The organism is Lachnoclostridium sp. Marseille-P6806, from assembly GCF_900625025.1.
In the GTDB taxonomy this organism is placed as follows: Bacteria; Bacillota; Clostridia; order Lachnospirales; family Lachnospiraceae; genus CAG-791.
In genome coordinates, this window is sequence record NZ_LR130576.1 from 115,343 (window position 1) to 307,318 (window position 191,976).

Annotated in this window: 159 protein-coding genes, 2 tRNA genes, 3 pseudogenes and 1 riboswitch (1 of these 165 running past the window's edge); of the genes and pseudogenes, 14 read left to right on the forward strand and 150 right to left on the reverse strand. The window is 58.0% G+C overall.

The window, feature by feature from the left end; translation table 11 throughout:
• The 10 genes and pseudogenes from E0E20_RS04685 to E0E20_RS04725 form a co-directional block, all read right to left on the reverse strand.
• Window positions 1-1,262, reverse strand: the 5' portion of a protein-coding gene (locus E0E20_RS04685; protein ID WP_130837204.1) for a DEAD/DEAH box helicase. The gene continues 1,000 nt to the left of window position 1, outside the view; the window shows 1,262 of its 2,262 coding nt (coding positions 1-1,262); its start codon is at window positions 1,260-1,262; its stop codon lies beyond the left edge, outside the window.
• A 46-nt stretch (window positions 1,263-1,308) separates the two neighbouring features.
• The gene (locus E0E20_RS04690; protein WP_130837053.1) at window positions 1,309-2,637 is read right to left on the reverse strand and encodes an ATP-binding protein; all 1,329 of its coding nucleotides are present in this window, start codon (window positions 2,635-2,637) and stop codon (window positions 1,309-1,311) included.
• Window positions 2,630-4,510, reverse strand: coding sequence for a TerB N-terminal domain-containing protein (locus tag E0E20_RS04695; protein WP_130837054.1), 1,881 nt, complete (start codon window positions 4,508-4,510; stop codon window positions 2,630-2,632). The genes E0E20_RS04690 and E0E20_RS04695 overlap by 8 nt, the downstream gene beginning before the upstream one ends.
• Window positions 4,511-4,621: 111 nt before the next feature.
• The gene (locus E0E20_RS04700; RefSeq protein WP_330508799.1) at window positions 4,622-4,789 is read right to left on the reverse strand and encodes a hypothetical protein; all 168 of its coding nucleotides are present in this window, start codon (window positions 4,787-4,789) and stop codon (window positions 4,622-4,624) included.
• Window positions 4,790-5,168: 379 nt separating this feature from the next.
• Window positions 5,169-5,323: pseudogene (locus E0E20_RS14560) on the reverse strand (pyruvate formate lyase family protein); the annotation flags it as partial.
• Between the two features lie 29 nt (window positions 5,324-5,352).
• A complete protein-coding gene (locus E0E20_RS04705) occupies window positions 5,353-8,484 on the reverse strand; it encodes a hypothetical protein (protein WP_130837055.1) in 3,132 nt (1,043 codons plus the stop codon).
• A gap of 243 nt (window positions 8,485-8,727) precedes the next feature.
• On the reverse strand, window positions 8,728-10,608 hold the full coding sequence (locus tag E0E20_RS04710; RefSeq protein WP_130837056.1) for a family 43 glycosylhydrolase: 1,881 nt from the start codon (window positions 10,606-10,608) through the stop codon (window positions 8,728-8,730).
• A 390-nt stretch (window positions 10,609-10,998) separates the two neighbouring features.
• Window positions 10,999-11,904: a carbohydrate ABC transporter permease gene (locus E0E20_RS04715; RefSeq protein ID WP_130837057.1), complete on the reverse strand. Its 906-nt coding sequence runs from the start codon at window positions 11,902-11,904 to the stop codon at window positions 10,999-11,001.
• Between the two features lie 58 nt (window positions 11,905-11,962).
• Window positions 11,963-12,910: an ABC transporter permease gene (locus E0E20_RS04720; RefSeq protein WP_242622661.1), complete on the reverse strand. Its 948-nt coding sequence runs from the start codon at window positions 12,908-12,910 to the stop codon at window positions 11,963-11,965.
• Window positions 12,911-13,084: 174 nt separating this feature from the next.
• Window positions 13,085-14,758, reverse strand: a complete 1,674-nt coding sequence (locus E0E20_RS04725; RefSeq protein WP_130837058.1) for an ABC transporter substrate-binding protein — start codon at window positions 14,756-14,758, stop codon at window positions 13,085-13,087.
• Between the two features lie 261 nt (window positions 14,759-15,019).
• On the opposite strand from E0E20_RS04725, the gene E0E20_RS04730 reads away from it, so the two are divergent.
• Window positions 15,020-16,897, forward strand: coding sequence for a sensor histidine kinase (locus tag E0E20_RS04730; RefSeq protein WP_130837059.1), 1,878 nt, complete (start codon window positions 15,020-15,022; stop codon window positions 16,895-16,897).
• Window positions 16,898-16,934: 37 nt separating this feature from the next.
• Entirely contained in the window at window positions 16,935-18,488 is a 1,554-nt protein-coding gene (locus E0E20_RS04735; RefSeq protein WP_130837060.1) for a helix-turn-helix domain-containing protein, read from the forward strand.
• Between the two features lie 32 nt (window positions 18,489-18,520).
• Here E0E20_RS04735 and E0E20_RS04740 read toward each other — a convergent pair whose 3' ends face one another.
• The 5 genes from E0E20_RS04740 to E0E20_RS04755 form a co-directional block, all read right to left on the reverse strand.
• Entirely contained in the window at window positions 18,521-18,862 is a 342-nt protein-coding gene (locus E0E20_RS04740) for a heavy-metal-associated domain-containing protein (RefSeq protein WP_165443980.1), read from the reverse strand.
• Window positions 18,825-19,094: a hypothetical protein gene (locus E0E20_RS13865; protein ID WP_165443981.1), complete on the reverse strand. Its 270-nt coding sequence runs from the start codon at window positions 19,092-19,094 to the stop codon at window positions 18,825-18,827. The genes E0E20_RS04740 and E0E20_RS13865 overlap by 38 nt, the downstream gene beginning before the upstream one ends.
• A 209-nt stretch (window positions 19,095-19,303) precedes the next feature.
• The gene (locus E0E20_RS04745) at window positions 19,304-20,695 is read right to left on the reverse strand and encodes a uracil-xanthine permease family protein (RefSeq protein WP_130837062.1); all 1,392 of its coding nucleotides are present in this window, start codon (window positions 20,693-20,695) and stop codon (window positions 19,304-19,306) included.
• A 297-nt stretch (window positions 20,696-20,992) separates the two neighbouring features.
• Window positions 20,993-21,880, reverse strand: coding sequence for a class B sortase (locus E0E20_RS04750; protein WP_130837063.1), 888 nt, complete (start codon window positions 21,878-21,880; stop codon window positions 20,993-20,995).
• Window positions 21,855-22,604, reverse strand: coding sequence for a hypothetical protein (locus E0E20_RS04755; RefSeq protein ID WP_130837064.1), 750 nt, complete (start codon window positions 22,602-22,604; stop codon window positions 21,855-21,857). Before E0E20_RS04755 ends, E0E20_RS04750 begins: the two co-directional genes overlap by 26 nt.
• 275 nt (window positions 22,605-22,879) lie before the next feature.
• Here E0E20_RS04755 and E0E20_RS04760 point away from each other — a divergent pair, with 275 nt between their 5' ends.
• Entirely contained in the window at window positions 22,880-23,491 is a 612-nt protein-coding gene (locus tag E0E20_RS04760; protein WP_130837065.1) for a TetR/AcrR family transcriptional regulator, read from the forward strand.
• A 19-nt stretch (window positions 23,492-23,510) separates the two neighbouring features.
• On the opposite strand, the gene E0E20_RS04765 is transcribed toward E0E20_RS04760, so the two are convergent.
• From E0E20_RS04765 to E0E20_RS04885, 25 genes and pseudogenes are all read right to left on the reverse strand, one after another.
• Window positions 23,511-24,320: a DUF6062 family protein gene (locus E0E20_RS04765; protein ID WP_130837066.1), complete on the reverse strand. Its 810-nt coding sequence runs from the start codon at window positions 24,318-24,320 to the stop codon at window positions 23,511-23,513.
• Window positions 24,321-24,362: 42 nt separating this feature from the next.
• Entirely contained in the window at window positions 24,363-25,925 is a 1,563-nt protein-coding gene (gene pdxR / locus E0E20_RS04770; RefSeq protein ID WP_130837067.1) for a MocR-like pyridoxine biosynthesis transcription factor PdxR, read from the reverse strand.
• The gene (locus tag E0E20_RS04775; protein WP_130837068.1) at window positions 25,913-27,142 is read right to left on the reverse strand and encodes a glycosyltransferase family 4 protein; all 1,230 of its coding nucleotides are present in this window, start codon (window positions 27,140-27,142) and stop codon (window positions 25,913-25,915) included. Before E0E20_RS04775 ends, pdxR begins: the two co-directional genes overlap by 13 nt.
• Before the next feature lie 55 nt (window positions 27,143-27,197).
• On the reverse strand, window positions 27,198-29,042 hold the full coding sequence (gene asnB / locus E0E20_RS04780; RefSeq protein ID WP_130837069.1) for an asparagine synthase (glutamine-hydrolyzing): 1,845 nt from the start codon (window positions 29,040-29,042) through the stop codon (window positions 27,198-27,200).
• Window positions 29,043-29,045: 3 nt separating this feature from the next.
• Entirely contained in the window at window positions 29,046-30,203 is a 1,158-nt protein-coding gene (locus tag E0E20_RS04785) for a glycosyltransferase (protein WP_165443982.1), read from the reverse strand.
• Between the two features lie 7 nt (window positions 30,204-30,210).
• A complete protein-coding gene (locus tag E0E20_RS04790; protein WP_165443983.1) occupies window positions 30,211-31,122 on the reverse strand; it encodes a glycosyltransferase family 2 protein in 912 nt (303 codons plus the stop codon).
• Between the two features lie 13 nt (window positions 31,123-31,135).
• A complete protein-coding gene (locus E0E20_RS04795) occupies window positions 31,136-32,698 on the reverse strand; it encodes a cellulase family glycosylhydrolase (protein WP_165443984.1) in 1,563 nt (520 codons plus the stop codon).
• Window positions 32,658-34,031 carry a UDP-glucose dehydrogenase family protein gene (locus E0E20_RS04800; RefSeq protein WP_130837073.1) on the reverse strand — a complete coding sequence of 458 codons (1,374 nt, stop codon included), beginning with the start codon at window positions 34,029-34,031 and terminating at the stop codon, window positions 32,658-32,660. The genes E0E20_RS04795 and E0E20_RS04800 overlap by 41 nt, the downstream gene beginning before the upstream one ends.
• A gap of 1 nt (window position 34,032) precedes the next feature.
• Complete coding sequence (locus E0E20_RS04805; RefSeq protein WP_130837074.1) at window positions 34,033-34,848, reverse strand: ChbG/HpnK family deacetylase; 816 nt, start codon at window positions 34,846-34,848, stop codon at window positions 34,033-34,035.
• Window positions 34,845-35,627: a glycosyltransferase family A protein gene (locus E0E20_RS04810; protein ID WP_130837075.1), complete on the reverse strand. Its 783-nt coding sequence runs from the start codon at window positions 35,625-35,627 to the stop codon at window positions 34,845-34,847. The genes E0E20_RS04805 and E0E20_RS04810 overlap by 4 nt, the downstream gene beginning before the upstream one ends.
• Window positions 35,624-37,129: a lipopolysaccharide biosynthesis protein gene (locus tag E0E20_RS04815; RefSeq protein WP_130837076.1), complete on the reverse strand. Its 1,506-nt coding sequence runs from the start codon at window positions 37,127-37,129 to the stop codon at window positions 35,624-35,626. Before E0E20_RS04815 ends, E0E20_RS04810 begins: the two co-directional genes overlap by 4 nt.
• A complete protein-coding gene (locus E0E20_RS04820) occupies window positions 37,113-37,814 on the reverse strand; it encodes a VanZ family protein (protein WP_165443985.1) in 702 nt (233 codons plus the stop codon). Before E0E20_RS04820 ends, E0E20_RS04815 begins: the two co-directional genes overlap by 17 nt.
• Window positions 37,781-39,076: an O-antigen ligase family protein gene (locus E0E20_RS04825; protein ID WP_165443986.1), complete on the reverse strand. Its 1,296-nt coding sequence runs from the start codon at window positions 39,074-39,076 to the stop codon at window positions 37,781-37,783. The genes E0E20_RS04820 and E0E20_RS04825 overlap by 34 nt, the downstream gene beginning before the upstream one ends.
• Complete coding sequence (locus tag E0E20_RS04830; protein ID WP_130837079.1) at window positions 39,036-40,697, reverse strand: polysaccharide biosynthesis tyrosine autokinase; 1,662 nt, start codon at window positions 40,695-40,697, stop codon at window positions 39,036-39,038. The genes E0E20_RS04825 and E0E20_RS04830 overlap by 41 nt, the downstream gene beginning before the upstream one ends.
• A 3-nt stretch (window positions 40,698-40,700) precedes the next feature.
• The gene (locus tag E0E20_RS04835) at window positions 40,701-42,443 is read right to left on the reverse strand and encodes an MSCRAMM family protein (protein ID WP_130837080.1); all 1,743 of its coding nucleotides are present in this window, start codon (window positions 42,441-42,443) and stop codon (window positions 40,701-40,703) included.
• A 9-nt stretch (window positions 42,444-42,452) separates the two neighbouring features.
• Window positions 42,453-44,036: an EAL domain-containing protein gene (locus tag E0E20_RS04840; protein ID WP_165443987.1), complete on the reverse strand. Its 1,584-nt coding sequence runs from the start codon at window positions 44,034-44,036 to the stop codon at window positions 42,453-42,455.
• 140 nt (window positions 44,037-44,176) lie between these two features.
• Window positions 44,177-45,073, reverse strand: a pseudogene (locus E0E20_RS04845) (acyltransferase family protein); the annotation flags it as partial.
• Window positions 45,074-45,228: 155 nt separating this feature from the next.
• Window positions 45,229-46,938 carry a glutamine--tRNA ligase/YqeY domain fusion protein gene (locus tag E0E20_RS04850; protein WP_242622662.1) on the reverse strand — a complete coding sequence of 570 codons (1,710 nt, stop codon included), beginning with the start codon at window positions 46,936-46,938 and terminating at the stop codon, window positions 45,229-45,231.
• Window positions 46,939-46,957: 19 nt separating this feature from the next.
• Window positions 46,958-48,418, reverse strand: a complete 1,461-nt coding sequence (gene guaB, locus E0E20_RS04855) for an IMP dehydrogenase (protein ID WP_130837083.1) — start codon at window positions 48,416-48,418, stop codon at window positions 46,958-46,960.
• 163 nt (window positions 48,419-48,581) lie between these two features.
• Window positions 48,582-49,076, reverse strand: coding sequence for a hypothetical protein (locus tag E0E20_RS04860; RefSeq protein ID WP_130837084.1), 495 nt, complete (start codon window positions 49,074-49,076; stop codon window positions 48,582-48,584).
• Between the two features lie 108 nt (window positions 49,077-49,184).
• On the reverse strand, window positions 49,185-50,117 hold the full coding sequence (locus E0E20_RS04865; RefSeq protein ID WP_130837085.1) for a hypothetical protein: 933 nt from the start codon (window positions 50,115-50,117) through the stop codon (window positions 49,185-49,187).
• A 55-nt stretch (window positions 50,118-50,172) separates the two neighbouring features.
• The gene (locus E0E20_RS04870) at window positions 50,173-51,516 is read right to left on the reverse strand and encodes an aspartate kinase (protein ID WP_130837086.1); all 1,344 of its coding nucleotides are present in this window, start codon (window positions 51,514-51,516) and stop codon (window positions 50,173-50,175) included.
• Between the two features lie 69 nt (window positions 51,517-51,585).
• Complete coding sequence (locus tag E0E20_RS04875) at window positions 51,586-52,797, reverse strand: homoserine dehydrogenase (RefSeq protein ID WP_130837087.1); 1,212 nt, start codon at window positions 52,795-52,797, stop codon at window positions 51,586-51,588.
• 21 nt (window positions 52,798-52,818) lie between these two features.
• Window positions 52,819-53,262: an ACT domain-containing protein gene (locus E0E20_RS04880; RefSeq protein ID WP_130837088.1), complete on the reverse strand. Its 444-nt coding sequence runs from the start codon at window positions 53,260-53,262 to the stop codon at window positions 52,819-52,821.
• 152 nt (window positions 53,263-53,414) lie between these two features.
• Window positions 53,415-55,919, reverse strand: a complete 2,505-nt coding sequence (locus E0E20_RS04885; protein WP_130837089.1) for a YfhO family protein — start codon at window positions 55,917-55,919, stop codon at window positions 53,415-53,417.
• Between the two features lie 114 nt (window positions 55,920-56,033).
• Between E0E20_RS04885 and E0E20_RS04890 the strand changes: the two genes are divergently transcribed.
• Window positions 56,034-56,321 carry a YerC/YecD family TrpR-related protein gene (locus E0E20_RS04890; protein ID WP_130837090.1) on the forward strand — a complete coding sequence of 96 codons (288 nt, stop codon included), beginning with the start codon at window positions 56,034-56,036 and terminating at the stop codon, window positions 56,319-56,321.
• Window positions 56,322-56,591: 270 nt separating this feature from the next.
• Here the strand turns inward: E0E20_RS04890 and E0E20_RS04895 are convergent, their stop codons facing one another.
• From E0E20_RS04895 to E0E20_RS04945, 11 genes are all read right to left on the reverse strand, one after another.
• Window positions 56,592-56,792 carry a cold-shock protein gene (locus E0E20_RS04895; RefSeq protein ID WP_130837091.1) on the reverse strand — a complete coding sequence of 67 codons (201 nt, stop codon included), beginning with the start codon at window positions 56,790-56,792 and terminating at the stop codon, window positions 56,592-56,594.
• Window positions 56,793-56,974: 182 nt separating this feature from the next.
• Entirely contained in the window at window positions 56,975-57,805 is an 831-nt protein-coding gene (gene hisA / locus E0E20_RS04900; RefSeq protein WP_130837092.1) for a phosphoribosylformimino-5-aminoimidazole carboxamide ribotide isomerase, read from the reverse strand.
• 75 nt (window positions 57,806-57,880) lie between these two features.
• Window positions 57,881-59,842 carry a fructose-1,6-bisphosphatase gene (locus E0E20_RS04905; RefSeq protein ID WP_130837207.1) on the reverse strand — a complete coding sequence of 654 codons (1,962 nt, stop codon included), beginning with the start codon at window positions 59,840-59,842 and terminating at the stop codon, window positions 57,881-57,883.
• Between the two features lie 42 nt (window positions 59,843-59,884).
• Entirely contained in the window at window positions 59,885-60,640 is a 756-nt protein-coding gene (gene dapB, locus E0E20_RS04910; RefSeq protein ID WP_130837093.1) for a 4-hydroxy-tetrahydrodipicolinate reductase, read from the reverse strand.
• A gap of 128 nt (window positions 60,641-60,768) precedes the next feature.
• Window positions 60,769-61,662 (reverse strand): 4-hydroxy-tetrahydrodipicolinate synthase, encoded by an 894-nt coding sequence (dapA, locus tag E0E20_RS04915; protein ID WP_130837094.1) that lies wholly within the window; start codon window positions 61,660-61,662, stop codon window positions 60,769-60,771.
• A complete protein-coding gene (locus E0E20_RS04920; protein WP_165443988.1) occupies window positions 61,649-62,173 on the reverse strand; it encodes a cob(I)yrinic acid a,c-diamide adenosyltransferase in 525 nt (174 codons plus the stop codon). The genes dapA and E0E20_RS04920 overlap by 14 nt, the downstream gene beginning before the upstream one ends.
• 104 nt (window positions 62,174-62,277) lie before the next feature.
• Window positions 62,278-64,107 (reverse strand): arginine--tRNA ligase, encoded by a 1,830-nt coding sequence (argS, locus tag E0E20_RS04925; RefSeq protein WP_130837096.1) that lies wholly within the window; start codon window positions 64,105-64,107, stop codon window positions 62,278-62,280.
• A 2-nt stretch (window positions 64,108-64,109) separates the two neighbouring features.
• On the reverse strand, window positions 64,110-64,856 hold the full coding sequence (locus E0E20_RS04930) for an epoxyqueuosine reductase QueH (RefSeq protein WP_130837097.1): 747 nt from the start codon (window positions 64,854-64,856) through the stop codon (window positions 64,110-64,112).
• A 29-nt stretch (window positions 64,857-64,885) separates the two neighbouring features.
• Window positions 64,886-68,113, reverse strand: coding sequence for a carbamoyl-phosphate synthase large subunit (gene carB, locus E0E20_RS04935; protein ID WP_130837098.1), 3,228 nt, complete (start codon window positions 68,111-68,113; stop codon window positions 64,886-64,888).
• The gene (locus E0E20_RS04940) at window positions 68,106-69,332 is read right to left on the reverse strand and encodes a carbamoyl phosphate synthase small subunit (protein WP_130837099.1); all 1,227 of its coding nucleotides are present in this window, start codon (window positions 69,330-69,332) and stop codon (window positions 68,106-68,108) included. The genes carB and E0E20_RS04940 overlap by 8 nt, the downstream gene beginning before the upstream one ends.
• A gap of 167 nt (window positions 69,333-69,499) precedes the next feature.
• Complete coding sequence (locus E0E20_RS04945) at window positions 69,500-73,378, reverse strand: phosphoribosylformylglycinamidine synthase (RefSeq protein ID WP_130837100.1); 3,879 nt, start codon at window positions 73,376-73,378, stop codon at window positions 69,500-69,502.
• A gap of 306 nt (window positions 73,379-73,684) precedes the next feature.
• On the opposite strand from E0E20_RS04945, the gene E0E20_RS04950 reads away from it, so the two are divergent.
• Together E0E20_RS04950 and E0E20_RS13870 are read left to right on the forward strand one after the other, a co-directional pair.
• On the forward strand, window positions 73,685-74,254 hold the full coding sequence (locus E0E20_RS04950) for a VanZ family protein (RefSeq protein WP_242622663.1): 570 nt from the start codon (window positions 73,685-73,687) through the stop codon (window positions 74,252-74,254).
• A 96-nt stretch (window positions 74,255-74,350) separates the two neighbouring features.
• Window positions 74,351-74,422 (forward strand) — tRNA-Trp (locus E0E20_RS13870).
• A gap of 124 nt (window positions 74,423-74,546) precedes the next feature.
• Here the strand turns inward: E0E20_RS13870 and radA are convergent.
• The 36 genes from radA to E0E20_RS05125 form a co-directional block, all read right to left on the reverse strand.
• A complete protein-coding gene (gene radA, locus E0E20_RS04955) occupies window positions 74,547-75,968 on the reverse strand; it encodes a DNA repair protein RadA (protein WP_130837101.1) in 1,422 nt (473 codons plus the stop codon).
• Between the two features lie 27 nt (window positions 75,969-75,995).
• Window positions 75,996-78,449, reverse strand: a complete 2,454-nt coding sequence (locus E0E20_RS04960; protein ID WP_130837102.1) for an ATP-dependent Clp protease ATP-binding subunit — start codon at window positions 78,447-78,449, stop codon at window positions 75,996-75,998.
• Window positions 78,439-78,819 (reverse strand): GntR family transcriptional regulator, encoded by a 381-nt coding sequence (locus tag E0E20_RS04965; protein ID WP_130837209.1) that lies wholly within the window; start codon window positions 78,817-78,819, stop codon window positions 78,439-78,441. Before E0E20_RS04965 ends, E0E20_RS04960 begins: the two co-directional genes overlap by 11 nt.
• 138 nt (window positions 78,820-78,957) lie before the next feature.
• Window positions 78,958-80,391: an SH3 domain-containing protein gene (locus tag E0E20_RS04970; RefSeq protein WP_165443989.1), complete on the reverse strand. Its 1,434-nt coding sequence runs from the start codon at window positions 80,389-80,391 to the stop codon at window positions 78,958-78,960.
• Window positions 80,392-80,478: 87 nt separating this feature from the next.
• Window positions 80,479-81,756, reverse strand: coding sequence for a phosphoribosylamine--glycine ligase (gene purD, locus E0E20_RS04975; RefSeq protein ID WP_130837104.1), 1,278 nt, complete (start codon window positions 81,754-81,756; stop codon window positions 80,479-80,481).
• A complete protein-coding gene (gene purN / locus E0E20_RS04980; protein ID WP_130837210.1) occupies window positions 81,753-82,451 on the reverse strand; it encodes a phosphoribosylglycinamide formyltransferase in 699 nt (232 codons plus the stop codon). Before purN ends, purD begins: the two co-directional genes overlap by 4 nt.
• A gap of 65 nt (window positions 82,452-82,516) precedes the next feature.
• Complete coding sequence (gene purM, locus E0E20_RS04985; protein ID WP_130837105.1) at window positions 82,517-83,542, reverse strand: phosphoribosylformylglycinamidine cyclo-ligase; 1,026 nt, start codon at window positions 83,540-83,542, stop codon at window positions 82,517-82,519.
• 115 nt (window positions 83,543-83,657) lie between these two features.
• Window positions 83,658-84,161 carry a 5-(carboxyamino)imidazole ribonucleotide mutase gene (gene purE, locus E0E20_RS04990; protein ID WP_130837106.1) on the reverse strand — a complete coding sequence of 168 codons (504 nt, stop codon included), beginning with the start codon at window positions 84,159-84,161 and terminating at the stop codon, window positions 83,658-83,660.
• A 110-nt stretch (window positions 84,162-84,271) separates the two neighbouring features.
• Window positions 84,272-84,601, reverse strand: a complete 330-nt coding sequence (locus E0E20_RS04995) for a DUF6142 family protein (protein WP_130837107.1) — start codon at window positions 84,599-84,601, stop codon at window positions 84,272-84,274.
• A 2-nt stretch (window positions 84,602-84,603) separates the two neighbouring features.
• Complete coding sequence (gene pyrE, locus E0E20_RS05000) at window positions 84,604-85,326, reverse strand: orotate phosphoribosyltransferase (protein ID WP_130837108.1); 723 nt, start codon at window positions 85,324-85,326, stop codon at window positions 84,604-84,606.
• Window positions 85,327-85,482: 156 nt separating this feature from the next.
• On the reverse strand, window positions 85,483-86,451 hold the full coding sequence (gene pyrF / locus E0E20_RS05005; protein WP_130837109.1) for an orotidine-5'-phosphate decarboxylase: 969 nt from the start codon (window positions 86,449-86,451) through the stop codon (window positions 85,483-85,485).
• Window positions 86,452-86,533: 82 nt separating this feature from the next.
• On the reverse strand, window positions 86,534-87,637 hold the full coding sequence (locus tag E0E20_RS05010) for a tetratricopeptide repeat protein (RefSeq protein WP_130837110.1): 1,104 nt from the start codon (window positions 87,635-87,637) through the stop codon (window positions 86,534-86,536).
• Window positions 87,638-87,701: 64 nt separating this feature from the next.
• A complete protein-coding gene (locus E0E20_RS14130; RefSeq protein WP_242622664.1) occupies window positions 87,702-87,968 on the reverse strand; it encodes a hypothetical protein in 267 nt (88 codons plus the stop codon).
• Window positions 87,969-88,012: 44 nt separating this feature from the next.
• Window positions 88,013-88,288: an EamA family transporter gene (locus tag E0E20_RS14135; RefSeq protein ID WP_242622665.1), complete on the reverse strand. Its 276-nt coding sequence runs from the start codon at window positions 88,286-88,288 to the stop codon at window positions 88,013-88,015.
• Entirely contained in the window at window positions 88,285-88,689 is a 405-nt protein-coding gene (locus tag E0E20_RS05020; RefSeq protein WP_130837111.1) for a RidA family protein, read from the reverse strand. Before E0E20_RS05020 ends, E0E20_RS14135 begins: the two co-directional genes overlap by 4 nt.
• A 140-nt stretch (window positions 88,690-88,829) precedes the next feature.
• Complete coding sequence (locus E0E20_RS05025; RefSeq protein WP_130837112.1) at window positions 88,830-89,051, reverse strand: hypothetical protein; 222 nt, start codon at window positions 89,049-89,051, stop codon at window positions 88,830-88,832.
• Complete coding sequence (locus E0E20_RS05030) at window positions 89,041-90,510, reverse strand: GDSL-type esterase/lipase family protein (protein ID WP_130837113.1); 1,470 nt, start codon at window positions 90,508-90,510, stop codon at window positions 89,041-89,043. The genes E0E20_RS05025 and E0E20_RS05030 overlap by 11 nt, the downstream gene beginning before the upstream one ends.
• Before the next feature lie 18 nt (window positions 90,511-90,528).
• On the reverse strand, window positions 90,529-91,917 hold the full coding sequence (locus E0E20_RS05035; RefSeq protein ID WP_130837114.1) for an MBOAT family O-acyltransferase: 1,389 nt from the start codon (window positions 91,915-91,917) through the stop codon (window positions 90,529-90,531).
• Between the two features lie 20 nt (window positions 91,918-91,937).
• A complete protein-coding gene (locus tag E0E20_RS05040) occupies window positions 91,938-93,806 on the reverse strand; it encodes a tetratricopeptide repeat protein (protein ID WP_130837115.1) in 1,869 nt (622 codons plus the stop codon).
• A 4-nt stretch (window positions 93,807-93,810) separates the two neighbouring features.
• Window positions 93,811-93,990, reverse strand: a complete 180-nt coding sequence (locus E0E20_RS05045; RefSeq protein WP_130837116.1) for a hypothetical protein — start codon at window positions 93,988-93,990, stop codon at window positions 93,811-93,813.
• Window positions 93,977-95,431: a bifunctional folylpolyglutamate synthase/dihydrofolate synthase gene (locus tag E0E20_RS05050; RefSeq protein WP_165443990.1), complete on the reverse strand. Its 1,455-nt coding sequence runs from the start codon at window positions 95,429-95,431 to the stop codon at window positions 93,977-93,979. The genes E0E20_RS05045 and E0E20_RS05050 overlap by 14 nt, the downstream gene beginning before the upstream one ends.
• Before the next feature lie 23 nt (window positions 95,432-95,454).
• Window positions 95,455-98,130, reverse strand: coding sequence for a valine--tRNA ligase (locus E0E20_RS05055; RefSeq protein ID WP_130837118.1), 2,676 nt, complete (start codon window positions 98,128-98,130; stop codon window positions 95,455-95,457).
• Window positions 98,131-98,541: 411 nt separating this feature from the next.
• Window positions 98,542-100,266: an ABC transporter ATP-binding protein gene (locus E0E20_RS05060; RefSeq protein ID WP_330508818.1), complete on the reverse strand. Its 1,725-nt coding sequence runs from the start codon at window positions 100,264-100,266 to the stop codon at window positions 98,542-98,544.
• Window positions 100,267-100,346: 80 nt separating this feature from the next.
• The gene (locus E0E20_RS05065; protein ID WP_130837120.1) at window positions 100,347-102,104 is read right to left on the reverse strand and encodes an ABC transporter ATP-binding protein; all 1,758 of its coding nucleotides are present in this window, start codon (window positions 102,102-102,104) and stop codon (window positions 100,347-100,349) included.
• Window positions 102,105-102,130: 26 nt separating this feature from the next.
• The gene (locus E0E20_RS05070; RefSeq protein WP_130837121.1) at window positions 102,131-102,724 is read right to left on the reverse strand and encodes an MptD family putative ECF transporter S component; all 594 of its coding nucleotides are present in this window, start codon (window positions 102,722-102,724) and stop codon (window positions 102,131-102,133) included.
• On the reverse strand, window positions 102,714-104,150 hold the full coding sequence (locus E0E20_RS05075) for an ABC transporter ATP-binding protein (protein WP_165443991.1): 1,437 nt from the start codon (window positions 104,148-104,150) through the stop codon (window positions 102,714-102,716). The genes E0E20_RS05070 and E0E20_RS05075 overlap by 11 nt, the downstream gene beginning before the upstream one ends.
• A complete protein-coding gene (locus E0E20_RS05080) occupies window positions 104,141-104,809 on the reverse strand; it encodes an energy-coupling factor transporter transmembrane component T (protein ID WP_130837123.1) in 669 nt (222 codons plus the stop codon). The genes E0E20_RS05075 and E0E20_RS05080 overlap by 10 nt, the downstream gene beginning before the upstream one ends.
• Window positions 104,810-105,012: 203 nt before the next feature.
• On the reverse strand, window positions 105,013-106,326 hold the full coding sequence (locus E0E20_RS05085) for a glycoside hydrolase family 27 protein (RefSeq protein WP_130837124.1): 1,314 nt from the start codon (window positions 106,324-106,326) through the stop codon (window positions 105,013-105,015).
• 79 nt (window positions 106,327-106,405) lie between these two features.
• Window positions 106,406-109,618: an AAA family ATPase gene (locus E0E20_RS05090; RefSeq protein WP_130837125.1), complete on the reverse strand. Its 3,213-nt coding sequence runs from the start codon at window positions 109,616-109,618 to the stop codon at window positions 106,406-106,408.
• A gap of 2 nt (window positions 109,619-109,620) precedes the next feature.
• On the reverse strand, window positions 109,621-110,778 hold the full coding sequence (locus E0E20_RS05095) for an exonuclease SbcCD subunit D (protein WP_130837126.1): 1,158 nt from the start codon (window positions 110,776-110,778) through the stop codon (window positions 109,621-109,623).
• 121 nt (window positions 110,779-110,899) lie between these two features.
• Window positions 110,900-111,508 carry a bifunctional phosphoserine phosphatase/homoserine phosphotransferase ThrH gene (gene thrH / locus E0E20_RS05100; protein ID WP_130837127.1) on the reverse strand — a complete coding sequence of 203 codons (609 nt, stop codon included), beginning with the start codon at window positions 111,506-111,508 and terminating at the stop codon, window positions 110,900-110,902.
• Window positions 111,509-111,596: 88 nt separating this feature from the next.
• The gene (gene hflX / locus E0E20_RS05105; protein WP_130837128.1) at window positions 111,597-112,964 is read right to left on the reverse strand and encodes a GTPase HflX; all 1,368 of its coding nucleotides are present in this window, start codon (window positions 112,962-112,964) and stop codon (window positions 111,597-111,599) included.
• Entirely contained in the window at window positions 112,961-113,221 is a 261-nt protein-coding gene (locus tag E0E20_RS05110; RefSeq protein WP_130837129.1) for a kinase to dihydroxyacetone kinase, read from the reverse strand. The genes hflX and E0E20_RS05110 overlap by 4 nt, the downstream gene beginning before the upstream one ends.
• Before the next feature lie 80 nt (window positions 113,222-113,301).
• Window positions 113,302-113,610 carry an AzlD domain-containing protein gene (locus E0E20_RS05115; protein WP_130837130.1) on the reverse strand — a complete coding sequence of 103 codons (309 nt, stop codon included), beginning with the start codon at window positions 113,608-113,610 and terminating at the stop codon, window positions 113,302-113,304.
• Window positions 113,607-114,302, reverse strand: a complete 696-nt coding sequence (locus E0E20_RS05120; RefSeq protein WP_334295336.1) for an AzlC family ABC transporter permease — start codon at window positions 114,300-114,302, stop codon at window positions 113,607-113,609. Before E0E20_RS05120 ends, E0E20_RS05115 begins: the two co-directional genes overlap by 4 nt.
• A gap of 121 nt (window positions 114,303-114,423) precedes the next feature.
• Window positions 114,424-115,227 carry a YlmH/Sll1252 family protein gene (locus tag E0E20_RS05125; protein ID WP_130837131.1) on the reverse strand — a complete coding sequence of 268 codons (804 nt, stop codon included), beginning with the start codon at window positions 115,225-115,227 and terminating at the stop codon, window positions 114,424-114,426.
• 243 nt (window positions 115,228-115,470) lie between these two features.
• On the opposite strand from E0E20_RS05125, the gene E0E20_RS05130 reads away from it, so the two are divergent.
• Window positions 115,471-115,719, forward strand: a complete 249-nt coding sequence (locus E0E20_RS05130; protein ID WP_130837132.1) for a hypothetical protein — start codon at window positions 115,471-115,473, stop codon at window positions 115,717-115,719.
• Window positions 115,720-115,743: 24 nt separating this feature from the next.
• Here the strand turns inward: E0E20_RS05130 and E0E20_RS05135 are convergent, their stop codons facing one another.
• From E0E20_RS05135 to E0E20_RS05175, 9 genes are all read right to left on the reverse strand, one after another.
• On the reverse strand, window positions 115,744-116,571 hold the full coding sequence (locus tag E0E20_RS05135; protein ID WP_130837133.1) for an energy-coupling factor transporter transmembrane component T family protein: 828 nt from the start codon (window positions 116,569-116,571) through the stop codon (window positions 115,744-115,746).
• The gene (locus E0E20_RS05140; RefSeq protein ID WP_130837134.1) at window positions 116,571-118,274 is read right to left on the reverse strand and encodes an ABC transporter ATP-binding protein; all 1,704 of its coding nucleotides are present in this window, start codon (window positions 118,272-118,274) and stop codon (window positions 116,571-116,573) included. The genes E0E20_RS05135 and E0E20_RS05140 overlap by 1 nt, the downstream gene beginning before the upstream one ends.
• A 256-nt stretch (window positions 118,275-118,530) precedes the next feature.
• Window positions 118,531-119,412: an alpha-hydroxy acid oxidase gene (locus E0E20_RS05145; protein WP_130837135.1), complete on the reverse strand. Its 882-nt coding sequence runs from the start codon at window positions 119,410-119,412 to the stop codon at window positions 118,531-118,533.
• Between the two features lie 132 nt (window positions 119,413-119,544).
• Window positions 119,545-120,747 carry a putative hydroxymethylpyrimidine transporter CytX gene (gene cytX, locus E0E20_RS05150; RefSeq protein WP_130837136.1) on the reverse strand — a complete coding sequence of 401 codons (1,203 nt, stop codon included), beginning with the start codon at window positions 120,745-120,747 and terminating at the stop codon, window positions 119,545-119,547.
• 81 nt (window positions 120,748-120,828) lie between these two features.
• Window positions 120,829-121,635: a bifunctional hydroxymethylpyrimidine kinase/phosphomethylpyrimidine kinase gene (gene thiD, locus E0E20_RS05155; protein WP_130837137.1), complete on the reverse strand. Its 807-nt coding sequence runs from the start codon at window positions 121,633-121,635 to the stop codon at window positions 120,829-120,831.
• A 108-nt stretch (window positions 121,636-121,743) separates the two neighbouring features.
• Window positions 121,744-122,253 (reverse strand): energy coupling factor transporter S component ThiW, encoded by a 510-nt coding sequence (thiW, locus tag E0E20_RS05160; RefSeq protein WP_278045055.1) that lies wholly within the window; start codon window positions 122,251-122,253, stop codon window positions 121,744-121,746.
• Between the two features lie 138 nt (window positions 122,254-122,391).
• Window positions 122,392-123,024, reverse strand: a complete 633-nt coding sequence (thiE, locus tag E0E20_RS05165; protein ID WP_130837139.1) for a thiamine phosphate synthase — start codon at window positions 123,022-123,024, stop codon at window positions 122,392-122,394.
• 29 nt (window positions 123,025-123,053) lie between these two features.
• The gene (locus E0E20_RS05170; protein ID WP_130837140.1) at window positions 123,054-123,926 is read right to left on the reverse strand and encodes a hydroxyethylthiazole kinase; all 873 of its coding nucleotides are present in this window, start codon (window positions 123,924-123,926) and stop codon (window positions 123,054-123,056) included.
• A gap of 190 nt (window positions 123,927-124,116) precedes the next feature.
• Window positions 124,117-124,240: riboswitch (TPP riboswitch) on the reverse strand.
• Between the two features lie 120 nt (window positions 124,241-124,360).
• Window positions 124,361-124,909, reverse strand: coding sequence for an ECF-type riboflavin transporter substrate-binding protein (locus E0E20_RS05175; RefSeq protein ID WP_130837141.1), 549 nt, complete (start codon window positions 124,907-124,909; stop codon window positions 124,361-124,363).
• 225 nt (window positions 124,910-125,134) lie between these two features.
• Here E0E20_RS05175 and E0E20_RS05180 point away from each other — a divergent pair, with 225 nt between their 5' ends.
• The 3 genes from E0E20_RS05180 (at window position 125,135) to E0E20_RS05190 (ending at window position 127,396) form a co-directional block, all read left to right on the forward strand.
• On the forward strand, window positions 125,135-125,623 hold the full coding sequence (locus E0E20_RS05180; RefSeq protein ID WP_130837142.1) for a hypothetical protein: 489 nt from the start codon (window positions 125,135-125,137) through the stop codon (window positions 125,621-125,623).
• Window positions 125,624-125,693: 70 nt separating this feature from the next.
• Complete coding sequence (locus E0E20_RS05185) at window positions 125,694-126,575, forward strand: DUF5685 family protein (RefSeq protein ID WP_130837143.1); 882 nt, start codon at window positions 125,694-125,696, stop codon at window positions 126,573-126,575.
• Between the two features lie 35 nt (window positions 126,576-126,610).
• Window positions 126,611-127,396: a J domain-containing protein gene (locus E0E20_RS05190; protein ID WP_130837144.1), complete on the forward strand. Its 786-nt coding sequence runs from the start codon at window positions 126,611-126,613 to the stop codon at window positions 127,394-127,396.
• Window positions 127,397-127,441: 45 nt separating this feature from the next.
• On the opposite strand, the gene E0E20_RS05195 is transcribed toward E0E20_RS05190, so the two are convergent.
• Window positions 127,442-128,452, reverse strand: coding sequence for a LacI family DNA-binding transcriptional regulator (locus tag E0E20_RS05195; protein ID WP_130837145.1), 1,011 nt, complete (start codon window positions 128,450-128,452; stop codon window positions 127,442-127,444).
• 471 nt (window positions 128,453-128,923) lie between these two features.
• Between E0E20_RS05195 and E0E20_RS05200 the strand changes: the two genes are divergently transcribed.
• Window positions 128,924-131,374: a GH36-type glycosyl hydrolase domain-containing protein gene (locus E0E20_RS05200; protein ID WP_130837146.1), complete on the forward strand. Its 2,451-nt coding sequence runs from the start codon at window positions 128,924-128,926 to the stop codon at window positions 131,372-131,374.
• A gap of 124 nt (window positions 131,375-131,498) precedes the next feature.
• Here E0E20_RS05200 and E0E20_RS05205 read toward each other — a convergent pair whose 3' ends face one another.
• The 17 genes and pseudogenes from E0E20_RS05205 to E0E20_RS05285 form a co-directional block, all read right to left on the reverse strand.
• Complete coding sequence (locus E0E20_RS05205) at window positions 131,499-132,257, reverse strand: endonuclease III domain-containing protein (RefSeq protein WP_130837147.1); 759 nt, start codon at window positions 132,255-132,257, stop codon at window positions 131,499-131,501.
• Between the two features lie 113 nt (window positions 132,258-132,370).
• Window positions 132,371-132,444: transfer RNA gene (locus tag E0E20_RS05210), tRNA-Arg, on the reverse strand.
• A gap of 112 nt (window positions 132,445-132,556) precedes the next feature.
• A pseudogene (locus E0E20_RS05215) lies at window positions 132,557-133,191 on the reverse strand (beta-ketoacyl synthase N-terminal-like domain-containing protein); the annotation flags it as partial.
• Between the two features lie 4 nt (window positions 133,192-133,195).
• Window positions 133,196-134,323, reverse strand: coding sequence for an S-methyl-5-thioribose-1-phosphate isomerase (gene mtnA, locus E0E20_RS05220; RefSeq protein WP_130837212.1), 1,128 nt, complete (start codon window positions 134,321-134,323; stop codon window positions 133,196-133,198).
• Window positions 134,324-134,374: 51 nt separating this feature from the next.
• Complete coding sequence (ybaK, locus tag E0E20_RS05225; protein ID WP_130837148.1) at window positions 134,375-134,887, reverse strand: Cys-tRNA(Pro) deacylase; 513 nt, start codon at window positions 134,885-134,887, stop codon at window positions 134,375-134,377.
• Window positions 134,888-135,011: 124 nt separating this feature from the next.
• Window positions 135,012-136,079, reverse strand: a complete 1,068-nt coding sequence (locus tag E0E20_RS05230; RefSeq protein WP_130837149.1) for an electron transfer flavoprotein subunit alpha/FixB family protein — start codon at window positions 136,077-136,079, stop codon at window positions 135,012-135,014.
• A gap of 20 nt (window positions 136,080-136,099) precedes the next feature.
• Complete coding sequence (locus E0E20_RS05235; protein WP_130837150.1) at window positions 136,100-136,894, reverse strand: electron transfer flavoprotein subunit beta/FixA family protein; 795 nt, start codon at window positions 136,892-136,894, stop codon at window positions 136,100-136,102.
• A 77-nt stretch (window positions 136,895-136,971) separates the two neighbouring features.
• Window positions 136,972-138,129, reverse strand: a complete 1,158-nt coding sequence (locus tag E0E20_RS05240) for an acyl-CoA dehydrogenase (protein WP_130837151.1) — start codon at window positions 138,127-138,129, stop codon at window positions 136,972-136,974.
• Between the two features lie 142 nt (window positions 138,130-138,271).
• Window positions 138,272-139,150 carry a 3-hydroxyacyl-CoA dehydrogenase family protein gene (locus tag E0E20_RS05245; protein WP_130837152.1) on the reverse strand — a complete coding sequence of 293 codons (879 nt, stop codon included), beginning with the start codon at window positions 139,148-139,150 and terminating at the stop codon, window positions 138,272-138,274.
• Window positions 139,151-139,399: 249 nt separating this feature from the next.
• Window positions 139,400-140,194 (reverse strand): enoyl-CoA hydratase-related protein, encoded by a 795-nt coding sequence (locus E0E20_RS05250; RefSeq protein WP_130837153.1) that lies wholly within the window; start codon window positions 140,192-140,194, stop codon window positions 139,400-139,402.
• A 141-nt stretch (window positions 140,195-140,335) separates the two neighbouring features.
• On the reverse strand, window positions 140,336-141,520 hold the full coding sequence (locus tag E0E20_RS05255; RefSeq protein WP_130837154.1) for an acetyl-CoA C-acetyltransferase: 1,185 nt from the start codon (window positions 141,518-141,520) through the stop codon (window positions 140,336-140,338).
• Between the two features lie 189 nt (window positions 141,521-141,709).
• Window positions 141,710-142,240, reverse strand: coding sequence for a ribosome hibernation-promoting factor, HPF/YfiA family (gene hpf / locus E0E20_RS05260; RefSeq protein WP_130837155.1), 531 nt, complete (start codon window positions 142,238-142,240; stop codon window positions 141,710-141,712).
• A 324-nt stretch (window positions 142,241-142,564) separates the two neighbouring features.
• The gene (locus E0E20_RS05265; RefSeq protein WP_165443992.1) at window positions 142,565-143,083 is read right to left on the reverse strand and encodes a PfkB family carbohydrate kinase; all 519 of its coding nucleotides are present in this window, start codon (window positions 143,081-143,083) and stop codon (window positions 142,565-142,567) included.
• Window positions 143,084-143,137: 54 nt separating this feature from the next.
• A complete protein-coding gene (locus E0E20_RS05270; protein ID WP_242622667.1) occupies window positions 143,138-143,773 on the reverse strand; it encodes a nucleoside hydrolase in 636 nt (211 codons plus the stop codon).
• Between the two features lie 598 nt (window positions 143,774-144,371).
• Complete coding sequence (locus E0E20_RS05275; RefSeq protein ID WP_165443993.1) at window positions 144,372-144,800, reverse strand: DUF3021 domain-containing protein; 429 nt, start codon at window positions 144,798-144,800, stop codon at window positions 144,372-144,374.
• Between the two features lie 107 nt (window positions 144,801-144,907).
• Entirely contained in the window at window positions 144,908-145,342 is a 435-nt protein-coding gene (locus E0E20_RS05280) for a LytTR family DNA-binding domain-containing protein (RefSeq protein WP_130837158.1), read from the reverse strand.
• Window positions 145,343-145,671: 329 nt separating this feature from the next.
• Window positions 145,672-147,237: a C40 family peptidase gene (locus E0E20_RS05285; protein ID WP_130837159.1), complete on the reverse strand. Its 1,566-nt coding sequence runs from the start codon at window positions 147,235-147,237 to the stop codon at window positions 145,672-145,674.
• A 245-nt stretch (window positions 147,238-147,482) separates the two neighbouring features.
• On the opposite strand from E0E20_RS05285, the gene E0E20_RS05290 reads away from it, so the two are divergent.
• Window positions 147,483-148,226, forward strand: a complete 744-nt coding sequence (locus E0E20_RS05290; RefSeq protein ID WP_130837160.1) for an SDR family NAD(P)-dependent oxidoreductase — start codon at window positions 147,483-147,485, stop codon at window positions 148,224-148,226.
• A 27-nt stretch (window positions 148,227-148,253) separates the two neighbouring features.
• Here E0E20_RS05290 and E0E20_RS05295 read toward each other — a convergent pair whose 3' ends face one another.
• The 10 genes from E0E20_RS05295 to E0E20_RS05340 form a co-directional block, all read right to left on the reverse strand.
• Window positions 148,254-148,985 (reverse strand): histidine phosphatase family protein, encoded by a 732-nt coding sequence (locus E0E20_RS05295; protein ID WP_130837161.1) that lies wholly within the window; start codon window positions 148,983-148,985, stop codon window positions 148,254-148,256.
• Window positions 148,982-149,161, reverse strand: a complete 180-nt coding sequence (locus E0E20_RS05300; RefSeq protein ID WP_130837162.1) for a hypothetical protein — start codon at window positions 149,159-149,161, stop codon at window positions 148,982-148,984. The genes E0E20_RS05295 and E0E20_RS05300 overlap by 4 nt, the downstream gene beginning before the upstream one ends.
• A gap of 6 nt (window positions 149,162-149,167) precedes the next feature.
• Complete coding sequence (locus tag E0E20_RS05305) at window positions 149,168-149,470, reverse strand: hypothetical protein (protein ID WP_130837163.1); 303 nt, start codon at window positions 149,468-149,470, stop codon at window positions 149,168-149,170.
• Window positions 149,463-151,478, reverse strand: a complete 2,016-nt coding sequence (locus tag E0E20_RS05310) for an NADase-type glycan-binding domain-containing protein (protein WP_130837164.1) — start codon at window positions 151,476-151,478, stop codon at window positions 149,463-149,465. Before E0E20_RS05310 ends, E0E20_RS05305 begins: the two co-directional genes overlap by 8 nt.
• Window positions 151,479-151,612: 134 nt before the next feature.
• Window positions 151,613-152,776: a DUF4317 domain-containing protein gene (locus tag E0E20_RS05315; RefSeq protein ID WP_130837165.1), complete on the reverse strand. Its 1,164-nt coding sequence runs from the start codon at window positions 152,774-152,776 to the stop codon at window positions 151,613-151,615.
• An 87-nt stretch (window positions 152,777-152,863) separates the two neighbouring features.
• A complete protein-coding gene (locus tag E0E20_RS05320; protein WP_130837214.1) occupies window positions 152,864-154,426 on the reverse strand; it encodes a phospholipase D-like domain-containing protein in 1,563 nt (520 codons plus the stop codon).
• 262 nt (window positions 154,427-154,688) lie between these two features.
• Window positions 154,689-155,216: a hypothetical protein gene (locus tag E0E20_RS05325; RefSeq protein ID WP_130837166.1), complete on the reverse strand. Its 528-nt coding sequence runs from the start codon at window positions 155,214-155,216 to the stop codon at window positions 154,689-154,691.
• Window positions 155,213-155,863, reverse strand: coding sequence for an NUDIX hydrolase (locus tag E0E20_RS05330; RefSeq protein WP_242622668.1), 651 nt, complete (start codon window positions 155,861-155,863; stop codon window positions 155,213-155,215). Before E0E20_RS05330 ends, E0E20_RS05325 begins: the two co-directional genes overlap by 4 nt.
• A gap of 88 nt (window positions 155,864-155,951) precedes the next feature.
• Window positions 155,952-157,091 (reverse strand): aldo/keto reductase, encoded by a 1,140-nt coding sequence (locus E0E20_RS05335; RefSeq protein ID WP_130837167.1) that lies wholly within the window; start codon window positions 157,089-157,091, stop codon window positions 155,952-155,954.
• A gap of 205 nt (window positions 157,092-157,296) precedes the next feature.
• Window positions 157,297-157,536, reverse strand: a complete 240-nt coding sequence (locus tag E0E20_RS05340) for an HPr family phosphocarrier protein (RefSeq protein WP_130837168.1) — start codon at window positions 157,534-157,536, stop codon at window positions 157,297-157,299.
• Between the two features lie 247 nt (window positions 157,537-157,783).
• Here E0E20_RS05340 and asnA point away from each other — a divergent pair, with 247 nt between their 5' ends.
• Complete coding sequence (gene asnA / locus E0E20_RS05345) at window positions 157,784-158,794, forward strand: aspartate--ammonia ligase (RefSeq protein ID WP_130837169.1); 1,011 nt, start codon at window positions 157,784-157,786, stop codon at window positions 158,792-158,794.
• A gap of 17 nt (window positions 158,795-158,811) precedes the next feature.
• On the opposite strand, the gene E0E20_RS05350 is transcribed toward asnA, so the two are convergent.
• From E0E20_RS05350 to E0E20_RS05470, 26 genes are all read right to left on the reverse strand, one after another.
• A complete protein-coding gene (locus E0E20_RS05350) occupies window positions 158,812-160,206 on the reverse strand; it encodes an InlB B-repeat-containing protein (RefSeq protein WP_165443994.1) in 1,395 nt (464 codons plus the stop codon).
• Between the two features lie 32 nt (window positions 160,207-160,238).
• Window positions 160,239-160,394, reverse strand: a complete 156-nt coding sequence (locus E0E20_RS05355) for a glycoside hydrolase N-terminal domain-containing protein (protein ID WP_130837171.1) — start codon at window positions 160,392-160,394, stop codon at window positions 160,239-160,241.
• Window positions 160,395-160,767: 373 nt separating this feature from the next.
• Entirely contained in the window at window positions 160,768-162,102 is a 1,335-nt protein-coding gene (gene gdhA, locus E0E20_RS05360; protein WP_130837172.1) for an NADP-specific glutamate dehydrogenase, read from the reverse strand.
• Window positions 162,103-162,210: 108 nt separating this feature from the next.
• Window positions 162,211-162,936: an acyltransferase family protein gene (locus E0E20_RS05365; RefSeq protein ID WP_130837173.1), complete on the reverse strand. Its 726-nt coding sequence runs from the start codon at window positions 162,934-162,936 to the stop codon at window positions 162,211-162,213.
• A 34-nt stretch (window positions 162,937-162,970) separates the two neighbouring features.
• Window positions 162,971-163,225, reverse strand: a complete 255-nt coding sequence (locus tag E0E20_RS05370; protein WP_130837174.1) for a hypothetical protein — start codon at window positions 163,223-163,225, stop codon at window positions 162,971-162,973.
• A 207-nt stretch (window positions 163,226-163,432) separates the two neighbouring features.
• Window positions 163,433-164,053: a glycoside hydrolase family protein gene (locus tag E0E20_RS05375; RefSeq protein WP_130837175.1), complete on the reverse strand. Its 621-nt coding sequence runs from the start codon at window positions 164,051-164,053 to the stop codon at window positions 163,433-163,435.
• On the reverse strand, window positions 164,040-164,369 hold the full coding sequence (locus E0E20_RS05380) for a phage holin (protein WP_130837176.1): 330 nt from the start codon (window positions 164,367-164,369) through the stop codon (window positions 164,040-164,042). Before E0E20_RS05380 ends, E0E20_RS05375 begins: the two co-directional genes overlap by 14 nt.
• Window positions 164,366-164,629: a hypothetical protein gene (locus E0E20_RS05385; protein WP_130837177.1), complete on the reverse strand. Its 264-nt coding sequence runs from the start codon at window positions 164,627-164,629 to the stop codon at window positions 164,366-164,368. The genes E0E20_RS05380 and E0E20_RS05385 overlap by 4 nt, the downstream gene beginning before the upstream one ends.
• The gene (locus E0E20_RS05390) at window positions 164,626-165,141 is read right to left on the reverse strand and encodes a hypothetical protein (protein ID WP_130837178.1); all 516 of its coding nucleotides are present in this window, start codon (window positions 165,139-165,141) and stop codon (window positions 164,626-164,628) included. Before E0E20_RS05390 ends, E0E20_RS05385 begins: the two co-directional genes overlap by 4 nt.
• A 12-nt stretch (window positions 165,142-165,153) precedes the next feature.
• Complete coding sequence (locus tag E0E20_RS05395; protein ID WP_130837179.1) at window positions 165,154-166,434, reverse strand: BppU family phage baseplate upper protein; 1,281 nt, start codon at window positions 166,432-166,434, stop codon at window positions 165,154-165,156.
• Window positions 166,435-166,517: 83 nt separating this feature from the next.
• A complete protein-coding gene (locus E0E20_RS05400; protein ID WP_130837180.1) occupies window positions 166,518-177,482 on the reverse strand; it encodes a PBECR3 domain-containing polyvalent protein in 10,965 nt (3,654 codons plus the stop codon).
• Between the two features lie 12 nt (window positions 177,483-177,494).
• Window positions 177,495-178,874 carry a hypothetical protein gene (locus E0E20_RS05405; protein WP_130837181.1) on the reverse strand — a complete coding sequence of 460 codons (1,380 nt, stop codon included), beginning with the start codon at window positions 178,872-178,874 and terminating at the stop codon, window positions 177,495-177,497.
• A gap of 174 nt (window positions 178,875-179,048) precedes the next feature.
• The gene (locus E0E20_RS05410) at window positions 179,049-180,131 is read right to left on the reverse strand and encodes an acyltransferase family protein (RefSeq protein WP_165443995.1); all 1,083 of its coding nucleotides are present in this window, start codon (window positions 180,129-180,131) and stop codon (window positions 179,049-179,051) included.
• Complete coding sequence (locus tag E0E20_RS05415; RefSeq protein ID WP_130837183.1) at window positions 180,124-181,389, reverse strand: hypothetical protein; 1,266 nt, start codon at window positions 181,387-181,389, stop codon at window positions 180,124-180,126. The genes E0E20_RS05410 and E0E20_RS05415 overlap by 8 nt, the downstream gene beginning before the upstream one ends.
• Window positions 181,367-181,528: a hypothetical protein gene (locus E0E20_RS13875; RefSeq protein ID WP_165443996.1), complete on the reverse strand. Its 162-nt coding sequence runs from the start codon at window positions 181,526-181,528 to the stop codon at window positions 181,367-181,369. Before E0E20_RS13875 ends, E0E20_RS05415 begins: the two co-directional genes overlap by 23 nt.
• Window positions 181,512-183,317 (reverse strand): hypothetical protein, encoded by a 1,806-nt coding sequence (locus E0E20_RS05420; protein WP_130837184.1) that lies wholly within the window; start codon window positions 183,315-183,317, stop codon window positions 181,512-181,514. The genes E0E20_RS13875 and E0E20_RS05420 overlap by 17 nt, the downstream gene beginning before the upstream one ends.
• A complete protein-coding gene (locus tag E0E20_RS05425; protein ID WP_130837185.1) occupies window positions 183,317-183,736 on the reverse strand; it encodes a hypothetical protein in 420 nt (139 codons plus the stop codon). The genes E0E20_RS05420 and E0E20_RS05425 overlap by 1 nt, the downstream gene beginning before the upstream one ends.
• 50 nt (window positions 183,737-183,786) lie before the next feature.
• Window positions 183,787-184,065 carry a hypothetical protein gene (locus E0E20_RS05430; protein ID WP_242622669.1) on the reverse strand — a complete coding sequence of 93 codons (279 nt, stop codon included), beginning with the start codon at window positions 184,063-184,065 and terminating at the stop codon, window positions 183,787-183,789.
• Between the two features lie 12 nt (window positions 184,066-184,077).
• A complete protein-coding gene (locus E0E20_RS05435; protein WP_130837186.1) occupies window positions 184,078-185,112 on the reverse strand; it encodes a N4-gp56 family major capsid protein in 1,035 nt (344 codons plus the stop codon).
• A 19-nt stretch (window positions 185,113-185,131) separates the two neighbouring features.
• A complete protein-coding gene (locus E0E20_RS05440) occupies window positions 185,132-186,079 on the reverse strand; it encodes a hypothetical protein (protein ID WP_165443997.1) in 948 nt (315 codons plus the stop codon).
• 26 nt (window positions 186,080-186,105) lie between these two features.
• The gene (locus E0E20_RS05445) at window positions 186,106-186,402 is read right to left on the reverse strand and encodes a ribosomal-processing cysteine protease Prp (protein ID WP_130837188.1); all 297 of its coding nucleotides are present in this window, start codon (window positions 186,400-186,402) and stop codon (window positions 186,106-186,108) included.
• Window positions 186,399-188,333, reverse strand: coding sequence for a portal protein (locus E0E20_RS05450; protein WP_130837189.1), 1,935 nt, complete (start codon window positions 188,331-188,333; stop codon window positions 186,399-186,401). Before E0E20_RS05450 ends, E0E20_RS05445 begins: the two co-directional genes overlap by 4 nt.
• 9 nt (window positions 188,334-188,342) lie before the next feature.
• Window positions 188,343-189,731 carry a phage terminase large subunit gene (locus tag E0E20_RS05455; protein ID WP_130837190.1) on the reverse strand — a complete coding sequence of 463 codons (1,389 nt, stop codon included), beginning with the start codon at window positions 189,729-189,731 and terminating at the stop codon, window positions 188,343-188,345.
• Window positions 189,728-190,252, reverse strand: coding sequence for a terminase small subunit (locus E0E20_RS05460; RefSeq protein ID WP_130837191.1), 525 nt, complete (start codon window positions 190,250-190,252; stop codon window positions 189,728-189,730). The genes E0E20_RS05455 and E0E20_RS05460 overlap by 4 nt, the downstream gene beginning before the upstream one ends.
• Window positions 190,253-190,338: 86 nt before the next feature.
• The gene (locus tag E0E20_RS05465; RefSeq protein WP_130837192.1) at window positions 190,339-190,560 is read right to left on the reverse strand and encodes a helix-turn-helix domain-containing protein; all 222 of its coding nucleotides are present in this window, start codon (window positions 190,558-190,560) and stop codon (window positions 190,339-190,341) included.
• Window positions 190,553-190,897: a DUF2442 domain-containing protein gene (locus E0E20_RS05470; protein ID WP_330508828.1), complete on the reverse strand. Its 345-nt coding sequence runs from the start codon at window positions 190,895-190,897 to the stop codon at window positions 190,553-190,555. The genes E0E20_RS05465 and E0E20_RS05470 overlap by 8 nt, the downstream gene beginning before the upstream one ends.
• A gap of 130 nt (window positions 190,898-191,027) precedes the next feature.
• On the opposite strand from E0E20_RS05470, the gene E0E20_RS05475 reads away from it, so the two are divergent.
• Window positions 191,028-191,735, forward strand: a complete 708-nt coding sequence (locus E0E20_RS05475) for an NYN domain-containing protein (RefSeq protein WP_130837194.1) — start codon at window positions 191,028-191,030, stop codon at window positions 191,733-191,735.
• Window positions 191,736-191,976: the final 241 nt, after the last annotated feature.

The following is a 191,976-nucleotide window of genomic DNA, read 5'->3' on the forward strand; positions in this document are numbered from 1 at the left end:
TCCACAAAGCGTTCCTCGATATAAAGCTGTACCAGCGCAATGCCCTGAACCAGATACCACGGAATGCTGTCCGGCAGCATGGCGCGGGCCTCCTGATGCTCCTCGCGCATGACGAACCACATTTCCGAGGGGCCGTTCCGCCGGCCGGTGCGGCCCATGCGCTGCAGAAAGCCGGAAACCGTAAAGGGAGCGTCGATCTGGAACGCTCTCTCCAGTCGCCCGACGTCGATGCCCAACTCCAGAGTAGCCGTGGCGCAGACGGACATCAAAGAATCATCGTCCTTCATCTCCTCCTCCGCGCTCTCCCGGTAGGGCGCGGAAAGATTGCCGTGGTGAATGAGGAAGCGGTCAGGCTCGTGATTGACCTCACAATATTGGCGGAGCTGCTGGCAGACGGCTTCGCACTCCTCCCGCGAATTGGTAAAAACGAGACACTTTTTTCCCTTTGTGTGTTCAAAAATATATCCGATCCCCGGATCAGCGGAGGCGGGCGCCGTATCGGTGGGCTGCTCCATCGGCGGCGTGCCGGCAGGAGCCGCTTTTCCCTCGCCGGCCTGCGGTGCGGCATTGTAAAAATGCTCCATACTGAGCCGCCAGACCTCTTTGCCGCCGTCAAATTCGGGAATGACCGTGCCCCTGCCGCTGCCGGCGGCAAGAAATCTGCCCGCCAGCTCGGGGTTTCCGATGGTGGCGGAAAGGCCGATCCGCCGCGGAGCACAGCCCGCCAGCCTGCACAGCCGCTCGATCAGGCAGAATGTCTGCAGCCCCCGGTCCGCCCGCAGCAGGGAATGGATCTCGTCGATGACGATAAAGCGCAGATCACCAAAGAGAGACGGTATCTCCATATGCTTGTTGAGCAGCAGCGATTCCAGCGACTCCGGCGTAATCTGTAAGATGCCGGAGGGCTTTTTGAGAAGCCTGCGCTTTTCCGACTGCGCGGCATCCCCATGCCAGCGGGTGACGGCGATGCCCTCCTCCCCGCACAGCTCGTTCAGGCGCCCGAACTGGTCATTGATGAGCGCTTTGAGGGGAGCGATATACAGCACGCCCACCGTTTCTGACGGTTCTTCGTTCAGCAGCGTAAGGATGGGGAAGAATGCCGCCTCGGTTTTCCCGGAGGCGGTAGAGGCCGTCAGCAATACATTCTGATCCGTGCCGAAGATGGCGTCGCCCGCCGCGTTCTGCACGGCGCGGAGGCGCTGCCAGCCGGAACGGTATATATAGTCCTGTATGAAAGGCGCATAGCGCTCAAATACGTTCATATGAATCCCCATGCCGAAAACTCCTGTATCGCCGAAAGCCCGGGACTTATACGGTAAACTCCATAAAGCCGGACTCTGTCTCGTCGGAGACAGCCTCCGATTTCGCGTAGCTGAATTCCTCCGCTCCCAAAAGGGCGGTAATGCTCATATCCGGGTGCTGATACAGAAGATCCAGCAGCTCGATGAAGTCACGGATGACCTCACGCGGCGTGATGTTCTGATCCGCGCCGATGCGCTCATACTCGAGCTTGATGAAGCTCACCAAATCATTCGCGGCAACACAGCAGGAGTAGTCGTAAAGACCGGCGTGCATATCCGACAGCTTCTCACAGAGCACCAGCATTTCCTCGGCGGTCAGCGGCTCCAGACGGATCACCGGCGCCAGCAGATCTCTCGTTCCGGGTCTCGAGAAGCGACCCTCCGCAAGGCGGGACCGCAGCGCTTCATAGCTGTAAATCCCCCGCCTTTTATCCTCCATGGCCTGCGGTGTCGCACCCATGAGGATCCCGAGATATTTTGCCCTGCCCTGCAGCGTATCGTTATACATGGTCAGCAGCTTTTCATAGTTATACTGCCGAGTAATGGAATTCGGGATTTTGTAGATGTTCACCAGCTCGTCGATCATGATGAACATCCCCGTGTAGCCTGCCAGACGGAAGAAAGCGGCAAAAAGCTTTATATAATCATACCAGTCATCGTCCGTAATGATGATGCTGACGCCGAGTGCTTCCTTTGCCTCGCTTTTCAGCGTATATTCGCCCCGGAACCACCGCACGACCTTTGCCTTGGTCTCATCGTCTCCGTCCACATAAGCCCGGTAGTAGGAAGAGAGCAGCTTCGCAAATTCAAACCCGTGCACCAGTTCGCTGACAGAGGCCGTCACGGCGTATATCCTTTGATCCGTGGCAGAGGCAAGCGCGGGATCCTCAGGCGAAAGCTCCGTCTCCTGCATGACCTCCGACTGCACGGCATTGATCCAGCGATCCAGCACCAGCGTCAATGCCCCGCCCTCCGGCTTTGTTTTGGTAGAGAGATTGGCGATCAGCTCCCGATAGGTGGCAAGTCCCTGCCCCCTTGTGCCCTGCAGGCGACGTTCCGGAGAAAGATCGGCATCCGCGACGATAAAGCCCCGATCCATCACATAGTTGCGGATGGTCTGCAGCAAAAAGCTCTTGCCGCTGCCGTACCTCCCGACAAGAAAACGGAAAGAAGCGCCTCCCTCCGATATGATATCCACATCATGCAAAAGCGCTTCGATCTCGTTTTTGCGTCCTACTGTGATATAGGGCAGGCCGATGCGGGGCACCACGCCGCCTTTTAACGAATTCAATACCGTCTGCGAGATTCGCCTTGGTACTTTCCTGTGTTCATCCATGATTGGAGCCTCCAAGCAATTGTTCCAGTTCCTCGATATACTCCTCCACGAGCATCAGCCGGTCCCCCTCACAGACCAGCACCGTGTCGCCGATCTCGTCAAACAGCGCTTCGTTAATAAGATCCGCCGTGACAGACGGCATCAGGCGGCTGGCATACAAAATATCCGAAACGTCCTTGCCGCGCAGAAGATTTTGGAGAATCCTGATCTCTGCCGGGTTCAGCGAAAGGGCCGCCGGCCCCCGCTGTGCCGCTGCCCCGGACATCTCATCCGCTTCTTTCTTTTCTTCCTGCTGTTCTTCTCTCTTTTCTTCTTCCCTTTCTTCCTCCGTAAGAAGACTGTTCCGCGTTTCTGCCGCGTCGGTCCGAATTTGCTCCAGCCCGGAAAGGTCGAGCCGGAGCTTGGGGCGAGCGGCTTCGAGAATGGCCCTTTTGTCCGCTTCCATCACCGCGTCGATATACGGTATGGCCCATTCATCCGCCGGATCCTCTTTCAGATAGCGACCGGTTTTCAGATAGCGGCGAAGCCTTGCGTCCGTCTCGTGCAGAAGCCCCTGAAACCGGAGACGGTCAAAGGAGAGTTTTTCATAGGCCGTAATATTCCAGACGCTGTTCCTGCACCGGTAGCTGCGGCAGTCATCCAGCACATAATCTCTGTCGGCCTGTACTGACGGCTCATAATAGACGGCATTGGAGAGCGGATACCACCGGCGCGTCTTCTGCTCCCCGAAGCAGAGCGTAAACAGATCCCCGTGCCGCGCGGACAGCTCTTTGTCCCTGCCGCGGCCGGCAAGCGCGTTCCGCCAGACCTCGCTGAACAATCGCTTCCCCCGTTCCGGATTAAGCGCAATGACGGGAGAATCCTTTATCCTTTTCCGGTCAAACAGACACAGCGCGGAGAATACTTCTTCATCGCCATAACGTTCGGGTTCCCGAAGCACAGCCAGCGCACTGTCCCTTTCGATCAGTCCGGAATCGGCGGCCTGACGCGCGGCCTCTGCGGGAAGCTCCCTGAGCACCGCATACTCCAGCATCCAGCGGCGCAGATTCTGCCGCATCCGTTTATCTCCGATGCCGGAATCCAGATAGCCGATCTCAAACGCTTTCATCCGGTTAAGGGCATCCTCCGGAGAGTCGGCGCCGACTCCGTTCAGCAGCTCATAGAGATAGATGTAGGCCGCTGATGCGGCGATCCGCTCATAATTTCCCCTGCGGATCTGCGTGCGCCATGCAAAATAGCCTCTGAGCTGCCGCGTGGTCAGATCGCGGTAAGTCGGAAAATAGCAGACAAAATCACCTGTCCACGGCGCTTCATCCTCAAATTCCTCCATGAACACAGCCTGCTTATAAAAGTTTCTCGCCCTTGCCTCGACAGATTCGCTGCCGTATTCATACAGGCGCTTCATTGCCCAAAGACGCTCCGGCAGCTTCTCCTTTGCCGGCCGATAGCGGCTCTCCGAAAACGGCAGCGCCGTATCCTGATACGCCCCTCCCGCGGCCGGCGGACGGGAATCCAAGACGATGGTCCAGCCCTGCGGATCACCCGAGGCAATCGCCTTGTCAAACAGCTGAAACACGATGTCGCTTTCCGTGCGATCTTCAAAGGCGATGCTGATCCATTTATTCCCGTGCATGCGGATCGGAGCAGAAAGATACGGACGCGCCAGACGAAAAAGACTGTCGCTTCCGCATTTCAGATCGCATCTCTCTATTTCTGTCCCGGTATCAGTATCCCATTGCCGCATCAGCAGCGCGACCCATTTGCCGGTCTTCGGATGGCAGAGAACGGAAAAGCCGGGGAAATCCGCCCACTTATGCTGTTCCCGAATCTGATACTTTTCACCGGCATAGGCCGTCAGCTCTGCAAGCTCCATCCGCGGGTCCTCCTCTCTGTCATGATTTTAAGTATACTTATTGTATTATGTCCTGTTATAGAATCAAGCGTGTAATTCAGCGTTCTATGATATTCTTCAGATACTTCCCTGTCAGGCTTTCCTGATTCTCCGCGATCTTCCCGGGTGTTCCGCCTGCGACAATGCGCCCGCCCTGCTGTCCGCCAGCTTTGTGAACACCGAAAGAAGCACCTGCACATCCAGCGGATGGAGTCCGATCGTCGGCTCGTCAAAAACAAAGACGGCATCCTCCTGTGTCAAAGCTTCAGGAACGTCACGAATCTATCATCTCATCTCCGTCAAGATATATCCGCCAGAAAGTCAAATGCCCCTCAGCAAGCTGCGGGGCATGATCTGGCTTGTTTCTGATTTGTATACCCAAGGGGCGGGATATCCCGCCCTCGCGGCATTCCGGCTGATCCAGAGCCCCGAGAGCCTGCTCCTTCACTCCGCGCACCACAACTGTTTTATCATCGCATCCGAATAAACCTCTACCTTGATCGGTTTCCCTTCATATCCCGACCCGTTCCAGCTCCGGACCGACCTGCATGTACCCGCCTTCCTTGTCGAGGAACTTCTCATCCTTTTCTCGCTTCATGACGTCGTCATTCTCATACTGGATTGAGGATGTCCGCACGAAGATCGCGGCTAGGCAGCCAAAATGCAGCCACTGCACGGCCTCCTGCGCGTTGCCGGCCGGTGCGGAGAGTCATATCCGTAGGAGGCCGCCATCTGCTTCATGCGGCCGAGCGCGCGGATCTGGTCAGCGATTTCCTCCCGGAGCCGGATCACATCTACGGCGGCCCGGATAAATCATCCAGGATTTATCTTTCCTTTTCCAACAGCCGCACGGTTCCATTCAGCCCAGACGGATTCGTCGGTTCCGCGCTCTTCCCCAACATGACTGCATACGGATTCGGGACGGTAGACATCTCTCGCTCGAGCGTTGTGGCGACCTCAATCCTCACCTGATTCATGCCCTCGCGCACGACCGGAGTGAGATCATACTCGTACTCCGGGACGATCTGGATCCCCAGGCTCACCCCGTTCACGAAGACCTCCACGGCCTCCGCCGCATCCGAGATTGTGAGGAAATATTCCTTTCCGGGCTCCGCCGTGAACGAGTTCTCGTACCGTGCGATGCCGGACCAGGTCTTCTCCTCTTTCTCCAGATGGTCGGGAAGCAGCACCTCCTTCGCCTCTCCGAATGCCGGATATTCAAGACTTCCGGTAAGGCTTCTCATCCAGGCGCCGTCAAAATCAGCCTCGCAGCTTCCTGCCGTCTTCTCCGCAAAATCCGGTGTCAGAGTGCATTCAGGCTGCTGTTCCGGCTTCTCAGCTCTCTTTGGATCATCCGACTGCCACCAACATTTTGCAGAATATGCAGCATCTGATCCAGACCCCGCTGCAATTCCTGCTATGTCCCTGATCCCTGCAGATTCCCCGCGGTCCAGAATGAGAATCCGGCTCTTCTCCGGTTCAATCGTCAACGAGAGAAGTTCTTCCGCAGGATCTCCTGCAGGCTCCGCCGCATGAACCTCATTGCTCCAGGCATCATACCAGCAGATGCTCCGCCCTTTCCTGCAGGAGCGAAGATCCGCGGTTCCCCGGTACACTTCCCTGCCTTCATTGACGAATATCAGAACCGCCGAGCCGTCTACTTCCTCATAGAGGTAAGTCCGAATATATTTGTCTGCCGGTTCGATCGTCACTTCAGGTTGTACTTCTTTCCGGAGAATAGGAATCAGTTCCTCCAGGGTGCAGACCGATGAAACTTCACGAAGCTCCTGCAGTATTTCTGTATCTGCCAGATCACCGGCTCCATCGGCAGTTCCTGCTGCATTTCCCTCTCCGTTTTCATTTACATTTCCATGTGCATTTTCTGCTGCAGACTGCACGGAAGCTCCGCTTTCACCTCGCGCAGCCGAAGGATTATCCCGGGCGCCGCATGTCCGTCCGGACTCCGTGCAGTCAGCCTTCGCACTGCCAGCCTCTTTGCAGACATCCTCCAGCAGGATCTCCGGGTATCTGCCAATGAAAATCACTTGCACCCCTGCCCGCTGAAGCGCCGGAATGGCTCTCGCGGCTGCCCTGCGGATATATTTTGTCTCCGGGACGATCAGTGCCTGATACTGCTGGGTGTTCACGCGGAACCCGTCCCCGCCGATTGTCAGCTGATATTCGTCCGGTGAAGTGAATACGTCAGACGGAATAAAGTCAAAGCCGATCTGGTTCTCCGTCAGCGGCCTGCTCACCGCGTGACATTCCATCGCGGTGTCATGATCCGCCCAGACCGCCTCCGCGGAGTACAGAACCGCCACAGGCGAGATATGGCGTCCGCCATTCAGGAGCTCCAGCACGCGGTTCGTGTAGCGCATGAGACTGCCGAAGGCGCGGTACTGCGGATTGTGTCCATGCGCATAGAAATGCGGCGGGCAGTCCGGATCCGGGAATGCCTTCGGAGAAAATGCGTGCGGCACGAAGTGATTGACTCCGCGGACCATGAAATGATCCACCAGATATTTTTCCAGCTTCACACCCTCGCCCCAGCCGTAGGCGCCGAAGATTTCGCACATGGAATTTCCCTGCTTGCCCGGCTCAATGGCTGCCGCGGAGGAGGCGAGGCGGCCGAGGCAGAAGTGGTAGAACTCCCCGTCCCTCGTCTGAAACACCCCGCGGTCGTAGGTATCATCCTCGCCCTGCGGGTATACCTGGCCGCCGATGTCATCCACGCCGGCCCAGTCCTGCCCCGCGAGGCCGCGGAAGTAGTGCCCCAGCGAGGCCCCGGTCATCTCATGCTGATCGTTGTCCTCAATGAGGTGCCCGATGTACTGCACCCCGTGCGCACGGCACCAGTCGCCGATCTGCAGGGAGAAATTCTTCTTCACAAGGCCGGTGAGCGCATCCATGTAGGCGACGCGGACGCGGGCGGTCTCCGACATTGTGCCGTCGCAATCCTCTTTTGCGCTGCTGTCACGACATTCGAACGACTCTCCACGTGGATTTTCCGCCTCATTGCAGTCTGGCTCCCCTGCATGGCTGCCCGGATTTTCCCATAGGCGCCAGAGCTTCTTCGTGTAATCCCGGCCGAGCGACTGCTGCAGCAGCGCTCCCATCTCCTCTCCCCAGGGAAAATCGCAGGCAGGATTGCCGGCATAGTTCACCCGCTCGTACATAAACCCGTTCCCGAGCTCCGGCTCATCCGAGAAAAAACCGGCGATCGTGTTTCCGAACAGCGGCGCATAATGCTTCCAGTGCGCCTCGTAGACCTCATCGATCAGGATACGCACGGATTTTGCCTGCGTCATGTTGACATAGTGCGTGTGATAGCCGAGGTTCCGCGAAAGGTAGAGGACGATCAGCTTTCCGTCGGCAGGTGCGGTAAAGGAAAGACCGTCCGCCGGGATCGCATCGTGTCTCTTCGTATCGCGTTTCTCCGCACCCACCGGCGTGACGCTTCCGTCCCCCGCGGCAAAATACACGTCGAGCACGCGGTCATCTGCGAACGTCCGCGGGTTCTTCTCCTTCAGATACTGCTGCATCTGCGTGAGCTCGGGTTTCGGCACCGCGCGGAGCTCCTCCTCCGTCAGGTGCAGCTCCTCACCCGCATGTAGTGGATACGCGCGGCGAGTGATGCTCTGCCTGCAGTAATCGTCGGAATAGCGGTCCACCGCACCGTTCGCGAAACCCGTGGGGAAATGGCTGTCGTCGAGAATCCAGACTTTCATGTCCAGCTGCCGGGCCTCGTCCAGAATGGTGTCGAGATCATGCCACCAACCGGGGCCTGCAAAATCCGGGTGCGGCCTCGACTCGATACAGACGGCGCCGATCCCGGCGTCATGAATGACATGCATATACTTCCGGAGCGTCCACTCCGGCTCTCCGTGCTGCCAGAAGAACGGAAGGAGATAATTTCCTCCTTCTTCCCGCAGAAGTTTCTTCAGTTTCTCACTCATCGGCCTTTTCCCCGCTTTTCTTTCAGCTCTTGTCAGACGCTCTCGTTAGCCAAATGCCCCGCAGCAGGCTGCGGGGCATGATCCATCCTGTTTCTGATTTGTACTCCCCAAGGGGCGAGGTATCCCGCCCCCGCGGCATTCGCCAAATGGACATGCAAGCATATCCACTTGACTCATTGCCCGCGGGAATAAAAATTTCCAGGAAGTCCCATTACAGATATCAGGACTTCCCGGAAAAATAGATCACTTCATCTCTACGACGTCCCCGTGGGTGATGCCGCTTTCATTGAAGGCATCCACGCGCACCCAGTACTTTGCGGTGTCCGCGTCAATCGCCCGGATCTCAAGACTCTGCTGTCCGGGGTTCTGCTGCTCCGCCTTCTGTGTTCTGAAGACGCGCCAGCTGTGATAGAGCTTGTCCGGATCGTGTCCCCAGAGAACTTCGCAGCCGGTGCCCTCACTCTTCCAGCTCACCACGGCGTTCCGGCGGTCTTCCCCGCGGACCGCGGTCACATCCGCCGCTTTCGCCGGCGCAGTCCCGTTCCCGAGGCCGAACACCCGAAGCCCGGACACACATGCCTTCTGGCCGTAAGGAAGCTCCGCCACGGTCAGACGGACATAGCGCACCCGCACGCCCTGCTCCCGGATGACAATGTCATGTGGCAGATCGGTCTCCGCGGCCCGCTTGTCCTTCAGAATTTCAAAATGCACGCCGTCCACGCTCGTCTCTAACAGCCAGCGGGTGCGAAGCTTCCGCTTCTCGATATACCTTCTCATTCCCGGGTCTCCGTGCAGCGCCGCGCCCTCCGGCAGCTCTTTCACCGCGCCGAAATCATCGGCAAAATTCACCTGTACGGCGCGCACGTCCTCCGTCTCTCCGAGGTCGAGCGTCAGTACCTGCTGTGTGTCGTCCGCAGCCGCCCTCCACCAGTTCTGAACATTCTCATTCACGGCATTTGCGGCACATTTTGACGTGCTCTCCTCACTCGATGCTGTGACCTTTTTTCCATAGGAGAGGAGCATCCACTCCGGCTCCGCAAAGGAGTCCGCAGCAAGCCGATCCGCATCCATCGGCCAGTCGCCGTAGCGCTGATTGCAGAAGAGCTCTCCGTCCTTGTCGAATCCCACAGGCCAGATACCGATGCGCCGCTCGAAAGAGTGATTCACCGAGATCCGCATGGTCGCGGTGTGCCACCAGGCGCCCTCCCGGTCCTGCATCGTCGAGCCGTGGCCGGCTCCGGGCAGAAATCCGCCGGGTTCAAAAGAAAACGGATTGTTTGCCGCCGGGTGGAACGGTCCTAACGGAGACTCTCCCTCATACACACCGTCAGAATAGATGTTGTACTCCGTGCCCGGGCAGGCATACTGGAGATAATACTTCCCGTCATGCTTTGTCATCCAGGCACCCTCTATATAGGGTGCATCCGACAGGGCCCCTTTCAGCATGTTTCTCTGTGCTTCCGGAAGATGATTCAGGAAACTCTCCAGAGCCTCCGGCGTGACCTGCTCCGGCTGAATCTTCAGCTGATCCGCAATGCCGCGCAGGATCATGGTGCGGATTCTGTTCTCCCCTGTCTTCTGCTGATTGTTCTCACCGACCCTCTCATATCCGAGCCTCCTCCGGCCGTCTCCAATCAGCTCCTCCGGCTCGCCGATGCGGCGCATGGTTTTGGGATCAAGCTCCACACCCCAGATCGGCGTCACATTGTTGCAGCCCCAGTAGAAATAAAGCCTGCCGTCCTCATTGAGGAACAAATCCGGATCCCAGAAATCAAACGTCCCCGGAATCTTCTCGAACTCCTCGGTTTCCGGATCCTTCGTCCGGTAGAAATCGCAGATTTCCCCGCGGCGGCTCGCGCAGAAATACATGTAGTCCCCGACAGCGCGGACATCCGGCGCGTAATCATATACCGGCATGTCATGAAGCGGCACCTGCCTCCAGTTCACCATATCATCACTGACCAGGAACCCACAGGTCATGCTGGGGAAAATATAGTACTTCCCCTTGAACAGGATCATCGAAGGATCCGCCGCCTCACGGTTCAGTGAGAACCCGCCCTCCGGTTTCTCGTTGAACTGATAACGGTAGCTCATGTTGACAGGATTACAGAAATATCGGCTCATAACTCCCTCCCAGTATCATAAATTTCAGTGCAATTTTACCATCCCGCTGTATCACATTTTGATAATGTGTAGCTCTTTTTGATACAGGAGTCAAATACCCCGCAGCAAGCTACGGGCATGATCCAGCTTGTTTCTGATTTGTACGCTCCAAGGGGCGGGGTATCCCACCCTCGCGGCATTCGCCAAGGTGGACATGCCTGCATGTCCACCTTGGCTCATTGCTCACGGGAATAAAGGAACAGCAGGAAAGACCAGATATTCCACTCAGTCCTTCCTGTTGTCAAATCTTTTTCAATAGAGTTTTCCTGCGTCATCTCCCAGATGCGTCCCCAGACCTGCCGGAACTCCGGACAGTGGAATCAGATCTGCCGCAGCGTCGGCCATATATATTCATCCTTTCACACCGCCGAGAGTGATGCCCTTGACAAAATTGTTCTGAATAAACGGATAGACGATGACGATCGGCAGGACACCTACTACCGCCATGGCCATGCGGACAGAAACGCTCGGTATCGTGGCAAGTCCCTGCGTCGCCTGAGAGACCGTGCTGGCGTTCTGCGTCAGAGCCTGGATGTTCTGAATCATCCGGTTCAGCAGGTTCTGAACCGAATAAAGATCCGTGCGCTTGGTCAGGTAGATGTAGCCGTTCATCCAGTCGTTCCAGTAGCCGATGCCGATGAATAGTGCGATTGTCGCAACGATCGGCTTGGCAAGCGGCAGTGCCACCCGGAAGAATGCCTGGAATTCATTGGCCCCGTCGATATAAGCAGCCTCCATGATTTCATCCGGAATGCCGGTGACAAAATAAGATTTCATCATCAGCACATTGAACGCATTGAGCATCAGGCTCGGAACAAGCAGGGCGAGGAACGTGTTCTTGATGCCGAACACCGTGGTGTAGTTGATGTACGTAGGTACCAGGCCTCCGTTAAACAGCATCGTGAAGAAAACGATGAAGGTCAGAACACCGCGCCCCGGAAGGAACCGGCGGGACAGTGCATACGCGAGCAGCGTCGTGATCGTGAGTCCCACCGCTGTTCCGACAAGAGTCAGCACGATGGAGATCATATAGGCATGCGGCACGGAATTCCCGGATGAGAAAATGTAAGTGTAGGCATAGACGCTCCACTTGTGAGGCGTGAAGCTGTACCCATCCCGGATCAGCGCGTCGTTGTCCGTGAAGGAAGAGATCACCATCAGGATGAGCGGAATGACCGCGCACAGAGAAATGATGATCATCACAATATTTCCGAAGATCTGAAACCGCCTCTCCGAGCGGATATTTTTGTTGTTCATATCTCTCCTGACCGCTGCGGCCCAGCAGCGCAAACTGCTATCTTTCCATCCTCAAAACTCAGAACAGCGCACTGTCGGGATCCAGCTTCCGGACCAGCAGATTTGCTCCGAGAACGAGAACAAAGCCGACCATGGACTGGTACACACCGGCGGCTGCCGACATCGAGATATCCCCGAGTTCCAGAAGTCCGCGGTACACGTAGGTATCGATGGTGTTCGTGACCGGGAGCAGTGCTCCGGAGTTCTGCGGTACCTGATAGAACAGGCCAAAATCCGAGTAGAAAATCCGTCCGACTGCCATCAGCGTCAGCATGATGATCGTAGGCCGGAGCAGCGGAAGCGTAATGTGGGTGATCTGCTGCCATTTGGTGGCGCCATCGATTGCGGCAGCCTCATAATACCCGCGGTCAAAACCGATGATTGTGGATAGATAGATGATGCAGCTGTAGCCGATACCCTTCCAGAGATTCACAAAGACCAGGATGAACGGCCAGTATTCCTGCTTCTGATACCAGCTGACTGCTTCCCTGCCCAGCGGCTTCAAAATGGAATTGTTGATGAAACCGTTCTCCGGGGACAGGAAGGCGAACACCAGATAGGAGATGATAACCGCCGACAGGAGGTACGGCAGCAGAATCACGGACTGGTACGCCTTCTTCCATTTCGATGTCAGCTCCGAGAGAATGATCGCCACAAAGATGGCAAAAAACGTGTTCACCAATATGAATACGAGATTGTAGCAGATCGTGTTCCTCGTGATGATAAAGGCATCACTGGTGGCAAACAGGTACTTGAAGTTCTTGAAACCCGCCCATGGACTTCCATAAATTCCCTTCTTCGCATTGTAATTCTTAAACGCGAGAACGATGCCCGGCATGGGCATGTAGTTGTTGATAAAGAGATAGAGCAGGCCCGGAAGTGCCATGATATAGATCGGTATGGACCGCTTCATCAGCGATTTCTTCTTTGCCTTGGACATTACCGGTTGATTGACTGCGCGTGCCATGGCATCCTCTCCGCTGCCTTACTGCAGCATACTCAATTCTTATATTGAGGCACCCGGCTCTGCAGAATGACTGAACCGGATGCCTGCTGATGTCTTGTCTCTTTACCTGCCGCCATGTCAGAATGCTGATTTCTGTGACCCGCATGCCTGAAGGCTTCTGCAGCTGTCCGCTATTTACTCCTTGCCGTTGTCCTTAGCCCAGGCGTCCAGTGCCTCCTGCTTTGCCTGCATATAGGTTTCCAGGCCGGCATCCTTCAGAGCGGACTCCATCTCCGGGATGAGCTTCTCCGGGTTCTCGAAGCCGAGCTCGAGCTGATCGCGGTACTGGGTATAAACGTTCGTCAGAGCCGTGTACTCGGATGCCACCTCGCTGTTATCGAAGATGAATCCCATGCCCTTCGACACATCACACTTCTCGTTGAAGGTCGCGGTCTTTTCCCAGACATCGAGGTCATTGCCCTCCCAGATATCGGCGATGAACTGATTCGGCATCTCCCAGTTGACATTGTTGTAATACTCGGAGTTGGAGGCATCGACACCATCTGCAAAGGTGATGTGTCCGTCATCCGTCTTCTGATATTCCACGCCTTCCTCACCCCAGCAGAGCAGATTTGAAAGAACCGGATCCGTGTAGAAGGCATTCAGCAGCTGCATGGCTGCAACCGGATCTTCCGTCTGGGAATTGATGCACCAGGGCATCGAGTTACAGGTGTTGGAAGCGGAGAAATTCTCGCGCCCGATCTGGAACATGACCATCGGCTGACCGCAGAGGTTGCTCTCCTGCGCCTTGATGCCGGGCTTCAGAGCGGTCTTATAGGCCATCAGGCTTCCCGCCTTGACTGCCGGGGTGGTTCCGGTGGTGTCCGTCAGTGCATCCTTGGAGAAGTAGCCAGCCTGATTCCACTGATACATCTGCTTGCAGATTTCCATGTACTGATCGCTGGAGAAGAGATCCTCCACCGTCAGACTGTTCATCGGATCAAGCAGGGAACCGAAGTAGTCGCCTCCGATCGCATCCACTGGCATGCACTGCCCGACGACCGTTCCCTTGTCGGTCATGAACACCGTCTTGTCCGGGTATTTCTCATGAAGCTGCTTGAAAATATCCGTGATGGTGTCGTAGTCGGTGTAGATCCACTCGTCACCGTCGTTCTCATACATGGAGTTGTAATCATACCCGATGCCGTCAAGATACTGCTGCGCGATGGAGATGCCGAAGAGCCCCTGTCCCTGCTCCTTCTGGGAAGTGATACCGTAGAAGCCTCCGCCGACGACATCCGCGTACAGATACTGCTCCGGAACGACCACCGCAATGCCCTGGCCGTATTTTGCGAAGAGGTCATCCTCATACATGTCATAGAGATAACCTTTATTGACGCAGGGGGAGAAGCCGACGGAAACCGCATTGAACAGATCCATCTGCTCACCCGAAGCCAGCATCAGATTCATGTTCTGCGCATAGCTCGCCATGTCCATGATCTGGAGCTCCACGTCCACACCGAGCGTCTCCTCCGTGCGCTCCGAGATCTTCTGGGAGATCCGCTCAATACCTTTCGGCGTCCCGGCAAAATTCATGAAGCCAACGACCAGAGTCGGATAACTGCCGGAATCCTTGCGCTCCTGAATCGCATCAATGGCATCCTGCGTGGTGGGGTAGCCGTTGACATCTTTCAGATCTTCTGATCCTGCCGCCGTCGTTCCCGCAGACGATGCCGCCGTGCTCTCACCACTTCCGGAATCTGCAGCCGGTGTGTCCGATGTGCTGTCGGAATTTCCGGCTCCGCATCCTGCCAGCATCGCCGCTGTCATGACTCCTGTGAGAACCACTGCCAGAACTCTCTTCTTCATAAACCTTATTCCCTCCTGCCGCTCCCGCGGCTCCTGTCTGCAACCCAGTCCAAGAGAATCAGACTTGCTGGTTGCCTCTTCTGATTCTCTCCTGACCCTCTTCCGAGTCTTTTCCTTTTTCTGACTTCCGGGCTGCCGGGCGCCGGCCGCTCCCTTGCGTTTCCACTGACTACATTATAAAATGAGAACAGTTTTCACGGTGGCACAATTCTTCGATGTTTGTGTATTTTTCTTATTTTCGTGGAGTGGAGGGGCATCTCTGTGGGCAAACTGCATCTCAATTCCTACTCCTTCCGTGGAAGGCTCCGTCGCTTTTTTTATCTTCTCTACCTTGTGTTGATCGTAGTCCTCCTGATTTATACGTTCTACATCACAAGACTCCTGCTCCGGAATGCCTCCACACAGCAACGGCAGTCCCTGCATCTCTACTGTGAACAGACGGGAGAGTCCCTGAAGGATCCGAAGACCTATCTCCTGAACCTGAATTCCTACAGCCTCGATCTCAGTGTGGCTGCCACGCGCTCCCGGCAGGAGGAGATCTATAACAACCTCATCAACATACGCAACCTCTTCCAGCAGAACGTACCGTCCTTCTCCATGATCGGCGGCTTCTATGCCTATTTTCCGAGGAATCAGGCCTTCGTGGAATCCAACGGCAGCGGCTACAACTCCGCTGACCTGTTTCCCGCCTGGCTGCGGACGCAGCTCCGGGAGAATGCTGATTTGGCAGAGAAGCTGCAGAATGAAAATTCGCGCTGGGTTCCGGTCAGTTATCAGGAACAATGGTATTTTGTCCTGCTGTGCAGACAGAATGAGAGCTATGTCGGTGCTTTCATCGATTCCGATTCGGTGACAGACCGCTATGAAAAATCCGGAGGAGCCGGCAGCATCACATTCTTCACCGACAAAAACGGTTGCACTGTCTGTGTCAATGGCATATCTGAGGAAGAGCAGACATCCGGGTCTGATATGGCGGAAACACTGACATCCGCAGAAGGACGGATCCTCCCCGCTGAAGTTGCACTTTCCCGTACCCTGGAAAATTTTCAGGTTCTGTCTGTGAATGGCACGCGGTATCTGGTGCAGAGTGAGCCAACCGGTTTCAGTGATCTCTACCTCACAGTCATGACCCCCTACACCAGTATCACCGGAAACTTTCTCGTGGCTCTGAAGCTGCTGCTCTTCCTGTTCGTCCTCTCCCTCGCCGTGTTCTTTGCTGCCATCCGCTGGTCCGTCCGGCAGCTCGCAAAGCCGGTCGATCTCCTGCAGGAAACCACCTCTGCCATCTCCGCAGGAGACATTCACCGCCGGATTGATACGTCCACGATGCGGGCAGAAGAATTCATTGATATCGGAAACGCCTTCAACAGCATGGTGGATACGATGGAACAGCTCCGAGTCGATGCCTATGAGAACGAACTCGAACGGCGTTCCCTGGAGCTCAATCTGCTGAAGTCCCAGGTCTCACCCCATTTCTTCATCAACTGCCTTGGACTCATAGATCTGATGGCGGACGGGACGACTGAGCACAGTGCCATCATTCATCAGATGATCGAGCGGCTCTCCAGGCATCTGCGCTACATACTGCGAGCCAGAAACCGGGTCCCCCTGTCGGAGGAGCTGGAATACGAGCAGAACTACACTGAAATGACGCGCCTGCGTTTCCCCGGCTGTCTCACCGTTGTCTTCGACATTGCTCCGGGTGCAGAGAACGCGGAGGTCTTCCCGATTCTGCTCATGAATTTCACGGAGAACACATTCAAGCACAATCTTGTCATGGGGGAGCCTCTCTCCCTGACCGTCCGGGCCACCGTGGAAGAGAGTAATGGAGAACGGAGGCTGCATCTGATCCACATCGACTCCGGAGAAGGTTTTGCCGCCGATTTCCTGGCAAAATTTAATGAGCTCGCAGCATCCGACAAGCCGGACTGGTCAGCACAGATGGAGGGCTTCCACATCGGAAACTGGAACGTGATCCGGCACCTGAAGCTCGTGTATGGAGAGACCGCATCCATCCGCTTCTCCAATAAGCCGGGTTCCGGCGCGCGCATCGATATTGACATTCCGTATCGGGAATACCAGCCGGAGGTGTCGCCATCCGCGGAATCACACGAAGCACGATGGCAGACTTACGACTGAGACATAATGCTCCGGAAAGCACAGAGGAAACAGAATTATGACTCTTCTTCTTGTAGATGATGAATATCTGATGGTGGAAGCCATCCGGAAACGGATTGAAGATCTGCATATCCCGGAGCTTACGGAGATCCGTACCGCTTACAGCGCGGAACAGGCAAAGCGGGTCTACGCCGCAGAGCCGGTGGATATTCTGGTGACAGATGTCGCGATGCCGAGGGAGGACGGCCTCTCCCTGGTGAAATGGGTGCGGGAGCAGGGCTCCCCGTCCGTCAATCTGCTGCTCACCGGACATGAGGATTTTGTCTATGCAAAATCTGCGATTCATCTCCAGTGCTTCCGCTATATTCTGAAGCCGATCAATGTCGATGAACTGGCAGAGGCTCTCCGCGATGCGGCAGCTCTGTGCCGAAAACAGCAGGAGGAGAAGAATGCATCCGCCTCCGCCGTGTCCGACCGCATCGACAGATTCTGGCAGGAGATGCTGTCCGGCGGGCTGCATCCCGGATCCGAGGATGTGAACCTGCGTCTTGCCCAGATCGGGCTTGGTGAAGGGTACACTGCTTTTGACTTCTGCTTCACGCTTCTCCGGGTGCAGCCTCTGCGCGGCGATGCCAGGGATATCCTGCAGAGTGTCCCTGCTTCGGAGCTGCATCGTGTCGTCCGTTCCGTTTTTCAGAAACAGCTGCATTTTGTCACGCTGCAGCTGGGTTCCTACATCCTGATCTCAGACCCTGCAGAGGAGGCCGGCACTCTGCCTCTGCTGGACAGGACACTGGAGCTTCTGACAGAGAGATGGCCGGACTGCCGTTTCGTCCTGTATACGATGGATTCCATGCCGGGAGGGGCCGCCTACTATGTCTGTGAACTTCTGGAGCGCTGTGCCGCAAGCTTCATCGCGACAGAGAATGCCGTGATCGCGGAGGATGAGCTGCAGAAGCTCACCCGCCCCGTCTCCGATATCGCGCTTCCGACGGCAAAATGGGCCGATTGGCTGCTGGCCGGAAGGATAGACGATATCCTCATGGAACTGCGGGCAATTCTGCTCCACGAGGGGCGCATTCTGTCCTCCAGGCGCCTCACCTGCATCTATTATGACTTTCTGAATATGACATTCCGTGTTATGGCGGAGAGGCATATCGGCATCTCCACTCTCTCCGTCCACGCCAATATAGTAGAGACTACCTCCTCCGCGGAAAATCTGCTGCACTGGGCTTCTCGCATTCTTGCCAGTGTCACGCAGGCATCTGCGAAGAGTGCATCTTCCGATTCCGTCATACAGGCGGCAAAGCAGTATATATCACAGCACCTCGACGATCCCGACCTGTCCCGGAACAGCATCGCCGGGGAGATCCATATATCGCCCGATTATCTGTCCTATCTCTTCCACAGAGAGACCGGAACCGTGCTGTCCTCCTACATCACGGAACAGCGCATTGAGGCATCAAAAAAGCTCCTGCGCACAACGCAGGAACCTCTGACAGACATTGCTCTCGCCGTCGGCTACGCCGACAGCACCTACTACTGCAGGCAGTTCCGAAAAGTGACCGGTCAGACACCGGGAGCCTACCGCAGCAGCATGAAAAAGAAGTGATTGACTCCAGACCAGCGAACTTGCAGCCCGCCTCATCGACGGCCTTGCTGATCTCCGCCTCCGGAACGTCCCTGCTCGTCGGGTTCTGACGTATAGGCGATCCGCACTTCTTCGATCGTGAAATCCGCCACGGCATCCGCAATGTCAGGAATCTTCTTCAGAGCCGTGCTCACGTGTCTTTCACAATTATGGCACATCAGGCCTTTCACCGTTACGGTTCCGGTGTGCGCCCCGGCGGGAATCCGAAGCTGCGGAGCAGGTTGTTCCGAACCGGCTGCCGATGCCTGCGGCGATCTCTCCACCGGGCACTGCTGCGCACTGTCCGAAGAACTGCTCTTATCGGATGCCTGCACGGATCCGGCGGCCTGTGCCATGCCTGCTGCCTGCGCGGATTCTTCCCCCGGACTGCACGAGAGCACTTCCATCGTCCGGCAGCGCCCTATGGCGGAGCGGTCGGTCATGCGACGCGTCATGCACCTTGAAGAGATTCAGGCGCAGCGCATTCCTGCAGACGGTGAAGCTCGAGATAGTCATGGCCGCGGAGACGATCATCGGATTGATGCGGACATTCGGGTACACGCCTGCGGTGACCTGGATGAGAATCACGTTGCCTTCTAAACGGGAAATGTTTCAGATTTGCTTAAGAACGTGCCATAATATTGACACTACCGGGCGGACTCCGGACTTGCACCGGTTAGAAACGTGCGCCGCCGGGCGCACACAAAAAAACGGCGTCCCCGTTTCCCAATTTTATGAGAAACGGCGGACGCCGCCTGCCTGTTCTGTATTCGCCTGTATGACATTCCCGTCAGCGCTTAATGCTTCTTTCCCTTTCCTTCCTCCGCCAGATTTTCCCCCTGCGCAATCTGGAAGTCAACGCCGGTATCGTTCGGTGTCTCCTCCATAAAATTGTAATCCTTGCCGGGCAGAATCGCATTCAGCATGATGCCGACAAAGGAACCGACCGCAAGACCGGAAAATTTCAGGGCGACGCCGCCGACCGTGAAGCCGACCGAGCCGGCCGCGCTGTAATTGATTCCGATCGAGAGCACGAGAATCATCGCTGCAATGATGACGTTGCGGGTTCTTGTGAAGTCCACATGCGTCTCGACGATATTGCGGACACCGACTGCGGAAATCATGCCGTACAAAACCAGAGAAATACCGCCGATGGTCGCCGCCGGCATTACCTCGATGATGGCCGAAAACTTGGGGCAGAATGAGAGAATGATCGCGAACACGGCCGCAAGGCGGATTACACGGGGATCATATACGCGGGTCAGCGTCAGCACGCCGGTATTCTCCCCGTAGGTTGTGTTGGCCGGAGCGCCGAAGAGAGAAGCTACCGTTGTCGCAAGGCCGTCTCCGGTCAGCGTTCTGTGGAGGCCGGGATCCTTGATGTAATTCCGGTTGACCGTAGAGGAAATGGCCGAAATATCGCCGATGTGCTCCATCATCGTCGCAAAGGAAATCGGAACAATCATGATCACCGAGGAGAGCAGCATCGAGGTATCGGCTTTGCCGCTGCTCCAGATGCCGAAAACCGTGCGGTTCCAGTCGAGAGGGAGGCCTACCCACGCCGCCTCGCGGACCGGCGTGAAGTCAATAATGCCCGCAAATGCCGCGACCAAATAAGAGCCCAGCACGCCGAGGATGATCGGGATGATCTTGATCATTCCGCGGCCCCAGATATTGCAGATGATGATAATGAAAATCGCGACCAGCGCCACGCCCCAATGCGTCGAGGAGTTGTTCACCGCGGACTGGGAGAGATTAAGGCCGATGGCAATGATGATCGGACCTGTGACGATGGGCGGGAAATAGCGCATAACCTTTTTCGCACCGAACACCTTGAAAAGAGCGGCAAGAATAAGGTACATCAAGCCTGCGACCGCTACGCCGAAGCAGGCGTAGGGAAGAAGCTCCGGCTCCTTGTTCGGCGCAATGGCCGCATAACCGGCAATGAACGCAAACGATGACCCCAGAAAGGCCGGCACCTTTTTCTTGGTGATCGCATGAAACATCAGTGTGCCGATTCCGGCGAACAGGAGCGTCGCGGACACGCTGAGGCCGGTCAGAACAGGCACAAGCACCGTCGCGCCGAACATGGCGAACATATGCTGAAGACCGAGAATCCCCATCTTTGCAGTTCCCAGTGCTCTGGCGTCGTAGATCGGCTGATCGCCGAGCTTTGCTCTACTACTCATAACTTACACCCTCTCTTTCTGTTTCGGAACATACAGAAACTGCACATGCCGACATCTCGCGCAGCGCGCTCGTAACCTCGCTCGACGGCGGCGGCCGGCGCTGCGGCAGTGCATGGCTCTTTGCCCGCACAAAAAAACACGTGCAAGGAAGCGATTTCTTTGCTTCCCGACGTGTTTTATCTTTGCTTTTGGTCCGCTGGCGAGCGCAGCGCAGCTTTAATTTTCATGCTCTCTTCCGGCCTGTGCAGTGACGTGATCCGTTATCCTGTCCTATTCTAGCGACAGACTCTCGTCCCGTCAAGGAGAAATATGCCGTCCGATCAGCGCCGCGTGTACGAGAAAACGCTCCACATGCCTTGAACCGGAGCAGGTAGAGAGCGTCAGCAACCTGGGTCTCGCATGGAAATCGATCTCTTCCTCCGGCTTGTACAGCGACCGTTCGCGGATTTTCGCAAGATAGGCATCATACCCCTCTTCGCCATCAAAGCCCGCGTAGCTGTCGCTCGCGTAATCCGTCACATAGCAGGAAAAAATCTCATACTTCAACACCGCATCCGGAGTATAGAAATAGCAGTAGGGATCCGACGCACAGAGCTCCGGCTCCTGCACAAAGCGCTTGAGGCTCCCGAACATCGTTCCGTTGCGCATATTGTGGCCAAAGACAAACGTATTCGCATCCGATAAATCCTGTGAGGCCGTATAATCGAGAAAAATAGCTCCCGCCGCATTACGGGTGCCCTCAAAGGTCGTCGTCAGATAGGTATCATAGTCCTCCGCGGCAACCACCGGGTAGCGCAGCTTCAGCGCCGGCACATAGAGAACACCGAGGAAACGGCTGTTGATCCGTCTGTATTCCTCGTAATCTATCACAAAGTCGGGATAGCGGAACTCTGTCTCCACACCGGCCCAAGGCCCGTCCTCTGCGGGTTCGGAGGCTTCTCCTGTCGCCGCCGGTGCCGCCGGCTCCTCCGGCAGACTTTCTCTCGCCGTCACCAGCGCGTCCAGCGACGCATATTCCGCCTTCGCCGCCTGATACTCATGCTGCATGCAGAGCAGCCAGACCGCGCCGGTCACAATAAGGAGCACGCCGGCCGCCGGAACAAAAACGCGGAGAAAGCCGCGGGGCCTCTCCGCTTTCCTCCGAGCAGCCCTCTCCTCCTTATTCTCCGGTTTCTCTGCTGTCATCAAAAAACTGCTCCGTCCGGTTCACTTCCTCCGCCGCGCGGTTCACGGCATCCTGCACCGTCTCCATCGCATCGTCCGCGACAGCCGCGGCAGCAGACGCCGCCTCTTCCGCTTTCTGCTCGAAAGCCTCTGCCGCGCCGTTTTCGCCGGCCGGCTTCTCCGCCTCCTCCTGCTTCTCCCGGCAGGTCGTATCAACGGTGCTGTATGTCTTTTCACCCTTGCTCAGAATATCCCGCACCTGTCCCGCGGAATCCACCATGGTATCCCGGAAACGCACCGCAGTCTCTCCCATGACATGAAGAATATCCTCGCCCTTTGGCCCGATGTTCTCGCGGACCTTCGGCATTACATCCTTTTTCACCTTTTCCGCCGCGGCATCGGCCCCCGCTTTCAGCGTGGTATATGCGCGCGCCGCAAGCGCTGCTGCATCCGCCGCCATACTCTGCGCTGCGGATTCCGCCGATGCCTTTTCGCTGTCCGGGGTCTCCTCTTTCTTTTCCTCTGCACACCCCGGACCCTCATCGGCAGTGTCTGCGCTCTCTCCAAAAGCCGTCCGGTTCTCCTCAGCCGGCTCTCCGGCATCCGGTGCTGTCTTCGCGTCCGCAGTCCCCTCTCCGGTGACGCCCTCCGCTTTCTTCTCCGAATTTTTCAGGTATCCGTACACACCTGCTGCAGCTGCGCCGAAGACGGCGGCTCCCAAAAGCAATCTGCTGATTCTGCCCATTTTTTACATCCTCCTCTTCCCTATGCGGCACACACGGCGGATATTCTTCATCCGAAAGACACCGCCCTGCGGTCTGTAACATTGTATTTATCTTACTCTATTTTCAGACAGAATAAAATGACGGGGCTATAAAATATTGATAAACGAAACATGAACAGAAGGGGCCGCCGGGAGGTGCCGCACAGATACGCTTGAAAGCGCGCGCCCTCCATGCTATATTAGATTTCAATAGACCGATTCGGTCAATGAATGCCGTGACGGTATGACGATCTGCTATGAACGAAAAATTTTACGATCTCAAAAAAGAAAAACAGGACCGTATCATCAACGGCGCACTTAAAATTTTTGCGCTGAACGGCTATAAGCATGCCAGCACCGACGATATCATCGCGGAAGCACGGATCAGCAAGGGGCTGCTCTTCCATTATTTCGGGAGCAAGATCGGTCTCTATGAGTTTCTGTTCGGCTACGCCTCCCGTTTTGCCGTCGTCGAGCTCCGCTCTGGCGTCTCGCGGAGCGAGCGGGATTATTTTGAGATCCAGCGGCGCATCACGGCCTCCGAGGCTGCGCTCGAAGTCCAGTATCCTTATATCACCATGTTCCTCGACTCTGTACTCCGCGAGACCTGCGAGGAAGCGCTTTCCGCCATCGCTGATTCCCGCACCCTGGTGGCGCTCTGCTACGAGGAGCTCCTTTCCGCCGCCGATCTTACGCTGTTTCAGAACGAGGACGACGCCGATAAGCTGACCCAGATCATCTCCTACACCAAGCAGGGACTTCTCCGCGCGCATCTGGGCGATCCGCTGTACCGCCCGAAAGATATGGAGGACGAGATCGACAACCTCCTCGATTTTCTGCGGGCTCACTTTTTTGCCCGCGAGTCCTGACCTGACGCCGCCCCGGGCGTCACTTCTTCATCCGGTGGGGCGCATCCGCGGGATACCCGCCTTTCAGCTTCTGCATGCCCCTCTGCAGCGCATCCCTTGAATTTTTCCAGTCCTTATCTGCATTCTGATAATCAAACTTTTCGATCATCCAGTCCACATCACCGGTCAGCCTTGCCAGATTATCCTGCATGAGACGGAACACGGCGCGGTAAAATTCCTCTCTCTCCGCCTCATCGAGGCAGCGCTGCGCGGCCTCGCAGAGATCGCCGAAATGCGGGATGCAGAACCCTTTTCCCTCTTCGATCTTCCGGCGGAACTCCGGATCTTTCTGCCACAGATAAAAAAATGTCTCCACATATCTTTTCTTTGTGTTCTCGATCTGTCGGCATACGAAGCAGCTCTTCTCCCGCGCGGCGGTCCATGCCGCGACAGAATCACGACGTCCGACCGGAGCTCCTCCCGTCTCCTCCGTGCGGCTCCGGAGCTTCCGGAAAAGTCCTGCCGCACCCTCCGCGGACGTCTTTTTCCCCTCGGTCCGATGCGCTGCGATTTCCGCCTCCAGCTCCCGCCGCACCGCGCGCAGATGCGTGGAAAGAATCCATGCGCTCCCCAGCGCATTGCCATAATCGAACATCTGCTTGAAATGGCGGCGGCAGAAGCCCTCCCGGTCCGTCATGGCACGGATGTCCTGCTCCATATAGGAGGAGCTGTTTCCGAGTGTGAAATCCAGCGCGTCCTGTTCTATTTTGCGCTCTGCAAAGCAGAGCGGACATTCATCTCCCGCGGCGACCGCATCGTTCAGCGGAATGGTATACAATTTCTCTTTCATGATAATCCTCCATGCCGAAGCGCTCCCCAGCGAGGCGCGCGCTCACGACAGCCATATGCCTCTCAGTACACGCACGCCCTCCCGTATCTCTTCCGGCGAGAGCGCCGCATAACCGAGAAGAATCGCGGGATAACAGATCTGTTCCCTGGGAAGACGCTCCGGCGGCACAGCAAAGTTCTCCGAGAGCGGATAGATACGAACGCCGGCGGCACATGCCTCACGCTCCAGCGCTTTTTCTTTTTCCATACACTTCTCCGGCGGCATCTCCTGCCTCTCCCGAAGCAGGAGATGGAGCCCTGCGCCCTCCCCCAGCAGCGCAAAGCGGGAAGAAAAGTCCCGCAGCTCCCGTATCATGATGTCGTGCTTCATGCGGTACCGATTGCGCATCCGGTTGAGATACCTCTCAAAAAAACCGCCGCGGAGAAAGCCGTCGAGCTGCCTCTGATCCAGTCTCGAAACGGTCGATGAAAAAAAGCGGAAGCGCTCATGGTATACCCTCGCAAGAGCGGGCGGCAGAATCATGTAGCTGACCCGGATTGCCGGAGCGATCGCCTTGGAAAAAGTCCCGATGTAAATAACGCAGCCTGCCGTATCGGAAGCCTGCAGCGACGGAATCGGCCGTCCGCGGTAGCGAAACTCCGAGTCATAGTCGTCCTCGATGATCCAGCGGTCCCTGCCCTCCGCCGCCCACGACAGAAGCTCGAGCCGGCGCGCGATCGGCATCGTCACCCCGGTCGGATACTGGTGGGCGGGCATGACATAGGCCAGAGAGCAGTCTCCGCTCCTCAGGGAGGAAACCTGCATCCCGCTCTCGTCCATCCCCGCCGGAACAATGTGGTAGCCCACCGATTCAAAGATACGGCAGGCCCGGCGGTAGGTCGCATACTCCATGCCGATCCGCCTGTCTCCGCCGAGGATTTCCCGCAGAAGAAGCAGAAGAAAATCGTTTCCCGCCCCGATCACGATCTGCTCTTCCGAGCAGCACACGCCGCGCGACAGATACAGATAGCGCGCAATGGTTTCACGGAACGAAAGATCCCCGTTCGGCTCTCCCAGCGAGAACATCTCGGAATTGGCGTCCACCAGCGTGTTGCGGCTGATTCTCTTCCATGTCTGATAGGGAAAATGGGACATATCGATGCGGCGGGGCGAAAAGTCGATGCGCGGCCGTTCCTCCCGTTCTCCGCAGCGCTCCTCCCGCCGGGCTCCGGCTTCCTCCCGACGGGCGCCATTCTCCTCCCGTCGGAGGCCGGTCCCCTCCCTCCAGACACCATCCTCTTCCGGCGGCTCCGAGCTCTCTCTCCTTAGCCCGTCCCGTGCGTTTCGCTCTCTCTTCTCCGGAAAGGAAAAAAGATTCTCGATATCGCACACAAAATATCCCCGGTTTCTTTTCGGCTCGATATAGCCCTCCGAGAGAAGCTGGTCATAGGCGCTCTGCACCGTGCTGCGGGCAATCGAAAGGAATGAGGCGAGAGCGCGCGTCGAGGGGAGCCGTTCCCCCGGGCGCAGCCTCCCCTCACGGATCCCGTTCCTTATGAAAAGATAGATCTGTTCATAGAGACAGCTCCCGCCGGAGCTGTCCAGCGTGATATTCAGCTCCTGCATCCCTGCGCCCTGTCGTCAAATTCTCCACGGAAAAAGCGAGCATAGCCGTCCAGAAGCGCCCGGCTCGTCTGATCCCAGCTCAGCTCGCGGAGCACCCGGTTTCTGCCGAACTCTCCCATACGCCTGCGCCGCTCCGGGGCTTTCAGAAGAATTTCGATCTTGTCCGCAAGATCCTCCGCATTGTTCCGCTCGGCGTAGAGGGAGGCCTCCCCCGCGGAATAACGCCCCTCTTTCAGATCGAACTGCACGATGGGCTTTCCGAGCGCCATGTATTCGAGAATCTTGTTCATCGTGCTCATGTCGTTCATCCGGTTATACTCATCGCAGTTCACGCACACATCCGCCGTGTTCAGATATTCCAGCATCGGACCGTCGGGAATCCGCCCCGTGAATTCCACGCAGTCGCCAAGTCCCATTTCCTCCGCCTGACGCCGCAGCTCCTCGAGATGCGGCCCGTCTCCCACAACGCCCCAGAAAATATTGTTCTCATGCTCCCTGACATAGCGGGCCGCTCTGAGGAGGTACTCCACGCCCTCCTGCTGCCCGATCACGCCGACATAGCCGACCATATAGGGATAGCCCCGCCGGAGCTTCGGTACCGGCTCCACGATCCGCATGCGGCTGATCTTCGGCCCGCTCCGCAGGACGATGACCCGGTCCGGATCCATCCCGCCGCGCCGGATCGCGACCTCGCGGTAGCTCTCATTGGTCACAAAGGCAAAGGCCGCATGACGGTAGGTCTGCCGCTCCAGCCAGAGCTGGCTCCGGTAAAGCAACCCCGAGCTCCGGCCGAATTTCGCCTCAAAGAGCTCCGGACACACATCGTGATGATCGAACACGTAGCGGACGCCGCGGCGGCGGAACCATGACGCCACCATATAAATATCATCCGGGGGATTGCAGCCCTGTATGACGTCAAAGCCTACCTCGCGGTAAACCCGCCGCGCCAGTCTCAGCTCCTCGCGGAGCGCGCAGAAATATTCGCGGGCATAGCCGAACGCGCCGTTTCCCTCCGGCGGCATATCATGCCGGTAAATATGAACGCCCTCAAAAAGCTCATACTCCCTGCGGAAGTCCTTGCCCTTCGGGCAGATCACCGACACCGTATAGCCCGCGGCCGTCAGCGCCTCCGCCTCCTGCCACACGCGGGTGTCAAACGGCACCGGAAGATTTTCCACAATGATAAGAATTTTGCCTTGTTCCGTTTTCCGATTCATATTTCTCTCCGCCGGCGCCGAACTGACACCGGTTCCGCACTCCCTCCGGCCTGTATTAACCGGCCGTCACATCAAAGATCCGCATCCACTTTTCCAGACAGATATAGCGGAATATTCCGATATCGTCCCTGCCCGAAAGGAGCGTTTCCCAGTCGGACAAGAGCCGCTCCCGATCAATGTACTTCGCCGTCCGGCAGTCCTCTTCAAAGAGCTTCCGGTACTCTTCCTCATGCCGGCGGAGCCATCCGAGCTCGGGCGTGTAAAATCCGATCTTGTCCTTTCTTCTCCGTATGAGCTCCGGCATGTCCAGCGCCTTTCGCAGGATCGCCTTGGAATAGCCCCCCGCGATCTTGGCGTCCAGCGGAAGCTTCATGGAAAACTCCACAAGCCGCCAGTCCAGAAACGGCAGACGGTCCTCGATGGAGAACGCCATGGAATTCCGATCCACATAGCGCAGGAGAGCGGGCAGCACGATGCGCTCGAAATCATTCAGAAGAAAGCGCCCGCTGTCGCGGTAGCTGCTCCGCAGCTCCCTCTCCGCAAAGGAGAGCTGCAGATACCGCCGCTTGATGTCTCCCCGGCCTTTCCGTCCCGCGCCGAGGAACTGGCGGAGCATGCTCAGATCCTGCCGCAGAGAGGAATTGGCCTTGCGCATGTACGGGAGATAGAGGAACGCCTCGCGGAGCGCGGCAAGCGGCCTGCCTCCCCGCAGAAGCCGGCGGATGTAGTAGACTCTCGCCTTGCGGTAGCCGCAGAGCAGCTCGTCCGCCCCCTGCCCGTCCATCAGAACCCTCGCCCCCTGCTCGTGCGCCAGCTTCATAACCCGGTAGGAGGCGTACATACTGGTCGAGACAAAGGGCTCGTCCTGCATGTATATCAGATGATCCAGATCGCGGAACAGCGCCTCTCCGTCCGGCTCCGTGATATAGCTCTCGGCGCCGGTACGTTCTGTCACCGCACGGATATAGACGCTCTCGTCGCTGGGGCTGCCGGGATAGCAGGTCGAAAATGTCTTCTGCACACCGCCGTCCCCGAGCTGCCGCCGGATCTCACACACAATCGCCGAGGAATCAAGCCCTCCGGAAAGGCAGCTCCCCACCGGGACATCCGACCGCAGACGCAGGCGCACCGCGTCGCGAAAGAGCTCGCGGAACCGCGAAACCTTTTCCTCGCCCGCGCCCCCCGTCAGGACCTCCTCATACTCCAGCCGGTAGTAGGGCCGGAGCTCCCGGCTTCCGTCCGCGGACAGCTTCATCTGGAAGCCCTGCGGCAGCCGGTACACACCCTCCAGAAAGGTCTCCTCCGTGCAGTCCACAAAGCCGTTCACAAGATAATCCAGCACCGCGGCGTCATTGGCTTTCCGCGGGATCCCGTCCGCCCGGAGCAGAGCCTTGAGCTCCGAGGCAAAGACGAACGCTCCGGGAAGCTCCGTGTAATAAAGCGGCTTCACGCCGTAGCGGTCACGGGAGAGAAAGAGGCTCCTCTCCTCCCTGTCGTAGACCGCAAACGCCCAGAAGCCGTTGAACTTATTCTGACACGCCTCCCCCCAGCGGGAGAAAGCCGCAAGAACCACCTCCGTGTCGGTCCCCGTCACAAAGCGGCAGCCCTCGCTTTCCAGCTCCTCCCGCAGCTCGACATAATTGTATACCTCCCCGTTGTACGAGAGGATGTAGCGCCCGTCCGCACTCTGCATCGGCTGATGCCCCCGCGCCGTCAGATCGAGGATCGACAGGCGCACATGCCCGAGGCTCACGCCGCCGCGGCCGGATATGCTCTCCGAAAAGACGCCCTCATCATCGGGTCCCCGGTGCCGCTGCGCGCGGTTCATCTCCCCGACCGTATTCTCCCTGTCCCCCGGACAGCGCCCATGTAAATCATAAATTCCGCAGATACCGCACATAGCTCACATCCTGTCTCTTTTCTGCGCCCCGGTAAGCTCTGCCCCGGTAAGCTCTGCTTCAGTAAGCTCGCAGAACGCCGATGCCGTGTGTTCCCATGAAAAGCGATCCCGGAGGGTTTTCGCGTCGCGGGAGAGCTCTTCCGCAGACGGAGGCTCCGCCGTGATCCACTCCTCGATTTCCGCAAGGCTCCCGCACAGCCTGTGCCCCGACAGCCCCTGCAGCGTCACGGACGGGCCAAGGCCGGCAAACGCCGCCACGGAGGTTTCGTAATAGACGGCCTCCATGATCGCCATGCCGAAGATTTCCTCCCGGTTCGTATTGACAAAATAATCCGAGAGCACATAGAGCTTCCAGATCTCCGGAAAGGCGACCTGATCGATGATGCGCAGCTCTTTCTCCAGACCGTATTCCCGCGTCCTCTCCTCCATCGCCTCCCGGAGAGGCCCCCGTCCGACGATCAGGAGGCGGAAGCGTTTTCTGTCCCTGACATCCCGGAGGATTTCCAGAAGATCGAGCGGGCGCTTGTAATCCTCGAGCTTCGCAATGCAAAGGAGCACCACGTCCTCCGGAGCATAGCCGTACTCCCGGCGAAGCGCCTCCCGGTCGGCCTGTCTGAAATCGCTTTTGAGCGAGGCCTCATCGAGCCCCACCGGCGTGACCCGGATCTCGCTTTTCACCCCGAGACGGCGCAGCTCCCAAAGCGCCGATTCCGTTTTGGCAAGAACCGGCACCCGGCGATAGAGGCGCAGCGTCCCGCGGCGGAACAGCCAGTTCATGATATGCCCGTGCAGATTTTCGTAGACGCTGTGCGTCGTGCCCACGTAGGGCACAAAGACAATCCCGCGGCGCCGGCAGAAGCGGTACACATGAGGCAGAAACTGCTGCTGATCCGAAAAGCAGAGAAGACCGTCCATGTCTCCGTCCAGCACGGAGCAGCGAAGCCAGCCGTGCGCGCCGATATGACGGAGCGGAATATAACGGACGACAAGATTCTCAGCCGGCTCGCAGACCTCCGCGGGCTCCCCGCAGGGTACGCCCTTGTAGACCGTGACCGTATGCCCCATGCCCGCAAGCGCGCGGCCCAGACCGATCTCCTGACTGTTATAGAAGCCTCTTTTTCCGAAGCCATTTGTCATCGTGCAGAGAATACCCAGCTTCATAGCGAAATCACCGTCTCCCGTTCCCGGATAACGCCCTGACGCGCAGCGCATTCAGAAGCCCGAACGGAACCCTTTCCCGCCGCATGAGGCAAAGCACCTTTGCCGCCGTACCAGGGCCGAAGCCCTGACGGAGCGCCATGCGGGTAAATTTCCAGCCTCCCTGCGAAAGGCTCCTGTAATCCTTTTTGCTGAGATGATCAAGAAGAAAGCGGCAGTACCGCGCGTCCGCGTCCGCACTGACAAGAAATGCCGCCGCATCCTGCGAGCGGCTGAGCGAGGCCCCGCTCGTCGTAATGCAGTACACCACATCCGGAAAGGCCTCAATGCTGCGGGCAAAAAAGCCGCTCCTTACGGAAAACATGACGTCCTCCGACACCCGGATCGTGTCGAAGCGGATCGCATGCCGCTCGATCAGTCCGCGCCGGATCATCCGGAAGCAGGGGCCGTAGGTCTTATAGCGAAGCTGCAGCTCATTCCGGTGCGAGGGGCTGCGGACATAATCCTGCACCAGCCTCTCATAGCTCAGGTGCCGGTCCGCCGTCTGTTCCGTCCCCTCCAGAACGCTCGTGGGACAGAAGTAGACGATGTCCGCCGCGGACGAAAGATGCGCCGCAAAGCAGGCAAAGGCCCCGTCCGTGAAGAAGTCGTCCGAATCCGCAAAAAGCACCCACTTCCCCCGGGCCGCGTCGAGTCCCATATTGCGGGCAACCCCCGCGCCCTTTCCGGGCCCCGGATTTTCGAGAAAGACGCCGCCTCGCCGCTCTACCGTCTCCCGCAGCCGGCATATCTCATCCGCCGCCCCGCTCCGGTCGTCCACGACGATCAGCTCGATCCATGTCTCCTCCGGTATGGAGGAAAGAAGCCGCCCGATCCGGTCAAACGCCCGGTAATGCGGCACAATGATGCTAAGCTCCGGCATCCTCATCGCCTCCTCACGGCGTCTCCTGCGCGCGGCACGACAGCCCCTGCAGATAGGTCTGATCCTCCGCGCGTACAATAAAGCCCGCCTCCTCCGATGCCCCCGGAGCGATCTCGCTGTTCCACGAGAGCCCCGTGATCAGAAGACCGCTGTCCAGCGTCTGATACTCTGCACTCCAGCTTTCGGACAGCAGTGCCTCCTCATCGAGCCCCGCCTCCGCCTGCCAGCCGGGCAACGTCGTTTTTCCGATATTGGTGACGCGGAGCACAAACTTCGTATAGCTCCTGCCGTCCTTTTCCCAGCAGTCCTCGGTCCGGAGCTCCGCGCGGAGCCGGCCCTCCTCATCCTCCGCCCGGATGCTCTCCTTTCGGAGCGGAGCCGTCCGACGGTGCGTGTACTTCTCCAGAAGCCAGCGCCCCTGCTCCGTCAGATCCTCCGGCGCGAGCGCCGTCATCTTTTCGCAGGAGGGCGCAAGGAGCGAGCTCGAGGCGGGCAGGTTGGACAGATTATAACACCCCCGCCCCACTAAGTAGCGGTCAAGGAGCGAAAGCCAAAGGTCCCCCTCCTTGCTGTTGACGGCTCCGTCTCCCGTCTGCTCGCTCAGGGCAAATTCCGAAACGATGACGGGAAACGACCGCTCCAGAGCCGCCTCGAGCTCCCTCTGACGCTCCTCCTTGTGGGACGCCGCGTAAAAATGATAAGCATAGAGCAGATTCTCTTCGGAAAGCGGCTTCTCCATCGCCTCCATGAGGCTCCCCGACCAGTCCGGCGTTCCCACAATGATCACGGCCTCCGGCGCATGCCGGCGGATCGCGGGGATGATCCTCCGGGCGTAGCTGCGGATATTGTCCCAGCTTCCGCCTCTCCCGTTCGGCTCATTGCATATCTCATACAGGATATTCTCCTGCCCGGCATACGTCCCGGACACAGCGGAAAAAAATTCCTCCGCCTCCGCCTGTCTTCTGCGCGGATCGCCGTCCTCCAGAACATGCCAGTCGACGATCACGTACAGGCCGAGCTCCGAGGCAAGACGTATCCCTCTGTCCAGCAGCTCCGCCGGAGCCTCTCCGTCCGGCGCCGTCACTCCCGAAAGTGCGCCCGGCGGCACGGCAATGCGGATCGTATTGACATTCCACTCATCCCGCATCCACGCAAAAATATCCCGGTTGATATAGCGGCTGTCCCAGCGGAAATCCACGAGGGCGACGCCCTGCATGAGAAAGCGCTCGCCGCAGCCGTCAAGAAGCGCCCCGTTCGTCACGCGGAGCGCTCCATGACGGGCAAACGGAGACAGCTCCTCCGCGGGTCTCCCCCGCCTGCCCGCAAAAAGCCATTCGCCGATGCTCCGATAAAATCTCGGGCAGTTCCCCGTCCGGAAGTCCGGATGAAAGCCTGAATAAAAGCCTGAATATCGAAGAAAAAGGATGAGTAGGGCCGCAAGGGCAAGCACCCCGGCAAGCCTCCGCCGCCGTCCGCCCGCAGACCGTTCCCGCGGGGAAGAGGAGCGCTCCGCCCCGGAGGCCCCCGGCGCGGAATCAGAAGTCGGTTTTTTCGATGTCTCTCTGTATTTTCTCATTCTGCTTCCGATTGACATTGATGTTTCCCCAGCTCAGCCCCTCATAATTGCCCTCATAGTCGAGCCGGTCATACTGGCGTACCAGATCCACAAGAATCCTGCCCGGGCAGTGTTCCGGAATATCCCGGAATTCCTCCTCCCGGTTGGCGATCACAATCACATCGCCGAACGCGAGCACCTCCTCCCGGTCGTCCGTGATCAGATCCAGAAGATAACCGTATTTCTTCTTCAGAAGCTCCGCGCCGACGCCGGTTTTCCACGCGCGGAAGACATTCCGGTCGTAGATGCGGACAAGGTATCCCTTTCCGAGCAGGCTCTGCACAATCTCCATGATCGGGCTGTAACGAAGATCGTCCGTTCCGGACTTGAATGCCAGCCCCATGATACCGATTTTTTTCTTCCCTTTTGACTCGATGATCCGCAGGGCACCGGCTTTCTGGATTTCATTGGACGCGTGAATGGAGCTGATCACCGGCGCGTCCACATACAGATCATGGGCCAGCGTCGTAAATGCGCGGAGATCCTTGGGAAGACAGGAGCCGCCGTAGGCAAAGCCCGGTCGGAAATAGTACGGGGAGATATTGAGCTGCGTGTCCCTGCAGAAAATATCCATCACCTTGGCGCTGTCGATATTCAGCTTTTTGCAGATATTCCCCACCTCATTGCCGAACACCACCTTGAGAGCATGGTAGGTGTTGTTGACATATTTCATCATTTCCGCGACTTCAATATCCGTCGAAATGAATTCCGCATCCATCGGCCGGTACAACTCGCGCAGCACGTCCGCCGCCCGTGAGCTTTTCGTTCCGACCAGCGTAAGGGGCGGATTCATGAAGTCCCTGACCGCGGACCCCTCGCGGAGGAACTCGGGGTTTGACACCACGGCAAAATCCCTGTTCGCCGTCTTTCCGGACACCTTTTCGATGATTTCCGTCACGTTCCGGTTGGTCCCCGGAAGCACCGTACTCCGGATCACCACGATATGAAAGCTCTTTTTCTTCCTGAGCGCATCCCCGATTTTCTTGGCCGCCTGACAGATGTAATCCAGATTGAGATGCCCGTGGCCGGTCGTCGGCGTTCCCACCACAATAAAGGTAATATCCGTGCCGAGAACTGCCTGCTCCGGATCCTCCGTCGCCGTAAGGCGCCCCGCCTCCCACTGCCCGCGTGTCAGCTCCTCGATCTTCTCCTCGATAATCGTCGGCATACCGCGGTTGATGAGAGCCACCTTTTCCGGCGAAATATCATAGCCGATGACATGATGTCCCATCGACGCGCAGCACACGGCGCCCACACAGCCCACATAACCAAGTCCGAAATAACTGATGTTCATTTTAATCCTCCTGCCGAAGCACCCCCGGCGAGGCGAGCGCCGCGTAGGTTGTCGTCCTCTCCGCCTGCTTCATAAGACGGGAAAGCCTGCTCTCCAGCTCCTCTCCGACGGCAAAGCCGTCGTCCGCAAACCGCTCCCTGTCCACAAGCACGCCTCTCCTGTCATAATCGGGATGAACCATGATTTCATTCACCCCCTCGTACAACGCCGCGTAATCCGTAATCCCGCCCATATGCCGCGTCGTCACAAAGCTCCCTGCCAGAGCGCGGTTATACCGTCCCCAGACGAAATTCCTCAGCAGGCCGTAATCCTCGGCGTTCTTATGCAGGCGGCACTTCTGGATCCCATATTCCCGCAGCACCTGCGCAAACACCGGCGTAAGCCGGAGATTTGTGTGCACATGATGATGGGAATCCGCGTGGCTTGGCTTCACGCCCTGCCCGAGCAGGCGCTTTGCCTGCGCCCGGAGCTCTCCGCGCAGCGCCTCTTTCTCCGCCCGGGTAAGCGGGATAAAATTGGTCCGCCTGTCCCGGAAATATCCGCTGAATTCCCAGCCGTTCCTCTCTCTGCGCACAAAGCGGCTGAAAGAGCACAGCTCTTTCGTGAGAGGGCGCCCCTCCGTCAGGTTGAAATGTATCCCGATTCTTCCGGCAAACTCCATATCGCCCCGGATCAGCCCCAGCGCCTCCGCCTCGGCCGCGCCGCCCGCCAGCATGGTCGTGTCGGTGATAAGTCCCCGACGGAACGCCTCATAAATCGCCCCCGTGCATGAGGCGCTCTGCCCGAAATCATCGGCGTTGATGATCACCGTGATCATAGTCCTGCTTCCTTTCCGTCCGGGAGCCTAATCTCACCAAATTCCTCCTCCAGACCGCTGATCGGAAGCCTACGCCGGAAGAACAGCTCCGCCCGCCGTTTCCAGCCGAGATCTCCTCCCCCCAGCCTCGAATGATTATCGCCGGTATCCTGCACATAGATCGTCGAAGGAAACGGGAGACGCTCCAGCGGCCTCCCCTGCGCCCGCAGAAGCTCCGGAACCTGCCGGTGCGGCCGGCGTATCACCCATTTCTCCCGCGGCGAGTCGTCCCAGAGATCCCGGGGCAGCTCCGGCGGGAGCTCCTCCGGCTCATAATGCACGATGGCGCAGGAACCGCAGACCCGGTGAGGCGCGCGGATCTTCCTGCAGCAGTCCGAGCCGTCGCGGTACAGATAGGCGCTGGCGGACAGAAAGCCGCTTTTCCCCGGATGCGCCGCGGCATAGGCCGCGATCCGGTGCGAAATGAGATCGTCAGCATCCACAAGCATCACATAGCCGCCGCCCAGCTCACGGACCCGGCGCGCGATCATCGACACCTTCCACCCCTTGTCCAGCATCATCTCCTCCCGCGAGGCCGGATACGGCGTCTCCGCGCGGAGGAACTCCACCCGCGGATCCGTGCGCAGCCCCTCCGGGATATCGTGGCAGGCCACCAGCACTTTGAATTCGGGCGACGTCTGCCGGCAGACGGAGCGGAGCGTCCGTTCAAACTGCGCGGACACGCGCCCCCAATCCCGGGAGACCGCCTTGGCCCGGAGCGGCACTCCAAAATAAATCATGACTTCCTCCATGGGAGCATCAGCACCCCGATCACGGCTCCGGTCACAAGGGCCCCCGCCCCCGCCTTGACGATGAGCGCCGTCCATGTGAGAGCCGCCGGCAGCGCCCGCGCAAGCAGCAGCGCCGCTCCCGCTCCTGCGAGGAACGCCGCGATGTGGCGCAGAATGACCGGATAGAACGTTGTGAGCTTCACCCCCATACAGTGCGCCGCGTAGAGCGGCGTATCGATGAAATGCACGCCGTTCAGCGCCAGCGTCGTCAGCACCACGGCGTAGGCCCCCATCTGCGTGCGGCGGAGCAGCAGATACATCGCCGCGACATTGGCCGCTCCCATCCCGAGGGTGATAAAGCACGGCACGCGGAGCTTTTTGGTCAGCGTAAATACGTAATAAAGAGGATTGACCACGCCGACCGAAACATCGCTCAGCAGAACAATGATGCAGAGCGTATAGATAAACGGAATATTCTGCTCCGGGATCCAGAGCGAGAGAAAATCCCTGCCGCAGACCAGAAACACAGCGATAATCAGGCTGCTGAACGCCCCGGTGAAGCGCATGGTTTTCTTATAGAGCGCAATCTGTTCGCTCCGGCGTCCCGCGGCATACAGCAGAAGCTGCTTCGGCTGAAAGGACTCGCTGACCCTCTTGACGAGGGAATAGCAGATCATTCCGATGTTTTTCGCAATGGAGATCTCTCCCAGCACCGTCGCGTTCAGGAGCAGATCCGTGATCAGCAGATCGAGGCCGCTGTTCAGCACGTCTCCCATATTGTTGAGAGAATTCCATATCCCCGCCGTCACCAGCTCGCGGACCGCCCCGAGCGAGCACGCCTCCCTGCGAAAACGCAGCTCCGGCGTGAACTTCCGCGTCACGCCCCGGTAGCGGACCAGCAGATAGAGAGATGCCGCGGCATAGGCGATTCCCACATACCACACGCGCGGCGCCAGCAGCGTGCAGAGAAGGAGCGCCGCGAGAGCCTGCAGGATATATCCCCCGCTCCGGATCCTCTCCGCAATATCGAGCCGGTTGGCAATGAACGCAGAGCTGTTATAGGCCGTCCGCAGGAGCGTCAGAAAGTAATTGACCAGAATGGCCGCAAACAGAATTTTCACATCCGTCCGAAGCTGCTCCGGAATCCGGATAAAATCCTGAAGCCTCGCGATCAGCGCCGTTCCGGGAATGAGGAGCGCCACGGAGAGCACTAGATTCCCCGCCGTCACGGAGGAGAAAAATTCATTCGCCCTCTTCTTCTCCCCCCGATGATAGGCGACGGAAATAAAGCGCGACGCATAAGTATTCAGGCCGATGGCGATAATATCGATGTAGCTGGTAAACGTCATCGCGAGCGAAACAAAGCCGTAGGCCTCCACCCCGATATTGCCCGTGATATAGGGCGTGATGAAAAAGTTCATGAGGTAGTTGATGAGGACCGCCGCAATGGACCAGACCATATTCATGAAAATAGCCCGTTCATCACCGCCGGACCTATCTTCTCTTCTCATGCACCACTCCCGAAAGGAGGCAGACCGCCCAGCCTCCGAGTGCCGCCCCCGCCGTGTTGGCGGCAATGTCCATGATATCGCACTGACCGAGCCTCAGCATAAGCTGCACCGACTCGATAAACGCCGAGAGCATCAGACCGCCGATGGCGGCAGGAACAAAATTTTCCGGCTTTTTCCTGTCAAGAAAGGTCACAAGCACGCCGAACGGGACAAAGAGCAGCACGTTCCGGAACGCATGCCTGAGCCAGTAGGACGAGAACGCCTCCGAACGCCCCGGGCCCGACAGGATATTCGTCATCCGTATCACTCTGTCCTGCTGCTCTCCGCGGGAGAGGAGCGTCAGCGAAAAGATCAGCGCGACATACAGCAGGAGAAACAGCAGAGCCTCCCGCCGGATTGTTTTCCCGGAACGAAGCAGCGTCGGAAGCGACCGAAAGAAGAAAAACGCCGAGCCGGCAACGAGAAGTCCCGTCAGCAGAAGCTCCGTGCCTCCCAGCAGGGCGGACAGGTACAGCACCGCGGCAGAGACGCCGCCGAAAATCACAAACAGCGTCAGTGCAATCGCAGGCGCCGCCCGGCGGTCACGGCAGCGCGAAAGGAGCTTTCCAAGAAAAATGAAATATCCGCACAGCAGAACAATTCCGCAGAGAATCAGCTGTGCCGGCTGTATGTCGTTTCGTCCCATATCCTGCGGATTCTCCCCCGGGAGGCAGGCTTCTGACAGGCCGCTCCCATCGCCATAAAGAAAAACAGCGTGAAATAATTGTAGGTTCCAAAGGCCCGCTCCGTGAGTCCGTGCATCATCGTATGGAGAAGAAAGGCGCTGCAGAAGAGGTACTGCGGTTCCGGCAGCTCCCGTATTCTCTTCGTCGCATCGAGGAGCATGACAAAATACGCCGCGATGCCGAAAAGCCCCGTGTTCAGCCAGAATTCCAGCAGAACATTGTGCGCCCCCGTCGTCATCATCGAGCCCCATGAATCCCGCTTGAAGCCGGAATGGTACAGGGCGACCGCCCGCGCATCGCGCCAGAACATTTCATAGCCGTAGCCGGTCCATGTATGTGTCTGCAGCATCATGGAAATAATGCGCCTCCATAATACCGTCCGTCCCGTCAGCGTCGCGTCTTTCCCGATGAGTGCAAAGGCCGGCCCGAAAACCGGCAGCAGCGTCAGGGCAAAGACGAGGAAGCCGACGCTCACCAGAATATACAGCAGTCCCGGCCGGAGTCTCCCGGAAACACCGCGCCGCTTTTCGATCAGCAGGATGTACCAGACCGGCACCACCGCAAACAGCACTGCGCCTGCCGCGCGGCAGGAGATCAGAAGCACAATCTGCAGCGCAAGAAGGGTAAGAAAAGGAATGCCCACCGGGCGTCCCTCGTCTCTTCGGATGCGGTAGAGAACCATCTGCATCAGGATCCCGCAGGAAAACTCCCCGGCCGCAGTATTTTTGGTCGGCAGAATCCCGATAAAGGCTCCGCTCCCGCGGTCGAAAGCCGTCTGGGGCGACACGGCGATCATCAGAATCGACGCAGCCAAAAAAAGAAACTGTGCATAACAGACCAGCTCCAGGAGCTCCCCCAGCTCATAGCGTTCCACCAGCCAGAGGGCAAAGAACACCGTGACGGAGAAGCGCAGACAGGTGATCAGCTGCGCCCCCGGATACCGCGTAACCAGCATAGATTCCAGAAAAAACACCGCCGTCAGCAGATAGACCGACCGATATCGGGGCCGCATACGGATAAGACGGAGCTCCTGGAAGCTCTCTCCGCTCGAAAGCAGCATGACGGCGGCCTGCAGGACGAAAGCGGCATATTCCGCTGCCGTCTCCGCCCCCTCGCCGATAAAGCCCGCATAACTCCCCGGAAAGCCCAGACTGACCAGTGTGACAAAGATGACGATCACATCATAAATTCGATTCTTTTCTGTCCGTGTCAGAGCGTTCATCCGCCTGCTTTCCTCCGGCATCCGGCCCTTTCCACGAGCCGTCCATTCCCATCCGGATCAGCGCATCCACCGCGTCCTCGTCGGAAATTGCCGCCGTGCTCTCCGGCTCCGGCGCCGTCTCATCCAGGCTGGCCAACGGATCGCGGTACGCCGTCCTGTGGTGCTCCTCCGGCCGGTACTCCTTTGAGAATCCCCCCATGGCTGCCTCCCGCAGCCTCTTCTCGCGCGCCTTTTCCGCAGCCTCGGCCGCTTCTGCCTCCAGGCGGTTCCGGGCGACGCTCACCGGCTGTCCGTTCACAATGCTGCCCAGCATGCGGATGCCGGATTTTTCAAGCTTCTCAATCGCATTCTCGATGTCTGTCAGCGTCGCCTGATCATAGCCGATCATGAACAGCGCCGCGTCCGCCACCTGATTGAGCGAAAGGACGTCCGAAACCTGGCCGACGGGCGAGCTGTCAATGATCACATACTCGTAGCGCGTCTTCATCATCTCAAGAAAGCTGAACAATGTTCCATCGAGCGTGACGGCATTGTGCTCCAGAATCAGGGGGAGCACATCGAGAAAGCCGTCCACGGTTACAATCGCCTCCTCCGGCGTCGCCTCTCCCTTATACAGAGCATTCAGCGAATGGCTGTAATCCGGAGCGGAAAGGAAAAGGCTGCCGAGGCTGGGCGCCCTTTTGTCCAGATCAACCAGCAGAACTCTGTGCTCCATCTCCGCGAGCCGCAGCGCGATATTGGCCGCCGCCGTCGTCTTGCCCTCACCGTCCATGGTCGAGGTGATATAGAAGCAGTGATGCTTTTTCTTTGAACCGAGGAGATTGCGGATGATGTATGCGGAAGCCGCAAAATTCTGTTCCACGGCCGCCCCGTGCCGGCCACCGGACGGCGTTCCCCGTCTGCCGGCCGTCGCCTCCCCTTTCGGAATGATTCCGATGGTCTCCATATTCAAAATCTCACCGACATCCTTCGTGTTGATCAGCGTCGGACGCATCAGCAGGTCAAGCAGAGCTACGCCGATCCCTGCGAGCAGACCCACGCCCGCCAGCACGCCGATCATCAGGTAGAACGAAGCGGCGCCGAGACGCCGGCCCGCCACCGGCTCGTCGATCACTGCCACCGAGCCCACCTTAAGCGTCTCCGGCAGGACCGTGCGGGAGACCTCGAGTATCGCCGTCATGAGCGAAACGCCCTCCTCCGCATTCTTCCAGTCGAGCGTGACCTCGATGATCTGCGTATCATTGTAGCGCGACAGCGTCATGCTTCTCGCCACATCTCTCGGAGAAACATCCCGGATCCCGGTCGCCGAAATGGCCTGCTTCAGGACTCTCTCACTCTTCATGACATAGCCGACCGCATCCGCCATATCCTCAGCCAAATAGAAGTCTCCGGTCGTGATCGTCTCATTGTTTGAGGTGAAGTTTCCGTTCATCACCTGCGCCGTCACGGCAAAGGAACAGGTGATCTCATAATTTCTGCTGTTCCCCCGCAGGTATGAGATCGCTGTCATGGCGGCGCCGGTCCCCATTCCGAGGATCGTCAGCGCAAGCATCAGCTTCCAGCGCTTCCCCATGGCATAAAGCAGATCTCCAATCCGAATTTGCACGCCGCTGCTGTTCATAGTTTATTTCTCCGTTTCAGAAGTCTCTGCACCATGCTGCACCGTTTCCGCGCTCTTTTTTCCCCTACGCGCTCTTCCTCTGCGGATCGCCGCTGCAAAGCGGCGGAGAAGCCAGATCAGCAGGAACAGCGCAGCGGCTCCTGCCGCAATGGCCGCCGCGAGTACCGCGGCTCCCGGGAGTGTCACGACGGCAATGTGGATCTCCTGCACGCCGGCCGTATCCTGCACCGTGAAGTCAAAGCGCCTGTTCTGTCCTTTCCCGCTCAGAATATAGTAATTTCCGGCTTTCAGAGCTGTGAACATTCTGGCGGATACCGCCGAGCTCCACTGCTCCACAAGGCGTCCTCCGCTTTCATACAGCGCAAGCTCCCTGCCCTCGATCGGCGTTCCCCAGATCTGATCCACCGCACTGACGGAAACCCGCAGCATCCGATTGGTCAGCTCCGCCGTCTTCGTCGTTTTGCCATCGATCCGGCCGCGTGCATCCACGGCAATCCGATCCGGCTGCACCGCCGCGGCATAGTCGCCTGTCGACGAAAGCTGACGCACCTCATATTCCGTGCCTTTTTCAAGATCTGTCAGCGTGATCTTTCCTGCGGTATCGGTAGTCAGCGTCTGCACCTCGCCCGTACGGTTCTCCGTGATCTCATAAACCGCGCCGGCGATCGGCATGTCCGGATACAGCTCATCCGTCAGATGCAGAACGATGCCTGTTTTGGAGACCTGCGCCATCGTAACGACTGCTCCGGCCGCCTCGGCGCCGACCTTCCCGGGCCTCGGTCCCGCCGCCTCCGCTTCCGTTTTCTTTTTCACCGTAACCGGAATAGCCGCGGCCACGGATGCATAATATTCCGGTATTTCCGTCTGCTTCAGAGAATACTTGCCAAGATAGAGCTCGATGCTCTCTCCGTAGCCGGTATCGTCCAGACGGATGGTGTCGACTACGCTCCCTTTCTCATAGCGGACCGTTCCGTCCTTTGTGGTCACCGCCTCCGCCGCGACAACGTCAAAGGCCGCGCCGCCGACGGCCTCTCCACTCCCCGCATCCTCCATCTGAACCCGAATGATGTTTCTGGATGGGGACATCTCCACCTGAACAAGAAGGGGATCGGGCCAGTCATAGAGCTGATCAACCGTAAACTCCGTATTCGGCGCAATGTCGTAGCCCTCCGGGGCCGTGAGATCCCGGAGATAATAATTCCCCTGATATACCTTTTCCGGCAGATAATAGCTGCCGTCCCGCCGGGTCGCGTACTGCCGATAGGAGATCTTTTCCGGATAGTAGGTGTTCAGGATCTCCATCGCGCCGTTTTTCTCATACAGCTCGAACGTAATGTCCGAAATACGTATCCTGCGCTTTGTCTCCTCGTCGACCACCTCGACATAGACCGCCGATTTGATCCCCTCGTCCTCGCCCGGCCGATCTCCCTCTTCGTCCCCGTTTCCGCCGCCTCCTCCGCTCTCTATGGTGATCACATTCGTAATTCCCTCTCCCGCACCGTCATTTTCGGATTCGCCGATCTGATCCCAGCTGTTTCCTTCGCTTTTTTCCTCTGTCGCCCCGGTTTCAGTGGTGTCCGTATAGCCATTCGTGATATCCCCCTCGATCGTAGCCGGCGTATACAGCATATAGAGCAGAAGAAGAATCATGATCAGCAGCAGAATCAGAAGCAGCGCCGTCATCAGATCCGACGAGGACTGCCAGAAATTGATCTCTTCACCGTGTCTTTTGTTTCTCTTTTTCATCGTATCCGCTTATGCCTCACCCCGACTCTCCTGCTGCATGAGTTTCTCATATTCCTCCACGGAAAGCGGCTTGGAGAAATAATATCCCTGTCCCTGCGTACAGCCGTTCTTGCGAAGAAGATTAAGCTGCTCCATATTTTCAATACCCTCGGCAACGATATTCAGACCCAGCTTCTTTGCCTGCTCCAGAACCACTCCGATGGAACTCCGGGAATTTTCGCTCTCCAGATAGCGCAGATCAAGCTTGAGGCAGTCCGCGCCGATATGCCCGACCGCATTCAGCGAAATAAAGTCTCCTGCGAAGCCATCCACCGCCACCTGGAATCCCTCGTCCATGAGACGGGACTCGATCTCAAGACAGACACTGTGCGTCATAAGATAAGCGTTTTCTGCAATCTCAATTTCAAGATACCGGGGAGGAATCCGGTACTTCGTGCGCATTGAGGAAAAAAAATCCGGCACATCGAGAGCAAGCACATCCATTCTGGTCACATTGACCGATATAGGGAGGATACGCATTCTCTGATCCATCCAGATGCGGATTCTGGCACACACCGCTTCCCAGATATACTGATCCAGCTTGGTGATATAGCCGTTGTTCTCCAATACCGGAATAAAGGTTCCGGGGGAAAGCATCCCGAGCGTCGGATGGTTCCAGCGGACCAGGGCCTCCGCACCGACCATCTTTCTCGTATTCAGATCATAGCGGGGCTGCAGTAAAAAAACAAACTCGCCGTTCTTAAGCCCCTCCAGAATCTGCGGCATGAGAATCTGCTCATTGTGCGATACCATTGCCGTCGCCGCCGACCCCGTAGCGGAAGAAGCTGCCGAATAGCCGGGATTTTTCGGAAGCCTGTTCAAAAGCTCGATCACCCGACGGCTCTCCTTTCTCTCGCGGTATCTTGCCTGTTCCTCCACCGTGGGAATCACCTGCTTATGAAATTCCTCCGTAAAGAAATCAAGCTCCCGGAGCATCATATTCCACGATACCTTGTGTATGATATTGAACAGGATGGAGAGAATGACGCCGGAAATCGACGTATAAAACGCGGTTTCGATGCCCGCCAGCAGGGTCTGGACGCTGATAAGAGCCGCATTGACCGAGCCGAAGCCGACGTTCTGCAGGCCGAGAATCAGTCCGGTGAACGTCCCGAGGATGCCGAGTCCGGTCAGCGTTCCGGGGATCTGCCCGATGACTCCCTGCCAGCTCCGGACCGCGAGCACGTCCTCGTTGATATAATCCTCCACATCGCTGAGGATCTGTCCGGATTCCTGCTGTGTCCGCAGCTTATCGCGGTATCCGTCAAACAGACGGTTCAGCGTCCGCTGATGGAAGATATTCTCCATCCGGGAAAAGGCCGACCATACGGAATCCGACTGAACCTCCTCTGCACTCCGTATGCTCCGCACGCCGCGCCGGAAACCCGATGCGAAAGAAAGCGTCGGAAACAGCCCCACAACCACCCCAAGCAAAAGAATCGCCAGCATCACCGCAGCAAAGACAAGCGAAATGGAATCCGGCGAATACGCGGCAAGAAAGCCGCCGGCGATCAGCATGACCGCAATTCCCAGATTTGTCAGAAGTCTCAGCATAATAGTCACCATCCCGAAGCACTTTATTGATCAAGGACTATTTGGGCTTCGGCACAAACAGCCGTGTAAAAATCAGCGTATCCGCATGAATTTTTACACTGTCCTCCATTCCGTTCTTCTCCTGACCGGACAGGCAGCGCTCAGAAACGCCCCAGCATAAACGGCGCGAACCGCCGGATCAGATACGCAGGAACCGCGCAGAAGAAATAGACTGCGGCCGCAAGTCCGGCCGCCCCGCACCAGCCATTGTCCGCAGCGGGCCAGATACGGAGCACCGCGCGCACGGCAATTCCCTGCAGAAAAAAGTAAGAAAGCGTGTTCTGGCCGATCCACAGCACCAGCTTCCAAAACTGTACGCGCATGGCCGGAATCATCCCGGCAGGCAGTGCCCCCGCCGTCTGCCCGCCGCAGCGGGCGGCACAGAGACTCCGACAGCTGAGCGCAAGGGCCGTGGTTCCGACGAAAGACTGCAGTGCGAACACGACGCCGCTCTGATACTCCTGCGCATGGATGTTCACCGTATTCGGCCACAGGAGCTGAATCCCAGCATACACCGCCCACAGAAAGAGAGGAAACCAGACGGAAGAAATCACCGCCGGAAGCCTTTTCTCCATGAGGCGGAACCAGTAGCCCATACAGAAGAACGGAAGCAGCACGCAGGCCTGTTCGGCCTGCCATGGCAGGTTCCAGCCAAGACGGATGAACAGAATTCCCGCAGCCGCCGAAAGAAGCACAAAGACGGGCAAAAGCCGCCGTCTCCGTCTCTCCTCTCCCGCGAGATAAAAGAACAGATAAAACAAGAGCTCCACCGAAAAAAGGGCGGCCACAAACCACATGGATTCGCGATGTCCGCTCCTTTCAAAGAGAAGTCCCGTCAGTCTGGCACGCAGCGTATCCTCTCCGAAAAGCGCCGATTTCAGAGAGCCGATCAGTCCGAAGAGCCAAACCGGAACGACCAGCCCTTTCCATTTTGCGAGGAGAAACGCCCCTGCATCGCGTTTCGGTTCCCAGAGATATCCCGAGACCCACATGAAGCCCGTGAGAAAAAGGGAGTGTAAAAGCGGTCAAGCGCCGGTGCCTGGATCTCCGTGTGCTCCAGTATCACAAAATACATGCACAGGCTCTTCATGAGATCCAGCCACTCGATCCTTTGGATATACGTCCCCTCACGCTCCCGGCTCTTCATAACGCGTCACCGCTCAGGCAGAACAAAGCTGCTCTTGAGTCCGACGATCCGGTTGAACACGGGCGCGCCGTCCCTCGAATCCCTGCTGTCGCAGCAGAAGAACCCGCTGCGCACGAACTGGAAGCGGTCATACGGCTTCGCCGCGCCGAGTTCCGGCTCCACATAGGCGCGGCACACCGTCAGCGAATGCGGGTTCAGATTGAGGGATCCGTCCTCATTGTATACCCCTTTCTCTTCGTCGATCAGGTTTTCATAGAGACGGACCTCCGCGGGGACAGCCGCCGCAGCGCTGACCCAGTGGATCGTGCCTTTCACCTTGCGTCCGTCCGCAGAATCGCCGCCCCGCGTCTCGGGGTCATATGTCGCATGAACGACCGTGACATTGCCGTCCGCATCCTTTTCACAGCCGGTGCAGGTCACAAAATAGGCGTTCATGAGCCGCACCTCATTCCCCGGGAAGAGGCGGAAATACTTCTTCGGCGGAAGCTCCATGAAATCCTCCCGCTCGATCCACAGCTCGCGGCCGAACGGCAGCTCGCGGGAGCCGAGCTCCGGATTTTCCTTATTGTTCTCAGCGGTAAGAAGCTCGGTTTTTCCCTCCGGATAATTGTCGATCACCAGCTTTACCGGATCGAGCACCGCCATCTCGCGCCGGCAGGCCGTCCTGAGGTCCTCCCGGATGCAGTATTCCAGCATGGCGTAATCCGAGGAGGACTGTGCCCTGGAGATGCCGGACAGCTCGACAAAGCGCCGGATCGACCCGGGCGTGAAGCCTCGGCGGCGCAGGCCGCTGATCGACACAAGGCGGGGATCGTCCCAGCCGTCCACGATATGATCTTCAACGAGTCTCTTGATATAGCGCTTGCCCGTGACAACATTGGTCAGATACATCTTGGCAAACTCGATCTGACGGGGAGGATTCGGGAAAATTCCCGGCTCCCGGACCACCCATTCATACAGCGGACGGTGATCCTCGAATTCCAGCGTACAGATCGAGTGCGTCACGCCCTCAAAGGCATCCTCCAGCGGGTGAGCAAAATCGTACATCGGATAGATGCACCACTTGTCCCCCAGATGGTGATGATGAAGATGCGCGACCCGGTACAGAATCGGATCCCGCATATTGATATTGGAGCTGGCCATGTCGATTTTTGCGCGCAGAGTCTTTGTGCCGTCGGCAAACTCCCCGTCCCGCATTCTCTGAAAGAGGTCGAGATTTTCCTCCGCGGAACGCCCGCGGTTCGGATCGCACCGGCCCGGTTCCGTCAGAGTCCCCCGGTATTCGCGGATCTCCTCCGCCGTGAGGTCCGAGACATACGCCTTTCCCTGCCGGATAAGGAGCAGCGCCACCTCGTACATCTGATCGAAATAATCGCTCGCAAAGAACAGGCGATCCTCATAGTCCGCTCCCAGCCAGCTCACATCCTCCTTGATCGACTCCACAAATTCATTCTTTTCCTTTGTGGGATTGGTGTCGTCAAAACGCAGCGAAAAGGTTCCGCCGTACTTTTTCGCCAGTCCGTAGTTCAGCAGAATTGACTTCGCGTGTCCGATATGAAGATAGCCGTTCGGCTCCGGAGGGAAACGGGTCTGCACATGGTCGAAGCGTCCCTCCGCAAGATCCTTTTCGATCTCGTGCTCAATGAAATTTCTGCTCTCTCTGATCTCCGCCGTCTCTGCGGCGCCGTTCTCCCGGCAATTCATGTCTTCGCTCATGTTTTTCCGTCCTCTGCCGTCAGTTCTGCTCGTCGGAAGAATAGTTCGGTGCTTCCTTCGTGATCTGAATATCGTGAGGGTGGCTCTCCCGGAGCGCCGCGCTGGTGATCTTCACAAAGCGCCCGTTCTCACGCAACGACGAGAGATTCTCCGCGCCGCAGTAGCCCATGCCGGAGCGAATGCCGCCGATGAGCTGGAACACGGTATCCTCGACCGTTCCCTTGTAGGCGACACGCCCCTCGACACCCTCCGGAACCAGCTTCTTTGCGTCGGTCTGGAAATAGCGATCCTTGGAGCCGTTCTCCATCGCTGCGATGGAACCCATGCCGCGGTAGACCTTGTACTTTCTCCCCTGAAACAGCTCAAACGCGCCGGGCGCCTCATCGCAGCCCGCGAAAATCGAGCCCATCATGCAGACGCTTCCGCCGGCCGCCAGAGCCTTGGTCATATCGCCGGAATACTTGATGCCGCCGTCCGCAATGATCGGGATGTCATACTCGGACGCGGCGCGGTAGGCCTCCATAACCGCCGTGATCTGCGGCACGCCGATGCCCGCCACCACACGCGTGGTGCAGATGGATCCGGGCCCTATGCCGACCTTGACCGCATCGGCGCCCGCCTCGATGAGGGCTTTCGTCCCCTCGTAGGTCGCAACGTTCCCCGCAATGACATTCAGCTCCGGGAATGCCTCCTTGATCATCGAGACGCAGCGGAGCACATTCTGGGAATGACCGTGCGCCGAATCCAGCACGATGACGTCCACCTTGGCGTCCACCAGCGCCCGGACCCGGTCGAGGACGTTCGCCGTGATGCCGACGCCCGCGCCGCACAGGAGCCTCCCCATGCTGTCCTTTGCCGACAGGGGGTATTTGATGGTCTTCTCAATGTCCTTGATGGTAATAAGGCCGACCAGATTGTAGTCGTCGTCCACCAGAGGGAGCTTCTCCTTCTTTGACTTCGCCAGAATGCGCTTCGCATCCTCGAGCGTGATGCCGCGCTTTGCCGTGACGAGGTTCTCCGACGTCATGCACTCGCGGATCCTTCTTGTGAAATCCGTCTCGAACTTGAGATCGCGGTTCGTAAGAATCCCGACGAGCCGTTTGCCCTCCGTGATCGGGACGCCGGAAATGCGGAACTTCTGCATCAGATTCTCCGCATCCGCCAGCGTGTGCTCGGGAGAAAGCGAAAACGGATCGGTTATGACACCGTTCTCAGAGCGCTTCACGCGGTCGACCTCCTCCGCCTGCTGTTCGATGCTCATATTCTTGTGGATGATGCCGATGCCGCCCTGACGCGCCATCGCGATCGCCATGCGCGCTTCGGTCACGGTATCCATCCCCGCGCTCATCATGGGAATATTCAGACGGATCTTTTTTGTAAGATTCGTCGTAATATCGACCTGATTCGGGATCACCTGCGAATACGCCGGTACCAGAAGCACGTCGTCAAATGTAATGCCTTCTCCGATAATCTGTGCCATGTCAGTCTCCAAGCCGAAGCACCTTGTGCGAGGCGTGCGCCGCATTCCGTCCTGCGCGAATTTTGCGGCTGCGATGGGAAGCGATCCGGGCTTCGGCACAAATCGCCGTGTTAAAAATAACGCGGATGCGATGATTTCAACACGAAGCCTCATTATAGAATGTTCAGTCCTTATAGAATTTGTGGGGGAATGTCTGCCGGAGCACACCTATCAGCTCTTCATCGGGCTCGATGATGAGCTTCTTGTCCTCCAGATAAATCACGTAGCGCGGATCGGGCTGCTGCTCCTGACCCGAGCTGTAATCGATCGTCTTCACCTCCCTGCGGCTGTAATTCTCAAGCCGGTAGGAACGGATCGGCGCGCCGATCTCCATGCGGTCCAGATCATAGCTGCCGAGGCTCTTGCGCGCCTCCTTGTTCATGATCCGGGCCACGCGCAGCTCTTTTTCCACATAGGAATACTCAAATTCCACATTGATATGCCGCCCCACAAAATAGGCGCCGACTCCGCAGGCCACCGCAACGACAAGCGCCGCGAGCATGCCCATGGCTCCAAGCACCGCAAAGGCAATACACATCATAATGAGAAGAACGCGCAAAAATTTCATGACCGGGCTGTTCTTTCTTGCCACGACCACTTCCAGACATCCGATATCCATACGCTTTGCTCCCTCCAGACTAGAATTGAAACCATACTATAACAATGGAAAAGGCATTGCAAGGCGTTTTTCTGATTCTTATGCGCTTTATAAGTTATTCTTATATTATTACTGCGCCGGACCGCCCCAGAGAAAGCCGATGATGCCGGCGGCGGCCGCCGTGTGCTCAGATGTCGTCAGAACGCCGACGAGCCCCGCGGTATCCCGGTACAGCGAAAACTCGTCCGCATAGGGAGCCTCGTTCAACATGATTCCCACCGGCACCGGATCCTCCATATCCGCCGGGTCGGGCAGCTCGAACACGCCAACCTTTTCCGACTCTGCGGCGGCCTCCGCCTCCGGGCTCAGCGCGCCAAACACATACGCCGGGTTCTCCGCCGCGTCTTCTCCGGCGGCAGCCGCTTCCCCTGCGTCCCCTGTCTCTGCGGCGCTCTCTGTCGTACTGTCTCCGCCCGCACTCTCTGCTTCGCTGCCAGCCGCAGATTCTTCCGCCGCGAGCTCTTCCTGCCCGCCGTCCAGCGACGCCCGCTCGACATAATAGAGGTTCGACCCGAACGCTGCGAGCTCCTCCTCTGAAAATACGGTGCGCAGATCCGCAAAGGCCCCCGCCCGCACATAACTCTCGAAATTATACGCGTCCGCGGCGAGGACATCGAGATCCTTGGCCGCCACATAGGCGAAAATCTTCTCCTGCGCCGCCATCTCCGCCTGATCCCGCGCGCCGCCGGGCGTGATGCGGCTCATCATGTCGAGCGTGACCGACTCCTTTGAAAGATCGATCCCTGCCGCCTCCGCCATCCGCTCCGTGACGGCATCGTTCTCCATCATGGCGGCCTCGTCCTCGACGTTCAGAAAAATAACGCTCGCCGCCTCCGGCTTTCTCGTCGCAATGCTGTAGGCCGTGCTGCCGATCATCACCGCACCGAGAATCACGAGCACGGTCTGCCAGCGGTAATAGTCCCAGAACCAGACAAGCTGCGCCCGCAGTCCCTTTCCCTTGAGGCTCTTTCTCTGCTCGCGAATCTCATCCGATAATGCCATATCTCATCTCCCTGCACCGGCGCCGCGGCCCGTCAGACCGCCCCGCCGGCGGCTCTCAGATCTGCGTCGTCACAAAAATATCGTAAATAGCCCGGATCGCCGTCTCGAAATCGTGATTCTCCACCCCGACGATGATATTGAGCTCCGACGAGCCCTGATCGATCATCCGGACATTGACATGGGCATGCGCCAGCGCGGAGAAGATGCGGCCGGCCGTTCCCCGCATGGACTTCATCCCGCGTCCCACGACGGCAATCAGCGCCAGATCCGAGTCGATTTCGATGGAGTCCGGCTTTACTCCGCGGTGAATGGCGGACACCACGCGCTGCTCCCTGTCCATGAATTCGCTCTCATGCACGACGACCGTCATGGTGTCGATGCCGGAGGGCATATGCTCGATGGACATGCCGTTCTCCTCAAAGGCCTGAAGCACCTTGCGGCAGAAGCCGATCTCGGAATTCATCAGCGCCTTGCTGACGATTACCGAGCAGAAATCTTTCTTGCCGGCGATGCCGGTGATCACATACTGCGATTTCTGGCAGGTACTCTCGACGATCCACGTCCCCTCGTCTTCCGGGCGGTTCGTGTTGCGGATGTTGATCGGAATGCCCTCGCTCCGCACCGGAAAAATCGCCTCCTCATGGAGCACGGACGCTCCCATGTAGGACAGCTCCCGGAGCTCCCGGTAGGTGATCGTGTCGATGCTCTGCGGGTCGCTCACGATTCTGGGATCCGCAACCATGAAGCCGGACACGTCCGTCCAGTTCTCATATACGTCCGCCTTGGCCGCCCGCGCGACCAGAGAGCCGGTGATATCAGAGCCGCCGCGGGAAAAGGTCCTGACCCTGCCGTCCGCGCCGCACCCGAAAAACCCGGGAATCACCGCCCGCTCCGTGCGCCCCAGTCTTTCCCGGAGCATCTGGTTCGTCTTCTCCGCATCCAGCGTACCGTCCTCGCCGAAAAAGATCACCTCCTGCGCGTCGATAAATTCATAATCCAGATACGCCGCCATCAGGATCCCGTTCAGATACTCGCCGCGGGACGCCGCGTAGTCCCTCTCCGGCCGCGTGCGCAGCGCCTCTTCTATTTTTTCAAATTCCGGTTCGAGTGAAAACGGCCGATTCTCGTCTTCCGGCGCTTTCAGGGAGAGACCGTCGATGATCTCCTGATAGCGCACGCGGATCTGTGCCAGAATATCGGAGAAATCTTTTCCCGCCGCCGCAGCGTCATACAGACTGTACAGCAGATCCGTGACCTTGACATCCCCGGGGAAACGCTTTCCGGGCGCCGAGGGGATCGCATAGACCCGCGACGACTCTGCCCGGACGATTTCGCCCACCTTGCGGAACTGCTCTGCATTGGCGAGCGAACTCCCGCCGAATTTCACAACCTTTTTCATTTTTTCCTCCATGCCGGAGCACTCTGCGCGAGGTACAGGCGGCGCAGACTGCCGCAGTTTCTCTTCCCGTCAGCGCAGCACACGGATGCGGCTTCTCAGTCCGGGAAGCCCCGCCGCCCGGTCCGCGAACTCCGCCTCACTGAGCTCGCCCGTGAGAAATACAAGCTCGTCCTGCCCTGCGGAGAGCTCCTGCATTCCCTCTCCGAAAAGAGCGGCGGCACGCTCCCTGTCCTCTGCCGCGGTACGCACAAGGAAAACGCCCCGGCGCTCCCCGATGGGAGCCGGCTCCGTCTTTTCTCCGTTCTCCCAGCGCACCGGAATCCAGCGTCCCTCATTCAGCGCCAGCTCCAAAACATCCGAAACTACCGCGCTTGCTGTCGGGTATCTCCCCGCTCCCTGCCCGTAGAACATGACGTCGCCCACCATATTACCACGGATCAGCACGCCGTTAAATACATCGTTTACCATCGCCAGCGGAGATGAGAGCGGAACGGCGAACGGCGCCGTGAGAACCATGGGCCTGCCGTCCCCTTCAAAGCAGCTCACGCCGAGGAGCCGCACCACGCAGCCGGCGGCCCTTGCCGCCGCGAAATCCTCCTGCGTGACCGCTGTGATCCCCTCGCAGTACACATCCTCGTAGGCGAACGTCCTGCCTGCCGCAAGAGAGGTCAGAATGGCGATTTTGCGCCCGGTGTCATGCCCCTCCACATCCGCCTCGGGATTCTGCTCCGCGTAGCCTTTCTCCTGCGCCTCTTTCAGCGCCGCATGAAAGTCCGAGCCGAAGCGCTCCATCTTCGTCAGAATGTAATTGGTGGTGCCGTTGAGGATCCCCACGACGGATTCGATCCTGTCCTGCGCAAGGCAGTTCTCCAGCGGACGGATGAGCGGAATGCCGCCCCCGACGCTCGCCTCAAAGAGATAGCTGCAGTGATGCTCCCGCGCCGCGGCAATGAGCTCCGGCCCGTATGCCGCCACCAGCTCCTTATTGGAGGTACAGACGCTGATGCCCTTTTCCAGCGCTCTCTTCGTAAACTGGTAGGCCGGCTCCTTTCCGCCCATGGTTTCGCAGATGATGCGGATCTCCGGGTCTTCCAGAATCCGGTCGAAATCATGCACGATGCGGTCCCCGTAGGGGCTGTCCGGAAATTCTCTCAGATCAAGAATATATTTTATATGGATTTCTCCGGGAACACGCTCCCGTATCCTGTCGGCGTTCCGATCCAGCAGCTCTGCCACGCCGCTGCCGACAATGCCGAATCCGAGTATTGCTGCTTCTGTCATTACTGTTCCTTTCCGCCTGCGCTATTCTCTGCCCGTGACGCGGAGCCTGCGGACACCGTCCAGCCCCTCGATCTTTTCAAGCATGTTGTTGATGTTGTCCGTATCCTCCAGAATCTGGAAGCTGACGCTGAGGGAGGCCACCCCGTTGAGCGGTATGCTCTGATGGATGGTCAGAATATTGGCGCGGCTCTCCGAGATAATTCCCAGCATGTCCGCAAGCAGCCCCCGCTCATCGTTGATTTCACAGAAGATCGTGAGCGTCGTTCCCTCCGAGCTGTCACGAAACTCCTCGACGTCATCGGCATATTTATAGTACGTGCTCCGGCTGATCCCCACGGCGTTTGTCGCCTCGTTGACCGTCCGTGCCCTGCCGGATGCCAAGAGCTTATTGACCTCCACAACTTTCTGCAGAACCTCCGGAACCGCCCTCTTCTGTATCAGATAATAGCCGGTATTCTTCGTCATGCCGCTCCTCATCATCCCTCCGCCCGCCGCGCGGAACAGATAAAATCCACACCCCGCGGCAGCTCCTCAGCCGCCCGCGGAAGTCCCCTTGCCGCGGACATTTGTGCGCCGATGGGGGATATCGTAACATCCGAAAGCGAGAAATGCAAGCACTATTCTCTGCGGTTCCGTTCCCCATCCTCTCTCCGGCCCCGTCTCCGCAGGCACGGAAGAATCAGAAAAAGCGCCGAGAGAAACGAGACCGCGCAGGCCGGGTACAGCCCCGCCGGCAGATAGCGGAATTCTATGCGGTGCTCTCCCTCCGGCACGGGGACCGCGATCATGCCGTAAGCCACGCGCTCAATCTCCGTCCTTTTTCCGTCGACAAACGCCGTGAAGCCCCTGTCATAGGGAACCGAAAAAACGACCAGATTCGGCTGCGGAAGCATGGCGGTCTCCGCCGCAAAGCCCGACGGTGAAAACGTGACCGAGCGGCAGGCGCTCTCCGCCCGTTTCATACATTCCGAAAAAAAGTCTTCCAGACTGATATCCGCAGGAATATCCGCGGCGCTCTCCTCGGAAAGCAGACCGCCGAAGCGTTCGATCTGCTCCCTCGTGAGAATGAGGTCGCGGACGAGGAGACGGTCAGCCCTCTCATCCTTTTTCATCGCATCGTAGCTCTCCTCGCTGATACAGCGCTCGAACGTAAAGCCCATCGGAATCACGTAACGGTTCCGGTAGATATTGTGGCCTCCCGTCCCCTCGTCCCTGCCCGACGCGATCCGGACAAAGCCCGGCAGGCCGCCGCTTGCCGTATAGCCGTCCTCCGAGCCGACGATCCCGTTCTCGATGTAATAGCCGAGCGACAGGAGCGCACGGATCCCGATGCGGTCAAAGGGATACGACGACTCCACCGTCCTTACCATCCCGATTCCCTCAAAGATGCGGAAAATCGACGGGTGCACCGTGCTCGCAAAGCAGTGGATCGTCGGATAACCCCACACCATCTCATAATTGGTATCTGCACCGCCGGTCTCCACCCGGACATAGCCCGCCGTCTCCGGCAGCTCCGGTCTCGTTTCCAGAAGCTGCTGTCTCCATTTCACCCCTCCGCTTCTTGCGATCAGCCGGTTTCCGTTGCCGAGCACCGCCGCCGTACAGAGCACGCAGCCCGCCATGACAAGGTTCAGCTCCATTCTTGTGATCTGCCGCGGAGGGCTTTCCTGTGATCCGCGGCCCGTCTTTCTTCCGGAAAACACAAGCCATGCCGGAATAAAGAGCGAGAGAACGGACACAAGGAGCTGCACGAGGAAGAGTTCCTCATTCTTCACCGCAAAAAAACTGCTCCACCGGCTCTCCTCCGGGACCGGGAGCCATGCACAGAACGCAATGAGAAGAAGACCTCCCGCCGAGACGGCAAGCCCTTTCCGCAGCGCCCCCGTATCATTCTCCTCCAGCGCTTTCGCGGTCATCCCCGCCATGAGGAGAACCGGAAGATAAAACCATCTCGCATAATATTCCTGATTCAGCGCCGAAAAAAGCGCATTCCCCGCCGGGATAAGTGCCATGAGAAGAAGCAGGCAAAGGAGACGCCTCCTCCAGTCTCTTCCCCTCCCCCGCGTCATGCAGAATGCCGCCGCTCCCGTGACCGAGAAGCCGGGAAGATAGGCGGAGAGAGAGGCGTTCCGGACCGTATCGTTTCCAAAAAGGGTGCTCTTCGCAATGAGATCCGGGACGAGGAAAAAGCTCTTCAGAATGGCGGCGGGCGTCGTCGGCTCCGGATAGACAAGGAGATCCCTGCCGCCAAGAAGCTCGCTGATCCGCGTGTTCCCGAGCAGCCCGTCCGCGGCCTGCACGAGGTACCCTGCGGCCAGCCACAGTCCGAGAAGAAAAGACAGCACAATGCGGCCAAGCTCCCCGCCGATGCAGCGAAGCGCTCCTCTCACGCCCAGCTCCCGCCGCCTCTCATAAAAGCGCGCATGGCGAACAAAATAATAGAGCGCCAGAAAAACCGCCTCTCCCGTAAAAAAGTAATAATTGAGAACCGCCATGAACGCCGTCATCAGAGAAAAGCCTCTGAGGATCTTCCTCTCACGGAGACCCTCGCAGAAGCGGTCAAAGCTCAGCAGATACAGCGGAAAAAACGCCGTCACGTCATGAAAGTGCTGAAAAACGATATTGCAGGCCTGAAAGCCCGAGAAAGCATAGAGCATCGCGCCAAGGAGCGCCGCCCGGTGCGTGCGCGTCTGCGTCCGCAGCCACGCGTAGGCAAGGGTCTGCGCCGTGCCGCAGCGCAGCGCCATGAGAAAGGGCAGCAGAAAGGGCACCGCCTCCTCCGGAAACGGAATCGTCATCCAGAAGAACGGACTTCCCCAGAGGTAAAACGCAAAGGAGCCGCCCATGCTGCCTCCCAGATCCACCTGCGGATTCCAGAAGAGAAAGCCCCTGCGCACCGCCCGGTGTGCCATGATATAAAAGGGAACCTGCTGAACATTGTAGTCGCCGTAATAGAAAAAGATCCCCCTATGCCATATCATGAACGGGACGGCGCAGACCATATACATGGCGGCGCCCAGAATGAAAATGCGCAGATACCGATTCCGGAGCAGTCCGCGGATGCACTCCCGCAGAGCCCCCGGACGGAGGATATGATGCTTGTCGTGTGATTCCATCTTCATTTTACCTGTGAATCTTATTCCCGTCTTTTTACTCTTTAACTCCGCCTTTACTTTAGCGCGGTGAAATGTTAAAATACAGTCATCATTTTACAGGGACAGGAAAGAAAAATAAACATGAATAAAAAAATACAGACCGAATCCGTAAATCAGTTATTCGACGCCGTCCTGAGCCTGAAGAACCGCGAGGAATGCTACCGCTTCTTTGAGGATCTGTGCACGGTAAAGGAACTTCTCTCCCTCTCCCAGCGTCTCGAGGTGGCCTCCATGCTCCGCGAAAACCGCACCTATCTGGAGATCGGCGAGAAAACCGGCGCCTCCACGGCGACGATCAGCCGCGTTAACCGCTCTCTCAGCTACGGCGAGGACGGCTACGATCTCGTGTTCCGCCGGATCGGGCAGTAAAAGCGTGTTATAAACAATACTATGCCATTCAGCCCATTCCGGGCGGCCGCGAATGCCGGCCAGGCGCCCCGGAATGGACTCAAAAAAAAGAACCGATGCCTCGCATCGGTTCTTTTTGTTACTAATCTCTCAAAAGCATACTGCTTATCTTAAAAACATAAAGGGTACTTGCCTGTCCCGTAAGAAACCACTGCAAAATCCGCTATCTATTTAAGAAAGGCACTCTGTTCTGATCTATTAGCCTCTTGTCTTCCGAAAGATTTCTGATCATCAGATCTTAGAAACGTTGACCGCCTGAGGCCCCTTAGCGCCCTCGATCACGTCGTACTCAACAGCCTGGCCCTCATCGAGAGACTTGAAGCCTTCCATGTTCAGACCGCTGTAATGTACGAACACGTCCTTGCCCTCGCTGTCAGAGATGAAGCCATAACCTTTCTGGTTGTTGAACCACTTAACGGTACCCTTGTTCATTGTGTTACCTCCAAAAAATAAGAAAAAATAATGTTCTGCCGTACCTCATCTGCATTTCTGTACAGCAATTTGAAAATAGCATATAAAATCTGAAAAGTAAAGTAAAATTTTCATACAAAAAACACAAAATTTACGGACGGAAAACCGCGGAAAGCAGCGGCGGCAGCCATGCGTGCGGCGTCTCACAGCGCAGCCGTGCAGGCTGCCGCGAGCTCCTCCAGCGACAGGCTCCCGCCAAAGAGAGAGAGAGCACTCCCTACGGTCACATCCAGCCCCTCTCCGCCGCGGCGGCGGATCTCCGCGATATCTTCCGCCGAGCGGATGCCGCCCGCATAGGTCACGGGAAAGGCGGGCTTCCCGGAGCGCTCCCGCTCCCGCTGCCAGCCCCCCAAAAGCTCCGTCACGGCAAGCTCCGCACCGGCCCTCTTTCCCTCCGCATCCACCGCGTGGATCAGAAACTCGCCGCACTCGGCGGAGAGCTGATCCAGAAGCTCCGGTCCGACGACAAGCTCTGTCGGTCTCTGCCAGCGCTCTGTCATCACAAGATAGCTTCCGTCCTGCTGCCTGCGGCAGCTCAGGTCGAGCACCAGCCTCTCCCGCCCCGCCGCGCGCTGCATCTCCCCAAGGCGCCGCTCATCGAGCCGGCCGCCGCGGAACACATAGGAGGTCACAATGACATGGGACGCTCCCGCGGCAAGAAAGTCCTCCGCCGTCTCCGCCGTAATGCCGCCCCCCGCCTGCATTCCCCCGGGGTAGGCCGCCAGCGCGGCAAACGCCTCTCTCCGGTCCGCCTCGTAGCGCTCCGGGCTCTTTTCGGCTGCATCAAGAAGAATGACATGCCCTCCCGAGAGCTTCTTCTCCCGGTAGAGCGCCGCGTAATATGAAGCCCCGTGCGCGGAAACATAATTCTCCTGCACCGCCCCGGGACGCCCGGCCTCCCCGTCACAGAGAGTCCCGCCGACGATCTGCTTTACCTTTCCTCCATGAAGATCAATACAGGGACGAATCCGCATTTCTCTCTCCCGCTTCCGCCCGGACGCCGTTCTGACCGGACATCATTCTGCCGAGGCGCCGCTCCCGTTCAGGCGTCACTCCTGCTCAATGATCACGCCGTCCCGGTAGCATTGCAGAAGCTGCTCGAGCTGTGCAATCTGTATCTGCAGCTCCTTTCCGGTGTCCGTCTCCTCTACAAGGCGCCGCTTTGTATAGGTCTCGATGAACTGAGAATCCGACAGAATATCCTTTTCGCTGCGGATCGCCTCCTCTGTGGACTCAAAAAACTCGTGCTGCACGAGGCGCATCCCGTGAGAATTGGCCACCAGCGTATAGCCGGCAATGCCCGTTTTGGTGTGATAGGCCTTGGAAAAACCGCCGTCGATCACAAGGAGCTTGCCGCCGCATTTGACCGGCGACTCGCCCTTTTTCTGCTCCACCGGCACATGGCCGTTCACGATGTGCGCGTGCTCTCTGCCTCCCAGACCGAATTCCGCAAGTATCCCGTCCACAATGCGCTCCTCGTTGCAGAGACGGTAGTAGGCGTTCTTCTGCTCCCTGTGGGTCGCCTTGTCCTCCACGAAATACCGTTCGAAGGTCGTCATTCGGTTCTTTCCGAATACCGGAGAGCAGGGGCCGCACCAGATGTACCAGATAAGATCAAGTCCCCTGCGCCGTAGCGCCTCATCGTGATTCTCGAAATAGGCCTTGCGGGCATAATACTCAAGCGCGTCATAGAGCGCCCGCCCGCGGTAGGCGGTCCCGTCGATGACAAAGGACTGGAAGCTCCCGTCCTCGTCCATCGGCACGCAGCCGTGATACAGAAGATTGGAATTGCAGGTTTTATAGAGACTCCCGTTCGTATAGAGGAAGCGCACATGCCTCTGCAGCTTGTCGCTCCTCCGGAACGCCGTCACAAGCCGCTTCATGCACAGCGCCTCCGCAGCGGTGTAGGCGTAGGGATCCGCCGCATCCAGCGTCGGGAGCTCCGCATCCCGCAGCGCATGCCAGACGCCGTCGATGCAGACCCGCTTCCCCTCCGCGTCGATTTTGTCAAGCAGCAGCCGGTCGTCCATCCCGTATTCCGGATGCCGGCGCAGAATCTTTCCCTCCGCCTTGAACTGGAGAATCGTGACCGCCTTGTGCATGCGCATATCGAGCGCGAGATCCCTGACGTCATAATCCTCATCGTAGCGGATGGCAAAGGCGCTGTTGTTCACCTCGTCCGGGTACAGCTCCATGGCGAGCTTCGCCAGAGGGATCAGATTGATACCGTAGCCCTCCTCGATCGTCCCGAGGTGCCCGTAGCGGGCCGCCATGCGGATCACGTTGCAGATGCAGGCCTCGGAGCCGGCTGCAGCCCCCATCCACACAATGTCATGGTTGCCCCACTGGATGTCCACCGAGTGATAGCGGCAGATCGCGTCCATGATGATATGGGGCCCCGGACCGCGGTCATAGATATCTCCCACAATATGAAGATGATCGATGACAAGCCTCTGCACCAGCTCGCAGAGAGCCACGATAAATTCCTGCGCCCGGTCGAGGCGTATGATCGTATAGACAATTTCGTGATAATAGGCCTCTTTGTCCGAGATCTCCGCTTTCTCCGTGATCAGCTCCTCGATCACATAGGCAAATTCTCTGGGCAGAGCCTTGCGGACCTTGGAGCGCGTGTACTTGCCGGCAACCCGCCTGACAATCGCGACGAGGCGGAACAGCGTGACCTTGTACCAGTCGCCCGGATCCTCCTCGTCCGCAAGCACCAGTTCCATCTTTTCCCGCGGGTAATAGATGAGCGTTGCAAGGCCCCTCTTCTCCCGGTCGCTCAGCGTATTGCCGAACTCCTCGTCGATCTTGGTGCGTATCGTTCCGGAACCGTTTTTCAGCACATGGAGAAACTGCTCGTTCTCCCCGTGCACATCCGTCAGGAAATGCTCTGTCCCTTTCGGCAGATTGAGGATCGCCTCCAGATTGATGATCTCCGTCGAAGCAGCGCCGATTGTCGGGAACTGGCGCGATAGCGCGCGGAGAAAATCGAGCTGTGTATCTGTCATCATCGTGTCACTGCCTTTCTGAAAAGAACAGACCCGGGGGTCTCACCCGATCACATCCTGCATATCATACTGTCCCGCCGGCTTCCCCGCAAGGAATTTCGCCGCCGCAACGGCTCCCTTGCCGAAAATCGCGCGGCTGTACGCGCGGTGCGAGAACGTGATCGTCTCGTCCGTCCCCGCAAAAATGACGTCGTGATCTCCCACAATCGTGCCGCCGCGAACCGCCGAAACGCCGATCTCCTTTTTCGGCCGCTTTTCCCGCCGCGACGTGCGGTCCGTGACGATTTCGTAATCTCCTCCGACCGCCTCATTGCAGAGCTCCGCGAGAGACACCGCCGTGCCGCTGGGCGCATCCAGCTTCTGGCTGTGGTGCTTCTCCACAATTTCAATATCGAAGCCCTCTGCCGCAAGAGCCGGCGCCGCTTCCCGGAGAAGCCGGAAAAGCATGTTGATGCCAAGCGACATATTCGCGGATCGGAGCACCGCCGTCCGCTCCGTCGCCTCGCTCAGCTTCGCCAGTCCCTCCCCGGAGAGCCCCGTCGTGCACAGAACGACCGGGAGCTTTCGCTCCGCGCAGTATGCAAGGAGTCCCGGAACCGCCGCCGCACTCGAAAAGTCGATCACGACATCCGCCGGTTCATTCACCTCCGCCAGCTCACGGTACAGCGGAAAACCGCCGTACGCATCCCCGAACGCATCGACGCCCGCCGCGATCTCCGTATCCGGATCCGCCGCCGCAAGCTCCGCAATCACCCGTCCCATCCGCCCGCAGGCGCCGTGAAGCAATATTTTTATCATAAAATTCCTCCATGCCGAAGCGTCTTTTGCGAGGCAATTTGGGCTTTGACACAAATTGCCCTGAAAAAAACAGCCACCCGCTCACCAGCGGAAATTCCAGCCGGCGCGGGTGGTCCTGTTCACCGTTCTCAGCCACGGAGCAGCCCGAGCCTCTGCATCGCCCTGCGCAGACACTCCGTATGCTCCGGCGTCAGATCCGTAAGCGGAAGACGGAGCGCGCCGGCGTTGTAGCCTAGCAGATCCACCGCTTTCTTCACCGGGATCGGGTTGACCTCGCAGAACAGCACCTCGAAAAGCTCCTCCATATCTCTCTGAAGCTTCGCCGCACCGGCGACGTCCCCCTCAAAGAAGCGGAAGCACATATCGTGCATCTTCTGCGGCGCCACATTGGCCACAACGGAGATCACGCCCAGCCCTCCCATGGACAGGAGAGGCACGACCTGATCGTCGTTCCCCGAATACAGCTCGATATTGCCGTCCGTCAGGCTCATCAGCTTCACGATCTGGCTGATGTTGCCGGACGCCTCCTTGATGCCCACGATATTGCTGACATCCCTCACCAGATGGGCCGCCGTCTCGGGCTGAATGTTATTGCCTGTGCGGCTCGGCACATTGTACATGATATTCGGGATCCCGGTCGCCTCGGCGATCATGCGGAAATGACGGTACACGCCCTCCTGCGTTCCCTTGTTGTAGTAGGGAGCCACCAGAAGCAGCGCATCCGCGCCATCCTCCTCCGCCTGCCGGGACAGAGCCACCGCAGTTCTTGTGCAGTTGGAGCCGGTACCCGCAATGACCGGAACTCTATGGCTGACATGACGGATGCAGAAGCGGACGACCTCCTCATGCTCCTGCTCGGTCATCGTCGCCGCCTCCCCTGTGGAGCCGCACACAACAATCGCATCCGTTCCATGATCGATCTGGAAGTCAATAAGATCCGCAAACGCCTCATAGTTGACCGCCTCATCCTCACGGCGATAGGGTGTCACAATCGCAACCGCCGAACCCTTAAATACTGACATATCTGCCTCCATACTGAGCCTCACCCGCGCCGCGCTCCGTGACGACTCTCGTCACCTCATCCGCAAGCCGGAAGATCTCTTCATTTCTCGTGATGCCGGTCATGACGATATCGGTTCCGCCGCGCTTCTCCACAAGCTCGCCGAGCTCCTGCACCGTTGCGATCTCATTGTCCACAACCGCCAGAATCTCGTCGAGCACCAGAAGATCACACTCCGCTGTGTTCAGAATCTTCCGCGCAAAGCATATGCCGTTCCGGATCGCCGCCGCATCCTCCTGCTTCTCCTGATCCGAGCGCTGATCGAAAGGAAGCCTTGATTTCTCAAATCGGAAAATCCTGAGCTCCGGCTCAAGCCGCTCCAGAAACGGGGACTGATCCAGCCCCTCTCCCTTGAGAAACTGAATCACCATGACGTTCTCCCCGCGGACCGCCCTCTGCAGGGCGATGCCCAGCGCCGCAGGCGTCTTGCCGTGTCCGCTGCCCGTATAGATACTGACCCTGCCTGTCGCCATTTTCATCCTCCGCGCCGTGTCCGAGTCAACGGTATCCTGAAAACCGAGTCAACGATATCCTGAAAAAAATCTATCACACTTTGTTTTCAGGAACAAGTATGAGGTCACATCCGCTCCGGCGCCTCAAAGCCGAGAACCGAAATGCAGGCCTCCAGGACGCCGAGCGCAAGGCCGAGCAGCGCAAGCCATCCGTCCCGCTTCTCCCTGTCCGCCTCGGAGAGGATCTTCGTTCCGTGGTAGAAGCTGTTGAATTCATTCGAGAGTCCGTAGATGTAGGAGCATATTCTGTGAGGGGCCTTTTCCTCCCACGCGCTCTGCATGACCTCCCCGAAGCGGGCGAGCGTGATCTGCAGGCTCTTTTCGGCAGGGCTCTGCGCCTCCCGGATACCCGTCCCGCAGGAAGCGGTGCCGTCGCAGGAGGCTCCTCCCGGTTCCGCGCCCGCGGCGCCCTCTGCGGCGGCCGGCGCTTCCGCAGCCGCGCGGTGCAGTATCGACTTGATCCGCACCATGGTGTACAGGATGTACGGCCCCGTATCGCCCTCAAAGGAGCAGAATTTGTCCATATCAAAGATATAATCCTTGGAGCTCTGGTTTGAGAGATCTCCGTATTTCAGCGCCGCGAGCGCCACCTGCTCTGCGGTGCGGCGCGCTTCCTCTTCGGGAATATCCTCGTTGGAGCGGATCTTTTTCAGCATCTCCTCATTGATGTCCGCGATCAGCGTCTCAAGACGCATGACGCCGCCCTGCCTCGTCTTGAACGGTTTTCCGTCCTTTCCGTTCACCGTGCCGAAGCCGATATGCGTCAGCTTCACATGTTCCGGAACAAGCCCGGTCTTTCTCGCCGCACGGAACACCTGCGTGAAGTGGAGCTCCTGCCGCTTGTCTGTGACATAGAGCAGCTCGTCCGGCATGATCGTCGTCATGCGGTCCTGTATCGTCGCAAGATCGGTCGTCGTATAGAGCGCCGCGCCGTCAGATTTCAGCAGTATGCAGGGTGGCAGCTCCTTTGCGTCGCTCTCCTCTGCGACATCGATCACCAGCGCGCCGTTGCTCTCGTAGGCGCAGCCCGCCGACCTTATGCGCTCCACCATGCCTGGGATGATGTCGTTCACCGCAGACTCGCCGTTCCAGAGGTCAAAATCGACATCCAGCGCCGCATAATTCTTCCGGAGATCCGCGACGGAAACCTCGATGATCTTCTGCCAGAGCGCATAATAGCCGCGCTTTTTCTCCTGCAGAAGATGCGTCGCCTCCATGGCCTCCCCGTAATACGCCTCATCCTCCTTGGAGCGTGCGCTCGCCGCCGGGTAGATCTCCTCGAGATCGCTCACCGTAAAGGGCGCTTCCTCGGGATATTCCCCGGCAAAGCTCTCGTCAAAATAGGGCAGCTCCGGGGAGCGGTGCCGGAGCTCCGTGATCACAAGCCCCATCTGCAGGCCCCAGTCGCCCATGTGGATATCGCCGATGATCTCATGTCCGTTGTAGCGGCCCATGCGCTTGAGCGCCTCGCCGATCACCGCGGAGCGGAGATGCCCCACATGGAGGGGCTTCGCCACATTCGGCCCGCCGTAATCGAGTACGATCCTCTGTTTTTTCTCCGGCTCCGGAAGACCGAATTTCGCACACACTCTCTCGCTGTTCAGATACGCCGCGAGAGCCTCCTCTTTCATCCGGAAATTCAGAAAGCCGGGTTTTACCGCCTCGGCGGACGCGAGTACGCTCTCCGGCGCGGCCATCAGCCGGACCGCGACCTCCTCCGCAATCAAAAAGGGCGCCTTGCGGTATTGCTTCGCCCCGGTCATCGCCCCGTTGCACTGAAACTCACAGAGGTCCGGCCGATTGGAAATCGTCGTGCGCCCGAGCGCCGCATCGTAGCCCGCAGCCGCAAAGGCCTGCCCGACCTCCTCTGAAATCATATCCAACAGCTTCTGCATAATCATTCTCCTGTATCTGCTTCGTTTCTATATCCGCGTCCGCGCGAAAATTCACAGCCGCAGTAATCCTGCCGATAGAGCCCGTACTGCTCCGACAGCCGGATGGAACGGAGATATCCGTCCCGTTTCTTAAAATCGGACGGGAGAAAAGAGAGACGGCTCCCCGGATGCTCCGACCGTATCTTTTCCGCCGCCCTCTCGCCGATCGCATTGAGCCGGGAGGCGTCTTTTCTCGGCGAGATCGTGAGCGTCGTCGTAAAGAAATCAAAGCCATGCTCCCACGCGGCCTCGGCCGTTCGGTTAAGACGAAGCGCAAAGCATCCCGTGCAGCGCTCTCCGCCCTCCGGCGCGTCCTCGAACCCGGCCGCCATCGAAAGAAAGCGCTCCGGATCGTAGGGGGCCTCCAGAATCTCGATACGCTGTGCCGCCGGCGTGGAATTCATCCCCGCGCGAGTAAAGACCGCCTGCCGCTCCTCGGGGGAGGAGAGGCGCGACGCCTCCTCCACCTGACGGTTGTACTCGGCGATCAGCCGCCGCTCCTCTTCCTTTCGCCGCTCATATTCCCCGTCCGCCGTGATGTTCGGATTGTAATAATACACCGTCAGGCGGAAAAATTCACGCAGAAACTCGAGACAGTAGCTCGAGCAGGGCGCACAGCAGACGTGGACAAGGAGGGTCGGCGTCCGCCCCTCGCGCTGTGCCTGTCCGATGATGTTTTCCGTCTCGCGGCGAAAATTCCGTTTATTCATAGCTCCGCTTCTTCACAGCTTCCGTTTATTTACAGCTTTGCCGCATCGACAATCCCGATCTCCTGTGTCTGCGCCGCATGCTCCAGAGAGGAGACCAGCGCCGCCGCCGTATCGAGGGAGGTGATGCAGTTCACGCCCGTCTCGATGGCGGTCCGACGGATCAGGAAGCCGTCCCGGTTCTTGTCCCGTCCCTGCGTCGGCGTGTCAATGACGAGATCGATGCGGTGCCCGAGCAGCAAATCCATGACCGTCGGCGATTCCTGCCCGATGCGGTTCACCTGACGGGCGCGGATCCCGTTCTCTTTCAGGACATCCGCCGTCCGCCTCGTCGAATAGATGATGTAGCCGAGCCTTTCATAGCGCCGCGCGATTTCAATGATCTCGCCCTTGTCGGCGTCCTTTACCGTGACGATCATCTGCCTGTGCCGCGGGAGACGGACGCCCGCGCCGAGAAACGCCTTGTAAAGCGCCTCGTCAAAGGAGCGGGAAATTCCGAGACATTCGCCGGTGGACTTCATCTCCGGCCCGACCGAGATCTCCGCCCCGCGGATCTTCTCGGTGGAGAAAACCGGCATCTTGACCGCATAATATTCCGATTCCGGCTGCAGGCCGGGCGTGTAACCGAGCGCCCGCAGCTTTTTGCCCATCATGACATCCGCCGCAAGATCCACGATCGGGATCCCCGTCACCTTGCTGATATAGGGCACCGTCCGGGAGGAACGGGGATTGGCTTCGATGATATAGACCTCGTCTCCCACGGCAATGAACTGCACGTTGATGAGACCGATGATGTCCAGCTCCCTTGCAAGGCGCTTCGTGTACTCGGCGATCTGCTCCCTGACGCGCCCGCTGAGCGATTTTGCGGGGTACACCGAGATCGAATCCCCGGAGTGAACGCCGGAACGCTCAATGTGCTCCATGATGCCGGGAATCACGATGTCCTCGCCGTCGCACACCGCGTCGACCTCGGCCTCCGTCCCCTGCAGATATTTGTCGACGAGAATCGGATGCTCCTGCTCGTAGCGGTTGATCACCGCCATAAACTGTTCGATCTCCTCATCCGAGAGCGCGATCTGCATTCCCTGACCGCCCAGAACATAGGAGGGACGCACCAGAACCGGATAGCCCAGCCGGTTCGCGACGCTCTTCGCCTCCTCCGCGGTGAACACCGTCGCGCCCGCCGCTCTCCGGATCCCGCACTTCTGCAGAACCTCGTCGAAAATCTCGCGGTCCTCCGCCGCATCCACGTCTTTCGCATCGGTTCCGAGGATCGGAACTCCCATGCGGATGAGATCGGCCGTCAGCTTGATCGCCGTCTGCCCGCCGAACTGCACGACCGCATAGTCCGGCTTTTCCACATCGACGATATTCTGCACGTCCTCCGGCGTGAGCGGCTCAAAATAGAGCTTGTCCGCAATGTCGAAGTCCGTGGAGACCGTCTCGGGGTTGTTGTTGATGATGACCGTCTCGTATCCCGCCCGGCGGAATGCCCATGTGGCATGCACCGAGCAGTAGTCGAATTCGATTCCCTGTCCGATGCGGATCGGGCCGGAGCCCAGAACCAGAACCTTTTTCCTGTCCGTCCGCTCCGCCGCAGCTTCGTTCTCCTCCTCCGGGCCGCCGTAGACCGAGTAATAATACGGCGTCTGCGCCTCGAACTCCGCCGCGCAGGTGTCCACGATCTTGTAGGCGGCCGTGATCCCCCACGCCAGCCGCCGCTCCCGCACGGCGGCCTCGTCAAGGCCGGTAAAGCGCGCGATCACGCCGTCCGGAAACTCTGCGTATTTCGCCTCCGTAAGGAGCTCGCGCGTGAGCTCCGCTCCGCCCCGCCCGATTCTGCGGAGCTTTTCCTCCACGCGCACGAGATGCGCGAGCTTGTCGATGAACCATTCGTCCACCATGGTGATCTCGTGGATGGTTGCGGCCGAAATGCCCTTGCGCAGCGCTTCGGCAATGACCCAGAGGCGCTGATCGTCGACCACGGTGAGGCGCTTGAAAAGATCCTCTCTCGAAAGGCCGGAGAAGTCATAACTCGAAAGGCAGTCCACATGCTGCTCAAGCGAGCGGATCGCTTTCATGATGCCGCCCTCGAAATTATTGCTGATCGCCATAACCTCGCCGGTCGCTTTCATCTGCGTGGTGAGCGTGCGCTTCGCCGTGATGAACTTGTCGAAAGGAAGCCGCGGGAATTTGACCACGCAGTAATCGAGCGCCGGCTCGAACGACGCGAAAGTCTTACCCGTGATGGCATTGCGGATCTCGTCGATGGTGTAGCCCAGAGCGATCTTGGCCGCCACCTTGGCGATGGGATAGCCGGTCGCCTTGGAGGCCAGTGCCGAGGAACGGGACACGCGCGGGTTGACCTCGATCACACAGTACTCAAAGCTCGTCGGATGCAGCGCGAACTGTACATTGCAGCCGCCCGTGATTTCGAGCTCGCTGATGATGTTCAGCGCCGCCGTGCGGAGCATCTGATATTCCTTGTCGCTCAGGGTCTGGGACGGCGCCACGACGATGGAATCGCCGGTATGCACGCCGACCGGATCGATGTTTTCCATATTGCAGACGGTGATGCAGTTTCCTGCGCCGTCGCGCATCACTTCATATTCGATCTCTTTCCAGCCTGCGATGGAGCGCTCCACCAGAACCTGTCCCACGCGGGAGAGGCGCAGACCGTTTTCGAGGATGCGGCGAAGCTCCGCCACATTGTGCGCGATCCCGCCGCCGGAGCCACCCAGCGTATAAGCGGGGCGCAGAACGACCGGATAACCGATCTTCTCCGCAAACGCGACACCGTCCTCGATGTTCTCAACCACCTCGGAGGCCGCGACCGGCTCCCCGATCTTCTCCATGGTTTCCTTGAACAGCAGGCGGTCCTCCGCCTTTTTGATCGTGAGGGAGCTCGTCCCGAGAAGGCGGACGCCTTGCGCTGCAAGAAAGCCCGATTCCTCGAGCTCCATGCCGAGATTCAGTCCGGCCTGTCCTCCCAGCGTCGGGAGAATGCTGTCCGGCCTTTCTTTCTCAATGATCTTTTCCAGAACATCCACGGTAAGAGGCTCGATGTAGACCTCATCCGCAATCTCCTTATCCGTCATGATGGTCGCCGGATTGGAATTGACCAGACAGACCTCAACCCCCTCCTCCCTGAGGGAGCGGCAGGCCTGCGTTCCCGCGTAGTCGAACTCCGCCGCCTGTCCGATGACGATGGGACCGGAGCCGATAACCATTACCTTATGTACATTGGGATTTTTAGGCATTGTTTGCTCTCTCTTTCACCATAGTGAAGAAACGGTCGAACATAAACTCGGTATCCTGCGGTCCGGCGCAGGCCTCCGGATGAAACTGCACCGTGAAGATGCTCTTCCTCACATAGCGGAGCCCCTCGTTCGTTCCGTCGTTTACGTTGGAAAACGCAGGCACGGCGACCGCGGGATCGAGCGAAGCCGTGTCCACCGCATAGCCGTGATTCTGAGAGGAAATGTAGACGCGGCCGGTCTCCAGATCCTTCACGGGATGATTGCCGCCCCGATGACCATATTTAAGCTTGTATGTATCCGCACCGGTCGCAAGGGCCATCAGCTGATGCCCGAGACAGATGGCAAAAATCGGGAGCCCGCTGTCATAGAGCTTTCTTACCTCTCTGATGATGGAAACACATTCTTTCGGATCCCCGGGGCCGTTGGAGAGCATAATGCCGTCCGGCCTGTCCGCAAGCAGCTCCTCTGCCGGCGTGAGGGCCGGATAGATCGTGACGTCACAGCCCCGCGCCGCAAGGCACTGCGCAATATTGCGCTTGGTCCCAAAATCCATCAGCGCGATCCGGAGCGGGGCGCCGTCTCTCTGTCCGGTCAGCTCCCGCACAAGGCTCGGCTTCCTCTCGTGCCGGACGGCGCCCTCCTCGTCCGGCTGCCGATAGCTCTCTCCGTCAAAGGCGGCGCTTCCCGAGATGGGGCCGTTGTCCGCAAGCGTGCGGGAGCCGGGAAGCACATACTTCTCCCGGCAGCTCACCCGCTCCACAACCCTGCCGCAGGAATATGCCCTGAGCCGCGGCAGAAGCTCCTCCATGTCCGTTATTTCGCGGGAGGTGATCATGCCGTTCATGGTTCCCTTTTCCCGCAGAAGCCGCGTGAGCTTTCTGGTGTCCACCCCCTCGATTCCGGGCAGATCATAGCGCTCCATGAATTTTCCAAGGGACAGATCCGAGCGGAAATTGCTCGGCACGCGGGCCAGCTCGCGCACAATCAGCGCATCCGGCCACGGTCTTTCCGATTCCAGATCGTCGAGGCACACGCCGTAGTTGCCGATCAGCGGATAGGTCATGCAGACCGCCTGTCCCGCATAGGAGGGGTCGGTCAAAATTTCGGGATAGCCCGCCATCGTGGTATTGAACACGATTTCGCTGATCACATCCCGGTCCGCGCCGATCCGCTTTCCGGGGAATACCGTTCCGTCTTCCAGTATCAGGTATGCTTTCATGTTTCGGAAATCTCCATTCTGAATGATCGGCGCGCTGCGCCGGCCGTCCGCAGGCCCCGCCGCAGAAGCGCCGTCCGGCTCCGCACCGGGCCCCGCCCTCGCGGCAGCAGCCCATCGGGCATATCCCGCTGGGCTGCTGCAAGGAAGCGCGGAATACCGCCTGCCGTTTACAGGAAGTACTGCACGCCGCTCTCGAATATCTTCATATCCTGACGGCCGACAATATTGACGGCCACACCCTCTCCCCGTCTCTCGCTGTGACACATCTTGCCGAGAACCCGTCCGTCCGGAGAGGTGATGCCCTCGACGGCAAAATAGGAGCCGTTGGGATTCCACTCCGCATCCATAGACACATCCCCCTGCGGGTCACAGTACTGCGTTGCGATCTGTCCGTTCGCAAACAGCGCCCGTATCGTCTCCTCCGGCGCGACAAAGCGCCCCTCTCCGTGAGATGCCGGATTGACGTACACGCCGCCGAGATCCGCCTCCTGAAGCCACGGACTCTTGTTGGAAACGACGCGCAGGTACTGCTCCCTTGAGATGTGGCGGCCGATGGTATTGAACGTCAGCGTCGGCGAGCTCTCGCTCTGACCGTCTGTGATCTGCCCGCCGGGCACAAGCCCCAGCTTGATCAGCGCCTGAAAACCGTTGCAGATTCCGAGCGCCAGACCATCCCGCCCGTTCAGAAGTCCGTCCACCGCCTCCCGGATCGCGGCGTCACGGAACGCCGTGGCAAAAAACTTCGCGGAGCCGTCCGGTTCGTCTCCGGCTGAGAAGCCGCCGGGGAACATGACGATCTGCGCCTGTTCAATGCCCTTGCGGAACAGCTCGACCGAGCGCCGGATATCCTCCGCATCCCGGTTGGCAAACACGCAGGTGACCGTTTTCGCGCCGGCCCGCTCAAAGGCGGCGGCGCTGTCATACTCACAGTTGGTTCCGGGGAATACGGGAATGAACACCGTCGGCTGCGCCAGCTTATGCGAGCACAGCACCACGCCGTTGTACTTGTTTCCCTCCTCCGCATTCGGTGCGTCCGCCGCGTCATAAAGCGGAGATTCCACCTCTCTCCGGTCCGCGTCCGCCGCCGTCGGGAACACCTTTTCCAGCGTCCCCTGCCACGCCGCGACCGCCTCCTCCAGCGTGACCTCCCGATCCGCCCATGAGAAGACCGCTCCCGACCGCTCCGAGCGGCCGGTTGTCGTACCGATCACACGGAAAGCGCCGCACTCCCAGTCGAGGCTCTCCAGCCGGTCCGCATCCTCCGGCGTCATCTCCGCAAGGATATTGCCGATACCGTTTGCAAAGAGTTCCTCCAGATCGAGTTTGCCGTCGAAGCGGATGCCGTAATGGTTTCCAAAAGCCGTCTGAGCGGCAGCCGCCGCAATGCCGGAGCAGCCCTCCGCCTGCGCGGAAAGAATCTGTCCCTCCCGCATCAGCTCCGTGATTCTCTGATAGAGAACCAGAACATCGGCATAGACCGGAATATCGTAGTCGTCCCGGTTGATCCGGAACTCAACAAGAACATTCCCCTCGTCCTTGATCTCATTGGTGATCACATCGTCAAGCCGCGCCACGTCCACCGCAAAGGAGACAAGAGTGGGCGGCACATCAATGTCATTAAAGCTCCCGGACATGGAATCCTTGCCGCCGATGCTGGCAAGCCCGTAGCCGATCTGCGCGTCATAGGCCCCCAGAAGAGCCGCAAAGGGCTGCCCCCAGCGCTTCGGATCCTCCGACATGCGGCGGAAATATTCTTGGAATGTGAAATGCACGCGGGAGGTCTCGCCGCCGGACGCCACAATCTTCGCAAGAGACTCCGTCACCGCGTAAATCGCGCCGTGATACGGACTCCACGAGGAGAGGTACGGATCAAAGCCGTAGCTCATCATGGTGACGGTATCCGTCATCCCGCCGAGAACCGGGAGCTTTGCGATCATGGTCTGTGTTTGGGTGAGCTGATACTTCCCGCCGAACGGCATGCTGACCGTGCCAGCTCCGATCGAGGAGTCGAACATCTCCACCAGCCCTTTCTGCGAGCAGGTGTTCAGATCCGCGAGCTGCGCAAGGAACGCGCCCTCAAAATCATCCTCGTCCGCGTCGATCTTCTCTGCCACCGCTGCGCAGGCAATCCGCTCGAGGTAGTTGTGCGTCTCCGACGGAGATTCCACCTCGACCGAGCACTCCTGATGCGCGCCATTGGTATCAAGGAAGCGGCGGGAAATGCTGACCACCTCGTCTCCGCGCCATAAAAGCGTCAGATACGGCTCTTTTGTGACGACCGCGAGAGCCGTCGCCTCGAGGTTTTCCTCCGCCGCAAGAGCCATAAAGCGCTCTCTGTCTTCCGGAGCCACGACCACGGCCATCCGCTCCTGCGACTCTGAAATCGCCAGCTCCGTCCCGTCGAGGCCGGCGTATTTCTTCGGCACCAGATCCAGATCCACCCGGAGCCCCGCCGCCAGCTCGCCGATCGCCACCGAGACGCCGCCTGCGCCGAAATCATTGCACTTCTTAATAAGATGCGCCGCCTCCGGCCTGCGGAACAGGCGCTGTAGCTTCCGCTCCGTGGGCGCGTTGCCTTTCTGGACCTCCGCGCCGCAGGTCGAGAGGGATTTGGTCGTATGCGCCTTGGAGGATCCCGTCGCGCCGCCGATCCCGTCCCGGCCGGTGCGTCCGCCGAGCAGAATGACGATATCGCCGGGCGCCGGGCTCAGTCTCTGCACGCTGCGCCGCGCCGCAGCGCCCATCACCGCGCCGATCTCCATGCGCTTTGCCATGTAGCCCGGATGATAGATCTCGCGGACATGACCCGTCGCAAGCCCGATCTGATTACCGTAGCTGGAATAACCGGCTGCCGCTCCCCGGACCAGCTTCTTCTGCGGCAGCTTGCCCTTTAACGTTTCGGACACGGGAACCGTGGGGTCGGCCGCGCCGGTGACGCGCATTGCCTGATAGACATAGCCGCGCCCGGAGAGCGGGTCGCGAATCGCGCCGCCGAGGCAGGTCGCCGCGCCGCCGAACGGCTCGATCTCCGTCGGATGATTGTGCGTCTCGTTTTTGAAAAAGACCAGCCACTCCTCGCTCCGGGGACCGTCCCCGTAATCGACCTCCACCGGCACGACGACCGTGCATGCATTATTCTCCTCCGACTCCTCCATATCCGTGAGCTTGCCGTCCGCTTTCAGCTTCTTCATGCCCATCAGCGCGATATCCATCAGGCAGACATATTTGTCCTTCCGTCCCTGATACAGCTCGTCAAAGGTATCGCGGTAGCTCCGATAGCTCAGCTCCATCGGCGCCGAATAATAGCCGTCGTCGAACTGCACCTCCCGGCACTCCGTCAAAAACGTCGTGTGGCGGCAGTGATCCGACCAATAGGTATCCAGAACCCGAATCTCCGTGATCGTGGGATCCCGGTGCACTTTCCCGTCAAAGCTCCCGTCAAAATAGGAGCGGATAAACTGAAAATCCGCATAGGTCATGGCGAGCCCCAGCGAATCGTACAGGGCGCGGAACGCCGTTTCTTCCATGGAAATAAAGCCGTCCAGCACCGCCACATTGTCCGGAACCGGGTGCTGAAGCTCCAGAGTATCCGGCTTGTCAAGACCGGTCTCCCGCGAGTCGACAGGGTTGATGCAGTAGCCCTTGATCCGGTCGAATTCCTCCTCTGAAATCGTCCCCTCAAGGAGATAAGTCTTCGCCGTGAGAACCGTCGGCTCCAGCTCGGGATCGATAAAGCGGATGCACTGCTGTGCGGAATCCGCCCGCTGGTCGAACTGCCCCGGCAGAGGCTCCACGCTGAACACCCGCACCCCCTGCGGAATTTCGATCGTTTCGTGATAAAGAATATCCACCGGCGGCTCCGAAAACACGGTGCAGCAGGCCGTCCGGAACGCATCCTCCGAAATATTCTCCACATCGTAGCGGATCAGTATGCGGACCCGCGCAAGTCCCTTGACGCCGAGAAATCCGCGGATGTCCTCCACGAGCTGCACTGCCTCCACGGCATAGGGCTGCTTCTTCTCGACATAGATGCGTCTGACACTCATAGCGATGGTATCCCTCTCTCTCTGACACAAAAAAATGCTCCGGGAGCCCTCCTGCAGCATTTACGGACGCCGGTCCGGGAATCGCTTCCCTCCCCCGGCTGATGATACGGCTCCGCGGGTCCCGGTTCTCCCTGTCCGTACTATTTGAGAATTATAACAGCAACATTTCAAAAAGTACAGTTGCACGAGGCCCGGATTCCGTCCTCTCAAAACGCCCTCCCCGCGGCAGCCGCAAAGGACCGGTTCCCGGCGTCGGAAAATTTCTCCGCCTGCCGTCTGTTTCCGCTTGCTATCTGCAGGAGAACAGTGCTATCATCCAATTCCATGAGATACTTCCTCTTATTTATCAAGAAAACGCTCCGTCTGCTGCTGAAGCCCCTTTCCTTTGTCCCAGCGCTTCTCGTCGCCGCCATGATCTTCGGCTTTTCCTCCGAGGACGCAGAGGGCAGCTCCGTCCAGAGCGAGCTCCTCACCCGGCGTATCATTGTGGAATATAACGAGCGCATGCAGAAAGGCTGGTCCGAATACCAGATCGAGGTCTACACGGACCGGATGGAGATTTACGTCCGAAAGGCCGCGCACATGGCCGAGTACTGTCTGCTTGCCATTACGCTCGCCGTGCCCCTCTATGTCTACGGGCTGCGCGGCTTTTACCTGATTCTTTTCACCTCCGCGCTCTGCGCCGCCTACGCCTGTACCGACGAATATCATCAGCTCTTTTCCACCGGGCGGAGCGCCTCCGCGCGGGATGTTGGCATTGACAGCGCCGGTGCGCTGATCGGCTCGTACATCGGAAGATTCGTAAGCTGGCTCGGAAGCGCCACGCTCTTCCGTCCGCTGCGGCTGTCGCCGAGAAGAAGGCGCCGGCGCCGCTGAGGCGGCCTCCCTCTGCGATAAAATATGTCTTGAATCGGCCGGGGGGCTATGCTATACTCCTATAAGTCAGCAGTCAGACGGCTGCTTCCGCCATACAGGGGAATCATATAATGGCTAATATTGCGGTCTCCAAAACCGTTCATGGGGGTTCGAGTCCCTCTTCCCCTGCTCTTTCAAAAACCCCGGTCGGCAGCAAATGCCGATTGGGGTTTTCCTATCTGAAATTCATTTTTATGTCGAAATGCAATTTCCATTCCGGAAATCTATTTTCATTTCAAAAGGAAAAGCCGCCTCACAGCACCTTATCCAGAGCCTCTTTCAACCCCCGGACGCCGATCAGCTCCATGTTCTCCGGCCTGCGGAGCCCTTTCAGATTGTCCTGCGGCAGAATGCACGAGCGGAAGCCAAGCTTCGCCGCCTCCGCGACGCGCTGCTCCGCCATCGAAACCGCGCGGACCTCGCCGGACAGACCCACCTCGCCGAACGCGATCAGCCGGTCGTCCAGAGGAACATTGCGGAAGCTCGAAAGAATTGCAAGGCAGATCCCCAGATCCAGCGCCGGCTCGGACTGCCGTATACCTCCCGCCAGACTGACATAGGCGTCCTGTGTCCCGAGCCGAACCCCGAGGCGCTTTTCCAGCACCGCCATAAGGAGACTCACCCGGTTGTAATCCGTCCCGGTCGCCTGCCGCTTCGGGAAGCCGAAGCTGCTCTCACAAAGGAGAGCCTGCACCTCGACCAGCATCGGCCGCGTCCCCTCCATGGAGCAGGTGACGACCGAGCCGCTGGCTCCGAGCGGTCTGCCGGAGAGCAGGTATTCCGAGGGATTCTCCACCTGCACGAGGCCCTCGTTTTTCATCTCAAACAGGCCGATCTCATTGGTGGAGCCGAAGCGGTTCTTGTGTCCGCGGAGAATGCGGTATGCGGCGAAGCGGTCGCCCTCGAAGTACAGCACCGTATCCACCATGTGCTCCAGCACGCGGGGCCCCGCGACCGTTCCCTCCTTGGTCACGTGACCGACGATGAATACGGCGATGCCGTTCTCCTTGGCAAGACGAAGCAGGACGCCCGTGGTCTCGCGGACCTGCGAGACGCTCCCCGGCGCCGAGCTGACCCCCGCGTTGTACATCGTCTGAATGGAATCGATGACGACAAGCTCGGGCTGCTCTTTCAGAACCACCTCTGTGATCGTATCGAGTTCCGTCTCACAAAAAAAGCGGAGATTTTCCCCCACGCCGCCGATACGGTTCGCCCGGAGCTTGATCTGGCGCAGTGATTCCTCTCCCGAGACGTAGAGGATCCGGTGCCCCGCATCGGAAAGGTTCTTTGTCACCTGAAGCAGAAGCGTTGACTTCCCGATGCCCGGATCGCCGCCGATGAGCACCAGCGAGCCGCGGACAATTCCGCCCCCGAGAACCCGGTCGAGCTCCGTGCAGCCGGTCGTCACTCTGGGCTCCTCCTCCATAGCCACCTCGTTCATCGTCACCGGCTGCTGCAAAACGCCGCGCACTCCCCTCCCTCCGGCAGAGACTCCTCCGGCGGCCCCCCGCGCACCGCCCTTTCCGGACGTCCGTCCCGCGGCGGGCGCGATGCGCACCGGCTCCTCAACCATGCTGTTCCATGCGCGGCATCCCGGGCACTGTCCCAGCCATTTCGCGGATTCAAAGCCGCACTCCGAACAGAAAAACACTGTCTTGCCCTTACCCGATGCCATACGCACTCCACCGATCCGTTCTGCGGATCACGAATCTTTCTCCTCCCGCGTCTGGAATGTGACCCTGCCGCGGCTCACCCCGACCGTCACACGGCTTCCCTCCCGGATCTCCCCGGAAAGTATCCTGTCTGTAAGAGGATTCTCAATCACTGTCTGCACCGCCCTCTTCAGCGGTCTGGCTCCCATCTTGGGATCCGCATACCTCTCCACAAGATAGCGCTTCATCGCCGCCGTGATCCGGAGCGAAAGCCCCATCCGCTCCGCCGCTCTCTTCTCAAGACCCGCACAGACAAGTCCGGCGATCTCAATCATCTCCGGCGTCGTCAGCGGATGAAACACCTGAATCTCGTCGATGCGGTTGATGAACTCGGGCCGGAACACCTTGCGGACTTCTTCCATGACCCCGCTCTTCATCCTCTCATAGGACTGCTGCTCGGTCGGCTTTGCCGAAAAGCCCAGCGTCTTGGGGTCGATGATACGCATGGCCCCTACGTTGGACGTCATGATGATGATGGTGTTCTTGAAGCTGATCGTGTGCCCCTGCGAATCCGTAATGCGTCCGTCATCCAGAATCTGGAGCAGCACATTGAACACATCGTGGTGCGCTTTCTCAATTTCATCAAAGAGCACCACGGAATAGGGGTGCCGACGCACCTGCTCGGAGAGCTGTCCGCCGTCGTCGTAGCCCACATACCCCGGCGCGGAGCCGATCATCTTGGACACGGCGTACTGCTCCATGTACTCCGACATATCGACGCGGATCAGGTTCTTTTCCGAACCGAAGACGGCCTCGGCAAGCGCCTTGGAGAGCTCGGTTTTTCCCACTCCCGTCGGACCCAGAAAGAGAAACGAGCCGATCGGACGGTTCGGATCCTGCAGCCCCACGCGCCCACGCCGGATCGCCGCTGCAACGGCTTTGACCGCGTCGCTCTGCCCGATGACGCGCTCATGGAGAATCCCCTCCAGCCGCACAAGCCTCTCGCTCTCTTTCTCCGTGAGCTGCGTGACCGGAACCTTGGCCCAATCCGCGATCACCCGGGCCACCGTCTCCCCGTTCACCTCCGGGAGGCTTTCCCGGACCGCCCGCCGGTTTCTGCGGGAACGGAGCTTTTTGGCAAGGCGGTCGTTCTCCTCGCGCAGCTCCCGCGCGCGCTCCAGCTCCCCCGCTCCGACGGCGGCCGCCATGGCGCTGTCGTTCCGGCGGAACTCCGCCTCCAGCCTTTCCAGAACGGCGTCCGTGCTGCGGCTCCCGAGGCGCACCAGCGAGCAGGCCTCGTCGATCACATCAATCGCCTTGTCCGGCAGATTTCGTTCATTGATATAGCGGGACGACAGCTCCACCGCCGCAAGGATCGCGTCGTCTGTCACCTCCACCTGATGATGCTGCTCGTATTTCGGCACGATCCCCCGGAGGATATCCACCGCCTCCTCCGCGGTAGGCTCATCGACCGTAACCGGCTGGAAACGGCGCTCCAGCGCGGCGTCTTTTTCAATATGCTTGCGGTACTCCGTGATCGTCGTTGCACCGATCATCTGGAGCTCGCCCCGGGCCAGCGACGGCTTGAGGATGTTCGAGGCGTCGATCGCTCCCTCTGCGCCGCCCGCTCCGATCACGGTGTGCAGCTCATCGAGGAACAGCAGGACATTTCCGTCCGTCATCACCTCGGCGATCAGCTTTTTGATTCTCTCCTCAAATTCGCCGCGGTACTTGGAGCCTGCGATCATCCCCGCCAAATCCAGCGTGAGAATCCGCTTCCCGCGGACGGTGTCCGGCACGTCTCCGCGGACAATGCGCTCCGCCAGTCCCTCGACGATGGCCGTCTTGCCGACGCCGGGCTCGCCGATGAGACAGGGGTTGTTCTTCGTCCTGCGGCTGAGTATCTGGATCACACGGGCAATCTCTCTCTCCCGCCCGACGACGGGATCCAGCCGGTGCTGCGCCGCCATCGCCGTCAGATCCCGGCTGTACTGCGCCAGCATGCTCTCTCCTCCCTCGCCGCTCCGGCGCGCAAACTGCGCGAGGTCGCCCCGGTGCTGCGCCGGATCCTCTCCGATCGCCGCAATGATTTCAAAATAAATTTTTGCCAGATTAACAGACACCGTCTCGAGAAGCTTCATCGCGACGTTCTCCCCCTCAAGGAGAATCGCCAGCAGAAGATGCTCCGTCCCGATGCAGTCCGCATGGTAGCGCTCCGCCTGCTCTGCCGCAAGGTCAAGCACGCGCACGCAGCGCGGAGAATATCCGTTCCGGTCAAGAACCGCCACCGTTCCTCCCGTCACGTTGAGCTGCGCCATCAGCTCCATGATCCGTTCGCGTCCGAGGCCGTTCTCCGCGAGAATGCGCGAAGCAACGCCGTCCTCCTCCGTCACGAGCCCGGCCAGCAGATGCTCTGTCCCGATATAATTCTGTTTCAGCTGCCTGGCCGCGCGGGCTGCGAGCTTAAGCGCCTTTTCCGCGCTGTCTGAATATTTAGGCTTCATTATATACATACTCCTTGTAGATACCGTCTACCATCGCATGAATGTCGTCTGCGGAAACACCGCGGCAGACCGCCCGGGCCAGAACGCCGCGGAGCTCTCTCTCCACCTCCGCCTTGGCCCGCAGCTCATCGGCATCCACGGCCACCACCGCTCCCCGGCGGCGATCCAGCTTGATATAGCCCTCCTGACGCAGCAGACTGTACGTCTTGTTTACTGTGTGCATATTGATTCCGATCGTGTCCGCCATCTGGCGCACCGACGGAAGAGCCTCTCCCTCCGTGAGAGTGGACGTTGCGATTCCCAGAATGATCTGATTCCGGAGCTGCTGGTAGATCGCCTCATCACTGTTAAAATCAATCTCAATCAGCATCAAAATCAACCTCCCTGCCGAAAACATGCTCTGACAGAGCATGTTTTGTTCTCCTGCAGACAGCCTGACATAATACGACGCGCCGTCTGTTATACGGATTGTATAACAGACGGCGCGTGCGGTCAAGAAAAGCATACTTTACTGATCATCGTCCGTCAGAAAGGAAAATTCCTCCTCATCCAGCTCTCCGGTATTGATGTTGGCGAAATTCTGCGCCGGAGCACCTGCGGGCGCTGCGGAACGCGCGCTGCCGCGCGGCGGCTGTGCGTCGCGGGCAGTTCCCGCAGGACGCCGTGCCGTTCTCATATCCGCATCGCTCTCCTGTCTGTCACGGACGAATGCCGCGCTGCGCGATGCGCGGGGATCCTGCGTCCGGCCTGCCGCTCCAGGCTCCCGGTTCAGTTCCCGGCGCTCCTCCTGCGCTCTTCCATAGCGCGGAGCGCGCTCGTCTCCCTCCGCCGGCCGGCGGGCTCCCCCTGCCGGGTAAGCGCTTCTGTCCCTGACGGGACGGGCCGCACGGCTGCCCGCCGCATCGTCCTCTCTGCTCCGTCTTGACAGATTTCTGCCCTGCTGGCTGCGGCGACGCTCCTGCTTCTTGCGGTCCGCCATGAGATCCACCTCGCCGCGCTCGTTCTGCGAGCGGCGGAGCCGGAGAATCAGCCATCCGATCACCGCGGCGGCGGCGACAAGGATAATTCCCAGAAGCACAGCCGCATTGCGGTAGGTTTTCGCGCTTTTCTGCGCCTTTTCCGCCATGCTCTGCGCCTCGGCGATTGCCGTGTCGATATCCGCGATCTTCTTGCGCGTCCCGGCGGCGTTATTGTAGAGATACCATGTATCCGTGCCGTTTTCGTCCTGCGTATAGACAGCCTCGTAATCCTTGCTGACGGCCGGATCCGCCTCGCTCTCCGTCTCCTCGGCGGGGGCCTCCGTTACAACCGCTTCTCCGAGCGTGATGTAATCATAACGAATGAAGCCGGTCATCTGCTGCTCCGTCCCTGTCGTATAGAACTGATACCAGAGGGCATCGGCATCGTCCTTTGCCTGCCCGATGACAACCAACGACGTGTCCGCCGCGAGTTCACCCACCTTATTGTAGCCGGTTCCCGCACCGCTCCGGACATTGACATTCTGCGATACCGTCGCATTCGTGGGTGTCATGGCAACCGCATAGCCGTCCCCGATCGCCTTTGCAACCTCAACCTCCGTCGTCTCCGTAGCCGTTTCCGTCCCCTCGGCCGGCGTCTCCGAACTGGCCTCGGCGCCTGCTTCCGACGCGGAACCGGTGCCCTCTGCAACATTCAGAAGATCTGCGCGGACATAGCCCGTGGTTCCTCCGGAGAGCGTCACGGCATACCATTTCTCCCCGGCCTCGTTGGTCGTCGCCTCACCGACCTCAACCGACTGTCCCCGCGATATCGAGCCCACCTGACTCGAGCTCGCGGAAGCCGATGAGCGGACGTTGAGGTTGTCTACTGCCGTTCCCGTTGTGCCCCACACAGGAAGCGCCGTAAAGAGCACAGACGCCCCGAGCATTCCTGCCAGCACTGCACCTGTTCCGTATCTTACCAAGCCTTTTCTCTTCATTGCTGCTCTCATCTCCCATCCCGCGCCGCCGCACACTGCCGGCCTCCGCGATTGTGAATCCTGCACTGCCGATCAGATCTCATCCAGCGCTCTGCCGATGTCATGACGCATGTACTTTCCGTCGAAACTCACCTGCTCCGCCGCGCGGTAGCTGTTCTCTCTCGCCTCCCGGAGCGTCCGCCCGGTCGCCGTGATACCGAGGACCCTGCCCCCGTCCGTCACAACCCTGCCATCTTTGTCAAAGCAGGTGCCCGCATGGAAGCAGAAGCATCCCTCCTGATTCCGGAAACTCCCCAGTCCCCGTATCTCCCTGCCTTTCTCATAGGCTCCGGGATAGCCGCCGGACGCCAGCACCACGCAGACCGCGGCATTGTCTTCAAATTCCAGATCCACGCTGTCCAGCCTGCCGTCGATCACCGCATCCATCACATCGAGGATATCGGTCTTCATCCGGGGAAGCACGACCTGCGCCTCCGGATCTCCGAAGCGTGTATTATATTCTACCACTTTCGGGCCATCCTGCGTCATCATAAGACCGAAATACAGAACTCCCCGGAAAGGACGCCCCTCCGCCGCCATCGCATCCACGGTCTTCTGGTAGATTCTCTCCCTGCACTGGCGATCGATCTCCTCCGTGTAAAACGGACTGGGAGAAAAAGTTCCCATGCCGCCCGTATTGGGTCCGGTATCGCCGTCACCTGCCCGCTTGTGATCCTGCGCCGAGCTCATGAGCTTTATATTTCGGCCGTCCACAAAGGCAAGAACCGAGACTTCCCGGCCGGTCATGAACTCCTCGACGACCAGCTCCCGGCCGGCGTCGCCGAACCGCCGGTCCTCCATGATCTCCCGGACGCCGGAAAGCGCCTCCTCCAGATCGCCGCAGATCAGCACCCCTTTTCCGAGCGCCAGCCCGTCCGCTTTGAGCACCACAGGGAAAGAGGCTCTCTCCCGCAGGTACTCCGCCGCTTTTCCCGGGTCGGAAAAGATTTCATAGGCCGCCGTCGGAATCCCGTACTTCTTCATCAGATTCTTGGCGAACGACTTGCTCCCCTCGATGACCGCCGCCTCCGCCTGTGTTCCGAATACACGGAGTCCCGCCGCTTCATGCGCATTGACGAGTCCCGCGCACAGCGGATCGTCCTGACTGCACACCACAAAATCGATCCCCTGCTCCTTTGCAAAGGCGATCTGAGTGTCAAAGTCCATGACGCCGATGGGCACGCACTCTGCAATCTCCGCAATGCCGGCGTTTCCCGGCGCGCAGTAGAGCTTTTCACAGCGCGGGCTCCTCACTATGGCCGCGGCCATCGCGTGCTCCCTGCCGCCTCCTCCAATCAGTAAAATTTTCATTGCCGCCTCCCTGCCGTCCGGCCGTCTCCCGGCGCGGGCGCCGGCTCTCCGTCTGCCCTGCCGGCCTCTTCATCCGCAATCAGCGCCCTGCCGTTCTCAATCCGGACCCTGCCCTCTGCGATCAGAGCAATCGCCCGGGAAAGAAGAATCCATTCCGCCTCCTCCATGACGCGCCGCTGCAGGAGCTCCGGCGTGTCATGCTCCCTGACCTCCACCGCTTTCTGCAGAAGAATCGGCCCGGAATCCATGCCCTCATCCACAAAATGAACCGTTGCTCCGGTTACCCGGACGCCCCGCTCCAGCGCCTTTTCATGTACACGGAGACCGTAGAAACCTCTCCCGCAGAACGACGGGATGAGCGACGGATGGATATTGATGATGCGGTTCGGAAATGCGCGGATCATTTCCGGAGGGATGGCCACCAGAAAGCCTGCCAGTACGATCAGATCCGGCTCCGGCTCCCGCACCGCCGAAAGAAGAGCCTCGTTGAAGCGTTCTCTCGTCTCATAGGCTTTCGGAGAAACGCAGACCGCCTCGATCTCCGCCTTTTTCGCTCTTTCCAGCGCATACGCTCCGGCATTATTCGAAATCACGCGCACAACGCGCACGTTCCGCACGGTTCCGTCCCCGATGCGGTCGATGATATGCTGCAGATTCGTGCCTCCCCCGGACACGCAGATCACCAGTCTGAATATCTTATCGGTCATGACAAAGCTCCCTCACAAAGGCACAGGATACCGCCGGATTTTCCCCGTTCCGCTCAGAGCAGTGCAACAGTCCGGTTTCCCTCTGTCACGCAGCCGATGCGGTAGCCCTTTTCGCCGGACGCTTCCATCGCCGCCAGTGTCCGGTCCGCGTCGGCCGGGTCCACTGCCATGCACATGCCGATGCCCATGTTGAACGTATTGTACATCATCTGCTCTTCAATCTTCCCGGTCCTTGCCAGCAGCTCAAAAATGGGCGGAACCGGGTAGCTGCTCCTGTCGATCTCGGCCGCCGTGCCCTCCGGAAGCATGCGGGGAATGTTCTCATAGAAGCCTCCGCCGGTGATATGCGAGCAGCCGTGGAGACGGACACCCCGCTCGCGGATGGCGCGGAGCATGGAGACGTAGATGCGGGTGGGTGTGAGCAGAACCTCTCCCAGCGTGCCGTCGAGCTCGTCATAATAGCGGCCGACGGTTTCCTCATTGATATCAAATACCTTGCGCACAAGCGAAAAGCCGTTGGAATGAACGCCGCTCGAGGCCGCGCCGATAAGAATATCCCCCGGACGGACCTCCTCGCCGGTGATCATATTCTTTCTGTCCACGACGCCGACCGAGAAGCCGGCCAGATCATATTCGCCCTCCGGCATCAGACCAGGGTGCTCTGCCGTTTCGCCGCCGAGCAGCGCGCTGTCCGCCATCCGGCAGCCCTCCGCCACCCCTTTCACAATCGCCGCGATCTTCTCGGGATAATTTTTCCCGCAGGCGATGTAATCAAGGAAAAAGAGGGGCTCTCCGCCGGCGCAGGCCACATCGTTGACGCACATGGCCACACAGTCAATGCCCACCGTATCGTGGCGGTCCATGAGGAATGCCAGCTTGATCTTGGTTCCCACGCCGTCCGTTCCGGACAGCAGCACCGGCTCCTCCATTTCCTTAATCCTATCGAGGGAAAACGCGCCGGAAAACCCCCCGATTCCGCCCAGCACCTCAGGCCGCATCGTGGCCTTTACATAGTCCTTCATAAGCTCGACGGAACGGTACCCCGCCTCGATATCCACTCCCGCTGTCCTGTAATCCATGCATCCCTCCTGCTTTCACCGCGTTCTGCCGCTCCCGCCGCACACTGCGGGCACAGCATGGTTTAAGCCGCCGGCAAATCCGATCTCCGACCCTGCCGGCGGCTCTTTCTCTTTTTTAATGATAATCCTGATATCCGTTTTCCTGAAGCCGGGCATCCTTTTTTTCGACCTCGGCCTGCATTTCCCCGGAGAAATGCCGGAGCTTTTCAAGAAGTTCCGGATTCGAGACGGCAAGAATCTTCGCGGCAAGGATTCCCGCATTCTTTCCTCCGCCGATCGCCACCGTCGCCACCGGAATGCCGCTCGGCATCTGTACGATGGAATACAGCGAGTCCCGGCCTCCGAGAGAGCTCGTGTGCATCGGAACGCCGATCACCGGAAGCGGAAACAGCGCCGCGCACATGCCCGGCAGATGCGCCGCCATGCCGGCCCCCGCAATGATGACCCTGACGCCTCTTTTCTCCGCACCCCGCGCCCATTCAAAAAAGAGCTCCGGCTCCCGATGCGCGGAGATGATGCGCATCTCGTACGAAATTCCGAACTGATCCAGTACCTCCGCCGCCTTGCTCATGACTCCCATATCGGAGTCGGAGCCCATCACGATTGCCACCTGTCCCATATCAATCCTCCATACCGAACCGCTCTGCTGTTCATGCCGCCTGACGGCATTTTTCGTTTGCCTCTTAGTTTACCCAAAACAGACCTCTGCCGCAATGCCGATGTGACCGCTCACACGGCGCCCAGATACACCACCAGCACGCCGGCCGCGAGCACCAGCCCGTTCATCAGCATTCCGAGATAGGAAAAGAAGTAATAGCAGTCCGGTTCCCTGCGGGAAAGAACCGCGAGAATCATCCCGGCAAGCGCGAAGACGACGCACAGCAGAAACACCGCTCCTCCCTGTACCGTCGCCGTCCCTCCCTGCCGGAACGTCAGATACAGAACCAGCAGACTGCACACGAGAGCAATTCCCCCGAGGCAATCGGAAAGAAGCGCCCGGAACGATTTTTTTTTGCTGGTGAACAGATGCTTTCTGCGTCTGACCGGTAATACTGCCATTTTCATCCCCATGCCGAAGCGCTTCCTGCAAGGCACGCGCCGCAATCACCCTGCGCCCCGTATTCCGCGTAATATTCCGAAAGAGCCGCGCGGATCGTATCGTCCAGAAGCACCGCGCCGTCGATCTCCCTGCCATAGAGATAATCAACGACCTCCGACATCGTGACGATGGCGTGCGACGCAAAGCCGTAGCGTTCCCGGATCTCCTCCAGCGCTCCCCTGTCCGTATGAAGTCCTTTCTCCTGCCGGTCGAGCGAGACCATAAGGCCGATGATGTCCACATCCGCCTGTGCCCAAATGATCGGAAGCGTCTCCTCCATCGACGCGCCCGAGGTGGTCACATCCTCGATGATCACCACGCGGTCGCCGTCGTGGAGCTTGCTGCCAAGGAGTATCCCTTTGTCGCCGTGATCCTTGATCTCCTTGCGGTTCGCACAGTATTTGACGCTGCGGCCATACAGACGGTTGATGGCGATGGCCGTCGCCACCGCGAGCGGAATGCCCTTATAGGCCGGTCCGAACAGAACGTCGAAATCAAGACCGTAGGCATCATGGATTGCTCTCGCATAAAACTCGCCGAGCCTTGCGAGCTGCCCGCCGTTCTGATACAGTCCCGCGTTCATGAAAAACGGAGATTTTCTTCCGCTCTTGAGCGTGAACTCGCCGAAGCGGAGAACATGACTGTCCACCATGAAATCAATAAACGACTTCTTATATTCTTCCATTAATCCTCCATGCCGAAGCGTTACTCAGCGAGGCACGCGCCGCAAAATCCGCGCAGGCGGTTTTGCGGCTGCGATCAGGGCAATTTGGGCTTCGGCACAAATTGCCGTGTGCAAAGATCAGCGCATCAGCGTGATTTTTCACACTATCTCCCTGTCTCAGGACAGTCCCCCGCCGATCCCCACGCCGTGAAGATCGTCAATCATATCCTTTGTCGCCTGCCGGGCCGCCTCTGCAAAGCGCTCCGGGCCGTACTTACTATACCGCTCATTGGTATAGGCCGCAATAATGCCCCGGGACGAATTGATGATGGCACCCATGCCGTCCTCGTTGAAGAACGGCAGAAGATCCGCCGCCTTTCCGCCCTGCGCCCCGTAGCCGGGAACCAGAATGAACGTGTTCGGCATGAGCCGGCGGAGGATTTTCCCCTGCTCGGGGTAGGTCGCGCCGACCACCGCGCCGACATTGCTGTATCCGTCCTCCATGACCTCCGCGCCCCATTCCCTGACCTTTTCAGCCACCAGCTCATAGACCGTCCGGCCGTCCGCCGTCTTCACATCCTGAAACTCGCCGCTGCTGGGATTCGAGGTCTTGACCAGAACAAAGATGCCCTTGTCATACTCCCGGCAGACATCGACAAAGGGCTTCACGCCGTCCGAGCCGAGATACGGATTCACCGTCGCAAAATCCTCGTCGAAGACGCGGACGCCGCGCCCGTTTATGACCGTGCGTCCCAGATGAGCCCTTGCGTAGGCCGCCGACGTGGAGCCGATGTCGCCCCGCTTCACATCGCCAATTACGATAAGGCCTTTTTCCTGACAGTAGCGGACCGTCCGCCAGAACGTCTCCATCCCGGGAAGTCCGAACTGCTCATACATCGCGATCTGCGGTTTGACCGCCGGGACGAGATCGGCAATGCCGTCAATGATCTCCCGGTTGAAGCGCCACACCGCCTCCGCCGCCACTCTGAGCTCGTCCTCCGCCGCGTAGGGATCGCAGGCGTCTCCCGCCAGAGCGTGGGCGGCGTCCTGCATAAGCTGCCGCGGAATGAATTTCATATCCGGATCAAGACCGACGACCACCGGCACTCCCGTCTCCCGAATGCGGCGAATCAGTTTCTGAATCATAGCTTCCTCCCTGTATCGTTCTGTCCGCAGAAGCATCTGCCGTTCTCTGCGCAGAAGCGTCTGTCGGCCCGTAAAGCGTCTGTCATCTCGTCCGCAGAAACATCTGCTCCCTCTGCGCCTCCGCATCCTCCGGATAGGCCGCAAGATAACTCTGCATGAGTTCCGCCGCCCGGGTGAACTGCCCGAGCTTCTCGTAGGCCACGATCTCATTGAACAGAAGATCCTGCCGGACCGCGCTGTTCTCGATTTTCTGCCCCGTCTGGAACGCATCCAGCGCTTTCTCATTCGAGCCGAGCTGCAGATAGCAAAGCCCCAGCTCATTGTAAATCTCCGCGTGGGTCTGATCCGCCGCGAGATAGGCGGTATAGACGTCCGAGGCGTAATTCAGATCTCCCTGCGCGATGTAGGTCTTGCCCAGCATCAGCGTCACACGGTAATCCTTTCCGGCCTGCGCCTGTTCAAAGCAGGCCTTGGCCGTCTCGTAATCCTCCAGATAATAGGAGAGACGCCCTTTGTCGTAGCCTCCCATATTGAGATTGGCCGAAATCGATTCCGACAGATAGCTCTTCCCCGCATCCTCGAAGCCGTACTGCTTCATGGTGGAATACATGGAAATGATCCGATCATAATCCGTCGGAGCCCGCCGGATCGCCTCCCGGAAATCCGCGTCCGCCGCATCGAAATTTCCCTCGGTGATTTCCGTCGCGCCGCGCATCTCATAGGCATCCACGCTGTTCCTGTCCATGGCGAGAATGGCGTCATAGATCTCCATGGCCCGGTCGTACTCCCCCAGCTTGTAGTAGCAGGAAGCGAGATAGAAATTCATGTCGTAATCCATACTGTCCGGCAGTATTCCGCTCTTGTTCAGCGCTTTTTCAAGAGACTGCGCCGCCGCGGCATAATCGCCGGTTCCCATCTGCGCGATCCCCAGCGCCCGGTAGACAGCGCGTCCGTCCTCCCCTCCGGCCGCCGCCTCCTCGAGAAGCTCGCGTGCCTCCTCGAAATTGCGGCTGCCGATGAGCTCCATTCCGCTGCGCACCGCGCCGCTCTCACGAAAGCGGAGCCCGCAGCCGCCAATGAGCGGGACAGACAGCGCGGCAAGCAGAACGCAGACGCCTCTGCGCCGGCGCGCTCCTCTCTTATTCCCCGCTGCATCATTCCGCCGATTCAACATACCGATTCCCATGCCGAAGTCCCCATGCCGAAGCGCTTTTTGCCTGTTGAAAGCCTCAGCGCATCCGCGTGATTTTTCACACTATCAGCCTCCGTTTTTCTGAACGCCCGCTCTCTGCTCCCTGTCCGGAAGCTGCCGCAAGAACAATCGCGGCAAACATCAAAAAGCAGCCGCCGATCTCGCGCGGGCTCAGCCGCTGCCCAAACAGAACCCAGCCTGCCAGAACGGAGATCACCGGGAAAAGGCCTGTCAGCAGATCTTTCGCCGACGGCTTCTCAAGCAGCAGGCAGAGCACCGGCACAAGAACAATATACAATGCCGTAATGAAGCCGCTCTTTCCCACATCCGTATGGATCAGCGCAATCTGCTGGAGGATGGAGGCCGCACTCAGAAGCGAGCCGCAGACCGCGCCGCCAAGCAGCGTTTCCCGGCGGTCGTATGAAAAGACCCTACATCTCCCTGTGCCTTTCGCTGCACGCGGAAATGCCGCCGGACAAGCACAAGCGGCGCCAGCACGGCGACCGCAAAAACGCTCCTTGCCGTCTGAAAGGTGATCGGCCCCATATAGCGGTTCCCGACGCTCTGCGCGACAAAGGCCGTCCCCCAGATAAACGCGCAGAGAAAGAGAAGAAACGCCTTGCCCGGCTCGATTCTCCGCCTCAAAGGAGACAGCAGATCACTTCGACCTCACAGAGGACGTCCTTCGGGATCTGCTTCACCGCAACACAGCTTCTCGCCGGTTTCCCTGTGAAATATTTCCCATATACCTCATTGAACGCGGCAAAATCATTCATGTCCGAAAGGAAGCAGGTCGTCTTGACCACCTGTCCGTAATCGGCGCCCGCTTTTTTGAGGATTTTCCCGATGTTCTCCATGACCTGCTCCGCCTGCTCGGTGATGCCTCCTTCTACGACCTCCCCCGTCGCCGGATCGATCGGAATCTGACCGGAGCAGAACAGATAGCCGCCGGCGGCGACCGCCTGCGAATACGGACCGATGGCAGCCGGCGCTTTCTTTGTGGAAATTACTTTCACCTTTTTCGCTTCTTTGTGCTCTTTGCTCATCGTGACACCTTTCCGGAAGCCTCTGCTCCCTGTTCCCACCGCATCCCCCTCGGTATTCCCTATCGGACAGAATAACAGAAAATCAGCGGAATGCGAACACCTGCCGGCACATATTCTGAAAAACCCGATGCGCGGCGACGCTACTCCTCGAAACGGGCCGTCACGTAAAAGCCCTGTTCGTTCTCCTCAATCCGCACGACGACGCCCTCGCGCGACTCCAACCGCTGATTGAACGGATAATTTCCGCTCATCGCGCGGGAGGGGTCGATCGTATAGTAGTAATTGCTGGGGAGAAGCCCCTCCGACACGGTAACGGTCTCTCCCTCATGGAGAAGTCCCTCCCTCTCCATTTTAAATTCCATCTCTCGCATCGCTCTGCTTCCATCCCGCCGGCTCACAGGCCGCCGGCGCTTCCTCCCAAAGGCCGGGAGCCTCTCCCGTATCATCAAGCTCCTCCGCCCGGATTACCGCATTGTCCATGAGAAACTGGCGCCAGAGAAGATAGCGGGACGCCTTGAGGTGAACCCCGTCCGCGGAATATTCCGCCGGGAGATCGCCATTCTCATCGCAGAATACGGAGTTCATATCAATATAGAAAATATCCCGGCCGTTGGCAAGCGACGCGATCGCCGCGTTGCGCTCGGTGATGGCGGTATTGTTGTACACCGGATCGGACGCGCTCCTCGCACGGGTGACATGCATGATACCCTGTATATACAGAATCGCGTCGGGCTGCAGGGCCCGGATCAGCTCCAGCGCCTCCCGGTACTTCTGATAGAAGCCCGCCGTCGCCGGAACGCCGAGCTCATTGATGCCCACCGAGAGATATATCTTGTGGAAATGACGGGCCGTCAGCAGCTCCAGCAGCGTCTCCTCGCTCCTTGTCCCGTCAGCGCTCCTGACCGCGGCCCGCTGCGACCAGAGGCGGTAGACCGAGAGCGCGTCTTTCGCAAAAAAGGTGGTCAGCTTCTCCATATCGCCGTATTCCGCAAGGCCGTCCGTCCGGGAATCCCCGATGAACAGCGCATCCGAAAAGTAGCTCTCCGGCACGCTCTGCAGGCGGTAATAATTCCCGTCCGGCGCAAAGATTCCCTCCGTCTCGCCCGGGTACTCCGTCCCCGGGGGGTCAAGATAACGGGCTGAGGCCGCTCCGTAATCCGCCGCGTCCATCACGGCGCTGTTCACCCCCTCCGGCTCCGCCGCGGCAGACACATACGAGGCATTTTCCGTTCTCGCCGCCGCGATCATCGTCCCAGCCTCCTCCTCCGCCCGTTGCATGGCCGGCGTGATGACGACCGAAATGCCGCCTATCTTTGCCGTGACGGCCTGCGGCTCTTCCGCCTGCGCGGTCCCCTCTCCCTCCGGGGAGTCCGCGTTCATGTTGTCCGCCTCGGCTTCCGAAGCTCCCGCGGCCTCCTCCGAAGAGGCTCCGCTCTCCGGGCCGCTGCCGTCCGAGCTGCTGTTGTCCCATGCGCCGTCTGCCGGAGAAGCCGCTTCGCCAGCGTTCCCGGCGGGCGACTCGACCGCCGTTTCCTCCGCGCCTTTGCCTGCCGCCTCCGATGCAGAGGCCTGCGCATCCTCCCCTCCGGCTTTCGCGGCCTCTCCGCGCCGCTCTGCCAGCTCCCACGGGAAGACACCCTCGCGCAGCCCCTGAAATACAAGAGAAAGATACGGCTGTCTCAGAGGATCGAACATGCTGTCGTCATAGAGCCGCCCTCTGCCGGCGGCTCCGAGCGCCGAGGCGGAGAGCGTCGTGATCATCAGTGTTGTGAAAAGGGGCATTGCGCGAAGCCCGCGGAATACATCGGATATACGTCTCAATGCGTCTTTGTCTCCCTGTCAGAAGCTGAAATACAGAAACGGATTCGAGGAGGAATTAATCATATAGTAGACCGCCCACCAGAAGAGCGCGGCAAGCGGAATAAACACCGCCGGACTCCTGCGCCTGCGGACGGCAAGCTCCGAAACCGCGGGGAAAAGGAGCACGATCGAGGCGGCAAAGAGAGGCCAGAACGAGCGCAGATATTTTACTGCGTCGCCCGGATTCACATTCCCCTCCACGCCGAAGAAAGGGAAAAGCCTCATGAAATAGACCTCCATCGCGTGAAGATCCGTTACCGCAAAGATCACCCATGTCAGAGGAATGAGGAGCAGCACATGGATTCTGCCGATCAGCGGGATTTTTTTCATCAGAGAGTGAAGCACCAGCTTCTCCCACACAATGATCACGCCGAGTATCCCGCCCCACAGCAGGAAATTCAGCGTTCCTCCGTGCCAGAGGCCGGTCAGAAGCCACACCGTCATCAGGCTGAACACCGTCTCCGCGCGACTCCCCCTACTGCCTCCCAGCGGAAAATAGACATAATCCCGGAACCATGCGCCGAGCGTCATATGCCAGCAGCGATAAAACTGCGAAACGCTTCCGCAGGCATAGGGGTGATGAAAATTGCGGATATAGGGAAAGCCCAGCATCATGCCGATGCCGGCCGCCATCAGCGAATAGCCCCAGAAATCGTAATAGAGCTGAAAGCTGTAACCGTACGCTCCCATCCACGCAAGCGGCGTCGAAATACTGTCATAGCCGATTTTCGCGATCTCATTCCAGAGTATTCCCAGACGATCGGCCAGCAGCAGCTTCATGCAGGCGCCCATCGCAAAGGAAATGACGCCGTCCTCAAAGCGGGCGGCCGAGTACTGCCGCAGCGGGCGGCCCTCAGAATCGGCGGCTCCTCCGAAGCCGCCCTCGCCGTAACGCATGATCGGCCCCTGCGTGATCTGGGGAAACATCGAAAAATAGCACGCCGTCTCAAGAAATCCGGGCCGGCCTGCGATCTTCCCCCTGTACAGATCCGCCGCGTAGGAGATCATGCGGAAAATATAAAAGCTCATTCCCAGCGGCAAAAAAGCGCTGCTTACGGTAAGAGCCAGCGCCTTGCAGAGAATCAGCACGAAGACATTGACTGAAACGGCAGACACCAGAGCGCGCCGGGCCCTCCGTCGGTCCGGGGAGCCTGCAGCAGCCCTCGCATAAATCCGCTGTCCGGCGATCCAGTTAAAGAGAATCAGCCCGAGAAGTACGGCGACGAAGCGCGGTTCCCCCGCCGCGTAAAAAAAGATGCTGCCGAGAAAGAGAATCACATCCCGATATGCACGGGGCGTAAGATAATATACAACAAGAAACACCGGAAAAAATCGAAAAGCAAACTCCGCTCCGGAAAAAATTACCATGCCATAACCTCAATGCCTCATCAGTTCAGCGCGCTTCTCTGGGCAGCTGCCGCATCATAGGCAGCCTGCGCCGCCGCAATGACCGCGGCGTCCCCGCCCTGCTGCGCCGCGGCAAGATTTGCCTCTGCCTGTGCGAGTGCCGCATCCGCCGCCGCAAGGGCCGCGGCCTTCTGCTCGGCCTCCTCCGCAGCCGCCTGCTCCGCGGCCGTATCGGCGGCCTGCGCTCCGTCCTCCTCTTCCGTGGAAGAAGCGCTCTGCTCTCCGGCTCTGTCTGCGCTGTCGGGGTTCTGCTCCGTCCCGGAGGCAGACTCCTCTTCTCCGGCGGGTTCCTCCCCGGAGGCGCTCCGGGCCGCAGAGCTTCCCGACGCTGTGCCGGGGGCCGTCTCTCCGCTCCGGGAGGCCGACGCCGCAAGCTGGGACTTCAGGAGACTGATCTCCTGAATGCGGGTCTCCGCATCCGCTGCGTATTCGCTGTCCTCCAGCTCCTTGACCATATTGAAATACTTCTGCGCCTCGGACAGAACATCCGCGTTAGCGCTCTGCTCCTCGGACTCCATTCCGCGGAAACGGAGATAAATGGCATCCGCATAATAGTAGAGAATATCGTCGTAGGTTTCGTCCTGCTCCGCCGTGTAGCGGACGGCAAAGCCGAGCTGCTTGACCGCCATCTCATAGTCGTCGTCCGTGTAGGCGTCGTACCCCTCTGTGTAATATTTCTCCACAAGAGGCGTCCGGACGCCGGAGAGCACCCGGTCATAGAGCGCGCGGTATTCCTCGGATGCCTCCCCGAGCGCTTCGCTGTCCACGCTCTCCAAAGCGGCGCCGATGCCGTCCACATCCTCCGGGTTCGCAAGGCAGAGCGACGCCGCCCGAAACAGCGCGTCGTTTGAGCTGAGCGTCCCCGAGGAGCTCTCATAGGCGGCAAGCCGCTCCTCCAGCGAGGTTTTTTCCGCCGTCAGATCCTCGAGCCTTCTCTGCTGCTCCGATGCGGAGGCCGTCTGCGTGTCCAGCTCCTCGGACACGGCGCGGTACTGCTCCGCCGCCTCGCTCCGCACTCTGGAAACGCGCGCAGGTAACACAAACAATCCCACGACAGCCGCGCCGACAAGCAGGCCGATCCCAATATTGATCAGCGTGACTGTGAGAGGATTTCCGCCGAATTCCACCGGCGTTCCGGCGGAACCCGCCGGCATGATCACCGTCTCGTTCCCATCCTGAAAGCGGATCACACCCTCCGCAAGCTCGCTCGCACGCTGCGCTCCCTGATCCTCCGGCAGCGTCTGCTCGGAAAGCTCTTTCATATAGCGCAGCGTCGTCGTATTGTTCGGATCCTGCGCTTTGCATTTTTTCAGCTGCTTTCCCGCGCGTCCCAGCTCGTTTCCGGACAGGTAGAGGAGAGCGAGAAGCTGACGGGCGCGCAGATATTTCGGATTGAGCTGAAGCACCTTTTTGAGCTGAATGACAGCCAGATCATAGGAACCCTGCCGGCAGTAGTCCAGCGCCCTGTTGTATTTGCGGATCGCTTGACGGAGATTCTCCATCCGGTTCCGGTTCGTATTGAGATCGCCGATGTACTTTGACGCCGGATTGTGCTCTTTCTCTATGCTCTCGCTGATCACCCATTCGCTCAGCGCCGCGCTGGTTTCACCCAGCTCAAGATACACCAGCCCCAGCACGTTTCTGGCATCCACATTATATTTATAGAGGCGCACGCTCTGCCGCAGACTGGTCACCGCCCCGGAGAGATCGTGAAGCTTCGCTCTGTCAAGCCCTTCGTTGAAAAAACGGTTTGACGCGGACAGAACTCTTTTATAGACCTTGACATCCGCTCCGCAGGAGGGACAGAAGTCTCTCTCGTTCAGCCCGGCTCCGCAGTGATAACAGAACATGGCCTCAGCTCCTCCCGGACGCCGAGCCGATCCGATTCTTCCGTCCGGTGCCCGCAGGGTCGGCGATCATTTCAACCACAATATCCGCAATATCTGTAAAATCCTGATTGTACAGACGATCCCCGGATTCCTCGATTTCCAGACTCGGATGATATTTTTTCAGCTCTTCATCAAAATTGATCATTCTGTTTTTCTCCCGTCAGGAGGCCCGCGCGGGAAAGCCCCTCCAGCAGCTCGCCCGCAAGATAGAGCGAGCCTGCCGCGTAGACCTGATCCGCTGCGCTCCGGCTCCGGATCAGTCCAAAAAAGGCCTGATTCGCCGCGCTTTCCACCGAGAGCTCCGGCGCCTCTCCGTTTCCGGGCGCCGCACGCATGGTTGCCGCCGCCGCACGGAGCTCCTCACCGCTGATCCCTCTCTCACTCTCCAGAGGAACCAGCACGATTTTCCGAAAGAGTCCGGACACCGCAATGCGGCGCGCCATACTCTCATATTGTTTATCCCGAACCGCCGAGAACAAGAGCCGTCTTTCCCCTCCTGACGACAGCGGAATCGCCGCCGCGCTCTCAAGAAACGCGCGGATGCCGTCCTCATTATGCCCGCCGTCAATAAAGACGCCCGGCAGAACCTCATCCATTCTGGCCGGCCAGTGCGCGCACATAAGCCCTGCCCGAATCGCCTCCCGGCTGACCGCCGGAAGCAGGCCCGCAGCCGAACCCGCCGCGGAGTCCTCTCTCTTCATAAGAAGAAGCGCCGCACACACTGCCAGCGCGGCATTCTCCGCCTGATAGAGCGCCGCCGTGGGAAGCACGGCCGAAAGCGCGGGAGCACGGAGCGCCTGCCCCGGGCTGGCCGGAGACTCTTCCGGACAAGGCAGCTTCCCTCCGGAACATCTTAAATCATAGCGGTAACAGAATGAAAAATCAATGCGCCTGTCGGGCAGACTTCTCCCCTGCCAGTCCTCTTTCCGGAGGGAAAAGAGCGGCGCGGAGAGCTCCTCTGCCCGTCCGGCAATCGCCGCCCGGGCCTCCTCCGGCTCTGCGAGGCAGACGGCGGGCACCGCCGGACGCAGGATCCCTGCTTTCTCCCCCGCGATCGCAGCGACCGTGTTTCCGAGATACTGCATGTGATCCAGGCCGATCCTCGTGATGACCGCGAGCTCTTTCTTCCGCACGGCATTCGTCGCGTCGAGCCGTCCCCCGAGTCCCGTCTCCAGAACAGCGATCTCCGCTCCCTGCTCCGCAAACCACAGCATCGCCATCAGGAACAGAAATTCAAAATATGTCGGCAGCTCCTCGCCGATCCCCTGAACCGCCGCACGAACCTGTTCGAGCTTTCTTACGAACTCGTCCTCCGGAATCCACTCTCCGTCGACGGCCATCCGCTCTCTTGTGCTGACAAGATGCGGCGAGGTAAACAGCGCCGTGCGGTAACCCGCACAGCGCAGAATCGAACTCAGGTAGCAGCAGACGCTCCCTTTTCCGTTCGTCCCCGCCACATGCAGAATGCGCATGCGGCGGTCCGGCGCTCCGAGCGCATCAAGGCAGCGCTGCGTATCCGCGAGCGAGTGCTTTGCCGTAAAGCGCGGCAGTCCGTTCAGATATTGTTCCGCTTCCCGATAGGTCATGCCCATGCCCGTTCACACCCGCCTTACGAGCGGCACAGTGCAGCCAGCCGCTCTACGATGCCCGCCATCAGCGTCTCGTATTTTGCCTGCTTTTCTTTCTCCTCGGCGATCTTCGACTCCGGCGCCCGGGAGAGGAAGCGCTCATTGGTCAGCATCGCCGCACTCCTTTTCAGTTCTCCCTCAAGGCGCTTCTGCTCCTTTTCAAGGCGCTCGACCTCGGCCCCGATATCGACAAGCTCGGCGAGAGGAATATAAATCGCCGCATCGGGGATCACCACCGAGACCGCGTCCTCGCCGATCCCGGCCTTGTCTTTCTGCACGGAGAGCCCGGACGCGCCCGCCAGAGAGCAGAAGAACAGCCGGCCCTCCCGAAAGATGCGGGAAAGCTCCTCCGACCCGGTGACGACAACCATATCCACGCGTTTTGACGGCGCGACATTCATCTGCGTGCGCACATTCCGGATGCCGCGGACCGCCTCTTTCATGACCGCGATCTCTTTCTCCTCCTGCGGGAAATCAAGCTCCGCCCGGAAAACCGGCCAGTCGGAGACCATAATGGACGCCTCGCGGATCTGGAGCGTCGTGAAAATCTCCTCCGTGATAAACGGCATGTAGGGGTGCAGGAGCTTCAGCGATCCGAGCAGCACGGTCTGCAGGGTCCAGAGCGCCGCCTCCCGGCTCTTCGCATCCGCTTTTTCCTTTTCATAGAGACGCGGCTTGACCATTTCGATGTACCAGTCGCAGAACTCGTCCCAGACAAAGTCGTAGACTTTCTGCACGGCGACGCCCAGCTCGAACTTCTCGAGGTTGTCCGTCGTCTCCTGTACGGTGCGGTTAAAGCGGGACAGAATCCACTTGTCCGCCGGCTCAAGCCCCTCCGGAAGCGCCGCGCCGGCCTCGCTCCCCTCCTCCATATTCATCAGAATGAAGCGGGAGGCGTTCCAGAGCTTGTTCACAAAATTCCGGGATGCCTGCAGCTTTTCCTCGGAGTAGCGCATATCGTTCCCGGGCGCGTTTCCCGTGACCAGCGTCAGGCGCAGCGCATCCGCGCCGTACTGGCGGATGATCTCCAGCGGGTCGATGCCGTTGCCCAGCGATTTGCTCATCTTCCGCCCCTGCGCATCCCGGACAAGGCCGTGGAACAGCACCGTCTTGAACGGCCGCTCTCCCATCTGCTCATAGCCCGAGAAGATCATGCGGATGACCCAGAAGAAGATAATGTCGTAGCCGGTGACGAGGACGTCCGTCGGATAAAAGTACCTCAGATCCTCCGTATTTTCCGGCCAGCCAAGCGTCTCAAAGGGCCAGAGCGCCGAGCTGAACCATGTGTCGAGCGTATCGGGATCCTGCGTAAGATGCGTCCCGCCGCACTTCGGGCACACGACGGGCGCCTCCCGCGCGACAATCGTCTCGCCGCAGTCGCCGCAGTACCACGCGGGGATGCGGTGTCCCCACCAGAGCTGACGGGAAATGCACCAGTCCCTGATATGCCCGGTCCAGTTGTAATAGGTTTTCTCCATGGATTCGGGAATCAGACGGACCGCGCCGCTTCGCACCGCCTCCTCCGCGGGCTTTATGAGCTCGTCCATTTTCACGAACCACTGCTCCCTGGCCATCGGCTCGACGGTTGTTCCGCAGCGGTCATGCGTGCCGACATTGTGATCGAGATTCTCGATGCGGACGAGCAGTCCCAGCTCATCCAGCTCCTTTACGATGCGCTCTCTCGCCTCATAGCGGTCCAGTCCCGCAAACTTCCCGCCGTTCTCATTGATGGTCGCGTCGTCGTTCAAAATATTCACGAGCGGCAGATCATGCCGCTTTCCGACCTCAAAGTCGTTGGGATCGTGCGCGGGCGTGATTTTCACGACGCCGGTCCCCACCTCCGGATCGGCGTGCTCGTCCGCCACAATCGGAATGGGACGGTTCATGAGCGGCAGCATGACATAGCGGCCGATCAGGTCCCGGTACCGCGGGTCGTCGGCGTTCACCGCAACCGCCGTATCGCCCAGCATCGTCTCCGGGCGGCTCGTCGCGAACTCAAGGAAGCGGGCAGTCGAAACGCTCCCGTCCTCCTCGATCAGCGGGTATTTGATATGCCAGAAATGACTGTGCTGCAGCTCGTACTCCACCTCGGCGTCGGAAATGGAGGTTTTGCAGACCGGACACCAGTTGACCATGCGCCGGCCCTTGTAGATCCAGCCCTTTTCATACATGCGCACGAACACTTCCGTGACCGCCCGGCTGCAGCCCTCGTCCATCGTAAAGCGCTCTCTGTCCCAGTCGCAGGAGGAGCCCAGCTTCTTGAGCTGGTTCACGATCCGGCGTCCGTACTCATCGCGCCACTCCCAGCATTTTTCGAGAAAGCCCTCGCGCCCGAGATCAGCCTTGGTAATTCCCTGTTCCTTCAGCGCTTCGATCACCTTGACCTCCGTGGCGATGGAGGCGTGATCCGTCCCCGGCTGCCACAGCGCGTTGTAGCCCTGCATCCGCCGGAAACGGATCAGAATGTCCTGCAGGGTCTGATCCAGCGCATGTCCCATATGGAGCTGGCCGGTGATATTCGGCGGCGGAATCACGATGGTGAACGGCCGCTTCGTGTGATCGGCCTCGGCATGAAAATATTTTTTCTCCTCCCAGTTCCGGTAGATCCTGTCCTCAAGACCCTGCGGATCATAGGTTTTTGCCAGCTCTCTGCGCATGTGCTCTCCTCCTGAATCGTTCTTTCCTCTCCCCGGCAGATAAAAACGCCCTTTGACCCGCAGGTATGCCTGCCGGTCAAAGGGCGTGATCAAACGCGGTACCACCTTTGTTCGCGGAACAGCTCGCGCCGCCGCCTCATTTCTCTTTTACGCAGAGCGGACGGGAACGCCTGTCCGCGCAGAGATCCTGACGCGTATTCAGCGCTCCGGCTCGGAAGCGACCTTCTCCGGGGCGTTCTGCGAGGTCTTACAGCCAGCGGACCTCTTCTCTTTCAGAACGGGAGCCGGATACTCCTCTCCGTCACAGCCTTTCCTCCGCGGCGGCAGCGCCCCTCATCCGGAGCGATGAAAGAGGTCTGTGCCAGCCGCAGCTTGGTCTGCACTCAAGTGTACCCATAAACACAGGCGGCGTCAATAGCGGAAATCCTCCGTCATCCGGGACTTTTCGATGAGCCTCCGGTAGAGCGCCGAGCTCTCGAGGAGCTCGCGGTGCGTCCCGACCGCGTCGACCCGGCCGTTTTCCATCACGACGATGCGGTCCGCATTCTCGACGGACTTCATGCGGTGCGAGACGATGACGACCGTCTTCCCCTCGATGAGCTGATTCAGCGCGCTCTGTATCCGCATCTCATTCTCCACGTCAAGGCTCGCCGCAATTTCGTCGAGGAGAAGAATCGGCGCGTTTTTAAGAAACGCGCGGGCAATGGATATTCTCTGCCGCTCGCCGCCGGAGAGCCGGCTTCCGTTCTCTCCGATGAGCGTATCGTAGCCCTGCGGCAGCTTTTCGATGAACTCCGCGCAGCCCGCCTGCTCCGCCGCCCGCTTCACCTCTTCGTCCGAGGCGTCCGCGCGGCCCATGCGGATGTTGTCGAGAACCGAGGCGTTGAACAGGATCACATCCTGAAACACGAAAGAGACCTTTTGAAACAGGGAATCCGTGGAAATCTCCCGGATGTCCTTTCCGTCGATCCGAATCTCTCCCCCGCCGTAATCATACAGCCGCGAGATCAGGCGCAGAAGCGTCGACTTGCCGCAGCCCGAGGGACCGACGATCGCCGTGACCTCATTCTGCCCCGCCGTAAAGCTCACGCCGTCCACGACCCTCGTTCCGTCCTCATAGCCGAAGCGCACATCCTTAAGCACAATGTCAAAGCGGCCGAGCTCCGTGTCGCGGCCGGTCTGCGTCGGCGTCTCCCTGAGCTCGTTCAGGCGCTTCACTCTGGCGTCGAGATACAGGAGCTCCGCAAAGCTCTCCTCCATCGCCCCCATGGCATCGACGAGCCGCACCGAGGCAAGGAGAAAGCCGATCACCATAATCAGCTGAATCCGGTTTGCCCCGAGAAGCCACGCCGATACAAGAGAAATCACCCCCAGCGTCAGCTTCATAAACAGAATCGAAAGCAGCATCGGCATCCCCTGCGTGATTTCCGCGCGGAGCCGCAGCTTTTCCGCTCCGTCCATCATATCCGAAATCCTGCGGTAATTCTCCTCCTCAATGCCGCAGCTCCGGATCTCCCGCTGCAGCTCGATGGTCTCCTGAAAGGCCTCCGTCATCTCCCGACTCTTCCAGAAATATTTTCCCGTCCACCGCTTCTGCATGTCCTTTGAGAAGAGCATAAAAAGGAAGCCTGCCAGAAGCGGCAGAACCGTCGCCAGACCGAGCAGCGGGTTGGAGACAAGGAGCAGGAGCCCGACCGCCGCGAGGAAGAACACATAGCCGATGCAGCGGGGCATCGCGTGGCTCATGGCATGCTCGATGTCCGATACATCCTGCATGATGGTCTGCGCGAGATCACTCAGGTCATGACGCGAGAAGTACGACAGCGGGAGCTCCCGCAGCCGGTCCGCGATCTCCAGCCGCAGGTCGCTTGCCTCCCGGTAGGTCGCGTTATACGTGCGCACGTATTCAAGATCCACCACGCAGTAGACGAAAAGCAGCGTCACCGCAAGAAGCAGCAGATATACCCACGCCGGCTTTTCCTCTCCGCGGAGCACATTGTCCCCGAAATACATGGCGATCATCATAAACAGCATGTAGCCGAAATTAACCAGAAACGAGATCACGCTGGCCAGCTCCACCGCCCGGACACCGCGATCCGTCAGTCCGAATTTTTCTTTCAGAAATCGTCTCATCATTCCTCCATGCCGAAGCAATTTGCGCGAGGCGCGCACCGCAAAAGCGCGCTAAGATGCGGGGCGCCCTGCGTCTCATGCCGTCACAGCGCCTGTGCCGCCGGCGCAGCCTCTCCGCGCACCCTCCACTCGTTGGCCCGCATAAACTCTTCCTGAAGCCGGCGATAGCGGGTGTCGCCCCGCATCAGCTCGCCGTGGCTTCCGCGCTCCGCCACTCTTCCGTTTTCGATCACCAGAATCTCGTCGACATTCCGGATCGAGCTGAGCCGGTGCGCGATCATAATGACGGTCCTGCCCTTCATGAGATTGGCGAGCGCCCTTTGCAGCTCATACTCGTTCTCCGGATCCGCCGCCGCCGAGGCCTCGTCCAGAATGACGATTCCCGCGTTTTTCAGAATCGCGCGGGCAATCGTGATGCGCTGCATTTCCCCGCCGGAGAGATGCACGCCCTCGGAGCCGATCACCGTCTCCTCTCTCCCGGCAAATTTGCCGAGAATTTCATCGCACTGCGCAAGATGCAGCGCCTCCATGACCTCCTCCCGGGAGGCGCTCCTCCGCCCGGCTCTCACATTTTCATAGATCGTGTCCTGAAACAGCCTCGCATCCTGAAACACGTTCGCGATGTTCCGGGCAAACGCGCCGTCCGAATACTCGCTCAGGGCGCGGCCGCCGATCCGTATCTCGCCCCCGTCCGTCTGATAAAAGCCCGAAATCAGCTTTGCCAGCGTGGTTTTTCCCGAGCCGGACGAGCCGACCAGCGCGTAGCTTCGTCCCGCGGGGAGCGTGAGGGACAGGTTCTCGATCACGCGTTCCTCTCCGTAGCTGAACGTCACATCCCGAAATTCGATGTCGAAGCTGTCCATCTTCTCCGCTGTGCCGCGGGGCAACTTTTTCTCCTCCATCTCACGAAACAGCGTCTCGATCTTTCCGATCGCGGAATTTGCCTGAAAGAGATACATCCCCACATACATGACTTTCATGAATGAAATGAAAAGTATCCCGTGGAACATGACATAAAACATAAACTTCGCGAGAAACTCCCGAGGCTCCCCGTTCCGCACGGAATAGAAAAACATGGCGGTAAGATACACCGCGTTAAAAAACACCTGAAACACCACATACCACCGGCGGCAGCTCATGCTGTAACGCAGCGCCAGATCGGAGTAGGCGAGCACGGCTCTGTGAAATTCCCGAAGAGACTCCGCGTTCATCCGGAAGATCTTGAGCACATGGATGCCGCGCACATACTCGACCGCTCCGGCATTCATGGTTTCCTGCGCCTCCATATACCGCTTCATAAACTGACGGTCGCCCATCATCCGCTGAATGAAATACAGCCCCAGCAGCAGGGTGACAAGGAACAGGACGCCGAGCTTTACGTCGACCGCAAAGGCGAGCGCCGCGCCGAGGACAGGCACAAACACCGCCGTGGAGAGATCCGGAATCAGGTGCGCCACACTCATATGGGTCAGCACGGTGTTGTCGTCGATGATCTTCCGGATTCTTCCCGAATCATTCCGGTCGTAGAAGCTGAACGAGGCCTGCATCAGCCTCCGTATCCCCAGCTTCTTGAGATTGGTTTCCAGACGGAACCCCAGAGCGTGCGTCGCCCAAAGCGATAAAAAATAGACCGCCGTATTCGCCACGAGCAGCGCGGCGATACGGAATGCCGCGGGCACGGCTCCCCGGATATCACCGTCCGCAATGATCTTCACCAGAAAACGATAGAGCATGTAATAGCTTGCGATCGAAAGAAGAGCCGCCAGAAACGCCAGCACAATCCCGATCGCGGCAAAAGCAAGTCTCTCCGGCGCGTATTCCTTTAATTTCCGATAGATCACAGTTCACCTCCTAAGTCTGCCGATCCTTACGCTTTTCTCTTTTCCAGATGCTTATGAAGAATCAGATACCCCAGATACATTCCCAAGGCGGCAAGAACAAACACCACTGCCGTCGAGAGCAGCCCCATGGCGCCCCGGGTAAAACGGATATACCCGTCCATCTCCTCCGCCGACACGCCCCGCTCAATCCAATGCGACCGGTAGGACTCGACAAAAAAGACAGACGGGATAATCGCTCCCCACGCCTGCCCCACATGCAGAAGACCGGACGCGGCCGCAAGCCTCCAGACGGGCGTTTCCCGCGAGCCCGAGGCAAGCAGATCGGCAGTCACCGCCATCGCGACAGAGCTGACAAGCCACGGGAGATAACCGCCGCCCATCAGAGCAAAGGCTCCCATGACCAGCAGTGTAAAAACCGTGTACTCCCACATCTTTCCCAGCCGCCGGTTCATAAAAAGGAGCACCGCCCCCGAGAGCAGTCCGCAGATGCCCGGGCTTATGGCGTGGCCGAACGGGCCCAGCACGGAAACAACCACCATGCTCACCATGTAAAGCAGCATGTAGACCGCCGTCAGCAGCGCAATCAGAACAAGATCCTTCATTTTCAGCTTACGATTCATCTGTTTCCTCCATATCCGTTTCCTCCATATCGGTAAAAATATGATTCAGGCGTTCTACGGTTTCCTCCGTGAGGCAAAAGTCCTGCTCCGTCCTCCCGTTTTTCAGATAAATGATCCGGTCCGCCGTCCGGCGGATAAACTCATAATCGTGCGAGATCACGAGCACCGCCCGGCTCTCTGACAGGCGGACGATCTCACCCGATACGCGTTCCATCGAGCTCACGTCAAGGCCGCTTGTGGGCTCGTCAAAAATAATGAGCTCCGCCCCCGAGAGCGCCGCCGCGGCGATCTGGAGCCGCTGCTTCTCTCCTCCGCTCAGGCTGAACGGATGCGTGTCCCGGTACTGCCAGAGATTCATTTCCCGGAGCACACGCTCTTTCTCCCCGCCGGGGAGCTTTCCCCGCCCGATCTCCAGCTCGCTTTCCACGCTGGTTCCGAAGAGCTGATAATCGGCGTCCTGCATGACATAAAACGGAAGCCGCGGAACCTCCACCGTCCCTCTGTCCGGACGGAGCGCCCCTGTGAGGAGTCTTGCGAGCGTCGTCTTGCCCGCGCCGTTTGCTCCGACAAGCACTGCGGCTTCTCCCCGGCGAAGCTCCATGGAGACCGATTTCAGCACCTGCCATTTGGAGACGTTTTTCATCGACGCCGCGCATTCCCCCGTCTCTGCCCGCGGCCTCACGGGGAAGTCCGCCCCGAAGAGATCGAAGCTCCGCGTGTTATAAGAGGATTCCCGGAACGCCGCCTCGCTCGCGAAGCAGCGAAGTGTTCGCTGTCCGATGAGAAAGACCCGGTCCGCCATCCGATCCAGATAGAAAAACCTGTGATCCGCGACAAGCACTGTCTTCCCCAGCGACCGGAGCTTTGCAAGCAGCCGGCGCAGCCGCATGGCATTCCGATAGTCGAGGTTCGCCGAGGGCTCGTCAAAGAGCAGGATATCCGGCCCCAGCGACATGGCGGAGGCCAGCGCAAGAAGCTGGCGTTCTCCGCTCGAAAGCGAAAAAATTTCCCGCCCCATGAGAGGCGCGATCGGGATATCCCTTTCGATCTCCCGGAGCCGCCGCTCCATCTCCTCTCTGGCAAAGCCGTAGTTCTCCATGGAGAAGACCATTTCACTGGTGCTGTTCAGCGTAAAAAACTGACTTCGCGGATTCTGAAATACGGAGCCGACTTTCCGGCTGATCTCACAGATCGAAAGGCCGTCCATATCCTTTCCGTCAAGAAAGCGTCCCCCCTCTGTGCGCCCCTCGGCAATCTCCGGAATGAGGCCGTTCAGCGACCGCAGAAGCGTCGATTTTCCGCTTCCGCTGTCCCCGGCAATCAGAATGATCTCTCCCCCGCCGATGCGGAACGTGACATCCCGGATTGCCGCCTGCTCCTCTCCCGGGTAAGTGAACGCGTAAGACCTCGCCTCGATCACCGCCACAGAATCAGCACCCCCGTTCCCAGAAAGAGCGCTGCGCACAGCGCATAATCAGACCACTGCATCCGCACATCATAGTAGGAGGAGCGGCGCCCGGGATGCGTGATCCCTTTCGTCAGTCCGGCCGCCGTGATCTCATCCGCGAGGAGAGCGCAGCGGAACAGCTGCGGCACCAGAAAAAACTCAAAGCTCTGCACCGGCCGGCGGACGCTGTACGGCACGCCCCGCAGCCGCATGGACTCCCGGATATAGCCGAACTCTCTGCGAAAGGTGGGAATATAACGGAGCACGATCACGAGCGAAACCACAAAGCTCCTCGGCAGATGAAGCGGCTGAAGCGCCGAAATCAGCTCACCCGGACTGTAATCCCCGATCAGCACGCTCGCCATCATAAGGCAGGGGATAAACTGCATCGATATATAGAAAAAGACAGAGAAAAAGCCGCCGGCAAAGCCCGGATGCCAGAGCGACACACGACTTGCCGCAAGAAAAACCGCGTAGACGCAGAGGAAAAGAGCAAGACGCCGCCCCCTGCGCAGCAGAAGAAGAATGAACGACGCAAAGCTCAGGAAAAACAGGTGCTGGAAGCGATTCCCCGGAAACATAACGGCAACCGGAAGCAGCAGATTAAACAAAAGAACAACCAGCGGATTGACGCGCATCACCGCCCTCCCTCGTTTCTTTTTATGGTTAGCATTAGCTAACTCACGGGCTTATTCTACCATCACTCCTCTCCTCGCGCAAGCGGGGAGCGCCGGATTTTTCCGTCTGCGCTCCCCGCCTGAGGTTTTATACCCGCTGTATTATGTCAGCTGTTTTATGCCTGCTGTTTTATGCCGCCCGCCGCGGCCCGTTGACCGGCGCCTTACACGCTCACAAGCCGGAACAGCTTTGCCGAGTGCGGCGCCATCCGGATCGGGATGCGGTCGTCCGTCTCGCCGAGTTCTGCCCCATCCCAGAGCTCCGTCACGGCATACCGGCCCTCGAGCTCGAGCTCCGCAAGGCTCAGAACATAGCTCTCCTCCCAGCCCGCCGTGCTGAACAGCGCCGCATACGTGCACTCTCCGTCCGCGTCCTCCGCTTTCCATACGATATGACTGCGGTTTCTCACCATCTGCCGCGCGTTCCGGCTCCGCCTCGTCAGCGCGAGCACCTCGTCGTTCGTGATAAGAGAGCGCGTCCACTCATCCATGTCATTCAGCTCGCAGCCAAGCATCAGCGGCGACCGGAAGATGCACCAGAGGGTCATCATCGTCCTCTGCTCCTCCCGCGTGAAGCGCGTCATCCGCCCGCCAAGGCCGTTCTCGCAGCCGATCAGGGACAGATGTCCCAGAGGCAGCATATCGCAGTCCGGAAAGCAGCCCGCCGAGACATGCGGCGCCCACTCGCGGCAGCGCTCGAACATGCCGCAGAGCGCGCCCCAGTCGTCCCAGAAATCATTGGTTATCCGCCACATATTCGCATTTTTCTTAAGATGCTCCGCCTCGGAGAGGAGCGCCGGTCCGGGCGACAGCGACAGGACAATCGGTCTCCCGCAGCGGTCGACGGCACGCCGGATCAGCTCGATCTCATCCCCGCCGTAGCTGAGCGTACTCTCGTCGCCCGCCACGGCATACTTGACACAGATGTCGTCCACCTTGATGAAATCCACGCCCCACGACGCGTAAAGCTCAAGCAGAGAATTGTAATAATCCTGCGCTCCCGGTTTCGTCGCATCGACGCCGTACATATCCGTATTCCAGCTGCAGATTGACGCCGGATGCGCGACCTGACGCGCCGTATACTCCGTCCCCTTTACCGGACAGTTCTGACTGACCGCCTGCCGCGGGATTCCTCTCATAATGTGAATGCCGAATTTCAAGCCTTTCGCATGGACGTACTCCGCGACCGGCGCGAAACCCTTTCCGTCCGCCGCGGACGGGAAGCGGTTCGGCGCGGGCACTGCCCGGCCGTACCCGTCGATACAGATATCGCAGAAATCCTGATAATGCGACGAATCCGCGCTCGGGCAGTACCACTGGATGTCGCAGACAATATATTCCCAGCCGTGCTGCGAAAGATGCTCCGCCATGTAATCAGCATTCTTCTTCAGAATTTCCTCCGTGACGGCCGCCCCGTAGCAGTCCCAGCTGTTCCACCCCATGGGCGGATTGACGGCAAATGAATTTTTGTCTCTCATGCTTCCCTCTTTTCCGCGAGGCGAATTTCAGCTTCGCCGATGCGATCTGCGGCTCGGTGCCGCGTTCTTTGCGGCGGCCTCAGCTGAGCTGCCACCGCGCGTGACTTCCTCTCTCGTCCTTTGTGATGATGAGCTGATCCTCGATCTGCTGCTTCAGCTCGCTGACATGTGAAATGATACCGATGAGCTTTGAGCCCTCCGCCATCTCCTGCAGAACCCGCACCGCCTGATTCCGCGCGTTATCGCTGAGCGAGCCGAAGCCCTCGTCGATGAACATGATCTCCAGATGGAGACCTGCGGCCCCGGTCTCGATCTGATCCGCCATGCCGAGCGCCAGAGACAGCGCCGCCATAAAGGATTCCCCTCCGGAGAGCGAGCGCACCTCATTGAGCCTGCCCGTCACCGTCGAATAGACCATGAGATCCAGCCCGCGGTTTTTCCCCTCTCCGGCCTTTTCGATATCATACAGGCGGAGCTCAAACTGTCCCGCGGACATCTCCCGGAAGCGCCGGTTCGCCGCATGCAGGATCTTCTCCAGCCGGCAGCGCTGGGCAAAGGTCTCGAGATCCATGCGGTTTCCGCTCTCCGTCCCGGAGATCAGCCGGTACAGCGTCCGGAGTCTCCTGTATTCGGAAAGCGCCGTGCTGTGCCGCGCGAGCTTCGGGGCAATTTCCTCCAGCACCTGCTCATTCCTGCGATATTCCCGATCCAGCAGACGGAAACGCTCCTCCGCCTCTCCCAGAGCGCGGTCGTTCTCCTCGCTCTGCCTCCGGAGCTCCTCCGTCACCGGACGCTCCCTGCCTCCGATGCGCTGCGCCGCCTCCTCTTTTGCCCGCTCCGCCACCGCTTTCCGGCTCAGATATTCCGTGAGCGTTTTTTGCAGGCGGTCGGCGTCCTCCGGCGCATGCGCCGCAAAAACAGACTGCCACTCCTCCTCGTCAAGGCGCTTCTCTCTCATTTTCTCTTCATAGCGCAGACGACAGGCCCCGCTTGTCCGCCGCTGCTCCGGAAGCTCCTCCAGAAGCCGGCTGATCCGCGCGCCGCACTCGTTCTGCGCTTTCCGCGCCGCCGCAAGCTCCGCCTGCCGGGCCTCATATCCCGTCTTCGCCTCCACGAGACGGCGCGACGCCTCCTCAAAATACCTCCGCACCTCCTCAGCGGACGAAAATTCGAGCCCCTCTCTCAGCTGAACCGATCTCGCTCTTGCGGCCTGCAGGGCAAGAGCGGCCTCCTGCAGCGCCTCACGGAGCTTCTGCACGGTTCCGTCAAGCTCCTCCATCTCCCGTTCTCCGGCGGTCAGACGCTCCCGCGCCGCAAGCAGCGCTTCATTCTGCTCACGGAGCCGCTTCCCCTCCCGCATGAGCAGCTCCCGGTATCGCGCGGCGAGCCGCTGCGCCGCGCGGACATCCGGAACATCCGGGATATGTTCCGGCGCATCGTCCCCGAAGCCGCCGAGCGCTCTCTGAAACGCCTCCCGCAGGGCAAGAAGTCCGGAGGCAAGGCTTTTTTCTTTCTCACTCTTCACGCTCTGCGCCGCCCGGAGCTCCCCGGCGCGTTTCTCCTGCACGGCGCGCAGGCGCTCCGCCTCTTCCCGGGCCGCGTCGACAGTCTCTCTCCGGATCCCGGAAGACCCGCCTCTGTCCGGGCGGAACGGATGCGGATGCTCTGTCGATCCGCAGACCGGGCAGGGCTTTCCGGGGCGGAGCTGCTCCGCGAGAAAGCCCGCCTGCGCGTCGAGAAAGCTCTGGAGCATCGCTTCGTATTCCCGCGCTTTCCTCCCGCTCTCTTCCCGGATCTCCGCATAGGCCGCCGTCCCCGCACAGACAGCCTCCGCGGCCTCCCGGCACTCGCCCTCCCGCTTCGCAAGCGCCGTGATGTCTCGCTCCAGCGCCGCCTCCGTCCGGCATTTTTCCTCCCACTGTGAAAGAAGCACGGGAACCTGCTCCCCCGCAGCGATCCCGTCCCGCAGGAGACGGGCTTCCTCCTCCAGCTCCGCCTGCCGCTTCCGCGCGCCCTCCTCCCGGAGCCGGAGTCCGTTCAGCGTTTTTTCTCTCTCCGCCTCTTCCGTTTCACAGCTCTGAATCGCCGCAAACTGCCTCTCGGCGCGCTCTACCCGCTCCCTGCGCCGGCTATATTCCGCGAGCTCCCCGTCATAGCGCTCCTTGCTCCCTGCCGCCGCGCGCTCCGCGGTCTCTGCCGTGGCGCTTTTTTCCGGAAGAAGCGCCTGCTCCTTTGCGAGAGCCGTCTCCGTCGCGGCAAGCGCCGCCTCGGCCCCCGCGAGAACTCTTCTCTCCGCCGCAAGCTCCTGCGCCGCCCGTATGCGCGCAATCAGCGCCTCCGCGTTCTTCATTTCCTCTGCGGCTTCCCGGCACGCCGCAAGCTCCCGCTCCGACCGCTCGAGCTGCCCGTAAGCCTCCTCCGTCTGCTGCGCGCGGATCAGCGCCTCCCGCCCCGCATCGCGCTGTTCTCCCATCGTCCGGACCCGCTCCTGCGCCGCCCCGCACTGCGCGCGGAGCGCGCCGCAAAGTGCGCGCAGCTCCCGGACAAAATCCGGAAGAGCGGACAGCTCTCCCTCCTCCAAGCGCCGCTTCGCTTCCGAAAGCTCCGCTTTTTCTCCTCCCTCCTCCGGCACCACGGCCGAGGCTGCAAGCTGCCGGCACTGCGTCTGCAGCTCCTCCGCCTCTTTTTCTTTCGCCGAAAGGCGCGCCCGCAGCTCCTCCGCCGCCGCCTGATAGATTCCGGTGCCGAAGAGCCTGCGGAAAATCACCTTTTTTTCATCGGATTTTGCCCGCAGGAGCGCCATGAACTCGCCCTGCGCGATCATGGCGATCTGTGTGAACTGCTCCTTGGTGAGCCCGACGAGCTCCTCCAGCTTCCGGTCCGTCTCCCGCGACGGATAGACCGTTCCGTCCGGCATGGTCAGCTCTGCGGAGGAGGAAACGAGAATTTCCGACGCCCCGCTCTTTGTCCGGCGTCCCGCGGGGCGCAGATGTCTGGGAACCCGGCGGATCTCGTACACCGCGCCGTCCTCACCGTCGGAAAAGCGAAGCGAGACAAAGGGCTCGATCGCCGTGCTGACAAACTGGCTCTGGAGAATCACGCCCGTCTTCGCATACGCCGTGGAGCTCGCCTCGCCGTACAGAGCAAAGCATATCGCGTCAAAGATCGTCGATTTTCCCGCGCCGGTATCTCCCGTAATGAGAAACAGCCTCTGCGACGGCTGTCTGAAATCAATCGTGGTCTTTTCTCCGTATGAGCCAAAGGCCTGCATGGTAAGCTGCAGTGGACGCATCGTCAGCTCCTCTCCGCTTTCTCCGCCGAAGCAAACACCTCCCGCAGAAGCTCCCGTTCCTCCTCTGAAGTCTCTCCCAGAAACGCAAGGCACAGCGCATAGGGGTCCGTCTCCTGCTCCTCCGACAGCTCCGCCGTATACTCCGCCGAGCGCAGATTCTCCCTCCGGATCTCCAAGAGATACGGAAACGCAAGGCGAAGCCGCTCTTTCATATCAAAGATATCGTGATCCACCCGGTCTGTCAGGCGAACCGAAACGTAATCGTCACAGGACTGTCTCAGAACCTCCTCCAGCCCTCCGCGGAGCACCCGGACGGCGCGGAGCGGCGTAAGAGGAATGAAAGAGATCCGGGGGACAGCGCCTTTCTCTCCAAGCTCCACCGCGACGATCGCCTTGCTCTGCCCCGCCTCATCCACCGAGCAGGCCAGCGGCGTCCCGCAGTAGCGGAAGCGTTCGTCCCCCACGGTCATCGGCTTATGGATATGTCCCAGCGCCGCGTAGTCAAACGGGGACAGCACGTCCGCACCGATCTGGTCGATATTTCCAATCGTCCGGATCTCGGAGCTCATCCTCTCGACCTGTCCCGCATCCGTTCCGGCGGGCAGATAGAACTGATGGCTCACCAGAACATTGCGCTCGCCCACGTCCACCCGCTCCCGGCCAAGCAGCCTGCGGACAGACCTGTCATAGGAGAGATTGTTCCCGTTCTCATCGGTCCCCGTGATCGCCTTTACCATCGAGGGCTTCACAAAGGGCAGCAGATAAAAATGAACCGGGCCCCAGTCGTCCCGCAGCGTCACCCTCTCAATATACTCATCCTCCCGCTGCGGCGGCCTGCCGATCATATAGAGATGCTGGCGCGCAAGGATCCCGCGGTAGCAGTCGAGGCGGGGCGCGCTGTCATGGTTGCCGGAGATCGCCATAATGGCCGTCTCCGGAGACGCCTCCGCGAGCTCGCCGATAAAGCGGTCAAACAGCTCCACGGCCTCGGCGGAGGGAACCGCTTTATCATAGATATCCCCCGCGATCACCACCGCATCCGGTCTCTCCTCCCGCACCCGCTGAACAATCTGCCGCAGAATATACGCCTGATCCTCATACAGATCCCGGTTCAGGAGTTTTAAGCCAATATGCAGATCCGACAAATGGAAAAAACGCATACTTTCCTCTTTCCCGCGAGGCGAATTTCAGATTCGCCGATGCGATCTGCGACTCGGCGCCCCGCACCGATGTCGGGGTTTGAAAGGACTGCATCGGCAGGGAAGAGCAGACGCGGCATGCTCAGACGCCCGAGAGCGCGCCGCGGATGGCCGCCAGAAGCTCCTCATAGGTTTCAAAGGCCGGCAGCTCGGGATGCTCTTTCCGTATCTGCTCCGTGCTGCGGAAGAGGAAGCCCGCCCGGCTCGCCCGGATCATCGCCAGATCGTTGTAGCTGTCGCCGCTCGCAATCGTATCGTAGCCTATGGACTGCAAAGCCCGCACCGTGGCGAGCTTGGAGTCCGCGATCCGCATGCGGAAGCCCGTAATTTCGCCGTCCTCCGCCACTTCCAGCGAGTTGCAGAAGATCGTCGGCCAGCCCAGCTTTTCCATCAGAGGACCCGCAAACTGCGTGAACGTATCGCTGATGATGATAAGCTGCGTCATGCGCCGCAGCTCGTCCAGAAATTCCCGTGCGCCGGGCAGCGGATCGATCCCTGCGATGGTCTGCTGAATCTCTTTCAGCCCCAGACCATGCTCCCGCAGTATCGCAAGCCGCCAGCGCATCAGCCTGTCGTAATCGGGCTCATCCCGCGTGGTGCGGCGAAGCTCCGGGATCCCGCTTGCCTCCGCAAAGGCGATCCATATCTCCGGAACCAGCACTCCCTCCAGATCAAGACAGACAATATCCATTTTCTTCCTTTTCCTTTCCGCCTGCCGCTCTGCCGCAGCGCTCCTCATTGTGCGCTTGACTTCGCGCCTTATTTCGTTATTTCACTGCTCATTCCGCTTCCGGGCTGCGCTTTTCCTGCGGTTTCTCCAAAACATAGGCGGTGCAGCGCCGGTACAGCTCTCTGCTGCAGCGCACATGCACAAGCATCCCGTCCTCGCCGTAATCCAGCACCGTGAAGAGACCGCCGCTTTGAAGCTCCGCCAGAATGCACCCCTCCGAATAGGGGATCCGCATATCGCATTCGATGCTTCCCTCGTCCAGCTTCTGCTCCGTGAGGGCAACCAGACGCCGGATGTCCTCCGGCTTTTTCGCGCAGATCGTGATGCGCCCGTCCTCCGGTCCGATGCCGTCAAAACGCGGAGGAACCTCCCGCTTTGCGGCGTCCGCCGCATCCGCCTTGTTGAAAACAAAAATACGGGGAACCTCCCCGGCCCCGATATCCCGCAGCGTCTCGAGCGTCGTCCTGAGCTGCGCGGCGCAGTCCGGGGCCGAGAGATCCGTAACGATCAGGAGAAGACCGGCAAGCGCGGCGTCCTCCAGCGTCGAGCGGAACGCCCGGACCAGCGCCGTCGGGAGCTTCCTGACAAAGCCCACGGTGTCGGTAAGGAGAAAGGGCCTGCCCTCCTCCCCGGGTTCAATGCGCCGCACCGCCGTATCCAGCGTCGCGAACAGCATGTTCTTTTCCAGAACCTTTTTGTCCTCCGCGCCGCCGTACAGATCGAGCATGGCGTTCATGATGGAGGACTTGCCCGCATTGGTATAGCCCACCAGCGAAACCCGCGGGATCCCCGCGGAGAGACGGCGGCTTCGCTGTGTCGTCCGCTCCCTCTCCACCACGGCAAGCTCCCGGCGAAGCTCCGCCAGCCGGTGCTCGATGCGCCGCCGGTCCAGCTCGATCTTCGTCTCGCCGGCTCCCCGGTTGCTGAGCGCACCGCTCCCGCCGCCCTGCCGTCCCAGCTCCCGGTGCATTCCCTGCAGCCGGGGGAGCATGTACTGGAGCCGCGCGGATTCCACCTGCAGCTTTGCCTCCCTTGTGCGGGCGCGATCTGCAAAAATGCGCAGGATCAATCCCGTGCGATCGATCACCGGCCGGTCGAAAATGTCCGACAGATTCGCAAGCTGCACCGGCGAAATGGCGTCGTTCACGATCACGGCGTCGATCGGCTCCTCCGTGTCCGCCAGCTCCAGATACGCCTTGATCTCCTGCGCCTTGCCCGTGCCGATGTACGTTCCCGCACTGATTTTCGGCACATTCTGCCGGAACAGCTCCCGCACCCGGAACGACGCGGCCTCCGCAAGGCCCTCGAGCTCTCTGAGCGAGCGCTCCTCTTCCTCTGCGGCACCCGGCGCCGCATCCGCCTGCAAATCGTTCCGATGGAGAGAAATCAGAATACAGGAGGCCGACATTTCCGTCATCCCTTAAGTCCTCTCGTCTGGCGGTCCATATCCTCTACGACAATGTCGTAGATCTCGCCCTGCGTGCGGCAGTATTCAAGAACCTGCCACGGCTCGTTGGTGTGAAAGTGAATCTTGATCAGCTCCTCATCCCCCGCAACCAACAGGCAGTCCCCTTTCAGATGCTCCGAGATATAATCGCGGATCACATCCTCGTCGAGCTCTCCGCCCTCCGCCGCATCGATCAGAAGCTGCGTATCATAACGAAATTCCAGCATGTCCGTTTTTTCCTTTCTTCCGCATAAAAGCTTTCGTGTAAAAGTCACGCCGCGATGCACTTAACCGCAGAGAGCCTGCGCTAAAGAAGCACCAGCTCCGTCAGAAAAACCGCTGCGCAGGCGCTGACGGCTACCGTAAAGAGATCGCCGCTGATCAGCGCTGCCGCCGCCGCGGCCCCGAGCGCCGCCGCTCCCGACCACACGCTTCCGGTCGCGGAAAGGATCGCGGGGAAAGTCATCACCGCCAGCGTAACATAAGGAACATAATAAAGAAACGACCGGATCCTGATATCTGTGATCTCTTTTCGCAGAAAGAGAAAGGGAAGCACCCGGATCAGATAGATCGTCACGGCCATGACGAGAAGAGATAAACTGACGCTGCGGCTCATACGCGTTCCTCCTGACTGTCTGTTCTCTCTCCGCGCACCGGCCTGCCCTGTCCGTCGACCGGCCGGAGCCACGCCGCGGCGGACGAGAGCGCCACCGTAAGCAGAATCACACGGAAGCCCGCGGAAATCTGCCTCAAGCCCGGCAGCGCCGAAAAGAGCCAGCTCGACAGCATGGCCGCGGCGATCAGACCGCCCATGAAGCGGCTCCTCTTCGCCGGCGGCAGAATGATGGCGAGAAACATGCCGTAGAGCGCAACATTCATCGCGCTGGCGGCTCTCGCCGGCAGAATATTGCCCGCCTCGACGCCGAGAACGGTTCCAAGGCACCACCCCGTGACAGAAACAAGCATCGCACCCCATGTATAGACCGGATTGAGAGCTCCCGGCACCGCGGAGGAGATGCCGAACAGCTCGTCCGTCACACAAAGGGCCAGCAGAAAGCGCTTCCAGAAAGGCTCCTCCGGGCGGAGCTTCTGCGTGAGCGAGCAGCTCATCAGGAGATAGCGCAGATTGATCACCAGCGTCGTCGCGACCATTTCGATCAGCCCCGCTCCCGCTCCGATCAGCATCAGCGCGGCATACTCTCCCGCCGAGGCCACCATGCCGAGCGACATGAAGAAGCTCTGTACCGCATCAAGCCCCGTATTCTTCGCCGCGATTCCGATAGTGAAGCCGACCGCAAGATAACCCATGCCGATCGGTATGCCGTCCCGCAGCCCCCGGAGCGTCCACGCACCGGCATCGCCGTATTCCGGCCAGCGGCAGCCGGCCGCCGGTGTACCTGCGGTCCTTTTTTCATTGTCATTCATATTTTTATACATATTTTTCCATCGTCACGTAGAGCTTCCCTTTGCGGCTGGTTCCCGAAACGCCCCGGTAAATCATCCTGCCGAAGCCCCGGACCGAGATCACGTCCCCCTCCCCCGGCGAGGCGCTTCCGTTTTCCGTCACGGCCCCGTTCACAAATACCCTCCCCGCACGGAAAAGCTCCAGACTCTGCGAACGGGACAGTTTGAGGAGCTGTGCAAGAATCGCATCCAGCCGCTCCGACGCCACCGGAAACGTCTCCTCCGCAAGCTTTGGCCGGAGCGCCTCCGGAACCGCCGGCGCGGGCTCGCAGGAGACGCGCGTGTGACGGATCTGCGTCAGGTTCTCCGCAAGGAACGGCGCAACCGATCGCTCGGCAAAGAGATAGGCCGTCTTTTTGTCGATCAGAATATCGCCCAGCACCCGCCGTTCAATTCCCAGATGCAGGAGCGCCCCGAGATAGTCCCTGTGGCTCAGCTCCTCGCCGAATTTCTCATGAAGCGACGCAATACGGAGCACTGCGATCGGAAACGGCTCCTCATAGCCGAACGTCTCCGGGTTTCCGAAGCGGAGCATGACCCGCTCCGCCCCCTCCCGTCCGCCGGATACCGAAACGACGCCGGGAAGCTTCTGACAGACCGCCCACTCGTTTCCGGCGCCGTCCCGCCCGGTGCGCAGGCGCCTGCCTGCCGCCGCAAAGGCCTCCGCCTGCTCCGCCTCATTCAGAAAATCTGTGAAGAGGTACTGCTGCCTGCGTTCGGACTGCTCCGCCAGCTCAAGAATCCGTTTGCGAATCCATTCCTCTGCCATAATGCCTCTTTGCTATGATGCCTCTTTGATATAATGCCTCTTTGCTGCGCTGTCCCTTTGCCGCTGCGCTTTGGGATGCCCGCGGAATATTCTGATTATTTTTACCTTATCATCCGCTTGTTGCGTCATTTCTTTCCCGAAACTATAATAAAATTTATAGATATCATCCGCTTGGCAGAATGCCGTTTCCTTATCATAGCCATAAAATTGACAGACATAAAACATTTTTATCCGGTGCCGCTTATGAGTGAACAGAGTCTTTCTCTTCTCGGTATTGCCGCAGTTTTTCTCCTCCTCGTGCTGATCCCGCTTCTCGGCTATCTGATCCGGAAGCTCAGCTTCCGTCTTCAGGTAAACGGAACGCTCCGCACGAAGCGCCTCGACGAGCAGTCCGCTGCCGCCGCGGAGGAGGACCGGACCGGCCGCAATCACGATGTCACGCCCTATATCGACGCGGAGACGCAGTCCAACATCCATCACCATTTCCCGTAAACCGTCGGTCTAAAGCCGCTCCGCTCAGACGAACGGATTGTAGAACCGGCTGCCGTCCCGGAACGTGAACCACAGCGCGAATACGGCAAAAACCGCCGTAAACGCCAGCACAAGCCGGTCATTCCGCCGAAGCGGCCTTGCGCAGTACCAGCTGCGCTTTTTCTTTTTGCCGAAGCCGCGCAGCTCCATGGCGTTCGACACCATATCGATGCGCTCCATCGTCGTAAAGAGAAGAGGAAAGATGATCGCCGAGGTCCGCCGGATCCGGTCCGTCAGCCTCGCCTTGCCGCTCATGTCGATGCCCCTCGCCTCCTGCGCGTTCCGTATTCTGTGAAATTCGTCCTGAATATCCGGAATATAGCGCAGCGCGATCGCAATCGAATAGGCGACGCTGTAACTGATTCCGATGCCGTTTAACGAGGCCGCGAACTCTGACGGGTCCGTCGTAACCATAAAGGTGAACACCGCCGGAATGATGGTGAAATACTTGATCAGCACGTTCAGGAGATAAAACAGCTCCTCCGCCGTAAGATCATAGCCCGCAAGCAGATGGCAGAGCACGGTCTTCGTCCCGTAAACGGCCGTCCCCTGATACGGCGACATGATAAAGATCGCCGCGAGATTCAGCGCCATAAACACCATGATGAGCCGGAACACCGCCCCGACCTGCCGCCATTTCGTCTTTGCCGCCGCGTTGACGGCAAGGCTGACGGCGATCATGAGGAGCAGAATCCGCGTGTCATAGGTCAGCGCACTCACCACGCACCAGACAAGAAAAAACAGGAGCTTCGTGACGCCGCTCAGCTCGTGGATCCACGTATCCTTTTTCTCATAAGAAAGTATTCTCGCCATCAGCCCTTTTTCTCCCGCTCATACGCAATAAAGCGCTCTACAAATTCTGACGGCTCCGGAATCCCGCAGCGCAGCGCCAGCTCATAGAGAGAGGTCTCCTTGAGATCCGCCTGCGCCGTGATCGCCGCGTCCGTGAGGACATGGGCGGGCGTGTCGTCCGTGACAAGACGCCCCTCCGAAATCACGATCGCGCGGTCGGTATATTCCAGCATGAGGTGCATGTCATGGGTGATCATCAGAATCGTGATCCCCAGCTCGCGGTTGATCCGGCGCAGAAACTCCATGATTTCCGTGTAGTGCGCGTAATCCTGCCCCGCCGTCGGCTCATCGAGGATGAGAATTTCCGGATTCATGACAAGGATCGCCGCGATGGATACCCGCTTTTTCTGACCGAAGCTGAGCGCCGAGACCGGCCAGCTGCGCATCTCGTAGAGGCCGCAGATCCGCAGCGTTTCAAGGACTCTGCGCTTTACCTCCTCCTCCGGAACGCCGCGCACGGCAAGCCCCAGCCCTGCCTCCTCCATGATCATCGGCTTGCTGATCATCTGGTTCGGACTCTGCATGACAAGTCCGATCCTCTCCCCCCGCTCCTTGATGGAGAGCGGCGCGATATCCTCCCCGTTCAGGAGAATCTGTCCCTCCGACGGCGCGTGAAATCCGCAGATCAGCGAGGAGAGCGTGGACTTCCCCGCCCCGTTCCGTCCGACGAGCGCCGCCATCTCGCTCTTTCTGAGAACAAAGCTCACATCGCGCAGCACCGGCTCCCCGGAGGGATAAGAAAAGCTCACATGCCGGATCTCCAGCGCCGGCGGATTCTCATTCTTCCGCTGCCTGCGGGGCGCTTTTCGGAACCATTCCCTCACGGACGCCGCGTACGGCGCAAGATTCATGGTCTCCACATGCGCCGGATGATCCTCCGGCACAATGGCTCCGCCCGCATAGCGGATCGCCGTGACATAGAGCGGCTCGCGCACGCCCTGCTGCTCCAGAATATCCGTGCACAGCAGCTCGTCCGGCCGCATGTCCGCGACAATCCTGCCCTCGCTCATGACGACGATGCGGTCCACATCCCGGTACAGCACATCCTCAAGGCGATGCTCGACGATGATTGCCGTCACATCCCTCTGCCGCATGACTGTATCGATCAGCGCAATGGTTTTCTTCCCCGTAGCGGGGTCCAGATTGGCGAGCGGCTCATCAAAGAGCAGCACCCTCACATCATCCACCATGACGCCGCCGAGCGACACTCTCTGCTTCTGCCCGCCGGAAAGCTCGCCCGGCGCATGGGAAAGGAGCTTCGATACACTGACCACATCCGCGATCTCCGCGACGCGCCGACGGAGCTCTGCCTGCGGCACCGCGTCATTCTCCGGGGCAAAGGCGAGGTCCTCCGCCACCGTAAGGCCGATGAACTGTCCGTCCGTATCCTGCAGCACCGTGCCGACCTGTCTCGACATACCGAACACGCCGGCTCTCGCCGGGTCCTCCCCGCAGACGGTCAGCGTCCCTGACGTTTCTCCGTGAAAGGAGCAGGGAATCAGGGCATTGATGCAGTGCACCAGCGTGGACTTGCCGCAGCCCGAGGGCCCGGCAATGAGAATCTTTTCCCCCGGATAAATCGCAAGGTCAATATCCCGGAGCGTCGGCTCGGTCTGGGAACGATAACGAAAGGAATATTTTTTGAACTCGATAATGGGCTTCATGAAACCATCCTGATCGGAAATCTCCGTCCTTTATCCGTCCGGGGCATTCGGCCCGAACGCGCTCTGCGCCCCGGATCTTTGCGGCGTCAGCATGTCTAATATACCGCAAAACACGAATGAACGCCATAATCAAAGAAAGCGCCGCCCCATAAAGAACGTGCATGCAGAAGCGCATCAAGAAAGCTCCCCTGCCTCGGAGATGAGGGGCAGAGGAGCTCTGCATATGAATCGGCTTCTGTGAATCAGCTTTTGTGAATCAGCTTTTATGAATTACCGAGGCGTCCATTGCGGACAGCGACGTACAGCCGGTGCAGGCCATGACATAGGCAAGCTGCTTCGTCACGTTCCGGAGATATTCCGCCATCCCCTCCGCGCCGCCGTCTCTGATGGCCGTCATCAGCGGCCTCCCGATCCCGACCGCCGTCGCGCCGAGCGCCAGCGCCTTGAACGCATCCATACCGGTTGCAATCTCGTCGTCCACAAAAATCGGGATGCGCCCTCCGACCGCTTTCCGAATCTCTCCGAGCGCCATGAGCGGCGGCACGGCATACCCGATCCGGTTGTTATGATGGGAAAGAAGAACGCCGCCAGCGCCCGCCGACAGGCTCCGGTCCGCATCCCGCACGCTGAGAACCCCCTTGACGATCAGAGGGAGCTTCGTGCTCCGGCAGAGCTCTCCGAGCTCCGCCGTCGTCATGGCTTTCATCTCGAAGCCGTCCACAAAATCCGGCGCACCGCCCTCCGCAAACGGGTGGTCGATATCAATGCCCACCGCGAGAAGCCGCTGCTTTTCGGCATGCTCGATCTTGCGGAAGATCAGATCCCTGTCCCGGTAGGGCTTGATGATCTCGACGACGGCCGGACTCTTGCCGGCGACAAGCTCGATCTCCTCCTTCGAGGACATTCCGATCCACGTCACCACGCCGGCTCCGGCTGCCCCCTCCGCGTATTTCTCTGTGCTGCCCGGCTCCATGAAATGATCCAGATGGGACAGCGCCGCCGTCATGACCGGCGTCGGAAATGTCCTGCCGTAGAGCTGCAGCGTCGTATCCGGCGCCGCGGCATCGAGATACCGCGTCTCCACCAGCAGCGAATCAAGATATTCTCTTGTAATCCGGTTTGAATTGCCTGCATTCATCGCTTCTCCTTTCTGCCTGCGCAAAGGCACAAAGACTTCTGTGCTATGAGTATACCGCAGCTCTCCCCGAAACGGCACGCACACAAATTGCTTTTGCTCCGGATCTTTTGCCCCGAAGCCCATGCCCCGCGCTCAGCTCCCGGAACGGTCCCCGGTCCTTTTGAAGAGCTTGTCCGTCAGAACGCAGAGCACCACGGTGACCGCGATGTCCGGCGCGCTGCTGCCAAGGGGCGTGTCCACACGCATCAGAATGCGGTACAGTGCAAAGCCGATCATCCAGATCACAATATTGCGGACGGCAAATTTTTCCTCTCCGCGGTCCCTGTGCAGGATAAAGAAATCCGCGATCTGAATGGCGATCATCGGGGCAAACACAGAGCCGATGAGATACAGGAAATTCGTGATATTATCCATGTTGAAGAGCATGGCAAGCACGGTGCCGGCGGCAGCCACCACCGCGGCGGCCGTTTTTCCCTTTATCCCCGCCCGGAGTGATTCGGCGGAGATTCCCGCCGACCACGCATCGAGAAAGGTCGTCGTGACGGTCGACAGGATGAGAATCGCCAGCGCCGCGATGCCGAGCCCCGCCTTTGCCATGACCGAGGCGATGTCGTATTCGCCGGTAAAAATTGCCGCGCCCATGCCGATGACATACATCCAGCAGGAAACCGCACCGTAGACGAGAACGCTCGTCAGTGTTGCTTTCACGGGCTCCTTTGCTTCCCTCGTGTAGTCACTGATGAGCGGCAGCCATGAAAGGGGCATCGCCGCCGCAAGCTCGACCGCAGCGCCGAAGCGCAGCGCCTCTCCGGCTTCTGCCGCCGCGGCGTTCCCCGCGTCCTTAAAGATCACGGCGCTCAGCACAAGCGTCAGGAGAAAGAGCGCTCCCATCGAAATATAATTCAATGCCCCCAGTTCCGTGAGACCCACGAGTATCCATATGAGGATCAGCACACCGATGACCAGCGCCCAGATCCATGCGCCGATTCCGAAAATCTCATTGGTCGCCGCCGCGCCGTCATAGATCATGATGGCCGTCCAGCCGACGAGCTGCAGCACATTCATGAGGGCAAAAAACTGTCCGCCCTTTCCGCCGAAGCTCATCTTGACCGTCTCCATCGCGCTCCGTCCCGTCCGGGCGCCGATCATGCCCGCAAGGAACATGAGCGCACCGCCGATGAGGTGCCCGAGAAGTATGGCAAGCAGCCCTTTTGTCATTCCGAGGGGCGCAAAATATGTTCCGGTCAGAATCTCCGCGATGGAAACGCCCGCACCGAACCACACCAGCCCCGACTGCACCGCCGTCATCTTTTTACCGTTTACCGTTTCTTTCATCTCTTATCCGCCATTTCCGCGATATCCGCTCTGTGTGCCGGCCCCCGCTGTTCCGGAGCCGCCTGTTGTCCGTCCGTTCCCTCACTCCGCCTCTTCCATGAATCTTCCTCCCTGATCAAAGGCATGATTCATCGGTCCGCAGCCATGTCCGAGGTCGAGCATGGCGTCGAGCGCGCCGGAGATATAGTCCTTGGCCCGCTCCACCGACGCATCCAGAGAGAAGCCCTTGGCCAGATTGGCTGCAATGGCGGATGAGAGCGTGCAGCCGGTTCCGTGGGTGTTCGGATTATCGATCCGCTTCCCCTCGAACCATCTGCCCTGCCCGTCCCGATAGAGAAAATCACTGGCGTCGCTGACGCGGTGTCCGCCCTTGCAGAGCACGGCGCAATGATAGCGCTCCGAAATCAGCTTCGCCGCGTGCATCATATCCTCCCTGCTCTGCACCGCCGTCTCCGCCAGTATCTCCGTCTCCGGAATATTGGGCGTCAGAACCGTCGCGAGCGGAAGAAGCTCCGCTTTCAGCGTCTCCACCGCATCGTCGCTGATGAGCTTCGCCCCGCTGGTCGCAACCATCACCGGATCGACCACGAGAAAACGGGGACGATAAAATTTTAATTTTAATGAAATGGCATGAATAAGCCGACTCTCCGATACCATTCCGATCTTGACTGCATCCGGGAAGATATCGGTGAAAATCTCGTCGAGCTGAGCCTCCAGAAATTCCGGGGTGGAATTCATGATTGCCGTTACGCCGGTCGTATTCTGCGCCGTCAGGGCCGTGATCGCGCTCATGGCATAAACGCCGTTCGCCATCATGGTCTTGATATCTGCCTGAATGCCGGCGCCTCCGCTGGAATCACTTCCCGCGATAGATAATGCTGTTCTCATACTGCCTCCTTTATGTTAAGAACCCATTACTTTTATAGAGCGGCAGAAGGTGGTGCCCCCGGTCTGCCGCTGTGCTGCCCTGCTTTTCCCTCCGTCCGGGAAAGGTCTTTACCCGTCCACAAGCTGGCGCAGGGCGTCCAGTGCCTTGGTTTTTGCAAGAACGGCGACCAGCACCGCTGCAAGGATCGTTCCTCCCGCCGTGCTCACGAGAAACGGAAGCACATAGGCGAAGAGCGCCGCCTCCTTTCCCATGAAAAGCGTCGCCACGGGAAACGCCAGCAGACCGCCGATCACGCCGGTCCCGAAAATCTCCGCCAGATACGTGGGCAGGAGCTTCCCTGAAAAGCGCCAGCACAGGCCGCAGCAGAGCGCTCCGACCATGCTGCCCGGAAAAGCCAGCAGGGTTCCGGTTCCCATCAGGTTCCGGAAGAGAGACGCCGCAAACGCGATGCCGACGCCCCACCACGGCCCCAGAAGAACCGCCGCCAGCACGTTGACCATATGCTGCACCGGAAAGCACTTGGACGCTCCCACCGGGATATAGAAGCCCGACAGGACGAGAATCAAAGCGACGAACATGCCGGATGCCGCCAGCTTCTTAACATTTTTTGTCTTCAAATATTTTTCCCCTCCTATATTTATTGCTGCTGTTTTTGAAACATATGTTTTTAAAAACGCTCCGAAGAGCCGGCTTAACAGATAAAAAAGTCCCGGCGGCGCGAACGCTCCTCCCTCTCTCTGATCAGGGCGCTGCATTCAGAGCTTCTCCGCCTCTGCCCGCAGGCGCTTCGCCGCGCCGCGGATGTCCTTTGTCGCAAAGATTCCCGATATAACCGCGGCCCCGGCGAGGCCGGATCCCCGGAGCCGGCTGATATTCTCCGCATCAATCCCTCCGATGGCGACGACCGGAATCTTCACCGCCGCTGTGATTTCCGCATATTCCGAAAGAGTGATCGGCCGGGCATCCGTCTTGACCCGCGAGCCGAACGCCGCGCCGCACCCCAGATAGTCGGCGCCCTGCGCCTCCGCCCGAAGCGCCTCTTCCACATTGTGCGCCGTCGCGCCCACAATCCGCTCCGGACCGAGCAGCGCCCGGGCGCTGCCAACGCTCATATCCTCCTGCCCGACATGCACGCCGTCGGCGCCCAGTGTCGCGCAGAGCTCTGCATCATCATTGATGAGAAACGGAACGCCATAGCGTCTGCATACAGTCTGCAGCGCCTCCGCCTCCTGCCGCAGCGCCTCCCCGGCAAGGAGCTTCTCCCTGAGCTGCACCATGGTAACGCCGCCAAGCAGAGCCTCCTCCACCGCCCCGACGAGCGTCCTGCCCCCGAGCCATCTCCGATCCGTGACCGCGTACAGTCTCAGCGCTTCCCGCTGTAATGCCATGTTTTTCCCTTTCTGCTCCGTCCCGCCGCTCACCGGCTCAGCGCATCGATCAGATACATCCGGAATGTTCCCGTGCCGATATGACCGAACAGGCACATCTCCCGTTCCGCCGTCTCCGCCGCGAGGTCATACGTCAGGACGGCATCACAGACGGACCGGTGCCGTTCCTCCGAAGATACATCATTCCCTCCCGCCGCCAGCGCCGCCGCAATAAACGCCGACAGCATGCAGCCGCTCCCTGTGACCCGCGTCAGAAGCGGCGTCCCGCGGGAGCAAAGAGCAATCTCTCCCCCCGTGACAATGCGGTCCGTCCCGCCGGTCACCGCCAGTGTGCAGGAAAGCCGCCGTGAGAGCGCACGCAGCTCCTCGTCCGCCAGCGCCGGAGACGAGGCCTCCACGCCTCGCGACGGCACCGCGCTCTCTTCCCTGCCGGCGTCTCCTCCCGCCGCGCCGCCAACTCCCATAAGGCCGCCGATTGCCGCGAGCTCGGAGCGATTCCCCCGGATGCAGGCAAAGCGGATGTCCGCGAGAAGCCGCCGCAGTATCTGCGCCCGGTATTCCGAAGCCCCCGCGCCGACGGGATCAAGCACAACGGGAATCCCTTTCCGGTTTGCGGCGTCCGCCGCCCGCAGCATTCCCTCCACGCGACGGTCGTTCGGCGTTCCGATATTGAGAAGCAGGCCGTCTGCCAGCGCCGCAAGCTCAGCGCTCTCTTTCGGATCCTCGGCACAGACCGCCGACGCTCCGCAGGCCAATACTGCGTTGACCACATCCGTCACCGTAACGCTGTTTGTCAGAATATGAATGAGCGGCCGAGCCTCACGGATCCGCCGCACGGTGTGCGCCGCGATCTCTCCGGCCTCCGGAGCCTCCGCCCCGCAGTTTGTACGTCTCTCTTTCATTCCGCCGTCTCCCGTTCCTTTTCCGATATCAGATTTTCAAACATCAGCTTCTCAGACATCAAAAAATCCCCTGTGCATTTCTGCAAGGGGATTCCCTTCTCCGACACACAGAGCGCATCTTAACGAGCGGCTTTTCACCGCGCCGCGCATCCGCACATGCACAGCGCACCGCCCGGCAGACAGCCTCTGCGCGTCAGATAAACAGCTTCCTTACGCCGGTATTATCCGGTTCAAGTAATGAGGGTCGCGGCCGCCGGCACATCCCGGATGCCCTTAAAAGCCGCGTCTCAGCATTTGCTCCCCTAGCACGATATTCTTTTTGAATAACTTAGAGCACGGGAACCGGAAAGTCAATATCCCGAAGCTCTTGTTCCTGATTTTGTACGCGGTGCCGCGGCACCGCTCCGTCCCATTCCGGCTTCGTCCATCCCGCGTCAGTTCTCTTTCTTAAGGCTCCCCGACTTTCCGGCCACATTGGAATACGCGGCCATCAGGAGAGTCCCCAGAATGCCGATGATGATGACGTTGCCGAGGAACGCGAAGATCCCCTGCACGAAGACCTTGGAAACCGGCTCCGCATAGACCAGAATATCGAGCACCGGAGCTGCCGCAATCCACGCCGCCGCGTTGGCAATGACCTGCACGACATTAAAGAGAACGATATTTCCCTTTGAAAAGCCGCCCTCGCGGACCGCGAACTTCTTTGCAAACAATCCCACCGGAATCGCCACGACCGCCTCCGGGAACACCCAGCTCCACCACACGGAGCCATAGAAGATCGCGTCTCCGAGCGTATGTCCCAGAAGACCGATCACCGCTCCCACCCACGGGCCGAACACGGCGGAGAGAAACGCCAGAACCGCCATGCGGGGCTGCAGATAGGTATTGGGAATCCCGATGGGAATCTGAACCTCCGTCAGAACAACAAACAGCGCCGTACCGATACCGGCCGCCACAACCTCCCTGATGCCGAATTTCTTCATGCCTGTATCCTCCTCATAAGATGCAGAAATCACAACACTGCAAGTATAGCACAGAGCGCTCCGCCGCACGACGGACAAAACGCCGGATGTTTATATTTTTTTAATATTCTTTTCCTCTCAGATGCCTTGCTTTCGGCCGCCGCATCGTTAGAATTACACATATTGAATACGAATCGGAAGCGCCGCGCAAGGGCCGGATTATATGAAAGTGGGTGAAATGTCTCTATGAACAAGGATCAGTGGAAATACAGGATATCCCGTTTTTTTGCGGGGAGATACGGCTATGATCTGCTGGGGAAGTTTCTGCTTCACTGCGCGCTGATCCTGATTCTCCTCTCCTCCTTTGTCCGTTTTCTGCGCTGGATGAATCTTCCCGCGCTGATCCTCATCGTCTGGGCGTACTTCCGGATCCTCTCCCGCAGCACCGCCGCCCGTTCCCGGGAAAATCAGCGCTATCTTGCATGCCGCGCCCGGTTTTCCTCTCTGACGGGTCGGTATTTTCCCTTTCTGCGGGGCTCTGCGGCGCGTTTTACCGCAGCTCTCCGCCGCTTCGCCTCGAAGCTCGCCGGGCTCTTTTCCCGCCTCTTCGCGGCGCGGCGCTATCATATTTACCGCTGTCCGGGCTGCGGTCAGAAGCTCCGCATTCCCCGGGGAAAAGGCAGGATTATGATTCGCTGTCCGCGCTGCGGCACAGAATTTCAGAAGCGCTCCTGACCGGTTCTTTCACGGCAGTACTTTCACCGCAAGATTTCTTTTGAATATCAATCCGGGGTATAATTCAGAAATGTTCGGATATATTGTCGTCAACCAGCCGGAGCTCCGTCTCCGCGAACTTGAGCTTTACCGCTCCTACTACTGCGGCCTGTGCCGCGTCCTGAAGCAGAAATACGGCGCGGCAGGGCAGCTCACGCTCAGCTATGATACGACGTTCCTGACGCTCCTCCTGTCCGGCCTGTATGAGCCGGAGGATACGGAGGGCGATACGCGCTGCGCGGCTCACCCCTTTGAGAGGCATGCGACGCGGATCAATGAATTCACGGAATACGCCGCGGATATGAACGTCATCCTCTCCTATTGGTCCTGCATCGACGACTGGAAAGATGAACGCCGTCTCCGGAAGCTCTTCTTCGCAAAGCTCCTCTCGCGCCGCAGCAGGGCGGCCGCCTCCCGCCTCCGGGAAAAATCGGACGCCATTGCCCTGCAGCTTCGCCGCCTTGGCGAGGAGGAAAAACGGCCGGATGCCGACCTTGACACACTGAGCGGATGCTTCGGAGAGATCATGGCGGAGGCGCTTGCCTGCCGGCACGACGACTGGGAACCCACGCTCCGCCGCATGGGTTTTTTCCTCGGAAAGTTCATCTATATCATGGATGCGTGGGATGATCTGGAAAAGGATCGGAAAAGCGGCGCCTTTAATCCGCTGCTCCGCCTCGCCGCGCAGATGAACGACGATCCGGACGACTATGAGGACGACTTCGACCGCCATATAAAACATCTGCTCACGATGATGATGGCGGAATGCGCCAAATGCTTTGAGACGCTTCCCATCGTGAAAAACGCGGAGCTGCTGCGCAATATCCTCTATTCCGGCGTGTGGACGCAGTGGAACCGGAAAACCGCGGCATCCGCCGCAGCCAAGACCGGAACGCCCCGTCCCGGCGCCTGATCTTACAACAACATTCTCACGGAGATTCCTGCTTTATGTCAGATCCATATGTCACGCTCGGGATATCCCGGAGCGCCTCGGATGAAGAGATCAAAAAAGCCTACCGCAGCCTCAGCCGCAAGTATCATCCGGATGCCAATGTCAGCAATCCGAACAAAGCGCAGGCCGAGGAAAAATTCAAGGAGGTGCAGGCTGCCTATCAGCAGATCATGTACGAAAAGCAGCATCCCTACGCCTCCTCCGACGCCTCGTCTGCCGGCGCTTCCTCCTACGGGCCGCGTTCCTCCGGAAATTCCTCCTACGGCTACGGGCGGTACAGCGGCTACGGCGACTGGAGCGACTTCTGGAATCAGTTCGGCGATTTCTGGAACGGCTCCTACGGCTACCGGGAATACAGCGGCGGGCCGGGCCGCGCCGGCAGCACCGAGGATGAAGAACGGCTGCACTATCAGGCGGCCGCCAATTTCATCAATGCCCGCCACTACCGCGAAGCGGTCAACGTCCTGAACAGCATCCCGAACCGCACCGCGCAGTGGTACTATTACAGCGCCGTGGCAAGCGCAGGACTCGGAAATAATGTGTCCGCCCTGCAGTTTGCGCGCACGGCGGCCCGCATGGAACCGGGCCGCGCCGTCTACCGGGACCTTGCAGAACGCCTGCAGGCGGGGAGCGGCTGGTATGAAGCGCGGCAGGCCTCCTATTCCATGCCGGCCGCCGGTTCGGCCCGCTGGTGCCTGCGCCTCTGCATCCTCAACGCCGTGCTGAATTTCTTCCTCAACCTGTTCTGCGGCGGTTCCATCTGCTGCGGAGGACTGCCCTGATCGGGAACTTCCCCTCTCTGCTCCCCGCCTGCATCAATACAATTCTTATATCTCGCCTACGGTTTTTCCCTCGTAGACCGAGCCTTTCACAATAATCTGGCGGGTCAGCGTCGTCCGCGGGCGCTCGATCTGCAAAATCAGCTCCCGCGCGGCCTCCATTCCCATTCTTTCGGCATCCTGCCGAATCGTCGTGAGCTGCGGCTCTATATGACGCGCGATACGGATGCCGTCATATCCCGCGACGGAAATATCCTCCGGGATCGACAGCCCGCGCTCCTTGATCGCATTGATTCCTCCAAAGGCCGAAAAATCATCCGGATACAGAATACAGGTCGGCGGCTGCGGAAGATCCAGAAGCTCCTCCGTCTGCCGCGCCGTCTCATCCGTATTGCGGTACGGCGCCTCGCGGATATATTCATCCGGGATCTCAAGTCCCAGCTCGTCCGCCGTTTTGAAAAAGCTGGAGACACGCCCCTGCGTAACCGAGGAATCCAGCCCATGGATGAACGAGATCCTGCGGTGCCCCTTCCCGTAGACATAGCTGAGCAGGTCGCGCATACCGCCGACATTATCGGACAGAATCGCCGTGCGGTTGTTGAACATGTGGTCGATCGTCACGACCGGAATATCGCTGCGCACCAGCTCCAGAACCTCCGGATCGTAAAAATTTACGCAGGCGATGCAGACCCCGTCAAAGCCCCGGTATCTCGCGTGCGCCAGATACGACATGCGGTTGGAGCGGGTCTTGTTTCCGTTGATAAAGGTAATGTCATAGCCCATAGACTCTGCTTTTCGCTTGAAACTGTCGAGAATATAGGCAAAGAAATCATGCGTCAGACCATTCTGCGCCTCATCGACGAAGAGCATGCCGATGTTGTAGGTCCGGTTTGTCTTGAGCGCCTTGGCTGCGGAATTGGGATAATAACCGAGCTCCGCCGCCACCTCTTTGATATGTGCTTTCGTCTCCGCACTGATGTCGTTGTGATTATTAAGTGCCTTGCTGACCGTTGCGATGGAAACACCGCAGGCAGCAGAAATATCTTTCAGTGATACCATACTTCCCCCGTTCTATTTCTCCTGCATGCCGCGCCGGCTTCTTTTCCGTCCGGCTTCTTAACATTAAATTATAGCCTCCCTGCGCCTTTCGCACCATGGGTTACGGCAATTCCGGCTTTTCTTAATCGTTTTCGTTAAAAGAATACCTCCTGACAACAGAAAAAGCAAGCCGCCTCTCTCCGCACCCCGCCGCTCCGGCGTCTCCTTTCATAAAAAGCGCCCGACCCGCCTCTCCTGCAAGTGCCGCATATTAGGGCGTTTTCCTCTCTTTCTCCGTCCCCGTGCAAAGAGCTGTACAAAAGAAGACAAAAGTTTCGTGTTGCTTTTTGGAATATGCCGAGTATATAATGAACTTCGTACAGGACCGCGCCGGAGCTTAAACGTTTACAATACGTTCGTCCGCGCTTCCCGCCCACAAAAAGACCCCCTCCGCCATGATCGGACGGATGCAAAAAGGAGAGCAGGCACACTATGAAATTCGGCTATTTTGACGACAAAAACCGGGAGTACGTGATCACCACCCCGCAGACGCCCCTGCCGTGGATCAATTACCTTGGCAATCAGGACTTTTTCAGCCTGATCTCCAACACGATGGGCGGCTATTCTTTCTACAAGGACGCAAAGCTCCTGCGTCTTACGCGCTACCGCTACAACAGCGTGCCCTATGATAATAATGGAAAATATTTCTTCATTCAGGACGGCGATACGCTCTGGAATCCGGGCTGGCAGCCGACCCGGACCGAGCTGGACCGCTACGAGTGCCGCCACGGTCTCGGGTACAGCCGCTTTCTCGGCGTCAAAAACGATATCGAGGCCTCGGTTCTCAGCTTTGTTCCGCTCGGCGACAACTGTCAGATCGACCATGTGAAGCTCACCAATCTCTCGGGCGCACCGAAGTCCATCCGACTTTATTCCTATGTGGAATGGTGCCTCTGGAACGCCTCCGACGACTGCGAGAATTTCCAGCGCAACCTCTCCACCGGTGAGGTCGAGGTCGAGGGCTCCGCGATTTTTCATAAAACGGAATACCGCGAGCGGAGAAACCACTATGCCGTCCGCTCCGTCAACGCCGCGATCGACGGCTTTGATACCATACGTTCCGCATTCATCGGAACCTACAACGGTCCCGATGCGCCCGAGGCGATTCTCCGCGGCGGCTGCACCAATTCCATGGCGAGCGGCTGGTCCCCGATCGCCGCACAGCAGCTCGACATCCGTCTTTCCCCCGGCGAAACAAGATCCCTTGTCTTTGTTCTGGGATATATCGAAAACCCGGAAAGCGAGAAATGGGCGGATGGCACACAGCCCCGCGACGGCATCATCAACAAGACCCGCGCATACGCCATGCTGGACCGCTACCGAACGGACGGGCAGGCCGAGGCCGCCTTTGCGGAGCTCCGCGCATACTGGAGCGGGCTCCTCGCCCGCTACACGCTCCGCTGCGGGGACGACAAGGTCAGCCGCATGGTCAACATCTGGAATCCGTATCAGTGCATGATCACATTCAACATGAGCCGCTCCGCCTCCTACTATGAATCCGGCATCGGGCGCGGCATGGGCTTCCGCGATTCCTGTCAGGATCTGCTCGGCTTTGTCCACCTCATCCCGGGACGCGCAAGGGAACGAATCATCGACATCGCCTCGACACAGTTCCCGGACGGCTCGGCCTATCATCAGTATCAGCCGCTCACAAAGAAAGGCAATGCCGGCATCGGCTCCGGCTTCAACGACGATCCGCTCTGGCTCATTGCGGCGGTCTCCGCATACACGCGCGAAACAGGCGATTACTCCATCCTCGACGAGACGGTGCCCTACGACGGCGATATGTCCATCGCCACCTCTCTGATGGAGCATCTGCGCCGCTCCCTTGATTTCACCATCAGCCACAAGGGGCCGCACGGTCTCCCGCTCATCGGGCGCGCCGACTGGAACGACTGCCTGAATCTCAACTGCTTCTCCGAGCATCCCGGGGAATCGTTTCAGACGTTCGGCCCGTCGGAGGGTCCGGTGGCGGAATCTGTCTTTATCGGCGGCATGTTCGTCAAGTACACGGAGGAATACGCAGAGCTCTGCGAGCTGCGCGGCGCTGCCGCAGAGGCCTCGAGAGCGCGGAGCGAGCGCGAAGCCATGTACCGCGCCGTCTGTTCCGCGGGCTGGGACGGCGAATGGTTTCTGCGGGCCTACGACGCGTACGGAAACAAGGTCGGCTCCCATGAGTGCGAGGACGGTCAGATCTTCATCGAGCCGCAGGGCTTCTGCGTTCTTGCCGGCTGCGGTGTGAAAGAGGGTTTTGCGGACAGAGCGCTCCGCTCCGTCGAAAAACAGCTCGATACGAAGTACGGCATCTGCATCCTCGCGCCGGCCTATAAGCGATATCACCTCGAGCTCGGCGAAATCAGCTCCTATCCCCCGGGATATAAGGAAAACGGCGGCATTTTCTGCCACAACAACCCGTGGGTCTCGATCGCGGAGACGGTCTGCGGACACGGCGACCGTGCGTTCGAAATTTACCGGAAGACCTGTCCCGCCTACACGGAGGATATTTCAGAGATTCACCGCACGGAGCCCTATGTCTACTGTCAGATGGTCGCCGGCCGCGAAGCGAAATATTTCGGAGAGGGCAAGAACAGCTGGCTGACAGGAACCGCCGCATGGACGTTCACGGATATCTCCCAGTATATTCTGGGGATTCAGCCCACGCATACGGGCCTCCGGATCGATCCCTGCGTGCCCCACGGCTTCGGCAGCTTCCAGATCGACCGCCGCTTCCGGGATGCTGTATATCACATCGAGGTCACGAACCCGGACGATGTCGAAAAGGGCGTGCGGTCAATGACGGTCGACGGGCAGGCCGTCGCGGGCTGTACGGTTCCCCTTGTCCCGGGAAAGAAAGAATATCAGGTCCGTGTCGTGATGGGCTGAGTCCGCGCTTTCTCATCCGTCCGGCGGCCTTTCACCAGCCTGCAAAAAGAAAAAGAATGAAAAGAAGAAGGATGACATCCCGTATACTGCCCATATAAGGCAATATGCAGGATGTCATCCTTTTTTATTCGAGCGCCGCGGCCTGCTTTCCATAGCGGCAGATCTCTTTCAGACAGCATTCTCCGCAGCGGGGATGCCGTGCGACACAGACCGCCCGCCCGTGATTCACGAAGCGATGGCAGAGATCCGAGCCCTCCTCCGGCGGTATGATCTTCCAGAGCTCTCTCTCAACCTTTGCCGGCTCTTTCAGATCGTCGACAAGACCGATGAGATTGCACAGGCGGATACAGTGCGTATCCGTCACGATCGCCGGCTTGCCGAACACATCGCCCATGACAAGATTAGCGCTCTTGCGCCCCACGCCGGGGAGGGCAAGGAGCGCGTCAAAATCATCCGGAACCCGGTCTGCATACTTCTCATGCAGCACCTTCATGCAGGCCGAGATATCTCTCGCCTTGCTGTGTCCGAGCCCGCATACCTTTACGATCTCCTCGATTTCCTCCACCGGCGCCTCCGCGAGGGCCTCCACGGTCGGAAATTTTTCATACAGGATCGGAACGGTCTTGTCCACGCGGGCATCGGTGCACTGCGCGGCGAGCCGCACGCTCACGAGGAGCTTCCACGGCTCATCGTACCAGAGCGTGCACTGCGCATCCGGATACTCCTCGCGCAGGCGCCTGATCACCTCAATCGCCAGCGCGCGTTTCTTTTCCAGATCCTTTTCCGCTGTCCCGACCGGCTTCTTCTTTAATTTCGTTTCGGATGTCTTTCCGGATCGCTTCCCAAGCTGTCTTTCCGGCTGTTTTTCAGATTGCTTTTTCATCAGGGCCGTTCCTCTCCGCTCTGTCTCTTTCGCAACTACAACAAAATGAGCGCGTCACCGCCGAATACCGCATTTCTGCGAATCCCGACAGTGCCCACGCTCATCCGTTCACCTGTGCGTGACATGATTCGAACACGCGACCTTCTGGTCCGTAGCCAGACGCTCTATCCAGCTGAGCTACACGCACATTTCGTATGCCTTTCAATATCGGCAACAAAATGTATATTACACGCTCCCAGCCGGTTTGTCAATCCCGTTTTTTCCGTTTTCCGGACGGCTTATTCACGTTCCACCAGCGCCGCGCAGCCCACCGGATGTCCCAGCGCGATGGCGCCGCCGTTGACATTGAGAATATCCCTGTTGAAGCCGAGCTCCCGGGCCACCGCCACGGACTGCGCCGCAAAGGCTTCATTGGCCTCGATGAGATCGAGCTCCCCGACGCTCCACCCGGTCTTCGCGCAGACCTTTTTCGTCGCGGCAACCGGACCGATTCCCATGATGCTGGGCTCCACGCCCGCAAGCTCCCCGCCGATCCACGTCGCCATCGGCACGACGCCGGGCTTTTTCGCCTTTTCCTCACTCATGACGACCATGGCAGCCGCCGCGTCATTGATTCCGGAGCTGTTCCCCGCCGTGACCACGCCGGTTCCGTCTTTCTTAAAGGCCGGCTTCAGCTTCGCCAACGCCTCCGTCGTCGTGCCGAAGCGCGCGCCCTCATCTGTATCAAACACGACCTCCTGCTTTTTCTGCTTCAGGCTCACTAAGGGGACATGGACATGTTTTCCATTCCGCCCGCCACAATAATATCCGCATCGCCCATGGCGATCAGCTTCGCCGCAAGGTTGACACAGTGCAGACCGGAGCCGCACAGTACATTGATGGTCGTCGCCGGAACCCCGACCGGAATTCCCGCGTTCACCACCAACTGCCGCGCCCGCTTATTCCTTTTCCGACGCTTTTTTCTCAAAAATATCGCGGAGGGACTCCGTATAGGGCGCCCGAGCCACGCCGTATTCTGTGACGATTCCGCTGATGAGATCGCTCTCCGTGACATCAAACGCCGGATTATACACCTGTATTCCCTCCGGCGCCATGCGCTCCGCATACCACATCTCCGTCACCTCCTCCGGCTTTCGCTGCTCAATCGGAATCTGATCGCCGGAGGAAAGAGACATATCAATGGTCGAGGTTGGCGCACAGACATAGAAAGGCACACCATAGCGCTTCGCCGCCAGCGCAAGAAGACTGGTTCCGATCTTGTTCGCCGCATCGCCGTTTGCCGCCACGCGGTCGCAGCCCACAAAGACTGCCTGCACCTTGCCGCTCTTCATGAGCGAGGCCGACATATTATCGCATTCCAGAGTGACATCCATGCCGGCCGCCGCCAGCTCGTATGCGGTCAGACGCGCTCCCTGCAAAAGAGGACGTGTTTCATCACAGTAAATATGAAAGCCGTATCCTCTCTCATGCCCCAGATACATCGGCGCCGTCGCCGTGCCGTAGCGGATCGTGGCAAGCCGCCCCGCATTGCAGTGCGTCAGGAGTCCGTCCCCCGGACCTACAAGCGACAGACCGTATTCACCGATGCTGCGGCAGACGCGGATATCCTCTTCCCGGATCTCCTCCGCCTCGCACCCCAGCACCGAAAGAGCCTTTTCGACCGTCATGCCCTGCTCCTCCTTAAGAGACATCAGCACGCACTCCATCCGGCAGAGCGCCCACGAGAGGTTGACCGCCGTGGGCCGCGAGCTCTCCAGATATACTTTCTGCTTCCGAAATTCCCGGGAGAGCGCCTCAAAATTGACTGCATAGTTCTCTACCGTGTCTTTCTCCGGGAGCTGCGCTTTTTTCGCCAACAGATAAATTCCCAACGCCGCTGTGACGCCGATTGCCGGAGCCCCCCGCACCTGCAGCAAATAGATTGCCTCCCAGATTTCCTCCGCCGTACGAAGACGGATAAGGCGCAGCTCACCGGGAAGCTTTGTCTGGTCTATGATCAACAGCGCATCTTCCTCCTTAAGGAGAGACACCGTATCGCAGTCCAGTATCGTCTTTGATTTGTCCATATTCATAAAAATCTCCATTTCGAAGCACGTTGTGCGAGGCGCGCGCAAAGATCAATCTGCGCCCTCCTCTGCGGACCCGCGGATCAAATCCGCATATTCCCCCCGGTTCGCCCGAAGCAGATCCTCCGGCGAAAGGAGAAGCTGCGCTCCGATCCGTCCCGCGCTGACGTAAATTTTAGCCTGCTGCCGCGCGCTCTCGTGCAGACGGGTCACAAAGGCTTTCTTCATGCCAATCGAGGTACAGCCGCCGCGCACATAGCCGGTAAGTGCAAAAAGCTCTTTCACCGGTACCAGCTCCAGCGATTTCACCCCGACCGACTTCGCGCATTTCCTGACATCCAGCTCGGACTCGATGGGAATGACAAATACATAATGGTTCCGGTCCGAGCCGGAGGCCACCAGCGTCTTGTACACCCGGTTTCTTGGCAGCCCGAGCTTATCCGCCGTCTGCACGCCGCTCTCAAATTCGCCGTCCGGCTTGTAGGAAATACTCTCGTAGGGAATATGCTCCCTTTCAAGAATGCGCATGGCATTGGTCTTGACTTCTTTTTCTTTTTTCGCCATCTTTTTTCCAGAACAGAGACGGCCCCTCACCCGAATACCGGGCAGGAGCCGTCTGGATTCATGAACGAAAGCATTGCTCTCACCCTGCGGACAGCGCTGTGCCATCCGCGAATCGTTCATGAAATTATACGTTTTCCGCTTTTTTGAGCTCCGCGATCTTCTCCGTCAGCTTCGGAACAATTTTGTTGAGATCGCCGACAATGCCGTAATCCGCCGCGTCAAAGATCGGCGCCGACTCGTCCTTATTGATCGCAATGATCATATCGGACTCCTCCATGCCGGCCAGATGCTGGATCGCGCCGGAGATGCCGATCGCGAAATAGACCTGCGGCCGAACCGTTTTGCCGGTCTGACCGACCTGAAGCTCCTTGGGCTTCCAGCCCGCATCAACAACCGCGCGGCTGCAGGAAACCGTCCCGCCGATTGCCGCCGCCAGATCGTCAAGGAGCTTGAAGTTCTCCGGAGAGCCCACACCGCGGCCGCCGGAGACAAGGATCTTCGCATCCATGATGTCCGCCGTCTTCTTCGCATTCTTCACGATGTCAAGGATCTCAACATATCTGTCGTTCGGAGTGAAGCCGGGATTGAACGCAATCACCTCGGCCCTGCGTCCCGCCTGCGGAGCCGCTTTCTGCATGACGCCGGGACGAACCGTCGCCATCTGCGGCCTGAAGTCGGGGCACGCGATCGTCGCGATGGTATTGCCGCCGAACGCCGGACGGGTCATGAGAAGCTGGTTGTGAAGCTGCTTGTCCTCCTGCCCGGGAACCGCATTGATCGGGAAACTGCCTATTTCAAGGCTGGTGCAGTCCGCCGTCAGACCCGTGTGCACCCGCGCGGAAACACGGGGACCCAGATCACGGCCGATTGCCGTCGCACCGACAAGGAAAATATCCGGCTTGAACTTTGTGATCGTCTCGGCCAGCGCGTGCGCGTAAGGCTCGGTGCGGTACTCTTTCAGCTCGGGATCATCGATCACGATGACCTTGTCCGCGCCGTATTCGCCCAGCTCATCCGCGAGCGAGCCGATTCCGGAACCAACCAGAACCGCCGTGACCTCCGTCCCGAGATCCGCCGCAAGCTCTCTGCCCTTGCCGACCAGTTCAAGAGAAATTCCGGAAAGCTCGCCGTCTACCTGCTGCGCATAGACGAATACGCCCTTGTACTCTTCTCTGTTTGTATCTGCTCTCATTGTATTCAGACTCCTTTTTATCAGATGATGTGCTTTTCCTGAAGCTTCTCTACGATATAGTCAACCGCCTCTGCCGGGCCGAGATCAGACTTCTTCTCTCCCGCGCCCTTGCGGACCTTATCGGAAGCCTTTGCAATCTGCGTCGGGGAGCCTTTCAGGCCGAGGTTGGAGTCTTCCACATCTTTCAGATCCGTTCTCCCCCAGACCGTCACTTCTTTATCCAGTGCGTCAAAGATTCCGCCGGGCGTCATGTAGCGGGGCTCACACAAATCGCCGAGAGCTGTGACAAGGCAGGGCATCTTTGCTTTCAGCGTCATGTATCTGTCGTCGAACTGACGCTCCACCGTGATGGTTCTCTGCTCCTCGTCGACCTCCACGATTTTCTGCGCATAGGCAATGGTCGGGATACCGAGGTGTTCTGCAATCTGCGGGCCGACCTGCGCGGTATCGCCGTCGATCGCCTGTCTTCCTGTAAAAATGAGATCATATTCAAGATTGCGGATCGCGCCCGCCACCGTCTGCGAGGTAGCCCATGTATCCGCGCCGCCGAGAACCCTGTCAGTGACAAGAACGCCCTTATCCGCTCCCATGGCCATCGCCTCACGGAGAACCGCATCCGCCTTGGGAAGACCCATGGTGACCACCGTCACCTCTGCCCCATACTTATCCTTTAACTGAAGCGCCGCCTCAAGGCCTGCCTTGTCGTCCGGATTCATGATCGTGAGCATCGCTCCTCTGTCCAGAGTTCCATCGGGCTTGAATTTAACGCCTCCCTTGGTATCCGGAACCTGCTTTACACAAACAACGATTTTCATTGATTTTCTCCTTATACATTATTCCGTCACGGAAGATGCCGGTCCGCCGGAGCTCTCACGGATGCCCCGGCCTCCCATTACTTAAGCAGTCCGCCGGAAATAACCATCCTCTGCACTTCGCTGGTTCCCTCGTAGATCTCGGTGATCTTCGCGTCGCGCATCATGCGCTCGACATCGTACTCTCTCATGTAGCCGTAGCCGCCGTGGAGCTGCACCGCCTTGGTCGTGACCTCCATCGCGACCTCCGCCGCACAGAGCTTCGCCATCGCCGCTTCCTCAGAGTAGCGGTCCTGCGTCTCCTTGGCCATTGCCGCACGATAGACAAGAAGCTGCGCCGCTTTTACCTTGGTAGCCATATCGGCGATCTGGAACGCGGTATTCTGGAACGCACCGATGGATCTGCCGAACTGCTTTCTCTCCTTGATGTAGGCAAGCGTCTTATCCAGCGCGCCCTCGGCAAGTCCGAGCGCCTGCGCCGCAATCCCGATACGGCCGCCGTCCAGCGTATGCATGGCAATCGGGAAACCCTTGCCCTCTGCGCCGAGGCGGTTCGCATCCGGAACAACAACGTCGCTGAATACCAGCTCATAGGTCGCTGAAGCGCGGATGCCCATCTTGTTTTCCTTGGTTCCGAACGTGAAGCCGGGCATTCCCTTTTCAAGAATAAACGCCGTGAATACTTTCTGCGATCTGCCTCTCTTGTCGAGCTTGAGGCCGGTCTGGGCAAAAATCACATAGATATCCGCTTCCTTACCGTTGGTGATAAAAATTTTGGATCCGTTGATAACCCAGTCCCCGTTCTCATTTTTCACCGCCTTGGTCTGAACGCCCTGCGCATCCGTCCCGGCGCCGGGCTCTGTGAGGCCGAACGCGCCGAGCTTCTCGCCCTTTGCCAGCGGAACGAGGTATTTCTGCTTCTGCTCCTCGGTTCCGAACATCAGGATCGGATCGCAGCAGAGGGAGGAATGCGCGGAAATGATGACAGACGTCGTTCCGCATTCCTTTGCCATTTCCTCGACGCACATGACATAGGTGAGAGGATCGCAGCCCTGTCCGCCGTACTCTTTCGGAACAGAGATGCCGAGAAAGCCGTAGCGCGCAAGCTTGTCGACCGTCTCTCTCGGGAATCTCTCGGTCTCATCGATTTCCTGCGCAAGAGGCTTCACTTCTTTCTCGGCAAAATCCCTGAAAAGCTGTCTTGCCATCTCATGCTTTTTGTCTAACTGAAAGTCCATGGTAATCTCCTTCATTTTCTTTGTACGGATGCGTCCGGAACCGGATCGCTCCCGCTGTTACTCAGCTTTATGCAAAGCAAATGCAGCGCCGCAGCGCCGGGGATATAACCGCCGCGCGGCAGCCGCTGCATTTCTGCCGGAATCAGAGCTGATCGACCGGAGTCTTGGTGCGATCGGCATTATATTTGTAGAAGCCCTCGCCGGTCTTCACGCCCAGCTTCCTGCCGCGAACCATCTTGCGCAGCAGCGGGCACGCCCGATACTTGGAATCCTTTGTTTCATTATAGAGAACATCCATGATCGCCAGAACAATATCAAGTCCGATGAAATCGCCGAGCTCCAGCGGTCCCATCGGGTGATTCGCGCCGAGCTTCATCGCCGCATCAATACCGGCGATGTCCGAGACGCCCTCGCTGTACACGAAAATTCCCTCGTTGATCATCGGAACGAGAATCCGGTTGACTACAAAGCCGGCCGCCTCATTCACCTGCACCGGTGTCTTGCCGAGCTTCTCGGAAATCGTCCTGACCGCCTCGACGTCCGCCTCCGGAGTATTCGCTCCCTTGATGACCTCAACCAGCTTCATGACCGGAGCCGGATTGAAGAAGTGCATTCCGATGACCGGCTTCGCAAGTCCTGCTCCGATCTCGGTGATGGAAAGCGAGGAGGTATTGGACGCAAAAATACAGTTCTCGTTCTTTACGATATTCTCCTGCAGCTCCTTGAAGCAGTTTTTCTTGATATCCATGACCTCAAGCGCCGCCTCGACCACAAGATCCGGATCCACCGCAATGGTGTTGAGACCGGTCTCAAGCTTTGCAAGCACGGCATCCGCCTTTGCCTGCTCCAGCTTTCCTTTTGCGACGAGCTTGTCAAGGCTCTTCTGAATCTTCGCCTTGCCGCCGTCCGCGAACTCCTGCTTGATGTCGCACAGATAAACTTTCTCGACCTCGTCGCACTGCGCAAAGGTCTGCGCAATGCCGGCTCCCATTGTTCCTGCACCAATAACCGCTACTTTCATTATGAATCCTCCATGCCAAAGCGCTTTGTGTGAGGCACGCGCCGCAAAAGCCGCGCAGGCGGTTTTGCAGCTGCGATCAAGGGCAATTTGAGCTTCAGCCCAAATTGCTGTATGAAAAATCAGCGCATCAGCGTGATTTTTCATACGAGTCCTCCATTGATGGTTGGTAATGTATGAACGAACCCTCCGGCTCCATGCGCCGCAGCCGGCTTTCCGGGCGGAGGGAAACTTCATCCGCAGCAAACCGATTTACCGATTTTTGAACTCCACGTGCTTGACCTTTGCCGGGTCATCCTTTTTTCGAAGGAAATTTGCCATTCCCTCCTGCTGGTCATAGCTCTCAAAGCAGTCACCGAACAGCTTCTCCTCAATGACGACGCCCTCTTCGATGGAAACCTGCAGTCCGTCGTTGATGGCTTTCTTGCAGCCGCGAACAGCGATCGGCGCGTTGGACGCAATGACTGCCGCCATTTTCTTCGCCGCCGGGAGGAGTTCCTCCTGCGTATACACAGAGTTTACAAGGCCGATGCGATATGCCTCGTCTGCCTTGATGTTGCGCGCCGTATAGACGAGCTGCTTCGCCATACCCGCTCCGACAAGACGCGCCAGTCTCTGCGTTCCGCCAAAACCGGGGGTGATGCCGAGGCCTGCCTCAGGCTGGCCGAAGACGGCATTGTCTGAGCAGATGCGGATATCGCAGCTCATCGCAAGCTCGTTGCCGCCGCCGAGAGCAAAGCCGTTGATCGCGGCAATGACCGGGATCGGGAAAGACTCGATTTTAAGGAAAATATCGTTGCCTTTCTTTCCGAACGCCTCTCCCTCCGCCTTGGTCAGCGTGCTCATCTCTCCGATGTCCGCCCCCGCGACAAAGCTCTTGTCCCCTGCGCCGGTAAGAACAAGGCAACGAACCGCCGCCGTGTCCACTGCCCCGAGAACCGCGTCAAGATCATCGAGCACCTGACTGTTCAGCGCATTGAGCGCCTGCGGGCGGTTGATGGTAATGACGCCGACAGCGCCCTCTGCTTCATACTCTACAAAACCCATTTCTTCCTCCTGAAATCATTTGATCTGCACAGCACACGGCCGGAAAGAGCTCTTGCTCCCTCCGACCGCATGGAGATATCTGACGTCAACCGGACATTCCGGTTCGCGGAGCTCTGCCGCGCACGGTGCTGTTCTCTCCGATTATCCCTCGTACTTCTCCACAATGGTGGCGCAGCCCATGCCGCCGCCGATGCAGAGCGTCGCAAGACCTCTCTTCGCATCGCTCTTTGCCATCTCGTGAAGCAGCGTAACAAGAATGCGGCAGCCAGAAGCGCCGACCGGATGGCCGAGCGCAATCGCTCCGCCGTTCGGATTCAGCCGGCTCAGGTCAAAATTCAGCTCTTTTCCGACCGCGACCGACTGCGCCGCAAACGCTTCATTTGCCTCATAAAGATCCATGTCGTCAATGGTGAAGCCGGTCTTTGCGAAGACCTTTTTCGTCGCCGCGACCGGGCCGACACCCATGATCGACGGATCCACACCGCCGAGCGCACCGGCGATCCAGACCGCCATCGGCTTTACGCCCAGCTCCTTTGCCTTTTCCTCGCTCATGACCACGACCGCCGCCGCACCGTCATTGATGCCGGAAGCGTTCCCTGCGGTCGTCACGCCGTCCGCATTGATCGGGCGGAGCTTCGCAAGGGCCTCGACGGTCGTTCCCGGGCGGGGGCCCTCGTCGGTATCCACGATGATCTCGGTCTTCTTCTGCTTCACGGTGACAGGCACAATCTCATCCTTGAACGCGCCTTTTTCAATCGCCTGCGAAGCCTTGTTCTGAGAATCCGCGGCAAACGCGTCCAGCTCCTCGCGGCTGAGTCCCCACTGCGCCGCCACGTTGTCGGCAGTTTTGATCATATGGTAGTTATTGAACGCATCCCAGAGCGCATCGTTTACCATCGTATCCACGAATGCGCCATTGTTCATGCGATAGCCGAAACGCGCCTGCATCGCGGCGTAGGGAGCCAGCGACATGTTTTCCATACCGCCCGCTACGACGATATCCGCATCGCCTGCAAGAATCATGTCCGCCGCCATATTGACGCAGTTCAGACCGGAGCCGCAGACCACGTTGACCGTCACCGCAGGAACCTCATAGGGAAGCCCCGCCGCAACAGAAGCCTGTCTCGCCACGTTCTGTCCCTGTCCGGCCTGAATGACACAGCCCATAAGAACCTCATCCACGGCCTCCGGCGCGACCCCGGCACGCTTCAGCGCCTCCCGGATGACCACTGCGCCCAGATCCTTGGCCGGAACGGTACTCAGCGCGCCGCCCATTTTGCCGATTGCCGTGCGGCATGCCCCCACAATTATCACTCTCTTTGCCATGCTTCCCTCCATTTTTTCTTGTCTTTTTGCCCCAATAACCCGGTAAATCCCGTTTTCAGAAAGCATCGTCCCCGCCGAAGCTGACCATCGTCTCTGAGTCCGCCGATTCCTGTGTTATTAGATTGTTAATTTTTTATCACTCGCCAAAAATTATACCATACACAGGTCTTTCTTTCAAGAAGACGATCGTCACATTTCCGGTTCAATCAGGCCGTAGGTCGCCCCTTTGCGCTTGTATACCACATTAATCTGATCGGTTTCCGCATTGCGGAATACATAAAAGCTGTGACCGAGCAGCTCCATCTGCACGCAGGCGTCCTCCGGGAACATCGGCTTCATGTCGAACTGCTTGCGGCGGGATATCCGGATCGTCTCTTCCTCCGCATAGTCGTTGTCGACAAATTCTCTGCGGAAATCCGACGCCGCGTCCTGATGCTTCCGAATGATCTTGCCCTTGTATTTCTTGAGCTGACGCTCGATGATCTCCTCCACCAAGTCAATGGAGACGTACATATCGCTGCTCACCTGCTCGCAGCGGACAATTCCGCCTTTCACGGGAATCGTGACCTCGATCCTGTGCCGGTCCTTATCGACATTCAACGTGACATGCGCGACCGTATCCTCGGCAAAATAGCGATCGAGCTTGCCGAGCTTGTCGCGGATCGCCTGATCCAGACCCGGTGTGACATCCACATTCTTACCGACGATAACGAGCTTCATAAATGACCTCTTTCCGCAGCCCTGAGATATACGCCCCGGCCGCACGTTTTTGTTGAGGTAATTATATCACGAAAGCAAAGCCCTGCGGATTTTGTCCTGCGAAAAGCCGACGTATGCCTGCATGCAGGAGGTTTAGCACAGGGCAGAAGACCGTGGCGCAGCCACGGAGCGAGGAAACGCGCAGCGTTTGCGAGCGCCGCGGGGCGGGCGATGCGGGCCTGCGCGCGGGAGGCTCAGCGCCACCCCATCTCATGATATAAATATTCTTTCAGCCGAAACAGAGTATAGAGCGGAATAGACCATACATGTGTATCTCCATCCATATTATCTCCTACATTTTTTAACGACGTCTTTATTGCTATTCTGATAAATTCTCTCTTTCCCCGCCAGATAATACGCCCCGGCCGCTCCCAGGGTAAGAATAACCTGCACCTGCGGGAACGCCCGGCAAAGCGCTGCCGAAAGTCCCTCCGCATCCTCCGCGGGAAGACCTGTAAGCTGCGAGGCCTCCACCTCATTGACAAAAAGATAACTGATTTTCTGCAAGGGCAGCGCTTTTGCCGCAGCATTCATTGGAGAGGGGTTAAGCACAATGATCATTCCCTTTTCTCCAGCTCTGTTGATCGCATGTGCTGTGCCGCTGATTTCATTCTGCAGAAGCAACACATCTCCCGCCGAAAAATCTGCAAGAACCTCATCAATCTGCCGCTCCGTAACGCTTTGATTTGCTCCGCCGAATAAGATAATGCTGTTGTCGCCGTCGCCCGCACTCTGAATAACCGTATGCCCTGTCGGAACATTCTCAAGGCAGCGGATGCGGGAGACATCCACCCCTCTGTACAATATGTCCGACCTTGTAAACATAGTCCATATTCATGGAACCAAAATTCAGAACTTTCATGATCCCAATCTTTTTATCGTACCTGAAACAACCGCTGCTCCCGACATTTCTTTCGCAGCGCCCTCCGAAAGACGCTGAAACACATATTCCTTATACACGTCGGCTTTCAGACTGCTGCACACAAACGCATTGGGCTGTCTGCCTAGACACCCGTCGACATCCACATAAAAGCCCCCATAGCCGGGCCCGGGCGAGATATCCACCTCACAAAAATACCTGCTGCAGTTTCCAATGCACTCCGGACACAGAGCCGCTGCCACAGCCGCCGGATCTGCCATATCAAGACAATCCTCCCCGAACCGCTCCCTGTTCAGCGCAAGAAGCTGCGCATTGCAGTCCATGGCAAACGCGCCGAGCCGTCCGCTGCTCCGTATTCTTTCAATATCTGCCGCCGTGAGCATACTCTCGCCGAGACAGGCGTCCCAGCCGACAAACATAAGTTCCGAAAAGCCGAACTCCACGATAATCTTTGCCGCTTCCGCATCTTGCCAGATATTAAATTCTGCAACCGGCGTTACATTCCCCCGGCCCAGACCGCCGGTTCCCATGGCAACGACTCTGCGGACTCTCCGCATAGTCTCCGGTTCCAGCCTGATAGCCAGCGCCAGAAAAATGCACTCCTGTGATTTCAAAAAGACGCCCCGTCACAATCGGGGTCAAAATATCGGCCCCTCCCCCCGCCGTCGCGATCAGAGCCCCCGCTACACTGATTCTCCGCCATCCGACTCTCGTTGCAATCGTCACAATAACACTGTACAGCACGCCCAAGGCGAAGCCGGCGATAAAAAAAGAAAAAAACTCCATTTTATCGAACGGGACAAGTATACGCCGGCAAGCGCGGCAAGGGCAATTACCTGATTGCCGATCAAAACGCTGACAGGCCGGATTCTGCGAAGAATAAAAATAAACACAACCGCACCCGCGGCACTTCCCAGATGATAGGTCGTGGGCTTCGGCTTGTTTACAGCCTTGCCCTCATACGTAACCTTATATGTGATTTCTGTTCGTCAGACCGGAAGTTTGCCCGTGAGTTAGTAGGTTCCTCACCTCCGGCTTCCTTCGGATTCGAGGTCGCCCCCGACACCCTTGCCTTCGGCTATATCCTTCCCGCTGCCGGGCGGATTCGGGACTTTCACCCGTTGGAAACGTGCGCCGCCAGGCGCACTAATAAAGCAGCGAGACACCACCCGAAACTGTCTTGCTGCTTTCCGTTGCTGCGGCAGATGACAGTTATTCCATTTTTTTCAGCTTTTGATTCACCTTCCCCGCCAGCTTTTTCATATGCAGGTAGAAAATGAACCAGATTCCAAAGGCGACGGCAAGTTCGCCAAGAATCGTGATGACAACGACAAAAGGACCTTCTTCTGAGGGGATCCACCCCACCGCAAAGGCCACGATTGTCATAACAATGCTTCCGACCCCCATGTGAATCAGCGTCTGAACAGCAAGGGACATGTCTTCCTTTTCGTAGACGATCGTAGGAAGCCCGAAGCCAAGACCGATCCCGACCGCCCCCAGAGCCATCTTTGTAAATGAATAATTCTCTAGTGTGAATGTTCCTTTATAGATCTGGTCAAAAATAATGCCTATGATACAGAAAATTAATAATGCAATACCCAAAGATCTCGATGTATTTTTCAAAACAATTTTTTTTCTCATACAAAATCCTCCATGCCGAAGCACTTTCGTGCGAGGCGCACGGCACAAGCACTCTGCGCCGGCGCGCAGTGCGCCGAGCCGCTTTGCGTCTTGTGTCGTATCATCCATCAGAGTCCTAAATACTCCTTAAACAAGGGCAGATATTTTCTTGAAACGTAATCTCTCAGTCCGTTTTTCAGTTTCAAAGCAAGACTGCCTCCGAACCCGGCCTCCACGCTTTCGATATAAGAAAGACGGATAATGCTCTGCTTCGATATCTGCATAAATCCGCTTCCAAGCTGCTGCCGAAGCTCATACAGCCGCTTTCCGGAACAGTAGCTTTCCTTTTCCGTATAGATCACGATTTTCCCGTTTTCTGCACGAACCATGTAAATCTCATCCGGCTTTATGACCGCCATTTTGTCCTCCTGCTGACCGATAACAGGCGAGTCGGCGGCCTTCAGCAGTTCCAGTGCCTGCCGTATCTCATCCGTCACCTTGTCTGCATAGATAACAGCGTATGGCGGCACATATTCTTTTGATAGTTCCATGCTGACTTTCACTATCCCGTCACCTCCTTTCTGCTCCTCTTTCCAACGCCAGCTTACAATAACTTTTTCTGTCTGTCATACGATTCCGGGTAAGCGGCAAAAATCCAAGGGTAAGACACATAAATCCCAGTGTGACAATGACCGTCTCGACGTTCACGTGAAAAATGCAGACACTTTATTTATATATATCCTAAAAAGAAAAGCGGCTTCTCAGCAATACGCTGAAAAGCCGCCTGCTCCGCAGTCCGAAATCCGGATCATTTTCCAAGAGAGGAGAAATGATCCGGATTTCTGTGTCCGCGTTTCTTTTTGCATTTTTCTTTCTGTCTTTTTTGTATCCGTCAGTTTATCATTCTGCGGATTCCCACAATAGACCGGTACAGCGCATTGGAAATCCGTATGCCGTAAGTCGGGTTCGACGCATGAACGATCTGGCCGCCGCCGATGTAGATGCCCACGTGTCCGCTGTAAAAGACCAGATCGCCGGGCCGCGCTGCCGACAGGTCGGGCACAGCGGTTCCCATCGCCCGCTGCGCCGCATCATTATGCGGCAGGGAATAGCCGAAATGAGCGTAAACCGACATCGTAAAGCCCGAGCAGTCCGTACCGTTCGTGAGACTGCTGCCGCCCCACACATAGGGATTCCCGATAAACTGCTGCGCATAGCCCGCAATCTCTCCTCCCAGACCGCCGGACTGAGATGCGCCGCTCTCCTTTGCCTCCGCCTCGAGCCTCCGCTTCTCCTGCTCTCTGGATTCCGCCTCGACATATTCCGTCTCGATATCGGCAAAATCCGAGGAGATATAGCCGTCGCCGTCTGCGGTGGAAACCTTGATCCAGCCCTCTTCCTCCGAAAGAATCTCCAGCTTTTCGCCTTTCGGAAGCAGGGAAATCACATCGGACTCGATATCCGCCGCCGCACGGACGCGCAGCGTCTCCGTCGTCACCGTAGCGATGCGGGTCGATGCCTTTTCCGCGAGCTCTACCGCCTCGCTCCCCGTCGTGACAAACTCCTCTTTTACATAGCCCCTGACGTCGCCGGAACGAATCTCGACCCAGCCGTCCCCGGCACTGCCGAGAATCTCCGCCACGCCGCTGCTGTACAACTTGCCGACCACCTCAGCATCCGTACTCGCCTTTTCCCGGACATTGACATAATCCGACGCCGTGGAAACCGCCAGCTTTTTCGCATCAATTCCGCCGACCGATATGGCCTCCACCGGCGCCGTGCCGTCCGGAGCCGCCCCGGCATCCCCGCTCTCCGTCCCGCCCGTTTCTTTCTCTTTATCTGCCGTCTGCTTCTCTGCTGCTTCCGCTACGTCCCCACTGTCCGCCGGAGCCGCATTTCCGGTTTCACTCGATTGATCCGCTCTATCCGCATCGCTCACCGCGGCTGCCGTTCTCTCCAGTGCGCTCTGCTGCGTCTCGGACAGCGCCGTTGTAAGAATCGCACTTTCTTCCCCTGCACTGTCTTCCTCACGACTTTCTGCGCCATCAATAACCGACAAAGAAACTGCCTCGGGAATCGGCTCATCCAATGAAGTCAGCGCGGATACTGCCGCAGATGTCTCCTCCTCGTCCCCGGAACGCTCTGCCGCAAGAACCGGCCGAGCCACCGATGTCTCCACATAGCTCGCCAGCTTCGCAAGCACGGAGAAGCGGCCCGTTTCCCGGCCTGTGCTCCCCGTTTCGGAGGACGTCCTCGCTCTGCGGGTGATCTTTCCCGACCTGAGCAGCTCACTCTCAACCTCCCGCAGGGTCACGCCCCGGCCGGAGAGCGTATAGGCAACTCCGGCGCTCGGAAGCTTTGAGGAGAGACTCCCTGCATGAACCGTACTGGTTCCGATAAGAACGGCGGCCGCCGCCGACAGGAACAGAACACCTGCCTCCAGTCTGTATCTGTGCATGAATCAGAATTTCCTCCGATAGATCATTCTGTATTGTTTCACAATACGCGATACAGAAATAAGTTATGAAACATTTCCGTAACGCGGCACGTAATATTCCCCTAGATTATTACAGAAATATTACAAAACAAACTATATCATTCGGCACAGACACTGTCAACCGGATTGCACCCGACAGATTTTCTGGTAGACTTTTGGGTGATGGGTTTTGATTGAGATGAATTATATAGAAAGGATTTCCTGATATGAAAACTGTCGTCATCACCGGTGCGGGGCACGGAATCGGGCACGCTGCTGCCCGCCGGTTCGCCGCGGAGCACTGTCGTCTGCAGCTGATCTGCCGCCGCTCCCTTGCCGAGCTCGAGGACCTCGCCCGTTCTCTCTCAGAGCAATACGAGATTCCTGCTGCCGCCGACCTCTTGGATGTCAGCGACGCCGCTGCCGTCGAGCGCTACTTTGCAGAAAAGTCGCCCCACACCGACATTCTCATCAATAATGCCGGCATCTCCCATGTCGGTCTCTTACAGGATATGACCCCCGAGGAATGGAACCGGGTGATCGCCGTCAATCTGAGCTCCATGTTCTATACGGCAAAGCAGGTAATTCCTCAGTTTCTTCTGAATCGCGAACGGCTTGCTCCCGGAGAATGCCCGGGACGCATCATCAACGTCTCGTCTGTCTGGGGGACAGCCGGCGCCGCGGGAGAGGTCTGCTATTCCGCCTCCAAGGGCGGTGTGAACAGCTTCACGCGGGCCCTTGCAAAGGAGCTTGCTCCCAGCGGAATCCCCGTCAACGCCATCGCCTGCGGCTGCATTGATACGAGAATGAACGACTGCTTTGACGAAGACGAGAAAAGAGCTCTGTGCGCAGAAATTCCGGCCGGCCGCTTCGCCTCCCCCGAGGAGGTCGCCGAGGCCATTCTGCACCTCTCGCAGATGCCGTCCTACATCACCGGGCAAATCATCGCCATGGACGGCGGGTGGGTCTGAACGCGCGGCAAACGGCAGCGCAGCGCCTCAGTCCTCGCGGCACTCGTCCGTCCAGCACTCGCGGAAACGGGCGGCAAAGGAGGGTTTCTCTCCCGCTGCGTACAGATGCGAAATATCGGCAAAGGCACTGATCCGAAAGCTGGCCGTCCCCTGACGCCGCTCCTCCGTATACACGGTCGTGACTGAGGAGGGCGCCGCACAAAAGCTGTGCCAGAATATCATCGGAGAAACATTTGCAAGATGGCTGAGCAGGACACCCTCCAGCCCGAAATGGCAGAACAGCACGATCGTATCATGATTCGGCCGCTCCGCACGGTAGTATTTTCCATCTCTTATATAGCCATGCTCCGCGAGCAGCGCGTCAAAACCGATGCAGACCTCACGGTATGCCTCGCCGACTCTTCCCTCGCGCATAATCGGATCTTCGCACCAGCGCTCCGCGTCATAAAACATGGGCCGCGCCGTCCAGTCCTGCGGCAGCCAGTCCCACGCAATCCTCCGGCTCCCGTCCGTCACATCCGGCCGCAGTATTCGCGGCGGGAACTCCTGCAGCCAGTTCAGCACAGCAGCCTCGCGTCCCGTTTTCCGCAGCGTGCACGAGGCCGTATCGCGGGCCCTCCCCAGCGGGGAAACATAAAACCGGGAAATTTCTTCCTTTGACAGCCGCTCTGCGAGTAGCTCCGCCTCCCGCCAGCCGGTTTCCGTGAGGGAATCAATCGAGTAATCCGGATCTGCATGCCTTATAATCAACAGCCTCACGGTGCATCCTCCGTCGTCTCCGCACCGGGGGACGCAGCGGCTTCCGCAGGCTGCGAGCCGCGATATTCCGAAGACCACAGCGGCCGCGTCAGTCCAAACAGCACCAGAATAACCGCCATAACCACCAGAACAATGATTTTTTCCCGTTTTGATAACGCTCTCGTCAGTTGATTCAACGTCTCTTACACCTGTTCATTCAGCCAGCGCACCGCCGCCTCCAGCCCTTTCTCTGAAAATTCAAATTTTTCACTTTTCTTTGCCGCCTCATCGGTTGCTGCATAGCCGTACGGCTCCGGCCACACCGTCGCCAGAAAACAGCCCTCGCCCCGCTTGTCGGGCGGGATGTAATGCACATTTTCCAGCGGCTCTCTCGCCAGACGGAAGCGGACGTTCCCCGCACTTCCGAAATACGCCTCCCCGTATTCATAATGGGAAAAGCCGAACAGCTCATGCGGATCGATTGCGCCTGTCAAAGCCTCACTCATAAAAGCTGATCTCCGAAATCACCGTATCGTCATAGCGGTCACCTGCGTAGACGCTGTCGATGCGCAGCGTGACGGAATCCATGCTCACGGCTGTGTCAAACACGATATACTGCACGTCTCCGGCATCCTCAAGCTCAATATCCTTTTCCGCCATCTCACCGCCGGAACGAACCGTCATATGAAGCATATGGGGCCGGTTGTTATTATAATATTTCTTCCGGGACTGCATGCTTCCGCCCCAGAAAGCAATGGCGCTGATCTCATGCCCGCCGCCGAACGCCGCGTCGATCGTCGTTCCGAGGCCGGCATCCGGTTCTCCCTCCTGCCATGAGGTGCTGATATCCCCGTCGATCATCGACTCCGCCGTGTAACGCTCGCCGGTGCGCGCCCCGGTCAGCTCCGAGGAAGCGCGGATATCGACCGGCATTACCGTCTCCCAATCTCCGGGCTCAAAACCCTCTGTGACAATACGGTAATTCAGCGCCTCGCGCGCTCTCCGCTCCGCCTCGGCATCTGCCGCCTCTGCCGCCGCTTTTACCGCCGCCGCTGACTCGGAGCTGGCCTGCTGCGCCTGCTCCGCAGGCGTAAGGGAAGCGGAGCTTTCTGCTGCCTCGGCCGCAGCCTCCGCCGCTTCGCCCAGAATCTCTTCCGCTTTCTCGTTTACCGTCTGCGAAGAAGCAGACTGCGCCTGCTCCCCGCTTCCGGCGCTCCAGAGCTTCCGAATTTCATGAAGAAGCGGACTTCCTGCGCGGTCCAGCTCCTGATAGGCGACACACAGGCCGCCGATCACCACAATCGCTCCTCCAAGAATGATCAGGTCACGCCGGATGTGCCGGCGGCGGGAATGTGCGACATTGACCTCCGGTTCCTCCTCGATGACGCGGCTGACGTCCTCGCTGAGCTGCTGCGTGATTTCCTCCGTGATCGTGCCGATCTCCGCGTTTCCGGACTCCTCGGCTGTATCCGTCTCCGGCGCCGCCGATTCCGCCGGTTCATTATTCTCTGCCTGTTCTGCCGCGGCCTCTCCCGCGCTGTTTTTCACCGCAGGTTCCGATGCTTCCGGCTCCTCCGTATTTTCCGATGAGTTCTCTGCGGCAGAGGCAGAGAACTCCGGCTCCGCGCTGCCCAATTCCACCGCTTCCGGCTCTGTTTTATTCTGCTCCGCTTTTCTCGAATCCGCTTTTTCCGGTTCCGACTCTGCCGCAGGCTCTGTCCCGGAAGCAGGCATTTCCTCCCGAGCAGGCTCTGCCGCTTCCTTTTCTGCTGTCAAACCCGGTTTCTCTGCATTCTCCATCATGTTTCCCAAGGTGTTCTGCTCCGCGGCCGCGACAAGCTCCTCGGCTGTCAGCGCCTTTTCCGCACTGACGGCCTGCTCCACCTCGCGCTGCATCGCCTCTTTTCTGGCCTGCCGCTGCTCCGGCGCTGCGATCTCATCGCGCAGCGCCTCCGCTTCTGCATTTTTGCCCAGAGCCTCCAGCACATCCGCATAGCTGTACAGGCTGGCCGGATGAATCAGGCCGGCCGCCTTTGCCTTTTCAAACCAGCCCGCCGCCGCGGCAGGATCGCCCCCGGCCTGCGTAATGATGCCGCAGCTTTCATAGAACACCCGGTTGCCGCGCTCTCCCGCGCGGAGGTTCCACGCATCCGCCAGATCGTTTTCCCCGAGGCGGAGCAGTACATCCGTCACCGCAAAGAGATCATTGGAATCATTCTGCTGCGCCGCGCGGAGAACGCAGGCCGTATAGGCCGCAAGATTTTCCTCCCCACTCTCCTGAACGCTGCTCATCGTATCGAGCAGGAGTCCCGCCTGCGCTTCATCCTCCGGAATCAGATCCGTCAGATTCAGCAGCCGGTTGATGCTGCCGATCTGTCTGCGCCCCTCAGACGCCTCACCGTAGCTGCCCGATTTTGCCAGACGGTCCGCCGCACGCATGCACTCATCCAGACGCTCCGCAATCTCCCTGCGGGTCATACCGTGATTCAGCTCCAGATCGTTAAAGCTTCCCATTCTGTCGTTCTCCTACTTCCCTGCAATCCCGGAAAACACGTCCTCTGCTGCATTCGCAATGCTTTCCCAATAATTATACGGGCTTTACCCGCCATAATCCATAGCGAACTCCTGTCTTCACTCCGTCTGTCCGCTCAGTCCGTCTCATCGGATATCCGCTTCGAGAGAATGCGGACACCGTTCAGCTCCACGTCATCCTGCAGCGGGATCAGAAGAAACTCCCTGCCGTCGAGAATGCGGGTCGTGATCATCGAAGACATATCGGACTTGACGGAAATCCTTATGCTGGGTGAGCGAATCTCCATCGTCGTCTTCGGCGCAATGCTCTCTGCCTTGAAGCCCTTCCCCTCTCCGACCGTCTCTCCCCATACCGCGTCGAACGCCTCCTCGAAGCTCTCCTCCCGCGTATTTTCCGAGCCGCTCTCGCGGAGAATACGGCGGATCTCCGTGCGCCCCAGTTCCGCCGGCTCCGGGGCGTCCGCCTGCTGCTTCACCGTCTCGATCGCCGCCTCCGTCAGCGCTTTCACACTGTCGAAATCACAGCCGCGCCCCAGCGCCTTTTCCACAAGACCCGTAAAGAGCTCTTTCTCCTCGGTCTCCGTCGCCGGAAGCTCCGTCTCTGTCCCGATCAGCTCGTCGATCAGCTCCGGATGACGCTCCTCCTCTTTCCGCGCATAGTACATCAGCGAATGAATATCCGGGATACGATCCGTAAACGCCGGGTACACGAAGCCGACCGCCGGCATCTGCACGCCCAGATCGCTGCGCTTGTTCACAAACCGCAGCTGCTGCGCGTCAAAGCAGAGCCCCTCGCGGATCTCCGTCACCGGGCAGATATCGCAGACCATGAACTGATAGACATAGTCCGAGGCGTCCTCCAGCTCCTGTCCGTCGCTTGTTTTCGCCGGAATATCATAGCTTCCGAACGCCAGAACGATCAGATACCTGCCGATTCCCTGTATGCTTCCCATAATGCGCCGGCAGAAATCGCGGACCCTCTCCGGATCTGCCAGCTCCGAGCGCAGCAGCGCATAGAGCTGCGCCTGTTTTCCTCCGTCCGCCTCCTCTGCGAGAGGAAATTCCATCTCAAAAAGATTTCTCCCCGTTCTTCCGGTCAGCGTTCTGCGGAAAAGCTCGAGATATTTCGCCGTCTCTTCCTCCTGCATGGCGCGCCACGTCTCATTCAGCTCCGCGATGATCTGTCCGTCCTCATCCACAAAGCAGCCCGCTATGCTGTCGATCCGGCAGCGCTCTCTTGTCAGGAGCTTCCTGACCTCCGCAATCGCTTTTTTATCCATGTACTGTGATTTTCCTTTCCTCTCCTGAATCCTCCACGGTCAAGGCGCCAAAAACATCCGGCCTCCGGACATTCGATGCCTGTTTCGTCACATCAGCTCTGCAAAAAGGCGCAAAAACAGCTGCCACAGCCGCCGCAGGCCTGACCGCCCGGTGCGATAAAATTCCGTCACCTCCCGGCACTCCGCAAAGCTCGCATCAAAATCCGCTTTCATGGCGTGCACCGCCTCGCAGTGACAGAAAAAGCAGCCGTTCTCAAAATGATGATACAGGCTGCGGTAATCGAGATTGATCGTCCCGCAGGTCGCCATCCTGTCGTCCGCAATGCTCATCTTCGCATGAAAGAAGCCCGGCGTCCATTCGTAGATCCGCACGCCTCTGCGCACCAGTCCGTTGTAAAACGAGCGGGTCACTCCGTAGACCATTTTCTTGTCCGGAATGCCCGGCGTGATGATGCGCACATCGACGCCCCGCATGGCGGCCAGCCCGAGCGCATGCATCATTTCATCGGTGATGATGAGATACGGCGTGCTGAAATAGCAGTATTTCTCCGCCTTGTCGGCCATGCTGATGTACACATCCTCGCCTACGTGCAGGTCGTCCATCGGATTATCGGCGTAGGGTGCGGCAAAGCCCTCCGGTTCTTTCGCCTCATAGCGGATATCCGGCAGATAGCGGCCGAAATCCGTGTCGTCCACATCGGAGCGTTTGACCGCGTTCCACATCTCGAGAAACGTCACGGTCATGCTCCGCACCGCCTCTCCGGAGATCATGATTCCTGTGTCCTTCCACTCACCGTAGGGCTTCGTGATATTGAAATACTCGTTGGCCAGATTGTAGCCCCCGGTAAAGCCCACACGCCCGTCGACAATGGTGAGCTTGCGGTGATCCCGGTTATTCAGAAAAAGATTGAGCCCCGGCGCAAACGGGTTGAACACCCGGCAGCGGATCCCGAGTGCTTCCAGCCTGCGGATAAAATCCGTGGTGATGAAGCCGATGCTCCCCAGATCATCATAGAATACGCGCACCTCCACCCCCGCGCACACCCTCTCCACCAGCACCTCCTGAATACGCTGCCAGACATCTTTATCCTCGATGGCATGATATTCGATGAAAATGAAGCGCTCAGCCTGCGCCATCGCCGCAAGCTGCGCCTCCAGTCCCTTGACCGCCTGATCAAAGTAGGTCACATCCGTGTTCCGGTAAACCGGATACTTCGCATAGGCGGCAATATAGGAAGCGATGTTCCCTGCGGAGCCGTCGCGGCGCGTCAGCTCCTCCAGCTCCTCCTTATTCTCCGGCAGGAGAGGAAGCAGGATGCCGTCGATTTTTTCATACCGTTCCCTCATCCGCCGGGTATGGACGTTCAGACCGACCATGAGGTACATGGCGACGCCGAAGACCGGGAAAAGAAGCATCAGTATGATCCACGGCATCTTCATGGAGGAGGTCTTGTGCTGTCCGTAGATCACCAGTCCCAGTATCAGACCGACGACGCGCGTGATGATATTGACCCATTCCGCATAGCGGTTGAGTCCGGTGAGAAGCGCCGCCAGAAGCAGAGATTCCAGCAGCATCGACAGCAGAGCAAAAGCCAGACGGCTGACACCGTTCCGTGTCGCCGCTTTCTTCTCCACCGTCTGCGGACGTATGCTTCTCTTCCTTTCCTCCATCGGCGCTCCCCCTGCCGTGTTCCGCTTTGTCTCTGCCGCGATCAGAGGCTGCCGCTCTCCGTGTTCGCTCTTTCTAAAATACTATAACGCAGAAGCGGCCCAAACGTAAGTCCCGCCCGGAGCCGCGTTCCCCCGCCTCAGACCACGCCCCGGGCCGCCTCCCGGGCATCCGGCCGCCGCACTTCTCCCCGGCAGACGCCAAAGCCGCCGGCGGGACAGGGGCGTCCTCGCACAGCGGCTCTCATTGATCCTTTATGTTACATTCCGCCGGGGCCGCCTGCATTCCGCAGGGGCCGTCCGGCCCGCAGCGCTCCGCCAGCATCGACAGATGCACGGGCTCGATGCCCGCCGCGGCGGCCCGGAGGAGATTCGCGTAGCTGTCCTCCACCAGCGCACAGTCCGGGAGAGCTGCGCCAAGCTGCTCCGCCGCCCGGCAAATTTCATGAATTTTCTGTGCATCCTCCCGCACATAGATGCAGTCCGCAAAGAGCGACGGGCAGCACCGGCGTATAAATTCGGTCTTGGCCTCCGCCTCCTCCGCGGACATCACGGTCGAAAGAACAAAGAGCCGCGCCCCCCGCGCCGCCTGCTCACGGGCATAACGGAGCGTACACGGGACGATCCGGCAGTGCTCATAGGACGCCGCACCGTGCGTTTTGCAGTAGCGCAGCCAGTCCTCGTCCGGAAAGCCGATGACTATTCTCCCGTCCGGCGCCTCGTACTGCGGTATGCTGAGCGTCCCGTCCACGTCGAAGAATACCAGCCTCATACGCTTCCACCCGTCTCCCGGCGCTGCGCAAGAAGCCACGCCATAACATGCACCGCCTGCGGGAAATCTCCCTCCCGGATCAGCGTCTCAAGCTCCTGCGCGGAATGGAGCTCCATCTGCAGAAACTCCGTCTCGTCCAGCGAGCGCTCGCTGCTCCTCCGGCAGTTCCGCGCCCGGAACACATGCGCATAATTGTCCGCGATCGTCGCGTCTGACGGAATCGTGAGGAGATGCTCCCATTCCCCGGAGGTATATCCCGTCTCCTCCCGCAGCTCTCTCTTTGCCGCCGCGAGCGCGTCCTCCGCACCGGCTGACGCGCCGTATTCCGTTCCGCTCCCCGTCTCGATCCCGCCGGCGGGAAACTCGGTCGTCACCCGCCCGATGCCCTGACGAAACTGACGGACGCACAGAAAACGGCCCGCCTCATCCGAGGCGACAATCACCACGTAGCTCCGGCGGCTGTAATTATAAAAGGGCTCACAGACCGTTCCGTCCGGCAGACGATAGGCCACCCTCCGGAAATCGATCCACGCGTCCTTTACCAGATGCTCGGTGCGGACGGCCTCCCATGCAAGCTCCCGGACTCCGGGCTTCTGATTTCGGCCGTTCCGCGCCTCATTCTCCTCTTCCATACTGAATGCTTTCATTAAATACTCCATGCCGAAGCGCCCCCTGTAAAGCACGCGCCGCAAAATCCGCGCAGCCGCTCCGCAGGGGATGCGAAAACAGCATCACTTACTTTCCGAACTGCGCCGCGACATCCTTAAGAAGAGCGCGGATCGGAAGCTGCTGCGGGCAGACTCTCTCGCAGCCGCCGCACTGAATGCAGTCGCCGGCCGCGCCGTGTCCCGCCGTCAGTACATTATTATAATAGAAATTCGTGTTCCAGTCATGGAATACATTTTTGGAATTCATGCAGGCAAAGATATCCGGAATCAGAATATCTTTCGGGCAGTGATTTTCTTCCACGCAGTAGTGGCAGGCCGTGCAGGGAATCATGTCAAGCCCCTTGAATACGCCGGTCACACGCCGCACCGCCGCGAGCTCACGCTCATTCAACGGCCGGAAGTCTTTCATATAGGAGATGTTGTCCTCCATCTGCTCCGGCGTGCTCATGCCCGAGAGAACGACGCGTATGCCCCCGAAGCCCGCGGCAAAGCGGATCGCGTAGCTGGCGTTCGACATCTTCGTCCCCTCGGAACGGTTCAGCTCGTCAAAGATCTTCTGTCCCTCCTCGGGAAGCTTCACGAGACTTCCGCCCTTGACCGGCTCCATGACGAGCACCGGCTTCCCGTGCTTTCTCGCCACGTCGTAGACCTTGCGGCTCTCCACCGATTCGTCATCATAGTCGAGATAGTTGAACTGAATCTGTACGAACTCGACCTGCGGATATTCGGTGAGAATCTGATCAAGAACCGCCGCCTTGTCGTGGAACGAGAGGCCGACATGGCGGACCTTTCCCTCCGCTTTCAGGTCAAATGCCGTCTCATACGCCCGGCAGCGCTTGAATTTTACAAACTCCTTTGCATTCTGTGCGTGCATCAAATAAAAATCAAAGTAATCGACGCCGCACCATTTGAGCTGGTTCTCAAAAAACGGGCGGATCTCCTCTTCCTTATCGAAATAGACCCCCGTCAGCTTATTGGTGAGCAGATACCGCTCCCTCGGATAGCGGCTCGTCAGTCCCTCGCGGAGCGCCACCTCCGACTCCCCGTTCAGATAGCCGTGCGCCGTATCGAAATAGTTGAAGCCCTCCTCGAGAAAGCGGTCCACCATCTCGCAAAACTGCTTCATCTCGACCTTTTCCCCGTTCATCGGCAGACGCATGCAGCCAAACCCAAGCTTTTTCTTAATCTCCGGAAATACCTCGCACATAGTATACCCCTTTCTGCACTATCGGCACCGCGAAGCGGCCATAAGCGGCCGCCCGCAATCAGCCTGCAGTCTTATTATATCACAGCAAAGCGGCGCGCCGCGAAAGCGACACGCCGCAGATATTGCCCTGTTTCTGTTGTCTTCTGGTGATCTTCTCTCCCGGAATTCCAAGCGCAGCGCCCGGTTCGGCGCTCTCGCCCGATGCTCAGGCTACCGCTGCATTGCTCTTCAGAAATTTTTCAAATTCTTCATTATAGCCGTTATAGGATACCTTGAGAGGGGATCTCATATCCAGTCCCAGAACGCCGAGAAGAGATTTTGCATCGACGATATAAGACTGCCTGCTGCTGTTCGCCACATCAATATCAAAATCGCAGTTTGCTGCCGTGCGGACGAACTCCTCTGCCGTTTCAAAATTCAACCGGATCATTTTGTGATTGGTCATGCTGCTCCGCCTCCTTTCGCGGAAACTAGGATACAGAAATTCGTTTCTCTCCCCTGATGGCGTTTATTATAGTATGTTCTCCGTTTTTGTAAAGTACAAATTCCGGTACAAAACAGGGCCGGTTTCCGTCAGTTTTCACTTGCTTTTATGCAAAGAAAGGGACAAAATAGCTTATGTTGTTTCCTGGGAGCCGCGCTGCGAGGCTCCCGCATGACACCCACTAAGCAGCCGCAGCACGAGGTTATTTATGGAAACTCTCATCATTCCCAGAGGCTATACATCCGCTCTGGATCAGCATGAAACCCAGGTCGCCATCAAAACGGTCAAGGACTGCTTTCAGGATCTCCTCTCCGAGCGCCTGAATCTCCTGCGCGTCTCGGCCCCTTTGTTCGTCGCTCCCGAGACCGGGCTCAACGACAATCTGAACGGCGTCGAGCGCCCCGTGTCCTTTGATATCCGCGATCAGGAAAATCAGACCGCCGAGGTCGTGCAGTCGCTGGCCAAGTGGAAGCGCTATGCGCTGAAGCGCTACGGCTTTCACCGCGGTGAGGGGCTCTACACCGATATGAGCGCCATCCGGCGGGACGAGATCACCGACAACATCCACTCGATCTATGTCGACCAGTGGGACTGGGAAAAGATCATCGACCGCGACGAGCGCACCCTTGATACGCTGAAAAGCACAGTCCGGGATATCTACGCCGTGCTGCGCAAGACCGAAAAATACATGTCTATCTGCTATGACTACATCGAGGAGCTTCTTCCAAAGGATATCTTCTTTGTGACAGCAGAGGAGCTCGCGGAGATGTTCCCTGACAACACGCCCAAGGAGCGGGAATACTACATCACAAAAGCCAAGGGCGCAGTCTGCATCATGAAGATCGGCGACGATCTCGCGGACGGGAAGCCCCACGACGGCCGCGCGCCCGACTATGACGACTGGTCGCTGAACGCCGACATTCTTGTCTACTATCCGGTGCTGGATATCGCGCTCGAGCTCTCCTCCATGGGGATCCGCGTCGACGAGGCCTCCCTCGCCTACCAGCTGAAAAAGGCCGGCTGCGAGGAGCGCGCAGAGCTCCCGTTCCAGAAAGCCATTCTGAGCGGCGAGCTCCCGTACAGCATCGGGGGCGGCATCGGCCAGTCCCGCATCTGCATGTTCTTCCTCCGCAAGGCGCATATCGGAGAGGTACAGTGCTCTCTCTGGCCAAAGGATGTCGCCGAGAGAGCCGAGGAGCACGGCATTGATCTCCTGTAAATTTTTTACCCTTTCGTCTACCGATAGGGCTCCCAGATCGCTCGCAGATTCACCACCGGCATCCTTGTCCGGTACAGCGACGACCGGGAGCCCTCGTTTGTCGTGATGTAGGCGTAGTCCCCGATCACCGTGATATCCTCGGCCTCATGGGGAATGTCGAGGGACCAGACACCCACGTATTCCCCCTCATGCGTGAAGACATTGATCCTCTGCTTGCTCTTCCACTCATAGGCCTTGAAGCCCGCGCTGACCGCGTAAATGAATGAATCGTCCGCTGCGATGCCCTGCGAACTGAAATTATCGGCGTAATACGCGTCCACCGGCGTGATGGAAAGCGTTTGCATGTCTTCATTGAGCACGCAGAACGAATTCCGGCTGTCCTTGTTGCGCCCGATGACATAAAAATACGGCTCGCTGTACGCGATCGCCCAGATATTCGTGAGCAGGGGAAAGTTCCATTCCTTCACCAGCTTCAGGTTTTCATCGACCTCCATGACGCCGCCCGGATATCCGTCCAGCGTCCCGCCCTCCGCAATGTAAATGTGTCCGTTGGACGGCCGGCAGGCTATCCCGTTTCCGTGGTCAAACGCCAGATTTCTGGCCTGCTTCACCACCTCTCCCGTTTCCAGATCATATTCCGTGAGAACCGTCTCGTAGTGCTCCAGATTTCCCTGATAGTAATCGGCGTCATTGAGCACGGCGGCCGTCACGAGATACTTTTTCCCGTCCCGCTCAAATACCACCGAGCCCTGCGTGCTCCGGAAGCGCTGCTTCTCGCCCTCGGGCTTTCCCGCGTCGACCGTCATCACCCGGTAGGAATAGGTGTTGCCCGAGTGGAGATTCAGCACGGTGTCCCCGTCCCGGTAGCGGCGTCCCGCATTATCCATCCAGAAAGAAAAGCGCGAATTGGCCCGGCCGAAATGCAGCGCGTCGAGCCGGGTCTTCCGGTCGTAAATCGCATACATATCCGGCATTTCTCCCGATGCCCTGCCGTTCCTGTCATAATGAATGATATAGAGCTGCGGCTCCCACAGCGCGTAGAGCTTCATCCCCCGGGAGACATCCGCCTCCGCCTGATCCACATACTCACAGACCGCTGCGGACGGATCCTCGGCCCATCCGCGAAATACGTAGCCGTACCTTGTATACTGACAGGGAGGGAGCGGAACGGGCCCGTCTCCGGCCTCAATCGGCTCCATGGTTCCCCGCCCGCCGTTCGCATCAAATACGATGCCGCCTGCGGTCATTTCCGGAGCTTCTCCCGCTTCTTCCGCCGCCTGCTCCGCCTCTGCCGCGCCGTAAAGCGCCCGCCCGACGCTCTGTCCCGCAAGCAGCCGTCCTCCAGTCAGCAAAACGCAGAGCATGCCCGCCGCCGCGAACAGCCCTGCCCTTCCGCCTCTGTGTCTCCTCAAAAAGATATTCCTCCGATCATGTAACCCCGCCATCAAAGTGCTCCCGCCAGAGCATTTCCAATCAGCACATTGGTCCCCTGCCTCAGCGCCGCTTTCTTTTCGCTATTGTCCTTGTGAAGCCCGCTCCCCGACCAGAGCGTATCGAGGTTCAGCGCAAGCCGATCCTTTTTCGCGCCACCGAACACCATGCCCCCATGAAACCGTTCCCTATGGGAAAGGCCTCAATCCATGCGCCCGGCTCCCGATCTGTGCTAAGACTCCTCTGCTTCATCCGAAATCCTCCTTTATATACAAGAGCATTGTACCATTCTCCCCGCTTCCCTACCGCATGAAAAGGATAATTCAGCAGAAAACGCGGAAAATCGGAAAAAAGCAGAAAAGAAAGCAATTCAAATCAAGAAGTAGGGCAGCTCTATGACCGCGCAGTAAAATACAAGAAGCCGCCGCCTCAGAGATGTGACTCTCTGAAGCAGCGGCCCCTTTTCTGATGCGGCAGCTTCGGCTCTCACGCCTGCCGCATGATGTCTGTCTGCGATATCAATATCAGGAGCGCGCCGTTTTTTACACGATCCCCTGAGCTTTCATAGCCTCCGCTACTTTCAGGAAGCCGGCGATGTTCGCGCCCGCCACATAATTGCCGTCCATGCCGTACTTCTTTGCCGCCGCGTCCGCACTGCGGAAAATATTGGCCATAATGCTCTGGAGCTTTACATCGACCTCCTCAAAGGTCCAGCTCAGCCGTTCGGAATTCTGGCTCATTTCCAGCGCGGAGGTCGCGACGCCGCCCGCGTTCGACGCCTTGCCGGGAGAGAACAGCATGCCGTTTGCCTGAATGTACTGCGTCGCCTCGAGCGTCGTGGGCATATTGGCCCCCTCGCAAACCGCCATGCAGCCGTTTGCCTTAAGCGCTTTCGCGTCATCAAGATTCAGCTCATTCTGTGTCGCGCAGGGCATCGCCACATCGCACTTTGTCGTCCAGACGCCCTTGCCCTCGTGATAGACCGCGCCCGGCTTCTGCGCCGCATACTCGGTAAGGCGGGCTCTCTTCACCTCCTTGACCTCTTTCAGAAGCGCAACATCGATTCCGTCCGGATCGTAGATCCAGCCGTTTGAATCCGTGCAGGTCACCGGCTTCGCACCGAGCTGCTGCGCCTTTTCAATCGCATAGATTGCGACGTTGCCGGCACCGGACACCGCAACGGTTTTGTCTTTCAGAGAGGTTCCGTTCGCCCGCAGCATCTCTTCTGCAAAATAGACCAGACCATAGCCCGTAGCCTGCGTTCTGGCAAGCGATCCGCCGTAGGTCAGCCCCTTGCCGGTCAGAACGCCCTCATAAAGTCCCGTGATCCGCTTGTACGTCCCGTAAAGATAACCGATCTCACGTCCGCCGACTCCGATATCGCCCGCCGGGACGTCGGTATCGGCGCCGATATGGCGGTACAGCTCCTGCATGAAGCTCTGGCAGAACGCCATCACCTCGCGGTCGCTCCTGCCCTTGGGATCAAAATCCGCGCCGCCCTTGCCTCCACCGATCGGAAGACCGGTCAGACTGTTCTTGAAGACCTGCTCGAAGCCGAGGAATTTGATAATGGACAGATTGACGGAGGGATGGAAGCGAAGCCCGCCCTTGTAGGGGCCGATTGCGCTGTTGAACTGCACGCGGTAGCCGTTGTTCACATGCACCTGTCCCTTGTCGTCCACCCATGGCACCCGGAACAGAAGCTGCCGCTCCGGCGTCGTCAGACGCTCCAGAAGCGCATCTCTCCTGTATTCCGCCTCATTTGCCTCGATGACGGGACGCAGGGACTCCAGAACCTCCTTGGCCGCCTGATGAAACTCGGGCTGCGCGGGATTCTGCGCAATGACTCTCTCCAGCACTTCATCTACATAAGACATCTGCTACCTCCTTTGATTTCGGCTGAGATTGTATACCGGTATGCTATATCGACACATTTCTCCGCCTCTTCGCTTTCACACAGTAACGCGACACATGGGCACTTTCATCTACGGAAAAAATAATATCACCATGAAATGCCGTATACAAGCCATTTCTATGATGATTTCAAAATTTTTGAAAGCAGATGAAGTGTTCGGGTGTCTTGAGATACTTGTATACACGTATTCTTTTAAGCGGAAATGCTGATCTTGTACCGGCCATGAAATGCCGGCTTTCATCTCCTCACTTTCCACAATCCATACGATACTGCATACGTAACGCCGAGAATCAATGCGGCCGCAGACAGCGCCCCGCAGAGCCCCGCCATTCCCCGATACCACGTCAGATACAGAACGATCGGATAATGGATCAGGAATACATACATGGACAGTTCCCCGAGCCGAACGATGCTTTTCCTCTGAAAAAGCCACAGCTCCCATGCGAAAGCCCCTGTCCTCTGCAGCCAGCAGTGCGAGAACCATACCGAAAACAACGTAGAAAACCCGCCAGTACGGAGAAACATAACTGAGTTCATCAAAAAATGTTCGCATCTCAATCCGGTGAAAGAGCCATCCGGAGCCAGATGCTGCGACAGGCAGAGCAAACAGCGCCGCCATGATTCTTCTTTTCGTCGAAAGCATTCTTTTCAAGAGGCGAAGCAGAAACGGACTGAACATATAAATGACGAACAGAGACGAAAGAAACCACGCGACGGAATTAAAAGAAGTAGAAAATTCAGACACGGCCGTCACGAACTGCAGCATCGACACCGCACTGACTGCCCATAGCAGCATATGAACCGCCGCGCCGGCAAGCGTTTCACCATGCTCAAGCGTGTAGCGTACTGTACTCCCCCCCCCCAATTTTGCGTGCCATTTCTACACGTCTGCCATCCCGCAGATAGCTCCGCATCATCCCAAAGCCGGAGAGAATAAAGAAATAATCCACTCCCGGCACCGCATTGTTAAGATACTGCATATAGATTTCACCACCGCGAATCCCACTGAAAAAGTTAAAGTGGCTTATGACAATAACGAGGATTGCAGCAAAGCGCCCGGTCAGTCCATCAATCTTCTCTTTCATTCGGTCATAGGATGCCGCTCCATATACACCAGCAGAGAATCAGAAAACAAAAAGGCAGCCGCTCAGGAGAATTCCGAAAGACCGCCATTATATAAGCGACTGCGGATAGTGGGACTCGAACCCGTCTATGCTCCATAAATCCAGCGATTCTATGCGCTTTTTTCAGATTCGTGTTGCATTTCGTGTCGCAAGACTGTGAAATGATTTCTATTTGAGGTATTCGCTCGCCACCCACCCCTCAAAATGAGAGAATCCGTTCTCCGTGCGGTTCACATTCACGGAAGCTCCGGGCGGAAGAGAACCGATTACCGCATTGTTCGCTCCCGGCCCGCTCCGAACATTCAGCACCGTCTTCACATTCACGGTCTTTCTTCCCAATGGAGACGCCGCCGGTTCTGCGGTAGGCAGCCCGCCCCCGAGGAAAAGCTCCTGCTCTGCCTTTCTGCGCCGCACAAGCCCGGCAAGCACCTTTCCGCCGGCCTTGTTATAGAGGAGCATTTTCGACGCGATTGTCGCCGCGTCCCGCCCGTTGCAAAGCGCTTTAAGGCTCCCTGCCCCGCAGTTGTATGCAAAACTCACGAGGGCGTCATTCTGCCCCTGTGTCCATGTTCTCTCCAGTGCACCTACGGCGGCCTCAAACCGTGCAATATCCTGCCGGAGATACGCATCCGCCTGCGCCTGCGTTATGACCATTCCGGCAGACACATCCGGCCCGTAATGCCCGTAGCCGATGGTGTAATATTTTTCCGCCGGCACCGCCTTATAAGCACGCAGGCGGCACCCCTCAAAGCGCTTGATGAGCGCAAGACCTGCATCACTTATGTTCATCGGCACGACCCTCTTCCATCTTCATCTGCTTTACCGCCGCCTCGATCAGTGTATCGATCTGTTCCATCGTAATAGTAATTCTATGCTCGGCGCACCACTTGGATACCAGCTGAATAACGGCGTCTTTTCTCTTTTCCCCGCTGTCGCTCCACATCGTCTGCTGAATCGCATACACCGCCATCCGGACATAAGCCCCTGCCTGCGTCAGATTCTCCGCGCCGATCCGGGACTTCATCCACGGGATCAGATACCGCACGATCACCAGCCCGCAGACCATCATGACCAGCTTCAACGCCTCAAAAAGAATTTCATTCATCCCTTTACCTCCTCATCCAAATCAATTATGTCAATACCGTCCTCCGGGCTTACCGTCGGTTCTCTCTCCCGTTTCAACTTGAATATCTTGATAAGACAGCACGCAAGAATCTCCCCGCCGAAACTCCCGAACACGCAAGTCGTCAGCGTGGCCGTCTCTGCTCCGCCGGTCTGGCAGAAGATCACCAGTGCCGCGACGGTGTATGCCAGAAGCACCGTAAGGCAGAAGATCACATAGATATCCATCGCATGACGCTTCATTCCCCCACCGCCTTTTTCCCGACAAGAAAATCGTTCTTTTCCTCACGTCTCCGGAACACTCTGCGGATATTTGTCACGGCCTCCACGGCGCGGGAGTTCTTGTAGCTCCGATGATTCTCGCAGTAAAGCTCATATGTATCAATATCGCGAAGAACATCGTTAAAATATTCCCGCGTATGCGGCGTCCCGTTGACGATCTCATCATTGAATCGCAGAATTCTTGTCCTCGCCCGCTCCGCGCGCTCTAATTCCATGTCCGCAATGCGGCTGTCTCGCTCCGCGTCAATGTCCTGTTTAAGGTCTGCGACCTTTGTTTCAATGACATCCACCTTGCGAATCACCTCGCCGTTGATCGCCCGCCCGATGTGCTTTGCCAGCCACGACCACGGATTCATCGGGAGCTTTGATACCTGTATCATCGATAAAATAAGGATCGCCGCGACACCTCCCATCCCCAGCAGATCATCAAAGCGCCGCACCTCAAAAAACTGAATCATCTCCAGCAAAGACATCGTGTCACCCTCCTATGCGTAATAGACAAGATAGGCGTCGCAGCAGGTGTACCACTCATATCTCCGCCATCCCTCATTCGACTGCCCCGGATACCAAAGGCTCCGACTCGCGGCATACGGGCATGACACCGTAAGCGTATTCCCCGACAAGGACACGGACGGCGCAGCGCTGCCATGCGCACTGTACTTCTCGTAGTCCGAATAGCTGCTCCAACTCATACCGACATTGCGAAGAACGATATTATCCGCGGTAATCCCGTGCTGCATGTACTCGGAAACATCAAAGGTATAGGTCTTATTCCCCGACCAGCTACCGGCTCCGCCGGGAAGCGGATTTGCCCGACATTCGCCGAGCTTTACCACATGGAGCACCTTGGAGGCATAGCCCGCGGCGTAGGCCGCCGTGCCATCTGCCACAACCTTTGTATAGTGCCCCTCGCCGCTCTCCGCCGTATTGTTCCCGGTCGGCGTCAGCGTTACCGCGCCATAATCCCGCATGGCTCCGATGAGCCCACTCTCCGTCTCATTCGTGAATGTTTTCCCTGTGAGAACATCCGCAGCGGTTGCCGTCCCCACCTTTGTATTTTTCACAATGGCATCCCATGCCGCATTGATATCCGCCACGCCATTTGTGGAGGGAGTAACGCCATAGGATGCAGCGTGCTCCACTAACGCGCTACATCCATCCTGAAAAGATTGTCTGACCCGCGCAATCTCATTCTCGATATCGCCCAGCGTTACCTCTACTGTCTCCGAGCCATTATAGGAATACCGCTTTGAGCCGATCATGATGCGAATGGGATAGGGGTTCGGGAGCGCGGACTGCTCTGTCATTTCCTCGATCTTCCGCACCGCCGCAAGAGATCGGTTCAGCAGATCGCGGAACCCGGACAAATCATCATCGCTCTGGTTACTGTCCATGTTGTAAAGCTCGTTTCTGGTATTGATGTAAAACTCAAACGTACTGATCTGCTGGCCGTCCCCCATGATTGTGACAACGGCGGTCGTCTTCCCTGCCGTCTCGGAAATCGCAGAGGGAATCAGGTAACGAATCTCATTCGTATTCTTCCCATCCTCATCCTTTACAATGGTGCAGTCTCCGACCACCGTATGACTCTCCGGCGTAACAGCGGTAAGGATCGCTGCCGTCGCCTCCGACAAATCCACCTTGTCCCCGTCGCTGTACAGCAAAAAGCGCAGCTCCCGCGTGTTGCTGTCGTTCTGCATGATAAGGAGCGTATTATTCTTCTGCGGCCTCGCCAGATCGACAATGAACTGATAAGAAATATTCATACTTTCCCCCTTGCCGCACTCTTTGCGGCATCCGCTTACACGATAAAAGAAAAAGGGGCGACTTCATAGGTCACCCCCCTGCATCACTTCGCCCAGTCACGAATTACGTTGCGGTAATGACGCACCTTTTCCGCATGTGTCATTTTCTTGTTCGTCCCCTGCCTGTCACTCAGATACGCGTACATTTCCGCAAGCCGGTTCTCCATCTTCATCGCCTCACTCCGGTTTGTCCGGAGAAGATTGATGTACGTCGCCTTATACTCCTCCGTGAGCGACTGCTGCAGGCCCTTGTGCGTGTAGCCGTACCGCACCGCCTTTTCAATGTAATCCTTATAACTGCCGCCCTGCGTTACGGCGCCAAACACCGCCTTCTTTGCGGCCTCCCCCTTGGGAGAATCTTTTATCCAGCCGGAGAGCTTGCTCTCCGCGGTCTTGCCTTTATCCTCCGATATCTTTGTCATAAGGCTCTCGACATTCCGGCTGATTTCTTCCATCTCCGACTTGCTGCCGCTCTCGAACGCCTTGATATAGGCATCCTTGTACGTATCGCTGATGTAATCTGATATCCAACCGCCGAACATTTCCTCCGCGTCATACTCCTTGTCGTCCGCCTCGGCAATCGCGGTGTAAATCTTCTCCGTATCCTCCCGGATTTTTTCCATCGCCTCCGTATCGCCGTTTATGGCCGCCTGCACATAGGAATCCTTGTATGCCTCGGACAGCTTTGACTTGATGCCGCTGGTCTTTCCACCGTATTCAATATAGGCGTCAAGAGCCTCCTCGACGTCTTCTCCGGTTTCCACGCTGTTAAGAACCATTTGCTTATACATGTTTTTGGCTTCCGACGTCGTTTTGAACAGATTCCGGCCGCCCCACAGATCGTTGATCTCGTTGTACACCGCGCGGAACTCGCGCGTGACATTGGCAAACGGGATCCCCGTTGCAAGGGAAATGATCTGCGAGGAAGAATACAGCACGCCATACGGTTCCAGCTTCGCCCTTTCTCCGCTGCTTGTCTTTTCAACATATTCCTTGATCTGTGTCATGGAGGAGAGCATCCTCTGCACCGCCTGTATATCAAACGGCGCGTTGCTGTTCTGGAACTTGTTGCCCTCCACCGCGCTGCCGATCATATCCCAGAACGTTTTGATCCGCGGAATCATCGTCAGCGGATTCAGATTGTCGAGGAAATTTGATCTCCAATACTGCAAAAATACATCAAGCCATTTCGTCTCATCATCGTCGTTTCTAAACGCGTCTTGTATAGCTGCCGCGCCCGCCGTCATGAGAGACGTCACCGTGTGGACAAAGACCGCCCGGGCAAAACCCGCCGCCGTCTTTTTGCTTAAGCCGTCATGCTGCACATCCATCCACTTCTGCAAAAGCATGTTGTAGGTCTTGGTCGGCTCCGCCATAAAGGCCGAGAAATACCGATCCATCTGATCGCCCGAACGCATAAACTGCGACCGGAACAGCGTGGTATCGATCACCTGCGTCTTACTTACAAGGTTCTCAAAGCGCGCATTGACGGCATCCGCAAATTCCTGCGTATACGTGCCGCCCTGAACCGTTGCTTTCCCTGCCTTTTTGAACTCACCCTCAACAATGCCGTACTCGCCGCGGTAAAGGTTCGCCCACGTGATATCATCCGCCTTTCCGGCAAGATACATTGTCGCGTTTACAACCCTGTCCTGTGTCGATTCCAGACCGGTGATCTGCTGCTTCATGGACTGCGTAATTACGCCGTCGACGTTGCCGTTCGATTTCGCCCAGCAAAGCGCAGAGGTTTCCTCTCTCATCTGGTCAGCCGCCGCGTTCGGGAGGAACCCTTTTGCCAGTTTGTTATAGTCCTCAACAACGCCCGCACGGAACCACGCCGTAGGCTGCTGAAAGACCACCCGGGCATTTCCCGCAATCGCTGCCGCCTTATATTTGCTTGTCAGCGTGGAGAGCGGTGCTTCCTCGTGCTCCGAGCGCTCATTGGCATTGAGGTCGCCGATCAGCTTCTCGAAATACTCTGTCCCTTTCTTTCCGTATATCTTTTCAATATCGCCTTTAACCGTGACCTGCCGCAGAAACGCGCCATCCGCTACTTTCTCGATGGTCTTATGGTTGTACACGCCGAGCACATCCTGCAATGCCGGGGCATAGGCGTTGTAGGTCGCCATGTCCGAAACATGCTGCGAGAACACCTCAAAGATATCTCGAACGACAAGCGGATTGTTCGCGTTCGGGACGGTCTTTTTCGTCATGCCCATGTTCTTGACTGCATTGATAAGCCCCCGGTTATTGGCATTGTTGTTGCTCAGCCGTACCGTCGTCTTATCGACGCTGATCGGGTAATAGTCCGCCTCTCCGAACTTGTCATAGCCATACAAGGCCTCCGATGCCTCGTTCCCCCACGCCGCCGCGTTCTTTGCCATGAACTGCTGCATGGCATCCGCAATCCGCTTCTGCTCCGCTGTGAGCGTCCCCGTAATCGAGGATATCTCCTCCGCCGTGAAGAACTGCGCATCCTGCGAAATCACCTTGCCGAAGCGCCGTCGGATATCATCCGCCACAATGCCGCCCTGCGTATGGAGCATGGCCTGCTGGCGCTTCTCGAGCTCATAGAGGCCCATGATCTGCGCCGTGGTGAGCTGAATGCTCCCATAGCCTCCATTGAAGCGGTGCAGCTCTGCCTTTTCCCCTGTCCATTTCGCAAGCTCAGAGAAGCGCACCCCTGCCATCACGCCGTCCACATACGCGCCGTGCCGCTTCTTCCTGTCTCCGTACATGAACTCTGCCGCTTCACGAACATCCTTAATCTTCTGCGACTGCGCCCGGAGCAGAATGTCATAGGTCGCCTTTCCGCCCTCGCCCATCGCATGAAAATAGGTGTCCGGCGTGGCGTTCGTGAGCTCAAGGAAGTTCGCCCCGGATTCCAGAACGCCCGCCTTATTCCGGTGCAGGCGCTCACGATGCACCTTTACATATGAGTGATACTGCTCCGCAATGTCTTCATACTGTACGGAATGATCGGTCAGCATACGCCCATAGTTGTTCATGGCGCTTGTGACGTTCCGGAGAATCTGGCTTACGGTATGCAGATCCGCCGAGCTTAAGGTACTGATGCTGACCGACGTTTTATCTTTCATCAGGGCGTCGATATCGTCCAGAAGCTCCTCATCCAGAAGATTGAGGAAATTCTCGTCCATATCCGGAGCCACTTTCCCGCTCTGCGCCTGCTCATACATCGCCCGGACCCGCGCCATCCTTTCCGCGATTGTCCGCTGTGCCTGCGTGCCGAGCCCCTGCTCCATCGCCCTGTGATACGCGGCAAGAGCCTCCTCGCGGCTCCCAAACTCGCGCGTGGAATAGACCGGATGCCCCGCCGTATCTTTCGTGAAAAGATACCGGAGCCGGAACCTCCCGTCCCTTGTCTCCCGGATATACGGACGGCTGATATCAATGGAATCCAGAAGCTCAGCGGCAAACCGCTCGATGCCCTTCGGCACGTGCTTATTGTCCGTGGGATTATCCAGACGTTCAAACAGCTCCCCCCAGCGCCTGGTAATCATGTCCTGCTCATGCCGGACACGGCGATTCTCTGCCGCCCGCTGGTTCCGCTGCCTGTTCTGCGCCCGAAGCCGCGCCATGTCCTCCCGGTACTTCCCGTTCTTCTGTTCCCGGAGATCAGACAGACGGCCCTGGTACTTCTCCGCGATCTGCCTGCGGGACTTGGCAAGGCGCTCCGTGTACCTCGCCCGAAGATCGGCGCGATACTTCCTGCTGCGCTGCTTCATTTTCTCCTTTGCTTTCCAGAGCCGTTCCTTTGCCTTTTTGTCCGCCGTCTCCCGGCCTGTCTCCTCAAAATAGCGTTCGACGATTTTCAGCGCCGTATCATACGCCGCCTGCTCGTTGTCCGCGCCGTAATCATTCGCTGCCCGGGGACGCAGCGTCTCCATCGCGTCCGCCAGAACCACCGGCTGATCGCCCGCATTCACATCCGCATCCATCACGCCATAAGAAAGCTCTGCCAGCTCCGTGAATGCCCGGTCAAGCGGCATCCCGTTCTTCTGGTCTATCCGAAGCCCCGGCACCACACGCCGGAACGCCGAGAGCGAGCCATACTGCGCCCTGACGTTCTGGAGCTGCTCCGCATTCAGCTTCACTGTATAGCTTCCCAGCGCCTCACGGAACCCGTCATACTCCTCCTGTCCGATCATGCTCTGCGTGTGGTCGATCACGGGCTGCGCAACCTCCGTGAGAACCCGCAGCATATCCCCGTAATCGACATTTTTCGCCTGCTTCATGTAGGCAAAGACCTTTTCAAGGTTGCCGGACAGCTCACTGACCCGGTACCCGCTCCCGGTTTCCCGGATGATCTCCGTCGCCGCGCGGCGGGCAGCCGACTTACTGACCGGAATATCCTTCAGCGCCTCGGCCCCCTCCTCGAGAATCGGGACAGAGGTGTCGAACGACTGCTGCATATCCGCGTCCGAGGTGAACATCGTCTCGTAGCGGGAAAGCTCCGCACCGTCGCCGTCAGAGATTTCATCGAAGAACGAAAGGGAACGGCGGAGATCGGTCATATTGACATTTTCCGTGTGACTTTTTATAGTATTTATAGATGCATCGGAAACAGGAGCGCTTCGGGCGTATAGAGAACCGGCCTCGGCAGGACTCGCCTGTAGAGATGCATCTGTTTTGTTTATATAAGCAGATACGATATCTATCTTTTTCCTTGATCTATCGGCCACTGCTTCTACAACGTAAAAATATCCATCGCCAATCCTCTTTTGCAGTTTAATCATAGAGGCTGGCATTCCATCACTATTCGATATAAATGATGTTTTTCTATCGAGAACCCAAATCTTATCAAAATTGTTTACAACATACTTTATTCTGGCAAGATCATCAGGGTTTTTCATGCTATGATCCGTTTTGCCATTTGCACCATGCTCATTGATTATATGTCTGATGGCATCAACAGTAATTTCATTCCCATACTTAGAAATATCAATCCTAAGTGTTCTATTGACATAATCAATAATTTCATTAGGAACACTCTCATCAAAGTCATAGAATGATTTTCCGCTGTACTTTCCGCTTTCTATTTCTTTGTACATTTTTGAAAGTACGGGATCCACGCTCACCGAGAACCGGATATCCTCTACCTCGTTGACCGCCTCCGCTCTCGCCGCCTCGTCCCCTGCGGGGTACAGCTCATAGCGAATGCCACGCTCATCCAGCGCATCCTTAAAGGAATCACTCACGCTGTCCGGCGCAATGACCCTTGCAATCTCATCCAGCATCACACTGCGCATCGGCTTTGCCTCAAAATAGCCGGTCGGCATATTTGCCACTTCATTAGCAAGACGGATAATATCCCTGCCCACGCCGACATACGGGTGCGTCGCATACTCGTTTTTCAAATATTTTTCAATCTTTTCCGGATCATTCGGATATCTGTTGTATGCGTCGCCGATGCCCTTCGACGCGCTGTAAATATCATCCTCCCTACTTATCCTCTTTGCGATATTGTAGAACTTATCCGATATTTTTTTCTTCGCATCCGCATACTCTTCATCACTGAGCTGCTTTAACTGTTCTTCATGACTGCGCATATCTTCTATGCTGTCAAAGTTGCGGGTAGCCATAGAGAAAATAACCGCATCGCCGATAGCTCCATTGCCTTTTGCCGCATCGGCATTCATGACTTTTACAAGATTGTTCAATGTCACGGGAAGATGAAGCGCTCGAAAGCTCCTGCGATTCCCAGCGGCATCAAACGGGTCTTTGTCAGTTCGAATCCCGGACTTGCCTACCATCGCCGAATATGTCTGTTTAAGCCATGCGGTCAGATCATCAAGATTATCAATCTTAGCGTTGATATCCGCTTGGATTGCGGCATGATCCCTTACTTTTTCCGTATGGGTTTGGTTGCCGTTCTCGTAGTAGTCAAGCGCATTTTTAAGACTGTCAAACATACTTGAGAATCCGAATGGACGATCAGCGTACTGCATGACGCGCTTTGCCTTAGCTTCGGGAAATATTTTCGCATAATCGTAATAAGCACGCTTCATTACATCGCCGTACTTGGCTTTCTTTTCGCCCACAGTCAGATACTTATCGGCATTTACATCTTCGAGACGGATATCCTTGAGCGCATCACGCATAGCATCGTACTTGCGGACGTTATCAGCAGAATATTTTTCATTTGATACTTCCTTGATGTTGTCCGATACTTCAATCCCCTTGGCGGCAAGATATGCGGCTTTTATACCAAAGTTTCCTCTGGCCTCTACCACAAGCGCATCAAGACCTTGGGACGCAATATCGGAGGCTCTCACGCTGTTAAAGCGTTTTGCCTCCTGTATAAGATATGTGGGCACCATGCCGGACATGTCTGCGGACATTTTATTTGCAATCTCATAACGCGCATCATCCTTGACCTCGTATTCAATCGTCGGGAACGTAGGCGTATATGCGTCGCCGCCGTATACGCAGTTGTTCCTTTTAGCGGGATCGACCGTGTCCTTGTGGAACAGAACGGAAATATCTCCGTATTTGCTGTGCTCCATTCCCGCTCGGATGATCGCGATAGAGGGAGACGGAAACCCGCCTAACTCGATATCGGACATGAACTGTTCTTCTGACAGATTATGCACCGCAATAAGATTGCCTTTCTGCTGCACTCCTACATCAAGAGAGAACCGCTTGCCGGCCTTGGGAATACTCTGAATCACCTCTTCGGCATTCCGAACCGCTTCGGATGTGCTGAGCAGGTGATTGCCCGCAGAGGGATTGCTTTTCCCGTCGAAAGAGTGTATGTTGTTTTTAGAAAGCTCTGGTTGAGTATCAAGGACAGTTTCATCGGTCACTTGAGTAACCGGAGCTTTCTGTATTCTGGTGATGTCATAAACATACTCCTTGCCATCAGCATCAAGCCGATCATTCAATACACCCATATACGCTGCATACTGACCGTTATCCTCAATCAGGAACAGTACATCATAATAATTCCATCCGCGCTTTGCATCCTTGCTGTGTTTAGCTTCTTTGTTCCTCTCCCAACTGCGCATTTGTGCATTTTCGATAATCGAGGGAATGCCTGTATGCGCATTGAATTTTGCTGCTTTTTCCGACGGTCGCGCCAAGTAAGTATCATTTGAACCGGTATATTCCCGCGCAAAGTCCGTATCAATATACACACGGTTTCCGTTATCTTTAATTACATAAGAATTTCCAGTAAGTTTGAGCAACTCACCTTTGACATATTTCTGTATCGAACGTGCATCTGACCTTATTTTTGCCGTCGAAAAAGAACGCCCAAGAATAACAGGAATCACTCTGCCGTTCTCGTCCGTTGCAAAATCTCCGCTCACATCAATAACAGCTTTTTCGCCATCCACAATAAGCGAATACCGCTTATCCGCCATTGTCCCCGTCCCGACTTCCGCATTCTTCGCGTTCTCGATCGCCGTGTCCATTTCATCAAGGATCATCTGCCGAATCTCACGGGCGCGGTTCTCCGCCATCTCCGCCGTCCTGCGCGATGTCCCGGACAGCTCGCCGTTCTTTATGGCATTCCGAATAGACCTTGCGATATTCCCAAAGTAATTCGCAATGTCTCCCAGAATCCCCCTCGACTTCTCCGGCGTGTACTTCTTCTGCATCCACGTATTCAGATCATGAATGCCCTCTTTCGACGTGAACAGTCCGGCGATGGAATCATTGACCGCCTCGCCCAGAGCGTCGTGAAAGGTCTTTGTCCCCTCCACATCGTTGTATGCCGCCTGATACTTCTTGCCGATGGCCGTGAGCTGATCGGCTCCATAGGTATCGGCGATATACAAAAGCACCGCATTCCGGACGCGCTGCGCCCCTGCCGCATTGTGCGCCTGCATGACCTCGCCGAAGCCCTCGTGGAAGATCGTGTTATACAGATGCTCCGTGTTGCCGGTATTCAGCGTGATCCGCTGCATGGCCCGATCAAAGCTCCCGTTGATGCCGGAGCTCATATCGTCCGAAAGAACCACATCCACCCGGAGCGCCTTGGCAAGTCCGTTCACCAGCGGCATGTAGCTGTTGTCCTTTGTGTTTCTCCGGTTGTCGGTCACCATACCGGAGCCGCGCCGTGCGATGCTCTTACCCTGCCGCACCGCATCAACAAGCGCCTGCCGGCTTGTTTCCTGCGCTCCAAGCTCATAGATGGCCCGCAGCTCGCCCTTATTCATAAACGCCTTATAGCCGTACTGATCGGCGTTATAAAGGGTATCAAAATCACGCGTCCCCGCCGCGCCCTGTGAATAGTAGCGGGAGAACGCATTGTTGTACTGTCCGACCGGCGTGCCGCTCTTGTAATGGTCAAGATAGGCATTCATGGTTTCCACGGTTCCCTGCTCCGCGGCATAGCCGTACAGCTTCTGCACCGCGGCATCCGCAAAGGACGCATCCGAATACGCGATCTCCCTGCCGTCGCTTGTCGCGAGCTTAATCACACGGTGCACCCCGTCCGCAAGGCTGACCGAGGAGATGCCGGTGATCTTCGCCGCACCGCCGCCGCGAACCCGCGCCTCTGCATCACGCACCGTCCCCGCATCCGACACACTCCGGCTCGCGCTATCCTTGATGAACTGCACTCGTCCCTCGTTGTATGCCGCCTTGCGGGAGGACAGCATCGGAGCCGCCGTCTCCTCACCTCTTGCCCCGCGAAGATACGCCTCTGAGAGAGACATTTTCCCCGATTCCATATCCGCACGGCTCGCACCGTTTGCTGCCGCCATATCAGAAAGCAGATCGAAATAATGATCAGCATTCTTCCGGGCGGTCGCACTGGTGGAGTTTTTCAACCTCTGGTACGCATTGCTAAAGCCCTCCGCGCTGCCGGTCTTCGCCGCCTCCAGCATATCCTTGTAGCCCCGCTCCGCGGAGTAGTTCTCCGCCTTTGTCTGCAATGCCTCCGGGACAAGCTGATTTTCAAAACGGCGCGCGGCATATGCGTTCTGCTCGTTCTGCACCTCGGCTCTCTGCGCCTTTGTCATTCCCGCGTAATTCTCGGCCTCCTCCGCCTCGATATCCGCGAGATAGCGTACGAGCTGGCGATTATCCCCAGCCTTGATCTTCTCGCCGCTTAGCGCCCTCGCAGACAGCCTGTCAGCAAGGCCTCGGGCCTCTGTCGCCGCGTTGTAAGCCTTGTCGCTTGCATAATCACTCCGGTCGCCGCTAAGCCCCTGCACAGAGGAATAGTCCCCGCTGCCGAACTGCTCCCGCGCCGCCCGATTAACCGCCGCGGAGTTATAGGCGAGCGCCTGACCGGCCGCGAAGCCACCGGCGACAGCACCGCCCAGCGCATCCAACGCGGTGTCTTTAAGCCAGTCGTTGGTCGCCATTTTGAGCGCCGTCTTCTCATCGTATTTTTTGCGATACTCCGCGACACTCTGATCGAACGCCGAATTATCCCCGTTGATCGCCTTATCCGCGATCCAGTTAAGGACATCCGCCTCCGCCTCTTCTGCACCCTCCATACCGCTTTGCACAAGGAAATCCGAAACTGCGCTGAGCGCTGTTGACGGTTTGCCGGAACGGGCAACCTCGTACCATTTGTCATTCGGGAGCAGCTCCGTCGCCATTTCCACAAGACCCGCGACGTTTGCATACTCCTTTGCTTTACTTTCACTGAGACCTCTTGCCAGTCCATCCTGCAAAGCACTGGCCCGTGCCGATGCACCGAACTGCGGAAGCGTTGCAAGGTTCATTACACCCTTACTCATCCCCGCCGACGCACCGGCCTGTGCCGCCGCCCCCGCAAACGCCGAACCGATCGCGCGGCCATACATCGATTCTGCAACGGAAACACCCGTGTTATAAGCCCACTTCGCCGCGTCCCCAGCGTTCTCTCCGTATTTGTTCCCGAAGTAGTCACTGAGATTCTCACCGGTTACGGCCTGCGCGTTGCGGCCAAAATTAAATATTCGGTACGCCTCGCTGTTCGTATTGATCGGCGAATCCTTATCGGCGTAAAAAAGCTGGTTGAAATCTTCGGCGAACGTTGCCCCACCGGCAACCGGAGACATGATCACCTTTGCGCCGGTAACTCCTGTCCCATAGGCGACGTTGTGCAGTTTGCTGTCGGTGTTCTCCTGCCGGTTCATCCGCTCGATTTCACGGTTGTTCCAGTTGTAGCCATAAATATATTTGGCATATTGGAGTGTCTTCTTAAACTCCTCCTCGCTCTGCCCCGTGGAAGAAAGGAACGCTTCCTTGTTTCTTTTAGCCTCTTCCTGCGCCTCCGGGTCCACGTGGCCGTTACGTACCTCGACATTTTTGCTGTTGATATAGTCCAGCAGATACCTTTTTTGTTCCCTGCTGTACTGGCCGAGGACATCCGAATCAAACTCAAGTTCTTCTTGCTGGGTCCGCTTTTTCCCGTTACGGTCTAGAAGTGTATCGATCTGATGATCCGTGAGCCCGGTCTGCCTCAGTTTCTGGCGATACTCTGCTATGGGCTTCTGCACATCGCTTTGCGCGTAAGCAGCATACGCCGCAGGCGCAGAATTATCACGGACATCCTGCGCACCTCGAAGCCGCTTCAGAAGATCATCTTGTTCTTTCGTAACGTTATTCCGGTAATCCGCTTCCCACTTCGCCCGCGTCATACCGTCTTCGGGCGCGTCATAATCAAGGAGCGACGCCTGATCTTGTCTAGCCTCTCTCGCCGCTGCACCGTACCAGTTGCGGAAACCGTCAACCGGGTCTTTGCTGTTCCCAAGGCTCCCAAAATACGCGGCCTTTGCCGCTTTGATACGATGCGCTTCTTGCTCTGCAGCCCACTGCGGGGATTCCACGCCGGGCCCAGGCCCTTGCGTCTGGTTGAGCTCCATCTGATGCTCAACGTATTGATCGTGATTTAACTCTGACTGACGCTCCCTATACGCAAGCAACGCCCGCTGCGTGCGCTGATCACTGTGCCGCTTCTTCTTCTCAAACTCATCTGCTTCATCTGTATTCGCTGCGTGCGCCCTGATCTGACGCATCAGCTTTTCGCTGAAATATGCACTCATTCTATGCCCCCATTAGCCCCTGATTCTGCTGTTCGACTTTTCTTTCTGCGCGTCTTCCCAAATCTTGAGGTAATACTGCACGTCGCCCTTATTCATCTTTTGGTCGTAATACTGCTCATCCAAATATTGATAGAGCTGTTCTTCTGTCATTCCGTCAATCGCCCACTGAGTATTTTTCCTGCGCGTAACGTCTTTGACTGCATTGGAAAGCTTCGAATAAGAAATTTTCCCATTCTCCGTTGCTCTGCCCTTCTGATCGTCGGTATAGTTCCCAAAGGCATCCGTTTTATACCACATCCCATAATCCCCATTGCCGTTTGAGATTTTGCCTGCGAGTTTCCCGCTGACGCTTTTGCCGCTTCCAGAGCCGCTTCCGCTCGACCAACTATTGGACGTCGTATTGGATTCCGCCTGCGTGCGCGAAAGGCTGTTCTGCAGCGTGTTGGACTGGCTGTTGCTCCAATTGCTGCTGTTCGTTTCCGACTGGCTTCTCTCCCAGCCCCGCGTGTTCGACACACTGTTCGTCGTGCTCCAGTTCCTTTCATTGGTTTCCGAAGCATTAGACGTCTCCGCGGAGCGTTCTTTCCAGTATTCATCGTTCCAGAAATTGCGGTTGTCCGAATACTTGTTGTAATCAAAGTTTCTTTCATCCATGTACTGGTTCTGCAGGAATCCGCGGTCGCTCTGCCAGTCGCCCACGCGGTCGCGGTATTCGCCGTACTCGTTCTGGTACGCCGAATTTGTGAGGTTATATTTGTCTTTCAAATCCTGCTGTTCCTGCCGGTACTCCTCGTACGCCTGCTGCCGGAGCGCGGGAATCTGCGACGCAAGATTCTGCAAATACTGCTGATACTGCTGCTGGCCGGCCGTCTGCGCCCACGAATTGGCATAGCCCCCCGTAAGCGCGGCGGACTGCCCGATGGTGTTCTGCATCGCGGTCTTCCCGTTCCGGCCATACTCGTCTTTAAGGAGCCTGTACATGGCGTCTTTATTGAAGTTATAGGAGAACTTCTCCGCGCCCATGATCTTGTCATACATATCATCGAGCCGCTGCTTGTACTGGCTGTTAAACGTCGGGCGATTATTCAGCGTGTCCTGCAGGCGCTGGTACGTCTGCTGCACCTGACCGCTTGTCTGGTAGTTCTGCAGGGCCTCCGTCCGCTGTGCCGCCGTATTCTCGTCCACCTGCCCGGAAAGCCACGATTTACCGAACGTATTCGACTGCGACCCGCCTGTGGTTTCCGAGTGCGTATTCGTCGTGCTGCCGTACTCCGACGCGGTATTCATAATCGAATGACCGCCGCCGGTCTGCTGCGATACGGTCGCAGAGTTCATGCTGCTTTCTGTCTGAGATTTTTGCTTTGTCGTAGAATTGGATTTCGTAGAAGCCATAGCTGCCCCCTTTTTGCAGAATTTACGTCCTCTAAATCGTATGAAATGAAAAGACGAAAACATAGGGCACCCCCGAGGGCATGAAAAAAGCACCGCCGAAGCGATGCCGCATTATGAATTATAGGAGGAGCTTCGGCTCCTCCTTTTCGTTTCATTTCTCAAAAAGACAGGCTTTCATCTCTGCACTTTCCACAGTCCATACGATACCGCATACGTAACGCCGAGAATCAATGCGGCCGCAAACAGTGCCTCGTAAAGTCCCGTAATTCTCCGATACCACGTCAGATACAGAACAAGCGGATAATGGATCAGAAATACATACATGGACAGCTCCCCGAGCCGAACAATGCTTTTCCTCTGAAAAAGCCGCAGCACACCGGCTCCTGCTGCAATTCCGCAGAACAGCAAGCCTCCGAGCAGCAGATCAATGATATACGTTCGGCTGTACAGAATCGTATAGACCCGGTTTCTCATAAGAAACCATACGACCGAGAGCACGGCGGCTGCATTCCCTGCCACAGCCCCCATGCGAAAGCCTCTGTCCTCCGCAGCCAGCAGCGCGAGCACCATACCGAAAACAACGTAGAAAACCCGCCAATACGGAGAAGCATAACTGAGTTTATCAAAAAATGTCCGCATCTCAATCTGATGAAAGAGCCATCCGGCGCCGGATGCCGCAACAGGCAGAACAAACAGCGCCGCCATGATTCTTCTTTTCGTCGAAAGCATTCTTTTCAAGAGGCGAAGCAGAAACGGGCTGAACATATAAATGACGAACAGAGATGAAAGAAACCACGCAACGGAATTAAAGGAAGTAGAAAATTCAGACACAGCCGTCGCGGACTGCAGCATCGGCACCGCACTGACTGCCCATAGCAGCATATGAAGCGCCGAGCCGGCAAGCGTTTCGCCATGCTCAAAATATAAATCCCGAAAAGCGGCGGGGATGCACAACAGCATTGTCACAAGATACAGCGGATAAATTTTTCGCACATGCGCGGCTGCATAGCGCAAACCGCCCTTGATTCCGCGCGCTGCTTCCACGCGTCTCCCGTCCCGCAGATAGCTCCGCATCATCCCGAAGCCGGAGAGAATAAAGAAATAATCCACTCCCGGCACCGCATTGTTAAGATACTGCGTATAGATTTCACCGCCGCGAATCCCACTGAAAAAGTTAAAGTGACTTATGACAATAACGAGAATTGCAAAAAAACGCCCACCAGTGAGTCCGTCGATCTTTTCTTTCGTGTTAATCATATGATACTTTTGCGGCAAACACTGCACCGCCTCCCCATCCATTTCGCGTTACCGTAACCTGCTGACCATCCTGCAATTTGATAAGTTTTGAGAGGAATCCTCCCTCTGTCTGCACAAATGCATAAGAATCAGCATCCTGATTATATGACCATCCACCACTCCCCATGAAACTTGATTGATCTATAACTGTACCAGTAGTAGAAATCCCAATATAACCACTGCCATTACTATATCCATTGTAACCTCCCACGGCAACAAAGACCGTCTCATCATGGCCGGAATTGTTTGAATATGTCCCCATTGCTTTTAAGACGACCGATGTCCCTACTGCGTCTCTGCCGGCCTGATACGCCGCGTCAATGTCCGCTTGTCCTTTAAAAGGGGTTACTGCATCCGCACCTGCCTTTATGTAGCCGTAGTTCCCCTCCGAATCTACGCCAAAGCGGAACGGAGGCTCCGCTGCCTGTGCACGGACCACCTCTGCATTGATCTTCGCATGGTTCTCCGCTTCTGCCGCCTGCGCGCGGCTCGTTTCTGCCGTGACTGCCTCCATTGCGGAAGCCTCGGCCGCCTGTGCGCGGGACACCTCTGCCGCAATGGCATCCGTGTTCCTATGGATCGCCGAGTTCATTGCCGAGGCGCTCTCCTCATGTCCGCTGATCCAGTCAGAAATTTCTCTCAGCGTGTCAAGGTTCTCCGGAGCATCCGCCACGACGGCCGCAATGCTGTCATGCACCGTCTTGCTGACGGAGCCTGTGCCAGAGCCGTTCAGCGTTTCGACAGCCGTTTTCAGTCCGGAAATATCGGATGCGTTCGTTGCGATGGAATCCTTATTCGCGGCAATCAGCAGCGTATTGTCCGCGATTGCCGTCGTGTGCATATCCAGCGTGCCACCCAGCGATTCCACGTCTGCCGTGTGCTGCACCCGCAGCGCAGATATATCGTCTGCATTGGCGCGCTCCGCCGTTTTCGCACGCAGCTGTTCCTGCTCGATCTTCCTGATGTACTCCGCCGCAACTCCGGTTTCGATCTGCTCCTGCAAAAGATGCTCCACGCTATCCAGACGATAGCCGTGCGCGTTTGCCTGCAAATACAGCTCCCGCTCCTCTTTTTTCGCCCGGGCAATCTCATCCTCTGTCTGCTTCTTCGTCGCCGCAATCTCATCGGCATGATTCTGAATCAGCTCGTGCGCTTTCCGGTCCTTAAAGGCATATCGGACTCCATCGCGAACAACCTCACTGATGATCTTTGTTATCACTGTTTTTCTCCTCCGCTTTAAGCATGTGCAGAACATAGTTAAGTTTGTCGGTCGTTTCCGCCGCCCACGTGTCAAGAAGCGCGATATTCTGCTCCGGCGTCGGCTTATTCAAGATCGGTTTCTCAAAAATGATATTCACCGTTTTCCTCGCTTTCTCCATGGATTGTCATGGACAGTGTATACAGCCTCATATCGCCATGCCCCGCAAATCGAATCCGAAAATGGTCGTGCCGGGGCGACCCTGCCGGAATGGTATGCGTCGCTACCGTACCGATTCCGCGCAGAGTAATCAGTTCCTCAAACGGGTTATCGTCATAGGACACCCATACCTGCACCTCACTTTTCGGCGCGATATAGACCCGCAGCGTAAGGCTGTTAAGCCACTGGTATTCCGGCGCATCCAGCCCGATATCTCCGGTTTCCGCCACCCACTCGACCGTCTCCTCAGAGACAAGCGGGTGCGCAAACAGCGCATTGTCATTCGCGCCGATCCCGTACACTGCTGTCTCTGTGAGTGCGTAAATCTGTCCGTTCTCGCTGGCCGTGAACCACCGCAGCCCCAGCGCGTCCTCCCTCTCCCAGAGATGATTCTGCATGTCGTATACGAAGTAGTAACGTTCTCCCTTGGCCGTCTGCATAGCGACGTGATACTTCCCAAGGCACCCCCCGCCCACCGCGTCATAGAACACCTGCTCCCGACCGAGCGGCGCGGAGATCGACACCGGAGACGAGCCGTCGTATACGACCACATCCGAGGCACTCTTATAGATCAGATACTCCGAGACAACCGCCAGCGACCGGTAAGAGCCTTTCTGCACCCCGCGGCACGTGCTGACAGATAGCTGATACTCCGCCGGCACAGAGCCGAAAATACGGAAAATGGCGTCTTCCTTGAAGAACGTGGGATATCCCCTGTACGAAATGCACCCTGTCCACTCACCGCCAACCCCGACGGACAGCGCATACGAATCCGTAGCGATCCCGGAATAGGAGTACCAGTTGCGGAAATCTCCCAGTTTGGAGGCATAGATTTCATTGACCATCTCACCGTCTGCAGCAGCTCCGTAATGGCATCCCCATACCCGGTTATCATCCACGCAGACATAGTCCAGCTTCGGGACCTTTCTCTCCATGTGGAACGTCCACGCGCTGTCTGTCGTCTCGCTGTATGTCACGCCCGAGGCAATGAGACCAATCACTACAATGTAGTCCGTCCCGATAGCCTGTATGACAGAACCATTATTGATATCCGTCAATGCGGAGTTCATCGTCACGGTATCGTCCACGGAGAACAGCTTATCAAGACCGGAGCCCGGAATGCTGATCTTAATGTACGTAGTCGCCACCGGTTTCCACATACTCTGAGATTTATCCCAGATATTAAGGCCCTCTTCTCCCGCCTTGGTATCGAGCCAGTAATCCCCGTCGGATGGGCTCTCCGGCGCTTCGGCCCCCGCGGTCACATTGTGCAGCGCATCCCCTGTGGAATCGCACATTGTGTAAGTGATCGTCACGCCTGTCCCCGCCGTGTAACTCGAGCCAATCCGCCCGTGCTCCGCACCGGTGATGAGGTTCGCATACAACCCCAGAGGGAAAATCAGGGCATACGCGCCAAAGCGAACGATCTGCTGCTCCGACGTGCTTTCCGGAATCATACCGGCAAAGTCAAACGTCTTGCTGCCATAGTGCAGGATATCCCCCGCCAGATAGCAAAGGGTATTGTCAGAGAGCATCGCCCCGCGGATATTTTTGTCCTCGATCAGCTTCACTCGCTTTTTACGGGGAGAAAGAAGCGGGTAGTGGTCACTCGAGAGGTTAAGGACGTCATAAAATTCTCCGTCCCCAATCCGGTAGTTGTGGTTATATCCCCGCCATGTACTGATCATCGAGCGACTGTTATTATCATTGTCAATCTCCGGAAGAAACATCAGAGCACCTCATGATGGAATAAATGGGATTTCCTCGGCAGCGGATCGTGCGTGCGGTTATACCACTGCTGATAGGTGATATACGCATTATTGAACGCACTCGACGCGGCGTTGTACTTAATCGTCTCGTGATTGGCATATGCAATCTTCTGATCCAGCCAGTACAGATAGACATCCGCATACGGCTCCGGAACGATCAGCTCCGTATCGACCGTAAAATCCGATAGATCGGCCAGATTACCACGCATGAAAAGTGTCTCGCCCTCAAGATGCCATCCTCTCTCGGGCAGCTTATGCGTCATGACGACTTCGCGGATAATCATGGTTTCCAGACGTTTCAGCCATCGGATTTTTCGCTTGTCGTCGATCTGATTATGCGTATTTTCGTTGTACTCGTTGATGATTGTTCCTACCGTCATAATCTCACCTGCCTAAAAAGGGGAGGAGCTGTGCCCCTCCCCTCAGTCGATCAATCATTTGCCGCATTGGCCTCGTTGAACTCGTCCGCCTCCTCCTGTGCTTCAAGAGAATTGCGGAGCACCTCCGCGACCTCCGGCGGAACTTCCACGTTCTTGTTCTTCTCGATCTGGTACGTGCGCCCATTGATCGCGACGAATTGATACTTGGATTCTCCGTCAATCGCTTTCGGCAGTCGAACCGTCACCGTCTTTTTGGCTTTCGTCTCCTCGGCCGGCATCTCCTCGGTCTGCATCTCCGGGGCCGGAGCTTCTGTCTTACTGCGTGCCATGCTTACACCTCCTTAATTCGCCTTGTCAACGTCCGAGAAGAAAGAGCCGGATTCCAGTCGAACCATCCTCTCCTCGTACAGAATCTTTGCCGCCGTGGTCGCTTTCCAGCCGATGGTGCTGCGCTGATTGAGCGGATCGCTCGTACCCGCAGAACCGCGCGGCTTCACGATTACCTCCATCGTCTCCGCAGACGGCTCGACGATGCCATAGGCGTTCTTACCAAAGAACATCGTTGCGTAAACCGCGCCGTGGCTGTTCGTCCAGATTTTGGTCTCCGTGTTTTCAATGAAACGCACGTTGTGCAGCATGCCGATCTCGCCGTTGAAAATCTGCTCCGGCTGTGCGTACTTGTGCACTTCCATCCAGCCGTCGGATTCCCGAAGATCATAGGCGACAGAGGGATGGATGATTGCCACATACTTTCCGTCGATCGTCGGCGCTTTCATCTTCTTGAGGAACGTGAAAATCTGGTCGATCAGCTTCGGTGTGATCTTACAAAGGTTCGTGACGTCGTTCCGGATCGTGACCGGCGTCTCCGCGCCGCCGGCGGCAATGCTTGGCGCATAAAAGACATTTGTCCCGGCAACAACGACGTTCCGGATCACCGTGTCGATGGTGTCACCCGCCTGCGCGCCGTGCTCCTCCGTGACCTTTCCGATGATCGGATCAATCGCGCGAAGCTCAAGAAGATCGGAGACGGTCGTATAATCGCCGTACTGGCTGAGAGCGCACTCAATCTTGGTCATGTTGACCTTGTTGCCCTCGGGCGTTACGCCCTCCGTCAGCGGAGTGAGCGCCTTTTTGAACGTGTCAAACTTTCTCCATTCGACCTTGTGCCCGCTGTTCTTCGGCAGCGGGACTTTCTGCCCGAACTGTGCAAAGTAATGTTCGTTCCGCGCGTTCTCGAGCAGGTTCTTCTCATAGAACGTCTTCATGGTGGGCGAAAGGTCGTTCCCGAGACCGGACAGCGCCGTGGTCTGCGTGTTCAGCGTCGGGTTATTCTCATCCGCAAAGAGCTGCAAATTTATAAGATGTCTAAACTTCATTTCGTTTCCCTCACATTTTTCACTCGAGCGTGATGCTCTCACCGCGCTCGGCTCGACTGATATAGTCCTTAATCTGTGCCGGGGTAAGCTTGGAGGGGTCTATCCCGCCGACGGAGACAGCGCTCTGTCCAGATACGCCATTTTCGACCGGACGGGCCTTGCCGGACTGAATCGCCCTGCTGGTCTCTTCCTTGGTACGCTTGATCGCGTACTCCATCATGCCGCTCATGATCTCGTCACGGTGCACGGCCTCATAGGCGATCTTGACGGCATCCTTGAAGCCCGAGTTCTGGAACGTCCTTACCATGTCCACAAACTGGGGGTTGTCCATCTCAACCGAAAGATCAAGATCGGGGTAGAGATCAGCCTTTAAGCGCTCCGCCTGCTGCGTCAAATCATTCCACTTCGATTCCCGCTCTGCCTCCTGCATCATGCTGCGGTATCTGGCGTTTTCCGATTCCACGGCATGGATTCGCTTCACCTCTTCTACGGATATCCCGCGGTCAAAGGCTTCTTTTTCAAAAGCAGAGTTGTCGTTCTGGATCGCGGCATTCAGCGCATCAATCGGGATGCTGCCGTCCGGATTAGGCGCGATCCCGTAGCGCTGCGCCACGGCGCGCACGATCGGGTCGATGCTGTTGATCTGCTGCTGCAAGTTATGCTGATTGCGCATGCGCTTGCTGACAGCGGCCTTTACAGCTTCGCCATACTCCTTTTTGTACTTCCCCTTGATCAGAGATTCAAAAGAATCCTCACCGCCCTGATCGGCGGGTGCAGTTGCGGGCTGCTCTGCCTCTCCTCCGGTAGCTACTCCCTCGGAGCCTGCATTTCCTGCTGTGGTGTCGGCGTCACCAGATACGACCGATGCTCCCTCCTCGTCTCCAAAGAGCTGAAGAGAAAAAAACTTGTTTTCCGGCATGTTGCCTCCTTTTCTGCGGTAGGTCGCGACCCTTGATATCCCGATCATGGCACATCCGAAAGAGAGAAAAAAGGTCACCCCTCCCGGAGGCTGATATGCTCCGGGTACTGCCCGGCAAGAAGCCGAAACCCCGAGAGAATCGTGTCAAATGCAAGGGACACACCGTCCCCCGCTGCCATGATCGAAACGTCGCCCTTATCAATGGAGAGCTGCACGTCTTTTGTAAGCTCTTCCGTGCGCTCAATGAGGGTATAGACGAGCATAGATACTGCCGCGCATACAATGTCACTCCCCAGCGCGGCATACCCTGCATGCCCCTTGACGCTGAGGTTGTAGCTGTCTTCCGATCTCGTACACACAATCCGTATCATCTCGGCTTCGATGCCTCCGCGGCCCTCTCGCGGGCATTCTCGACCACGGCGTTCTCCCGGCTCCCGGCGGGCAGCTTCGCGCTCCCTCTGGGCCCCTGCACGTCCAGATTGCCGTTGATCTGTGCCGCCATCTGGTCAGCCATAGCCGTCTGCCCTCCGGTCAGAGAATCGATGATCTCCGCCTGCTGGAGCATCTGCTGCTGAAGCATGAGCATCTGCTGATACATGCCCCCGTTCGCCTTGATCTTGTCGAGCACCTGCGACTTGCCCTGAAACTCCATCATTTCAATACAGGCGACGGCCTGATCTGCCATCTGCGGGTTGAAAAATCCGCTGTTGTAGAACTGCAAGGCCATTTCGTTCTGAGACAGGCGGCTGTAAGACGAGCTCTTTTCCGCCTCCACCTTAATATCGAAGACCGGCAGCCGATACCCGAGGTCTTCTCCGAAGTCCTCCCCTAAGTGCTGCGGCTGTATGTCGGCGTTGTCATATGTGACATACTCGTCGCGTCCGTCCTCACCGGTGATGCGGAACTGCCGCGGCATGGTGTAAAACTGCCGGATCAGCTCGATCACGAGATTGACGACCTTTTTATGCGCTCCGTACGAGCCGGAAATCTGATCTCTCGATGTCTTCCCGGCACTCTCCTGCATCGCCGCGATGGCAGAGGCCGCCGTAACCCCGGACTGCGTTCCGCCGTTATTGGCGTCGCGGTTCCCGGCCGTCTCTTTCATCTCGTTGATCTTGTCCTGCACAATCGCGATATAGTTGGAGTTCACAAAGGTCGGCGGATTGATCGGCGCATAGGAATCCTGCCCGAGATTGCCGTCCGTATGGACGATGAGATTATGGGGATTTGCAAACTCTTCCTCGTTGATCCCGCCCTCGTTGCGCACCATCCAGCGCGGGGCCGCCACAAACTGGATGTTTTTTTCAAAGGCGTTATTAAAGATATCAATGGAGGCCTGCGGATTTTTGCAGACATCCACGAATCCGAAGCCTATGGGCATGCCCGCCTCCGGGAAAAGAGGATCGAAAACAAAGGGGTACATCCCATGGTCGTAGAGCCCGCGCTCTGCCATGCTCTCTCCCGTCGGGGCCTCCACCACGACAGACTGTGGTACGCCATCCTCCCCCATCACCGTCTGCTCCTGTGGCTCCGTAGGGCGCTGAATGTCGTTTTCCGTGGCGTAAAGCACGACGTCACCGACAAACTTCACGTATTGAAGCGTGCGCTTCCCGCCGACCGTCTTGTGATAGTACCAATCAATCACCGCAGACTTATCGCTCGTGTCTACCGCGTCGTCGTACTGGTATTTTTTGACTGTCGCATCGGCACCGCTCCCGAGATGCCCGACCGCCTGCGGGTACTGCTGCTCGATCAAGCTGTTGTCTACAAGCTCCACGGAAAAGAAGTTCCGGCTCTTCTGGATATCTTTCACTCCCGGCTCCCAAAAGAGGTTCAGAAGATCATAGTCCTTGATCGTGATATCTCCAAGGCCGCCAAGCTTCGAGGGATCCCAGAAAACGCCATATACGCCCGTCCCCTGTTTCAGCTTGTACCACACGACATCCGAGTAGACATCGCGATAGTCGTTCTGGTCCATCACCACAGGAATGATCGAAGACAAGCGCTTCGCCTCCTCGACGTCTCCCGCCTCGCGCGGCAGGATCGCCGATTCCGGGAAGCTGTCCATGTAGTCCGCGTGCTTTGAGATAATGACGTTAAAGAGCCATGCGCTGGCCGGCTTCGGCTCGTCTTTCGTCTCCTCCGTGACCATCTCTTCCCAGTGTCGGAGCTTCCACCATTTTTCATTTTTGATGATTTTCGCCTCTAAATTTTTCTTTCCTGCCTGGTATCTCCGCAGTATCTCGCGGGCCTTGCGCAGCTGCTCGACCCCGATCGGCATCTTCTTTTCGTCCTCGCTCATCTCTCCTCCTTATCCGTGTGAAATGTAAATGCTTTTCCGCTTCGGAATCCGCTGATTCAGCGGGTCGTCCCCGATGATCGGCCTTTCCTTTACGATCGTCGGCTTGATCGGCCTTGCCATGCACATATATCTGACCTCATCCGGGCAATGATCCTCCAAGTCGGTATCGAGGTCTTCGACCTTGTGCTCGTCGTACATCATCAGCGGCATCGTGCGTATAAAAGCCTTGCAGGTGTTAAAGGCATACAGCATAGGGATCCCCTGATCGTCAAACTGCAGGCGATAGTGCACCTGCATCCATCCCGTGATACGGGCGTTGTCGCCCTTTTCAAAGAAGACGTGGTTCTTTGCCGCGATATCCGCGATGCTCTCCCCGCTCTCGGCGTTCCAGATGGCCGGGTCGGCTACCCCTAGGATGTGCTTGCCTTTCAGATACGGATGCTGCGCCTCGATCTCGTGGATGCGCTTAAACTGCTCCTGCGCCGTCCACTTAACGCCGACATTTGGCTCGCCCGTGCAGCCGTACAGCTCCAAGATGCGGTACAGCCTGCCATCGTAGTCCACAGCCCACCAGCCGCAGGAAAAAGGCTTCGCATAGCCGAAATCGTAGCTTCGGTATATCCTCCACCCGGGCGGGATATCGAACGGCTCGATCACGTGCGTCCACTCGCGGTCGAGATAATGCGAAGGATCGTCACGAAACTCCTCGAAAAACTGCCCCTCGAAGATATCCCACATGCCATCAAGCCACGCTTTACGGAGCTTTGGCGGCAGGGCTTCAAGGCGGCGCACGTAGTCCGGGTCTGCCTCCATGAGCGCCGCGTTATCCTGCACAAGCGCCTGTGTAAAGCTGTAATCCTCCGGTTTCTCGCCGTCCTCAAAGCGTCGGTCGATAAATATCCTTTTGATATAGCCGTGCCCCTGTCCGCCGGGATTGCAGGTGTAGTACACCCGGTGTGGAAAGTCGTTGACGCCGCGACAGCAGGCCTCTATGGCCTTTAGCTGGTACTCGGTGAGCTGCGTCGCCTCGTCAATGAAGATCACGTCATACTCCGCGCCCTGCAGCCGTCCAAGATCATCGTCGTTTTTGCAGTACATAAAGTCGATGATCGCGCCCGTTTTAAAGGTCATGCGCTTTTCCGAGCCGTTATAGCGCGCCACATCCGGTACGAGCTCCGCCTTGAGCTGGTCGATGTGGTTTTTTTGCAGCTCCGGGTATGTCCGGCGCACGATCAGCATCTTTACCCCCGGATGCTTGAGGCCCAGCAGCTTAGCTTTTGTACGGATGGCCCAGCTCTTTCCGCCCCCGCGAGCGCCGCCGTAGCCCACATGCTTGTGCGTGTCCTGCAAAAAAATCCTCTGCTTTTCGCTTGGTCTTCCTATTGTAAGAGTGATCATCCGTCCATGCCCTCCAGCTCCTCCGGGAGCACGACCTCGATCGCTTTCGCCTCCTTTTCCTCTGCGGTGATCCCATACAGCCTTTCAAGAGCCTGTGCGGCAACGTCTTTTGAATAGCACTTAATCTTTACCCCGCCTTTCCCATCGAAAGAAAGCTCCTGTATGCAGGATGTGTCCATCTTCGACAGGTCTTTCAGCGAGGCCAGCGTCACGGTGATCCCCTCGGCACTTACGTTTTTGATGGTGTAAAAATTCGCGATATCGGTGCGCAGGACGTTTTTCCAGTGCTCGATGAGCTTTGCCCTCATACTGACGGCATCATCCCCCGCTTTATCCTCCGCCGCGTGCCGCAATTCCTCATATCTTTGGGCTATCTTTGGCTTTTTGAGCAGCTTGCAGGCGGTGTTGTCAATGGAGTTGTCTTTCATGCGCTTGCAGTCATACGCGGCCTTGTAGGCCTCGCGCTGGCTCTTCCCCGCGATAAGTCCCTGCACGAATTTTTCCTGCTTCTGCGTCAGCATGTCTCTCCTCCATAAAAGAAAGCATAAAAAAAAGAGCACCCCTTTTATAGGGCACCCCCTCGTTAAGTATGGTAATTGCGGCTTACTTATTTTCCGCTGAACTCAGCGGGAACAATGGCAACATTACAACCCAGCGCAGACGCCACTTTTAATAACGTGCCTAACTGTGAAATGGCTTTCTTGCTTTCCAGACGGGCAATAACCGACTGCGTAAGGCAAGCGGCTTGCGCTAATTCCTTTTGCGTCATGCCCTGATTATGCCGCTGTTCAATCAACAGATCAATGATATTCGCACAGTTCTCAGACATCGGACACACCCCCTACCGGAATGCTGTCGATATAGCATCCATCCGGACAGAGATCAACTTTGTTGTTCCATACCTTGGCGCTGTCAATGCTCGGATCAATGTCCCACGCTATGCAATGGGTATCATCCACATAAACCCGACGGAAGTTTTCCGGTTTCATAAACGGCTCAAATACTGTGCCCTTTTTGAGGAATGGGCGCATATCGTAAAGCCGCTTCTCACCGTTGTCAAAGCTGATCGTTAAAGTGAAATCATTGTTCGGAACAACCCCGGTAATTCTCTTAGCTTGTGTAATATGGTTTCTTTTTGACACTATATATGGTGGTTGAAATCGCACCAACTTATTGCTAAACTAAAGATACCTCCAGATGGGAGGGCGACTTGATTAACAGGTGCTAGGTGCTAGGCTTCCCAAGATAAGGGATGTGCCGATACCTAGCGCCCTATTTTTATGCGAGGGATAACCGATGAAGAAAACTGCAATTTTGGTGGATGGTGGCTTTTATCGCAGGCGTGCCGCTTTTCTATGGGGTAAGAAAGATCCTGAAGATCGTGCCAAAGAGCTCTGCGCTTATTGTTTCGACCACCTGAAGCATGAGAAAAAATATGATCCTGAACGCTGCTTATATCGAATTTTTTATTATGATTGCCCGCCAATAGATAAAACAGTTTATCACCCTTTTCTTAAGAAAGGGATTGATTTGCGCCACTCGGAAGTTCACAAATGGACGCTGGCGTTCTTTGAGCAACTTAAGCACCAGCGAAAAGTCGCTTTGCGCATGGGCGTCCTGTCGGAAGAATTTGCCACATACATGATTACACCCTCAGCTCTTAGAGCTCTATGCGACGGCAAAAAGGTTTTGTCTGACTTGTCTGATCAGGACTTCAACATCACCGTTCAGCAAAAAGGTGTCGACATGAAGATCGGTTTAGACATCTCCTCTCTCGCTTATAAGAAACAAGTGGATCAAATCATATTGATTGCTGGTGACAGCGACTTCGTGCCTGCTGCCAAACTGGCCAGAAGAGAGGGGATAGATTTCATTCTTGATCCCATGTGGGCAGACATCAAGGCCGATCTGTTTGAGCATATTGATGGGTTAAGGTCAGAATGGGAAAAAAACAGGTCTCACGGCAAAACTTCTGATCACTCTTCTCAGAAAAGCACTCCTTGATGCTCGATATTGTTAAGTCACAAAAAGGTCCGGAGGCCGAAAAGGTTTCCGGGCCTTTTTGTTGTCATTTGTTTCTTACGCTCCTATTGACATACGTATTACATACGTATATAACCTGTCTTTCGGACTTGAGAAAAAAAGTAGTGCTAAACCACGGTTTAGAACCTGTGGTTTAGCATTTTATTTATGGCCTCATTTCCGAGAAAATATGATGTCAGAGGAAGACCGGTTTCAGAAGCTA

What these genes read in the sequence shown, in the direction of transcription:
- E0E20_RS04745 (WP_130837062.1), bottom strand. Translation starts at nt 20,695, where the DNA reads ATGAGTAGTAGAGCAAAGCTCGGCGATCAGCCGATCTACGACGCCAGA.
- E0E20_RS05145 (WP_130837135.1), bottom strand. Translation starts at nt 119,412, where the DNA reads ATGAATGCAGGCAATTCAAACCGGATTACAAGAGAATATCTTGATTCG.
- ybaK (WP_130837148.1), bottom strand. Translation starts at nt 134,887, where the DNA reads ATGGCGAAAAAAGAAAAAGAAGTCAAGACCAATGCCATGCGCATTCTT.
- pyrF (WP_130837109.1), bottom strand. Translation starts at nt 86,451, where the DNA reads ATGATTCAGAAACTGATTCGCCGCATTCGGGAGACGGGAGTGCCGGTG.
- E0E20_RS05120 (WP_334295336.1), bottom strand. Translation starts at nt 114,302, where the DNA reads ATGGGTTATCTTGCGGTCGGCTTCACTATCGGAATCGCGGCGAAGAAT.
- E0E20_RS04930 (WP_130837097.1), bottom strand. Translation starts at nt 64,856, where the DNA reads ATGAATAAACGGAATTTTCGCCGCGAGACGGAAAACATCATCGGACAG.
- E0E20_RS05235 (WP_130837150.1), bottom strand. Translation starts at nt 136,894, where the DNA reads ATGAAAATCGTTGTTTGTGTAAAGCAGGTTCCGGATACCAAGGGAGGC.
- E0E20_RS05340 (WP_130837168.1), bottom strand. Translation starts at nt 157,536, where the DNA reads ATGACCAATCACAAAATGATCCGGTTGAATTTTGAAACGGCAGAGGAG.
- thrH (WP_130837127.1), bottom strand. Translation starts at nt 111,508, where the DNA reads ATGGATATTGTCTGTCTTGATCTGGAGGGAGTGCTGGTTCCGGAGATA.
- E0E20_RS05430 (WP_242622669.1), bottom strand. Translation starts at nt 184,065, where the DNA reads ATGGCACGCAGTAAGACAGAAGCTCCGGCCCCGGAGATGCAGACCGAG.
- E0E20_RS04860 (WP_130837084.1), bottom strand. Translation starts at nt 49,076, where the DNA reads ATGGATATCGGATGTCTGGAAGTGGTCGTGGCAAGAAAGAACAGCCCG.
- asnB (WP_130837069.1), bottom strand. Translation starts at nt 29,042, where the DNA reads ATGTGCGGTATCTGCGGAATTTATGATTTACATGGGCGCTGTCCGGGG.
- E0E20_RS05325 (WP_130837166.1), bottom strand. Translation starts at nt 155,216, where the DNA reads ATGAGGCTGGTATTCTTCGACGTGGACGGGACGCTCAGCATACCGCAG.
- E0E20_RS05110 (WP_130837129.1), bottom strand. Translation starts at nt 113,221, where the DNA reads ATGCTGGAATTTCGTTATGATACGCAGCTTCTGATCGATGCGGCGGAG.
- E0E20_RS05435 (WP_130837186.1), bottom strand. Translation starts at nt 185,112, where the DNA reads ATGAAGTTTAGACATCTTATAAATTTGCAGCTCTTTGCGGATGAGAAT.
- E0E20_RS04880 (WP_130837088.1), bottom strand. Translation starts at nt 53,262, where the DNA reads ATGACGAAGAATACCGGCTATTATCTGATACAGAAGAGGGCGGTTCCG.
- E0E20_RS04875 (WP_130837087.1), bottom strand. Translation starts at nt 52,797, where the DNA reads ATGACAGAAGCAGCAATACTCGGATTCGGCATTGTCGGCAGCGGCGTG.
- E0E20_RS05290 (WP_130837160.1), top strand. Translation starts at nt 147,483, where the DNA reads ATGAAAACTGTCGTCATCACCGGTGCGGGGCACGGAATCGGGCACGCT.
- E0E20_RS04815 (WP_130837076.1), bottom strand. Translation starts at nt 37,129, where the DNA reads ATGAGAAGAGAAGATAGGTCCGGCGGTGATGAACGGGCTATTTTCATG.
- E0E20_RS05090 (WP_130837125.1), bottom strand. Translation starts at nt 109,618, where the DNA reads ATGCGTCCACTGCAGCTTACCATGCAGGCCTTTGGCTCATACGGAGAA.
- E0E20_RS04735 (WP_130837060.1), top strand. Translation starts at nt 16,935, where the DNA reads ATGACTCTTCTTCTTGTAGATGATGAATATCTGATGGTGGAAGCCATC.
- E0E20_RS05410 (WP_165443995.1), bottom strand. Translation starts at nt 180,131, where the DNA reads ATGATTAACACGAAAGAAAAGATCGACGGACTCACTGGTGGGCGTTTT.
- E0E20_RS04885 (WP_130837089.1), bottom strand. Translation starts at nt 55,919, where the DNA reads ATGAAGATGGAATCACACGACAAGCATCATATCCTCCGTCCGGGGGCT.
- guaB (WP_130837083.1), bottom strand. Translation starts at nt 48,418, where the DNA reads ATGGCACAGATTATCGGAGAAGGCATTACATTTGACGACGTGCTTCTG.
- E0E20_RS05175 (WP_130837141.1), bottom strand. Translation starts at nt 124,909, where the DNA reads ATGAAGAAATTCGGCATCAGGGAGGTTGTGGCGGCCGGTATCGGTACG.
- E0E20_RS04995 (WP_130837107.1), bottom strand. Translation starts at nt 84,601, where the DNA reads ATGGCAGTATTACCGGTCAGACGCAGAAAGCATCTGTTCACCAGCAAA.
- E0E20_RS04920 (WP_165443988.1), bottom strand. Translation starts at nt 62,173, where the DNA reads ATGGCGACAGGCAGGGTCAGTATCTATACGGGCAGCGGACACGGCAAG.
- E0E20_RS04825 (WP_165443986.1), bottom strand. Translation starts at nt 39,076, where the DNA reads ATGAACGCTCTGACACGGACAGAAAAGAATCGAATTTATGATGTGATC.
- E0E20_RS04905 (WP_130837207.1), bottom strand. Translation starts at nt 59,842, where the DNA reads ATGACAGATACACAGCTCGATTTTCTCCGCGCGCTATCGCGCCAGTTC.
- carB (WP_130837098.1), bottom strand. Translation starts at nt 68,113, where the DNA reads ATGCCTAAAAATCCCAATGTACATAAGGTAATGGTTATCGGCTCCGGT.
- E0E20_RS04890 (WP_130837090.1), top strand. Translation starts at nt 56,034, where the DNA reads ATGAATAAAAAAATACAGACCGAATCCGTAAATCAGTTATTCGACGCC.
- E0E20_RS04740 (WP_165443980.1), bottom strand. Translation starts at nt 18,862, where the DNA reads ATGGCACAGGCCGCCGGATCCGTGCAGGCATCCGATAAGAGCAGTTCT.
- E0E20_RS05385 (WP_130837177.1), bottom strand. Translation starts at nt 164,629, where the DNA reads ATGAAGCGTCATGCGATGGATATCTATGTGATCTTCTGCCTTACGGTG.
- E0E20_RS05095 (WP_130837126.1), bottom strand. Translation starts at nt 110,778, where the DNA reads ATGCGTTTTTTCCATTTGTCGGATCTGCATATTGGCTTAAAACTCCTG.
- E0E20_RS04840 (WP_165443987.1), bottom strand. Translation starts at nt 44,036, where the DNA reads ATGCTGAGACTTCTGACAAATCTGGGAATTGCGGTCATGCTGATCGCC.
- E0E20_RS04760 (WP_130837065.1), top strand. Translation starts at nt 22,880, where the DNA reads ATGAACGAAAAATTTTACGATCTCAAAAAAGAAAAACAGGACCGTATC.
- thiE (WP_130837139.1), bottom strand. Translation starts at nt 123,024, where the DNA reads ATGGCATTACAGCGGGAAGCGCTGAGACTGTACGCGGTCACGGATCGG.
- E0E20_RS05465 (WP_130837192.1), bottom strand. Translation starts at nt 190,560, where the DNA reads ATGTCTGAGAACTGTGCGAATATCATTGATCTGTTGATTGAACAGCGG.
- E0E20_RS05425 (WP_130837185.1), bottom strand. Translation starts at nt 183,736, where the DNA reads ATGACGGTAGGAACAATCATCAACGAGTACAACGAAAATACGCATAAT.
- E0E20_RS04810 (WP_130837075.1), bottom strand. Translation starts at nt 35,627, where the DNA reads ATGATTTATTTTGGAGTGCCGCTCCGGGCCAAGGCGGTCTCCCGGGAT.
- E0E20_RS05335 (WP_130837167.1), bottom strand. Translation starts at nt 157,091, where the DNA reads ATGTGCGAGGTATTTCCGGAGATTAAGAAAAAGCTTGGGTTTGGCTGC.
- E0E20_RS04850 (WP_242622662.1), bottom strand. Translation starts at nt 46,938, where the DNA reads ATGAGCGAAGACATGAATTGCCGGGAGAACGGCGCCGCAGAGACGGCG.
- E0E20_RS04725 (WP_130837058.1), bottom strand. Translation starts at nt 14,758, where the DNA reads ATGAAGAAGAGAGTTCTGGCAGTGGTTCTCACAGGAGTCATGACAGCG.
- E0E20_RS04795 (WP_165443984.1), bottom strand. Translation starts at nt 32,698, where the DNA reads ATGAGAAAATACAGAGAGACATCGAAAAAACCGACTTCTGATTCCGCG.
- E0E20_RS05380 (WP_130837176.1), bottom strand. Translation starts at nt 164,369, where the DNA reads ATGAATGAAATTCTTTTTGAGGCGTTGAAGCTGGTCATGATGGTCTGC.
- pyrE (WP_130837108.1), bottom strand. Translation starts at nt 85,326, where the DNA reads ATGGAAGAATATAAGAAGTCGTTTATTGATTTCATGGTGGACAGTCAT.
- E0E20_RS04720 (WP_242622661.1), bottom strand. Translation starts at nt 12,910, where the DNA reads ATGGCACGCGCAGTCAATCAACCGGTAATGTCCAAGGCAAAGAAGAAA.
- E0E20_RS05455 (WP_130837190.1), bottom strand. Translation starts at nt 189,731, where the DNA reads ATGATCACTCTTACAATAGGAAGACCAAGCGAAAAGCAGAGGATTTTT.
- E0E20_RS05045 (WP_130837116.1), bottom strand. Translation starts at nt 93,990, where the DNA reads ATGATCAATTTTGATGAAGAGCTGAAAAAATATCATCCGAGTCTGGAA.
- E0E20_RS04965 (WP_130837209.1), bottom strand. Translation starts at nt 78,819, where the DNA reads ATGCTGATTGAGATTGATTTTAACAGTGATGAGGCGATCTACCAGCAG.
- E0E20_RS04820 (WP_165443985.1), bottom strand. Translation starts at nt 37,814, where the DNA reads ATGGGACGAAACGACATACAGCCGGCACAGCTGATTCTCTGCGGAATT.
- E0E20_RS04765 (WP_130837066.1), bottom strand. Translation starts at nt 24,320, where the DNA reads ATGAAAGAGAAATTGTATACCATTCCGCTGAACGATGCGGTCGCCGCG.
- radA (WP_130837101.1), bottom strand. Translation starts at nt 75,968, where the DNA reads ATGGCATCGGGTAAGGGCAAGACAGTGTTTTTCTGTTCGGAGTGCGGC.
- E0E20_RS05445 (WP_130837188.1), bottom strand. Translation starts at nt 186,402, where the DNA reads ATGATACGGATTGTGTGTACGAGATCGGAAGACAGCTACAACCTCAGC.
- E0E20_RS04945 (WP_130837100.1), bottom strand. Translation starts at nt 73,378, where the DNA reads ATGAGTGTCAGACGCATCTATGTCGAGAAGAAGCAGCCCTATGCCGTG.
- E0E20_RS05140 (WP_130837134.1), bottom strand. Translation starts at nt 118,274, where the DNA reads ATGAAGCCCATTATCGAGTTCAAAAAATATTCCTTTCGTTATCGTTCC.
- E0E20_RS05020 (WP_130837111.1), bottom strand. Translation starts at nt 88,689, where the DNA reads ATGAGCAAAGAGCACAAAGAAGCGAAAAAGGTGAAAGTAATTTCCACA.
- E0E20_RS05245 (WP_130837152.1), bottom strand. Translation starts at nt 139,150, where the DNA reads ATGAAAGTAGCGGTTATTGGTGCAGGAACAATGGGAGCCGGCATTGCG.
- pdxR (WP_130837067.1), bottom strand. Translation starts at nt 25,925, where the DNA reads ATGCAGGAGCTGAATATCACGCTGGACAGCTCCGGCGGGAGCTGTCTC.
- E0E20_RS05460 (WP_130837191.1), bottom strand. Translation starts at nt 190,252, where the DNA reads ATGCTGACGCAGAAGCAGGAAAAATTCGTGCAGGGACTTATCGCGGGG.
- E0E20_RS04775 (WP_130837068.1), bottom strand. Translation starts at nt 27,142, where the DNA reads ATGAATCGGAAAACGGAACAAGGCAAAATTCTTATCATTGTGGAAAAT.
- E0E20_RS04805 (WP_130837074.1), bottom strand. Translation starts at nt 34,848, where the DNA reads ATGATCACGGTGATCATCAACGCCGATGATTTCGGGCAGAGCGCCTCA.
- E0E20_RS05255 (WP_130837154.1), bottom strand. Translation starts at nt 141,520, where the DNA reads ATGGCAAAGAGAGTGATAATTGTGGGGGCATGCCGCACGGCAATCGGC.
- mtnA (WP_130837212.1), bottom strand. Translation starts at nt 134,323, where the DNA reads ATGGACAAATCAAAGACGATACTGGACTGCGATACGGTGTCTCTCCTT.
- E0E20_RS04940 (WP_130837099.1), bottom strand. Translation starts at nt 69,332, where the DNA reads ATGAAAGCATACCTGATACTGGAAGACGGAACGGTATTCCCCGGAAAG.
- E0E20_RS05310 (WP_130837164.1), bottom strand. Translation starts at nt 151,478, where the DNA reads ATGGGAAGCTTTAACGATCTGGAGCTGAATCACGGTATGACCCGCAGG.
- E0E20_RS04790 (WP_165443983.1), bottom strand. Translation starts at nt 31,122, where the DNA reads ATGCCGGAGCTTAGCATCATTGTGCCGCATTACCGGGCGTTTGACCGG.
- E0E20_RS05130 (WP_130837132.1), top strand. Translation starts at nt 115,471, where the DNA reads ATGAGTGAACAGAGTCTTTCTCTTCTCGGTATTGCCGCAGTTTTTCTC.
- cytX (WP_130837136.1), bottom strand. Translation starts at nt 120,747, where the DNA reads ATGAAAGAAACGGTAAACGGTAAAAAGATGACGGCGGTGCAGTCGGGG.
- hflX (WP_130837128.1), bottom strand. Translation starts at nt 112,964, where the DNA reads ATGACGGAAATGTCGGCCTCCTGTATTCTGATTTCTCTCCATCGGAAC.
- purM (WP_130837105.1), bottom strand. Translation starts at nt 83,542, where the DNA reads ATGGATTACAGGACAGCGGGAGTGGATATCGAGGCGGGGTACCGTTCC.
- E0E20_RS05285 (WP_130837159.1), bottom strand. Translation starts at nt 147,237, where the DNA reads ATGCACAGATACAGACTGGAGGCAGGTGTTCTGTTCCTGTCGGCGGCG.
- E0E20_RS05125 (WP_130837131.1), bottom strand. Translation starts at nt 115,227, where the DNA reads ATGGCAGAGGAATGGATTCGCAAACGGATTCTTGAGCTGGCGGAGCAG.
- E0E20_RS05010 (WP_130837110.1), bottom strand. Translation starts at nt 87,637, where the DNA reads ATGGGAATCGGTATGTTGAATCGGCGGAATGATGCAGCGGGGAATAAG.
- E0E20_RS05070 (WP_130837121.1), bottom strand. Translation starts at nt 102,724, where the DNA reads ATGAATCGTAAGCTGAAAATGAAGGATCTTGTTCTGATTGCGCTGCTG.
- argS (WP_130837096.1), bottom strand. Translation starts at nt 64,107, where the DNA reads ATGCAGAAGCTGTTGGATATGATTTCAGAGGAGGTCGGGCAGGCCTTT.
- E0E20_RS05405 (WP_130837181.1), bottom strand. Translation starts at nt 178,874, where the DNA reads ATGGCTTCTACGAAATCCAATTCTACGACAAAGCAAAAATCTCAGACA.
- purE (WP_130837106.1), bottom strand. Translation starts at nt 84,161, where the DNA reads ATGGGACAGGTGGCAATCGTGATGGGCTCCGACTCCGATATGGGAGTC.
- thiD (WP_130837137.1), bottom strand. Translation starts at nt 121,635, where the DNA reads ATGAGAACAGCATTATCTATCGCGGGAAGTGATTCCAGCGGAGGCGCC.
- E0E20_RS05055 (WP_130837118.1), bottom strand. Translation starts at nt 98,130, where the DNA reads ATGCGCAGAGAGCTGGCAAAAACCTATGATCCGCAGGGTCTTGAGGAC.
- E0E20_RS05050 (WP_165443990.1), bottom strand. Translation starts at nt 95,431, where the DNA reads ATGACCTATCGGGAAGCGGAACAATATCTGAACGGACTGCCGCGCTTT.
- E0E20_RS04865 (WP_130837085.1), bottom strand. Translation starts at nt 50,117, where the DNA reads ATGGCATTATCGGATGAGATTCGCGAGCAGAGAAAGAGCCTCAAGGGA.
- E0E20_RS05275 (WP_165443993.1), bottom strand. Translation starts at nt 144,800, where the DNA reads ATGAGAAAAAAAATTGTTTTGAAAAATACATCGAGATCTTTGGGTATT.
- dapA (WP_130837094.1), bottom strand. Translation starts at nt 61,662, where the DNA reads ATGTCAGTATTTAAGGGTTCGGCGGTTGCGATTGTGACACCCTATCGC.
- E0E20_RS05305 (WP_130837163.1), bottom strand. Translation starts at nt 149,470, where the DNA reads ATGAGTGAGGCTTTGACAGGCGCAATCGATCCGCATGAGCTGTTCGGC.
- E0E20_RS05035 (WP_130837114.1), bottom strand. Translation starts at nt 91,917, where the DNA reads ATGGTAATTTTTTCCGGAGCGGAGTTTGCTTTTCGATTTTTTCCGGTG.
- purD (WP_130837104.1), bottom strand. Translation starts at nt 81,756, where the DNA reads ATGAAAATTTTACTGATTGGAGGAGGCGGCAGGGAGCACGCGATGGCC.
- E0E20_RS05450 (WP_130837189.1), bottom strand. Translation starts at nt 188,333, where the DNA reads ATGAGCGAGGACGAAAAGAAGATGCCGATCGGGGTCGAGCAGCTGCGC.
- E0E20_RS04835 (WP_130837080.1), bottom strand. Translation starts at nt 42,443, where the DNA reads ATGAAAAAGAGAAACAAAAGACACGGTGAAGAGATCAATTTCTGGCAG.
- E0E20_RS05400 (WP_130837180.1), bottom strand. Translation starts at nt 177,482, where the DNA reads ATGAGTGCATATTTCAGCGAAAAGCTGATGCGTCAGATCAGGGCGCAC.
- E0E20_RS04785 (WP_165443982.1), bottom strand. Translation starts at nt 30,203, where the DNA reads ATGAAGCTGGGTATTCTCTGCACGATGACAAATGGCTTCGGAAAAAGA.
- E0E20_RS05475 (WP_130837194.1), top strand. Translation starts at nt 191,028, where the DNA reads ATGAAGAAAACTGCAATTTTGGTGGATGGTGGCTTTTATCGCAGGCGT.
- E0E20_RS04690 (WP_130837053.1), bottom strand. Translation starts at nt 2,637, where the DNA reads ATGGATGAACACAGGAAAGTACCAAGGCGAATCTCGCAGACGGTATTG.
- hpf (WP_130837155.1), bottom strand. Translation starts at nt 142,240, where the DNA reads ATGAAGCTCGTTATCGTCGGTAAGAATGTGGATGTCACACCGGGTCTG.
- E0E20_RS05330 (WP_242622668.1), bottom strand. Translation starts at nt 155,863, where the DNA reads ATGAAAGCATTCAGTATGGAAGAGGAGAATGAGGCGCGGAACGGCCGA.
- E0E20_RS05250 (WP_130837153.1), bottom strand. Translation starts at nt 140,194, where the DNA reads ATGGGTTTTGTAGAGTATGAAGCAGAGGGCGCTGTCGGCGTCATTACC.
- gdhA (WP_130837172.1), bottom strand. Translation starts at nt 162,102, where the DNA reads ATGTCTTATGTAGATGAAGTGCTGGAGAGAGTCATTGCGCAGAATCCC.
- E0E20_RS04755 (WP_130837064.1), bottom strand. Translation starts at nt 22,604, where the DNA reads ATGGGCAGAATCAGCAGATTGCTTTTGGGAGCCGCCGTCTTCGGCGCA.
- E0E20_RS04870 (WP_130837086.1), bottom strand. Translation starts at nt 51,516, where the DNA reads ATGAAAAAGGTTGTGAAATTCGGCGGGAGTTCGCTCGCCAATGCAGAG.
- E0E20_RS05060 (WP_330508818.1), bottom strand. Translation starts at nt 100,266, where the DNA reads ATGATGAGACGATTTCTGAAAGAAAAATTCGGACTGACGGATCGCGGT.
- dapB (WP_130837093.1), bottom strand. Translation starts at nt 60,640, where the DNA reads ATGATAAAAATATTGCTTCACGGCGCCTGCGGGCGGATGGGACGGGTG.
- E0E20_RS04750 (WP_130837063.1), bottom strand. Translation starts at nt 21,880, where the DNA reads ATGACAGCAGAGAAACCGGAGAATAAGGAGGAGAGGGCTGCTCGGAGG.
- E0E20_RS04695 (WP_130837054.1), bottom strand. Translation starts at nt 4,510, where the DNA reads ATGGAGCTTGCAGAGCTGACGGCCTATGCCGGTGAAAAGTATCAGATT.
- E0E20_RS05085 (WP_130837124.1), bottom strand. Translation starts at nt 106,326, where the DNA reads ATGAGAGACAAAAATTCATTTGCCGTCAATCCGCCCATGGGGTGGAAC.
- E0E20_RS04705 (WP_130837055.1), bottom strand. Translation starts at nt 8,484, where the DNA reads ATGAGTGAGAAACTGAAGAAACTTCTGCGGGAAGAAGGAGGAAATTAT.
- E0E20_RS05170 (WP_130837140.1), bottom strand. Translation starts at nt 123,926, where the DNA reads ATGAAAGAGAGACGTACAAACTGCGGGGCGGAGGCTCCGGAGGCCGGA.
- E0E20_RS05365 (WP_130837173.1), bottom strand. Translation starts at nt 162,936, where the DNA reads ATGCTGCTATGGGCAGTCAGTGCGGTGTCGATGCTGCAGTTCGTGACG.
- E0E20_RS04895 (WP_130837091.1), bottom strand. Translation starts at nt 56,792, where the DNA reads ATGAACAAGGGTACCGTTAAGTGGTTCAACAACCAGAAAGGTTATGGC.
- E0E20_RS04710 (WP_130837056.1), bottom strand. Translation starts at nt 10,608, where the DNA reads ATGAGCCGATATTTCTGTAATCCTGTCAACATGAGCTACCGTTATCAG.
- E0E20_RS05180 (WP_130837142.1), top strand. Translation starts at nt 125,135, where the DNA reads ATGAACAAGGATCAGTGGAAATACAGGATATCCCGTTTTTTTGCGGGG.
- E0E20_RS05370 (WP_130837174.1), bottom strand. Translation starts at nt 163,225, where the DNA reads ATGAAAGAGAAGATTGATGGACTGACCGGGCGCTTTGCTGCAATCCTC.
- E0E20_RS05390 (WP_130837178.1), bottom strand. Translation starts at nt 165,141, where the DNA reads ATGTCTTTGCTGGAGATGATTCAGTTTTTTGAGGTGCGGCGCTTTGAT.
- hisA (WP_130837092.1), bottom strand. Translation starts at nt 57,805, where the DNA reads ATGCGGATTCGTCCCTGTATTGATCTTCATGGAGGAAAGGTAAAGCAG.
- E0E20_RS05315 (WP_130837165.1), bottom strand. Translation starts at nt 152,776, where the DNA reads ATGGATAAAAAAGCGATTGCGGAGGTCAGGAAGCTCCTGACAAGAGAG.
- E0E20_RS05190 (WP_130837144.1), top strand. Translation starts at nt 126,611, where the DNA reads ATGTCAGATCCATATGTCACGCTCGGGATATCCCGGAGCGCCTCGGAT.
- E0E20_RS05240 (WP_130837151.1), bottom strand. Translation starts at nt 138,129, where the DNA reads ATGGACTTTCAGTTAGACAAAAAGCATGAGATGGCAAGACAGCTTTTC.
- E0E20_RS05115 (WP_130837130.1), bottom strand. Translation starts at nt 113,610, where the DNA reads ATGAGCCGCAGCGTCAGTTTATCTCTTCTCGTCATGGCCGTGACGATC.
- E0E20_RS05135 (WP_130837133.1), bottom strand. Translation starts at nt 116,571, where the DNA reads ATGGCGAGAATACTTTCTTATGAGAAAAAGGATACGTGGATCCACGAG.
- E0E20_RS05230 (WP_130837149.1), bottom strand. Translation starts at nt 136,079, where the DNA reads ATGAGAGCAGATACAAACAGAGAAGAGTACAAGGGCGTATTCGTCTAT.
- E0E20_RS04800 (WP_130837073.1), bottom strand. Translation starts at nt 34,031, where the DNA reads ATGAACATCAGTTATTTCGGACTTGGTTATGTGGGCTGTGTGGGCGCC.
- E0E20_RS05185 (WP_130837143.1), top strand. Translation starts at nt 125,694, where the DNA reads ATGTTCGGATATATTGTCGTCAACCAGCCGGAGCTCCGTCTCCGCGAA.
- E0E20_RS04960 (WP_130837102.1), bottom strand. Translation starts at nt 78,449, where the DNA reads ATGAAGCCTAAATATTCAGACAGCGCGGAAAAGGCGCTTAAGCTCGCA.
- E0E20_RS05420 (WP_130837184.1), bottom strand. Translation starts at nt 183,317, where the DNA reads ATGTTTCTTCCGGAGATTGACAATGATAATAACAGTCGCTCGATGATC.
- E0E20_RS05040 (WP_130837115.1), bottom strand. Translation starts at nt 93,806, where the DNA reads ATGTTCTGTTATCACTGCGGAGCCGGGCTGAACGAGAGAGACTTCTGT.
- E0E20_RS04830 (WP_130837079.1), bottom strand. Translation starts at nt 40,697, where the DNA reads ATGAACAGCAGCGGCGTGCAAATTCGGATTGGAGATCTGCTTTATGCC.
- E0E20_RS05355 (WP_130837171.1), bottom strand. Translation starts at nt 160,394, where the DNA reads ATGGTGTTCGGTGGCGCGAAAAAGGATCGGCTTGCGCTGAACCTCGAT.
- E0E20_RS04715 (WP_130837057.1), bottom strand. Translation starts at nt 11,904, where the DNA reads ATGAACAACAAAAATATCCGCTCGGAGAGGCGGTTTCAGATCTTCGGA.
- E0E20_RS05195 (WP_130837145.1), bottom strand. Translation starts at nt 128,452, where the DNA reads ATGGTATCACTGAAAGATATTTCTGCTGCCTGCGGTGTTTCCATCGCA.
- E0E20_RS05375 (WP_130837175.1), bottom strand. Translation starts at nt 164,053, where the DNA reads ATGAACATAAGTGATGCAGGTCTTGCGCTCATCAAGCGCTTTGAGGGG.
- E0E20_RS05080 (WP_130837123.1), bottom strand. Translation starts at nt 104,809, where the DNA reads ATGCGCGTCAATCCGCTGGTTGTTCTTTTGTTTAATCTGCTGCTTCCG.
- E0E20_RS05205 (WP_130837147.1), bottom strand. Translation starts at nt 132,257, where the DNA reads ATGAAAAAGCAATCTGAAAAACAGCCGGAAAGACAGCTTGGGAAGCGA.
- E0E20_RS05200 (WP_130837146.1), top strand. Translation starts at nt 128,924, where the DNA reads ATGAAATTCGGCTATTTTGACGACAAAAACCGGGAGTACGTGATCACC.
- E0E20_RS05025 (WP_130837112.1), bottom strand. Translation starts at nt 89,051, where the DNA reads ATGGAATTTAAAATGGAGAGGGAGGGACTTCTCCATGAGGGAGAGACC.
- E0E20_RS05395 (WP_130837179.1), bottom strand. Translation starts at nt 166,434, where the DNA reads ATGAATATTTCTTATCAGTTCATTGTCGATCTGGCGAGGCCGCAGAAG.
- asnA (WP_130837169.1), top strand. Translation starts at nt 157,784, where the DNA reads ATGGAAACTCTCATCATTCCCAGAGGCTATACATCCGCTCTGGATCAG.
- E0E20_RS05440 (WP_165443997.1), bottom strand. Translation starts at nt 186,079, where the DNA reads ATGATCGGGATATCAAGGGTCGCGACCTACCGCAGAAAAGGAGGCAAC.